Here is a 230,686-nt window from a genome sequence, read left to right as displayed (position 1 = left end):
GGCCAAGATGCTCCCAAATGCCGAGTCCGACGAAGCATGCGGCAAGCGGACGTTTGACGCAATACCACTATTCAACCGCACCAATCTGGGGCGTCCTTCGGCCATATAATGCCAGCGGAAGAAGCGGAATGTCAGGACCCGCCCGACCGTCACGGCGCCCATCCGCTTGTGCGACAATATCGACGGCAGATTATAGTCGGCGATCCAGCTCATCGAACAGTTTTTATCATGGGCATTCAGCCATTGCGCCGTTCCTGCCCACAGCGCGGCAAAGCCCCTGCCCATCCGAAACTGTGGCTTGATCCAGAGCCCTGCATCCCATCCCGCATCGGCGGGAACATGAAAACGGATCGGCATGGCGTCTTCTTCAAACGGACCTGCGCCAACCCAGGATATGCCGACCAGTTCCTCCTTGCGGTTGAATGCCGCGAGACAGGTCATGCCTTGCGCAAAGCGGAGGCGCTGGACGGCGGGACTAATGTCGATGCTATGCTTTTCCAATTCGGTGGCCGACATGGGCGCAACTCGAAAGCCGCGTGGCATTTCGGGCATACCTGAAACCGGCACAGCAACCAGCAGCAAGCGGCTATACCCGATCATCCCCGCCTTCGCCGCCAGCCGCGCGGCTGCGTAAGACAGGATGCCAGCGGCACCTAATAACTTCAAACTGCTAATGTCCGGCACAAAAGGCTCCGTCGAGTTGAGCGTGACGGTGTAGTGCGATTTCGAAAATAAATTCTGAACGCTGCAGCATTTGTCCGATTTCGAAATCAGCTTGTCGCACGGCATGCTTTATGACAGCCATGCGCACCGATGGACTATTTCAACCATATCGACATGATGGCACGCGGGGGTGCCATTTCCCTGCTCGCGCTGTGGAGCTGGATTCTTCTCCGCGATCATGGTCCGTCCTTAGCGGCCCGTCTGGCCGTGCTGATGAACGCTGCGATCTGTTGCTATTTGCTGGTCACAGCAGGTTGGTACCGGGAACCCAATATATTCGGCTTGTTCCTCGCTCTGGGAGCCGGTGCGACGCCAGGTCTTTTCTGGCTGTTCACCCGCGCATGGTTCAGCGACGAAGACAGGGTGAAACCAGGTGCCGTTCTTCTCGTCGCCCTATCGGTGATCAACACCGGCGTTACGCAGTTGTCCTTCCCCGAAGATGGCCCGTTCAATGCTGTTTCGGGCGTTCTGTTTCGTGTGGCTATGCTCGGCTTCGCCGCCGCCGCCTTTTGGGAAGTGTGGAAAAGCCGCGAAGGCGACCTGGTCGAACCACGGCGCAAAATGCGGCCCCGCATTATTGCTGTGGTTGGATTTTATGTCGTTGTTATCGCCTTTGCGGAGGTTGCCGCACATAATGAGATCGCCGACAAGTCGATTATCCGTATCGTGGGAAGCACAATCATTTTGGTTGTTCTCGCCTTTTGCGCCGCCCTATTCCAGATGCGGCAGGCCGACCTGTTCGGTCCGACCGCGCCTGTACAACGGAGCAACCTTCCGAAAGCGCAGCCCGATGACGGATTATCCGAAAAACTGCTGGCGCATATGGCGCGCGAAATGGCGCATCGGGACGAAACCCTTTCGATCGCCAAGCTGGCCCAACAATTGGGCGAGCAGGAATATCGTTTGCGCCGGACGATCAACCAGCAACTGGGCCACCGCAATTTCACGTCCTTCCTGAACGGCTATCGCCTTGCCGAGGTGAAAGCGGCTCTCTCGGATCCGACGCAAAGGGACGTACCGATCATCACCATTGCCCTTGATGCAGGCTTTGGATCGCTGGGCCCATTCAACCGCGCCTTTCGCGAGGCAGAAGGCATGACGCCCAGCGCCTTTCGCGCATTGAAAGCTGGTTGATTTCAGAATCGGCTAGCCAGTTTCCGAAATTGAAGGGCATAACCGGCGACGAACTGGCAGTTGGCGCACATCAACTGCCCAAGGATAAATAAATGAACACCGGAATTCCTCCCCTCGATATATTGCTGACCAAAGGGCAATATGTTTTTGCTTTTGACTTCGGACGCTATCTGATTGCGGCGAGTGTCACATTTTCCATAGTCTGGTTGTTACGCCGGACCGCTTTACGCCAACGCAAGATCCAGGCGCGTGAGGCGACACCAGCCGATATGCGGCGCGAATTCTTGCAGTCGATGCAGTCCGCGATCGTCTACACGGTGGGCGCGGCATTCCTCATTTGGGGAAGCCAGAACGGTATTTTCAAACGGTTCGACGGCAGCTTCGGCATCGGGACCGACCTGCTGATCCTAGCCGCCATCATCATCGCGCATGATGCCTATTTCTACTGGGCGCATCGCTTCATGCACCATCCCAAATTGTTCAAGCATTTCCATTATGCCCACCACCGGTCGATCACTCCGACACCTTGGGCCGCCTACAGCTTTGCGATACCGGAAGCCTTGGTGATGTTCATGTTCGTGCCCATCTGGCAGTTTTTCGTGCCAACGCCGGGCTGGGTCATGTTCACCTGGCTGAATTTCCAGATCATCCGCAACGCCATGGGCCATGCGGGCTTTGAATTTTTCCCGCGCTGGTGGCTCGCGACGCCCCTGACAAGCTGGATCAACACGACGGTGCATCATGACTTGCACCATCATGGCGGCTTCAACACCAATTACGGCCTATATTTTACGTGGTGGGACAAATGGATGGGGACCGAACACCCCAAATATCATGTGAAATTCGCTGAAGTCGTAAATCGTGGCAAGGAAGATGCCCCTCTGCCCGAGGCGATCCACGCCTAAAGCGCTTCGTCGCCCCACAGCCGGTCGGTTTCGATAAAGCCGTAGCGCCCCGCATTGTCGAAGCGGCACCAGCCTTTGTCGCATTCGTCGATCTTGCCGACAACGCCGGGTTCTACACGCCAGGCAATGCGGGCCGTCTGCTGCGGGGTCTCGCGTAAGGCAGCTATGCCGCTTCCGACAACAAGGGCGGTCCGCTTGGGGCTGAGCAGGCGGACATGCATCCAGCCCTGATCGCCGTCGGGATCCTCAACCTTGCGCCACACGCTGTGCACGGCAACGACTTTAACCGGCATATTCTGCCGCTTGTAGACCCACTTCACCGGAAATTCGGTACTGGGCCCCGTGCGCATCCGCGCCTCGGATTCTTCGATAGATGCCCAATAGGGTGTTTTTTGCTGTGCCTGCGCGTCCAGTGCGACCGCGCCGAAAAACGCAGTGCACAGTGCAACGCCTTGCCAAATGATTTTTGCCTGATTTGCCATTATCTTACCCCAGAGCCTCACTCTATACTGTAAGGTACACCGACAGTGCAACCATCCTGTCTTGACGTCAGCCCGAAATCCGCTTTACTCGCCGCATGCCCGAACTCAGCCGCATCGAACGACCCCGCGTCCGCGTCACCCGCCAGCTTCTTCCCGCTGTCGAACAACGAATGGCCGAACTGTTTGACGCGACGTTCAACGCCGACGACACACCTTTGTCCCCTGAAGAACTGGCGTCGGCGATGGCCGATTGCGATGTGCTGGTGCCAACGGTCACCGACCGGATTGATGCAGACCTGATCGCGGCGGCACCGCCCCGCCTCAAGCTGATCGCCAACTATGGCGCAGGCGTGAACCATATCGATCTCGCCGCCGCCAAAGCCAAAGGCATCATGGTGACCAACACCCCGGGTGTATTTACCGACGACACCGCCGACCTCACCATGGCCCTCATCCTCAATGTCCCGCGCCGGTTAGGCGAAGGACATCGCCTGATGCGCAGCGGGGGATGGCAGGGTTGGAGCCCGACCGGAATGCTCGGCCACCGGATTGGCGGCAAGACGTTGGGCATTATCGGCTTTGGCCGGATTGGTGAGGCTGTGGCCATTCGCGCCAAAGCCTTTGGCCTGAATATCATCTACAACAAGCGTCACCGTTTACCCGCCAGTGTGGAAGAAGAACTGGGCGTAAGCTTTGAGCCGGATCTCGACCGCTTGGTGGGCCGCGCCGATATTATTTCGCTGCATTGTCCGCTGACGTCGGAGACGGACAAGATCATCAACGCGGACCGTATCGCGCTGATGAAGCCGGATGCCTACATAATCAACAGCTCGCGCGGCGAGTTGATCGACGAGGTAGCGTTGATGGACGCGCTCGAATCCGGAAGGATCGCGGGTGCTGGCCTTGACGTGTACACCCACGAACCTGCGGTCGATCCCCGCTTACTTGCCATCCCGAACGTGGTCCTGCTGCCCCATCTGGGCAGCGCAACTTTCGAAGGACGCGGCGCGTCGGGGGAGCGTGTGATCGCCAATATACGGATGTGGGCAGATGGCCATCGCCCAGCCGATCAGGTTCTTGATGGCTGGTCCTGAGCAATTTTCGTTCGCTAACATGCCGTTAACCGTAATTTTTGGCATTGAGCATCCGCCCCGCCTGTCTTAGGACGCCCTACAGAAAAAAATGGGGCGGAGCGGACATGGCCAATAAAATCCTGAGTGCAGTATGTGTTGCCGGTGCTTTTTTGGCAGCACCTGCCTTTGCGCAGGATGCCGTCGTCGCGCTGCCTGAGCCCGATAGCGGCGACAGCGCATGGATCTTGACCTCGTCGGCCTTGGTCCTTTTGATGACCCTGCCCGGCCTCGCGCTTTTTTACGGCGGCCTTGTACGCGCCAAGAACTTCCTGTCGGTGCTCGTGCAATGCGGCGCAATCGCCGCAATGGGGTCGGTGATCTGGATTGCCGTCGGATACAGCCTCGCCTTTTCCGTGAACGGGAACAGCTACATCGGCTCGCCAGAGAATTTCATGTTCAACGGCCTGCTCGATTCGGTCCGTGAAGACCAGACTATTGGCGAGCTCGCATTTGCGCTGTTCCAGATGACCTTTGCGATCATCACGCCCGCGCTGATTGTCGGCGCATGGGTGGAGCGTGCGCGCTTCGGATGGGTCGTCGCCTTTAGCGCGCTCTGGTCTTTGCTTGTCTACATCCCCGTCACCCGCTGGGTCTGGGGGGGCGGATTTCTTGCGGAACAGGGCGTTATCGACTTTGCAGGCGGCATCGTGGTGCATACCACGGCGGGCATCTCGGCGCTCGTGGTGGCGTTGATGCTCGGCAAGCGCATCGGCTTTCCCAAGACCTTGATGTTGCCGCACAGCCCCGCGCTGACGGTCGCAGGTGCCGGCCTTTTGTGGGTGGGCTGGTTCGGATTCAACGGGGGCTCGGCCCTTGCGGCAAGTGACGCAGCGGCGAGCGCGATTATCAACACCCATGTTGCTGCATCAGTTGCGGCGCTGGTCTGGATCCTGATCGAGCGGTTCAAGGTCGGCAAATCCACAGCGGTCGGCTTTGCCACCGGCGCGGTCGCAGGACTGGCAACCATCACGCCTGCCGCGGGAACCGTTGGACCCGGCGGCGCAATCATTATCGGGCTCCTCGCCGGATTGGTCTGCTTCTGGTGCGTTGGTCTGGTGAAGGGCACGCTGAAGATCGACGATTCGCTGGATGTCTTTGCCGTCCATGGCGTCGGTGGAATGCTGGGATCGCTCCTGCTCGCCATCTTCGCCAGCGAAAGCTTTGGCGGCGTCGGCTATGCCGAAGGCGCGGGCATGGGCTCGCAGCTTTGGGTGCAGTTAAAGGGTGTCGCGATAGTCGCGGTCTACTCCGCAGTCGTCACCCTGATTATCGGCTATATGGTATCGATGGTCCTGCCGATGCGGGTCAGCGAAGATCAGGAACGCGATGGACTGGATATCTCCAGCCATGGCGAACGCGCCTGGGATCTGGACTAGGTTCGAACGCTCAGCAGTTTTGGAGAGTTAGCTGCCGGAAAAGCGCCCGGTCCAGCATCTCGTCAAATTTACAGCCGAGCCGGTTGCCTTCGGCCCAGACGGCGGTCGCGGTAATGGGCTGGCTTCCGGCAAGACGCAGCCAGATCCGGTCGCCGACATTGATGCCCCCGTCGATCAGAACGCGGCAGCCATAGACCGAAAGGTCGACCAGGCTGGCTTCCAAGGGCAGTTTTGTATGATTGCGGACGGTGGCCTTGCCGAGCAACACAGGGTGCCGCTGCGCCTCCCGCTGCTCCAAGCGCGCGGGTGCTACCTTTCGATATTGCGACGTCATGTACCCCATCAACATCCCCTTGCCGAAAAAGATAAGGGAATAAGGTCAATAATCGGTAAATGACCGCCGCAATTAGTCCCCGGTCAGGATGCGATCGACCAGCTGTTTCACCGTCGGAACGAAGCCATTGGAATAGAACGGATCCTTGCCGAACAGATAGGCGCTGTGCCCGGCAAACATCAGATTTTCATCAATGGGCGCGCCATGTGCAATGTTCTGAAGTGCCTTCTGGATGCAGAAACTGCGCGGGTCGGCTAGGCGGCCGGTGCTGTTATTGTCATGGTCTTTCCACGACGAAAAACCGCAATGCGACAGACAGCCCATGCAGTCCTTCTGATCCTTGCGAATGACATCACCTGAGGAGGGCGTAACGAAGACCAGCGTATTGTCGGGAGTCTTCAGCGCAACGGTGAAGCCTCTTGCATCCCATTCGCGCGCCTTCATCAGGTCCGCCGGGGTCACCCAGAAATTTTTGCCTTTAACACCCACATCGAGCTGGAGCGTATGGTCCATATCGGCGGTTTGAGTGTACGGAATCTGGCGATCGGACCGGTTCTGCAACTCCTGCAGGAATGGGTTGATCACGGCGCTCGAATAAAATCCGGTTGGCGAGAATTGATGCAACAAAACCCCGTCTTCCGGGATTTTCGTCAACGCATCTTTCCAGCCATCGGGTATCGGGCTTTCCTGCGTCAGCAAGGGACGCGTGCCGAACTGGAATGCAATCTGCCCCAATTCGGGATTATCGATCCAATTGTCCCAATCGCGCAAATACCAGACGCCGCCCGCCATGACGATGGGCACTTCGTCCGAAATGCCCTCTGCCCGCATGACGTCGCGCAAGGCTTTGACGCGGGGATAGGGGTCTTCGGGGCTGCGTGGGTCTTCGGCATTGGACAGACCATTATGGCCGCCTGCCAACCAGGGGTCTTCATAGACGACCGCACCCAACCATTCGGGCACTTTGTGATAAGCGCGCTTCCACAAGGCACGGAACGCACGGGCAGAGCTGACGATTGGCAAATAATAGACGCCATATTGCGCAGCAATTTCCGACAGCTTGTAGGGCATCCCTGCCCCACAGGTGACGCCGGTCACCATGCCGCGTGTTTCTTCCAATATCCCGTGCAGGATGCGCTGGGCGCCGCCCATTTCCCACAAGACGTTAATATTGATCGCGCCTTTGCCTCCGGCGATTTCATGCGCCAGTTTGACCTGCGCGATGCCGCCCTTGATGCCATAGGCCACCAGTTCCTCATGCCGCTCGGCGCGCGTTTTGCCGAAGAACACCTGCGGAATCATATTGCCATTTTCGTCATAGCTGTCGGCATTTACGGCGGACACGGTGCCAATACCGCCAGCGGCAGCCCAAGCACCCGAACTTGCATGATTTGTTGCAGCGACGCCCTTGCCACCTTCGACCAGCGGCCACACTTCACGGCCGCCATAGATTATGGGTTTCAGACCCTTGAACACAAACACAACCCCTATGTATTGCAATCGGCGCCCAATAGCGCCTTCCCCTGCTCCATTAATTCGCCGCTAACTGAAACATTCAGGCTTGTCGCGCAAAATCGGCGCGTTTCATCGCAGAGCCATAAAGCTGCCTGTAGCGGGCAAACATCGTTTCCTCGTCATATTGCGAACAGGCGATAAACCGGTTCGCGTCTCCGACTTTGCTGCGCAGCACAGCATCCTGCGCCAAAACAGAAATAGCGTTGGCCAACCCCGCTTCGTCTTCGCGGCCGACAATGAACGGACGATTTTCCTTGGAAACCATGTTGCGTACATCCCCGACATCGGTCGAAACAGCGGGAATACCGCTCGTCATCGCTTCAACTAATGAAATCGGATATTGTTCACTGTCCGAGCTCAAGGCGAAGATATCGAACAGCCGGATATAGCGTGACGGATCCTTCAAAAAGCCCGGCATCATCACCCGGTCTGCGATGCCCACGCGTTCGGCCTCGGCCATGATTGCCGCACGCTCTGGCCCCTCCCCGGCGATGGCCAGACGTATATTTGGACCCGCCGCAGCAACAGCGCGGACAAGGCGCGGCAAATTCTTGATGGTGCGAAGTCCCGCAATCGTGCCGACCACGATTTCGCCCTCCCGCTTCTGAAAGCCCGGGAAAGATCCGCGCTGCGGACGGCGGTTATAGTGGTCGGTGTCGATCCCGTTGGGAAACCTGCATATCTTGTCGAGCGGCTGGTGCCATTGCGTCCGCGCGATTTTTTCCAGTGTTTTGGACGGCACCACAAGCGTATGGGCACGTTGCAGCGCGATGGTGCGGAACCAGTTGCGACGCTTTTTCAGCCGCTCGATCTCGTCATGGTTGAAGCCATCTTCATGATGGATCAACGGCGGCAAGCCCATGGCCTGCCCCAATAAAGTGCGTGCCATCACGCCGTCCATCGACCCCCAATTATAACTGAGCACCAGATGGAATTTCTTCATATAAGCGGCGAGCTTCCGATACCGGCCCATGCCGGGCATTCCCGCCAGCGAAGGCGCGGCGTCTTTGGGCAGAGTAAATTTGATCCGCTTGTCGATCGCATCCGCTCCACCAAAGGCGTCGGGGACAGCCGACAATATCGTATGTTCGGCTTGATCGCCGAAATGGTTGATCAAACGCACCGTGCGCGATTCCTGTCCGCCCAGATTAAAACTGCTATGCAAATGAAGGATGCGAACTGCCGCCATACTTGCCTTTCTAGTGCGTCCCGCGCAAACGGGACGGATGCATATTAACGTCTTGCCCTCCCCCTATCGTCCTGATCCGAAAATCGCCAGCCTTGGTGCAAAAATTGGCGATCCCGTCCAATCTGCCGACTTTCCCCAGACCATATTGCGGTACCGAAATGACCGATGGGCAGCGACAGTCGGGCTGGATTCGCTCAGCGACGCCGAATGGGTTCAGCATTTCGGACGATTCGTCCCCCTGCCCGACAATATGCCGGAACCGCTGGCGCTGCGGTATCACGGGCATCAATTTCGCGTCTATAATCCCGAAATCGGCGATGGCCGGGGGTTTTTACATGCGCAACTGCGCGACGGTCTGGACCGCTTGCTCGATTTCGGAACCAAGGGATCGGGCACAACTCCCTATAGCCGGCGCGGTGATGGTCGCCTGACGCTGAAAGGGGGCGTCCGCGAGATATTGGCGACCGAGATGCTGGAAGCACTGGGCGTCAACACGTCCAAAAGCTTTTCGCTCATCGAAACGGGCGAAGAATTGATGCGGGGGGACGAACCTTCACCCACCCGATCTGCAGTGCTGGTTCGCCTCAGCCACAGCCATATCCGCATCGGCACCTTTCAACGCATGGCCGCCGAGGGCGATAGCGAAGGCATGGAAAGGCTGGTCACTTATTGTTTGACGATTTTATACAATGAAACACCTAGCGACAATCCTGCGGCACAATTGCTCCACCTCGCCGTTGAACGTATCGCGGACCTCGCCGCATCTTATATGGTCGCCGGGTTCGTGCATGGCGTGCTCAATACCGACAATATCAACATAACGGGCGAGAGCTTTGACTATGGCCCTTGGCGGTTCACGGAATTCTGGGACCCGCATTTCACCGCCGCCTATTTTGACGAAACGGGGCTTTACGCTTTCGGACGGCAGGCGGAGGCAATGCACTGGAATCTCGGGCAATTGGCCGTCTCGCTGCGGCTGTTGTGCGAGGCACCGCCCTTGATCGAGGCGCTCGAGCGCTTCCCTGCACTTTTCCAGGCTGCCATCATCAAACGCTTTTTGTGGCGGCTTGGCCTGCAACCGCAGGGCACCGAACGCGATCGTGAGCTCGTCGAGGCAGCCGAACGGGCGATGGCGCGGGGCAAGATTCCGATCGACATTTTCTTCTACAATTATCGTGGCGGACGATTGGTCGAAACGCGCCAAACAGACGAATTTAGCGCCGCATTCGAAGCCGTGCTGGCCGACTATCTCCCTTCAGGAGATGTCACGCATCCCTATTGGACGGCTGGCGCGCCCTGTTCCATGCTGATCGACGAGGTCGAGCAAATCTGGTCGGCCATCGCGCAGGATGATGATTGGGCGCCTCTGATGCAGAAAGTGGACGCCATGAGATCGATGCGGGAGGCCTTGTCGATTGTAAAGGAATGACGAATTTTGCCGTCTAGATTTACCCAATGTAAAACTATTTCCGCCATTTCATGGTAAACCGGCATTAACCATAAGAGAATAAGGCGCATTTTGTCCGAGCTGATATCCTACGAACCCGCTACAGGTGCCGAGCTTTGGCGCGGGCAGACGAGTGATGTCGATACAGAAGTGGCAAAGGCACGGTCCGCATGGCCCAAATGGGCAGCAGCCCCTTTGTCGGAGCGTATTGAACGCATACGAATCTTCGCAAACCGGGTCCGCGCCGATCTGGAGCAATTTGCCGACACAATTGCCCGTGAGACCGGAAAACCCCTTTGGGAAGCCCGCACCGAAGTCGAATCGGTCGTCAACAAGGTCGACATTTCGGTCCGCGCCTATGCCGACCGGACATCGCAACGGCGGCTGGATGGCAAGATAGGCACGCGAACCGCCCTGCGGCACAAGCCACATGGCGTGCTGGCCGTCTTGGGGCCATATAATTTTCCGGCACATTTGCCCAATGGGCATATCGTTCCGGCGTTAATCGCGGGCAATGCGATCGTCTTCAAACCTTCGGAAAAAACCCCGGCGACGGGCGCAATGCTGGTCGATTATTACCATAAGGCGGGTATCCCGCAGGACGCCGTGCGTCTTGTGCAGGGTGGCCCCGACACCGGCAAGGCGCTGTCCACCCATCCCGATATCGACGGCCTGCTGTTCACCGGGTCAGCACAAACCGGAATCGCCCTCAACCGGCAGTTTGCCCATCGCCCCGACAAAATTCTCGCGCTGGAAATGGGTGGCAATAACCCGATCATCGCGTGGGACACCCGCGACATCCACAGCGCCGCCGTCCTGATCATTCAGTCGGCTTTTCTGAGCGCGGGGCAACGCTGCACCGCTGCCCGCCGCCTGGTCGTCAGAGATACGCTTTATGACCAGCTTGTCGGCGAGGTGAAAAAGATCGCGGACCGCCTCATAATCGGTGACCCGCATAGCGAGCCGCCGCCCTTCATGGGGCCGGTTATCGACAAGGATGTGTGCGACAATCTCATTGAAAGCTACCTCGCCTTGATGAGCAGGGGTGGTCGGCCGATCAAGCATCTCAAGGTCGCCGAACAGGGCCGGCCCTTTCTGACACCCGGCATCATCGATGTCACCGATATGGACGATCGCCCGGATATCGAGTTGTTCGGCCCGCTTTTGCAGGTTATCCGCGTGCCTGATTTTACGTCCGCGATCATTGAAGCGAACAACACCCGCTTTGGCCTTTCTGCGTCGCTGATCGGCGGAACACCGGAACAATATGACGAATTCTGGGCGAATAGCCGTGCCGGCATCGTGAACTGGAATGCCCCCACCAACGGTGCATCGTCATCCGCGCCCTTTGGCGGGGTCGGGCTGTCGGGCAACCATCGGCCCAGCGCCTATTATGCCGCCGACTATTGCGCCTATCCCGTTGTGTCTTCGGAAAATGATGTACCCAAGGCGATGCTGGGGATCGGCCTGAAAGACGAGGAAGTCGCGCCTGTCCTGATCGAAGAATAGAGCGCTAAAGTTCTTCTAGGGCAAAGCCAATATATCCTGATTTGATGCTCCTTGGCCTGCGCGCCATGTTGTGAGTATGGAAAAAGCTCATGTCTATCTGGTCGGTGCGGGTCCTGGTGACCCCGAATTGCTGACACTCAAGGCGGCGCGCCTGATTGCGACGGCGGATGTCGTTGTGCACGATGGCCTCGTCGACGACGCAATCATGGCGATGATCAATCCGGCCGCGCGGTTGATTTCGGTCGCGAAAAGCCGGTCGAAGCACACGGTGCCGCAGGACGGCATCAACGCCATATTGGTGCGCGAGGCACAGGCAGGGCATATGGTTGTCCGGCTAAAGGGCGGCGATCCCTTCATATTCGGGCGGGGCGGCGAAGAGGCCGAAGCCTGCCGTGACGCAGGTGTGGCCGTGGAAGTCGTTCCGGGCATTTCTGCCGCAATGGGCGGTGCCGCTGCATCGATGATGCCCCTCACCCACCGCGACGCATCAAGCGCGGTCACTTTTGTCGCCGGACAGTGCAAGGGCCTGACCGACCAGAATTGGGCGGGACTTGCTGGGAAGGGCCGCACGCTTGTCATCTATATGGGCATCGCGACCGCCGCGGACATTACCGAAAAGCTGATTTCGGACGGCCTGTCACCCGACACGCCCGTCGCTGTGCTCGAACGCGTCACGCGGCCCAATTCGCGAGCTTTGCAGACCCTCCTGACCGATCTGGGCGATATGATTGCGCGCGAAAAGGTCGCCTCACCGGCGATCATCGTCGTAGGCGACGTCGTCCTGAAATCCGATGCCGAAGACCGGCTCATCCATATTGCTCAACAGGCGGAGGCACTGGCGTGAAATTACTGACCGGAAATGAATTGGGATCAGGTGCCGTCACCTGGTGGACCGGCAGCGGCTGGTCAATCCATGTCGAAGATGCCGTCGACGTCGGTGAAGGCGGCGAATCCATCCTGCACGCCGAAGAAGGCGCAAGGCGGGTGAACGCACCCTATATCATCGACGCGATAGCCACGCCCGAAGGCCCACGCCCCGCGCACATCAAGGACCGCGTCCGCGCACTCGGCCCCACGGTCCGCCCTGACCTCACCCTCAAACCCGCCGACCCGGCCGCGGGCGATTGGATCATTTGATATGTATAAATATGACAATTACGACCAAGCCATCGTCGACGCCCGCGTGGCAGAGTTTCGCGATCAGGTGAACCGCCGCATGGCCGGTGAAATCACGGAAGACCAGTTCAAGCCCCTGCGGCTGATGAACGGTCTCTACCTGCAACTGCACGCCTATATGCTGCGCGTTGCCATTCCCTATGGCACGCTCGACAGCCGCCAGATGCGGATGCTGGCGCATATCGCGCGCAAATATGACCGGGATTACGGCCATTTCACGACTCGCCAGAACATCCAGTATAACTGGATCAAGCTGGAAGAATGTGCCGACCTGCTGGAAGAATTGGCAAGCGTTGAGATGCACGCCATCCAGACCAGCGGTAATTGCATCCGTAACATCAGTTCGGACCAATATGCGGGCGCAGCGGCAGACGAAGTCGCCGATCCGCGTCCTTGGGCCGAATTGCTGCGCCAATGGTCGACCTTCCACCCGGAGTTCAGCTATCTGCCCCGCAAGTTCAAGATCGCCGTGATTGCATCGCCCGAAGACCGCGCCGCGATGCGCCTGCACGACATCGGGCTGGAACTGGTGAAGCAGGATGGCGAACTGGGTGCCCGTGTGTTCGTGGGTGGCGGCATGGGCCGGACGCCGATGATCGCGCCCGAGATCAATCCCTTCGTCAAGGCGGACGACCTGCTGAGCTATATCGAGGCCTGCCTGCGCGTTTATAACCGCTATGGCCGTCGCGATAATATCTACAAGGCGCGGATCAAGATCCTCGTGCACGAAATCGGTGCCGACGAATATCGCCGCCAGGTCGCCGAAGAATTCGCTCATGTCAAAACGCTGGGCATCGATCCGCCTCTGGCCGAACTGGAACGGATCAGCGCCTTTTTCGCTGCACCCGCGTTCGATGCAGCCGATGTCGAACCCGACCGTAGCGATCCCGATTTCGCTGTCTGGCTCGACCAGAATGTGAAGCCGCACAAGCAATCGGGCTACGCCATCGTCAATATCAGCCTGAAACCCATTGGCGGCATCCCCGGCGATGCGTCCTCTGCGCAAATCGATGTGATGGCGGACCTGGCCGAGAAGTACAGCTTTGACGAACTGCGCGTTACCCATGCGCAGAATATCGTGCTGCCCCATGTCGCCAAGCGTGACCTTTACGCGGTATGGCAAGCACTGCGCGAAGCCGATCTGGCGAATGCCAATCTCGACCTGATCAGCGATATTATCGCCTGCCCCGGCCTTGATTATTGCAGCCTCGCCAATGCGCGTTCCATCCCCATCGCCCAGAAAATCGCCACCCGTTTCGCCGATGCCGAACGGCAGCGCGACGTGGGCGAGCTGAAGCTCAAAATCTCCGGCTGCATCAACGCCTGCGGCCACCACCATGCCGGCCATATCGGCATTTTGGGCGTGGATAAGAAAGGCGTCGAAAACTACCAGCTCACGCTGGGTGGATCGGGCGCCGAAGATGTGTCGATCGGCAAGATCACCGGCCCCGGTTTTGACGAGGACGGCATTGTCGATGCGGTCGAAAAGGCCGTCGAAAAATACCGCGAACTGCGCGAAGGCGACGAGCGTTTTGTCGATACCTACCGCCGCGTTGGCATGGACCCGTTCAAGGAGGCGATCTATGGTTGAGTTCCGCTATCGTGACGATGAAGTCACCGAACAGCCTTCGGTTACACTCGATGCCTTTCTGGACCAGTCGAACGCCACGGCAGTTCGGCTGGAGCCGGATGATGATGCGCGCAAGCTGATCCCCTTTCTGGACCGGCTCACATTAATCGAAGTCGCCTTCCCGAAATTCCGCGACGGACGGGGTTACAGTTCGGCCCGCATATTGCGCGAGGCAGGCTACACCGGCGAACTGCGCGCGCAAGGCGACGTTCTGGTTGACCAGATCGCCTTCATGCGCCGCTGCGGGTTTGACAGCTTTGCGCCCGAAGGTTCGCTGAACCCCGACGCGGTGGAACGCGCGCTTTCAACCTATGACCAATTTTACCAGAAAGCGGCCGATGCGGCTGTGCCTGTTTGGAAATTGCGTCATGGGTGAACCCCCAATTCCGTTCGCATCGAGCGAAGTCGAGATGCCGTTAGACCGTGCACAGCCTGCAGGTGTCTCGACTACGCTCGACACGAACGGAAAAAGGGAAGTTGACCGTATCGACACAAGCCCCCGTTACACAGAGGCGGATGCCGTTCGCCTCAACAATATGTTCCGGGGCCGCGATACGGTAGAGATGCTGACCGTTCTTCTGAAAGAAAATATGCTGGGCGATGCGGCGATCGTGTCGAGCTTCGGCGCGGAAAGCGCCGTATTGCTGCACCTGATCGCCAGCATTGACCCGACTGTGCCGGTCCTGTTCCTTGATACCGGCAAGCATTTTCCCGAAACCATCAGCTATCGGGAGGAATTGCGGGATCTGATCGGATTTACGGACCTGCGCAACCTGACGCCCGATCCCGCCTTGCTAGCAGAAAAAGACGGCACAGGCCTGCGCTGGTCCTATGATCCGGACGGCTGCTGTGAAATCCGCAAAGTATTGCCGTTGAAAAAGGCTCTCGCCGGATTTGACGCACAATTTACTGGCCGGAAAGCATTCCAATCATCCACCCGCAAGGCGCTGCCGCGCTTCGAGATTGAAGAAGGCCGCCTGAAGGTCAATCCGCTGGCCGATTGGGACAAGACCCGGCTGGATGCCTATATGGCCGACCATGTTCTTCCGCCGCATCCGCTGGTGGAACAAGGCTATCCTTCCATTGGCTGCTCACCCTGCACCACCAAGGTCGCACCGGGTGAAGACCCACGGTCGGGGCGATGGAAAGGCTGGGACAAGGTCGAATGCGGCATTCACAGCGACGTGTCGACGCTGGATGATGGCGGGGCGAACGATCCGATTTTCTGATAGGGGTTTGGGGGAACTTGGGGCTTGTGCGCCAACTCCCCCTCTCCACTTCGTCTAATGGCTAAAGCCATAAGACTAAGTACCTCTCCCCTGAAGGGGAGAGGGTAATGGTGCTTGGCCTCTCCCCTTTAGGGGAGAGGATACGGAGCCTTGGCCGAAAGGCCTAGGCGGAGTTGGAGATGGGCATCCCCCTCACCTCAATCCTTGGGAAAGAAATATTCCTGAATTTCCGCAGCAATCCGTGCAGGACGCAGGGTTTCGGCATCGATGCAGCACCAGCTCGACTTTACCTCGGCCAACACTTCCTCGCCGCGCTTGATGACCGTGTCGTAAAAGGAGCGGGCACCCTGCACCTTTTCCAGAACAACGGTGGCGATGACATCATCGTCGAGAAACGCAGGCTTGCGGTAGGTAATCTCGTGCTTCAGCGCGACCCACAGATATTTAGCTGCGGTTTCGGGCGGCGCAAGCTTGTTCCAATGCGCAAGAACAGCGTCCTGCACCCAGTTCAGGTAACGGGCATTATTGACGTGCCCCATGAAATCAATGTCAGCGGGCAAAACACCGATACGGTGCAAATGGGGGAGAGCGTTCGGCATATTGTCCCTGATATGGCTGTTTTGGGCCCAGTTTAAAAGGGCGATGCGGCCATTTCCCATGAATTTGCTACGAATTGTTTACAGTGTTGTAAATTTGTACGTCTTCGGGTGCACATTATTCCCGAAATCCAATGGGAACTTGCAAGTCCGACACTGCCAACCCACATCAGGGCCATGACCACACCCCAAAAAACCCGATGGACCGATTCATCCGCATATCGATGGGCCATGGTGATTCTGGGCTGGATGCTGGTTGTCTCGGCTCCTTTGGTCAGCTGGTTACCAGGCCCGGGCGGACTAGCGTTATTCATCATTGGTTTGGGCGTTATCCTGAAACATTCGCTCTGGGCCAAAAAACGCTATTCCCGCTTGTCTAAGCTCCATCCCGAATATGGCCGCTGGGCCGATTGGGCTTTGCGGCGGAGCAAGGTGCAGCACAGGCCGCCTTTTCCCGACATCAAACGCGACATCATGTACCTGTGCCGGCGTGATGATATTGGCATGAAACTGCCCTGAGCGTGTTGACTTTTGCTCGCCCCACGCATAATGGCCACGTCAACAAAGGCGGTCGCTGGACAGATTCGGCGGCCCTTTTCATTTCATACCGACTAAAAACTAAGGATTACAGTCATGAAGCGCACTTTTCAGCCGAGCAATCTCGTGCGTGCCCGTCGCCACGGTTTTCGCCTGCGCATGTCGACCGCCGCTGGCCGCAACATCCTGAACGCACGCCGCGCGCGTGGCCGCAAGAAGCTGTCGGCCTGATCCAGACGACGGCGGACCGCGATATGCGCGGTTACAGCGTCATCAAAAAACGGTCGGATTTTCTGGCCGCCAACCGGGGGAAGCGTTACGCAACTCCCGGTTTTGTTTTGCTGGTAAAGGACCGGCAAGACGAGCAACCCGACATTCGGCTTGGCATTACCATCACCAAAAAGGTGGGTAATGCCGTTGTCCGCAACCGGATGCGCCGCCGCTTTCGCGCGCTGGCGCAGGAAATGCTGGCCGAAAAGGGCAAGCAGGGTGCGGATCATATCCTGATCGGACGCGATGGCGGCATTGAACGCGACTTCGGTGCCTTGCGGGCCGATATGGCAAAGGCATTGGAAAAGCTCTGCCAATGATCGCACGGGTCCTCATCTTGGTGGCGCGCGGTTGGCAATTGGGCCCTTCGCGCATTCTGCCTCCTACCTGCCGCTACAGCCCGAGCTGCTCGACTTATGCGATAACCGCACTTCAGAAATATGGCGCAATTAAGGGTGGCTGGCTGGCCATCAAACGGCTATTGCGCTGCCAACCTTGGGGTGGTCACGGGCACGATCCCGTACCATGAACCGCCCAAAAGCTTGAATAACGGGGAAAGTTAAACGTGGACGATAAGCGTAACCTGATTTTTGCAGTATTGCTGACCGGATTGATCCTGTTTGGCTGGCCCTATGTTGCCAGCACTTTCTTCCCGACGGCCGTGGCACCCGAGCAGAGTGTGACAGAGAAAGCCGCACCTGCAAACGGGTCGGATACGGGCACGTCGATTGTTGCATCGGCGGCAGCCCCGAAAAATGTCCCGCTCGGTAACGCGCTCAAAAGCAGCGCACGCATTCTGATCGAAACGCCAAAGCTGAAAGGGTCAGTCAATCTGGAAGGCGCCCGCATTGACGATCTGCAATTGCTGACGCACCGCACCGCACTCCCGAAAAATTCGCCACCGGTACGCCTGCTCGCGCCGTCCGGAACAGCCAAAGCACATTTTGCGCGCTTTGGCTGGGTCGGCAAAAACGTTACTGTGCCCGACGACAAAAGCATCTGGACACCCAGCAGCAACGTGCTGACACCGGAAGCGCCCGTCACTCTAAGCTGGATCAATCCCGAGGGACAAAAATTCGAAATCGTCCTGTCGGTCGACAAAGACTATATGATTACCGCCGAACAGCGGTTCACCAATGGATCGGCCGCGGAAGTGGAAGTTGCACCTTTCGGCCTTCTAAGCCGCAATGGCCAGTCACCCGACCCCGATTCATGGAACATCCATGTCGGCCCAATGGGCGTGTTTGACGGCACATTGACCAATGTAAATTATGACGAAGTAATCGAGGCCCCCAAAAGCGAACTCGATTACCAGACGACCGGTGGTTGGCTGGGCGAAACTGAAAAATACTGGCTCGCTGCGCTCATTCCCGACCAAAAGGTCAAGATCAATGCCTCTTTCAAGACGAAGGATGGCTTTTACTGGTCGCAAATGGTCAATGCCAACCAGACCAAGGTAGCGCCCGGTGCGACCTTTAGCCAGAAATCGCGATTGTTTGCCGGCGCAAAGGAAGTCGAGACACTCGACATGTATGCAAACGAGCAAGGCATTCCCTTGCTGGATTATTCCATTGACTGGGGCTGGTTCTGGTTCCTGGCCATTCCTTTCTTCTGGATTTTGCATTGGCTGTTTGGCGTCTTCGGCAATTTCGGTGTGGCCATTATCGGCCTGACCATCATTGTCCGCCTGTTCATGTTCCCGGTCGCCCAGAAGCAGTTTGCATCCATGGCGCAAATGCGCGCGGTGCAACCGAAAATGAAGGCGTTGCAGGAACGTTGGAAGGATGACAAACCCCGTCTGCAGCAAGAAATGATGAAGCTGTACAAGGACGAAAAGGTTAATCCGCTTGCCGGATGCCTGCCCATCCTTCTCCAGATTCCGATCTTCTTCGCGCTGTACAAAATTCTGATGCTGTCGATTGAAATGCGGCACCAGCCTTTTGCCCTGTGGCTCAAGGATTTGTCGGCACCCGATCCGTTGACCCCGGTCAACCTGTTCGGCCTGCTGCCCTTTGATCCGCCGACATTCCTGGCTATTGGCGTCCTGCCAATCCTGCTTGGCATCACAATGTGGCTGATGCAGAAGCTCAATCCGCAACCGATGGACGAAGTGCAAAAGCAGGTCTTTGCAATCATGCCCTGGTTCCTGATGTTCATCATGGCGCCGTTTGCAGCAGGGCTTCAGCTCTACTGGGTAATGTCAAACCTGATTTCGATTGCGCAGCAGAAATGGCTCTATTCCCGACATCCGATCCTGAAGGAACAGATGGCGAAGGAAGCCGAGGCGAAGGCGCGGGAAAAGGCGAAGGCGTCGACGTGACAATCTTTGGTGTCAAAAAGACTGTCATGCTGAACCTGTTTCAGCATCTTACTTTCGGCCGCTTAAGTAAGACCCTGGAACAAGTTCAGGGTGATGGTCTTTTGGCTAAGGGTGACGGTCTGTCGGCTCAGGGTGACGGCTTTTGACATGAACGACATGACGTCCAAAATCTTCTCAGGCCCGGTTACATTTCTGAAATCGGCCCCGAAACTGGAATTTCTGCCGGATCCGATTGTCCCTGAAATCGCATTTGCCGGTCGGTCGAATGTCGGCAAATCCAGCCTGATCAATGCGCTTGTCAACCGCAAGGACATGGCGCGCGCGTCAAACACACCGGGCCGCACGCAAGAGCTGAACTTCTTTGATGTCGGCACACCGCCGCTGTTCCGGATCGTCGACATGCCAGGCTATGGCTATGCGAAGGCACCGCTGAAAACGGTGCAGCAGTGGCGTTATCTGATTAATGACTATCTGCGTGGCCGCGCAGTGCTCAAGCGCGTCTTTGTCCTGATCGACAGCCGCCACGGCATCAAGGAAGTCGACCACGAGATCATGAAAATGCTCGACACCGCAGCGATCAGCTACCGTATCGTGCTGACAAAGACCGACAAGATCAAGGCCAGCGAGCGCGAGGCGGTTGAGGTGGATACGATGGCGAAGCTGCGCAAGCATGTCGCTGCCTTTCCCGACATCTCCGTCACCTCTGCCGAGAAAAGGGGCGGGATTGATGATTTGCGGGATGCGGTGTTAGAAGCGGTCGCGTCATGACGCTGAAACTGATCACCGGCAACAAAGTCTATTCGAGCTGGTCGCTCCGCGGTTGGCTGGCGGTCAAGCAGTCCGGTCTTCATTTTGACGAAGTTGTGGTCCCGCTGTTCGATGACAATTGGGAACAGCGCAAGCGCGAAGACGATTTGGCACCATCGGCGGGCAAGGTTCCGATCCTGTGGGATGAGGACGCCGTCGTTTGGGACAGTCTGGCGATTATCGATTATCTGGCGGACAAGGTGGGCCGCGACCGGTATTGGCCAAAGGACAATGTCGCGCGCGGCATGGCGCGGTCGCTCTGTGCCGAAATGCACAGCGGCTACATGGCGCTCCGCCGCGAATGCCCGATGAACACGCGCAAGAAATTTGAAAATATCACCGTCTCCGCCGAGACCCGCGCCGATGCGGTCCGCATCCTGCAAAACTGGGCGGAGGCCCGCTCCCGCTTTGGACAGCAGGGGCCCTATCTGTTCGGGACCTTTAGCGCGGCAGACATCATGCTAGCGCCCGTGGTCACGCGCTTTGTGACCTATGGCTTCACCCTGCCCGGCTTTGCCCAAAGCTATGTCGACGCCATGATGGCGCATCCCTGGATGGAAGAATGGTACGCGGCGGCCGATCAGGAAACATGGATGATCCAGCGGATCGAGGACGCTGCCCCCTAAAACTCGCTGCCGTCTTTTTTGCGAAAGCCGGTCCCGTTGAACAGGTGCATGTCGATATCGGGATAGTGGCAATCGGACGCTGACGGCCGGCCTATCGCAATAAACACACAATCACTGTTGCTTTCATTGATCAGCACATGGCCATTGGCGGCACCTTTTGGAAACACGGCAACATCGCCGGAACACATGATGTGGCGGCCGTCATCTTCAACCAATACAGCTTCACCGGAGAGCATGATGACCATTTCGTCCTCATCTTCATGCCAGTGCCTCTGTGATGACCATGCGCCGGGTTTCAGGGCAACATGGCTTGCGCCAAATTCGGTGAGGCCAGAGGGCGGGGCAAGGCGACGATAAAATCTGCCTTCAACTTCAGCTGCATAAACAGCAGGGTAACCCGTCGCATTGGTTTGCGGGATGGTATCAATATCAAGCTTGGGCACTGTCTTTCTCCTATCCGCATTGCGCCCGGTGCAGCAGTTTCTGGTCGGCCAGCACCAGCGCCATCATAGCCTCCACCACCGGCGCGCCGCGAATGCCGACGCAAGGGTCGTGGCGGCCTTTGGTCACGATATCGGTGGCCTCGCCCTCGCGCGTCACCGTCTCGACCGGGGTCAGGATGGATGAGGTCGGCTTGAACGCAACGCGCACCACAACCGGCTGCCCGGTGGAAATACCGCCCGCAATGCCGCCCGCATTATTGGCGAGAAATTCAGGCTGATTGGACCCGGCGGTCGACGGCCGCATCCGGTCTGCATTTTCCTCACCCCGCAGCCGTGCCGCTTCAAAGCCCGCGCCGATTTCGACGCCCTTGACGGCATTGATGCTCATCATCGCGGCGGCCAGTTCGCTGTCGAGCTTGGCATAAAGCGGTGCGCCCCAGCCTGCCGGAACGCCGGTCGCGACACATTCGATCACCGCACCGAGCGAAGACCCAGCCTTGCGCGCCTCGTCCACCAGCTTTTCCCAGCGGGCGGCGGCAGCCTCGTCGGGGCAGAAAAAGGGGTTCTTGTCGATCTGCGCGACCTCGAAATTGTCGCGGTTGATCGCATCGCCGCCGATTTCGGCGACATAGGCGATGATCTCGACATCAGGGATCACCGCCCGCGCCACGCCGCCCGCCGCAACCCGCGCCGCTGTTTCGCGCGCGCTTGACCGGCCACCACCGCGATAGTCGCGGAAACCATATTTGGCGTCATAGCTGTAATCCGCGTGGCCGGGGCGATAGGCCTTGGCGACGTCGGAATAGTCTTTCGACCGCTGGTCGACATTTTCGATCATCAGCGAAATGGGTGTGCCGGTCGTCCGGCCTTCGAAGACCCCGGACAATATCCGCACCGCATCGGGTTCCTGCCGCTGCGTCGTAAAGCGCGAGGTGCCGGGGCGGCGTTTGTCCAGAAAGGGTTGAATATCCGCTTCGCTGAGCGCCAATCCGGGCGGGCAACCGTCCAGCACCGCGCCCAAGGCAGGCCCATGGCTTTCCCCCCATGTGGTAAAGCGAAAAACGCGGCCGAAGGTGTTAAAGCTCATCTGTCATCCCATTCGCGCAAATGCGGGTGCATAATCTGCCCTTCCCCTTTGCGGCAGCGCAAGGCCGCTGTCCAGATGTACGGCCATGAAATGCGGGCCGGAAAAAGGGGAAATATAGGGTAAGGCAAAATCCGGACGATAGCCAAAACGGGGATAATAGCCTGCATGGCCAAGTACAAAACTGATCTGTATCCCAGCATCGCGCAATTGCGTGAGCCCCGCGCGGATCAACGCCGCACCGATGCCATTTCGCTGCTGATCCTGCCGAACGGCCAAAGGCGCCAGTCCTGCGGCGCGCAGCGGCTTTCCGTCGGCATCCACACACATGCGGCTAAACATTACATGCCCCAGAAACTCTCCGTCTCGTTCGGCAAGCAGGCTGGCAACGACATCACCGTCGGCATGAAGTGCCCGAACCAGTTCGGCTTCACCATGATGCCCCATGGGGGAAGCCGAAAAAGCGGCCCGGTGCAACGCGGCAACGGCATCTAGATCGTCGTCTTTAACGGGACGGATATTCATTTCGAGTCGGAAGAATCGGCGGTTCGCACCCTGCGATACTTCACCTGTTCCTTGCCAATCCATGTCCGCACCGCGCGGTAGATAATCACGGTCATGGCAAGGGCCAATACGCGTGCGGCATGGGGATGTCCAAAGGCGGTACCGATGCGGCCGCCCCAGACAAAGGCACCGATCAATGCACCAAACCCTGCCATGGACACAAAGGCATCCAGAATCGGCGGCAAGCCCTCCCAATAATGTTTGGCGTGCCAATATCCGTGCACACCCACCAGCAACGCACAGCCAACGAGGAGGAGAACCAGCTCGTTGCTATGGCCGATGACCATCACGACAGGGCGATATCAGGAGCATCCTCCTGCTTCATGCCGACGGTGTGATAGCCTGCATCTACATGATGGGTCTCGCCGGTGACGCCCTTGGACAGGTCGGATAGGAAATAGAGCGCGGAGGCACCCACATCGTCGATGGTCACATTACGGCGAAGGGGCGAGTTATACTCGTTCCATTTGAGAATATAGCGGAAGTCACCGATACCCGATGCGGCCAATGTCTTGATGGGACCAGCCGAAATCGCATTCACGCGGATGCCGTCGGGACCCACGTCATTGGCCAGATATTTGACCGATGTTTCCAAAGCCGCCTTGGCAACGCCCATGACGTTATAATGCGGGACGACCTTTTCCGCGCCATAATAGCTGAGCGTCAGCATGGAACCGCCGCCCTCGCCCGTTTCCGGATCAAAGGGCTTCATCAAGGCAGCGGCGCGCTTGGCGACCGCGGTGAAGCTGTAGACGCTGATATTCATGGTCATCAGGAAATCGTCGAGGCTGACATCGAAATATTTGCCGCGCAGTGCTTCCTTGTTGGTGAAGCCGATGGCGTGGACGACGAAATCGATCGTGGGCCATTTGTCGGCCAGTGTGGCAAAGGCACGGTCCAGATTGGCCATGTCCGCGACGTCGCAGTCGATCAGAAAGTCGCAGCCCAATTGTTCCGCCAGCGGACGAACCCGCTTTTCCATGACCTCGCCCTGATAGCTGAAAGCCAGTTCTGCGCCTTCGGCCTTCAAACGTTGGGCAATGCCCCAGGCCAGCGACTTGTCATTGGCAAGGCCCATAATCAATCCGCGCTTGCCAGCCATCAATCCGCTCATAATATCCTCATTTATCCAAGAGTTCGCTTTGGCGCTCTCTTAATCCATTTTCATGCGCGTTGGCCAGTGCCGCGTTCAATTGTGCGCCAGTTACCATGCCCAGTCCGATCAAATAAAAGAAGATCAGCGCCACCATCACGCCGGCGAGGCTGCCATAGGTGACGTCATAGTTGCTGATCGTAGACAAAAACCACGGTAATAGCGCCGTGCATCCCAGCCACCACAGGCTGACCAAGGCTGCCCCCGGCCATTTTGGGAAGATGCGGCCACGGTATTTTTGCGGCGTCAGCCCCCGAAAGATAAGATAAATCGCCGCGAACAGGATCAGGAAGGGCACGAACCGCCCCAGTGCAAAATAGCCTGCGACATTTTGGGCCGACGGGATGAACCGGTACACCAGTTCTTCAATGGCGGTCACCAGGACCTGGGCACTAAAAGCGACCATCGCAAGAAATACCGAGACAACCACGCTACCCAGCGACCCCAGCCGATATTGCCAGAAATGCAGATGTGGCTCTGTGCCATAGGACCGATGCATCACATCGCGGATTGTCTCAATCAGACTAGCCGTCGTCCAAAGGCTGACCGCTGCGCCGAACCACAATAGCGGACCGGATCGTGCGGTCATCGCGCTTTCGACAGGGCCACGCAACGCATCGGCAACTCCGGGCGGGACAGTCTGGAAAAACGCGTTGATCAACGCAATCCCGGACTGTGTCTGCCCAAACGCCCCTGCAATTGCGGCCGCGACAATGCAGAAAGAGAAGAGCACGACAAGCGAGAGATAGGCAAAATTGCCGGCATGGACAAAGCCTTCGCTATAGACCCCCACAAAGACGCGCTTCACTACCTCCCATATCTGTTGGGGGGTGTTGAGATGCGAGAACCATCGGGCCTCGCTCTCGCCATGCAACGTCGGACTATGCGCACGGGCCTCTGGAGAGAGGGGCGAGTGCTCAGACACCCATATTTACCCCGACGGTTTCGCCCGAAACACATTCCGCCAATTTGGCCAGTTCGGCGGGGTCGCTGGGCAGATGGATCATTAGGCTGACAAGCTGGTCGCCACGTTCGCCATGCTTGGTCGTAAAGCCGCGCCCCTTGATCCGCATAGTCGTGCCCGAGTTTGTTTTCGGCGGAACGGTCAGCATCACTGCGCCGTCGACCGTGGGAACCTTCACCTTGCCGCCACTGATCGCAACCTTCAGCGATATTGGCAGATCGATGCGGATATTGTCTTCGTCGCGCACCAGATGCGGATGGCGGCCGATTTTCAGGGTGACCATCGCGTCGCCATTTCCGCCCGGTCCCGGCTGTCCCCGTCCCGGTATACGGATTTGTTGGCCTGCAACAACGCCCTTGGGCAGCTTGAATTCAACCGTCTTGCCATCGCGCAGCGTGATCCGCTGCGGCGTCAGCGTGGCCGCGTCGGTAAAGGAAACAAGATGTTCATAAGCGACATTTGCGCCGCGTGCAGGCTGTGCCTGCTGGGCACGTCCGCCACCACCCGGTCGGGCACTGCTGCTCGGACGGGGACCAGCGCCGCCGCCGCCAAAAATACCGTCAAAAATATCGCCCAGATCGATTCCGCTGCCGCCAAAATCAAATGTCGCACCAGTCGGACCGGTGCTGCTGCCGCCAAAATCATTGCCGCCATAGCCGAACGGCGCGCGGGCCTGGCCATTTTCGTCGATTTCCCCACGATCATATTGGCCGCGCTTCTTGGCGTCCGACAGCAAGTCATAGGCACGCGTTACTTCGCTGAAACGCTCGGCTGCCTTGGGATTATCCGTATTTTTATCGGGGTGCAGTTCCTTGGCGAGCTTGCGGTAGGCGCTCTTAATCGCCTTCTCGTCCGCGCTCTTCGAAACGCCCAAAATGGAATATGGATCGGCCATGCTTGTCCCTGTATTAGCTCTCTACCACTCTAAATCGGCATTGTTGCCAATAAGTCAACTCGGGACCGTTGAATTTTCGGGCCTTCCTTTGTGCGTAGCCCTCAAAATCAGGTATAAAAGCAGCCCAAAGGGACCGGCCATCAGCACAAAGAACAGGATCGGAATCTGGACAAGTCTCGAATAGCCGTGCCGATCAGCATTGCGCGCGACCCATAGCCCGACAAACAAATCAAAGGCGAGATAATGGATCCAGCCGATCGTCGTCCCGCCCGGACTTGAAAACAGCGCCATAACCCCAGCCAGTGTCGTCAAACTGGGCTGTGGCCCGCTGGCGGTTCCGCCGTCATCGATCCAACCCGCCATCAACGGCAGGATGAGCGACGCGTAGGTCAGCGCCAGCAATCCGCAGCCCATGTAAAAAACATAAGGCAGCACCTTGTCCCGCTGCGGCGCGAAGGCGAGGATCACCCAGCCGAGCATGGCCCAGCTATTTGTCCAACCGAATATGCTTTCCCATGGCATTGTCATGCCTTCCCCCTTTTATCCTCCGGCAGTCTAGCCTATCGCTGCGATATGGAAAGACCTGATCCCTTTATGTTGTTCGATAACTGGTACGCCGAAGCGCGCGCCAGCGAAATAAATGATTCAAACGCCATGGCGCTTGCAACGGCGGGGGCCGACGGCCTGCCCTCTGTGCGCATGGTGCTGTTGAAGGGCCATGGTGCGGACTTGGGCGACCATGGCGGTTTCATATTCTACACCAATTTCGAAAGCCGCAAGGCGGGGCAATTGCTGCAAAATCCCAATGTCGCCTTGCTTTTCCACTGGAAATCTTTGCGCCGCCAAATCCGGATCGAAGGGGCCGCTAGCCCTGTCGAAGATGCTGTCGCGGACGCCTATTTCGCCACCCGCTCGCGCAATTCACAATTGGGTGCCTGGGCATCGGACCAATCGCGTCCGCTGGCGGACCGCGCCACATTCGAGGCCCGCTTTGCCGATGTCGAAGCACGGTTCGAGGGGCAAGACGTCCCTCGCCCGCCGCATTGGTCGGGGTGGATGGTCAGCCCGAAGCGGATCGAGTTCTGGCAGGACCGCGAATTCCGCCTGCACGAACGTTGGCTCTATGAACGTACGGCGGACGGCTGGACCAGCGGAATGCTCTATCCGTGAGCCTTGCCCACAACCACCATCATGAAATGCATGGGTCACTGACCACACGCGCGGCGATTGCCAGCGTGTCGATGGCGCTTTTTCTGCTCGCGCTTAAAATATTCGCAGCAGCCGAAACAGGCTCGGTGGCGCTTCTGGGATCGCTTGCCGATACCGGCTTTGACGTTCTTGCATCGCTGCTAACGCTGTTCAGCGTGCGCTATGCAGCCCGGCCGGCGGACGACAATCACCGGTTCGGCCATGGCAAGGCCGAGGCGCTTTCGGCGCTAATCCAGGTCGTTCTGGTCATTGTGTCGGCGATATTGATCGGCTGGCGGGCGGTGGATCGTCTGGGGTCTGGCGAAACGACCGCGCATCCCGAATATGGCATCGGCGTTTCCCTCATCGCAATTGTCGCGACGCTCGGCCTTTTGGCGTATCAGCGTCATGTTGTGCGCAAAACCGGATCGGTCGCGATCCACGCTGACCATGTGCATTACCAGTCGGATTTGCTGCTCAACATTGCGGTTATTATCGGCATTGCGCTGGAAACCTTCCTGCATGTGCGCGGTGCCGACCCGGTTTTCGGTATCGCCATCGCTTTCTGGTTGCTCTGGGGTGCGTATCGCGCCGCGCAATTGGCGCTCGACCAGTTGCTCGACCGCGAATGGCCGGAGGAAAAGCGGCAGCGCTTTATCGATGTCGCCATGCGCCATCCCGAATTGCGCGGTATCCACGATATGCGCACCCGTTCCAGCGGAGCGCATGATTTTTGCCAATTCCACGTCTGGGTCGACCCCAATATGACGGTATTGCAGGCGCACCGCATCATGGATGAGGTTGAAGAGGCGCTGATGCACGAATTTCCGGGTGTCGAGGTGCTGATCCACCCCGACCCCGAAGGGCATAAGGATGAGCTTGGCTACATCCCGTCCGAAACAATTGAACATCAGGATCACGACCATGACTGACTTGCCCTATTATCATGTCGACGCTTTTGCCGACCGTCCCTTCACCGGAAATCAGGCGGCGGTCATGCCCTTGGACGCTTGGCTGGACGACGCCGTGCTGCAGGCCATTGGCGAAGAGAATAACTTCGCCGAAACCGCGTTCACCATCCCCGATGCGACGGGTGAGGCGGACTTTGAACTGCGCTGGTTTACGCCAGCGGTCGAAATCCGGCTGTGCGGGCATGCGACGCTCGCCAGCGGGCATATTTTGCTTCAGCAATTTCCGAACAAGGACCGGATAACCTTTCGCACCCGTAAGGCAGGCATATTGGAGGTTTGCCGTGAAGGGGATGGCTATGCCGTCGCCCTGCCCGCAATCCCGACCGACGCTGTCGATATCCCCGAAATGATGGCAGCTATGGGTGGCAAGCCCTTGGCGATGCGTCGTAATCCGGATCATTATAACGTCTTCCGTTACGCCACCGCTGAGGAGATATTGGCGCTCAAGCCCGATATGAAGGCCCTTGCCGCCTTTGGCGATGACAGCTTTACCGCGACCGCCCCGGGTACCGACACCGATGTCGTCAGCCGCGTCTTCGTCCCCGGCGCAGGTGTCGATGAAGACAGCGTGACCGGCAGCGCGCATGCGGTGCTGACACCCTATTGGGCGGCGGAGTTGGGCCGCAATGACTTCACCGCCTATCAGGCATCGGCGCGCGGTGGCTATCTTGGATGCCGGCTTGAGGGTGACCGGGCATGGTTGTCCGGCAAATGCGTGACCGTCGTAAAGGGCACATTCAGCTTGGGATGAGCACCAAGCAGGTCTTACTAGGAAGAAGGAACTTTTATGTTGAAATCAATCGCTGTCGGCGCGTCTCTCTTGTGCGCAACCGTTGCATTCGCACAGCAAGCGCCTCAGCCACCTGCAGGTCCGGGTGGCGGCATGCCGAGCCCTGACCAGATTTTCGGATTTCTCGATGCGGACAAGGATGGCTTCATCGCCAAGGAAGAAGCCCGCGGACCGATGGTGCAGCATTTCGAATATATCGACGCCGACAAGGACGGGAAAATTTCGCCGGTCGAGCTGAAAACCGCCATGGAAGCCATGCGGCCACCCGAGCCAGCCAAGGGCGACGCGGAGTAACAATTTACGTTGGGGACAGTCCCTGAAGAGACTGTCCCCAATACCTTTAACCGACTATTGCCTTGCGGATGACGCCCGGATTTGCGGGTGGCTCGCCTTTGGGCAGGGCATCGACATGTTCCATGCCGCTGATCACCTGACCCCAGACCGTATATTGGCGGTCGAGGAAGGTCGCATCATCAAAGCAGATGAAGAACTGGCTGTTGGCGGTGTTCGGATCATTGGTCCGCGCCATCGAGCATACGCCGCGCACATGCGGTTCGGCGTTGAATTCCTGCATCAGGTTTGGCTTTGACGAACCGCCCATGCCGGTACCGTTCGGGCAACCGCCCTGCGCCATGAAGCCCGGGATTACGCGGTGGAATTTTACGCCGTCGTAAAAGCCTTCGCCGGCCAGTTCCTTGATACGTGCAACGTGGTTTGGCGCCAAATCGGGGCGCAGCTTGATGACAACGTCGCCGTCATCCAGGCTTAGAGTGAGTGTTTCGTCTGACATGATGGCTCCTTACGATGATATTGTGGGTGCCCTAGGCGAAGCAATCGCCGTGGCCAAGCCAAAAACATTGCATTTTGAACTTGGACGCTTAGGAGGAGGCCAGTTCCCATCCAGCAACCCAAGGGGAGGCCGCACATGACCAGCGAACCAGCCGATCCCGAATTCCGCGACGACGAAGTCATGGAAACACTGGATGAAGACAATATCCTGACCCGCGACTTTGTGGACCGCGTCCTCGACGCTGTCGAATCGGGTGATCGCGAAGAAGTGCAGCGGTTGGTCGAACCCTTGCACGAGGCGGATATCGCCGACCTTCTGGAGCAGACATCGTCCGAACGCCGCGGGGCGCTTGCCGTTGCGATGGGCGATCTGATGAGCGCCGAGGTGCTTGCCGAAGTCAACGACTATGTCCGCGAAGACATTATCGACGCGCTGCAGCCATCGCAGGTCGCCGATCTGGCCGGACAGCTCGACACCGATGACGCCGTCGCGATCATCGAGGATATGGAGATCGAGGACCAGCAGGCCGTTCTGGCCGAACTGGACCCCGAAGACCGCGCCGTCATCGAAGACGCGCTGTCCTACCCCGAAGAATCCGCCGGACGCATCATGCAGCGCGAACTGGTCGCGGTGCCCGAGCATATGACGGTCGGCCAGCTCATCGACTATCTGCGCGACCATCAGGATCTGACCACCGAATTCTGGGAAGTCTTCGTCGTCGACCCGCAGCATAAGCCGGTGGGCACCTGCAAACTGAGCTGGATCATGCGCAGCCAGCGCAGCGTTCCGGTCAGCGAAATCATGGCGCATGAGCAGACACTGATCCCCGTCGACATGGACCAGGAAGAGGTCGCGCTGCGGTTTCAGAAATACGCGCTGATTTCCGCCGCTGTCGTCGATGGCAACGGACGGCTCGTCGGGGTCATCACCGCTGACGATATTGTCCACATCATTCAGGAAGAAGCCGACGAGGACATCTTGCGCCTGTCGGGTGCCGGCGAAGGTGACATTAACGAGCCTATTGCCGACAGCTACAAGGCACGCGTCCGCTGGCTGATCGCCAATCTGGGCACGGCCATGGTCGCCAGCTTCATCATCGCGCAATTTGGTGCGGCGATTGAAACGATGGTGGCGCTCGCCGTGCTGATGCCGATTGTCGCGTCGATCGGCGGCAATGCCGGGACGCAGACGCTGGCCGTCACGGTGCGCGCACTGGCGACGAACCAGTTGACCCAGTCCAACACCATGCGATCGATATGGCGCGAGATACGGGTCGCGCTGCTCATTGGAGCGACGATAGCCGTCATTGCCGGACTGGGCGCGGGCTTTATCTTCAGCAATTGGCTGCTCGCGGGCGTTATCGCGGCGGCAATCCTGTGCAATATCGCGCTCGCCGGACTGTCGGGTGTCGCCATCCCCGTGCTGCTCGACCGGCTGGATCAGGACCCGGCGGTTTCAAGCTCCATCTTTGTGACCATGATCACCGATTCCATGGGCTTTCTCATTTTTCTGGGGCTTGCGGTCTTCAGCGGGCTTGCGGGCTAACCCTCCCCTCCCCAGATAGCGCTCATGCCACTCCACATGACCAAAATCGCCTTTGGCGCGACTAGTCCTGCCGATCTCAAGGCGCGACTGACCCATTATGCCGAGGCGGGCGAGGTGCGATTGACCACCCGCTACCTGCCGAAACGCGTTGAGGAAATGACGGGCGGTTCGCTCTATTGGATCCACGCCCACACCATCATCGGCCGCAGCCCGATCCTCGGCTTCATGGAAAATGGTCAGGGCCGCCACTGGATCCGCATTGAACCGTACCTAATTCCCGTCCGCGGCGTACCCAAGCGCGCGCATCAGGGCTGGCGCTATCTCGAAGAAAAGGACGCCCCGCCCGATCTCGGCGACGGGGAAGCAGACGCCCGCGACGTGATGCCGTCCAAGATGCTGGGCGATCTTATGAAGATGGGGCTGGTTTAACAGAAGGCACAAAGAAGCAGCTTAAACAGACACCGTCACCCTGAACTTGTTTCAGGGTCTTATTCCTTCAACGTAGAAAACTAGGACCCTGAAACGAGTTCAGGGTGGCGTGGAAGGTTGAATTTAAACTTGGAAACTGTCCCCAGCGTTCCGTTTGGCCAGCACCTTGCCGATCACGCCGGCAAATGTCTCCGCGCTCTGCGCACCGGGTACCATGAATTTCTGGTCAAAGATGATTGCCGGAACGCCGGTGATATTCTCGTCCAGCCATTGCCGCTGTTCTGCCCGCACGCCTTGGGTCAGGCTTTCGTCGAGCATCCATGCGTGCGCGACTGACGCCTCCATACCCTGTTGCTCGGCGATTTCCGCCAAGACCGCCATATCGCTAACATCGCGGCGGTCCTGAAAATAGGCCTTGAACAGCGCCATTTTCAAAGCCGTCTGGGCTTGCCATCCCCGCTCGGCCCCGAACACGGTCAACAGCTTATGCGCCTTGAACGTGTTGTAGATCCGCATTCCTTCGCCATAGTTGAAGGCAAAGCCGACGCTGTCACCAATGTCGGAAAGCCGCTGCCGGTTGGCGCGGCTTTGTTCAGGCGTGCTGCCATATTTGCGGGCGATATGCTCGGCGGTATCCTCCCCCTCAGCTACCATATTGGGGTTGAGTTCGAACGGATGCCACCATGTTTCGGCCGCCACGGGCTGTTCCAGCATATCAAGTGCCATCTGCACCTGCCGGTAGCCGACGATGCACCAGGGGCAAACGACATCCGAGACAATATCAATCCGCAAAGGGGTCATGCCTTTACCCAATGCTTCAAAAGGCTGTGTGCAATCGCAAAGGGCGGCGGTGCGTTGAAACGCCGACCTTCCGCATTATCGAGCGCGGCCTGCGCCTCTTCCTTGGTGACCCACATGGCATCCTCAAGTTCGTCGGTATCGAGCGTGATGGCATCATCCTTGGCGTCGGCCACACAGGCAATCATTAACTGCGCGCCGCCAAAGGGCCATGGCTGGCTTGTGACATAACGCACCGCGCCGCAGGTGACGCCCGCTTCCTCATGGATTTCGCGGCGGACTGCCTCTTCGATGCTTTCCCCGGGCTCCAGAAAGCCCGCAAGAGCCGAATAATTGCCGGGTGGAAAGCGCGACTGGCGGCCGAGCAAAGCCTTGCCCTCAAATTCCGCGAGCATGATGACAACGGGGTCGGTGCGCGGAAAATGTTCTTTCCCGCAATTGCCGCATTTGCGGCCCCATCCGGCGCGGAACATCTCCGTCACATTGCCGCATTTGCCACAGAAACGGTGGCTGTTATGCCATTCGATCAGGCTGCGCGCCGTTCCGTAAATAGCGGCATCCTCGGCGGGAAGCATGGTCAGCGCCCGCCAGATCGCAGGCGACCGGAACATGCCGCCATCCGCTTCGACCAGCGGAACGAAATGCGGCTTGCCATCGGACAGCCCCAAAAGGATCAGTTCTTCCGATCCGGACAGTTCGGCAATCGAGTGCCACAGCAGCCCACCTTCCGAAGCAAGAAGCGGGTCGAGCCCGTCCAGCCCCAATATCCGGGCGCGCCAATCGCCCAACAATGCACCATAGGCTTCTGCATCGTTGCGAACGCGGTCAGCCCGGTCGAGCGGGGAACCTGTGAAACCCGGATTCATCGCCAAATCAGGCCTGAATGCCCAAATCGGCCAACACCCACTGGGCAAATTCTTCGTGGAACGGGTAGACATTACTGGGCACATACTGCGCCATGCAAACGGCGCGGACTTTGCGGCGGGTATCGACAAAAGCCACGGTTCCCGCAGCTCCACCCCAGCCAAAAGTCCCTTCAAACGCACCCTTGCCAACGCGGCCACCGGCACCATTGCCTGCACCGGCAATGAATGTACCTTCAGTCTTAACGCCAGACGGCAACAGGTCGGACATCGCCAAAGCGGCGGTTTCCGGTGACATTACGCGGACGCCATCCAATTCCCCGCCATTTTGCAACATGTGCAGGAACCGGTCATAATCATGTGCGGAACACACCAGACCCGCACCGCCAAAGGCGAAAGCAGGCTTGTCCAGATAAATGCTGGTTGGACCCGGATCGATCGGGATGAGAATGCCATTCGCAGGCGCATAATTGGTGACAAAGCGCTTGGTTTCCGATGCCGGCACCTGGAAATAGCTGCTCGTCATCTTGAGTGGATCGAACAGGCGCGTTTTCAGGAACGCGTCAAAATCCATACCGCTCGCTACCTCAATCACGCGACCCAAAAGATCGAGCGAGATGGAATAGCTCCATTTCGTGCCCGGCTCCGCAATCAACGGCAGTTTCGCTACGCGCTCGGCAAAGGTCTTCAGATCGGGTGTCGGCGCAGGCACCGTAAAGCCCGGGATAGGGAAACGGCTCATGACCGCGGGATTGATGCCATTTTCATTATAGGCCTTTAGCAACGGCCCCTTTGTGATGATGCTGTAGCCCAGTCCGGCCGTATGGGTCAGCAAATGCCGAACCGTAATCTGGTTTTTCGCAGGCACGGCAGTCATGCTGTTATCGGGATCAGTCAACACGGTCATATTGGCAAATTCGGGAATGAAATCGGCAATCGGCTGGTCGAGTTTCATTTTCCCGTCGCCAATCAAAAGCATCGCGGCCATTCCGGTGATCGGCTTGGTCATGGAATAGACCCGCCATAATGTGTCCGCATCGACGGACGTCTTGTCGCCCTGTGCAATGGTGCCCATGGCGACGATATCTGCGGGCATCGCGCCTTTACCGATGGAGGCGAGCAGGCCGGGGAGCTTTCCGGTCGAGATATAGTTTTCAAACTGCGCTTTAATGGTGGGATATTTATCTGCCGCGGCACGTGCCCAAGCGCTTGCCGGCATGAAGGCCGTTGCTGTGCCCGCCAACGCCAGAGTGCTGCTCCAGCTCAGGAAGCTGCGTCTATCTAAAGTCGAGCGGATTATTGCGCTGTGTTCCATCATCTCTCTCCTGATGCCAATGCCACTTTTGTTGCCTTGATGAATAGGGTTGGCAACCCCGCCTTGTCGAGCAAATTTACGTCCCACCATTCGCCCTCTAGCGGCGGATTGTGGCCATCCGGCCATGCCGTAACGGCAATCTGCATTTCGAGCGAAAAATGCGAGAATATATGGGATATGCCGACCGACAGGTGGTCCCATTTTGCCGGAAAAGGCGGCCCCATATCCCCATCGGATTTCGCGTTCCAGCCATCGTCGGGCAAGGCACGCATCGCAGCCAACATTCCGCTGTCCTTCCGCCGCACGAGCCACACATCATCGCCGCGTTGTATCCAGAACGCCGTGCCTGTCCGCACCGGCCGCGCCTTTTTGGGTAGCTTGACCGGATAGGCCTCCGGATTTCCGTCGCGATAGGCCTCACATACGGATTGCAGGGGACATTGGACACATGCGGGGGCCCTTACGGAACAAATCCCTGCCCCCAAATCCATCATCGCCTGCGCAAAGTCGCCGGAATTCTCTTCAGGCGTGATAATGTCCATGTGCGCCGCAATTTCCGGCTTCGCCTGTGGCAGCGGCGTGGAAATGGCAAACAGGCGGGAAACGACACGTTCGATATTGGCGTCGACCACGACCGCGCGACGGCCAAAGGCAATCGAAGCAATCGCTGCGGCGGTATACGGTCCGATACCGGGTAGTTTTTTAAGCGCCTCCTCATTGTCCGGCAACCGGCCGTCAAATTCCGCCACAACGGTACGCGCGCATTTCAGCAGATTTCGGGCACGGGCATAATAGCCAAGCCCCGCCCACGCCGCCATCAGGTCGGCGTCGTCGCAGGCGGCGAGCTCGGCGAAATTCTTCCATCTGGCCGTGAAGCGCGCAAAATAGGGAATGACCGCCATAACGGTCGTCTGCTGCAACATGATTTCCGACAGCCAGACGTGATAGGGATCGGCACGCCCCTGCCCCGGCCGTTTCCGCCATGGTAAATCCCGCGCATGGACATCGTAATGCGCCAGAAGAAGGGCAGCGATATCCCCAGTTTTCTGGTCAGAATGTTGGACGTTCGGCATTGGAAATGGCATGGATGAGGCAATGGACAAAGGCAAGACTTCAGGCGGCGGCGACAAGAAAACACGCGTGCTCAAACCCTATCAACGCCCGCGCGGCGGGGAAGCACGGCAGGTGTCCGCGCTGATGCCCGAAATCGGACGCGCCGCCTTCCGCAAATTCGGCTTCGTCCAAAGCTCCGTCGTCAGCCGGTGGGACGAAATCGTGGGTGCGCGCTATGCCGCCGTATCGGCGCCCGAATCGATCCGTTTCCCCATTGGCAAAAAGTCGGACGGGACATTGGAACTGACGGTGGAAGGCGCACATGCCACGATGATCCAGCATGTTTTGCCCGAAATTATCGAACGGGTGAACCGCTTCTTCGGCTATGGTGCTGTCGCTCGGGTGAAGGTACGGCAGGGCTCTGTGGTTAAGCCAGCCGCATCAAAGCCTGCGGTGCAACCGATGTTGAAACCTGTCCCGCTCGAACTGGGCGATTCTTTGCGCGAAATCGGTGACCCCGAACTCTTCGCCGTGCTGGAAAGCCTCGCAAAAAGCCTTGCCAAAGACGACGAGTAATTCCAGATGATTGCGCCTCAATTTTCAACTAAACGGATAACCATGTCGCACATCATGAAATCGGGTAGCATCCTAGTCCTTGGCGCGTTTGCGCTCGCCGCAGGCACCATGGCGGCGCCTGCCAAAAAGAACTGGTTGCTGACCTTCTCCGTCACGGACAAGGGCGCCCATGTCATGGGCAATCCGGCGGCACCCAATAAGGTCGTCGAATATCTCAGCTATACCTGCGGCCATTGCGCCGATTTCGAAATGAACCATTCGCCCGCGTTCAAAACGCAATTTGTTGCCACGGGCAAGGCGAGCCTCGAAATCCGCAACATGCTGCTGAACCCCATTGACCTGACCGCCGCCATGCTGGCGCGCTGCGGCGGGAAAGACCGCTTCTTCGGCAATCAAAAGCATCTCTTTGCGACCCAAGCGACATGGTTGGGCAAAGCGAAGAATATTTCCGCGGCCACACAGGCGCATCTGAAGACGGAAAATTACACCGCCTATATGACGGGCGTCTATAATGAGATCGGCCTTGGCCTGATCATGCAGCAGCGCGGCATTACACCTGTGCAAGCCAAGGCCTGCCTTGCCGACAAGGCGGCCCTCAAAACCGTTCTGGACCTGACCGATGGCGGAGCCGCCGCCGGGGTGACCGGAACACCAACATTCATGATCAACGGCGTGCTGCAGGACCATGTGCACAGCTTCGCCGATCTGAAAGCCAAAATGAAATAAGCCCCTAGGGAAAATGAAGGACATTTTATGCGTATCAAGTCACTTTTCATAACCGCCGCAGCAGCCCTCGCGCTTGCGGCCTGTGGTTCGGGCGACAGCGCTGGCGCGCCAAAGGGCGAGCCCATTGCAAAGGTTGCGGCCCCTGCCGGTAAGGCATGGACCGATGTGGTCACCAAGACCGAAGCCGGTGGCTATAAGATGGGCAACCCGGATGCGAAGCTGCAGCTTGTCGAATATGGCGCGATCACTTGCCCCGGATGCGCGCAGTTCTCGGTGCAATCAACCGAAGAGTTGAACGAGATTGTGAACACCGGCGTCGTCGCGATGGAATTCCGCCCTTATCTGGTGCACGGCGTTCAGGATATTCCCGGCTTCCTTTTGGCCGCGTGTAGCGGACCGGACGCCTTTTTCCCGCTGACCGAGGCGCTTTATGCCGACCAGCAGACATGGCTGAGCAAAATCAGCACGGTGACCGAAGCTGACCAGCAGGCGATGCAGAAAATGACACCTGCCGAGATATCGACCCTGCTCGGCACGAAAATGGGCCTCATCGATTTCGTCAAATCGCGCGGCATTAGCGAAGATCAGGCAAAGTCCTGCCTTGCCGACAAGGGCGCTATCGATGCGCTGATCGCAGCGACGGAAAAGGGAACGAAGGATGACGGTGTCTCCGGAACGCCTTTCTTCATTCTCAACGGTGCGAAACTGGATGCCAGCTCCTGGAATCAGGTGAAGGGCAAACTGGTCGAAGCCGGAGCGCGCTAAGACTGACCGCGGGGGGTGGTTGACATGCACTATACTGCCTTGGGGATCACCCCTTGCGTATAAAGAAGCTGAAACTTGTCGGCTTCAAAAGCTTTGTCGAGCCTGCCGAACTGAAGATTGAAACGGGACTTACCGGCATTGTGGGTCCCAATGGATGCGGCAAGTCCAACCTGCTGGAGGCCATCCGCTGGGTCATGGGCGAAAGCAGCCCGAAATCCATGCGCGGCGCCGGAATGGAAGATGTCATCTTCGCCGGCACCGCATCCCGCCCGCCCCGCGACTTTGCCGAAGTAACCATCTCGGCAGAGCGCGGCTTTGACGACGCGGCGAATGACGAAGACCATGAGCTGGAGGTCACCCGCCGGATCGAGCGTGGCGCAGGCTCTGCCTATCGCTCCAACGGCCGCGATGTGCGGGCCAAAGATGTGGCGCTGATCTTCGCCGACGCGGCGACGGGCGCGCATTCCCCTGCCCTGGTCAGCCAGGGCCGGATCGGCGCGATCATCTCCGCCAAGCCGCAGGAACGGAGGCAAATGCTCGAGGAAGCCGCGGGCATTTCCGGTCTGCACGTACGCCGCAAGGATGCGGAACAAAAGCTGCGCGCGGCCGAGACCAACCTGTCGCGGCTGGCGACGATCCTCGCCGACATGGACGCGCGCGCCGGGCAATTGCGGCGGCAGGCCAAACAGGCGGAACGCTACCGCAAGCTGAGCCGCGAGATTTTGCAGGCCGAGGCGCAGTTGATCTACGTGCGCTGGCAAGAGGCGAAAGCCGCCGCCGACGCCGCCCGTGCCGAAGCCAATGCGGCGACGGCAGAGGTCGACAAGGCCAGCGCGCAGCAGCGCGACCTCAGCGCGGCGCAGCAAAAGGCGGTGGGCGAACTTGCTGAAGCACGCGCCGTCGCCATGGCTGCGCGCGATGCGGCGAGCGATCTGTCGAACAGGCTCGTCCAGCTGAAAAGCGACCGGGACCGCATCATCCAGCGGCAGGCGGACCTTACGGCACAAGCGGCACGCATGGCCGATGACGGCGCGCGCGAAGACCGGCTGACCCACGACGCCGCCGACGCCCTCGCCCAGTTGCAGAGCGAGAATGCGGACCTGACCCAGGCGATCAAGACGCAGGATGAGGAGCGCCCCGCGCTCGTCCGTCTCGCCGAAAATGCCGAGCGGCAGGTGCGCGAGAGCGAGGTTACGCTGGCCAAGGCGCTGGCCGAGCAGGCGCGGGCGGATGCCGAACTGCGCGTCGCCGACGCTGCGCTTGCCACCGCTGCGGCCCGGGTCGAGCGGGCCGAACGCGACGCCGCGCGGCTGGCCGAGGAACAGGATCGGCTAGGCAGCGAAGCCGAATTCGCGGCGGCCAAGCAAGAGGCAGCGGAGGCCGTCGTCCGGCTCCAGCAACAGGCCGAAGAAGGTCTCGCCGCCATTGAGGCCATTGAGGCCGAGCGGACCACATTGATCGGCGAGCGCGATGCTATCCAGAGCGCCTTTGCCAGCTCCAAGGCCGAACTGGCCGCGCTGCAATCCGAACAAAACGCGCTTTCGAGAGCATTGAGCAAGACCAGCGGCGACCGTGCCCTCGACCGCATCAAGGCCGCCCCCGGCTATGAACGCGCCCTCGCCGCGGCATTGGGCGAGGATGTCAACGCGATGATCGGTGGCGCAGCGGGCCGTCGCTGGCTGGGGCGCAGCGCCGAACTGCCGTCCATTGCGGGAACAAGGCTGATCGACCATGTCGAGGCCCCGCAGGAATTGCACGCCCGCCTGTCGATGATCCGCGTCGTCGACACAGATGACGGCGCTGCCCTGATGCCCGGCGAGCGGCTGGTTACCAAAGACGGCAAGCTGCGCCGCTGGGACGGATTTGCCGCTGACGATGACGGCGCAACCACCGCGGAACAACTGATACGCCAGAACCGGCTGAACGAATTGGAACAACAGATTCCTGTCGCCGAAGCCGCACTGCAGCAGCAATCCGAAACCGCCGAGCGGATCGCCGCGCAGATTGCCCAAGCTCAGGAAAGGCACCGCGCGACTACCGGACAACAGCAACAGACCGACACCGACCTTCGCCACGCCCTGCGCGCGGCCGATCAGGCCGAAGATGCCCTGAACCGGCTTCAGCAGGCGCGCAGCGCTTTGCAGGAACGCATCGCCACCGCACAGCAGGACATCGCGACCGCGCAGGCCGAACGGGATGAAGCCCAAAAGGCGCGCACCGCCCTTCCGGCGGGTGATCACCATAGCGAACTGGTCGACAAGCTGACGGCCGAGAATGAAGCGCTCCGCCAACTGCTCGTCCGCAGCCAGGCCGACCTGTCGGCGCATGACCAGCGGCTGGCGCAAACGCGTGAACGCCGCGCCGTTGCCATGGCAGAAATTCGTGGTTGGCAGGACCGCGCAGGCGAAGCCGAGCGCCGCATCGCCGAAATGAACAAGCGGTCGACCGAAATCGCGCAAGAGCTGGAAAGCCTCACCGGACGTCCCGAAATATTGGCGCGCGACATCGCCGCACTGGAGGGTGATCGCGAAAATATCGCCGACAAACTCGCGCAGTTGCAGGTGGCCGAAAGCAACAGCGAAGCTTCACTCAAGGCGCTTGAACGCGACCTTGCCGCCGCTGCCGAAGCTTTATCAGTCGCCCGCGAAGCCCGTGCCGGCGCCGAAGCGCGCGCCGAAAATCAGGACCAGCGCCGCATCGAGATGGGCCGCATCTCCGGCGAACGGTTCGAATGCCCGCCGCCGGTTTTGCCCGAAAAGCTCGAATTTGACGAAACCGAACTGGGCGATGCCGCCACGCAATCGACACGGCTGGAGCGGTTGCAAAGCGAGCGCGAACGCATCGGCCCTGTCAATCTGATTGCCGCCGACGAACTGGCCGAGCTGGAAGAACAGCAAGGCACCAGCCTGAAAGAAAGCGAAGAGCTGACACAGGCGATCCACCAGTTGCGCGGCTCGATCGGCAGCCTGAACCGCGAAGGCCGCGCCCGTCTGCTCAACGCATTCGAAGCGGTCGACGGCCATTTCCGGCGCCTGTTCTCGACCCTGTTCAACGGCGGGCAAGCGCATCTCGCATTGATCGACAGCGACGATCCGCTGGAGGCCGGCCTTGAAATCTTCGCGCAGCCGCCGGGCAAAAAGCTGCAATCCCTGACCCTGCTGTCGGGTGGTGAGCAGGCGTTGACGGCCGTGGCCCTGATATTCGGTCTCTTCCTGACCAACCCGGCCCCGATCTGCGTCCTCGACGAAGTCGATGCGCCGCTCGATGATGCCAATATCGAACGTTTTTGCGACCTGCTCGACGCCATGACGCGCGAAACCGACACCCGCTATCTGATCGTGACGCACAATGCCGTGACGATGAGCCGTATGCACCGCCTATTCGGGGTGACGATGGTCGAACAGGGTATCAGCCGACTTGTTTCGGTTGACCTTGGCGGGGCGGAGCAATTACTGGCCGCGGAATGACTTTACACGGCCCCATCACCAACAGCTTCATCTCACAGCGCCTGCGACTCAACTATGTCGATTGGGGCAATCCCGACGCGCCACCGCTTTTGCTGGTGCATGGCGGACGCGACCATGCGCGCAGCTGGGACTGGGTCGCCGAAGAATTGCGTAACGATTGGCACATCATCGTGCCCGATCTGCGTGGCCATGGCGACAGCAGTTGGTCACCTGACGGCAGTTATGAAATGTCGGCCTTTGTCTATGATATGGCCCAGTTGATACATCAGTTGGGGTTGGCCCCGGTATCGATCATTGCCCATTCGATGGGCGGCAATATCGCCACGCGCTATGCCGGTATCTTCCCCGAAAATGTCCGTAAGCTCGTCAATATCGAAGGATTGGGCCTGTCACCCAAGATGCAGGCCGAACGCGACGCCATCGGCATCCAGAAACGGTTCCGCCAATGGATCGAAGACAAGCGCAATGCCGCTGGTCGAACCCCCAAACGCTATCCCACCATCGAAGCCGCCTATGACAGGATGAAGGCGGAGAACAGCTATCTGACCGATGAGCAGGCCCGCCACCTGACCGTTCACGGCATCAGCCGGAACGAGGACGGCACCTGGAGCTGGAAGTTCGACAACTACCTCAACATCTGGGCCATATTCGATATGCCGCGCGAGGATTTGCTGAGCATCTGGCAATCCATCACCTGCCCCATGCTTTTGCTCTATGGCGAAAAAAGCTGGGCCTCAAACCCGGAAAAAGACGGCCGGATTGAACATTTTCCCACTGCCAAGGTCGTCGAATATGAAAATGCCGGCCATTGGCTGCATCATGACCAGTTTGATCGGTTCATGGCGGATGTGAAGGCGTTTCTTTGAGAGCGTTTTTCAGGTTGCCGGCAAATATGTGCTGGGACTCCTGAACAAACACGCCCCGTCACCCGATTCCCCAACCGTCACCCGATTCCGCAACCGTCACCCTGAACTTGTTTCAGGGTCTTATTTTTCAACGTCGCAGTACTAAGACCCTGGAACGTAGTCACCGAAGGTGAAACAAGTTCAGGGTGACGGGCGGTGTTAGTGGAGTAATAAGCTCGCGTTGGGGACAGTCCCCAACCCCACGTGTCTCGCCCTCTCCCCTTTAGGGGAGAGGTACGCAGTCTTATGGCTTTAGCCATTAGACGGAGTGGAGAGGGGGCGTTGGTGCATTGCCCTCACCGTCGGAGCCCCTCACCAACTGCGCCTAGGCCTGTCGCCCAAGGCTCCGTATCCTCTCCCCTAAAAGGGAGAGGCAAGTGTTGACGCTGTCCCCAACACCATAGCTCACCCAATCATCGCCTTCAACGTCGCAACCTTATCCGCCTCTTCCGCCGGTTTATCACGCCGCAATCGGGAAATCCGAGGAAAGCGCATCGCGATACCGGACTTATGCCGCTTCGATTCATGCACCGCGTCAAAGGCAACCTCCAGCACCAGGGATTTCTCAACCTCACGCACCGGGCCAAAACGGGCGATGGTATTTGTCCGCACGAAACGGTCCAGCCATTTCAGCTCCGTATCGCTGAATCCCGAATAAGCCTTGCCGACCGGTAACAAAGTCCCATCCTCGCCCCAACAGCCAAAGGTATAGTCGGAATAATAGGAGGAGCGCTTGCCGCTGCCGCGTTGGGCGTACATCATCACGCAATCGGCGACCAAAGGTTCGCGCTTCCATTTATACCAGAGGCCGACCTTGCGGCCCGCGAGATAGGGCGCATCCCGCCGTTTCAGCATCACGCCTTCAATCGCCGCCTCGCGCGCTGCACCGCGCAGTTCGGCAAGATGGTCGAAATCGCGCGCCTCGATCAGCGCGGACAGGTCAAAGCGCACTGGGTCCAGCCCTGCTACAAAGCGTTCCAGCCGGTCGCGCCGCTGGGTCCAGCCAAGGGCGCGCATATCCTCGGTGCCGTCGAACAATATGTCGTAGAGGCGGACAAAGACCGGATATTCGGCCTGCATGGCGGCAGTTACGGTCTTTCGTCCCAGCCGCTGTTGCAAAGCGTTGAAGCTTGCGGCCTCCCCGCCTTGGACATCGCCGCGGACCAGCAATTCGCCATCGACCACGCCAAGGCCGGTAAAGGCGGCCGCAATTTCGGGAAAGGCCGCCGTCACTTCGTCCCCACCCCGACTGAACAAACGGGTTTCCCCGCCGGTAGCGGCGATCTGGATGCGGATGCCGTCCCATTTCCATTCGGCGGCAAATTCGGAAAGGTCGACAATCCCGTCGTCCAGCGGATGCGCCAGCATGAAGGGCCGGAAAAATGCGCTGTCCGCGAGATTGGGCCGGTCTTCGCGCCCCTCGCCCCAGGCAAAGAGCTCGGCATAAGGCGGACGGAGGGCGTGCCAGACCTCCTCGACATCATCGACCGACAGGCCAAATCCTTGCGCAAAGGCCGTCTTGGCGAGACGCGCGGAGATGCCCACGCGCATCGCGCCAGTGGCGAGTTTCAACAGCGCATAACGTCCGTCAGCATCCAGCCTGTCCATCAAGTCCGCCAGCACGGAAGGCGCGCGCGCACGGCTGGTGGCATTGAGCAGGTCGATGACCTCGGCCACGCTGGGCGGTGCAGCGCGAGCGGGATTGTCGGGCCACATCAACGCTACGGTCTCGGCGGTATCGCCCACATAGTCGCGGCTCATCCGGAACAGGAGCGGGTCGAACCGTTCTTCGGCCATCGCGCGAATAGCCGAGGCTTTGACGGTCGCGATGCTCAAGGTACCGGCCAGTGCAGCCAAGGCCCAGCCGCGGTCAGGATCAGGGGTGACGCGCAGATAATCGGCAATCAGGCGGATTTTCGCATCGCGCGAACGGGTATAGACCAGCGCATCGACAAGGGCGGCAAAGGCCTGCATCAGCCTTCATCCTCATCTTCGCGCCCGACCAGATCGAGCGCGTGCGCCTTTAACTGGTGCAGTTCGCACCAACGGCCCAGCGCATCGGTCCGGCCATGGGTGATCCATGTTTCGGAAGGCCGCAGTTCGAGCAAGGTCTCCGTCAGTTCGTTCCAGTCGGCATGGTCGGAAATCACCAGCGGCAACTCGACATTACGTTGCCGCGCGCGCTGGCGCACACGCATCCAGCCCGACGCCATGGCGGTCACAGGTTCGGGCAGACGGCGCGCCCAGCGGTCGTTCAGCGCGGATGGCGGGGCCACCACGATTCCGCCCCGCAATTCGCCCTTGGCCAAACCCGTGGCGGGGATCAGCTCGCCCAAAGGCACGCCATGCGCCTCATACAGGTCGCACATTTTCTGCATCGCGCCATGAATATAGACGGGTGCGTCATATCCCGCCCGTCGAAGTTCGGCGATGACCCGTTGCGCCTTGCCCAAGGCATAGGCCCCCACGACAACGCAGCCATCCAGATGGGCGTCGCGGGCATCGAGCAGCTTTCGGATTTCGTCTTCGATCGGCGGATGGTTGAACACCGGCAGACCAAATGTTGCTTCGGTAATTAGCACATCGCAGGCGACAGGTTCAAAGGCCGCGCAAGTCGGGTCATGCCGTCGCTTATAGTCACCCGTGACAATGACGCGTTCGCCTGCATGTTCGAGCAGGATCTGCGCCGAACCCAGCACATGACCGGCGGGATGGAAGCTAATCTTTACGCCATTGGCCTCAAACCCATCGCCATAGGGCACGGGCGTTCCCATTTCAGTGCCGTAGCGCAGCGCCATGATGGCTAGCGTTTCCGGCGTAGCCCAGACCGTGCCATGGCCGCTGCGCGCATGGTCGGCATGGCCGTGCGTCACAAGAGCGCGCTCCACCGCCTGCGACGGGTCAATCCACATGTCGGCAGGGCGAACGAAGATGCCGTGCGGGTGCGGTTCTATCCAGTGCTGGGCGGCGGTGCGGGGGATCGGGCGTTCCTTTTTCTAATGATCATATGGTGGCGGGTGGGTGGAAATCAAACCGACAAAAGCCCGGAAGGTTCACCTTGGTTCCGGCAAATCCGCAACACCGCTTTTTCCCTTATGCATTCCTCCCCAAATGCGCGTTCTGCCGCACTTTCATACATGGGGTATAGACGGGGCGACATCGCGAACATATACAGAACAAATGACCCAATTACAAGTGACCGAGAAGCTCGCCATCTTGGCGGATGCCGCCAAATATGACGCGTCCTGCGCCTCTTCAGGAACCGTAAAACGGTCCAGCTCCAAATCGGGCGGGATCGGATCGACCGAAGGCATGGGCATCTGCCATGCCTATGCCCCCGACGGGCGGTGCATATCGCTGCTGAAGATTTTGCTGACCAACAGCTGCATCTTCGACTGCCATTATTGCATCAACCGCAAAAGCTCCAACGTCCGCCGCGCACGCTTCACACCCAAGGAAGTCGTCGACCTCACGCTCAACTTTTATAAGCGCAATTATATCGAAGGGCTGTTTCTTTCGTCGGGGATCATCAAAAGCTCCAACTATACGATGGAGCAGATTGTCGAAGTCGCGCGCAGCTTGCGGGAGGATCATGACTTTCGCGGCTATATCCATTTGAAGACCATTCCAGATGCCGACCCCGAATTTCTGGAGGCGGCGGGGCGGCATGCCGACCGTCTGTCGATCAATGTGGAATTGCCGACGCGCGAAGGGCTGAACCGCCTTGCCCCCGAAAAGTCCGAGGAGCGCATCGAAGGGGCAATGGGCGGGTTGAAGACGTCGATCCTAGATGGCCGCGATGCCAAGAAGAAATACCGCAGCGCGCCGAACTTTGCCCCAGCCGGTCAATCGACGCAGATGATCGTCGGGGCTGACGCCGCGACCGACAGCGATATCGTCCGCCGCGCCAACGGGTTGTACGACCGCTTCGGCCTGCGCCGCGTCTATTATTCGGCATTCAGCCCAATCCCCGACGCGAGCGCGGTCCTGCCCCTGCAACGCCCGCCGCTGATGCGCGAACACCGGCTGTACCAGTCGGACTGGCTGATGCGTTTTTATGGTTTTGCCCCGCAAGAGGTCGTCGATGCGGCGCAAGCCGATGGCATGTTGCCGCTTGATATCGATCCGAAGCTTGCCTGGGCGCTGAAGCATCGCGGGCAGTTCCCGGTCGACGTCAACCGCGCGCCGAAGGAGATGCTGTGGCGGGTGCCGGGGCTCGGGACGAAGGCAGTGAAGGCGATCCTGAAGGCGCGCCGCTGGCGGAGGCTGCGGCTGGAGGATGTGGGGCGGTTGACGGTGTCGATCGCGAAAATCCGGCCTTTCCTGATTGCGGATGGCTGGACGCCGGGGGCGCTTACCGATCTTGAACATTTGCGCGCCAGCGTTGCCCCCAAGACGGAGCAGTTGGAGCTGTTCGCATGATTACCGCACGGATTGCGGCGGAGGATGATTTTGACGGTTGGCGCAACCAGTGCCGCGGGCTGATGCGGCTCGGTGCGCGGCCGGCGGACGTGGTCTGGCAGGTAGGCGAGCAGCGCACCGACCTGTTTGCGAGCCCGGAGGCCTGTCTGGAAGCGGCGCCCATTGGCGTGCCCAAGGGCTTTGCCGAGCTGGCGCGGTCGGTCATCTGCCATTCGGACCCGGAGCGTTTTGGACTGCTCTACCAGTTGCTGATCGACCTGAAGGCGCGGCAGCGGCACATGGGGGACGAGGCCGACCCCCTGCTCCGCAAGCTGGAGATGATGGCGAAGAATGTCCGGCGCGATATCCACAAAATGCGTGCTTTTCTGCGGTTCCGCCGCGTCGAGGAGGCCGGGGGCGAGGAGCATTTCGTGGCCTGGTTCGAACCCGAACACCACATCGTCCGCACCAACGCCGCCTTCTTCGTCCGCCGCTTTGCCGGCATGAAATGGTCAATCCTGACCCCCAGCCTGACGATCCACTGGGACCGCCAAACACTGCTCGAAGCGTCAGCCAAGTTAAAAACCGACGCCCCGACCGAAGATAGCGTCGAAGAACAGTGGAAGACCTACTACGGCTCCATCTTCAACCCAGCCCGGCTCAAGGTAAACGCCATGCTGAAGGAGATGCCCAAGAAATATTGGCACAACATGCCGGAAACGGCGCTGGTGACCGAGCTAATCCAGTCGGCGCGCAACCGGGAGTTGGCAATGATCGAAAAGGATATCCTGCCCATGGTCGCCGATACACTCACCACACTACGCGCCGAAGCCGACCGCTGCCGCCGCTGCCCGCTCTATGGCCCTGCCACTCAATTGGTCTTTGGCGAAGGCCCGGCCGATGCCTGGCTGATGTTTGTCGGCGAACAGCCCGGTGATCAGGAAGATCGCGCCGGACGACCTTTTGTGGGCCCTGCAGGGCAGATATTAGATGCAGCGCTGGCACAGGCCGGCGTGGATCGGAACCAGAGCTATGTGACCAACGCGGTTAAACATTTCAAATTCCGGCCCGAAGGCAAAAGGCGCATCCACGAGCGGCCCAATGTCGGCGAAATCAACCATTGCCGCTGGTGGTTGAAACGCGAAATCGAGCTGGTGAAGCCAGAACTGATTGTGGCGCTTGGCGCCACGGCAGCGCGCAGTCTGACCGGGCGGTCTTTACCCATCACCGCCAGCCGCGGTCAGGTCTTCGAAAGCTTGGAAGGTGTGCCGGTTCTGGTTACCATCCACCCCAGCTATTTGCTGCGCCTACCCGACGCCGAGGCGGCAGAAAGGGAGCGGGCGCTATTTGTGGACGACCTGGAGAGCGCACAGAGGCATTTATACAGATGATGACTTGGGCCTACACTGCCTTCAAGTGGAACAGCAGGCATGTCTCCGGCTGGGCATGGGGCAATTGCATCCCCGCCTGTATCAATGCCGCCCCGTTAAACACAGCGCCCGAACCGGAAAGATCAAGTTTCTCGATCAGCGACGGCGCCTTCACCGCCTGCCATCCCGCAGGCCAGATGAGGGCGAGATGATAGCGGCGCGCCGGATCAAGACCTGCAAATTGCAGCCTTCCCGGCAAAACATGCTGGTCACCGGTCATATAGCTGAACGAAAAGAGGGCTTCCGATTTGTCCCGCGCCACAACTCCGCTGGCCAGATGGTGCACAGCGGTGTCGAGACGATAGATATCGCCATCATGCAACAGACTGCGGTGCTGCTTATGCAGCGTAATGGCAGCTTTCAGCTGCATCAGATCCGCCTCCCGCTCGGTCAGCAGGTTCAATTCCAATCCCATATGACCGGTCAACGCCGTCGCCGCACGCGTCGCCATCGAAATGCGGCGCCCCGTGACGTGACAATGGGCTGGCCCGACATGACAACCCATAATCTCGGGCGGCAAAAAGAAGCTCGCGCCGCGCTGGATATTTTGGCGGTCCAATGCGTCATTGCTGTCGGAAGTCCAAACCCGGTCGCTATGCGCCAACACGCCCATGTCAGCCCGCGCCCCACCCGACGAACAGCTTTCGATTTCAACTTGGGGATGTGCTGCGCGAACCCTGTCCAACAATGCATAAAGCGCGTGCACCTGCGCCACAGCCCGCACCGCGCCATCCACGCCACCGGGGTGACTGAGATCACGGTTCATGTCCCACTTGATGTAGCGGATGTCATGGTCCCGCAAGACGGCGTCCATCCGGTCGAACAGATAGTCGGCCACTTCGGGCCGGCTGATGTCGAGCACATATTGGGTGCGGAAGGGGACCTGATCGACGGCCTCAGCGCCGAGAACCCAGTCCGGATGCGCCCGATAGAGCACGCTGTCCGGATTGACCATTTCAGGTTCGAACCAGATGCCCATTTCCATGCCCAGACCGGTGACATGGTCGACAAGCGGCCCGAGGCCGTCTGGATAAACATCATCCGAAACGAACCAGTCCCCCAGTCCGGCAAGGTCATTGCGCCGTGCGCCGAACCAGCCGTCATCCAGCACAAAGCGTTCAACACCCAGCGCAGCCGCCTTGGTTGCAAGCTCTTTCAGCCTGTCGGTGTCATGGTCGAAATAGACGGCTTCCCAAGTATTATAATGGACCGGCCTTGGCTTGGCACGCATGTCGGTACGCAACAGCTTTGTGCGGACGTGCTGATGGAACTTCCGGCTAAGTGCGCTGAAACCTTGTGCGCTGTAGGCGGCGACGATTTCGGGGCTTGCGTAGTTTTCGCCGGGCGCCAAGCGGATTTCGCCTGGAAAAAGCAGCGCGCCCAAGCTCGCAATTACGCGCCCGTCGGTCAGCGTGTCGACACGCAGCCGATGATTGCCGCTCCATGCCAAGTGCATGCCATAGACTTCTCCGGCACTTTCGTTGGTATCCGCTGTGGCAAGCAAAAGAGCGGGATAGCTAAAATGCGAGGTCCGTCCGCTGCGATTTTCGCGTACATAGCTACCCGACGTCCGGGCAATCCGCTCAAGGCCAAATTCCTGCGTCCATCGTCCTGTAAAGCCGATGATATCGGTCATGTTTTGCGGCAGTTCAAGGCAAGCCGTGGCCATCTCGTTCAGGTCAAGCGGGGCGGCACCATAGTTGGTCAGGGTCGACGCTATGCGCAGCACACCACTTTCGGGGTCGAGTTCAACGCTGTATTCCAGCCCCAGTCGGGTCTGCTCGTCGCGGCAAATTATTTTAGCGGCATGTGGCAGGGTCTCAATTTTGGCCACACGAAAAAGACTACCCCAGTCCTTACCTTCGCGGTGCGCGGACAATCCCTGCACCATCGGGTGCCCAAGCCCCGCCTCCATCGCGAGGGACAAAGGCAGGGAAACATCGGCGACCCCATGCATCCCCTGCCGAAGGGCAAGTTGTTCAACCTCATCGCCCGACACATCGTCGCCAAGCTTAGCCCCCCAATAAAGCAGCGATGGCGTTGCTCCGCGTGCGCATGCGATCAGAATGGTGCAGTCGACCGCATCGAGGCGCAGATGGTGCAAAGAACTCTCCTGTGTATTTTGAACGTTTGTAGCAATTTCTGTTTTGTCGCATTGTCTTTTCAAAGACAGAGACTAGTTTCGCAAACAAATAATGCGGACAAGACCAGGTTTGCATACGAATTTAGGGCGGGGAGAGCGAATGTTTGAAACCACAAACAGTGTGGGGCAGATCGGCATATTTGTCACTCTTACCATTCTCATCGCTGTTCTCACCTATTGGAAAGTTCATGGCAAAGGTGCCAACCGCACGGATGAAGCAGGCTCAACCAAGGAAGTCTTTCTCGCTGGCGGCGGCCTTACATGGCTTTTCGTCGCGGGATCGATAACCTTGACCAATCTGTCGACCGAACAGCTGGTCGGCATGAATGGCAACCAGATGCTCCTTCTTGCGTGGTGGGAAATTTCCGGTTTTGTCGGATTGCTGATCCTCGCCTTCATCTTTGTGCCGATATATTACCGGAACAACTGCACGACGGTGACCGAACTGCTCGAACGCCGTTATAACGGAGGCAGTATTCGAACCGTAATTTCCGCCCTGTTTCTCCTTGGCAACATATTGATCTACCTTCCGGCTGCGCTTTATTCCGGCAGCCTTTTCCTTAAATCCATGTTTGGCGTCGATTGGTCGTTGCTGTGGTTTGCTGCGCCGATGGCGATTATCGCGGCAATTTACACGATTACCGGCGGGCTCCGGGCCGTTGCAGTGATGGATACCTATTCCGGCATTGGCGTTCTGGCGATTGCTTTCCTGGTGGTTATTCTAGCCTTGGCGGCCGTCGACTTTGACCTGTCCACCGTTCCTGCAGAGCGGACATCGATGATCGGCAGCATCGAATCCCCCATCCCTTTCCACACATTGTTTACAGGGATGATCTTCATCCAGATTTTCTACTGGTCCACCAACCAGAACATCACCCAAAAAGCGATGACCGCCCCCACCGTCCGCGAAGCGCAAAAAGGTGTGATGGCCGCAGCGATTGTCCGTATCCTCATCATTCCGGCCATCGTGGTTATACCGGGCGTTGTTGCCTACAAGCTGTTCGGCAGCTTGGGAGATGCAGCCTATGGCAAACTTGTTGCGCATGTCCTGCCCGGGTGGATGTCAGGCGCGTTCGCTGCCATGATGATGGCAGCGGTGATAGCCCATACCAGCGCGATATTGAACAGCTCCGTCGCGCTCTATTCCGTCGATTTTCATGACAAATTCATTAGTCCAGTGGCAAACCATTGGCGGCTGGCGGCGGTGGTTTCGGTGGTTCTGACAATCACCTCAATTCTGCTTGTTCCGGTTTTCGAAAACGCGAAAAGCATAATCAACCTGCTGCAGCAACTTAACGGCTTGTCATCGATGCCCATTTTATCGGCTTTCATCGCCGGACTACTGTTCCGGAATATGGATGCCCGCGCTGCAATCGCGGGTTTAATCTGGGGCGTTGCGCTTTATGCCTTCCACAATTTCATTCTTTATGTTCCAGACACGCTTTATGCTGGGGAGACATTCTACCAGCATATCGGCATTGGCTGGCTTCATTATATTGATGTCATGGCCATTGTTTTGGTTACATGTGTTTTGATGGCTCTGGCCGTCAACCGGTTCCTTTTCGGGAACAGGGCTGTTTTCATCTGGAGCAAGGAGGGACGCCGTCTTGCGGCGCTTGAAGCATGAGTAAAAGCATATTGGTCATTGATGAAGGGACTACTTCAACCCGCGCAGTGCTGTTCGCGGCCAGTGGCGAGGCTCTCGGCAGTTGCCAGCGTCCGCTGACACAGCATTATCCCGCCCCGGGGCTAGTCGAGCATGATGCGGAGGAAATCTGGAATCTCACGCTCGAATGTGCGCGCGAAATGGTAGCAAAGGCCGGTGGAGCTGACCAGATCGCAGGCATTGGTATTACAAACCAGCGTGAGACCATTGTGTTCTGGGATGCGCGCACCGGAAAGCCGCTGGCTCCCGCCATCGTCTGGCAAGACCGGCGCACGGCGGACCAATGCATGGCCCTGCGCGAGCGCGGCGAAGAACCGGTTGTGCAGGCGAAAACGGGGTTGTTGCTCGATCCCTATTTTTCAGGTTCGAAAATTGGTTGGGCGCTCGCCAATTGGCCGCAACTGGCCGAGGCCAGTGCACATTTGCGGGTCGGTACAATCGAGAGCTATCTTGTCTATCGCCTGACCGGAGGCGCGCATATCAGCGATGCAAGCAATGCATCACGGACCGCATTGATGGCGATTGGCAGCGGCGGTTGGGATGACGGCCTGACCGACTTATTTGGTGTTCCCCGTGACATATTACCCGAAATCACAGATTGCGCCGGACAACTTGGCACTACAACGCCGGAAATGTTCGGTTCTTCGATTCCCATTACAGGGATGGCGGGTGATCAGCAGGCCGCCACAATCGGTCAGGGATGTTTTACGATCGGCCAAACCAAGGCAACATTCGGCACTGGCGCTTTCGTCCTGACCCAAACAGGAACGACGCTGCGGCAATCGAAGCATCGACTGCTATCGACCGTATTGTACCAGATTGCGGGCGAACGGCATTACGCATTGGAAGGTTCCGTCTTTGTGGCAGGCAGTCTGGTACAATGGTTGCGCGATGATTTGGGATTGATCGGCAGTGCCGCGGAGACAGAACCTCTCGCACGAAGTGTAGCCGACAATGGCGGAGTTTATCTGGTTCCGGCGCTATCCGGGCTTGGTGCCCCGCATTGGCAGCCTAATGCACGCGGGACCATCGCAGGGCTCAGCTTTTCGGCCAAGAAAGCGCATATTGCCCGCGCCGCGTTGGAGGCTATGGCGCACCAAACGCACGATCTGAAAACCGCCTTTGCCGCTGATGGTGCGGATTGGGCCGAGCTGCGCATCGACGGCGGCATGGTTGCGAACGACTGGATGGCGCAGGATCTGGCAGACATATTGGCCATTGATGTGGAGCGTCCGGCGTTCATCGAAACAACGGCATTAGGCGCGGCGATGCTCGCTGCGGTAGGTGCGGGACTTTATCCTTCGCTGGAGGCCGCAACAGCTATGCGCGGGGGTGTAACGCGGTTCCAGCCGGCCATGCCCGACACCGATCGGCAAAAACGATTGAACGGTTGGGGAGATGCACTGTCGCGCGTCTTAGCTCCATCTTCGTAAAGACAGCTTTGGCACGTCGCCGGTCACAACAGGAGTTGCGGTAAAAGTTTACGCCATTTTAACCATCCTTGGGCATTCTGTACCCGACTGAAAAGTCGCGACGTACATCGACAGGACCCAAAGATGGATAATTTGCGCGGATTTGAGCCATATGGATCGGACTATCAGCCCGACGTTCCCGGTTATGCCGTATTCGACGATGAGGACGCCGCAATCGAGGCACCTCCTGTTGTTTCGACCGATGAGCGGCGCATGCAAGTGCGCGCCTATAATTTCTGGACCGCCCAGCTAAACGACAAAAACTATCCCTCAATCGAAGAGCTTGATCCGTCTTCGGTGGAAGATTTCCGTGATTATAGCGTCCTTCTCGACTTTACCTCGGGCATTGAAAACCCTTCTATCGAATATCTCGGCGAGAAACTGCGTTCCGAATGCGGGTTGAGCGATGATGTTTCCTACCTCGACCAAGTCCCCAGCAGATCCTTGCTTTCGCGCATTACCGACCATTATCTGCAGATCATAGCGAACCGCGCGCCGATCGGCTTTGAAGCGGAATTCATCAACGATCGCGGCGTCAACATCATGTATCGCGGCATTTTGCTGCCCTATTCTTCGGACGACGACACGATCGATTTCATTTACGGCGTCATCAATTGGAAAGAGGCGGTAGCGGTGGAAATCGCCGCACCGTTGCAGTTAGAGGTCGAACAAGCACTGGCCGCCGCACCGCCGCGGCAGGAGCATGTTCCGGTATGGGCCGATGGCCCAACCGCCGGGCATCTCGACGACGAAAAGGAAGTCGAAGACTTTGATCACATTATAGAGGAACTCGAACTGGGCGAATCCTATGCCCTGGCCGAATCGCAACCTGACGAAAATTCATCACTGGCTGATTGGCTGGATGCCGCCCGTCAAAGCGCAGACAGCGCCCGCGACGCGGATATGCGGACACGCGATGCCCTGTATCAGGCTATTGGCCGTGCACATGACTTTGCTCTGGTGGCTGCAAAATATCCGGCGGATTATGCCGAGTTGTTGAGTGACGCCGGACTTGTTGCGCAAGAGCGCGCCCGTTTCACACCTATTGTGAAGCTAGTGTTTGGCGTCGGCTATGACAAAACCCGCCTCACAGAATTTGCCACAGCCCTGCAGTTCGCTGACCGCAATGCCGTGCCAATGGGCGGCCTTGCCGATATCCTCTCCAAGCATGATGGTGGCTTGAAAGGTATAATTGCCGCCGAGCGCCGCGCGAAAAAGGTTGCGGCAGGACAGCATGTTGCCGCACCTGCCGTTGATCCACGATCTCGCCTCCGTTCTGCTCGCGTACGTGATCTGAGCGAATTTGCAGGTTCGGGTGAAGAATTTGTGCTGCTCGTGGCTCGCCGCGATGCAGATGGCAATGTTGCGATCGTGGGCGCGGTTGATGCGGACGCCGCGTTGACGGAAAAGGCACTGCGTAAAACCGCTGTCTGACTTGTTTCACACCGCATAAGCACGTAACGCTGCAGTCCGATGACTGACAGCCTTGCACTCGCCTACGCCCGAAAACTGATCGCCTGCGAAAGCATCACCCCAGCCACAGGCGCGGTATTTGATGCATTGGAGGAGATGCTCACCCCCCTCGGCTTTGCGGTTGACCGTTTCCTGTCCGGTGAAGATGACCAAAATCCGGCGCACGGCGCCCCGGTCGAAAATTTGTTCGCAATACGCAAGTCATCCGGCCGCCATTTTGCGTTTGCAGGACATCTGGACGTTGTTCCACCCGGCGATGGATGGGGAAGCGATCCCTTTGTTCCGGAAATACGGGGTGATCTCCTCCATGGACGTGGTGCTGTCGATATGAAGGGTAGCATCGCTGCATTTGTCGCAGCGCTGCATAGCATTCCAGAAGACGCCGGCACTATCAGCCTGATCATTACGGGCGATGAAGAAGGCCCTGCCATATACGGCACCCGTGCGCTGATTGACCATATGCACGCACGTCAATCAGTTCCGGATTTCTGCCTCGTTGGCGAACCCACCAGCGTCCATCGTCTGGGTGATATGATGAAAATCGGACGACGCGGTTCGGTAAACATGTGGATTTCGGTGGCGGGAACGCAGGGGCACGTCGCCTACCCGCACCTTGCCGACAACCCTATTCCAAGGCTGATCAAGATATTGGCGGAAATTGAAGCCATCCACCTCGATGACGGAACCGATTGGTTCCAGCCTAGCAATATTGAGATTACCGACATGCAGGTGGGCAACAAGGCCACCAACGTCATCCCCGCAAAAGCGGAAGCGCGCCTGTCCATCCGCTTTAACGACCTACAGCAGGGCGATGCTCTGGTTGAACGTCTCCGCACGCTCATCGAAGCCGGTGGCGGAACATTGACGGCGATGATTTCAGGCGAAGCGTTTCTCACACCGCCTGGCGAACTGTCCGCCGCGATTTCGGAAGCAGTTGAGGCGGTTACGGGGATCCAACCCGAAGCATCGACGACAGGCGGGACATCGGATGCGCGGTTTCTGACGCGAGTTTGTCCGGTTGTGGAGTTCGGTTTGTGCAACGCCACTATGCACAAGTTGGACGAAGCCGTTGCCCTTGCCGACTTGGAAGCGCTAACAGAGATCTATCGTCGGGTTGCCCTGAAAATTCTGGGTTGATTGTTGTAGGGACTAACCCGTCAACCCTTGAAGATGATATACAAGGCACCCGCACCCCCGTGCCGCGGATGGGCGTTGCGAACGGCCGATATATGGCGCGCATGACGGGATGCGCCCAGCCAGTCCCGCACGACCGCTGCGATGGCACCCCTGCCCTCTCCACTGGCCCTGTCATGGGTGCGTGGTTTTCCTGTCACGAGCAGAACAACTTTCATTTTTTGCGCAATAGCTTGCTCAAGCGCACCATCCAGACGGGCATAGGCGCGAGATAGATTCGCATCGTGCAAGTCTATGCTGATGTCAGGAACGATCGCCCCGCGATGAATACGCCGGTCCCAATGGCCATCTAGATTATGATGCGGGGGCGGCAGCTTCCGTTCGCTCCGTCTATCGGGCGTTGCCACCTTTGCGATAACTGCAGCGGGCGGTGAAAGCTTCTGTGATTTTGCCACAGGCTTTGCCGGAGGCGTCGCAGCCTTGGCTTCTACGTTTGGCTTTACGATATGCAGCGGTTTGACCGTTTCGATCACCCGTCCCCAAAGCGCCTTTTCAACATTGTCCAGCCGCCGGGCCATAGCACGGATTACAAACCGAGCCGGGCGACCGCGGCCTTGGGTAGAAACAAAAGCGCCGAGCCGCGCGCAGCCATACCGCCAGCGATCCCACGCGCCCGGTCGCCTGCGCCCCAAAAGGTATCCACACGGTTTGCACCCTTAATCGCGCCACCCGTATCTTGCGCTATCCAGATACCGTTGGGTTCTGCGCGATCCATGGAAAGCCATAGCGGCGCACCGAGCGGTATGAACTTCACATCAACCGCAGCGCTGGCTTCACCGACTACAGGATAGCCCATCGCTCCCAAAGGCCCGGCACCGGTCAGTTCCCGGAAAAACACGAAACTTTTGTTTTCCTGCATGATCTTACGGCCTTCGTCGGGGTTCGAGCGCAAATAAGTGACGATGCCTTGCATTGAACCATCGGTGATCAACCCACGATCCTTCATCAAACGACCAATGCCTGTATATCCACGGCCATTCTGCGTTTCATAACCTATCCGCATCACACCGCCATCTGGCAGCCTCAAGCGCCCCGATCCCTGAATTTGCAGAAAGAAGAAGTCGACCACGTCATTTGCATAGGCGATTTCAAGGCCGCGCCCGACAAGTGAACCATTTTCGATAGCGGCGCGATCATCATATTGAACGAGTTTGGATCCGGTGACCTTGCCGCGGATGTTCTTGCCTTTTAGATCGTCGCTAAAAAGTCCCAGATCGACATCAATCAAGTCTGCTGGTCTTTTGTAAATGGGAACTTCGCAGCCGGGTTGGCGTGTGCGGCACCCAAGAATTTCAGGCTCATAATAGCCAGTCGCGAAAGCCTTGCCATCCCCGACCTGCACTGCATCCATATAGGCGGCAAAGAAAGAGATTGCATCGCCGGTCCATGTTTTGACGGCGTCACAAGCCGGAGCCCAGTCCGCGCCTTGGGTCAAGCCACTATTGTCCGAACGCCTCACAAGTCCCGGGCAACTGGCCCGGAAACTGTCCATGGCCAATTTGGACTTGCGCGCATCCACCTTGAGCGATCCAATTTCGGGGCCCCTAACGACACCCAAAGTAGCCGCAGTCGTACCATCGCCAGGTTGCGCCGCCGCAGGTAACGCGGGCTCAGCGGTTGACGGAATCGGCTTTGCAGGCCTGTCTGCCGACGTAGGTTGTGGAGTGGAGGGCGATGCGACACCGCCATTAGGAATGATACCACCGGAGCATGCCGACAGCATCAATGCCGAAATCGAGAGAATACAGAGCGCGCGTTTCATCGCGCCGGTGAATCAGACCGAGTCGGTTTCGTCAAGCTTCCAGTTGCGGTCGCCCGATTTCACATCACGCATGAATGTCCAAATATCATGTGTTTCAACGGCATCGGTCATCGAACCGCCGATGATATTTCCGTCGGCGTCCTTCACGAGTGCTGCGATATCGGCGTCAAAGCGGACGGTCACGCGGGCCATCGGGTGATCAAACGTCGCATCCAATATGCGCGCTTCGTCAATCCGTACCAAACGGTTCTCTAATGTTTCACCACGTTCGGTGCGCCCGTCAATGGCTTCGGCGAAGCTTTGGTACACATCGTCATCACACAGGAAACGAAGTGCGTCCTTGTCGCCTTTCCAATATGCTTCCAGCACCATCTTATAAGCTGATTTTGAACCTTCCAGGAAGAACCCTGCATCAAAGGTACGGTCGGCATTTGCAATGGCACGAAGTCCGCTTTGCGCAGCCAAGTCGGCTACACTGACATCGCTCTTGGGAAGCGCGGCTCCCGAATCGCCAGATGGCAGTGGTTGGCGCACCATGGTGGGTGTGCTCTCGATCGGTTGGCGTGCGACGGGTTCTTGTTCATGTCCGGTGCGTTTACCAAGCACCGAATAGAGACGAAGTCCCAAGAAAGCTGCAACAAGAGCAAGCAATACGATAGTGAAAGTCACAACGCCTCCATGCGCGAAAAACATGGACGAATGATTAGCGCTGAACCCATAAAATCCGGTTTCAGCTCCGCCCTGTCATGCATATAAGCATTATACGGGATAGTTTCAAAGGGCTTTACCCAAAGAAACTTCCGTTCTGCCGCAACAAAACACAGCGATTGCCCTTTTTCCATGCCCCTGCTAGGCGCTGCACCCAATCGCGGATGCGGTAGCGCATCCAAAATCAGGCTCAGGCCCCAAACAGGAAAGCACGACAGAACATGGCCGAAGAAGAAGGCACCATCGTTTCGGAAAACATCAAAGCGAATGGCGAGGACACCGCACCCGCCGTCGGTATGCTCAATCAGTATATCAAAGATTTATCCGTCGAAAATCCACAGGCGCCGCATAGTTTTCAATGGGATGCTCAGCCGCAGATTGATGTTCAGGTCAATATCCAGGTCAATGCGATCAATGACGAAATCCATGAAGTCGGCCTGAAGCTTGCTGTAAAAGCCGAAAGCGATCAGGGCGTCCATTTCTCTGTCGAGCTCGAATATGGCACATTGTTCGGACTGCGGAATGTGTCGGACGAACAGGCCCACCCGTTCCTTTTTGGTGAAGCCCCACGCTTGATGTTCCCCTTTGCACGCCGCGTGGTAGCGGATGCGGTTCGCGATGCAGGATATCCTCCACTCGTTCTTGAGCCCATCGATTTCAACGCTCTCTACGTTCAGCAGATCGCGCAAGCTGCGCAGATGGCGGAAACCCAACCGGCTGGCGAAGCCTGAATCCGGACCTAGGGGAGCGGTGATTTGAGCCTGCTCAAGCACACGTCGACGATCGCTGGATTCACCCTGCTTAGCCGGATTTTCGGCTTTGTTCGTGACATTATGCTAGCTCGTGTGCTTGGCGCGGGACTGGCTGGTGACGCCTATCAACTGGCGTTCACCCTGCCGAACACATTCCGGCGTCTCTTTGCCGAAGGCGCGTTTTCAGTCGCTTTCGTGCCAATGTACTCCCGCAAATTGGCGGGCGAAGGCGGCGAAGAGGACGCGGCGCGCTTTGCCGACGATGTATTGTCTGTCTTTATCTGGGTTTTACTGGGCTTCTCCGCTCTGGCAATGATTGCCATGCCGATAATCGTCCTCGGACTGGCGGGGGAATATCAGTCGGTACCGGGGAAGTTCGAATTGTCGGTGTTCCTGAGCCGCGTCACTTTCCCCTATCTGTTCTTTATCAGCCTTGTCGCCATGCTGTCCGGGTTGCTGAACGCCCGGTCACGCTTTGCACCGGGCGCCATTGCCCCTGTGCTCTTCAATCTGGTTTTGATCAGTGGAATAATCGCGGGCTATTCCTGGCGCGGGGATAGCGGCGATGACCGGTATGTCGTCTATGCCCTCAGCGCCGCGGTGTCGCTATCCGGGTTTGTCCAGTTCCTCTATTTATGGTGGGCAGTCCGACGCGCCGGACTTAAGCTGAGTATCAAAAAGCCGAAACTGACACCCGAGGTCAAACAACTAGGTATGGTCATACTGCCGGCGACATTTGGCGCGGGCATTTACCAGATCAGTCAATTCGTCGACACATTCTTCGCGACCTCCTTGCCGCAGGGCTCGCTGACGCTTCTGAAAATGGCCGATCGATTAAACCAAATGCCGTTGGGCATCGTCGGGATCGCCTTGGGCACGGCTATTCTTCCGATGTTGTCGCGCCACATTCAAAGCGATGACAAGGCTAAGGCACAGAATTTGCAGTCTGATGCCTTTGAAATGGCAACGCTGCTGACATTGCCCGCAGCGGCAGCTTTGGCGATTTGCGCCCCCGCATTCGTAAATGCGTTTTTTGTCGGCGGAAAATTCAAGCCTGAAGACGGCGTAATAATGTCCTACATTACAATGGCGTTGGTTGCCGGGTTACCCGCCTATGTCATTGTCAAAATCCTCAACCCTGGCTTCTTTGCCCGATCCGACACAAAGACGCCGGTTTACACCGCACTCATTTCTCTGATTTTCAATATCATCCTGAATGTGTGGGTGGTCCGTTCCTATGGAATTGTGGGATTGGCGGGTGCTACAGCCTGTTCGGCAACACTCAACTGTCTGCTGCTCTATGCCGTCCTCCACAAGCGGGGCTGGTTCCATTTCACGGCGCAATTGGGCAACCGAATTTTCCGCCAGCTTATTGCGACGGCCGCTATGTCGGCCGCGCTTTGGTGGATGATGGGCATATTGCTTCCCAATTTTTCGAGCGATATTTTAACCCGCGTCAGCTCCCTCATCCTTTTGGTGGGCGGCGGAATGGCGATATATTTCGCCGTGGGCTATCTTGTCGGCGCGCTTGACAAAGACCGGGTCAATCGCCTGCTACGGCGTAGCGGTCCCGCAACAGGAGAGGCTTAAGAATATGCGCGTCGTTTCCGGCATCCAGCCAACGGGAAATCTTCATCTCGGTAATTATCTGGGTGCCATCCGCAATTGGGTAAAGATGCAGGACGAAATGGAATCGCTCTATTTCCTCGCAGATCTGCACGCCCTTTCGATGCCGCATAATCCCGCTGAGTTGACCGCAAACACCCGGGAAATGGCCGCTGCGTTGATTGCCTGCGGCCTCGACATCAACAAAGCGATCTTGTTCAATCAAGCCCAAGTACCTGCCCATGCCGAATTGCAGTGGCTGCTGAACGGAACGGCCCGCATGGGCTGGCTGAATCGCATGACACAGTTCAAAGATAAATCCGGCAAGAACCGCGAAGGCGCGAGCATTGCCCTCTTCACCTATCCGGTGCTGCAGGCAGCGGACGTCTTGCTGTATCAGGCAACCCATGTGCCCGTGGGTGAAGACCAGAAACAGCATCTGGAACTTGCCCGCGACATCGCGCAGAAATTCAACAATGACTATGGCAATGGCACCGAAATTTTTACGTTGCCTGACCCCATCATCCCCAAAGCGACAGCGCGCATCATGTCGCTGCGTGACGGCTCGGCAAAAATGTCGAAGTCCGACCCAAGCGACATGAGCAGAATCAACTTATCCGACGATGCAGACACAATCCTGTCTAAGATCAAAAAGGCCAAGACAGATCCAGAGCCCCTGCCGTCCGATGCCGCCGGGCTGGAAGGACGTCCGGAAGCGCAAAATCTGATCGGCATTTATGCCGCATTTGCAGAAGAGAGCGTCGATGCGACGCTTGGCCGGTTTGGCGGTCAAGGTTTTGGGGCATTCAAGCCCGCATTGGCCGAACTCGTCATCGAAAATTTCAGGCCCATCTCGGAACGTTTTACGGCACTGAAAGACGACCACGAGCAGATTGACGCCGCCCTCGCCAAGGGAGCGGCGAAAGCTCGCGAACTGGCCGCTCCGACGCTAATAGCCAGTTATGCGGCCCTCGGACTCTTGCGTTAAGCGCGGAACATAGCTTTCCACTGTGGGTTACAGCATCGACGCTCTGATGCTGTTGCAAGAGTACGACACCGTCGGTTTTGGAAGGATTATTTCTACCGCTGTTAAACAACGGTTCATCGACATGATAACAAAATACGATCATAACGACTGAGTGCAACGTCGAGGATTTTAAAAATGAAAAAATTTGTGTCGCTCCTTTTCGTTCCTGCCGCCATGCTTGGGCTTAGTGCATGCGCTACTCCATTCAAGGCGGACGTGTCGCGCTTTCAGGAACTGCCCGCGCCCCAAGGACAAACTTTCACAATTCGCGCAGCCGATCCTGCGAACAATGGTGGCATTGAATTCGGACAATATGCTTCCTTGGTGACTACCGAACTGCAGGAAATTGGATATACTCCAGCCGCATCAGGTTCATCAGCGGATATGACGGTAACTCTCGGCTATACCGTAGATCAGGGCAAAGAGCGCACAATCGTTCGCCAAGACCCGTTCTATGATCCCTATTGGGGATTTGGCGGCGCATACCGTCCTTACGTGGTCCGGACGCGCCGGGGCGGTCGTTATGTCGTCGGCTATTATGACCCGTTTCTCTACAGCGGATTTAATCGTCCTTATGATGTCGATAGTTTCACCGTCTATACGGCCAATATAGATTTGAAAATTGATCGGGCGAATGACGGCAAGCGCCTGTTTGAAGGCAAGGCTGAAGCGAAATCACGCTCCAACAAATTGCCTCATCTGGTGCCGAATCTGGTCGAAGCCATGTTCACAGGTTTTCCTGGAAACAGCGGCGAGACCGTCCGTATCTCGATAGCGCCTGAAGAAAAACGCTAGCCTGTTAAACGCCGCAACCGAGCTCTGACTTGCCGTAAGCTGCGCCTTCACCCCGCGTCGCACTGATACCGGCGTAGAGCTCGGTGGACGTAAACGTTCCGTCGGCGCCAACCCGATATCCCTTGCTGCGAAATGTTTCGATAACCTTGGCAGCCGGATCGGAGAAATAAAGCGATTGGGCTTCGTAGTGCTGTCCTATTGCGGTCAGTGACAGCCCTTCAAACGAGCGTTGCAGTTTGACATAAGTGCTTTTGCCTTCGGCCGCAGCATAGGCTTTATCGCGAGCTTCTTCGTCGACAAACTCCTTATTCTCCAGATCCGCCCATTGGGCACGGAGACGGGCAGCGATCTTGGCGAATTCCGCGTCAATGTCGCCGCCGAAGCTGCAGGTTTGGGGATTGAAGCGGATCGCCACAGGCTTGCCACCCAGCCGCGCCAAAATTGCCGCGCCATCGGCGAGATATCCAACGCCGCCTTTGCCAAGTTTGACTTCGATAAAGTCATTCGCAGTTAAACCGGCCAGCGTCAGTCTGGTTCCGGTGCTTACCCGTTCTAGAAGTCCGCTAGCTGTATCTGGCTGAAGCCAAATATCGAGCGCTCCATCCGCTGTCCACACACGGTCATTCAGTGGCTTGGTGATTTCTGGCGGTTGGAACTCGGCGAGATTTATCACTGCGATAAAGCCTTTGCCATCCGACAGTTCCAGCCATTCGCTGCTGCCATCCATTCCCAATTTTACGACGCCTGTGACTGCACTGCCGCGTGGAAGTTTTCCGAGAATTTGGCTGCCGACAGTTGTCGCACGATCGCGGATATTCGCCTCAGTCATAGCGAATAACTGTTTCGGTTCCAAAGTCGCGCCGACCGTCGTGCCTGGCGTTGTCTTCTGTCCAGGGGTACTCCCGAGATCGTCCAGAATGAACAACCAGAAATACAAGGCACCCACAACCAGCGCGCCGCCTACGACTGCCGCGGGAAGGAACCAACGCCTTTTTTTAGTGTGTGACCTGGAAATGGTTTGGACCTTCTCGGTGTTAAGGGTCCCTTCTAGACCGCCCACCGTTGGAGACGCAAGCGGCGCATCGGCAGAGGAGGCTGCCTCCGCACTTGGCTGATCGACGGCACCCAACATTGCCCCGCATTTTGAACAATAGCGTGCGTTCGGTGGGTTGGCTGTGCCGCAAGATGTGCAGAATGTGACCATAATTATCCCCCGAATCCGGATAGGACAGTGGATAAGCTGTGGAGTTCTCGTTGAAAAGCGGTGTTTAAAGCGGGGAGCCCGATATCACGCCTCAAGCTGACGCAAGAGAGCACGCACATCATTGTCCATATCGCTATCTTGCTTCCGCAAATCTTCCACCAACCGTACGGCGTGGATGACGGTCGAATGGTCACGTCCACCAAATTTGCGGCCAATCTCGGGATAGCTGCGTGGTGTCATCACCTTTGCCAGATACATCGCGACCTGACGCGGACGCACCACGGCACGTGCGCGGCGCTTGGACGACATCTCACTGCGGTCAATGCGGTAGTATTCGCAAACGGCGCGCTGGATTTCATCGATTGTGATGCGCCGACGGCAAGCACTAAGTATGTCTTTCAGTTGCTCTTCAGCCAAAGTCCGCGTCACAGGCTTGCCGGTCAATTGGGCATAGGCAAGAAGCTTGTTCAAACCGCCCTCCAACTCACGGACATTACGGCTGATGGTGCGGGCGAGAAATTCCACCACATCTTCACCCACTTGCGCCTCAGGCATCTGGGCCAGACGTTGCTGCAATATCAACCGACGCAATTCAAGATCAGCCGGCTGAATATCGGCGACGAGTCCCATCGACAGGCGGGAAAGAATCCGCTGGTCAACACCGTCGAGGGCCTGCGGTGCGCGGTCAGCAGCCACAACAAGGCGCTTACCGGCTCCGATGATCGCGTCGATCGTGTGTAGAAACTCTTCCTGCGTCGAAACCTTACCGATGATGAACTGGATATCGTCAATCAAAAGAACATCAACCGCGCGAAGCCGGGCTTTGAATTCCATAACTTCTTTGCGCCGCATTGCGGTTACAAATTCCATCATGAATTTTTCGGCCGACATATAGATTATCTGTGCGTCGGGATTAACTTCGGCATAGGCGTGGCCGATGGCGTGCATCAAATGGGTTTTGCCCTGCCCAGTCGCTGCCTGAAGATAAAGCGGGTTGAAGAGTGGCTTGTCCTTGGCAGCCACCCGCTCTGCAGCGCTGAGTGCCAGTACATTTGTTTGCCCTTTGACAAAATTGGCAAAGGTCATGCGTGGATCGAGTGCCGAGCGAACAGGCAATGCTTCCGCCATATGCTGGGCGGCTGGGCGTTCGGTTACACCCGAGGGGCGCAGCATCTCAACGCGCGCGGTACCCGGACGAGTACGGATCTTAAGTTGCTTGACGCTTTTGTTGGTCGACACCCAAGCGAGACGCAGGCGATCTGCATAATGGTCCGAAACCCAGCTTGCGGAAAAATCGGACGGAAGAAGCAATTCCAACGTTCCGGTCAGGTCACAGAAATCGCCCAATGTGATCGATCGAATCCACTGGCCATAAATCTGTGCGCCCAAGTCGCGACGCAACCCGGAGGAAATGATCTGCCAGTCGGCTTCAAAGCGTGCGGTCAGGGCAGCTGCGGCGTTACCGTCTGTCTGCTGACCGGAACTGTTCTGCGATACAATAATATTACCGGTCACCTTGTGCGAGCCCCTCTTTTCCACCCCTTGCCAGCACATCGAAACCGCGCGCTATCCGCCGTCACACCAAGCCACAGAAAACCCCAGCCCACTTGTCGCCAAATGAAGCTCAATCTGTGTCCAAATCTCAATGTGAGGCACTGCCCGACTGTCGTCACGCGATGCTGGAGGTCTTTTCTTAGACGTCTCTAAACGAGTCGAGCAAGGGGCGCATTGCAAAAAAAGTGAAATAAATGCTGTTGACTCTCTGCAAGCCAAGCAAAAGCGTAAATTAATTTTTAATCACCTGTTTTAGCGGTTTTTTCTGTTCGGTGACGCGAAAACGATCCCCCGAATCGCAGGAAATCCTTGAGTTAGGATTATGACATTCCGCCCAAAGAAAAACCCGCCTCAATTGGGGCGGGTTTTGCATAGATGCATCAGATCGCTCTGACGAAGATGAATGCTGTTTACGCGAGCGCGCCAACAGCCTTCGTCAAACGGCCGAACTTACGCGAAGCCGTGTTCTTGTGCAGAACGCCCTTGGACACGCCACGTGCCAGTTCCGGCTGTGCCGCAGCCAATGCCTCGGCGGCAGCGGACTTGTCGCCTGCTTCAATTGCCGACTCAACTTTCTTCACGAAAGTACGAATGCGGCTGACGCGAGCGCCATTAACTTCGGTGCGACGCGCATTGCGACGGATACGCTTTTTTGCTTGCGGCGTATTGGCCATTTTAGTCCTCAAATTTCGTTAGATACGAGCCTCATCGTGCGATGCTTGCCCGTTGAAGGTGCCGCCCTTACCCTCGGGTTTCAGATTCGTCAACCTGCAAAAGCCCCAAAAATGCTGCTTATCGTTGGCATTTCGCACAATAAAAGGTGGAACGCCCCGAATCGACCCGCCGTTTGACCTGTGCGCCACAACCGCAAACTTCCCCCTCACGACCATATACCCGCCAGTCCTTGGCAAAATATCCAAGCTCGCCATCAGGCGCCGCAAAATCGCGCAAGGTTGAACCGCCAGCCGCAATAGCTGAGGTCAACACCACTTTGATCGCGATTACCAGTTTGACCAACCGCGGCTTGGATATCTTCTCCGACAACGCATCAGGAGCAATACCAGCCATGTGCAGCGCCTCACATACATAAATATTGCCGAGCCCTGCCACGATGTTCTGGTTCAGCAGCATCGCCTTGATCGGCGCCTTGCGCCCTTTTAGCGCCTTTTGAAGAACTTCCGCGTCAAATTCGTCCGACAGGGGTTCAGGGCCCATTTTCGCGAAAAAACGATAATCGGCCAAAGTTCCGTTTGCTACAATATCAAGCGACCCAAAGCGTCGGTGGTCGTTTAACGCTACAACCCGTCCTGCAGCGGTCTCGAGCAGAAAGTGGTCGTGCTTTTCCATCTCGGCGGGATCAACGCGCCACCTGCCGGACATCCCCAAATGGAAAATCAGAACGTCGTCGCGGTCCGTGTAAATCAGGCCATATTTCGCACGCCGACCCAGACCTGTGATTGTTGCGCCTGTCAAACGCTGGCGCAAATCTTCCGGGATGGGCCACCGTAAGTCAGCGCGAAATGCTTCTGCGCGCGTTATCCGCTGGCCGTCTAGGACCTTGCGTAAACCAGCAACGGTTGTTTCTACTTCGGGAAGCTCGGGCATTGGCTAACGCTATGAAGGCGAACCCCGCCGTCTGTCTATGTCTTTATAACGATGGAATAGGGAATATAGAGAAACAATTCTGTCATCCGCAGCGATGCTTTTTGCACGCATCAGCCTTTGCGACATCCGCAACTATCGGCTAGGGACTCGCGCGATGACTGAAACTGTATCTTTCGGCTACGAACAGGTAAGCCCCGAAGAGAAGACTGCACGCGTCGGCGGCGTCTTTTCCAATGTTGCACGCAAATATGACATCATGAACGATGCGATGTCCGGCGGGATGCATCGTCTGTGGAAAGACAAATTTGTTCGACGGGTGAAACCACAGGCGGGCGAAGACATATTGGATATGGCCGGCGGAACCGGTGACATCGCCTTCCGGATGGAAAAATCGGGTGCTCAAGTGACAGTGTCCGATATCAACGAAGATATGCTGGAAGTGGGCATGGGTCGCGCGCTGAAACGTGGAATCGACACATTGATCTGGTCGCCGCAAAATGCGGAAACGCTGACCTTTCCGGACAAGCATTTTGATGCCTATACCATCGCATTCGGTATCCGGAACGTAACGGACATACCTACCGCATTGAAAGAAGCGCATCGCGTGCTGCGCTTCGGTGGACGGTTCTTTTGTCTGGAATTTTCGACGGTCGAATGGCCCGGACTGGCGCAGGCTTATGATGTCTATTCGGAACGCCTCGTTCCTAAACTCGGCAAAGCCATCGCCGGGGATGAAGACAGCTACCGCTATCTAGTCGAATCGATTCGCCGGTTCCCTGATATGCAAAATTTCAAGCGGATGATTGGCGAAGCCGGATTTGTTCAAACCAAGGTCGAACCGATCATGGGTGGACTGGTGGCTATCCACAGCGGTTGGAAAGTGTGAAAATGCACTTGGCGGGATATCCCCTTCCCCATGCGGGAGGGGTCAAAAGAACATGACCCGTCCGGTGACCCACATCCTGCGTCTATTGAAATGGGGACGGATACTCGCCCGCCACGGCGCCTTGCGCGCAATCGAAGCGGACCGCAACACGCCGCCACAGGTAAAGCGGCTCTGCCGGATTGCCCGTTTCGGAACGGTCCAGCCCAAAGTGCCAGACTATGCAGGTGCCTTTCGCGCTATCGGCCCAGCGGCCATCAAGCTAGGCCAGACATTGGCGACCCGGCCGGATATTATCGGTGTTGAGGCGGCGCATAACCTGCTGACGCTTCAGGACCAGCTTCCGCCTGCACCTTTCGAAGCGGTCTATGCGCAGATCGATACCAGCCTGAATAAACCTGCCAACGAATTGTTCGAATATATCAATCCCGAAGCGGTGGGTTCTGCGTCGATCGCACAAGTCTACCGGGCCCGAACCACCGACGGCAAGGATGTGGCCGTCAAGGTTTTGCGTCCAGGTATTCGCGAACAATTCGCACGCGATATCGAAACCTATGAATGGGCAGCCGCGCATCTCGAAGCGCTTGGTGGTGAAGCTGCGCGTTTGCGGCCCCAACTGGTCATTGCCAATCTGAAGAGATGGACTTTGCGCGAACTGGATTTACGCCGCGAAGCCGCCAGCGCCTCCGAGCTCAAAGACGCTATGGTCGCGGTCGATGGATATTCCATCCCGGCAATCGACTGGGATCGCACGTCGGGCCGGGTACTCACGCTGGAATGGGTGGACGGAATCAAGATCTCCGATATCGAAGCACTTAAAGCGGCAGGCCATGATCTCAATAAAATGGCCGAAAAACTGGTCCTGACCTTTTTGCGTCAAGCAATCTCCGAGGGCTATTTCCACGCCGATATGCATCAGGGCAACCTTTTCGTCCGGGCGGATGGGACAATCGTTGCGATAGATTTCGGGATTATGGGGCGTATCAACCGGCAGGCGCGTTTCTGGCTCGCTGAAATATTATATGGCCTTACAACCGGCAATTATAAGCGCGTCGCGGAAATACATTTTGAGGCGCAATATGTGCCCAGCTACCACAATGTCGACGAATTTGCGACCGCACTGCGCGCCGTCGGGGAACCGACGCGCGGCAAGCCCGTGAGCGAATTGTCGGTCGGGCAAATGCTCGACAGTCTTTTCGCTATTACCCGCGACTTCGATATGCAAACCCAACCCCATCTGCTTCTACTTCAGAAGACAATGGTCATGGTGGAAGGAATTGCCACATCACTCAATCCCGCCATTAACATGTGGGATGTAGCCGCACCCTTTGTCCGAGACTGGATCAGAGGTGAGCTTGGACCTGAAGCCATGCTCGCCGACGGCATCAAGAAGCAGGCGGACACATTGAAGATGATCCCCGACATCATCCGCAGGCTCGACGAACAATTGCCGCGAAAAGGCGGTGCGCCAGAGCCACCTCCCCTGCCGCATGTCGAACTTATCTGGGAACGGCGTGCCGGTGGTGGCTGGTGGCGCTATGCTTTGGTCGCTGTAGTCGCTGCGGCCACGGGTGCTGCAGGAATGTGGGCACTGTAATGTCCTCGCGCCGTGCCCATCGCATGGTCCATAGCTGCACCGGGAAGCCAGCCTTACATACACAATTTGCTTTGACGGTTCCCGATACGGAATTAAGCGGATAATCATGGAAACCAAACGCATCCTGCTGATCGTGTCTGGAGGCATTGCTGCCTATAAGTCACTTGAACTTGTCCGGCTTATCAAGCGGCAGGGAATCGCTGTCCGCGCGGTCATGACGCAGAGTGCGACGGAATTTGTAACGCCACTGTCGATGGGCGTGATGACCGAAGATCAGGTCTATGGCGACATGTTCGACCTGAAAGAAGAACGCGAGATCGGGCATATCCAGCTCAGCCGTCAGGCCGACCTTATCGTCATTTGCCCAGCGACAGCGAATATCCTTGCCAAGATGGCAGCAGGGATCGCCGACGATCTCGCCACGACGATATTGCTTGCCACGGACAAACCGGTGTTGGCCGTTCCCGCCATGAATGTCCGCATGTGGCAACACGCCGCAACTCAGCGCAATCTGGCACAATTGCGCGCCGACGGCGTGACGATCATGGAACCCGATTCAGGCGCAATGGCCTGCGGTGAATTCGGGCCGGGGCGGCTGCCGGAACCACCCGCAATCGCCGAACGGATTTGTGCAATGCTTGGGCATAGTTTCGATTCAACCCTCACGGCCGGACGCGCGCCTACAACATTGGAAGCACAGCCCGATTTCGCGGACATCACGCACCGGCCGCTATTTGGAAAGCGCGTTCTGGTGACGGCCGGTCCAACGCATGAAGCCATCGATCCCGTCCGTTACATTGCCAACCGCTCATCGGGACGACAAGGCTTCGCTATCGCGGCGGCGGCTGCGGAAATGGGCGCCGAGGTTACTCTCATCGCCGGTCCGGTCCATTTGGTGACCCCACCTGGCGTCATACGTATTGATGTCGAAACAGCGCTGGAGATGCAGTCGGAAGTCGAAAAGGCTCTTCCCAGCGATGTTGCCATCATGGTTGCCGCCGTCGCTGACTGGCGTGCCACCGAAGCGCCGGACCAGAAAATAAAGAAAGATGGCAAAGGCATTCCGCCCCTCACATTAACCGAAAACCCTGACATCCTCGCAAGTCTTGCACAGCATAAGAACAGGCCGGGACTGCTTATCGGCTTTGCTGCGGAAACCGAAAAGATCATTGAACATGCACAAGCCAAACTGGCGAAAAAAGGGTGCGACTGGATTGTGGCAAACGACGTATCCGGCGATGTTATGGGAGGCGCAAACAACGCCTTTCATATCGTAAACAAGGACGGAGTTGAAAGCTGGCCCGATAGCCCGAAGGACGTTATCGCCCGCAAATTGATGGAAAGGGTTGCCCATGCGCTCGCCCAAGGTTGAAGTACAGGTTAAGCGGCTGAACCATGGTGCCGGTCTGGCGATGCCCGATTATGCCACGACCGGTGCCGCTGGCATGGATATTTGCGCCGCCGAAAGCCTGACGCTGCGCGTGGGTAAACGGCACGCCGTTGCGACCGGCTTCGCTTTCGCTATTCCCGAAGGCTATGAGGTTCAGGTTCGTCCGCGGTCTGGCCTTGCCCTTAAACATGGTATCACCTGCCTCAACACGCCCGGAACGATCGACAGCGATTATCGCGGGGAAGTAAAAGTCATTCTGGCCAATCTGGGCGAAGATGATTTCCCCATTTCGAAAGGTGACCGTATCGCCCAAATCGTGGTCGCGCCTGTCACTCACGCCGCGATGGTGGAAGTTGAGGAATTGGACGATACCGCTCGCGGTGCCGGAGGTTTCGGTTCGACCGGAGTATGAAGGTCGCCTCATTTGCCTGACCTGCTCTCATATAGATTTGTTGCCGCTTTGCTCTATACCCCCCGATAATGGCTGAACTTTCCGACCACCAACTGGACCGTTATGCGCGGCACATTGTCTTGCGGGATATTGGCGGTGCCGGACAGGCGCGTTTGTTAGAGAGCCATGTCCTGCTTATTGGCGCAGGCGGCATCGGCAGCCCCGCGATCCAGTATCTCGCGGCAGCCGGTGTCGGCACGATCAGCGTTGTTGATGATGACGCGATATCGCTGTCCAATTTGCAACGCCAAATTCTGTATAGCGAAACTCAAATTGGCGAGGCCAAAGTAGAGGCTGCCGCTGCTGCCGTTAAACGGCTGAACCCGGACGTGAGCTTTCACGCAATCAGGCGTCGTATCCACCATCTCACCACATCGGACATTCTGAACGGCGTCGATGTCGTTATCGACGGCAGCGACAATTTTGCCACCCGCCTGACTGTCAACGATCTCTGCCTGTCGGCCCGCGTTCCGCTCGTCAGCGCCGCCATCGGGCAATTTCATGGTCAGATCGGCACCTTCACCGGGTGGCAGAATGACGCGCCCTGTTACCGATGCTTTGTCGGTGATGCGCACGACCCTGACGATTGTGACGACTGCGCCACACAGGGCGTATTGGGGGCGATGTGCGGCCTGATGGGCAGTTTCGCTGCGATGGAAGCTATACGTGTCCTCACAGGCTTTGGAGATAGCCAAAGTGGCAAGCTGCACATTTTTGACGGCATGACCCCATCCATGCGCAGCATTAAACTTCCGAAAGACCCGGCGTGCAGCAGTTGCGGTTCGTTATCGTCCTAACCGGATTGCTGGCGCAATAACTCGTCTACCCACTCAGGAACTACTTCCGATGCAGGGCCATGACGTGCCTCATCGAACCAATGACTTCCCTGGCTCGGCTCAAGATTCAGTTCGAGAGTGCGAACACCCTGCTCGCGTGCGTCCCGGACAAAGCCAGCGGCGGGATAGACCGCCCCCGACGTCCCGATACTGACAAACAGATCGGCCCGGTTCAATGCAGCATAGATTTCGTTCATCCTGTACGGCATCTCTCCAAACCAAACGATGTCCGGCCGCATTTGCCCGGGCACGCCGCACGTTGGACAGGAAGGACGATCCAATAGCGTCCCGTACCAGCGATGCCGCCCGTCGCAGGCAAGACACCACGCATTCAAATGTTCGCCATGCATATGCAACAAACGCCCGGCACCGGCCCGTTCGTGTAAATCATCGACATTCTGCGTGATGATCAGAAGGCCGCCCTTCCATTCCGCGTCCAATCGGGCCAGTGCCTGATGCGCGGCGTTAGGCTGCACCTCTTGAATACGGGCACGCCGCATATCGTAGAACCGGAGGACAAGTTCCGGATCGCGGGCAAAAGCCTCGGGCGTCGCGACGTCTTCGACGCGATGCTGCTCCCATAATCCACCCGCGCTGCGAAACGTATCAATACCGCTTTCCGCGCTGACACCAGCGCCGGTCAGGATTACGATGTTGCGTATCTCTGTCACCCGATGATCCATTCTTATGCTGAACTTGTTTCAGCATGCTAATCTAGTAAGACCTTGGAGTGAAATCACCAGCGGTGAAACAGGTTCGGGAAAAAGAGATATGAAAATTGGCATAATCGGCAGTGCGGGACGCATGGGACAAGTGTTGGTGGCAGCGATTACCGAGGCCGGACACGATTATGCGGGCGGTGTTGATAAGGGCGATGATCTGGCTTCACTGATTGCGGCGTCCGACGTGCTCGTTGACTTTTCCAGTCCCCATGCTCTCGAAGCCAATCTGGATGCATGTGTCGCGGCAGCCAAGCCTATAGTGATTGGGACCACCGGTTTGGAAGAACGCCATCATTATCTGATCGATGATGCCGCACGCGACATTGCTGTATTGCAGACCGGCAACACATCGCTCGGCGTCACCATGCTTGCGGCTTTGGTGCTACAGGCAGCGGCACAATTGGGCGACGATTGGGATATCGAGATCGTTGAAATGCACCACCGTCACAAGGTGGATGCACCATCCGGCACCGCGACGCTGCTGGGTGAAGCGGCCGCCAAGGGACGTGCGATCGACCTCAAATCGCATAGCGAAAGAGGTCGCGACGGCATTACCGGGGCACGAGAACCCGGGAATATCGGCTTTGCCAGCTTGCGGGGCGGCAGTGTTGCCGGCGACCACAGCGTCATTTTTGCTTCAGACAATGAACGTATAGAGCTGATCCACCGTGCCGAAAACCGGGCTATTTTTGCCAAGGGTGCCGTGAAGGCAGCACTTTGGTTGAAGCAGCAGAAAGCCGGGCGTTATGGCATGCCCGAGGTTTTGGGCGTCTGACCGGTTAGACCCAGCGACACCAATTGCTTCTAGACATTTGTTTTGGAGACATTACCCAAAGCCAAGGGCTTCGGGGGTTGTCTTGTGGATTTAGAAATCGAACCAGAGCAGCGCTTTGGCTTTAGCGGAAACTGGCGCGAATTCGCGCCGATCGCCTTATCAAATGCATTGCTGACATTGGTTACTTTGGGAATCTATCGTTTCTGGGCCATCAGGCGGGAACGCGAATATCTCTGGAGCCATACCTGGTTACTGGACGAATGGCTGGAATGGACCGGCACAGCAAAAGAACTGCTCGTGGGGTTCATCTTTGCCGCGATCCTGCTGGGCGGGCCCCTTTTAATCCTGCAGTTCGGCATTCAGGCACTTGTTTTCCAGGGATATGGAACGGCCGCTATCGTCGTCAGCGTCATTACTCTCCTCTTCTTCAATTTCGTCGTCGGCGTCGCGCGTTTTCGTGCCCTGCGTTACCGCCTAAACCGCACTTACTGGAAAGGGATAAGAGGTGGGTCTGACGAACCGGGATGGGCCTATGGATTTTCCAATTTGTGGAAATGGGTCGCAAATTATCTCAGCCTCGGCTCCGCTGTTGCATGGTCCATGACAACATTGTGGAACGACAAGTGGAACCAGATGAGCTTCGGGAATATCCCCTTCCGGTCTACGGCAAAGGTGCGACCTGTGCTTGTGCCCTTCATTTGCCTCTATCTGACGCCGATCCTGCTGATGATCGTCACCGTTACCTACATATTGGTGCAGGGTACGATGATCCAAGGTGTTTATGTCTTTATCGACGCACCGCCGGCTATCAGGCTCGCCTTCTTCCTGTTGATCGCCTTCCTGATCTACACGCTGATCTCGTTGATCTTTGTCATCTATTACGCCGCATTTTTCCGTAACGCGATTTCCCAATTGTCGTGGGGTGACCTCCGTTTCTCGTTCGAAGCGGAAGGTGGGGAATGGTTCATGCTGTTTCTTGTCGATGCCTTGATCATCATTGCAACACTCGGGATCGGCTCCTTTTTTCTCGGCTATCGGCACTGGGCATTTTTTGCGAAGCATATGGCTGTCCATGGCGAACTGGATGAAGCGGTCCTGCAACAAACCTCCACCCGGAATGAGAAATATAGCGACGGATGGCTCGACGCGATGGACATCGGAGCGTTTTGATTTTCCGGAAATCGGCTATGGGTCCCTGCATTCCATAACACCGCAAGGCGATACATGAAAAAGGCCGATATCTTCGAATTTTACCGCCGCCTCGCCGATGCCAATCCGTCGCCCGAAACCGAGTTGGCCTATGGCAATGTCTATCAACTGCTGGTTGCGGTCGTATGTTCGGCGCAATCCACAGACGTCGGGGTCAACAAGGCAACACGGCGGCTGTTTGAAGAAGTAAAGACGCCCGCGCAAATGGTCCAATTGGGCGAAGACGGCCTGAAGGAGCATATCAAGACGATCGGCTTGTTCAACGGCAAGGCCAAAAATGTCATCGCATTGTCCGAAATACTAGTGCGCGACCATGGCGGGGAGGTTCCTGCCGACCGGGATGCGTTGGAGGCGTTACCCGGCGTCGGGCGGAAAACGGCAAATGTCGTCATGAACACCGCCTTTGGCGCAGAGACCTTTGCCGTCGATACGCATATATTCCGCGTCGGAAACCGGACGGGTCTGGCGCCCGGAAAAACCGTGCTCGCGGTTGAAAAAGCGCTCGACAAGCGCACGCCCCATCCCTTTCGGATCGGCGCGCACCACTGGTTGATCCTTCACGGTCGGTATGTTTGCAAGGCACGCACACCGGAATGCTGGCGTTGCCCGGTTGCCGATTTGTGTCGCTTCAAACCAAAAACCGTACCCCCCAAAGGCAAGTCAGCCCCTATTCAGGTGGACTGAGATACTAAAATGTTGCGGCCTAGATAAACTCGGGAGAATTGAGATGAGAACATCAATCATAGGAGTTGCAGCCCTCGCACTGTTGGCAGGTGGCGCAACGGCGGGCCTATCCGCAAAGAAAGAGCCTGCCCCGGTACGCGCCGTAGGCGAGCCGGTAAACTGCGTATCCTTGAACCAGATCCGTTCGACAAAAGTCATCGACAACAGCACAATCGATTTCAAAATGGCAGGCGGAAAAACCTACCGGAACTCTTTACCCAGCAGTTGCCCAGGTTTGAAGTTTGAGGACCGCTTTTCCTACCGCACCTCCCTAAACCAGTTGTGCAGCGTGGATATCGTGCGTGTGCTCCACGATTATGGCGGCCGCTTGACCGAAGGCGCAGGTTGCGGGCTTGGAAAGTTCCAGCCTGTCGAGAAAATCAGCGCCGCGCCTTAAGCAAACCGCTTATTTGCCTGTCCACATGCCTGGCCGCTTTTCAACAAAGGCGGCCATGCCCTCTTTCTGGTCTTCCGAACCGAACAACCCGTGAAACAGGCGCCGTTCAAAAACAACGCCCTGCTGTAATGTTGTTTCAAAGGCTGCGTTGACCATCTCTTTGGTAGCAAGGGCAGCGAGTGGCGCCATCGCGGCAATCGCTTCGGCCGTCTTCACGGCTTCGTCGACCAGTTCGGCTGCGGCAACGACCTTGGCTACCAGGCCGGACCGCTCGGCTTCGGCCGCATCCATCATCCGGCCGGTCAGGCACATTTCCATCGCCTTGGCCTTGCCGATTGCCCGTGTCAGACGTTGCGATCCGCCCATGCCGGGGGTTACGGCCAGCTTGATTTCGGGTTGGCCAAATTTGGCATTGTCGCCCGCAATGATGAAATCGGCCATCATCGCCAGTTCGCAACCACCCCCCAGCGCAAACCCGTTTACTGCCGCGATCCAAGGTTTGCGGGTCGCGGTCACCTTGTCATATCCGGCGAAGAAGTTGCTGCCATACATGTCCGCAAAGGACTGGGATGCCATTTCCTTGATATCCGCACCCGCCGCAAAAGCCTTTTCACTGCCGGTGAGCACGGCGCAACGCTGGCTGTCATCGGCGTCAAACGCAGCGAAAGCCGTTATAAGATCCGCGAGCAGCTGGCTGTTCAGCGCATTCAGCGCCTGGGGCCGGTTCAGCGTGATGAGTGTGACGGCACCACGTTGTTCAACGAGCAAGGTCTCATAGGTCATAGGGGTTTCCATTCTTCATCAGCGGGCAATGCCGCAAATATGGTGTCCAGCAGCGCGTCGGTGACATCCTCAGGCCGGGCCGGATCCCATTTGGGCGCGTTATCCTTGTCAACGATCACTGCGCGCACGCCCTCGGCAAAATCGGGGCGGGTCAGGACGCGGCTGGCGATGCGATACTCCATCGCCATATTCTCAGCAAAGTCGTCCAGCTTCAGGCTTTCTGCCAATTGGCGCAAAGCTACCTTGCAGGTCTGCGGACTTTTGGACCGCAATGTCGCCGCTTCACGCATGGCCCAGTCGCTTTCATCTGCATCAAGACTGGCGAGTATTTCTTCGAACCTATCCGACGCGAAATGGCGATTTATCTGGAAAAGTGTTTCCACAATTTTGGAAGGCGGCGGGGTCACCGCCAATGTTCCCAATATACCGTCGATCCGCTCGACATCTTCAACCGCAATACGTGCCTTGGCGTCGGCCAATGCTTCACTCGGGATATAGTGCGAGGCCAAACCAAGCGCGAGGCAACCCGGTCCCGCAATCCGTGCGCCGGTTAATGCGAGGAACTGCCCCACCCTTCCCTCAAGCCGCGACAGATACCAGCCACCGCCGACATCGGGAAACAGACCAATACCCGTTTCCGGCATTGCGAAACGGGTATTTTCAGTCGCCACACGGAAACGTGCCGGCTGGCTAATGCCCACACCGCCGCCCATGGTAATGCCGTCCATGAAGGCGACCACAGGCTTGGGATAGGTAAACAGCAAATGGTTGAGTTGATATTCGTCGTGGAAGAACTGTCTTCCCGATTTCCCCTCATCGTTCAGGGCTGAATTGCGGAGAAAGGCGATGTCGCCTCCTGCACAAAACCCACGGCCTTCGGCATGGTCGATGATGATGCACTTCACCTTTTTCGACGTCTGCCATTTGACGAGAACGTCGGTCATGGCATGCACCATATCCAGCGTTAGGGCGTGCAATGCCGAAGGTCGGTTGAGACTGATTATCCCGGCATGACCTTCGATCCGCGTCGCTATATCCTGCGTCATTGGCGCAACAGGTCCCGGCCGATGATCATGCGCATGACCTGATTGGTGCCTTCCAGGATCGAATGGACCCGCAAATCGCGCCAGAAACGCTCAATCGGATAATCGCGGAGATATCCATAGCCGCCGAAAAGCTGCAGCGCCTTGTTGACAATTTCGCTGCCGCTATCCGTCGCCAACCGCTTGGCCATCGCCGAAAAGCGTGACTTGTCGGGGGCGTTAGCGCTAACCTTCGCTGCCGCCATGTAAAGCAGCGCGCGTGCCGCTTCGAGGTCGGTCGCCATGTCGGCCAGCATGAACTGCGTATTCTGGAAATCGGCAACAGGTTGCCCGAACTGCTGGCGTTCCTTGGTATATGAGATCGCTTCGTCAAGGCAACGCTGGGCACCCCCAAGCGAGCAGGCGCCGATATTCAGTCGCCCGCCGTCCAGCCCCATCATGGCAAAACGGAAGCCATCCCCTTCTGCCCCGACACGGTTTGCAACAGGGACGCGGCAGTCTTCAAAAATGACCTGCGCAGTGGGCGAGGAATTCCAACCCAGTTTTTTCTCCGGCGCACCAAAGCTCAGCCCCGGCGTATCCTTTTCCACGACAAGGCAGCTGATCCCCTTTGCGCCATTATCGCCGGTACGGACCATTACAACATAGACATCATTATAGCCCGCGCCGCTGATGAACTGTTTCGTACCGTTCAGCACATAATGGTCGCCATCAAGCCGCGCGGTCGTTTTCAGCGCAGCCGCATCCGATCCACTGCCCGGTTCGGTCAGGCAATAGGATGCAATCTTGTCCATACCGATCAGGTCTGGCAAGAAACGAGCCTTAAGCTCGGCACTGCCGAAGCAGTCGATCATCCATGCGGCCATATTATGGATCGAAATAAACGCGCTTGTCGAAGGACAGCCATAGGCCATCGCCTCCATTATGAGCGCGGCTTCGAGCCGGCCAAGTCCTGTACCACCCGATTCTTCGGAGACATAAATAGCCCCAAAGCCAAGCTGACCCGCGGCCTTCCACACGTCGACCGGATAATGGCTTTTTTCGTCCCATTCCGCCGCAAAGGGCGTAATGGCATCTGCCGTGAATTTGCGCGCCATATCCTGGATGGCAACCTGATCTTCGTTAAGGTCAAATTGGTTCTGCATGGGGGCGCCGTAGCACCCCGAATTTGACTTATCCAGCCATTAGCTTGGGACACCGGACATAATGATAGGTCGCCCCGCTTTCGCCATCCGTACGAGTCAGTTTTTCGCGGTTTTCACTCATCTCAAAACCAATGCTTTTGGTCCATTTTTCGCCTTCACCGACAAAATCAAACTCTGCCTGGATCTTTTTGGAGGTCATCCGTTTACCGGCTGTCATCGTTCCCGCCGATTCGTGGAATTTCAGCAACCTCCCTTGAAGAGAAATGACATTCTCGCTGTGCTCCGGATCGATTGAGCAGTCGGAGGCTGTTTTTGCCCACCGCCCCTGATACCCACTGGGAAATTGGTTGATGGCAATTTCAAGCGGCACCTCTGCTACGGGCGCTGCTGGGGATGGTGAAGCGGTGCCCGTTACCGGGTCGGTTTTGGCTTCAGCTTGCTGTTTCGAGGCGACCGGCAGACAAGAGCCCACCATGACACCCAGTAAACTTGCCCCTACACATATCAATCTGGCCGTCATTTCGCTTACCTCATTTCGTCTCGCAAAAACGGTCAGAAAGGCGATGGGTTCCCTCTTCGAATGAATATCGCAATAGGCGGCCGCCACACGTCTTAAAAAAAGCACTTGGCGAAAACGGCCGGACCCTGCTACTCGGCCGCCATCCGCACCCATAGCTCAGCTGGATAGAGCGCTGCCCTCCGAAGGCAGAGGCCAGAGGTTCGAATCCTCTTGGGTGCGCCATTTTCCCAACATTTCTGCCCGCGAGCTTGAATTGACTTCGAACGTACATATTTATAAAATATGTCTTCGAAATCGGTTTTAATCGATCAAATCGATTACTCTTTGCAAAAACAGTTGCTGGACGATTGCCGCGCAATCGGCTTTGGGGCTGCCATTGAAATTACTTCACACTCGAAAGGATAGAATATGGGTATCATAGGTTCGACCATTAAGCCGTTTACTGCGCAGTCTTATAAGGCAGGCAAGTTCGTTGAAGTTTCCGACACGGACGTAAAGGGCAAGTGGGCAGTATTCTTTTTCTATCCCGCCGACTTTACCTTCGTATGCCCCACCGAACTTGAAGATTTGGCCGACCAATATGCCGACCTGCAAGCCATGGGCGTTGAAGTCTATGCCGTGTCTACCGACACGCATTTCAGCCACAAGGCATGGCACGACAGCTCGCCCGCCATTGGCAAGATCAACTATCACATGCTGGGCGACCAGAATCATGTGATCAGCAACAATTTCGGCGTCCTGCGTGAAGGCCAGGGCCTAGCCGACCGTGCGACCTTTGTTGTCGATCCGGACGGCGTTATCCAGGTTACCGAAATCACCTGCGAAGGCGTTGGCCGTAATGCCGTGGAACTGGTCCGCAAGATCAAGGCAGCCATCTATGTGCGCGAACATCCCGGTCAGGTTTGCCCCGCCAAGTGGGAAGAAGGCAGCGAAACCCTTGCACCTTCCATCGACCTGGTTGGCAAGATCTAACCAGTAAGTGACAGATGCCGCGCCGCCTTCGGGTGGCGCGGCGCTGCCCCAAAAATCCATTCTTGTCGTACCGCAATTTTTGCGGAACGATGCCGCTTGTTTTGAAGAGACACAGCCATGCTTGATGCCGCAACAACAGCCCAGTTGAAAACCTATCTTGGAAACCTGCGCACGCCGGTCGAATTGGTGGCGACACTGGACGATAGCCCGAAGGCGGCAGAAATGCGTTCGCTGGTCGAAGACGTGGCAGCGCAATCCGATCTTGTGACCGCCCGCTTCGACGGACAAGCAGACCGAGTGCCGTCTTTTGCCATTCGCCGTGCCGATGGTACCGCCGAAACCCGGTTTGCCGGATTACCTCTCGGCCATGAATTTACGTCACTGGTATTGGCGCTGCTCCATATGGGTGGTCACCCGCCCAAGGAAGACGCCGAACTGCTGGATTCTGTCCGGGCGCTGGAAGGCGAATTTCACTTCGAAACCTTCTATTCGCTGACCTGCCAGAATTGCCCGGATGTCGTGCAGGCCATCAACATCATGGCGGCGCTCAATCCCAATGTGCGCCCCGTCGCCATCGATGGTGCCCTGTTCCGCGAAGAGGTCGAAACACGCAAGGTGATGGCTGTTCCCGCGGTCTATCTGAATGGCGAACCATTCGGCCAAGGGCGGATGGACCTTGCCCAGATCATGGCAAAACTGGACAGCGGCACGGTCGCGCGTGCTGCCGAGAAGATTGCTGCGAAAGAGCCCTTTGAAGTTCTGGTAATAGGTGGCGGCCCGGCCGGCGCCGCAGCGGCAATATATGCCGCACGCAAGGGGATCCGGACCGGTGTGGTTGCCGAACGTTTCGGTGGTCAGGTGCTGGATACTATGGGCATCGAAAACTTCATTTCAGTTTCACACACCGAAGGCCCGAAACTCGCGGCGCAACTGGAACAGCATGTTCGCGACTATGAGGTCGATATCATGAACCTGCAGACCGCCAGCGCCTTGATACCGGGCGAAGCAGGCGGATTGCACGAAGTAAAGCTTGCAAGCGGTGCCAGCCTGAAAGCCAAGACAATCATTTTGTCCACTGGCGCGCGCTGGCGGGAAATGGGTGCGCCCGGCGAAGATCTGTATCGCAATAAAGGCGTTGCCTATTGCCCGCACTGCGATGGTCCACTGTACAAGGGCAAACGCACTGCTGTCATTGGCGGTGGCAACTCGGGTGTGGAAGCCGCCATCGATCTCGCCGGTATCGTCGCGCATGTCACCTTGATTGAATATGATTCCCAGTTACGCGCCGACGCTGTGCTGCAGGCCAAGCTGCGTAGTATGCCCAATGTCACCATCATTACTTCCGCCCTCACCACCGAAGTGCTTGGCGATGGAGAGAAAGTGACGGGTCTGCAGTATAAGGACCGGACGACTGAAGAGCTTCATCAGGTCGATCTGGAAGGTATTTTTGTGCAGATCGGTTTGGTCCCCAACACCGAATGGTTGCAAGGCCCCCTCGCCTTGTCCGGTCGTGGAGAAATCGAAATAGACTCGCACGGCGCGACAAATCTGCCCGGTGTTTTTGCCGCAGGGGATGTGACCACGGTGCCTTACAAGCAGATTATCGTCGCCATGGGCGAAGGTACGAAAGCGGCACTATCCGCATTCGATTATCTCATCCGGTCGTAAAGGCGGGAATTATCCCCCCTTATCCGAGCAATAGATGACTCAGTTTGGCGCGCTGCCATGCGGCGTCGCCAAATTGCGATGCCTGAAAAATGGCGGCACGGCGATGCAAGCCCGCGTCGCAATCATGCGTGAACCCGAAACCGCCGTGGAACTGGATCGCACGATCGGCGGCAAAACTGTAGACACCATCCGCCGCCGCCTTTGCCATGCGGACTGCGATTTCGCCCAGGCCCTGATCGCTGAAGCTGCTAGCAGCGCTATAAAGATGCGAGCGTGCCTTTTCATAATCGACATAGGCATCGACCGTCGGATGCTTCAGCGCCTGATATTCGCCAATGATTTTACCGAACTGCTTGCGCGTTTGCAGATAGCTGATCGTATAATCGATCACGCTTTGCGACCCACCGCACATTTCTGCGCTCTGCAACAAAGTTGCCGCCTGTTCGATATGCGCTAGTGTTTGCGCGCAATTGCCTACCTCCAGCAGAGCCGATGTCTCGACTTCGAGACCGTCGAGCGATAGCGCGAAGCTGCGCTTGGTCTCGTCGATGATTGCTTCGCGGCGTAAGCGCCCTTCGACCTGCGCACGCGTCAGAAGCAAGAGCGCGGGCTTGCCGTCCAGCATGACGGAAACAATGATGCAGTCGGCAGAGTCAGCCCAGAGTGCAAAGAGCTTCTCGCCCGACAGATGCAGTTTTCCACCATCAGATCGCGCAGTGGCGGTGATGTTGCCGAGATCCCAATCACCATGGGCTTCATAAAGAGCCAACGTGCCGATGGAGCCCTCTGCGATTTTGGGGAGCCATTCTGCCTTCTGCGTTTCCGTTCCGCCTGCAATCAACGTCTGTGCGGCAAGGGTAGAGGCCACGAACGGCGATGCCATCAGATGGCGGCCCATTTGCTCCACGACCGGAACAACTTCTGCCAAGGCAAGGCCAACCCCGCCATGCGCTTCCGGAATGGCGATCGCGGACCAACCCAGTGCGGCCATTTCCGCCCAGATGTCGGCATCATAGCCAAGGTCGCTGTCCATCAGCTTGCGCACCTTGTCGATGGGGGATTTGTCGCGGCAAAATGTTGTCGCCACGTCCAGCAACTCGATTTGCTCTTCGCTATATCCAAGCCCGGCCATCTGCATCTTACTCTCCCGTCTTTTGTTTGATTCTCTTTGACGCGATGCCGTGCAAGAAATCAAGCTCGTTTAATCGTGCGATTAAACGAGCCTGTTTTGGATGGGGTGCCGTGAAGCTTGCGCTTAAGCTAATTCAAGTACCTTACGGCCGGGCCGCACTTTCATGCGGTGGCTTGCTTTGGTCGCCAAGGACACATCCTTGACGGTTTGCATGAACACCCACTCGTTCGTTGCGGCCTGCGGGGTCAGCGACAAATGCATATAGCCGCGGTTCGAGGTATCTACCCAGCGCAGTTCCTGCTTGCTTGCCTCTTGCAAGTTTCGGGCGATGACCGCCGGATCGACGCCCACCGTTGCGCTTTCAAAGCCGGGCGAACTGACGCTATGGCCGCCAAATTCAACGCCCGCCGGTTTGCCGCCTTCGGGAAGGTCGAAGGCCCAGCCATTGTGGCTGTCGCCGGTGACCACGACCAAGTTCGCATCAGCCCGCTGTGCTGCCGCGAGCACGCGGGACCGGGCGACGGGATAACCACCCCAATTGTCGAGATTATAGGGAAGGCCGGCCTTTGCCGCTGCGATACCCTGGCGTACGAAATTCTTGGTGCGTTCCGGTGCGTCCTTAGGGAACCAGTTCATCGCCTCTTCCGGCGTGAAATTATACCCCATATTTGTGCCCGTTCCGAGGACAGCCCAAGTGCCCTTGTTTCGCGCTATGGCACTGAACAGCCAGCTTTCCTGCTCGGTCCCGAACATCGTCATCGCCGGGTCGCGCCATGCGCCATCATGGAATTCCGCAAACGCCTTGGCGGGATCCGCCGCGCGTGCCAGATCGCCATGCGAAAACGGCTTGGACCGCGCAACCATGCGGGTATCGGTGCGGAAATAGGTTGCAAGATCGCCAATGGGATATTCTTTCCATGGCTGTTCACCCACCGGCAACCATTCGCGCCAAACTTGCATCGCGGCATTCCGGCGGACACTGTATTCACCTTCATCCGCGGTATGATTTTGGGCTCCGCCTTCCCAAGCATCATTGGCGCCTTCATGATCGTCGGTATTTGGAATCACCGGGAAGTTAGCATGCAAGGCCTGCAACTGCGGGTCCGAACGATAGCTCGCATAGCGCAGGCGGTAATCTGCCAGCGTCAGGATTTCGTCCGCTGGGAATATCCGGGCCGCAAATTTCGCGCCTCCGTCATATCCGCCACGTCCATATTCATAGATATAGTCGCCCATGTGCAGAACCATGTCGATATCGTCGCGCGCTGCGGCATGGCCATAGGCGTTGAATTCGCCAAAGCCGAGGTTGGAGCAGGAGAAGATCGCGATATTGAATTTGCTCGCCTTGCCGACCGGCAGCGTCTTGGTGCGGCCAACCGGCGACATGCTGCCATCGGGCGCAATGAAGCGGAACCAATGCCACTTGCCGGGCGCGAGATTGTCGACGGTAATCTTCACCGTATGGTCACGCCATGGGCCAGTCACCATCTGACCACCGCCCGCTATTTTCGCAAAATCACGGCTTTCGGAAATTTCGACCCGCACCTTGGATGGCCCGCCCGTCGGATTGACATAGCGCGTCCACAGCAGAACCGAATCCGGCCCGGGTTCACCGCTCGCCACATTATGCGTGAAGCCGGTCAATCCCAGCAAAGCCTGCGCCATCGCCGCGCCACCTGGAAGCATCAGACCGCCGATACCAAATCCGGCAGTTGCGAGAAGCGCACGACGGTTTATAAAAAATGACATCCCTATTTCCTTTTTTTATCAGCCTATTGTTTTTAATATTTCAGTCAATTGGTCAACATCATCCGGGTCTTGATAGAGACCAAATCCAAACCGCAAGACATCGCCGCGGACATCCGTCACGACCTGACGACGTGCCAATTCCGCATGCAATTGCACCGCCCGTGCACCCTTGAACGCCAGAAAACGCGCATGGGGCTGGTCCGTCATGGGATTGAGTAGATGCATATCCGGCATGTGCACCGCGCTAAGAAATTGCTGTTGCAGCCGTGTGACATGGGCGGAAATAACTTCGGTCTTCAGACCCTCTATCTCCAGCATCGAACGGATGGCGCAGAAACGGTACAGGCCCGACGGATCGAAAGTGCTCCCTAAAAAGCGCCGCCCGTCGGGGGCGTATCCGACGCTACCTGCCGGTAAGGCCAGATCGTCAAATTCGGCATACCAGCCGGTTATCTCCGGCCGCGGCGCAAACCCTGTCGGGGCGTGCAAAAAACAGACCCCCTCGCCCGCCATGGCATATTTATACCCGCCCGACAGATAGAATATCCTGTCGGCAACATGGACCAAATTGGTAGGGATAGCCATGAAGCCGTGATAGCCGTCTACAACAACCCACGGCCCCTCAGGCTTTGCCAGCGCAGCCAACGGCCCGAAGTCCACAACATTGCCGGAATTGAAAAGCACATGGCTTGCGAAAATCAGATCATATTCGTTTCGGGCCGCTTCGGCCGCCAAAGCATCCGGCGGCACCTGCCTCCAGACGATTTTCCCGCTCTCAACCCAGCGCGCCATCTGCCGCCGGAAACTGTGGAATTCGCCATCCGTAGATAAAATGCGCAGCGTTGGGCGGTCCATGGCGGAAATAATGCGCACCAGGAAATCATGCGTGTTCGGGGAAAAACTGATCGTCGATGGATCGGGCAAGGCCAGCTCCGAAGCAACATGACCCTGCGCCTCTGACCAGAGGCTGCCCATGATGATGCCCCATTTATGATCCGCCATATGGGCGGCGTCCGCCCATGCCGCCATCTGCCCATCATGGCTCGCATCTGGCCACAGATGATGGCTATGTGCGGCAAAGTGCAATCGATCGGGCGCAGCGGTCAGCGATCGGCTGAAGAGATGCTTGAAACTCACAACTGGGTCCGCAGCGACCACAATTCGGGAAAGGCGCGCTTGCTCAAAGTGCTGCTCAAATAGCTAACACCGGCGGTTCCCCCCGTACCGCGCTTTCCACCGATGATACGCTCCACCGTTATCACATGCTTGTGCCGCCAGGTCGCCATGGCATCGTCCAGATCAACCAGCTTCTCCGCCAACTGATAGAGCTCCCAATAGCGTTCGGTATCGCGATAAACCTGCAGAAATCCGGCCTCGACTTCGGGCGAAAACACATGGGGCTGCGCCCAATCACGCGATAATTGTCCCAAGGGAACATCAATACCGGCACGCGCCAGAGCGATGATGGTATCATCCCAAATGCTTGGCTCTGTCAGCGCCGTCATCATCGCCGCGCGCGCTTCGGGACGATCCTCCTGAAACTTCAAATGCGCGCTGTCTTTCAGGCCCAGCATGAATTCGACGGTACGAAACTGGTCAGATTGAAAACCGGAGCTTGGCCCCAGAACATGCCGGAAACGCGTGTAGTCGGACGGCGTCATAGTCGACAAAACATCCCAACTCAGTGTCATAACTGCTTGAATACGGCTCACTCTTGCTAATGCCTTGTAAGCTGGAATAAGCGCATCGCTGCGAATTTGCGACTGCGCGAGTTGCAATTCGCGGATCATCTGCTTCAACCAGAGCTCCTTGGTCTGGTGGATGATAATGAACAGCATCTCATCGTCCAGTTCCGACTGGGGATGCTGGCAGGATAGCAATTCGTCGAGCGCGAGATAGCGCGCATAGGTCATGGGGGCATCGCTCATGCCGCAACATTAACGTTGCATTTGAAACTATGCCAGCAAACTATCCAACCACTTTTCCGCAAGCGCCTCTGCCTCATCGACACTGAAGGGCGCATTGCCCAGACTGAGTTCTAGCCAAAGTCCATCGACCAAAGCCGTCAAGGCCACTGCCATCAGGCGCGGATCATCGGGCGCGCCGGGACAGGCTGCGATCAACTGCTCCATATCGCGCCTATTGTCCGCATATATCTCGCCATGGATTTGCCCGATCACGGGATCTGTTCGCGAAAGGCTCCAAAAGGCAATCCATGTGGCGAGCAACTCGGGATCAGCAATGGGCTCGCGAAAACTCGCGGTTACAAATGCGAGAAGCCGGCTGCGCGGATTATCGGCGGGCACCGCTGCGACCGCTTCATGCAACGCCTTGGCAACCCTCGCTCCTGTTGCCCGGTAGGTTGCCGCGACCAGCGCATCAATGCCGTCGAAATAATGCCGCAGCAAGCCCGGTGACACGCCAGCCTCAACACAGATGGCGCGTACCGATGTGCCCTGCGCACCGAATGTCGCAAGACAATGGGCACAGGCCGCAATCAAGGCTTCCTTGCGGATATCGGCGCTCTCGCGGGTAAAGACTTGTCGCGCGCTCATGCTGTTGTTATACACTCGTATAACAAGGGAATCAACATGTCCGTTCAAACCGCTCAGGATCATACACACGCACTAGAGGGCTGGAGCCTTCCGGCATGGACGTACAACGATCCCGAATTTGCGAAACTTGAAGTTGAGCGCATCTTTCGCCCCGCATGGCAGGTTGTTTGCCATATCAGCGACATTCCCAATGCAGGCGATTGGCACAGCCTCGACTATGTTGGCGAAAGCATTATCGTTGTGCGGGGCGCAGACCAAATATTGCGCGCCTTTACCAATGTATGCCGTCACCGCGGTTCGCGGCTCGTCGATGGATCGAGTGGTTGTGCAAAAAAGCTTGTATGCCCCTATCATGCGTGGACCTATGACCTTGATGGCCGGCTGACCGGTGTTCCGGACAGCGCATCCTATCCCACACTCGACAAAGACAAGTCCGGGCTGGTTTCGGTGGATATGGAACTTTGGCGCGGTTTCATTTTTGTTCGATTGGAAAGTGGCGGACCATCGGTGGCCGAGATGATGGCCCCCTATGAAGATCAGGTCGCGCCTTATAAATTTGAAGAATTGAAGGCGCTGGGCCGCGTCACCCTGCGGCCACGTTCCGTGAACTGGAAAAATGTCGGCGACAATTATTCCGATGGTCTCCACATCCCGGTCGCGCATCCCGGACTGACCCGGCTTTTCGGCAAAAGCTATGGCGTCGAAGCCGAGCCCCATGTTGATCGCATGTGGGGGGATCTGGTGGACCGGACGTCATCCAACTGGTCGGAGCGTGCCTATCAAAGCCTTTTGCCGCCCGTCCCCTATCTGCCCGAAGCCAATCAGAAGCGCTGGCTCTATTTCAAGCTTTGGCCATCTGTCGCCTTCGACATTTATCCTGACCAGGTCGATTTCATGCAATGGCTTCCGACCGGCCCCGATAGCTGCCTAATCCGCGAGATCAGCTATGTTCTGGACGACGATCGCCGCGAAATGCGCGCGGCGCGGTACCTCAACTGGCGTATCAACCGGCAGGTAAACGCCGAAGACACCGAACTGATTACGCGTGTCCAACAGGGTATGGAAAGCCGCAGCTTTTCTATGGGCCCTTTGTCGGACAAGGAAGTCTGCCTGAAAAGCTTCTGCCGCCGCGTCCGTCATCTTATTCCTGAAGCCTGTCTCGAACATCGCCCCGCGTCGGGCTGGAGCCAAAAATGACCAAAAAATATGATGCCCTGATTATCGGTGCCGGCCACAACGGCCTTGTGTGCGCTTTCTACCTTGCGCGTGCCGGACTGAAAGTCCGGATTGTCGAACGCCGCGACGTCGTTGGCGGTGCTGCCGTGACCGAGGAATTTCATCCGGGTTTCCGCAATTCCGTGGCAAGCTACACCGTCAGCCTGCTTCAGCCCAAGGTTATTTCCGATATGCGGTTGGCCGATCATGGCTATCGCGTCATCGAACGACCCATCAGCAATTTTCTGCCACAGGAAGATGGTGGATATTTGAAGCTGGGTGGCGGGCTTGAACGCACGCAGGCGGAGTTTGCCCGTTTTTCCAAACATGATGCGCAGGTTCTGCCCGATTATTATGAAATGCTGGAAAATGTCGCCGATGTCCTGCGCGACCTGGCCCTGAAATCCCCGCCCAATGTCGGCGATGGCCTGAAGACATTTATCGACGCCGCCCGCCAGGGACGTGGCCTGATGAAGTTATCGCTCAGCCAGCAGCGTGATGTGCTCGACCTGTTTACGAAATCGGCGCGTAGCTTCCTCGACAGCTGGTTTGAAAGCGAAGCTGTAAAGGCCGCGTTCGGCTTCGATGCCGTGGTGGGCAACTATGCCAGCCCCGATACACCCGGCAGCGCTTACGTCCTGCTGCATCACGTCTTTGGCGAGGTGAACGGAAACAAGGGTGCCTGGGGCCACAGCGTCGGCGGGATGGGCAACATCACGCAGATCATGGCCAAGGTATGCCGCGAACTCGGCGTGGACATCAGTCTGGAAGCACCTGTTGCACGCGTTCTGGTCGACGGCGAAAAAGTTGCGGGCGTGCGGCTCGAAAGCGGCGAAGAAGTCATGGCCGACCGCGTCATTTCCAATGTCGGACCCAAGATTTTGTACGAACGCATGTTTGGTGATGGCGATCTGAAGCCCGAATTCAAGCGCCGTATCAAAGGTTTCAAGGCAGGCAGCGGCACTTTCCGCATGAACGTCGCCTTGTCGGAATTGCCGAAATTCACCTGCTTGCCCGAACCCGGCGAACATCACCAATCCGGCATCATCATTGCCCCGACACTGGACTATATGGACCGCGCATTCCTCGACGCAAAGCGCGATGGCTGGTCGCAAAAGCCGATCGTGGAAATGCTGATACCGTCAACAATCGACGACAGCCTTGCTCCGGCAGGCCAGCATGTCGCGTCGCTATTCTGCCAGCAATTTGCCCCCGAACTGCCCGATGGGCGGGATTGGGATGCCGAAGAAGGCAAGGCAGCCGATCTGATTATCGATACCGTGGAAGAATATGCCCCCGGTTTCCGCGCATCGGTTCTGGGTCGGCAGATATTGTCGCCAAAGGGACTCGAACGCAAATTCGGCCTCGCTGGCGGCGACATCATGCACGGTAATATGAGCCTCGACCAATTGTGGAGCGCGCGGCCTGTCCTTGGGCATGGCGCGTATCGCGGGCCATTGAAGGGCCTGTATATGTGCGGCGCTGGCGCACATCCGGGCGGCGGTGTGACCGGCGCACCGGGACACAATTGCGCCGCCGAAATACTGGCGGACCGCAGCTTTCTGGGTCGTTTGTTCGGCTAACCGCACATGAAAAAGCCGGGTCCGAACAGACCCGGCTTTCCCCCCTGTCACCCACGGTGATGAACCGTGGTCGTGACTAACTCTTAAAAATCACGCGAGAATTTGATCCCGATGATGCGTGGTTTGATGATGGTGTCGTAGAAGGCGCCGCCGGTGGGCGTTGCAGGCGTCACACCTGTACCGCAGACGGTTTCAAGACATTGCACGCCGGTGTTCACGATGCCACGCTCGTCAAACAAATTGGTCGCGAACGCTTCGATATCCCACTGGTCTTTCTTGATACCAAAAGAGAAGTCGACGGTGGTGTAAGCGCCCAAATTGCCCTTCAGCGTGTTCTGCGCAGGGCGCAAATCGCTGCGGCGGCTGCCGATGTGGTTCACGGCGAACTGCACATGGCCATCCCAATCGGAAATCGGGAATTCGTAGCGGGCAATCGCATTGCCTTTCAGCTTTGCGGTAACCGGCAAACGCGATCCGGCGGGAGCCAATACAGCGTTCACTTCGCCTGCTGGACCAGGCAGTGTGCAATCGAAGGTCGGGTTGGCAATGCGGCAGAAATCGCGACGGATTTCGGCATCATTGTAGCTAAAGCCCGCATTGATCGAGAAACCACCGGCGCGGTAGCCCACGTCCATTTCGACACCGCGAATGCGGGCGATACCGGCATTGCGGATTTCGGTCAGGCCGTTGGCACCGAGGAAGGAAAGCTGGATGTTATTCCAGTCTTCCTGATAGACTGCACCGTTCCAGCGGAACGCACCGAAGGTGGTTTTCCAGCCCAGCTCATAGTTGTCCAGCTTGTCCGAACCATAAGGCGGCAAGGTACCGCGACGGTTGATACCGCCCGGACGGAAACCGCGCGACCAGGTCGCATAAACGAGCGCATCGTCGCTTAACTTGTAGGTCGCGTTCAGCTTATGAATGAAACCGTTGTCAGACGTGGACTTGTCGACGTTGGTGCAAGGGCTGCCCGCAACAATAATGGGGACAGGCGTGCCAGCCGGGTTGGCGCGGCGCGTGGTGCCATCGGTGTTCAGACACGCAGCTTCACCGGTCCGGCTGGAATAGCCGTCGGAGAAACCGAAAAAGCCCTGCAACGAGTTGTCGAACTTGTAATAACGCAGACCACCGGTCAGCGAGAGCTTGTCGGTGATGTCGTACGTCATTTCACCAAAAGCGGCATAGTCGCGGTCGATGCGCAGCTGCTTGGTCAGCCAGATATTGCTGTCCGTGCCGGTGACGGTGATGGCATCAGCGATGTTATCGATGATGTAATTCTGTTCGATATTGTGCGATTGGCGCTGGTAGAACAAACCACCGATAAACCGCAGCGGAGCGTCGGCAGGACTTGCGATGCGCAATTCGCCGAACGTCTTTTTATAGCGGTCGATCCCCTGAATATACTGGTTCGGGTTTACGAGGTTACCGGCATTATCGTAGAAATAATTGCCGTATCCAGCCAAGGCGTCATAAAAATAGGCATAGTCCGAATAGTCGCTTGCGGTCTCGGTCTTGCGACGCAGATGTCCGCCGGTGACAGTGAGGTCCCAGTTGCCGATCTTGCCTTCGATGGTCAAAGCGGCCTGGATCCACTTATCGCGGCTGCCTTCGGGGTTGTACTGAACCACTTGAAGCTCGTCATTTGTTTGGCCCGAGCGTTCCTGCGAGTAGCTGCCTTCGGTGTTTTGAACCTGGCCCATTACGGTGGGCTTGATCGTCCAGTTATCGTCAAGGTCGATGCCGAGGGCCAAACGTGCGCCATAGGTTTCGGCGTCGTTATAGTTTTTCTCGACCAGTGCACCGTTATTCTGGGTAATCCCGGACGATGCATAAGTACGGGCGCCGAAGATATTGTCGATATAACCGCCATCATCGCGGTACCAACCGACCAAGCGCGCAGCCGCGCCTTCGCTGATGGGAACGTTCAGGAAGCCTTCGTAAATCGCACCAAAGTCGCCATGGGCCACATTGTTGATTTCCACGCCGGCGCTGCCGTAGAAGCCGGATGGATCGGGTGCATTGGTCACCAGCTTCAGCGTACCAGCCATCGAGCTGGCGCCGTATAGCGTTCCCTGCGGTCCGGCCAAGGCTTCGACGCGGGCCAAGTCATAGGCGTGCAGATCGAGTGCGCCCTGAATGGTCGTGATCGGCATTTCGTCCAGATAGGTGCCGACGGTCGGCAGCGATGCCGAGTGGTTCGCGTTTTCACCCGAAGCGACGCCGCGGAAATAAACTTGTGCAAAGCCGGGGCCACCCTGCTGGATCGTCACAGACGGCAGGAACTTCACAACGTCCTGAAGTTCACTGACCTGCAGCTGGTCGAGCTTTTCGTTGCCGATGGCATTGATCGCGATCGGCACGTCCTGCAAATTCTGTTCGCGCTTTGCCGCTGTAACAACGATGACATCGCTGTCTTCGTCGGCAGCATCCTGCGCGAGAGCAGGCATTGCGATGCTGAGCCCTGTCGATGCGAGCAGCATGGACAAAGTCGTGCGGACTTTCGATTTACTTTGCATTTGGCGCATGAAGCGACCCTCCCTTATTACACTCTTGTGAATAGACACCTATTCCTTGCCGCAGCGCAATATATTTTCGGTTAACGTCACTTTTTTGCACTATTTTGCAATCGTGTGTTGCAATGCCGCAACTATCAGAGTGCCGGGTAAGTGATCCAAGTGGAGCCCAGCGCCGTTTTCAAGGGGTCGAGATGGTGCTCATACGGCTTCCATTGATCCACGCCGTCCCGATTGATCGGCCGCCGAACCTGTTCGCTGGAGGCGGTGCGGACTGCGCGTGTGTTGGCGTGAAAATTCAGGCAATCCTCCTCGAACGGTACGTCGAGAAAGGCGAGCAACCGCCGGATCTCGCCTTCAGGGTCTTCGAGTAGCTCTTCGTGGATGACACGGTGGACATAGCCCGGCAGCACCGCATCAAAATGCGCCATCGCGCGCACATAGTCGGAATAATAGCGGCCCATATGGGTCAGGTCATAGCTGAACGCCTGTCCCTTGGCGAAATGCTGGCGGAAATTGGAAAAACAGCAGTCCAGCGGATGACGGCGTGCGTCGATGATCTTCGCGCTGGGCAAGATCAAGCGGATGAACCCGAGATAGGCCCAGTTGTTCGGCAACTTGTCGATAAAGAAGGGCTTTGCTGTCTTGCGCTGGATCTGTGTCCGCTCGATATATTCCGCGCCCAAAGCAGTAAGCCGCTCCGGCGCCATATCCGCCACCGCAGCCAGCCAAGGTGCGCCAACGTCCTTGCCCTTCCCGCCCTCAAGCTCCCGCGCTTCGCGCATCGCCATGGCCGGAATATCAGGCAATTCCATTGTGCCTTCAATCAGCGAATGGCTGGAAAGAATCTGCTCGATCAGGGTGGACCCGGCACGCGGCATTCCAATGATGAAAATGGGGTCTGCGGCACGATGCCCCGCCCCTTTCCGCGCCGCGAGAAATTCGGGTGTGACGGTTCGGACCACATGGTCCACCTGCGCCGTGACAGTGTCGGGTTCGTGCTGTAATTCCGCGCTGCGCAGGGCATTTCCTGCGGCATAATGCGCGAATGCTTCCTCGAAAAAAGCGCGATCTTCGGATGCTTTCCCCAAGGCAAAGTGCAGATGGAATTTATCTTCATCCGATAACCCGGCGTTTGAAAGGGCCGCCTGCATTGCGGTCATATCCTCGTCCGAAAACTGCACTGTCTTCAAATTGGCAAGGCTCCACCACACCTCCCCCAATGTCGGCTCTACTTTCAGCGCACGCCGGTACGCCGCAATTGAGGAATCCTGCTCCCCAACGGTTTTGAGCATATGGCCAAAGCTCATCCACAATTTGGCGTGGTCCGGGAAGCGTTCGATCAGGTCCCTGTAAAGCCCGATTGCTTCGGCATATCCGCCGATGCGTCCAAGAGCTGCTGCCTTGAGGTTCTGCTGCGCTGGATTGTCGCCCTCTACCGCCAAAACGGCATCCAGTTGCTCCAACGCCTCGGGAAAACGGTTTTGCTTATACAGCACGGTCGCCAGATTTGCACGCGCCGCGCCGAACGATGGGGCAAGTTCAAGCGCACGCCGCAACAGGGCCTCGCTGTCCTTTAACCGTCCAATCCGCGCCGCAAGTTCGGCCATCATCCGTATGGCCGCCACATCGGTGGGATCTTCTCGCAACGTTCCGCGCAGCAGCGGTTCCGCGTCGTGCAGACGGTCTTCGGACAATGCCAGAGCCGCCTCAATCAACTGCGGATTGCGGAGCGCGGCGTCTATCGATTGGCGTGCGGTATCAACGGTCATGCATCTGCGGGTCTAACCAAATCATCCGGCACGTCAATGTCGCGCAACTCGGCCGCCGACGCTTCGACCTTTTGAGCTGCATGCAAAAGTGAACGGCCGCCTGCATCACCCTGCATGTTTAACAGGCCGGCCCAATGGGTACGTGGGAAAAGCACAGGGGGCATCGCATTCCGCCCGTTGTAGGACGCTGCCATAGTCGGGAACGCGGCAATTTTCCGCAGCAGGCCCTCGGTGACAAAAGGCATATCCGCCAAAGTCACCAATAGGGCCTTAGCATCGGTGTCCTCTGCCGCCCTTATCGCCAAATGCAGAGAATGGGCCTGCCCCGCTTCGGGATTTGCATTGTCGATAACGGTAAAACCATATTCGACATAGCGCGGCGTCAAGGACGAAGCGGGGCTGCATATCGCGAACCGCCATCCGAAATCGATGCTGTTGCTCGTGTGCGCAATGTGCAGGCCGACCGGCAGGCCATCAAGTGGAACCGAAAGCTTATCGGCACCGAAGCGGGATCCAAGTCCCGCGGCCAGCACTATCAGGGCAATGTCAGCGCAATCCATCGTTAAACGCCCGCACCATTCCGCCGGCTATCGACAAGGCGATTTCCGGGGCACTTATCGCATTGATGGCAACGCCCGCAGGTCCCTCAATACGCGTCAGTTGGTCGGCTGAAGCCCCCATCGCGATCAAACGTTCTTTCCGCTTGATCTGCGATGATTTGGAACCAAGCGCTGCAATATAGGCCGCTGGCGTTTCGAGGGCGGCAAGCAGAGCGGGATCGTCGATTTTGGGATCATGGCTCAACGTCACAATTGCTGTCCGCGCATCGGGTGCCAGCGCGCGGATTGCGTCGTCGGGCCAGCGATCATCAAGCTGTGTGTCGGGAAAGCGCTCCGCCGTCAGGAAACGCGCACGCGGATCGATCAAGACCACTTCAATACCCATAGCGCATGCAACATTGGCCAAGGTTGACGCGATTTCGACGGCGCCAACGATAATCAACCGGCGTGGCGGCAAATAACTGTTGATGAAAAGTCCTGCCGCTTCCTCCTCCACAATGGCGCTGGACCCATTGTCCAAATTGGTGCCGATATGAAGCACCTCGCCCGCCGCCTGTGCGTCGATGATCGCGCCGAACAGAGGACCGGGGAAGAAATCGGGCGACACATTTTGCACGAGCACGACAATGTCGCCGCCACAGGGCAAGCCAACCTCCCATGCTGCACCATCGGCGACCCCGTACCGGCGCAAGGCAAAGCCGTTATCGACAATCACCTGACGTGCTGTCTCAAGGACATCGCCTTCCACACATCCACCAGAAACCGACCCTGTAAAGCGCCCATCCGCGTGGACCAACATGTGGGTACCCACAGGACAAGGCGCGGATTTCCACGTTTCAACGACGGTCGCCAGCGCCATTGGTGCGCCGCGCCACGCCTGCACACTCGCCAAAATACGGTGATGGTCTGCAGCGCCTGTTTTCATGGGGATGGGCCTAGCAAAGGGTTTAACAGGTTGCTATATGAAACGTATCAGAGGGCGGGAGCTTCACAACATGACGATATCGACGACCGTAAACGGCAAGGCCGTGACACTGAATGCGGAACCGGATTCCCCGCTTCTCTGGGCTATTCGCGAAGAACTTGGGCTGACCGGAACCAAATTCGGCTGCGGTATCGCGGCCTGCGGTGCCTGCACCGTCCATGTCAATGGAGAGCCTGCCCGTTCGTGCAGCCTTCCGGTAAGCGAAGTCGCCGGAAAATCCATTACGACCATTGAAGGCATCAAGGGATCGGATGGTACATTGCATGCTGTGCAGAAAGCATGGATCGCGGCACAAGTTCCACAATGCGGTTATTGCCAGTCAGGCCAAATCATGGCCGCCGTTGCGTTAATCGAAAAAACGGGCAAGCCATCGGACGACCAGATTGACGAGGCAATGACTAATATCTGCCGCTGCGGCACCTACCCCCGCATCCGCAAGGCCATCCACGCCGCCACCGGCCAAGCGGCCACCGCTGTCGAAGGAGCTGCATAATGGCCGATAATCCCACATTGGAAATGGAACAGCCCGCCGCCACAAAGCGCAAGGGCGTGAAACGCCGCGCCTTCTTGATCGGCGGCGTCGCGATTGTCGGCGCCGGTCTGTTCGGCATTTCGATCATGGACAGCAATGCCGTCAAAACAGCCGCGAAATTGACCGCCGGTAAAGGCGAGCATAGCTTTGCAACCTGGCTGAAAATTTCCGAAGACAATGTTGTTACAATCTATTCCCCGCACACCGATATCGGACAAGGGTCGAATACCGGCCTTGCACAGATGTTGGCCGAAGAGCTGGACGCGAATTGGGATCTGGTAAAGCTAGTATCGGCACCTGCCGAATCCGCTTTTGCCAATGTTGGTCTCGGCCGGGGATTCCTCGGCGAAATGACGGGACAGCCGGGCATTATCAATGGCGTCCCGCAATCATTTCTGTCGTTCCTTGCACGGCAAATGAATTTGCAGATCACAGGCGGATCGACAGCGCTGCGTTTTACAGGACAAGTCACTTTCCAGAAAGTGGGCGCGGCCACCCGCCTTGCGTTGATTGAAACGGCCGCCAAACGGCTTGGCGTTCCCGCGTCGGAACTGACGACGCAAGACAGCCACGTCATTCACGCCAAATCCAGCCGTTCGCTGCCCTATGGCAAGCTGGCTGCCGAGGCGGCTACGCTTTCGTTGAATAACGAACCCACGCTCAAGGACCCCAAAAACTATCGCCTGATGCGCCAGTCGGTCCCACGTCTGGATATCCCGGCGAAGGTCGACGGAACCGCGCAATATGGAATGGACTTCTCTGTCCCCGATATGCGCGTCGCAACCATCATGGCCGCTCCGGTTCGCGGCGGCAAACTGACATCGGTGGATGAGGCCCCTGTCCTTGCCGTCAAGGGTGTCGAAAAGGTGATCAAGCTGGACGACGCCGTCGCTGTCGTTGGCAAAGGCTATTGGGCCGCCATTAGCGGCTTGCGCGCGATGACGCCGCAATTCACCGATGGCGGGAACGGAGCCATTTCGACGGCATCTATTTTCAAAGCCTATGACGATCTGATTGCCAAGGGTGAACCGGCCGGTGAGGCTGGCGAAGGTGACGTCAAGGCCGCGATGGGACCAAAGCCTATCGAAGCAAAATATCAGGTTCCTTTCCTGCACCATGCCATGATGGAACCCTTTGCCCTGACCGCCCATTATAAGGACGGAAAGCTGGACATTTGGGGCGGGATGCAAGACCCGCTGGCGTCCAAAATGATGGCCGTCGATGTTTCGGGGCTAGACGGCGACAAGGTGACTTTCCACCCGATGCTGATCGGGGGCAGCTTTGGCCGCCGTCTGCCCATGTATATGGAAATCGTCAGCCAGGTCACGAAACTGGCCATGCAATTGCCCTATCCGGTGAAATTGATCTGGAGCCGTGAGGAAGAAATCGCGCAAGGGGCCTATCGCCCGCAGAGCGCGGCTATTTTGAAGGCGAATGTTACCGCCAACAAACGGATTGCGGCCTTTTCCAACGATTATGCCCAGACCGAAAGCGCGGAAGCGGAAACGACATTCATCTACAATCTTCCCGCCGTCGCGCGCCGGAATTATGAACATAAATCCAACCAGATCACCGGCGCGTGGCGTTCGGTTAACTCGACCCAACAGGGCTTTTACAATGAAAGCTTCATGGATGAGCTAGCCCATGCCGCAGGTGTGGACCCCGTCGAGTTTCGCCGGAACCATTTGAAAGCAGACTCCCGCCATTTGCGTGTTCTTGACGAGTGCGCACGTCTTGCAAATTGGAAAGCGCCTCTGCCTGAGGGCGTTGGTCGCGGGGTGGCGATTGTCGAAAGCTTCAAGACCATTGTCGCCCATGTGATCGAAGCTTCGGTCAAAGAAGATGGCATGCCCAAAGTGCACAAGATCACGACCGTCGTCGACGCAGGCAGCATCGTCAATCCGGACGCCGCCAAGGCGCAGATTGAAGGCGGGACGCTCATGGGCCTGTCATCGGCGATCGGTGAAGCTGTCACGCTGGAAAAAGGCGCTGTGCAGCAGAGCAATTTTTCCGATTACCCTTTGCTGAAGCTTGCCGATGCTCCGTTGGTGCACGATATCCATTTCATCAACAGCGGGGCCTATATGGGTGGAATCGGCGAACCCGGCGTGCCACCGGCTGCTCCGGCGCTTGCTAACGCACTGTTCGCTGCCACCGGAAAGCGCGTCCGTAATCTGCCCATTTTGAAGCAGGCAAAGGCTTGAGCAACAGCAAAGCAAGGCTTCTTGCCCCGACCGACAATCTGGAAATCGCAGAGACTTTAGCGCGTGCGTTCCAGACGGAAACGGGGTGGAGCTATGTCATCCCCGACCCGAAGCTACGCGCGCAGCGGCTTGCTGGTGCCTTCCACCTGTTTTTGCAGGACGAGCACCGCAAGGGCGCGGTATTTGGCACGGACGGGATTGAGGCGGTTACTTTGTGGCGTGGCCCGGGTCAGGCCCATGATAGCCTGTGGGATCGCGCCCGACTGATCATTCCCTTTATCCAGCGCCTGCGCTTTTCGATTTTTCGCGGGCTGGAGGTCGCTGACCTCATTGAAAAGCACCTACCCAAAGAACCGGTTTGGTATCTGCATTATGCCGGCTGTGACCCTGCGCATCAGGGCAAGGGCTTTGGCGGAGCGGCAATCCGGGCAGGCCTTGAACGCGCCGACGAAGACGGCTTGCCCGCTTATCTCGAAACCGCCGACGAACATAATGTTGCGCTCTATCAAAGCTTCGGATTTCAGGTGAAGCATATGTGGCAGGTTCCCGAAGGCCCCCAATTCTGGGGCATGCAAAGGCCGGGTAAAACGAGGCATTAGCCGTATCACCTGTTTGTCGCGGGCGCTTAGCCCACAGGCATCGTCCCGGGCCGGATGAAGGGGAGCATGTGCGGGATATAGTCAACCTTACCGAGAGCAACGCCCTCGCTGCGTAAAATCGCGTAGGCTGTCATAAGGTGAAAGTAGAATTGCGGCAGAGCCCAGTCTCGAGCATATTGCGCTGCGGTCAGGTCGAAGATCATGCCATTGGGTATCTCATGCGCGACCGGCCGGTCTTCATCCCCGTCAAGCGCATCCGGCGCCAGCGAGCCGAGCAATGTCAGAGTCTCTTCGATACGCGATTTTGCAGTGGCAATTGTTCCGGGGTGGTCGGCAGCGTTTCGACCTTCGTTCACCAGTTCGTCGAACGACGCTGGAAATGCCTCGCCCCGAAGGCGGAATAAGGCTTCCTGCGCCTGCAAGCACACGAAACGGATCTGTGTAGACAGCGGAAACATGTCAGGGGCGAGACGTGCCAACAGCATGGACTCCGCTTTGTCGGGCATCTGCGCCTCGGCCTTTGCCAGCCAACTGACGAGCGTCTTCAGCATCTGGCTGTAAGTCGGGACAAGGAGGTTGGTCAAAGTCATTGCGGTTGGCTCCTAAATTTGTCGGTCGTCGCGCGGCATTGCATTAGGGACGTAATCGACGTAATGCCCTGACCACGCAACAGGTCTTTGTGAAAACAAGGATAATAGGGAAGCCGGCGGAAATCCGGCGCTGTTCCCGCAACTGTAACCGGCGAGTTTTGCCCCTTATGCCACTGGGAAACTGGGAAGGCGGGGTTTGGATTTTGACCCGGGAGCCAGGAGACCTGCCTGTTTGCGGTCTGTCCTTTGTGCTTGCGGGACACTGGCGCAATCGGGGTTTTCCTCCGCGTGACGACATTTGTTTGGACGTCATGTGAAGGATATAACTATATGACATTGCTAAAATTTTCGGCAGCAGCACTGGCGCTGTTGCCTGTCCCTGCCTTTGCGGAGGACGACATTGTCGTCACGGCAAGCGGTTTTGAGCAACCCCGCTCTGAAACCGGGCAAGCCATATCGGTAGTGGATGCCGAGCGGCTGGCGGAGTTGCAGTCCGTCAGCATCAGCGACGCGCTCCGGACATTGCCCGGCATCGCGGTTGCGGCGCGCGGTCCGGTGGGAAGCCAGAGCAGCGTTTTCATTCGCGGCGGCAACAGTTCGCAGACCTTGGTGCTGATCGACGGGGTGCGCATCAACGACCCGTCCAGCCCCAATGCGGCGTTCGACTTCGGTGCTTTGCTGACCGGCAATATCGGACGGGTCGAGGTGCTGCGGGGGCCGAATTCCATCATCTGGGGCAGCCAGGCGATTGGCGGGGTCATCAATGTGCAGAGCCTGACGCCCACCGAAGATCTGGCAGCGCGCGCCGGGCTGGAATATGGCTATGCCGACAGCGTTCGTGCATCCGCCAATCTCTCGGGCACAAGCGGCATCGTCGAAGGCAGCTTTGGCGGCGCGTTTTATCGCACCGACGGCATTTCCGCTTTGGCGGGAGGATCCGAGGACGACGGCTTTGAAAACTGGTCGGCAAATGGCCGGTTGAAGGTCAATCTGGCCGAGAATGTCGCGCTGGATTTCCGGGGTTATTACAACCGCGGGACCATCGAATATGATTCGCCCTTTGGCGCAGGGGCAAATGCCCTGCCGGTTTCGCGTAACCGTCAGTTTGTAGGCTATGTCGGCGCGCTGTTCGATCTGGCCGACGGTCGTTTGCGCAACCGCCTGTCCTATGCCCGCACCGACATCACCCGCATCGGCACCGATCCGGTGGTGTTCAGCTTCAACAATTTTGATGTGAAGGGCACGATCGACCGTTTCGAATATCATGGGTCCTTCGATATCGCCGACGCGGCAACGCTTGTCTTTGGCGCCGAGCATGAACGGACGTTCGCGCGCACATCCTTCGAAGGTGCCCCGGCCGACCGCGCCCGCAATCAGGTTACCAGCGGCTTTGGCCAAGTCATCCTCCGGCCCATCAAAGGCCTGACCCTGACCGGCGGGGTGCGTCATGACGACTATAGCGACTATGGCGGCCAGACGACCTTGGGCGGAAACATAGCCTACACCCCCAATGACGGGAACACCGTAGTGCGGGCTACCTATGGCGAAGGGTTCCGCGCCCCCACATTGTCGGAAGGCCAGCCGCCCTTTGGCAACCCCAATTTGAAACCCGAAACAGCCCGCAATTTCGACATTGGTGTCGAGCACCGCTTTCTGGACGGCAAGGCCCAAGTCTATGCCACCTATTTCAACCGGAAAAGCACCGATCTGATCGCCTTTTCATTCACGACATTCCAGTCGGAGAATATCGACCGGGTGAACAGCGAAGGGGTTGAACTGGGCTTTGCATTACAACCGACCGACCGTCTGAGCGTGCAGACAAACTACACCCTCACCAACGCGATCAACCGTTCGGTAGGCGCGAATTTCGGCAACCGACTTGCCCTCCGGCCGCAACATGCGGGCAGCCTCACGGTCGATTGGCAAACGCCGTGGCGCTTGAAACTTGGCGCGACCTTGCTGCTGTCTGGCGACAGTTTCGACAATGCGGCCAACACGGTCCGGCTTGATGGATATGCCCTCACCCACCTGCGCGCAGCCTTTCCGGTCACCGACCGGTTCGAGCTTTACGGCAGGGTCGAGAATGTCTTCGATACCGATTATGTGCAGGTGGCAGGCTATAACAGCTATCGCCGCAACGCGCATGTCGGCGTCCGGGCGACATTCTGATGAAATGGGTCTGGCCGCTTGTTCTGCTTCTTGGCGGGTGCAGCGGCCAGCCCAGCATTGCGCCCGGCGGGATTGTATCCAACAACCCGTGTATCGATGCCATCCTTGCCGAAATCGCCGCCCCCGGTCAGGTGGCTGCGGTCAGCGTCTATTCGCATGACGCCGACAGCGCTTCAGCGCCGCTGAACTGGGCACGGCAATATCCAGCACTTGGTACGGGGGCGGAAGATATTCTGGCGGCCAAGCCCCGGCTGGTCCTGACCGGTAATCTCGCTTCGTCTGGCACTAATGCCGCCTTGGCGAAAGCGGGGATCAAGGTCGTGGCCGTGGGCGTTGCGGCCACCTTGGAAGAGGATGTCGCGCAAGTCCGGCACATCGCCAAAGCCATTGGCCGGGTCGACGCAGGCGAGGCTCTGGTCGCGCGCATGCTCTCCGCACAAGGCGAAGCCCGAAACCCCCATCCACAAGACCAAGCACCGTCGGCAATCATCTGGCAAAATGGCGGCTTTGTCGCGGGGACAGGAACGTTGCAGGACGAACTGCTGCGCCGGCATGGGTTCCGTAACGCCAGCGCCTCCTTTGGTTTGCAATCCTGGGGTGTGCTTCCTTTGGAAAGCCTGATCCGCAACCCGCCGCAGGTCATCTTCATGCCTGTGACGCCGCAGGGCGATGCGGACCGGGAACTTGCATCGCGCCAGAAATTGCTCAAACATCTGGGCGGCAAGACCCGGATCGTACCATTTCGCGACCAGCTTCTGTTTTGTGGGGGACCGACCGTCATCAAGGTTGCACAGATTTTTGAAGATGCGCGAAAGGCTGTCCGATGACCGCGCGCTGGATGGCACCGCTGTTGCTGCTTCTGACAGTTGGGGCATTTTTACTTTCGCTGATGGCGGGCAAAGTCTGGATATGGCCAATGGCATGGCTTTCCGACGCCCCCGACGGCTGGATTTTTCTCGAACTCCGCCTGCCCCGGGCGCTTCTGGGTCTGGGCATAGGGGCTGTGCTCGGCCTGTCCGGTGCGGTTCTGCAGGGCTATTTGCGCAATCCCCTTGCCGATCCTACCGTCCTCGGTGTCTCTTCCAGTGCCGCTCTCGGCGGCGTGACAGCGATATTCCTTGGCCTCAACACGCTGCCTCTTGGCCTGTTCAGCTGCGCCATGCTGGGGGCGGGCGTGAGTATACTGCTGCTGCTGACGCTCGCACGCGGCGGCGGGCCATTGGGTTTCATCCTCGGCGGAATGGTGCTGTCCACACTGGCAGGATCGCTCACCGCTTTTCTGATCAGCATTGCGCCCAACCCCTTTGCCGCCAGCGAAATCATCAACTGGTTGATGGGGGCCTTAACGGATCGGCTGATGGAAGATGTCGTCAAAGCTCTCCCGTTGATGGCCATCGGCGCGGCGCTGTTGCTCACAACGGGACGAGCGCTTGATGCCCTGACGCTCGGCGAAGACGGGGCGCGTAGCATTGGCGTTAATCTGAACCAGTTGCGCTGGGTGATTGTGGTCGGCGTCGGTTTATCCGTCGGGGCTTCGGTCGCCGTATCGGGTGTCGTTGGATTTGTAGGGCTGATCGTGCCGCATCTGATCCGCGGCATGATGGGTGAACAGCCTTCGTCCATATTGCTCCCATCCGCACTTGGCGGAGCGATATTGACACTCGTCGCGGATAGTATGGTCCGCCTCATCCCCGGGCCAACGGAAATACGGCTGGGCATTGCCATGGCCGTTCTGGGCGCTCCATTTTTCTTCATGCTCCTTTGGAAGCAAAGGGGACGCGCGGCATGATCCTGCAATGCGACAATATCTGGTTCGCCCATGATACACGTCCGGCCTTGGAGGATGTTTCGGCACGTCTCCATCCTGGCCAATTCAGTGTCATTCTCGGCCCCAATGGTGCGGGAAAATCGACATTGCTCAATTGCCTTGCAGGCTTGCTGGAGCCCCGCTCCGGCTCTGTGCAACTGGATGGCGATGCGATCCTTGCATTGTCCGACGCCGCGCGGGCAAAATTATTAGGCCTACTGCCCCAAGGTGCGCAAACCCACTGGGCGATCACGGCGCATGCCCTTGTGGCACTCGGTCGCTATCCGCATCGAAAAGGCTTAGGCCTGTCTGCCGAAGACCATTCGGCCATCGATGCAGCCCTCACCGCAACCGGGACAACATCTTTTTCAGACCGGCTGGTGACAGAGCTTTCGGGCGGAGAACGGGCGCGGGTGTTGATGGCGCGTGTTTTGGCCGGACAACCACAGTGGATTTTGGCGGATGAACCGCTCGCTAATCTCGACCCCGGTTACCAGATCGACATGCTCCATCTTTTGCGCGATCAGGCGCGCAGCGGTAAGGGTGTCGTCGCGGTGTTGCACGACCTCCATCACGCAGTACGCTTTGCCGACCAAGTTATATTGCTGCACCGGGGCAATGTTTTTGCCCAAGGTTCCGTTGCCGACGTGTTGACGTCATCCAATCTCGCTGCCGTTTACGGCATTGACGCGAAGCTCTTCTCGGACGAGGAAGGAGCGATCCAGCTTTTGATAAAAGGTAAGACTGCCCCATGAAACGCGCTCTCCCCCTTGCCATCCTTTTGCTGTCCGGCTGCGCCGCCAATGTCGGTGGCACGACTGCGGCGTCAGCGCCCGCCGCTCCGCAAAGCGCGCAGGAAGCTTTGCGGCCTTATTATGCCACTCTGACGACAAAGCTTCCCAAGGCGCCCGTTAATCCGGCACTCTCTTCGAACAGCGTCATTACGCGCTTCGCCTTCGGGTCGTGCGTCAATGAAAACCGCGACATGAAATTCTGGGATGTCATTGCGACGCAAAAACCGCAGGCATTTTTGCTGATCGGCGACAATGTCTATGGCGATACGCGTCCGACCAACGGTGCCGACATACCGACTTTGACCGCAAGTTACCGCAAGCTCAGCAGCCGTGTGGAATTTGACCGCTTCCGCCGCAGCGTACCCATGATGACCACATGGGACGACCATGATTATGGCGCGAATGACGCAGGAGGTGCCTTCGCCTACAAAGAATGGGCGGAGAAAATTTACGAAACCTATTGGAGCAGCAGCGACGAGGTTAAGGCGCGTCCCGGTGTCTATGAAAGCCGCATCGTCGGTCCGGAAGGCAAGCGCGTGCAGTTCATCATTCTGGACTCGCGCTTTTTCCGGTCCGACCTTGCCGTCATGCCCTATCGCGATCCCGGTCCGGCACTGGGCTGGTATATTCCGAATATGGACCCCAAAGCATCGATTTTGGGCAACGCCCAATGGGACTGGCTAGCACAAGAACTATCCAAACCGGCCGAATTACGTTTCATCATCTCGTCAACGCAGGTCATTACCGACGCACATAATTTCGAAGGATGGACCAATTTCCCCAAAGAGCGGGATCGTCTCTATGCCTTGCTGGCCGACAAAAAAGTCAGCAACGCCATCTTCCTGACGGGCGACCGTCATTCAGGCGCATTCTATAAAACCCAGCTTCCGGGGCTTTCGAAGCCTTTATGGGATTTCACGTCCAGCTCGCTCAACTTTGCGTTCGGCAAGGGTGACGGCGGCGAACGGGAGCCGGACCCGCGCCGGACCGGCGGTCTATGGGGCATCCCCAATTTTGGCCAGATCGATATCGACTGGAGCGCCAAGACCGTGAAGATGACGCTGCGCAAAGAGGATGGCAGCGTGATCGAAGAACAGGTTGTTCAGGCTATCGACTGAGTTGTCCGGGCTGCCAAAACGCGGAAAAGTTACACATTCGTGCTGAGACGTGCTTCACCAGCAACCACCGCGTAATCCACGGCGGCAACCTGCTCCATGACCGCGTCCCGGATGGCCTGTGCCGTTTCCAGCGGCAAAGCGATCATTTCCAATGACCCACCGGAAATGCCGAAATTGACCGAGGCGAGCCCTTGCCGCCTTGCAATCGGGCCTTGGTATATTTCAACCGTCTGCACCTTGACCTGAGGCGCAATGGTCAGCTTTTCCTGCCACCAGCCTCTTTTTACATAGATTTGGTCGCCGTCCAGAGCATAGCCATATTTGCGCCAGTCTAACCAGAGATAGGGTACAAAAAATACCAATATCAAAAGTAAAGACATCGCCCGCAAAATCGTCGTGTCTGCCCACAGGGTTACCGCCACGATCGCACCCAATATCACCGGTAAAATAAGCAGAATCTGGATTGTCCAATTTCTGATGACACCCCGATGGAACTGGGTTTGGGCGTCTGGTGCGACAATCATCGCCGCATGGGCAATCGGCCAGATTTCCGCGAGCGTTGCAAAAGGTGCGGCGACGAAATTAGCTTCGTCCTTGCTGTCCTGGGCGAGACTAACGAATTTCAGGCTGTGCCACCCACGGCGCTTGCGGATCGGCCCGGTTTGAACAACCGCCGCCTGCACACGATGCGCAGGCATGACGGCATCGGTCAACGTCAAGAGGCCGCGACGGCGCCGGAAACCCTTGGCCGTGCGTTCCAGCCGGAACCCATATTCACGCAATACGGTGCGGATGATGCCGGTAGCAAAGCCGATGAATATGAGGCCTCCAAGCGCCACCAACGCCAATATGATCTGTGCCGTCCAGCCGATCCCGTTCAAATTTTCAACGGTGACCCCGCGCTCTTCGGCTACACCGATCCAGTGCCGGAAATCCCAGATTTCGAAAGGCAGCAGAAAATCAAATTGCTGCGCCAGACCGCCGAGAACCGCGAAAATAACGAGCGAAAAGGAATAGAGTCCGAAAATGAAAACGCGATTACTATCCATCGCAAAAATGGGTGGCGCATCAGCGTCCGGGACAAGAGGTTCCGCGTGGCTCACGCTCGCCTGTCCACTCTTGTGGGCCTTTACCAATTCGCGCAGGCGGTTGGCTTCTTCGACGCTCACAAAGCTCAGTTTCGCATCATCCCCGTCACCGCCGCCTGTTTCGAATTTGACTTCCCCCAGCGCGAAGAGGCGCGCCAAAGGCTTTTGTTCAATGCTGACATCCTGGATGCGCTCGAACGGAATGGAGCGGGCGTTTCGGCTGACAATTCCGCTTTCGATGCGGATATCATGCTCGCCGATGTGGTACCGGAACCGCATCCAGGACAACCAGCGGAAGAAAAGGCTGAACAACAGGATCGCGCTGACGGCGGCGATGGAAATCAGCGGATTGTCACTTCCCCTTGTTCCGAAGAAAGCGGCAAAGATCGGGAAAATAAGCTGCGGCAATCCGGTAACGAAGCCTACGAACAGGCCGAGGACATGAAGGCGCTCGCCCTCATCCCCCTGTGGCTCGACCGGTGTGGCCAAAGCGTCGGGAACGGCTTCGTCCGTCAAATCTGATCCTGCCGGATTGCAGAGCGGATCGCTTCGCGCATAGCCAGAGCATCGGCATGGAGCAATCCCGGCAACGTAACGGTGCTGTTGTGGTTCCCCGCGGTGTGCACGGTCAAGGTTGCAAGGTCGTAGCGGCGGTCGATCGGTCCCTGCTCGACATCGATATGCTGGATACGTCCAAAGGGCACGACGGTATCGCGGAAAAACATGTAACCGCGCACGATCCGCAGCCGGTCGCTGCCCATATCATAGCCCCAATGGCGGTATTTCCGCTTCGGCACGACAAAAGCCATGAAAAGATACAACAGGAATACCGGTACAAAAAAGCTGCCGGGGGGCAACAACTGGGCGATTTCCAGAGCGCCTGCACCGATCAGGAACGGCAAATAGCCCAACGCCGATGCGATACGCGTCGTCGTGACATAGGTGGGGTTAAGTGGCGTGATGTCCGGCGGAGAGTCGTGGTCCATGCCGCAGCTATGCGCAGACTGTGTTGTGTTGGCAAGACGGTTTAACAGCCGTGCCACAGATGGTGATGTTGGCCTTATCTGGCCAGTGCTTCTTCCGCCTCTGTCACCAGTTTGGCGATGATATCGACCACGGGCCGTTCGACATGTACCATCCCCACCGACTGCCCGGCCATGACCGAGCCATATTCGACGTCGCCGTCAATAACCGCACGGCGCAGGGCACCGGCCCAGTAGCGTTCGATTTCAAGCTGCGCGGCCTCCATGTCGATTTCGCCAGCGTCGAGCTTGGCGGCGACCTCGACCTGCTTGCGCGTGAATTCTTCGGTTCCCTTGTTTTTCAGGGCGCGGACCGGAATGACCGGCAGGCGCGGGTCGATCTGGACACTGGCGACCGCATCGCGTGCATTGGCGCGCAGGAAGGCGGCCTTAAAATTGGGATGGGCGATGCTTTCATGCGCGCAGACAAAGCGCGTGCCCAACTGCACGCCCGCCGCACCCATTTCGAGATAGCTCGCGATCAAGCCGCCGCGCGCAATGCCGCCCGCCACAAAGATCGGCAGTTGCTCGCCCAGTTCAGGCAGGATTTCCTGTGCCAGCACGGAGGTCGCGACCGGTCCGATATGCCCGCCAGCTTCGCTGCCTTCAATGATCAACGCATCGACGCCCGAGCGCGCGAATTTCTTGGCGAGCGTCAGCGCAGGGGCAAAGCACATGACCTTCGCGCCAAATTCCTTGATCGCCTCGATACTGCCCTTGGGCGGCAGGCCACCGGCGAGGACTACGTGCGTCACCCCATGCTTGGCACATATCGCGATCAAGTCCATGATCTGCGGGTGCATGGTGATCAGGTTCACGCCAAAGGGCTTGGACGTCAGCGCCTTGGTCGCGGCGATTTCGGCATCGAGCAAATCAGGCGTCATCGCCCCGCAGGCAATCACCCCGAAGCCACCGGCGTTGGAAATGGCCGAAACCAGATTCCGCTCGCTTACCCACGACATGGCGCCACACATGATCGCCACCTCGCACCCCAGAAATTCGGTACCGCGTTGCATGAGGTGGGCGAGTTTGGTCATGGTATCTCCGTCATCCTCCCGCACGGAAGGCGAGAAAATGCATAGCTTTCGCCGGAGACAATCTCCAGCACGACCCGCCTACGCGGACGCGGGCCATTTTTCAAATGGTGAAGTCGTTATTCCGCATCCAGCCCATAAGCCGTGTGCAACACACGCACGGCGAGTTCGGTCTCGTCCTCGTCGATCAGGACGGAAACCTTGATTTCCGATGTCGAGATCGCCTGGATGTTGATCTTGCGGTCGGCAAGGCTGCTGAACATGGTCGAGGCGACACCGGCGTGGCTTTTCATACCGACGCCGACGACGGAGATCTTGGCGACCTTGGTGTCGGGGATCAGGCGGTTGTAGCCGATGGCATCGCGCTGGTTTTCCAATATGTCGGTGCAGCGCGCAAGGTCGGCCTGCGGGCAGGTGAAGGTCACGTCGGTCTCGCCCTTGTCGCGGCCGACGTTCTGGATGATCATGTCCACGTTGATATTCGCATCGGCAAGCGGCGCGAAGATATGCGCCACCGCGCCGGGACGGTCGGGGACGCGGGTCAGGGTGATTTTCGCCTCATTCTTGTCGGCGGCGATGCCGGTGATCAGCTGGCGTTCCACTTGGGCATTCTCCAATTCTTCGTCGGTCACGATCATCGTGCCGGGGATGCTGTCTGCGTCGGGGGCGTTTTCGTCGATGAAGGAGGATAGCACCTGCACGCGCACCCCTTCTTTCATCGCGAGCCCGACCGAACGGGTTTGCAAAACCTTCGACCCGACCGAGGCCAGTTCGAGCATTTCTTCATAGGTCACCGCCTTCAGCTTGCGCGCGCGGGCGACGATGCGGGGGTCGGTGGTGTAGACGCCGTCGACATCGGTATAGATATCGCACCGGTCCGCCTTGACCGCCGCGGCGACCGCAACCGCCGACGTATCCGACCCGCCGCGTCCTAGGGTTGTGACGCGGTTGTCGTCGGTCAGCCCCTGAAAGCCCGGGATGACCGCGATGCAGCCGCTGCCCATCGACGCCAGCAATTCGTCGGTGTCGATCGAGCCAATGCGTGCCTTGGCATGGGCGTCGTCGGTGTGGATCGGCATCTGCCAGCCCAGCCAGCTTCGCGCATTACAACCCAGGGCCTGTAACGTAATCGCCAGCAGACCAGACGTAATCTGTTCGCCCGCCGCAACCACCACATCATATTCCGCCGGATCGTAAAGCGCATTGGCTTCGCGGCAGAAATTCACGAGCCGGTCGGTATCGCCCGCCATGGCCGAGACGACCACAGCCACCTCGTCCCCGCGTTCGGCTTGCCGCTTGACGAGCTGGGCAACGCGGCGGATACGTTCGGTTCCGGCCATAGACGTGCCGCCAAATTTCATTACAATGCGCGCCATGAAAACCTTACAAAGTCGCTATATTACAATCGGGCGCCCTGATAGGGACAGGATATGACAAAGGCAAGCACCGCAACGACAATAAACGCCGCCGAAGCGGCACATTTCGGCGCACTGGCAGCGGACTGGTGGGACCCGAAAGGCAGTTCGGCGATGCTGCATAAGCTGAACCCGGTGCGGCTGGGCTTTATCCGCAATGCCATTGACGCCCATTTCGGCGGCGATGGCAAGACACGGACACCGCTGGCGGGCAAGAGCGCGCTGGACGTTGGTTGTGGCGCTGGCTTGCTGTGCGAACCCCTTGCCCGCATGGGCGCGGCCGTCACCGGCGTCGACGCGGCACCGGAAAATGTCGAGGCCGCCAAGGCCCATGCGGCGCTATCGGGCCTCAGCATCGACTATCGCGCCGGCGAAATTGCCGCACAAGGCTTGGGCACATTTGATGTCGTCTCCTCGATGGAGGTGATCGAACATGTCACCGACCCCGCCGCCTTCATCGCCGAACTGGCACGCCATCTGAAACCCGACGGCCTGCTCCTGCTGTCGACTCCCAACCGCACGGCGGCGTCGCGCCTGTTTCTGGTCGAAGCGGCAGAACGTCTGGGCCAAGTCCCGCGCGGCACACATGATTGGGACCAGTTCCTGACGCCCGAAGAACTGACCGCGCTGCTGCACGAGGCTGGCCTGGAAGTTTCGGAAATGCGCGGGATCGCCTTTTCACCGCTGAGCGGACTGCATCTCAGCGATAATAAGGCGCTCAACTATATATTGTCGGCGCGGTTCAGAGCTTAGTCGTAACCCGCATCGGCATATTGGTCGTCGGCAAGATCGCTGAAGCGCGTGATCTTGGCTTCGAACTTCATGCGCACCCGTCCTGTCGAACCGTGACGCTGCTTGGCAACGATCAGTTCGGCAACGCCAAAAATCCGCTCCATCTTCTCGCGCCAGGCTTCATGCGCGGCTTCATTGGCAGGATCAGGTTGCTTGGCAGCTTCGTAATAATCCTCACGGAACACGAACCAGACCATATCGGCGTCCTGCTCGATTGAACCCGATTCACGCAAGTCGGACAGTTGCGGGCGCTTGTCGTCGCGCTGCTCCACCGCACGGCTGAGCTGCGAAAGCGCAATCACCGGAACGCCGAGTTCCTTGGCGAGGGTCTTCAAGCCACGGCTGATTTCCGAAATTTCGTTGACGCGGTTGTCGTTGGCGCGGCTCGACCCCTGCAGGAGCTGCAAATAATCGACGATGATCAGACCAATGCCATGACGCCGCTGCAACCGGCGCGCACGCGTCCGCAAGGCGGCGATAGAGAGCGCCGGCGTATCGTCGATGAAGAGTGGCAATTCCTGCAATTCGCGGCTCGCACGCGACAATTCACGGAAATCTTCCCGCGAGATTTTACCCATGCGCAGCAATTCGGAACTGATGCCCGATTGTTCGGCCAAGATACGCGTTGCCAACTGGTCGGCGGACATTTCGAGGCTGAAAAAGGCGACCTTGGCCCCTGCCCCCTTGGCCTCTTCGATCCCGTCTTCGCGTTCCCGGATCCAGCGACGCGCAGCGTTGAACGCAATGTTGGTCGCAAGCGAGGTCTTGCCCATACCGGGACGTCCGGCGAGAATCACAAGGTCGCTGTTATGCAAGCCGCCGCATTTGGCGTTGATGCTGTCGAGGCCGGTGGTCACACCTGAAAGATGCCCCCCGGACTGTAGAGCCTTTTCCACATTTTTGATGGCTTCGGTCGATGCGGCCAAAAAGCTCTTCATCGAACCTGTTTCGCCCTCGCCTTCGGCAACTTTGTACAACGCGCTTTCCGCAGCTTCGATCTGGCCCTTGGGATCGACGCTTTCGCTGGTGTCGAGGGCATTGTCGACAAGTGTGCGTCCGACCGTCACAAGTTCCCGCAGCAAAGCCAGATCGTAAATCTGCTGCGCAAAGTCGCGCGCACCGATCAGACCCGCACCATCGGCGGTCAGTTTGACCAGATAGCCCGGTCCGCCGAGTTCCTTCATCGCCTCATCGGCTTCGAAAAAGGGCTTCAGCGTCACAGGCGTGACCAGCATATTCCGGTCGATCAGACGCAATATCTGCTCGTAGACCCGGCCGTGCAGCGGTTCGAAGAAATGGTCGGGCTGCAACTTGATCGACACATCTTCGATAATGCGGTTATCGATCAGGATCGCGCCCAGAAAAGCAGCCTCCGCTTCGATATTGCGGGGCAAGCGTTGGGGTTCAGCTTCGTTAACAGCAGCAAGTCTAATCGGTTCGGCCATGACGCCCTATCCTTTAGCATGAACGGCTGCGCAAGCCCTGTGAAAAATAGAATCGGGGACAGGGCTGTGGACAACCATGTTACCCCTTATTCACCCGTCCTAAAGAGGATTCACTTGCCCCAAAATTATCTCAAGCTAACACAGCAACATGAGCGACGCGCGCATCATCAAAGTCGAGTTGGACGAAGCCACGATCCTCCGGCGTAATGCCGATATCGAGCAAGAACGTCGCGTCGCGATCTTCGACCTGATCGAGGATAATGTCTTCAAGCCGTTACGTGATTTCGGCGATGGCTATGCCGGACCCTATCAATTGCATCTGAGTGTCGAGGAAGGACGGCTGATTTGGGATATCCGCCGCGAAGACGGAAGTCCGTTCGAGATCCTGATCCTCGGGCTCGGTCGATTCCGGCGTGTGGTGAAAGATTATTTCGCCATTTGCGACAGCTATTACCAGGCGATCCGCAAGGCGAGCGCTTCCGAAATCGAGACCATCGACATGGCGCGGCGCGGTATTCACAACGAAGCCGCCGAGATCCTAATGGAACGGCTGGAAGGTAAAGTCGAAGTCGACTTTGCAACCGCCCGCCGCCTTTTCACGCTAATTTGTGTGCTGCATATCAAGGGGTGAGGATAAGCCGCTTTATTTAGTCCGGCGTCACTACGCTCGCCCTTTACCCGCACCGTCACCCTGAACTTGTTTCAGGGTCTTAATTTCGACGTTGAAGAACTAAGACCCTGAAACAAGTTCAGGGTGACGGGAATTCAAATCACGGCAGTCCGGCGTAAACGTCCGTAAAAGCATCATCCCGCCGCACCCCCTTTCCAATCAATCCTCGACTCCGCGCATGGTCGGCGGCATTGCAGGGCGTGATTCGGGAAAGGGAAAATCAGTCGCATGTTTGGTGCTAAAAGCCGCTATATTCGATGGGGGTCGATTCTGGCGGCGGTGCTTTTGGGTGCCTTTGCTCTGTGGTATTTCGTCACAGGATGGACACCAGCGCGCGACGAATATCCGGTACAGGGAATCGTCGTCACCGCAGCCAACGGCAAACCGACCTGGTCGCGTCTCGGCGCAACGGGCGTTGATTTTGCTTATCTGACCGCTGTCGAAGGCGCGCAGACGCGCGACACCCAATTCGAGACCAATCTGGAAGGTGTGAAGCAGGCAGGCATCCGCTACGGCGCGCTCCACCATTTCGATATATGCCGTCTGGCATCCGATCAGGCGATGCTGTTCATCACATCGGTCCCGCGCGATCCCGCTGCGCTGCCACCCGCGGTACAGCTCGACTTTACCGAAAGCTGCACCAGCCGTCCCAACCGCGCGTTGATCCTATCGGAACTGGCAACCTTTCTGAATTTGATTGAGGCACATAGCGGTTCGCCCGCGATCCTGTTACTGACACCCGAATTCGAAAAGGAGTATCAGGTGAGCAGTGCAATTGACCGCACCGTGTGGCTGGAACGGAACTGGATGTTACCCGATTATTCAGCGCGACCATGGGTGATGTGGACCGCCAATTCGGAACGCCGTGTCGACGGGATCGATGGACCTGTCCGCTGGGCCGTGGTGCGCAAATGAGCCAGGAGCTTGTAAATGCGGCAATCGCTGCGTCGGCCAATGCCTATGCGCCCTATTCGAACTTTCATGTTGGTGCTGCCTTGTTGCTGGATGACGGGCAGATTGTCAGCGGTGCCAATTTCGAAAACGCCAGCTATGGCATGACGCTCTGCGCCGAAACGGTTGCGATTGCGAAGGCGAACAGCGACGGTAGCTTGCGGAAAATCGTCGCCATTGCCGTTGCGGGCGGCCCCGCCGGACTGGTCGCCGCCAATGCAGAGGCTATCACGCCATGCGGGCGATGCCGTCAAATCATCAAAGAGGTTGCAGACCTGACCGAGCGCGATATTCCTGTTCATTGCGCACATGCCAGCGGTTACGACACCTATTATCTGTCCGAACTGTTGCCGCATGGGTTCGGACCGGCAAATCTGAAATAGAGGGAATATATGTCCATTCTTTCCGACATCTGGATACGCGAGCAGGCCAATGCCAATGGTATGATTGAGCCCTTCGTAGAGGCACAGCGGCGCGACGGATGCATCAGTTACGGCCTGTCCTCCTATGGTTATGACGCGCGGGTCGCCGATGAGTTCAAGATTTTCACCAATGTCGACAGTTCGATCGTGGATCCCAAGGAATTCGATCCCAAAAGCTTTGTCGACCGCAAGACCGATGTCTGCATCATTCCGCCCAACAGCTTTGCCCTTGCCCGCACGGTCGAATATTTCCGGGTGCCGCGCGATGTGCTGGTGATCTGCCTCGGCAAAAGTACCTATGCGCGTTGTGGTATCATCGTGAACGTCACGCCGCTGGAACCCGGCTGGGAAGGCCATGTGACGCTGGAATTTTCCAACACGACGCCGCTACCCGCCAAAATCTACGCCAATGAAGGCGCATGCCAGTTCCTCTTTTTAAAGGGCGAACAACCATGCGAGACAAGTTATGCAGACCGCGCTGGCAAATATATGGGCCAACGCGGAGTGACGCTGCCCAAATTATAATTGTCCGGCGCAGCCAAACTGCCGGCATAAAAAACGAGAGGAATGCCCATGCCAAAGAACCGCGAATTTGACATCATCGTCTATGGTGCCACCGGATATACCGGCCGGCTTGTTGCCGAATATCTGATTGGCAAAAGCGGTCTCAAATGGGCCATGGCGGGGCGTAGCGCCGACAAGCTTGCCGAGGTACGCGATCTGATCGGCGCGCCTGCCGATACGCCTTTGGTGGTTGCCGACGCGTCCGACCCCGCCACGCTTGATGCGATGGCGAAGCGGGCCAATGTCATCCTCACAACGGTTGGTCCTTATCAATTATACGGCAATGAGCTGGTTGCCGCCTGTGTTGCCAACGGAACCGACTATACCGACCTGTGCGGTGAGCCGGCATGGATGCGGCAGAAGATTGACGCGCATGACGCGGCGGCCAAAGCCTCGGGTGCTCGCATCTGCTTTTCGGCCGGATTCGATTCCATTCCATTCGATCTGGGCGTGTTGATGCTGCAGAAACATTGCATCGAAAAATTCGGTACCCCTGCCCCCCGCATCAAAGGACGTGTGCGCGCAATGGCCGGGAAATTCTCCGGCGGGACGGCGGCCAGTTTGAAAGCGACCATGGCGGCAGCGGCCAAGGACCCTGCTGTCATCGGCTATCTCACCAACCCGTTCAGTCTTGCAGGCGGCTTCGAAGGTCCGGCACAGCCCGCCGGAAACAAACCGGAATATGATGAAAGTTTAGGGAGTTGGGCGACGAACTTCGTAATGGCTCCCATCAACACCAAGAATGTGCACCGGACGAATGCCTTGACGGGTCATCTTTATGGCACCGACTTTGTCTATGACGAAATGATGCTGACCGGTCCCGGCGATGCAGGACAGCAGGCGGCGGAATATGTTGCCAAAACCCCGATGATCGGCACGCCCGATGATCCGAAACCCGGCGAAGGCCCCACCAAGGAAGAGCGCGAAAACGGCTTTTACGATGTGCTGTTCGTGGCGGAATATCCCGATGGCCGGACCGCACGGCTCAGCGTTAAGGGCGACAAGGACCCGGGCTATGGCTCAACATCCAAGATGATTTCGGAAACCGCCATCGGCCTCAGTGAAATTGATGGCGCGGGCGGCGTGACGACCCCCGGGGCGGCACTTGGCGAAGCGTTGGTTGACCGTTTGCAGCAACATGCTGGCCTCACCTTCACCGTTGAAGGCTAAGTCTAAGCCCTTTCAAAGAGGGGGCCTTGCGCCTATATCGCGCGGACCATGTTAGGTCGCCTCTTTAAAAAAGCCGCTGCTGCGCGGCCGATTGATACCGCACGGGTGCCGGACGGAATGCGGGTCTATGCCATCGGGGATGTGCATGGCCGCGCCGATTTGCTGCACGAACTTCTCCTGAAGATCGAAGACGATAGCCTCGCACGTGGTGCCGCCGACACGCACATCATCTTTCTGGGTGATTTGATGGACCGCGGGCCGGACAGTGCTGGGGTTATCGAAACCGCCATGGCCCTGCGCGCTGCAGGCCGTAAGGTGCGCTTTCTGATGGGCAACCATGAAGAGGTATTCCTGCGCGCCTGCCGGAAAAATGACGCCAAGATCACGCGCTTCTTCATACGGATCGGGGGAGAGGCAACGGTCCTGTCCTACCCCATCACCCGCGCCGAATATATGGCGCTCGACATGCACGAACTGTCCGAACGGCTGCGGACGCTGGTGCCGCAAAGCCATCTGGAGTTTATCGACAGTTTTGAAGACAAGATCGTCATTGGCGACTATGCCTTCGTCCACGCGGGCATCCGCCCTGGCGTGCCCCTGGCGGAGCAGAAACCCAGCGATTTGCGCTGGATTCGAGAGGAATTTGTCGAGCACCGGGGTGACCTCGAAAAGGTCGTTATCTATGGCCACACCATCTACGACAAGGTCGAAGAGCGGGGTTCCCGGATCGGCATCGACACAGGCGCTTATGCTTCAGCCGAGTTAACAGCGATCGGATTGGAAGGCGGCGAACGCTGGTATTTGCAAACCTGATGCGGTAGCCCTACTCCATGAAAACACGCTTCCTTCTGGCGAGTCTGCTTGCCCTCGCCGCCACTTCCCCCGCAATCGCCGAAGAAAAAGCCAATCCGGAACGTTTAAAAGCTGACGTCGAAAAACTCGTCAGCTTCGGCACCCGCCACACACTTTCCTCCGCCACCGATCCAAAACGCGGAATCGGCGCAGCGCGGGCTTGGGCGAAAGCGGAGTTCGAAAAAATCGCGCAATCCTGCAAAGGATGCCTGACGACCGAGCTGCTCGAACGCACCATGTCCGGCCCCCGTGTTCCAAACGGCGTCAACATTGTCGACGTCCTTGCGATCAAGCCCGGTAAAATGGGCTGGAATCATGTCATCATTATCGCGGGCCATATCGACAGCCGAGTTTCCGATGTCATGGATTTCACAAAGGACGCGCCCGGCGCAAATGACGATGGTTCCGGCAGCGCGCTGGTGATCGAGGCGGCACGACTGATGGCCAAGCAGCCGCAGAGCGAAGCGACAATCGTGTTTGCTCTTTTGTCTGGCGAAGAACAGGGCCTGATGGGCGGACGGTTGCTCGCCGAAACCGCCAAGGAACGCGGCTGGAAAGTCACCGCCATGCTCAACAACGATATTGTCGGCAACACGGTTGGCACCGACGGGAGGAAGGTTGATTCGATTGTTCGCGTCTTCAGCGAAGGCATACGCGCCTCCGAAGACCTGACCGCCCAGATGGCGCGGCGTGGCAGCGGCGGCGAGGACGACGGAACAAGCCGGGGTCTGATGCGCTACGCCGACGGTGTGGCGGCCGCCAATCCAGGCATCGGCCTGGACGTGTTTGGCGTTCGGCGTCCCGACCGTTTTAGCCGTGGTGGCGACCATCTGCCGGCGCTTGAACTTGGCCTTCCGGCCATACGCTTCACCGTCGGTGTCGAAAACTACCACCACCAGCATCAGGATCTGAGGACGGAAAATGGCATCGAATATGGCGATACTGTCGACAAGATGGACTTTGCCTATTTGGCCAAGGTGACCGCATTGAACGTCGCAACAGCGTCCGCACTTGCCAGCGCCCCGCCCGCGCCTGAATCCGCAACGCTCGGCGGAGCCGTCTCATCGGACACAAGCGTGACTTGGACAGCAGCGCCCGGCGCGGTGCGTTACCGTGTCTATCAACGTCGCGCTGATGCGCAGGACTGGACGCTGGCCCAAGAGGTCGAGGGTACGGAAGCGCTTTTGAAAGGCTTGATCGTCGACGACCATTTCGTCGGCGTAAGCTCCGTAGGTAAAAACGGCGCCGAAAGCACGATCACGTTCGGCGGACTGCCTCCAAGGAAGTAATATCTGGATCAAAAAAAGGGCGCAGCCTCCTCAGACTGCGCCCTTTAGATAACTTCGGGTGTAAGCGGAAAATCAGGCAACCATGGGTTGTTCCATATCATCGAGATCACGCAGCACATAGCCACGGCCCCAGACGGTTTCGATATAGTTCTCACCGCCGCATGCCAGCGCCAGTTTCTTGCGCAGCTTGCAGATGAAAACGTCGATAATCTTGAGTTCGGGTTCGTCCATGCCACCATAGAGATGGTTCAGGAACATTTCCTTGGTCAATGTGGTGCCCTTGCGGAGCGAGAGGAGCTCCAGCATGGCATATTCTTTACCGGTCAGGTGGACGCGGCTGCCATCGACTTCAACGGTCTTGGCATCAAGGTTGACCGACAATTTGCCGGTCCGGATAACCGATTGCGAATGCCCCTTGGAACGACGCACCACGGCATGGATACGCGCAACTAGTTCTTCGCGATGGAAAGGCTTGGTAACATAATCGTCGGCGCCGAAGCCGAACGAGCGTACCTTGGAATCCATTTCCGAAATGCCAGAGAGAATAAGTACAGGCGTCTGAACCTTGGCGACGCGCAATTTCTTGAGCACATCGTAACCATGCATGTCTGGCAAGTTCAAATCGAGCAATATGATATCATAATCATAGAGCTTACCCAGATCGAGGCCTTCTTCGCCCAAATCAGTGGTGTAGACATTGAACCCCTCGGTCGCGAGCATCATTTCGATGGCCTTCGCCGTGGTGGGTTCATCTTCAATCAAAAGCACACGCATTGGGCAAACCCCTCTTTGCTTATTGCAACCCCGAAACACGAACGGACCGAACCGGATGTGTGTCGGGCTTTATTAACCATAAGGGAAATGAACTGAAAAGGTTAATTTCATCTTAACGTAGGGAATCCGGCGAGTCGCGAGGTCATGAGCTGCCAAAAAATGACTCAATTCCGCGGATTTAGGACTCGAACGGGTCTCGCAAATTTTTTTGAAAATTAAGACATCGATCGCCACTTAATCGTGCGAATTTAAGATTTTTGCGATCTAACGAAGCCTCTCAGTCAAAAATTCGATTAACGCCGTCACCCGTTGCGGGCGAATTTTCCCTGGCGGCGTTACGAGGTGAAGAGCCACCGGCGGCGTTTTCCAGTCTTCCAGAATTTCCACAACCGCCCCGCTAGCCAGATCATCTTCGATAATAAAATCGGGCACCACCGCAATGCCATGGCCTGACCGCAGACTATGGAGCATCACGTCGCTGTTGTTCGCACGCAAGCGGCCCTGTGGACGGACAGCAGCCTCCTCACCTTTGGAATTCACAAAACGCCATAGTTCGGGCGTTGGTAACAATGAATAACGCAGACATTCATGCTCGCCCAGCTCTGCGGGATGACGAGGGGCTCCCTTGAAATCGATATAGGATGGCGTCGCGACGATATAAGTTCTGACGTCGCGCAATTTGCATGCCCTTAAACTACTGTCCGGAAGGGCCGCAATACGTAAGCCGATGTCAAACCCCTCCCCAATCAGATCAACCTTTGCATCGCTTAGATGCATATCAATGCTAACACCGCGATAGGCGCATAAGAAATCTGCCACCACTCGGCCGACATTCGAAAGACCAAAGCTCATAGGCACTGCTAATCGCACCAGTCCCACAGGTTCGGACGCCTCGTCTCGCGCTGCCTCCTCTGCTGCTTGCCCCTCGGCTAAAATAGACTTGGCATGCTCGACCAAATTGGCCCCACTGTCCGTGAGAGCAAGGCGGCGGGATGTACGGTGAAACAATGGTGCACCTACCTGCGTTTCTAAGCGGGTGACCGCTTTTGAAACAGTTGCCTTGGAGAGGCCCAATGCGTCGGCCGCTCCTGTGAAGCTTTTATGCTCCACGACGCAGGCAAAAATGCTCCAGGCTTCAAAATCGGGTAATCGCATATTTGGAAACAATATGTTTCTAACGTTTCTATTTCAATCCTAATTCGCGAGCCTATTTAAAGTGCATGACATCCACCCTTTTGAAGGAGTGACATTATGACCGATACCAAAACCAGAATTGAAGTCCGCCCGTTTGAAAGTCTGGGCGCAGCAAATCATGGATGGCTTGACGCCCACCACCATTTTTCGTTCGCGGATTATTATGACCCAGCCTGCATGAATTGGGGCGCGATCCGCGTCTGGAATGACGACATCATCCAGCCCCAGTCGGGTTTCCCGCCGCATCCGCATGCCGATATGGAAATTGTGACCTATGTCCGCACCGGGGCGATCACCCACAAGGACAGCCTTGGAAATGAAGGTCGTACCGAAGCTGGTGATGTTCAGGTAATGAGTGCGGGAAGCGGGATTCGCCATGCTGAATATAATTTGGAAAACGAGGCGACAACGTTGTTCCAGATCTGGATCATGCCGAACCGCACGGGTGGTTCCCCAAGTTGGGGGGCAAAACCCTTCCCTAAGGACAGCCGGACCGGTGCATGGCAAGTGCTCGCCAGCGGCATGGAAGGCGACAGTGACGCATTGCCGATCCGCACAAACGCTCGCGTGGTCGGCGCGACGATCAAGGCCGGCGAGAGCTTGTCATATGAAGTAGGTGCAGGTCGCTCTGCCTATTTGGTTCCTGCTACGGGCGCGATTGAAATTGATGGGCATCACGCAAATGCCCGTGATGGCGTCGCGATCAAAGAAGGGCATATCACTGTAAAGGCTATTGAAGACGCGGAAATCGTCCTCGTTGATTCCGAATAATTTCAACTAGCCCCCACCCTATTGGGAAGGGGGCATCTATCCAAAAAAGGATATCTCCCATGACCAAAGTTCTTGTTCTCTATTATTCCAGCTACGGCCATCTTGAAACCATGGCAGAAGCAATTGCTGAGGGTGCGCGCAGTACCGGCGCCGACGTAACCATAAAGCGTGTGCCTGAAACAGCGCCATTAGAAGTCGCTCAAGCAGCGCATTTCAAGCTCGATCAGAAAGCCGAAGTTGCAACGGTTGATGAGCTCAAGGAATATGATGCAATTGTCGTGGGCACCGGAACCCGGTTTGGCCGGATGTCCAGTCAAATGGCGAGTTTCTGGGATCAAGCTGGTGGCGTCTGGATGCGTGGAGAGTTGAACGGCAAGGTCGGCGCAGCCTTTACCTCGTCTGCGACCCAACATGGCGGTCAGGAAACCACGCTGTTTTCCATTATCACCAATTTGCTGCACTTCGGCATGACGATCGTAGGACTGGACTATGGGTTTGCGGGCCAGATGCGTAACGACGAAGTAACCGGCGGTGCACCTTATGGTGCCACGACGATTGCGAATGGAGATGGTAGCCGCCAACCCAGCGAAACCGAGCTTGAAGGAGCACGCTATCTGGGCAAGCGCGTCGCCGAAACGGCCGCCAAACTATCGGCCTGATCAATGTCGGAACGACAGGGGCATTGGAGTGCGGATGCTTTGGCACAGTCCGCATGCAATGTCCTTGCCGTGACACATTCGGCGTTTCGACTAGATTGATCACCATTGGGCGCTTAGAGACGGCAGCTATGGCGTACACCTTGCCCGAAGATCTGATTGAAGAGACCTTTCTCGCTTCCACTGGACCGGGCGGGCAGAATGTGAACAAGGTCGCAACCGCCTGCCAGTTGCGGATTGATGTCTTTGCGCTCGGCCTTGAACCTTATGCCTTTCGGCAATTGAAGCTTCTGGCAGGGAGCAAATTGACCATGGGCGGCGAATTGATCGTCACCGCACGGAACCACCGCACACGCGAGGCAAACCGGCAAGAAGCGCGCGATCGTGTCATCGAACTGATTGATCGAGCCCATATCCGTAAGCCACGCCGCGTCGCGACCAAGCCCAGTAAAGCTGCCAAGGCGCGACGTGTTGACGCAAAAAAGGGTCGGTCCACAATCAAGAAAAATCGCGGAAAAGTAAGTTACGATTGAACCCGCCATCTAGTGAAAATCAAAATTGGATCGTTCAATATCAGTAGGCAACTATCGGTGTTTCTTTTAGAGGTAGCGCCATGTTTGAATTTGCAATCAATTCCGTCGCCCCGAAATATGAACTTTATCACGAACTGGTTCGGTCGGCAGACGCGTTGACCGATGGCGAAACCGACGCCGTTGCGAATATGGCCAACGTCGCGGCCTTGCTTTGGGAATATCTTCCGGACGTCAATTGGACCGGTTTCTACCGGATGGTGGACGGCGAATTGGTTTTGGGGCCGTTCCAGGGCAAAGCAGCGTGTATACGTATTGCAGTAGGCGAAGGCGTTTGCGGCACGGCGGCTGCGAGTGGCGAAACACAGTTGGTTGCGGATGTTCACGCTTTTCCAGGGCACATTGCCTGCGACGCCAATAGTGCATCCGAACTGGTCGTCCCAGTCAAACGCAAAGGCGAAGTTATCGCCGTCATTGACTTGGACAGCCCATCGCTGATGCGTTTCGATGCGGACGATGCTGCGGGCATTGAGGCACTGGCAGAAGTGCTCGCAAACCGGATTTAATTCAACTGCCTCATTTTGGAACAATGCCTTGTTAGAGCAAGCATTTTACATGCGTTGGATTCGCCAGCAGACACAAAAAATGTTAATAGCCCTTTAACCATTGGCACCGGCATTTTCCGGCGCACACGATGCTTGGGGAGTCGTTAACTATGAGAACCGTTCTATTATCAGGCGCTGCAGCTATCGGACTATTGTCGGCGGCACCATCCTATGCGGGCGAATCGCCGGCGCCAGCCGCGGTATCTGTGCAGAAGAAGTCGACGGTTATCGTGAAACAGGCCGGACCTGACCGCACCAGCGATTTTCGTGAACCAGAATATAGTCCCGAAATGCGCCCCAATGCGCAGGTTTATAACTGGAGCGATGATGCCGTATTCGCAGCACCAGATGGATCCAGCTATAAATATGATGGTGAATGGGACGGGAAACATGTCGATCCGCAAGGCCGGGTCTTTGAAGGCGACTGGAGCGGCCGTGTAACACGCCAGACAGGAGCGACCGCAGGCTTCCCCGCCCCGCCGCCCCACGCACGGATGCCACAAGGCGAACCGGACTATGGTGACGATGGCGAAAGCTATGAGGAAGAATATTATGAGGAAGACGCATATGCTGTTCCTCCTGGCTATGAAAATTATGAGCGTTGCCTGAAAAGCAATGGCGTCAAAGGCGCTGCAATTGGTGCATTGTTAGGCGGCGCCCTCGGCAATCGCATTGCTGGACGCGGCAACCGCACCGGTGGCACCTTGGTAGGTGCTGGCATCGGCGGTCTGTTAGGCGTGGCGGTCGAAAAGGCCAATGACAAGTGTAAGCAGCATCGTCCGCGCTACCCGCGTCATCCAGGATATCATGGGCAGCAATATTATGGCTGGGGCGGTGGCTATTATTACTATCCGCAGGCGCCTGTTGTAACGATCACCATGCAGCCCACAGTGACCACAACCACGACGGTGACCGAAGAAATCTACTATGAAACGGTGCGTGCGAAGCCGCGCAAAAAGGTCGTCCGCAAATGGAAGCCAAAACCACGCTGCGTGTGCCGGTAAATTGATTTGAGTTGCCGCTGCGGCGTGGCGGCAACCTAATTAATGCATGTTCGTTTGATTTAAGCTGTCGGCTCTAGCACAGCTGGCTCGAATCGTTCCCAACCTTCAGGGCCGAGGCGCTCGAGCGGTGTGTAGCGGATTTTATACTGCATGCGAGCAGCACCTTCGACCCAATAGCCCAGATATACATAAGGCAGTCCCGCCGCCTTGGCGCGCATGATATGGTCGAGAATGATATAATTACCGAGACCCAGCCGACCCTCAGCATCGGGGTCGTAGAAGCTGTAAATCATCGACAGACCGTCTGCCTGTTGATCCGTCAAGCAGGCACCCACAAGTTCACCCAATCGGCCGAAACGGCCTGGAGTGCGATATTCAATGACGTTGCTGCGGACGGGTGACTGTTCGACCATGTCGGCATAGTCCATATCGTCCATATTGGTCATTCCACCAACCGGATGCCGTTTGCCGAGATAACGGCGCAACAAATCATATTGCTCGGAAGTTGACCAAGGACGGCAGGCGCTGACAACCAAATCGGAATTGCGACGGATTATCCGGCGCTGCGTCGTATTAGGCTGAAAATCATTTGTGAGGACGCGCACCGACACACAGGCTTTGCAATCGATGCAGCTCGGCCGGTACGCAACATTCTGGCTACGGCGAAAACCGATACGGCCAAGCGCATCGTTCAATTCGTCGGCATGGGGACCGTTCAGTTCGGTAAAAACCTTCCGCTCTGTCTTCCCTGGCAAATAGGGGCACGGACCTGGGTTAGTGACAAAAAAACGAGGAAACCGAACGGGTGCGCTCATCGAGTAAAGATCCCCAAGACCTAAATGTTGGTGAATTATTTACACTGTATGCACTGATGTCAGTATTGTGAAAAGAGCATTTACCATGAAAGTTGCAAACAGCCCGTTACTTGTTGAGTTCGACGCGTTCCACAAGGTAACCGGCTCCATTCAAGCCATCCACAAGCCCTTGTAATTGCTCGGCGTCTCTCGCTTCGCATTCAATGTCTGTGATTAAGCCTTTGGCGGGCAGAGTGGTGAAAATCCGCTGGTGGTAAATCTCGATTATATTGACGTTATGCTCATTAAACAAACGCATCACTTTATACAGCGCACCCGGGCGATCCTGCAGTGTGAGCCGCAAGCGTGCAAGCCGTCCGGAACGGGCAAGATCTCGCAAAAGGACATTCGCCAGCAACCGTGTGTCGATATTGCCACCACACAAAACGACGCCAACATTCTTGCCTGCGAAGATGTCGGGGTTGGCCATCACCGCTGCAAGTCCTGCCGCACCGGCACCCTCCACCACAGTCTTTTCAATTTGCAGCAACAAGCTAACGGCAGTTTCAAGCTGCGCTTCGCTAACCAGTACGATATCATCAACCAAGTCACGAATGACTTCGCTTGTAAAACTGCCGGGTATTTTGACAGCAATGCCTTCCGCTAGAGTATCGCCTTCACAGGGCAGTTGCTGGTTTTTCAACAATGCGTACATGGACGGATATAATTCCGCCTGCACACCGATCAGGCCGATATCCGGTTTTAACGCGCGCGCCGCAGTCCCCATACCCGATAACAACCCACCACCCCCGATCGGAACGACGAGCATATCGAGCGAAGGAATGCTCTCGAGCATCTCCAGAGCCACAGTTCCCTGTCCTGCGGCAACATCGGGATCGTCGAACGGATGGACAAAGGTCAAACCCTGTTCGGCTTCCAAAAGGCGGGCATGCTTATAGGCATCGTCAAATGTTTCGCCGTGTAAGACGACTTTGCCGCCTACGCTTTCGGTCTGCATTACTTTTACGGTCGGCGTAGGAATCGGCATTACGATCGTCACCGGGATCCCGAGACGCGTACCATGATAGCTGAGGCCCTGTGCATGGTTGCCAGCAGAGGCCGCGATAACACCTTTGGAGCGCTGTTCATCTGTGAGGAGCAGCAAGGCGTTTAAGGCTCCCCGTTCTTTATACGCAGCGGTGAACTGAAGATTTTCGAATTTCAGATAAATGTTCGCGCCCGTCAGTTTGGACAGCGTCTGGCTGTGCAAGGTGGGGGTAGCCACAATGGATTCACGAATACGCCCATGGGCGGCGCGGATATGATCGAGCGTTAGTAAGTCTGACATGGTGCCCGCGCACTATCCTATCTGGCGCTTGCTGCAAACACAGATTACAGCACACCCATGACTAGAATAGCTTTCATCGGTTTGGGCGTCATGGGAGGCCCTATTGCGCGGCATTTGAAACAGGCAGGGCATGACCTGACGGTATACAACCGTTCGCGTGCAAAGGCGGAGGCGTGGGTTGCTGCCTATGGTGGCACATTGGCCACATCCCCTGCAGAGGCAGCGCGCGAATCTGAAGTCGTTATTTCCTGCGTAGGTACCGACGATGATCTCTCTGGTGTCACGCTGGGTCGTGACGGTGCATTTGCAGCCATGGCCAAGGGAAGCCTCTATATCGACCATACTACCGTGTCGGCGCGCATCGCCCGGCAATTGGGCGTCGAAGCCAAGTCGCGCGGACTGCTGGTTGTCGACGCGCCATTGACGGGCGGACAGATTGGCGCCGAAAATGGCACATTGTCCATCATGTGCGGTGGCAGTGAAGCATCCATGGATGCCGCCCGTCCGATCATGGAACCTTATTCGAAACGCATCGTCCATGTCGGCGGCCCAGGCACCGGACAAACGACGAAGATGTGTAACCAAATCGCATTTGCCGGCGTGATCCAGTCGCTTTCCGAAGCCTTGCGATTTGCACAGTCGGCAGAACTGGATGTCGCCAAAGTTTATGAGGCGATATCCGGCGGCGCGGCGCAGAGCTGGCAAATGGACAACCGCTGGGCCACGATGGCGGAAGAAAAATTTGATTTCGGTTTTGCCGTAGACTGGATGCGCAAGGATCTGGGACTAGCCTTTGAAGAGGCCCGCGCCTTGGGCGCGACGCTGCCGATTACAGCATTGATCGATCAATTTTACGCCGACGTTCAGCAAATGGGCGGTGGTCGGCTGGACACCAGCGCAATAGTGAAAAGGTTACCCAAGGGATGATAAAGGCTGTGCGCACCCGATATTTATTAGGCACTCTATGCGCCCTGTTCTCCGTTGCGGTTACAGCGCCTGCTCTTGCTGACGGACTTGTCGAAAATGTAAACGGCATCACGCTGGATGCCGAGGGTAAGGTCATCCGTTTCAACGCCGTTCTGATCGGTAAGGACGGTAAGGTGACAGAGCTTCTCACCAAAAAGGACAAGCTGCCGCCCAGACTTGATTTCCGCCATGATGGCAAAGGCGCCACGATGTTGCCGGGTCTGATCGACGCCCATGGCCATGTCATGGGTCTCGGATTCCAGTTGCTCACCCTTGATCTATCGGCAACCAACAGCCTTGCCGAAGCGCAGGCGGCCATTCGCGAGTATGCCGCCAAAAATCCGGACCGGCGCTGGATCATCGGACGAGGATGGAATCAGGAAAAATGGGGCTTGGGCCGCTTTCCCACCGCAGCCGACCTTGATGCGGCGGTCGGCGACCGTCCTGTCTGGCTGGAACGTGTCGATGGCCATGCCGGTTGGGCCAACAGCCGCGCGATGGAGATTGCTGGCGTTACGGCGGCATCCAAATCGCCGCCAGGGGGGCGGATTGAAATGGCTGGTGCCAAGCCCAGTGGCATCTTCGTCGATGCGGCTTCAGAACTGGTTGGGAAATTTGTGCCCACACCGAAGCCTGCCGAACGGGATATTGCATTAGGCGAAGCGCAAAAGAAGCTTCTTTCGCAGGGCATCACAGCCATCGCCGACATGGGTACGTCTTTAGACGACTGGCAAAGCTATCGCCGTGCGGGCGACAGCGGTTGGCTTTCGATACGCATATTCGGGTATGCTGGCGGTATAGACAATATGGTGGCAATTGCCGGTCCCCGGCCGACACCATGGCTTTATGACGACAAGCTACGCCTAGGTGGCGTTAAGCTCTATCTTGATGGCGCTTTGGGAAGCCGCGGGGCTTGGCTCAAAAAACCTTATGCCGATGCTCCCGGCCAGACAGGTCTGCAATTTCTCGCAAGCGCCGAAATTCGCAACCTTATGGTGCGCGCGTCAATGGATGGGTTCCAGACCGCCATCCACGCCATCGGTGATGCCGCCAACGCCGAAGTGATCGGCGCGATTGAAGAGCTTTCCGAAACCTATAAGGATGACCGGCGCTGGCGGATTGAGCATGTGCAGATTGTTGATCCGGTAGATCTGCAGAAACTTGGCAAGCATGGGATCATTTCCTCGATGCAACCTGTGCACCAGACATCCGACCGCATCATGGCAGAGGCCAGGCTGGGACAGGAACGGCTAAAAGGCGCCTATGCCTGGCAATCCATCGCGAAAGCTGGCGGCAAACTGGCGTTTGGATCGGATGTGCCCGTTGAGTCCGCTGACCCCTTTGCCGGACTCGCTACCGCGATGACGCGGGAAGATGCTGCCGGGCAGCCTTTCGGCGGTTGGCGTCCGGAAGAGCGTGTATCGCGGGAACAGGCCCTGGCTGGCTTTACCATAGGCGCCGCATACGCGGCTTTTGCCGAAGGTAAAGTTGGTTCACTCACGCCCGGCCATCATGCGGATTTCATATTGATCAATGTTGACCCGTTGCTTGCAAGCCCTGCGGAACTGCGTAAAGCTGTTGTGTCAGAAACATGGGTTGGCGGAAGACCGGCCTATCAAAACGAAGCGGCAACCGCCGTGCAAAATGAAAAAGATGGAGAGAGACGATAATGGCACGCGCATGGACTTTGGCTAGCCGTCCGGCAGGACTTCCCAACGACAGCAATTTTGCAATGATTGAGACGCCTGACGCCCCGTTGGCGGAAGGCGAATTTCGCGTGAAGAACAGTTGGCTCTCCGTTGACCCATATATGCGGGGACGGATGAACGATGCAAAAAGCTACGCGGATCCGTTTCAGTTGGGTGAACCGATGACGGGCGGAGCCGTCGGCACAGTGACCGATAGCCGTAATGCAGACTTTCCAGTGGGTGCAAAGGTGCTGCATATGGGCGGGTGGCGCGACACTGTGGTATTTGGTGGTGGAAATACGTCACCTGCAGGAATGCCCCCTGCCCGTTTGCCCGATCTGGGCGTTCCCGATCAGCATTGGCTTAGCATTATCGGAATGCCCGGAGGGACGGCCTGGTTTGGATTGTTGAAAGTTGCCGAAGCAAAGGCCGGCGAAGTGATATTCGTGTCGGCTGCGGCGGGCGCTGTTGGTTCGACCGTTACACAAATCGCAAAAGCCAAGGGAATGAAAGTCATCGGTTCAGCCGGTGGCGCCGACAAATGTGCATGGGTGAAGGAACTCGGCGCAGACGCCGTTATCGATTACAAGGCAGGCAAAGTGCTGCCACAATTGATGACCGCCCTAAAAGAGATAGGCGAGTCCGGCATTGATGTATATTTCGACAATGTGGGTGGCGAGCATTTCGATGCGGCGCTTGCAACATCGCGCGAATGGGCACGATTTGCGATTTGCGGGATGATTGACGTCTACAACGACTTCAAAGCACAGCCGATGCAGTATCTCCCCATGATCATAGGCAAGCGCGTTACCATCAAGGGCTTTTTATATCCCGATTTCTACGCACAGGTCCCTGAATTCAACGCCGACATGGCGCAACTGATCACATCAGGAGCCGTAACAGGCCGCGAAACGGTCAAGGAAGGTCTGGAGAAGACTCCCGAGGCATTTCTTGGACTTTTCAGCGGCGAAAATACCGGCAAGATGCTTGTAAAGCTCTGAATTAAAGCTTTTTATATTCATGATGCATGCGCGATGGGCCGTCCGGGCAGCACCCGGGCGGCCTTTATTCCGTAACGTCAACTCCGCGATTGTTGCACAATAGCATCACTCTCGAAATTTCGCGGGATTCCGCGCTTTACCGCGATGACATTCGTATGCGCATTGGGTAGGTAGCGGCAAAACAATTTAAAACAGGAGAGAAGAAGATGTTGCGACGTGTGACCCCCATAAGCCACGCCCTCAGACTATCGGCAGCGTGCATTGCGCTTGCCATTCCTGGCGCAGTCTATGCGCAGGAAGAACCCCAAGCAGAAGAAGCAGCCACTCAGGACGATGAAATCGTTGTGACAGCGCAAGGCCGCACCCAGCTTTTGTCCGACGTTCCCGTCGCTATTTCGGCCGTAAATGCTGAAACGCTGCAGAACAGCGGCGCGAACGACATCCGCCAGTTGAACCAAGTTGCTCCTTCGTTGCTGGTGTCTTCAACCGGTTCGGAAGCAAACGGTTCGGCACGTATCCGCGGCATCGGTACGGTTGGTGATAACCCCGGCCTTGAAAGTTCGGTTCCTGTCTTTATCGACGGCGTCTATCGTTCACGTTCAGGCATCGGCTTGAACGAGCTTGGCGAAATCGACCGCGTCGAAGTGCAGCGTGGTCCGCAAGGTACGCTTGGCGGCCGTAACTCGTCTGCCGGTTTGATCAGCATCTATTCGAAGAAGCCCGAGTTCACATTCGGCGGCAGCGGCGAGCTGACCTATGGCAATTATGATTTCATGCGTGCGGCAACCAGCTTCACCGGTCCCATTACCGAGCAACTCGCATTCCGCGTTGATGGCGTTTATGTAAAGCGCGACGGTTTCTACCGCGACGATCAAAACGGGCGTGATGTCAATAATCGGGATCGTTATTTCCTGCGTGGCCAGTTGCTGTTCGAACCCTCGGATGCGCTGTCTGTACGTCTGATCGCGGACTACACATTCCGGAAGGAAGAATGTTGCGCCGCGACTTATGTCGACGGCACAGTTAATCAGTTCATCGGCAATTTGAACAATCCTTCAACGCCGCTGACTCCGTTGCAGACCACCGGTAACAACATCATTAACGTGCTCCGTGACCTTGGTCAGCCCTTGGCGGCGTTCAACCAAGGTTATGGCCGACTGATATCGGTCAGCCCGAACCGCGTTTTTACGGGCGAAACCAAAGATTACGGCTTTTCGGGCCAGATCGACTATGACCTGGGCGGGGCATCTTTGACCTCAATCACTGCTTATCGCCAATATCGTTCGGGTCAGGCATCCGATACCGACTATAGCGAAGTCGACATCTTGTACCGCGCACCGAGCGACGATGCCTATCGCCAGTTCCACACATTTACGCAGGAGCTGCGCTTGCAGGGCGAGGCCTTTGGCGGAAAACTCGACTGGCTGGTGGGTGGCTTCTACGCCAATGAAAAGCTGACTGTTCGGGACAATTTGCGTTTCGGCAACCAATATGGGCGTTTCGCAAACTGCCGCATTGTTTCCGGTGGCGGTCTGGCCTTTGCCTACAGCCCGACATCGCAAAGCTGTATCAACCCTGCCTTGCGCCCAACCGTTTCGGGCGCGCTGGGTGCTGCTGGCCCGCTCGTTTTGGCGGCGTTGGATCGCCTCGACACCATGAACGATGTCGGGACGACGAACGACCGTTATTTCCAGAACGGCACCAACTGGGCGCTTTTCACGCACAATATCTTGCATATCACCGATACGCTCGATCTGACCCTTGGTCTGCGGTACACGTCTGACAAGAAGAAGTTCAACGCCACATTCGGCAATGACAACACAATCTGTACTGCCAACCAGGCGGCGCTTGGTTCGCTGCTGACAACGCCATTAGCGGCAACTGCCGGCGGGATTATCGGACTATCTTGCCAGGGTAACTCGACCGCAGAACTGAATGGCGTATCCATTCGGGATTCACGGAGCGAAGACGAGTTCACCGGCACCGCTATCTTGTCTTGGAAGCCAACCGACGATCTTCTGCTCTACACCAGCTTTGCACGTGGTTATAAAGCAGGTGGCTTCAATTTGGACCGTTCGGCACTGAAATCCCCAATCGCCACCTTCGCCTCTGTAGGGGGTGCGCAAGCCTTGGTTGCCAATCTTCAGTTCGACCCCGAACTGGTGGACAGCTATGAAATTGGTGCAAAATATTCGACCGGTCCGTTCAGCCTCAGCCTGTCGGCCTTCCGTTCGGATTTCAGCAACTTCCAGCTGAACACCTTCAACGGCACCGTGTTCCTTGTTCAAACCATTAATGGCTGTTCGACGAGCCTCGGTGGTGCCGATCGCGATTTGAGCTCGGCAACGGGCGCATGTGCGGCAGGTGATGTCGGCTATGGTGTTCGCGCGGAGGGCTTCGAACTGGAAGCATCGCTGGTACCGGCCCGCAACTTCCGCGTCGCCGCTGGCCTGACCTATTCTAACACAGGCTATCGCAACAATCTGGTCGGCAACAAATCAGGCGCTCCGCTTGACGCTGCTCTCCGCAAGCTTCCGGGCGACAATCTTTCAAACGCGCCTGAGTTGGTTGCAACATCCAGCGTGACCTGGACCCCTGAAATCGGAAGCGGCGGCCTGACCGGTCTCGTTTATTTCGATGGACGTCTCACAGGCGATTATAACACCGGTTCCGACCTGTTCCCGCAAAAGGAACAGAATGGTTTTGCCGTGTTCAATGCGCGGATCGGTCTGCGTGGTCCCGACGAAGCGTGGGGCATAGAATTGTGGGGCCAAAATATCTTCAACCAGGATTATGCTCAGGTGGCGTTCAATACGCCATTCCAGGCTGGAACCACTTCGGCTCCCTTCGTGGATCCGCAATATCCCGGTGGTCGCCAGATCTTCTCGCAGTTCCTCGCCGAACCGCGGACATATGGGATCACGCTTCGCGGCAAGTTCTAAGACCCCGCGACAAACCCAACAAAAAAAGGCCCGCAGCGATGCGGGCCTTTTCTATTTCAGGTCTGTAAATTTTTAGCTGCCGAAACCGACGCTCAAAAATCCGGGCATTGGACCGTTCCAACCTTCATCACCGACAACTGCTTCCGGTGCCGGCTTCGGCTCTGATTTCACGCGCACCGGTTTTTCAGCAACAGGCTTTTCCGTACGGGGCGCTTTCGCTTCCACCGGCTTTTCAGCCTTTTCCTTGGGAGCAGCCGCCTTACGGCCGCGCTTGGCCGGAGCCTTTTCGTCTTTTTCGGCTGCAGGTGCCTCGACCTTGCCGAGGCGCACAATTTTATTACCGATCAGCTTCTCGATATTCTCGATCGCTTCTTCGTCCGCCTTGGTTACAAAGGTAAAGGCCTTGCCCTTGGCCCCTGCCCGCCCGGTACGGCCGATACGGTGCACATAGTCATCCGGGTGCCAAGGCGCATCGAAGTTGAACACATGGCTTACGCCCTTGACGTCCAGCCCGCGTGCCGCGACGTCGGACGCGACCAGAAAGTCGATATCGCCGTTCTTAAATGCTTCGAGCTGCTTCTGCCGTGTTGCCTGATCAATATCGCCATGGATTTCGCCCGAACGCAGTCCGTGCCGTTGAAGACTGGTGTTAAGCTCGCGGACCGTGGTTTTGCGGTTGCAGAAGATAATCGCGTTCGATGCCTTTTCACTACGGATCAAATCGCGCAGCACTTCACGCTTCTTCATCGGCGTCACATTGACAAGAAATTGCTCGATATTGGTGTTTGCCGTGGCAGGGCGCGCCACTTCGATATATTTCGGGTTCGACAGAAACTTGTCCGCCAGCTTCTTGATCGGAGGCGGCATGGTCGCGGAGAACAGCAACGTCTGTCGCGTCGTGGGCAATTTGGTGCAAATATGTTCAATGTCGGGAATGAAGCCCATGTCCAACATGCGGTCCGCTTCGTCGATCACCAGCATTTCGCAACCGGTCAGCAATATTTTCCCGCGTTCGAACAGGTCCATCAGGCGACCGGGCGTCGCAATCAGAACGTCGACACCCTTTTCCAGCGCCTTGACCTGATCACCCATTTGCACGCCGCCGATGAGCAGCGCCATGGAAAGCTTGTGATATTTACCGTATTTTTCAAAGTTTTCGGCAACCTGCGCAGCGAGTTCACGCGTCGGTTCCAAAATCAGGCTCCGCGGCATACGGGCGCGGGCGCGGCCGTTGGCGAGCACATCGATCATGGGTAAAACGAAGCTTGCTGTCTTCCCCGTTCCGGTTTGCGCAATCGCGATCAGGTCGCGCATCATCTGCACTTGTGGGATCGCAGCGGCCTGTATGGGGGTTGGCTCATCGTAGCCAGCCTCGGTCACGGCCTTCAATAATTCATCAGACAAGCCGATATCGGCAAAACGCATAAGATTGTTCCGGAAAAGCGATAAGGGCCAAACAACGGAGCCGAAGCGCGTCTTGGCTTGCGCGGCCTTTGGTCTGCCAAGGCGCAAATGTCAAGGAAATTGGCGGTATCGGCTAGGCTGGTTAGCGGGGGACAAGCAAGCGGAACTTATCCACCTCGCACTTTGCACCCGTGCGGGCGTGCAACAGGTCACGGTCGACACATAGCTTTCCGTCAAAGGGGCGTTCCATATAGGCACCAGCGTAAAATTCCCGTGCCAGACATCCGTCGCCCAGATAGGCCCTTATGAGCACACCGTCCCTTGTAAGCAGCTCCAGCGTATCCTTCGTTCCAGGACGTGAACCGGCCAGCTTGTCGATCCAAAGGCACTTGCCGATTTTCTGCTCTTTATATTTGACCACGACCGGCTTTTTGGATTTTGCCGCCGGCGCGCTCATGGGCGCAAATGACTGGCTCGGAAGACGCACAATAACGCGTTGGTCAACCCGAACCTGATAGAAACGATCTTTCAACCGGAGGATCGGCGCGAAGGCATTATCCGAAGGCATGACTTCAATTTGCGCCAGTGCATCCCGCGACACTGCCGTCAAAGCAATTCCCAAAACGATGATGGCCAAGGCAATGCGCAAAAGTGAATCCGGTATCGAGTTGAAGTTCGGACGGCTTTAGCCGATAGGGTTGAACAGGGTATGAATTGGGCAAGTCCTCGCCGCTGTCAATGATTTGGAATAGGTTGTGCCAAATATAGATGTTTTATCCGAATTGAAGGACTTTTTGGGCCCCAAAGGCTTTCAGGAAGACCCTCAGGAAATGGCTCCCTGGCTGACCGATTGGCGGGGTCGTTACACGGGGCGTGCTGCGGCTCTTGTTTCACCTGCCAATACGCAAGAGGTAGCGGAAGTCATCCGTCGGGCGGCGCGACACCGGATCGCGATCGTGCCGCAGGGCGGCAATAGCGGTATGGTGGCAGGCGCCACCCCGGATGCGAGCGGCGACCAGATTATTCTATCCCTGCGTCGAATGGACGGCATAATCGAATTCGATACCGACAGCGGTCTTGTCCACTGTCAGGCAGGGGTAATTCTCCAAAATCTGCATGATGCCGCCGCAACAAAGGGGCGCCGCTTTCCCCTTACCCTTGGCGGAAAAGGATCGGCCACGATAGGAGGGCTGATTTCGACCAATGCCGGAGGCACTCAAGTGCTCCGGCACGGCACCATGCGCCATTTGGTGGCAGGGGTAGAAGCGGTGCTTCCCGACGGATCGATTTACGACGGCCTGTCGCCGCTGAAGAAAGACAATCGCGGCTATGATTTGAAGCATCTCCTCATTGGTGGCGAGGGGACGATTGGCATCGTCACATCGGCAATTGTACAAACCGTTCCTGCGCTGGTCGACCGCTGCGTCGTTTGGGTTGGAGTTGAAAGCCCCGAACATGCCTATCGCCTGCTTTTATTCATGCAAACACGCGCTCGCGAAAGGCTCGAAGGCTTCGAGATTCTACCGCAGCGCGCGCTCAATGCCGTTGTAAAGCACATAGCAGGGACCAGAGCACCCCTCGAAACCGAACATTCATGGCACGTTCTTATGGAACTTGTGCAGGACGATCCGAACCAGTCTGCTCCCGCTACGCTCGCGACAAATCTTCTGGAGCAAGCCATTGAGGCTGCGATGATCGAGAACGCGACCCTGGCAAGTAGCGAGGCGCAGGCCGAAGCTTTTTGGAAAATTCGCGACTCGATTGCAGAAGCAGAGCGTGCCGAAGGCCCTGCTCTGCAGCACGACATCAGCGTACCAGTCGCTGCTATGTCCCGGTTCATCATCCAGGAATCACCCGTCATTGAACAGAAATGGCCGGGGACCAAAACGGTAGCCTTTGGCCATTTGGGGGATGGGAATATCCATTTTCATGTGAAGGCACCCGTGGGTGTCGACACAGTTCAGTGGTACGCGACAGATGGGAAGGTCATTACGTCCCATATCTATGACCGCGTGGTGGCCTATGCGGGCTCCCTTTCGGCGGAACACGGCATTGGCCAATCCAAAATTGCCGAATTTGCGCGGCTGTCCGATCCAACGCGGATATCTGCGCTGCAGGCCATCAAAAACGCTTTTGATCCGTTGGGCATCATGAATCCCGGTAAACTTGTTCCACTTGCGCAAATGCCCATGTCCGCCTAAAGCGCCGCATCAATTTTTGTCGCAATAACAACATATGGAGTCTCCAATGGCCACCGCGCCCCAAGCCGCTAACTTGCCGCTTCTTTACAAGGACCTAGTTCCTCTCAACAGCAATGAGCATGCGACTTGGAAGTCGCGTATGCTCGAAAATGCGAAGTTCATGGATGGCCAACACGCCATTCCGCTGACGATTGAGGAGTTTGTTCCTGCATCGCGCAATTTTCCTATTATCTTTTCGGCGTCGGACACTCCGGTTCCTTTGGTGCTGATGGGCATGAATGAAGGCGTCAACACCTTCATGAATGACGAAGGCCAATTTGATCGCCCCGTTTATGTGCCCGCCTATATTCGTCGCTATCCCTTCATGCTCGCAAAGCTGCGTCCCGATACCGACGAGCTCTCACTCTGCTTTGACCCCACATCGGGCGCTGTTGGCGATTATGAGGAAGGCACGCCTCTTTTTGATGGCACCGACCCCAGCGAAAACACCAAAGCAATTTTGAAGTTCTGCGAAGATTTCGAAAATGCCGGTGCGCAGACCCACGCCTTTGTCGAAGAATTGCAAAAGCTTGACTTGCTCATGGATGGCGAAGTGTCGATCCAGCAGGACGGTCTTGAAAAGCCCTATATCTATCGCGGCTTCAAGATGGTCGATGAGAGCAAGCTACGCGAATTGCGCGGCGATGCGGTTCGCAAGCTGAACCAAAATGGTATCCTCGCCCTGATCCACGCACATCTCTTCTCGCTGCAGTTGATGCGCGAAGTATTTGCAGTTCAGGTGGCACAAGGTAAGGTGCCTCAAGTGACGGAATTGCCAACCGGTTGATTTTAGGCTTATCATGCCGTCACTTCGTTTCTTGAGGGAGTGACGGCATGACAAAATATAGCAAGACCGCAATTGCGCTGCATTGGATTATTGCAATCTTGATCGTTGCCAACGTCGTTTTGGCAAGCATGTCCGAAGATCTTCCGCGCGCGGCTCGTGCCGCTTATATGGACCCGCACAAGGCGATCGGGATCTCCATATTGGTCCTGTCCCTATTCCGCCTGTTCTGGCGCATCGGTCACAAGCCGCCGCCTCTTCCTGAAAAAATAACGGGTTGGCAGAGCACGCTTGGAAAGGCCGTCCACGCGCTGTTTTATTTCCTCATCATCGCTGTCCCTGTCACAGGCTGGCTGATGGTGTCCGCGCGTCCTGACGCACCGCCTGTCGATTTCTTTGGCCTTTTCGCTCTTGATCTTCCCATCGCCGATAGCAAAGCCCTATCCGGCTTTGGGCATGAAGGTCACGAAATACTGACGAAACCGCTGGTCATTCTTATCTTCCTCCATGTTCTGGGTGCTCTCAAGCATCAGTTCATGGATCGGCTGCCCTTCTTGCAGCGCATGTTCCCCTGAATTCACGAATAGGTGCGCGCCCTACGCAATGTGCCATCGGTGAGTATCTAGGTTGATCGTTCGTCCAGCGCAGCGGCCTGAGCATACAGCAGGTCGCGCGCATCATCACCGAGCATTTCGTGAAGCAGACGTTCAAATTGCGGGCGATTGCGGAGAGAGGCCCATCGAAGAGCTTGGACCATTACCATCTCGTCCACGCTCGGCATTGCGCAACATGGTCTGTGCAATGCGAAGGGTTCCGGCCATATCTGCGTCACCGTTTCGATGAATAGACTGAAACGCACAACACGGCGTTCGGAATGAAGATAGGTAAGCAGTCGACTGTGGGGGTCCATCGCGGCCTTGCGCAACAGGCACCAGCTACGCGCAGCTAGTATATAGCGGGCGTCGCCTGCCGGCATTTCCAATAGGGTTAGGCGATATGGGCTGAATTGATCGATGAGCATGGAGAATCTCCTATGCCTCCACTGTTATTGATATCAATTCGCAATATCAATTATATCTTCATGCTTTGTCGTTTTAAGCCTGTGAAAGGCTCTATTTACCCCTGCTTCTGTAAAATATTAGCCCTGCAGACTTGATTTTGAAACATATCCTCCCCATTCTCGGCTCAGGACGGAAATATCCCCTCCCATTTTCGTCCTATCGGTGCCGTTAGGCGGCACCACCTCCCTGAACCTTGGCCACCCCGAATTTATTCGGGGTGGTTTTTTTCTGGGTGATTATGTGGCCTATTCCGCCGCAATCAGCGTCGCGGAGCCCAGAGCCTGGTTCGCCAAAGAGCGCACAAGATTTGCCACCAAAAGCGAAATAGAGCCAACCAGGTGAGTCGGCTCGCGCAGGTGCGAATCAAGATAAAGTGACCGATCCACTTCCAATTGCAGCGCATGCACATTGGAGCGCGGCCGCGCATGACGGCGCAGGATATGTTCACCTGAATAAGGATGGTTGAGCGCCGCGCGATATCCTGACAATCGGATTTGCTCCACCAAAAGCTCGGAATAGGGTGAAGCACAGCTTTGCCCGAAACGGTCGCCAACCACGAATTGAGGTGGAGTGCCGCTTTGTGCCTGCCGGATCGGGGGCATGCTGTGCAGGTCCACAAGGATGGCGACACCGAACTTTGCGCGCATCTGCTTCAAAAGCGCTTCAATTTCCTCATGATAGGGCCGGTGATAACTCTCAATGCGTGCATTGATGTCGTCCATTTCAAACTGACATTTCCAAATATCCCCATCGCCCGCTAGGCGCCGAGGAACAAGGCCAAGCCCGCCCCGTTGTTTCAAGCCAGGCGCCGGATAATCCGAAGCTTTCGCGTTTCGAACCATTTCGACATCGAGGTCCCGCTCGTCCCGGTTGAGATCAATCCACGCCCGCGCCTTATGTGCGACAATAGCAGGGACTCCGTTCCCGACAGATGCGCGCAGCAGCAAATCGGCATAACGATCCTCAAGCCGTATCAGGGATTCGCGCGGCAGACGCAGCGACTGGAAAATGATTTCCGGATAATCCCGGCCAGCATGCGGAACGGAGAGAAGGACAGGAGCGGACATTTGCTGTCGACCGTAAACGGTAAATCCGTCCTTCTCTGTCATGGTCATTGCACACCGTCCTGCTACCTTGTCGGTGTCTTGCCACATTTTAGCGCTTTTGGTGTAAAAAATTAAAACTCTGCGATTAAGGCACGACGATGTGGTGTGCGATTGATTCCGCACAAAAAGGAAAAGGACGTTCGATGACCCGTATTTTGCTTGCAGAAGATGAACAGGCAATGCGTGAATATCTGGCACGGGCGCTGGAGCGGTCCGGATATGAAGTCGTGTCCGTCGACCGGGGCACTGAAGCGGTTCCCCTTCTGGAAAGCGAGCATTTCGACCTGCTTTTGACCGACATCGTCATGCCGGAAATGGACGGCATTGAGCTTGCACGCCATTGCAGCAAGGTATCGCCACAAACCGAAGTCATGTTCATCACAGGTTTTTCGGGCGTTGCGTTGCGCGCCGGTGAGACGATGCCCAATGCCAAAATATTGTCCAAACCCTTCCATCTGAAGGATCTGGTGCTTGAGGTTGAACGCCTGTTCGCCAAGGAAAGCTTCGGCGAGCTTAAATAGGCTTGAATGATACGGCAAGCCCCGCTAGAGGCTGCCGCAGCGTGGGCGTATAGCTCAGTGGTAGAGCACTGTGTTGACATCGCAGGGGTCGCAAGTTCAATCCTTGCTACGCCCACCATTAAAAACCCCGCCTTCCCAATGGGTTGGCGGGGTTTTTCTATGCATATTGCTCAGCGAAAAACCCACTCGATACCGCCATATGCCCAGCAAATTTGGGCAAATTGGAGCTCTTTTGGGCAAATTTTGGGCATGAAAATTCGGGGCAAGAGCCTTTTTGGGCCGCGACTTGGCATTTCGGCACCCTCCATCCTAAAACCCATAATAGCTGTTTCATCCCGATCGATGGCAACAGCTGGACTGACGGATCATTGGGTTTCTGGCGCGGCCAGATCCCTGGCCAGCGTCGGTTCTGCGGCCAGGGATGGAGAACGAAAGACGACTGGCTGGGCGATATGGGACAACATAGCTCCTCCGTTGATGATGATGTGGCGGCATCCGCACGCCCGGTCATCACGTCAAAAGCATCTCAAGCCGATTTATCGTCGCTCCTTACTCCAGAAGACATACTGGGAAGGCTCTCGATGCGCAGCGCCGAGCCCGCGCGATGGATGCGCCGAATATTTCGCCAGTACAATATCCCCCATGTCCGTGTCGCCGGTCAAATGCGTGCCACTGAGGAACAATTTCAAACTTTAATGGAGAAAGTCACATGCTCACCGTCCGACGCCGAGGAAAAAAAGGATCTTACTATATCCGGGGCTCAGTCACGCTTGGCGACAAATCTATCGTCGTCAAAGAGTTTAGTATCGGAACGAGTGATGCAGATGCTGCATCGCACTTGATGGCGGAATACGAAACCACTTTGCGCAAAGAATTGATGTTCGGCCCTTCAGCGAAGCTCGTAAAAGCGACAATCGCTGACGCGTTTAACAGCTATTTGTCGAAGACGCCGCCACCCTGCCCGTCGGACGTTCTTCGGGTTGGGAAACTCAATTCAGTCATCGGCGACATGAAACTGGACGACTTGCAGGACGCGTGGAACCATTACCGAGTTAAATGTCTTTCTAAGCATAAGCCCGCCGGTCAGGATCGCTATCGCGCAGTTCTTCAGGCCGCTGCTAACGTATATCGTAGTGAACACAGTTTGGATCCAACGCGCCTTAAAGGCATCAAGTTCAAAAACCAGCGCGTCCGTTTTCTCTCATTGGACGAGCGCGACCGGCTTATCGACGCGTATGCGTCACATGTGCAGCCGATTGCTACCATGCTCGCCTTCCACGGACCGCGCATACAGACCGCGTTACAAATCTGCTGGGGCGCGATGGGCGTTGATATGAACAACAAATCAATTCTATTCGAGCATTTCAAGACCAGCAATTTCCAAGCAGTGCCCATGCATAACAGGGTGTACGACGCACTATTGCCGCTTTGGCTAAAAGCCGGGCGCAAACCGGGAGGCCACGTGTTTGTTAACTGCCGCGGGGTGCCTTATCAGGATACCCGCAAGTCGAAAATCCCCGGTGGCAACCCTTTGAAGAAAGCACATGCTACCGCCCTTCGTCGCGCTAAGATTGAGGATTTCACTGTGCACGATTGGCGGCATCATTGGGCATCGCATTGTGTAAGGGCTGGCATCGATCTTATTACCATTCAGAAGATGGGCGGTTGGGCTTCCCTTCGTATGGTCGAGCGCTACGCGGCAGTCAGTTTCGACCATATGCGCGCGTCGATCGCCAAATTAAGCTGATTGGCGCGCGCTGAAGCTTGGCGCCAAGTAATTACTGCAGGTCGATAAACACTGCGACGTAGCGTAATAGCTTTAGTCATTTCAGCCCCAAGATTCGCGGCAAGATTACTTTCAGATCGCCCAGCTTCTCATGCGGTTTTAGCAATCACCGCATGCTCCAGCCGATGCCTATCCCAGCCACGATTGTGCAAATTCAGCCACTGGCTCGAAGGACTAGCGGCCGCAAGTTCAGCGAAGATCATGGCATCGCTTGCAAAAACGTCGCCGCTAACCCGCGCCGCCGAGATCAGATACCGGTTGGCAATGATTGCTGTTGTCAGGACATCAGCGAGCACCTGCTCGCGCACCTCATCCCAATTTCCATTTTCGACTGCTTTGCCGATAGCTTTTGAAGCAATGGGTTTTGCCGGGATACCTGTCGCATAGGCATATTCAGGCATGTGGACAAAGTGCCCCTGGCCCCTGAGCGCATTGGAAAGGTCGATGCGCTCGCGGCTGTGGGGATGGCTGTCGCGAAGCCTTTTCGGCAGAACCAGCCCATGTGTCGCTGCAGTGCGCCGCAGCGTTGGCATTTCTTTGCACTCGGTCCCCCAGCCAACCGGCACCGCATCAGGATAGCGGTCGAGCAGCCCGAAGAAGGCGCGGACCATCGCGACCTCGTCGTGCGTGCGCGCGTCGTGCACGTTTACGTTATGGACGATTGGCTGAAGCGCTCCTGCCGGGTAGGTGATCAATGCCCATGCGCCTGCAACCGCATGATGGTAGGGCCATTTGCACCTGTATTCGCCATCTGCATCGTCGGCGCGGCGGTAGGCGTCGTATCTGTCGATATCGTACTCATATTCGAAGTCGAAGATGCAGAAGGTCTCGGTTGGCAGCCGATCGAGGGATCTCTGCCGCGAAAATGCGATCGCCTCTAAATCGAGGTCGGTGATGTTGCCGTCGTTGGCGGCGAGTTCGTAAAAGTTCATAAATTTACTCCTAATGCACGAAAGCCCGCCAATGGCGGGCCTTCGTGGGTGTGATATTGGTTGTAACGTGCGCGACGGTCAGAATGCCGGACCGTCGGGCTCTTCCATGATGGTGGCCGCGACCTTAAGCGGGCGGTGACGTTCCCTGGCCGTGATCGGCGTGAGCAGCGGCGACTGCACGCCAAGCTGGTACAGCCAGGCGACCTCGGTTTCGCAAGCGCCTTCTGCGATTTCGATCCACCAGACTTTGCTGTCACTATCCCAGCGATAGCCACGCAGCTTGAGGTCGTCCTTCAGGCGATAAGGCGCGTATCGGGCATCAATCCGCATTGTTGGCTGATCAGAGGCTAAAAGCAGCCGCTGGAGTAGCGTTCGCTCGCCATGTTGCTGTTGCAGCAGCCAGTAGAGCGACCACACATCTGCTGCTGCCCGATGCGCGGTATTGAACCAGCCTGACTGCATCAGCAGATAGCCCTGCACCCGGGTGTCGAAGCCCAACATAGGCCAGTCGATCTCGGAGCAGCTGCATGCCCAGTCCTTGCCTGCGGCCGCCGGAAGCCTACGTTCGATGAAACCTACATCAAATTTAGCGTTGTGAGCCAAAACGAGAGAAGCTCGAGCAAACATCGCAAGTGCCTGACGCTCATCGATCTGCTGCCTGGCAACATCTGCGTCCGTGATGCCGGTGATTTCGATAATGCGCGGATCGAGCGGGGCGCCTGGATCCTCGAGCCAGCTGCGCGGCGGCATGACACCAACAATGCTGCCTTCAGCATCAACAATGACTAGCATGATCGCGAGTTCGATGATCTGGTCGTGGTGGATGTCGAGCCCGGTTGTTTCAACATCGCAGATGGCGATTATCCGGCCGCCGTTCGGGATCGCGTCAGGTACGATCTCAAATGGATCGGGAACCTGGTGCAGTATTCTGCAGGCTGCATTAGCCTCCTGATGCTCATCAGTGAGGACACGGTTTGGGAACCGCGTGCACGCGGTATGGTCTTGTACATTATTCATGGGTTTGCTGCCTTTGTCATAGGTGATGAGGCCAAAGGCCGAGTGCTTTTTTTCCACTCTTCCTTCACACCTCACTTCACCTGACATCAGTCAGCAAAAAGAGTTTATGGGCGTCTTACCTCAGCAAACTGGGTAATCTTTGACTTTGCGCAATTCATCATTCTTCACGGCAGCTACGTTGGACCGTCCTGACAGTCTGCTTTGCGGGGCGCATTAGCTATAAGCCGCCGTTCATTCACATGACGCGTAAAAGACAGCATTGTTAGCGTGGCAGACAGTCCGCTTGTAATGCGGGATGGCAGCGGTCGTTCAATGAACCGCTCCTTTTTGTGACAGCGTAACCTAATAGCGGCGGAAGTGAAAATTCTCTTGAGGTTGTTCGCAGTGCCCGCGCATGGAAGGCAGTCCCACGACAGTGCCCGCTAGGTTCGTTGAAGTCGTCAGCGAAGAATTTTGCTCCGGGGGATAGAATATAGCGATGATAAAGTACGGTAACTCTTAATCAGTGGGTCGTGGGTTCGAACCCCTCAGCGCCAATCATTTTTCGATGACTTACGCCTGATCGGGCGGTAGGAACCGCTTTGCGGCTCACCTTGGGGTCGCAGAGCGTGCATCTGTTGGAGTGGCGAGCGCTTAAAGTCGTGCATTCTCCTGTTCAGGTTTCAACTATCCACTTCATAAGGTTATTCAGGCGCAGCGCACGACTGGCTCTGCTTCGCGTTCTTGAACTAGCCCCTTCGCGGTATTTCTCGATAATTTCCGACGTATTGGGGTTATCTTCGTAAGTCTCCACAAAAGAGTTAAGTTTTGCAGGAACTGGATCCCTATTGGCGCCTTTCGCTTTCAGGCTTTGATCCACACAAAACAATGTGAAAAGGTGGACTTGTTTTGAAAAGAACGATCGCACCCGCCCGTTACAAAAATAGATATTATAGCAGTCATCTAAGAACTCCTGCACTGCCGCAAGGTCTTGTTCAGCCTCTTCATATTGATCATTGTAGAGGTCGTAAGTCTCATTGATTGTTGTGATCGTTTCCTCGAGCAGCCCTCTTCTAAGGAACATCAACATACCGCTTGTGAATTGTACATCAGCCATGCGGCGAATTTGGTGGTCGGTAAACGCCCGCAACTCACCGAATTGAGGCAGATCGGCAATAGTTTCCGCAAGCTTGATGAACGTACCATTGAACTCAGCGTTACGAAGTTCTTGTGGGTTGAGCGATTTATCCGTCTCATTCAGCCTTTTAAATATAGCTTTAATCTGTTCGGCGTCTACGTTGCTGGGAATTGTCCTAACGTTAATTACATAGTCCCAAAACTGCTGCTTAATGGCGTCAGGAAGATCTTTCCAAGGTCGATCGACATATTCGGCCGCCTCGTTGTCAAGATAGGCTTTCGACAACTTCCACTCATTGGTAACAAACTGCGTCATAGCAGTGATGCGCTGTTGGCCATCCACTATACTCAGTTGCTGCTTACCCGTATCGGCGTCTGCTGGTTGCTGCCAAACATAGATTTCGGGCATAGGATAACCCATAAGTATTGTCTCGATCAGCCTAACTTTTTGCCTCTCAGTCCACACCAAACGTCGCTGAAAAGAGTTATCAACGAACATGTCTTTTTTTCGGAACTGCTCCACAATTTGGGATACCGTGGGCCGACTTGGCTGTATAATGCTATTGAGCGACATTTTGTAGGTCCCTTTGAAGTTTCCGAATACCGTGAGCATGGTAACTCACGGCATCAGTCCAGTTCGCGTAGATTCGATATTTAAGCGTTCGGCTGATACCCGTTTGGAGGAGAACCTCTTTGGTCATTTCGTCCATTCTTTTCGCTGCTTGCCTGAGGTACGAAGTGTTATATCTGTCTTCCCGCAATAAATATAGAAAGCGGCGAAAGATGTCACCTCCGTGCCGTTCTTTCACCCAAGCATAGCCATTATAATATGCGTGCCGAAACTGCGCCCAAATTTCGGAAAATAGCTGTTCAGAAACTATGAGAACGTCTAAGTCCGATTCATCGTTGAAAGGCCTGAACCGCTTTGCCGGCTTTGGATTCATGCTGAATCCAAACCGGGAACTCCCGACTAACCGGATGTCAGCCGGATCAACGCCAGTGGCAACTCCAATCGCTTGCCGAAACTCTTCGTAAGTACTCGAAATCTCATCAAGGCCAGAGTCCTCAAACAACCAGGATTTTTTCTGAAAGAGCTGCTCCTCACAAAACTTCTCCGGGTCGCAGGCAGCTATCAACGCTCTAAATTCTTCTGGATCCATCTGACGGCTCGACCTGTCTACTTCGCTAGCTGAGTTCGATAACTACCCACTGGATAATGGAGATTCGACCATTAGCCAACAAACTCTCCCGGCCATTCTTCGTTTTGAAATTGCTTCAGCATACCGCACGTCGCGCGCAATGTTGCAAGCCAACTTTGCGATAAGCAACTGATATCTTGATCGGTCGATTAATAGGCGCACAGAGTGCCCTCGAATAGTTTTTGATCGACAACGCTCATATTGACCGACCGTAGAGCCGGTGACACTGTGTCTATTATGAAAACAATCGATCCTGCTAAAGCTGGCAGCACGGCTGGAGTAGAAATACTCAAATTGCTGCAGATGTATCCTAACGGCCTGAATGCCGGTGAGATTCGTGCTTCGGTCGGGACCGTAGGCGACCAAGAGCAGCTTATGAGGCGGCTGCGCCATGTGCGAAAATATTATCACGTACCTTATGAAAAGGTCGACGACCGTTGGGTCTATGTGTTTCGAGGTGAGAAACAGAACGTAACAACGGATTCTGGCATAATCACTGGAAAACAGCGGGCGCGCATTTTGAATCTTGCCAAAGGTCGTTGCCAGATGTGTGGACGAACAGTTGATGAAGACAGCATAAAGCTGCAGGTGGATCATCGCGTTCCCCAAACGTGGGGTGGATTAACTGTTGATGAAAATCTCTGGGCGATCTGCGTTCAGTGTAACCATGGCAAGCGCGACTTTTTTGCCTCGTTCAATCCCCGCGAGATGGCTGAACTTGTAAAGATCGAGTCAGTGCATGAACGGATCGCACGCTTCCTAAAGATGCATAAAGACGAGTGGGTGGACTCGCACTATATTGAAGACATCGCTAACGTTCGAGAGCGCCAAGATGATTGGCAGAAGCGCCTTCGCGAACTGCGCTATCCAGTGGTTGGCATGGACATCGAGACAGGCCGATACAAGACGCCAGAAGGTTTCATTCGCAGCCGCTATAAGCTTACAAAATGGGTAGATCTGCCGCCAAATCACCAAAAACTAATCAGGGATTGGGATGATAAAAAGAAGCGTCTGCTAATCAAGCAGCAGCTTGGACTTGCTTAGCAGTTATTGCTTTTCGGACCTGCTTCGCCACGGCCGCGGCTACAGGCGGTGGGAAGGCATTTCCAACTTGACGATAAGCGGCAGTCTTCCGGCCAGAGAATTGCCAGCCTTCGGGAAAGCCTTGTAACAAGCCAACCATTTCCACAGTAAGACGCGGCATGCCAACGAAGGTAGAGTCGGGAGCTTCCTCGGCAATGGTCATTCCGTTCACACCTAGTGAAGCCCATGCCTTCTTTGCCCGCGTAGGACCAAGATCTGGTCCGCCATGTTTCTTCGATCCCCCAACAATAGTGGGAGCAATATCGTTCGCCCGTTCAGACCACTGACGAGCGCCACGCCAGCCGTTGGCGGCCATTAGATTAAACAACTTCTCGCCAACAGTCACCGGATTGACCTTGTTGACTTCAGGCCACTCAAAGGAAGACCAATATTTTGTCTGTGTTGCTACGATCACGACACGGGGACGTAGCTGGGAAACACCAAAATCAGAAGCATTGAGCAAACGCCAGTCCACCTCGTATCCAAGCTTTTTGAGTTGGCCGCGTAGATAAAGCCTATAATCCTCGAACACAGCGCCAAGAAACCCACGCACGTTTTCGATCATCACGGCTTTCGGGCGAACAACGTCAATGATGTCCAACGCATCTGGAAACAAATTTCGTTCATCTAGCTCGCCAAGTTGCTTGCCAGCTACAGAAAAAGGCGGGCATGGCAATCCACCAGCGACAAGATCAACACCAGCAAATGCAGCGGCCCGCTCTTTAAAAAGTCGCAAGTCATCCTCAAGCACGTTCCATTCGGGCCGATTTAGTCGAAGCGTATCACAACAATTATGGTCAAGTTCAACGAGAGCCTCGTGTTTGAATTCCGCTTGTTCCAGCCCTAATGCTTGCCCACCAGCACCGGCGCAGAGTTCCAAAGAGTGCATGTCGTATTCCCTACACGGTTCGCGTTCTGTTCTATTAGAACAAATGTTTATATGGTCAATAGAAAACCCAAAGGGAACTGCCTTCCACCTACCCCCTAACAGGAAAATATTTTCTGACGATAGCGACTAGTTACGGCAAAAAAAGCTACTGCCATATAGATCGGACGGTAATGAAGTAAGCTTCCCATATGACTTAAACGGTAGGCGAATGAAATGGCGTTCCCGCTAGAAATTGAGCCGCCGGAGTGCAGGCACATGACCTGCTAACTACCGTCTGCATTATTGATGAGTAGGTTAGGTTGGCCGATTAAGGCGATTACCTATTAGTTAGACTTTTCGTCATTGAGATATTCCAATGCAAACGATCGGCAATTCTATATTTTTTATACAATAAAAATAATGCGTTACATTGACCTTTCCTGCTGATAATGGGGTCGAGTATCTCTTGTGAACTGCTGAAATTTGGAAAACTTATGAGAAAGATCTGCGCGATTTTCGTAACTTTGGGCTTTGCGGCGAGTGTGAATGCTAATGGCCCAGCTGCAAATTTTATCGAAGGTCGTTACTATTTGGCCGGGGACAGTAATTGCAGATGGTATGAGATTGCGTCTCCAACTCGAATTACGTGCCTCGATAAGGACGGTGAGCCTAACGGGCACTTTCGTGATGCGCTTGATGATGATCAATTGCGTGCTTTTCAAAACACTCCCGCGGGACCGAGTGAAGAGCAACTCGCCTACCAAAGAGCATACCAAGCGCAGCAAGCGCGGGAGTTGGCGGATCAGTTGAGACAAACGGGAGATTACTTCCGGGAGATTGCACGTACCACTCAACAGGCTCCTGTTTATACTGCGCCAGAAGCCGCGCCAATCACTCAGGCGGAGGGAGAAACCATAATTTGCCTGAGGGCGGGAATCTACGTTCGTTGCAGAAAATAGCATTTTTCGACCGCATAGTAACGTTAGCGGATTTCGCCGGTCAACCCAACTTTCACATCGGCATTCACTGACGCGCAATAAAGACAGCTATCTCGGCGATCGAACGGCGGGCAAAGGGAATATCATAACGTTCCATAACGTGAAGTCCGGCCAGCGCCGTAAATGTGTCAGTACCCCCGCAGTCACTGCACTACGGGCAAGTTCAGCTGCATCCGGAAACATCGGATCGAGGTTGTTGCAATGGATCGCGATGGGCCGCGGTGTGAACTTGCGAGATGAACAAATGGCAATTTTGGATAGGTCTGAAATGTCTCTGGTACGTCCGCTATGTTAGCGTTCCTTGCCATTGCGCGTCGAATAGCGGCTAATATGCTCGCGATACGAAATAGCACTCTGAAACCAAGCGATTTTTTCAGTCTGCCTTAGGACTGAGGCCGCGTTCCAACTGATGTGAAAAGTCCGGACCCCAGCTATTCTGTCGTTTTATATTATTGACTCTGGTGATGTGATTATACTGTGAGTCATCCTTGATCCGTGCTTGGTCCTCACGGGTAAGCCTTTTGGCAACGCTTGCAGCTTCGCGGTCTTTAACGATCTCCTCGGCCACCAGACGCCGGGCCACATCGTCTCCACTCGCGTCTGCAAGCAGATACTTGTCGAACATTGGGTGCATACCGATTTGGAGCTTTCGTCCGCGGTCCCGGATAATGTCAAGGTTGACGTCGGCAAAGCGTGGATCAGGTTTGTTGTCGTCTGCTCTCTTGCGTACAGGACCAGAAGTGCGCTCGATCGTGGTTCGCTCGGCAGCGGCTTTAGCTGCAGCCTTGCCCTCTTTCGATGCCGCAAAATCTTTGTAAAATTCAAGGGAGGGCCGTTCTGATGAATTCGCAATCTTTGGCATCGCTTTGTACAGTGCGCGACGTTCAGGATCTTTGGAGTGCTTCTCGGCGATATCGAGCAATTCCTTGTCGGCAAATCCTGGAAGTATGATGCGCAAGGGCGATACCTCGATTCTTCCAGTCGGCATACGTTCGATATATTTGCGAAGGCGTTGCTCTTCACGATCAGCCGCATCAATAGTCTTCTCGATGAACGGCACGACCTCCGGTGCAATCTCGATGTTGGTTGGAACGTTGAACCGTTCGGCGCTGGCGTTGGTGAGCACAAGTGACTTTTTGCCGTTGTTCTCTGCCCAGCGCACGCCCGACAAACTGCGTTCGAACAGAGCACGGCGGACCAGTTCCTGATATGGATAAGGCTGGGGTGGAGCAACCGGAGGTTGCGCTGGTGGCGGGACTGTCGGTTGTGCCGGCACTGGTTTTGGCGTGACGATGGATGATGGGACCTTCGAGACAGCCTCTGCAAGACCCTCCGAAGGCTTCTGGAACGCGATAGCCTTGTCGATGGCCCGGGATACTGCTTTGTCATATTGATAGCTCTGGAGGGCTGCCTGGAGTTGCTTATCGTTGATCTTGAGCGTCACGATAGCAATGCCATCTGGACCAACGATGCTCTGGAGGACTTCGGGCTTGTCGTCGAGCACCTTGAGTAATTTGTTTATAGCGTCGGTTTGATTGTCATGTATGCCTTTAAGACGTGCCTGAAAGCTTGCGAAGTTGGGCGCTGTTACGATGGCCGCGAACCGCGGATCTTCAACCGCAGGTATGTACTTGCGATCACGGATGACCAGACGGATGTTTTCCTTGAGCACGGTGTCGATGAAGGCATCGATCTGTTCTTTGGTAAGTGCGCGAGCGTCATCATCACTAGTACCGATCTCGTGATCGACGTCCATTGGCTGTATGCGTTTTGTTGACGACTCCACAAGGGCTGCCTGCAATTTTCCAATACTGCGATCAGCCTGAACTTGCTTGACGAGTTTGTCATTCTCCGAGCGCAACTCCTCGGCTTCAGCCTGAAGGAGCTTGGCCTGCTCTGTCGAACGCACAATCTGCAGCGCCTCGTCAGCAAACAGTATCTTGAGTCCTGCGAGATGGATGAAAGCTTCATTGAGTTTAGCTTCGTAGTCACTTTTGTGCCTTATATGTTGTTTGGAAGCCTTGTTATCTGCAATGGCTTTCAGGTGCTTTTCGCACATCAGCTTGACCTTGTTCGCACGCGATGCAGCTCGGTCAATGTTTTCCTGCATCGTATGTGCAATAACCGCATGCTCGATTGCGGCTTGGCGAAGCTGCTCATAGCGGTTGATGTGGTGCTCGATTAGTTCAGAGCGTGGATCGTCACCGATGGCATCTTGGTTGAACCGCCGCGTCCTTTCGATATCTTCGCGAAGCTTTGTTAATTCGATTACTTGGTAGCGTTGGATCTGGGTCATTTGATAGACCCATTGGTTCAGCTCGTTCTGTCGACCAATTTCAGTATTGATACCGGATATCTCGAGCTGAGCCGCTTGGGTGCCAAGATGTTTGTCAGTTGGACGATCTATTCCGAAGTCTAAGTACTTGCGTGGATCGACACGTCGACGTTGTCCGGCCACCTCCAATTCCTCGTTGGTTATGTCAGCGAGCACCTGTCGTAGCTTTGGGATAAAGTCCTTGCCTGAACACTCCCGAAGCTTTGGCTGAGCAAAGGGGTATCGAGTACGAACATTCCTCGATGCCGACTTACGCGTGTAAGGAATGCTGAAATTCCATTGACCTTCAAAATTGTCGAATTCACTCGTGCCCAGAATAGCTCGCGCCTCGGCCTTCATGTTTTCTGTTTGAGCAGCGCCCTTGGGGTTAGGCGCAAGGTGCGCATTTACCGGATGCGAAGGGTCGTTGACAAATCGCGCAGCCGGCCGATCATGATATATCAGATGGAAATGCCAGTTCTTGTCGTTGTTAGTGTGGTCTGGTGCATGCATGACCCCGACATAGGGAATATCACGGCGTTCGAACTCCTGAGCGAAACCACGAAGGATCCGTACGCGCGCTTCGTGACTAACCTCGTGGGGCAGCTCTCCAATTATCCGGCACTGGATACGGCCGCCACGTGCATCTTCAAAGACGAAACCATCGGCCTTGTCTTGTTGAAAATCAACCGCTGCCTGCTCATCCTGAGTTAGCCCTTCTACCTTGCGGCGCTTTGGCGGTGTCCATCCATGCCGACGCATAAGCGCTCGCATACTGTCATTACTCTCCGTCTGAATACGGACCTCGTTATTTGAGTCTCCCTTCTTGGTTGGTTTGATGTCAAATTTTGGACAGTCGGGATCGGAAAAGACCGCGAACCAAAAATCCAAATTGGTTCCCTTGCGAATTCGCATGTAGTCTTCGCCGGGTTCCCTTTCATGTACCTCAACAAGCTCCCAGAACTTGCGACGCTCGGCAGGATCAGCATCGATGTTGGTGAAGAGAACTGGAGCGCCGTCGGCCTCATGGACGATGGCTTCCTCACGCTCGATATAAACACCGCCGACCGCTGCCTCGCCAAGCTCGGCTGCATCTTCAGCGAGAGTTTGTTCGTCGCCATCAGGATTAAGGCCTCCGCTCTTTTCGGCCGCAATATTTTCAGGCTCGGTCTCTGACTTTTCGAGCCCATCGTTATCGACTGCACTGGCACCCATGGAACGCGCCACCGCTGCATCACGCTCGATGTATGCGGCATGATCTTTGGCTGAACCCGGACGCGTTTTACGGCTGGTGGCTGACACACGCTCGATCTTGGTTTTGGCTATTGCTTCATGATTGAAGTGAAAGCTTGTCACGCCATCAACTGTCTCGGCTCGAATGGGCCGGGTAATTGGAACAGCAAGGTGGGTAAGCTTGGTAATCGCGGTACCTTTTTGAAGCATTGGGTCGCTGCCGGGATCCTTCCAATCTTTGACTACAGTGTCCTTGCTCTTTCCGCCCACTTTGCCCGTGATATGGCTATCGCCGCCCGGCAAATTCAGGTTCACCGTTTTGCTGGTGTCGATGCCGCGCATTGCTGCGCGAGCAGCTACCTGGTCGCGATCGTCATTGCCGGTCGTGGACGCGCTTTCATTACTCACAAGCGATGGCTCTGTACCGCCGCCCTTCAATGGCTTGGGCTGTAGCTCAATCCCCTTCCCTGTATTATCTAGATTTGGTCCGTTCAAATAGGCATCCATTTTTATGCCTAGCAACCGCTGCGCCCGGCGCGCCAATTCCAGATTTTCTTTAAAACGCTGTTCCATATTATGGGGTATAGGATCGACCTATCTCCCGCGCACAGGCGTGAGGGCAAAATATATCGCTCTATTGGCTGACTGCGTCAGCGTCTCCGAGGCGTCCCTCAGGACGGCGATCCAAACACAAGCGAAGCAGAAAACCGCCGGAGGCTACACCCTGGAGCGTGAGCGAAAGGGCGCGGCTAAGGTGTATGGACGTCAGTGCATCACTTTAGCGGTCTTGCGCCTAAAAAATCGGCTTATTCTACCTTTTGGTTCAGTGGGTTAGATCCTGCGGAGATTTACCGCGCGTTACTTCTGTACAACTTATCTTTGCTGAGTAATTTTGGCGGAACATTGCGACGCGTTACATCCTCATTTGATCCTGTACGGCTAATCTGACGGAGTTTTGATGACGTTTTGCAATACTCCAGAACATGTTACTTTGGCGGCGTCTTATCACGCGTAACAACAAATGAGCATGGTGAAGCAGATAAATGGGTCGGATGCTTCTTAGCGGCAGAGGTTGATCCTATAAGACCTTATTGGCGGCGGTTGGTTACGCGTTTTGAAAGCCTTTCTTTGTCCGATCTAGAGCATCGCCGGCTCGGCGATCGACTTCAGGTTGGACAAAATAGGTGTTTCTTGGGGCATTCTAACCATGCGTTACGCTCAATGGCAGTCAACTGCCGTTGTGGCTCTAGCAAGAAAAGGCTCGAGTAAAATGGATAAAGATGAACAAAATGAGGAGCTCTTCTCGGGTATAAATAGCCATAAAACTGGCAGCGAGGACTCTTTCAAAGATGGAGCGTTACCTACGGAGATGCGCTCGCCAAATTCCGAAGATCGTGATGTCGAAGGCCTAGATAAAAGTAGGATTCGCGACGTAGAAGCGCTCAAAAAGAAGCATCCTAGTGAGCGTGTTTCGCTGATGAGGGAGCGAATATTGTTCTTAGAGTCGCTGGGTTTTGATCCGGAAAAGACGCTGAACGACTTCACTGTACTGCGGCAAATGCGCCCTGATCCGACGTATGCGTTGCTGGGATCGATACCTGCAGAACGCATTAGACGCATGGAAACTTGGCTGGATAAGCGCCGACCTTCAGTACCGAAAGTTGTCGCATCTGGATTGCTAAAGAGTCATGATCTGCCCACCGTTACAATTCATAGCGCACGTTTTCGGGCCGCACTTAATGACAGCGAAAAGCTTACGCGCATGGTCATGCTGTGCGATGAAATCATCGCGCGGCTCGTAGCTAAGCGGTCCGAGCAGCTTGCTCATCAAGAGAAAATCGAGTGTACCAAAGAAGCAAAAAAGCCTGGGGAAAGCGATACTGGTCCCTATGATCGAGCGCAGATCGGCCGTGAATTGATCTGGAATATCGATAATCTGATTGCGGAGTACCGCAGCGATCGAGCGATGTTGTTGGGCCGATTGAGCAGGGCGCGGAGCGAGGAAGAAAGGCTCTTCGGTGCCGTGCCTGGCTGGTCACTTGATATCGCACGTACACTGGAATCCGCGGGTTTTGATGCATCAAGTAACCGCAGCGTAAGGCGAAAAGTTGTTCAAGAGATCATGGAAATACTTGAGCGCTATGCTGGCCCGATTCCCGAACTTCGGGCAAAAATGGACAATCCAAAGGGGAGCTTCTCGCTGATGAACCAGGTTCTCGAGGATCGCATGACCGCTGAAGAGATTGAAGCCGAGGACAAAATAGACGAAGTCGCTCCCGTTGCAGACGATCAGCCTATCCCGCAAGATTTAGGTGAAGTAGACAATGAAATTGCTGGTAATCCCGATCCAGCGCAACCTAGCCATTTGGCTCCAGCATTTGACAATAACGGCCTTTCCCTCTTGGAAATTAGCGAGCCAGCACAACGAGCAGATGGGCATGGACGCATTAATGGCGTTGAGAATGCCCGCGCTGCCTATGCCGGGTTTGCATCACAATTTGACGAAGCGATTACTATAAATGTAGCTGGGAAATCAGACCCAATTTTTGCTCGCTTAGATAAACGTGTCGCGTTTTTAGAGCAGCGGTCTCATAATCTCTATGAAGGCGACCCAATGAATTGGGCAAAATTTGAAGTGCCGGCTGGACCGTACATGCTTTTGCAGGTCGAGGGTAAGAGCAGTTTGTTGCCTCGCTACACCGGAGGATTGTTTCCGTCCGTGGCAAATCTAGAAGAGGCGGATGAACTATTGCGCACGAATGGCATGCCAACTGCCCACACTTCACCCCAAGATTGGGGCCCGACAGGTAAGCGACCTTTACTGAGACCGCACGTATTGGACAGTACCATTGGCGATCCAACCAAAGCATATGAGGTCTGTCGCAGGCTCGTCAATTTAGACCGTTGGCAATGGTCTGACGCTCACGAACCTTCCGCACTCGCCGAAGAGTCAATTGTTCGTTGGTGGCTTTTCCTCTTGGCAGGACGCATGCGGCCAGGACAAATCGATCTGTTATGGCCCGATGGTTTCTTCCATGGTGTGGAAGGCCACGACCCGGTTCTAAAAGATAATGGCCACTACCGATTGGTGCGAAGTGATGGCGGTTCGATAAGCTCGGCGTTCAAATTCGACTGTTTAGAATAAGTAGGAAAGAAACATATTTGCGACGCGCAGAGGAACAGATTCTTCCAATTTCGCTGAAGAATTTTGTCTCACCTGAGTATGGCGATTGATCTTAGATCGCATCAGTTCAGGCATGACGAACTAGAACGCTTAAAGGCATATCTCCCCTTAACCGCCTAACATCCGTTGCATATTATCGTTTATGCGTGGTTTAGGGACACTTGTTAAATCATACGCCGATATGATTTTTTAGTTGAACCTTATTCCCCTATGTGGCGAAGCTATACTGTGGATTACGCCGAACAAAAGGTTCTAAAAGTCCAATTCAAATTTGCAAAAAAGCGGGGGTTAGCCAACATGCCGGGGACAAAAGTCAAGAAACGCGCCGGGATACAATCAGTGGAGATTGGCATGCGCGTGCTCGATACACTGGCTACGTTGGGTGGGGCACGTCCGCTTGCCGCTATTGTCAAAGGATGCGGTTTGTCGCCCTCGCAGACACATCGCTACCTTGCCAGCTTAACCGAAGCAGAGATGGTCAAGCAGGATGCGAATGGCGATTATGACTTAGGCCCTGCCGCCCTGCGCCTTGGCTTAAGCGCGCTGTCACGCATCGATGTGTTCCGAATTGCGGATGAGAAACTTGCTGCGTTCTCAAATGAAACAGGCGCTACTGTTTTGCTTGCGGCTTTGGGACCAGCCGGCCCTATCATTGTGCGATGGCATGTCGGACGCCCACCAATTGTAACATCGCTTGGCCTTGGTTCGCTGCTGTCGGTGCTGCATTCTGCGACCGGCCAGATATTTCTCGCTTATCGCCCTGAAAGGGAGCTGGAGGCATTGATCGCAGCCGAGGTTGCACAATCGCAATCGATGAGCGGAGACGCGGTAAAAAAATTGAAGGAAAAAATCCGACGTGACGGAAAGGCGGAGGTTGGAGGGACGTTAATCCCGGGCCTGAATGCGAAAGCCTATCCGATATTTGATTTACAGGGTCATGCCATATTGGCAGCTACACTGGTCGAAGCGGCTGGACGCGGCGAGCAAACCAGCAAAAAAACAGCTCCAAAATTGCGTGCAGTCTGCGAAGAAATTAGTCTGGCCGTAGGCGGTCATCCGCCGATTTATTAGTTTCAGATTATACAATCAGTTTGACATTATGGAATATACTACGGTAGCAGTAGGAAACAACGACGCATAAAAGCGACGCCCTTCATCGCGTGTCTAATGAGGATCCCGACATGTCAGCGCTCCAAAGCAACGAACAGCAAGCTTTGCTTCAGGAGCTATACGACCAAATGGAACCCGAGGGGCTCACTCCTTTATGGGAAGTGCTGCACGCTCTAGTTTTGAACGAACCGAGCAGCCCGGCTGTCGTTCACAAATGGTCCTACGCTAACATGCGCGAATATCTGATGCGCGCAGGCGATTTAATTTCCGCAGAACAGGCCGAGCGACGCGTACTGATCCTCGAGAATCCCGGACTTAAAGGCCAATCTGCGATTATCCCCAGCCTCTATGCCGGTTTACAACTTATTCTGCCTGGCGAGATTGCCCCATGCCACCGCCACACGCAGTGCGCGCTACGTTTTGTATTGGAGGGCAACGGCGCTCATACAACGGTGGATGGCGAGAAGGCAGTGATGCGGCCGTTTGATCTAGTGTTGACGCCTAACATGCAATGGCATGATCATGGCAACCCAACAGACGGGCCGATGATTTGGCTGGATGGCCTCGATATCCCCACGGTGCGTCTATTCGATGCCTCCTTTGCAGAGCGCTTGCCGGAGAAGTTGCATCCCGAAACTGCGCCTGCGGGTGATACGTTGAATCGTTATGGTGCAAATCTGCGCCCTCTAAAAGGGTCTAAGGCTGATCGTCGTCCATCTCATCAGCCTTTATTCCACTATCCCTTCGAGAAATGGCGCAAAAGCCTGACTGAAATGGCTGCCCATTCTGAAATCGACCCACATCTTGGCCATGCGCTTGAATTCATTAATCCCTCGGATGGTGGTCCGGTTATGCCAACAATTTCGGCACATGTTAGGCTTATACCAGCAGGCTTTGAAACAGCACCTCGCCGCTCAACCGATGGCACCGTGTTCGTTGTTGTCGAAGGAGAAGGCACTGCTTTGATCAATGGCGCTGAACACCAGCTGTCGGAACGAGATGTATTTGTCGTACCGTCTTGGAATGAAGTCCGCCTTTCGGCTTCAAAAGACCTGATGCTCTTCGCGATGTCCGACAAAGCCACCCAACAAAAACTCAATCTTTATAAGGAATATTGCGCGTGACGCTCCTATTTGAACCCCAGATGCCTGTGCTCGCAAAAACCAGCAGCGGTGATGATTTTCCAGTGCGCCGCATTTTCTGCGTGGGGCGCAATTATTCGGAGCATACCCGGGAGATGGGGTTTGACCCAGACCGCGAGCCGCCATTTTTCTTCACCAAATGGGCCGAAACGGTCGTGCCCTCAGGATCAACGATTGCTTATCCGCAAGGCACACAGAATTTCCACTTCGAGGCCGAGCTCGTCGTTGCCATAGGTAAAGGCGGTCGAAATATCGCCCGTGAAGCCGCTAACGACCACATTTATGGCTATGCTACCGGCTTGGACATGACCCGCCGCGACTTACAACTCATCGCGCGCGACAAAGGTCGGCCATGGGATACTGGCAAGAATGTCGAACAGTCTTGCCCCTTGGGCCTGATTCATCCGGCAGCTGAGGTCGGCCATCTGGCAAGCGGCGCGATAACATTAACAGTGAATGGTGAAACGAAGCAGTCGTCTGATATCGCCGATCTAATCTGGCCGGTAGAAGATGTCATTGTCTTCATCTCCGCGCTTTATCGCCTCGAACCTGGCGACTTGATCTACACCGGCACTCCTGCCGGCGTGGGTGCAGTTGTGCCTGGGGATAAAATGGTTGTGGCCATTGCGGGTTTGAGTTCGACAGAGATTTTGGTGGGTCCTCTCGCCAATGACTGAGCAAGCAAAGCTCCATGGCTTCTTTCGCTCGAGCGCAACTTATAGAGTTAAAATCGCACTGGCGCTAAAAGGACTAACTTTCGAATATTTGTCCTACAGCTTGCGCAATAAAGAACAGCTGGCTCCAGCTTTTCTTGCGCTTAACCCGCAAGGGTTGGTACCTGCGCTGGAGATAAACGGTGCAGTTCTCACACAATCGTTAGCCATCTGCGAATATCTCGACGAGCTGCACCCCACGCCTGCTTTGCTTCCCAACAGCGTTTTCGCGCGTGCTAAAGTCCGGGCAGCTGCTTATGCTATCGCCTGCGATGTGCATCCAGTTCAGAACCTCAAAATCCTGAACCGGTTACGAGCATTGGGGCAAGGTGACGACGTGGTAGACATCTGGGCCCGCACCACCATAGAGGAAGGACTGGCGGCCTATGAAAAGCTGATTCCGGCGGAAGTTGGGCCGTTTAGTTTCGGAGCCACACCCTCACTCGCAGACATCTGCCTCATACCCCAGCTGGCAAATGCACGGCGGTTCGGAGTGGATTTAAGCGCAACGCGGATTCGCACGATAGAGGCGGCATGTTTAGCACTAAAACCATTTGCACCCATACCAGATAGCCCATGACATCGAAGTATGTCACTATCTTTGTTTTCGGTACGGTGGCGGCACGGCAACAGGTCGACCTCCGCGTAGCATTGCTTGCATAGGCTCGAAAAAAAAGCCGCTTAGGGAATTGTGAGGATTGTTTGGACCAAGTTCGTCGTCGTTTAATCCCCATCGCCACGTCTCCCCTTTCTGGGGAATGTAAAGCGTTCCGAACAACCAATCGAAAAGGTAACCCGCACCCGCCATATTAACATCTCGGTGCTTAATTTCGGCGCTATGATGCACCTGATGCATTATAGGAGAGCCGACCAGTACATCTAGAAATCGGCCGTAAGATACCGGGATGTGCAAGTGATCGACCGAGCGAAATCCAATCAAGACATAAGCGACGTTATACCAGAAAATGGTTGCTGCCGTCTCGGGCAGCAAATTTGATGATGTCAGATAGAGGCCTAATGCAATACCTGCAGCGGTTCCGACTACGCGGGTTGCGCCGTTGATGAAATGCTCCAAGGGATGGCTTCGGAGGAAAGTAAAAAGATTGGCCGATTCCGCAGAATGATGCGCCCTATGTAAGGCCCAAAGGGCCGGAACCTTGTGCATGGCAAGATGGCCGCTGTACTGGCCGATACCCAGCCCAAACCAGAATCCCAAAAACTGAATGCTGACGATTGCGACAAGGCCAAGCCTGACGTCTGGTCCGGAACCGAGAGTTTCTCGCAGAATATCCAGGAAGCTGACACCGAGAATAATACCTGTCAGCACAACGCTTATTTCGAACAGGGGAATAAATATTAAGCCGTTTAACAACCAGATTTTGATGTCAATACGAGCCGATGCGCTTGTGTAGTTCGATTTGGGAAAAAGGTAGGTGATCCATGTTCGGAATGATCGGGTCTCCAGATGCTTTCTCACGAACAACAAATAGAACGTTGAACCAGTCAGGAGGATACCCGCTAAAACAAGAGGCAGGCTATACAGGAGACTAAGATAGGCCTCCTGAATAGCGGTGAAGACAAGCCCAGCTGCATCATCCATGGGAATCGCCTTAGCCTAGACCGGATAACCCTGATCGCTGGGTTCGATCGTTACCCATTTCAACTCGGTGAATTCGTCAATAACCGCACGGCCGTCGAAACGGCCATAACCGCTATTCTTCATGCCGCCATATGGAGCCTGAGGTTCGTTTGCTACCGTCGCGCCGTTGACGTGGACATGGCCTGCATCGATCTGGCGTGCAACGTTAAACGCCCGGTGGGAGTCGCGTCCAAATACAGCGGCGGCTAGACCATATTCGGTATCGTTGGCGACCTTGATAGCTTCATCCATTCCTTTTACGCGCACGATGGTGGTGACAGGACCAAAGGTTTCGTCGTCATAAATAGTCATGCCTGGTTTGACATGATCGACAATGGTTGCCGGCATCATGACGCCGTCAGCGTGGCCACCAACAACAATTTTCGCACCTTTGGCGGTAGCATCGTCAAGCATGGCATTGATGCGCGGGCCGGACTTGCCATCGATCATTGGACCGATCACGCAGCCTGGGTTGGTGCACGGATCACCAGCGGGCAATGCGGCTGCGCGGGCGACGAATTTGGAGACGAATTCGTCTGCGACGGCCTCGTCGACCACGAACCGTTCCGTCGACATACAAATCTGGCCTTGATACAGGAACGAACCGAAGATGGCGGCATTCACCGCGCCGTCGATATCGGCATCATCGAGGACCACAAAAGGTGCCTTGCCGCCCAATTCGAGCAAGCAGCGCTTTAGATTGCGTCCGGCTGTTTCGGCAATGATCCGGCCAACACGGGTTGAACCTGTGAAGTTCACGCGGCGGATCGCGGGATGCGAAATCAATGCTTCAATAATCTCAGCGGCGTCCTCGGGTGCATTCACAACATAGTTGAGCACGCCCTCAGGCAGGCCAGCCTCGATAAATGCGTCGGCGACTAGCGCATGTGTCTTCGGGCTCATTTCGGATGCGCGGAAGACGACAGTGTTGCCGCATGCAATCGGATAAGCAATTGCTCGGCAGGCTAAGATGATCGGGCCATTCCACGGAACGATGCTCAAGATCGCGCCAACAGGTTGCCGCAATGTCATCGACAATGTGCCTGGCTTGTCAGTCGGAATGGTCTCACCCTGAATCTGTGTAGTCAGCGAGGCAGCTTCACGGATCAATCCAGCAGCGGCCATAACATTGAATCCACCCCACAGGCCTGAAGCACCAACCTCGGCAGCCATGGCAGCTGAGATTTCACCGATCTTGGCCTCCAGATTGTCTGCCGCGGCGTTGAGGATTTTCCGGCGTTCTGTCGGCCCGGTTTGCGACCAGCTCTTAAAGGCTTCGCCAGCCGATGCTGCAGCGCGATTCGCGTCGGCAACACTGGCGGCAGCAGCGCGAGTGACGGTTTCGCCACTAACTGGATTACGCCGCTCAAAGATTTTACCGTCATCGGCATCGACCTGCCGGTTATCGATCAGCAGCTGAACATCCATGTCTCTCTCCTTGGATTTTGTTTCTTGATTCGGCCCTAACGGTCCGTCGGCAACCGTTCTAGCGCAATTTTCTCAATTGTATAATATGAAATATGTTGCGCCAAATAAAATTCTGTGAGACGTGAGCAGCAAAGGAGAGACAAAATGGGAATTCACGAGAGTCGTATGATCAAGGCTGCCATTGTCCGGAAAACGGGTGGGGCTATGACGATCGAAAACGTTACCATCGGTCAACCTGCCGACGATGAAGTGCTGGTCCGGATCGTGGCGACCGGCATATGTCACACCGATATCTCGGTCCGCGACCAACTTCTCCCAATGCCGCTTCCCGCAGTTCTGGGCCATGAAGGTGCGGGTGTGGTTGAAGCCGTTGGTCGATCCGTTACAAACGTCGTCCCGGGCGATCATGTGGTCATGAGCTATGCCTATTGCGGGTCATGTGATTTGTGTCACTCGGGCCACCCCGCACATTGTGAAAACGTATTGCCCCAATGCTTTGGCGGCAGCCGCGCTGACGGCTCGACCGGCATCACCGATTCGACCGGCACGTCGATTCACGATCATTTCTTCGCTCAATCCTCGTTCGCCGAATACGCACTCGCTAACAAACGCAACGTTGTAAAGGTGGACAAGGATCTACCACTGGAATTGCTGGCCCCATTGGGTTGTGGCCTGCAAACGGGAGCAGGTGCGGTATTGCAGGCGTTGAAGGTTACGCCCGGATCATCGTTCGTAGCTTTCGGCCTTGGCGCAGTCGGTCTCGCCGCGGTCATGGCGGCGAAGATTGCGGGTGCGACCAAAGTTATTGCAGTGGACATCAACCCTGAACGATTGAAAATGGCTGCGGAATTGGGCGCAACGCACACGATCAATGGGAAAGAAACTGATGTAGTAGCCAAAATAGTTGAAATTACTGGCAAAGGCGCAGATTTCGCGCTTGAAGCGACAGGTGTACCTGCTGTCCTTCGTCAGGCAATCGACTGCCTCGGCATTTTCGGTACTTGCGGTATTGTAGGCGCGCCAGCGCTCGGCACCGAAGTCGCTGTCGATGTGATGGGCGTTATGATCCCCGGAAAAATGATCAAGGGCATCGTTCAGGGTGATGCTGTTTCCAGTACCTTCATCCCCACACTCATTGAGTTCTACCGGCAGGGGCGCTTCCCGTTCGACCGGCTGATCAAGCATTATGATTTCGCAGACATCAATCAGGCGATTGAAGACAGCGAAAACGGCAAGACCATCAAACCCGTCCTGCGCATCGGAACCGCTTGAGTTTAAAGCGAGCGGAGACAAAAAATGGAAGTTCAGGGCCAAATGTCGCTCGACAATATGACGCAACCGGACTGGCTGGACGACGGGTCTAGTCGGATACCGTCTGCCGTCTACACAGACCCCGCAATTTACCAGCGCGAGTTGGAGAGGATATTCTACGGACCGCATTGGAGCTATGTCGGCCTCGAAATCGAAGTACCGGAAGCGGGCTGTTTTAAGCGCACCGCCATTGGCGAACGTTCCGTTATTATGGTCCGCAACCGCAAGGGCGAAATCAATGTGCTGGAAAACCGCTGCGCACACCGCGCCATGCGTTTTTGCCAAGAACGCACCGGCAAAGTTAAAACATTCGTCTGCCCTTATCATCAATGGAACTATAATTACGACGGCAAGCTGCTCGGTGTACCTTTCAAAAATGGGGTCAAGGGCAAAGGTGGAATGCCAGAGGATTTCCAACTGGAAGATCACGGCCTTAACGTACTAAAATGTACTGTCCGCAACGGTGTTGTGTTTGCCTGCTTCGACCATGAAGTTGAGCCGCTAGAAGAATACATCGGTTCCGACATACTTTCAGCTTTTGATCGCACTTTCGACGGCCGCAAGCTGACGCTGCTTGGGTATTCGCGACAACGCATCCCAGGCAACTGGAAGCTTATGATGGAGAACATCAAGGACCCCTATCATCCCGGCCTCTTGCACACATGGTTTGTAACTTTCGGCCTGTGGCGCGCTGACAATGAGTCTCGGCTGAAACTCGACAAGCATTCCCGCCATGCCGCTATGATTTCGCGGCGCAGCGCCAGCGTCAGCGGCAACATAGAAGAGGGTGTTACCAGCTTCCGCGCCAATATGCAGCTGGGAGAGCCGTTGCTGCTTGATATAGTGCATGAAGATTGGTGGGGCGAAGATACGGTATGCATGACCACAATTTTCCCCAATGTTATCTTCCAGCAGCAGGTCAATTCCGTTTCAACTCGCCAAATCATTCCATTGGGTCCGGACAAATTTGACTTTGTCTGGACTCATTTCGGCTTCGAAGATGACGATGAGGAAATGACCGAAAGACGCCTGCGGCAGGCTAATCTTTTCGGACCTGCAGGCTTCGTCTCGGCTGATGACGGCGAAGTCATAGAGTTCAGCCAAGAAGGTTTTGAGCAAGACAGGGATTTTTCGACAATGTGCGAACTGGGTGGTCGCGATGTTGGCGAGACCGACCATATGGTAACTGAAACACTTATCCGCGGCATGTATCGCTATTGGCGAAAGGTGATGGAGGCATGAAGCTCGATGCCGAACTCCGCTTTGCCGTTGCCGATCTCTACGCAACCTATGCTGCGTGTATAGATGATGGTCGTTTTGAGGAATGGCCGGAACTCTTCACCGACGATGCTTGGTATCGGATCGTTGCGCGCGAAAACTATGACAGGGACCTCCCACTAAGCGTCGTTTCGCTGAAGGGTAAACCCATGATGCGTGATCGTGTTTACGGGATCAGCAGCACAATCTTTCATGCGCCCTACTATCAACGTCACATTATAAGCACGCCCCTGCTCTTCGTGTCTGAAGAAGCGGTTGTCCACGCCACGGCAAACTACGCTGTCTTCAGGACTAAGCGGGACATGGATGCTGATATCTACAATATCGGTCAATATTTGGATGAAATCGTTTCAACGGAGGGAGGACTCAGATTCAGAAAGAAATTCTGCGTGTATGATAATGATATCATACCAAATTCATTGATTTATCCGGTTTAACGGAAAAGCACTTTAGGGGAAGAAAAATGAAGAACCAACTGCTCTCAGGCGTTGCCTGGGGATGCCTTTCTGCGTTCGCTTTAAGCGTGAGCACAACTGCTTTCGCACAAGAAGCCGAAACGTCTGATGAAAGTCAGGGCATCCAAGAAATCGTCGTTACTGCGCAGAAGCGCTCCGAAAATGTCCAAGATGTTCCCATTGCTATTTCTGCCTTTGGAGGCGACGATCTTACCGAACGCGCCGTCGGCAATGTAAGCGCGCTGGCATCGCTTTCACCGAACGTAAACCTTGATTCAGGCGTGTCTTTTACAGCTTCGACGGCGGTGCTCGCCGCATCGATCCGTGGTATCGGCGCAAGCGACTTCGCACTCAACATTGACCCTGCCGTCGGCGTTTATGTGGACGGAATTTATCTGGCGCGTTCGGTTGGTGCAAATCAAGACCTGCTCGATGTTGAGCGCATTGAAATTTTGAAAGGCCCGCAAGGAACATTGTTCGGCCGGAACACTATTGGCGGTGCCGTATCGATTGTGACACGAGATCCGGCAAAGGAATTTGGCGTTCGCGGTGATTTGACCGTAGGCCGGTTCAACCTGCTTCAAGCTCGGGCCTCGGTTGATTTACCTTTGGCGGAGAATCTTTATTCATCAATCACAGTCGACGTGAAGTCGCGCGATGGCTATGCCAAGCGTATTCCCTTCCCCGGCTCACTCGCTGCCAATTCACCTCCTTACACTGTCTATCCTGCAGCAGGCTATAACTCGCCTTCACGCGAAGGTGATGAAGACAACCGCACAATTCGCGGCAAATTGAAATATGATGGAGACTCGCTAAGGCTGACCCTGTCCGGCGATTATGCACTCACAAAAGGAACTGCGCCGACGAAGCTGTTACAGACCACAAACGGAACTGCGGGTGGACTTTTTGCGAACCTATACAATTTGTGCATTGGTACGTCGGTCGCAGATTTGACAACTGCCGGTCTGATCAACATGTGCAACTCTTCGGGCACGCAATTGCCATCCCGCTATCGTAATCAGACGTTCCCCGTGAACCGTCTATATACACTGGCTGGCGTGAATGCAGATGCTAATCCAAACAACGACTTGTTGCCTTGGGATAATCGCTTCATCACCAATGATCGGGACACCAGCTATGCCACCGGCAACAACTTCTCGCGTCTGAAGAATTGGGGCTTTACGCTGACCGGTGAAGTCGACCTGAGCGATGATGTAATGCTCAAATCGATTACAGGTTACCGTAAGAGCGACTGGCAGAGTGGGCTTGATGGCGACGGCTCACCCGTCAACATGTCGACCTACAGTTTCGACCAACGACAAAAGCAATTCAGCCAGGAGCTACAGCTGGTCGGGACCGCATTAGATGATAAACTCAACTATGTTCTGGGTGCTTACTATTTCACAGAGTCTGGTTTTCTTGCCGACTATGTGATCTCGGGCGAAGGTATTTATGTCATTGATGGCCCGAACTGGCTGAGCACCAATGCTTATGCGGCTTTTGGTCAGCTTGATTATCGCGTCAATGACTTGATCGGGATCACTCTCGGGGCTCGTTATACTAAAGAAAGCAAAGACTTTGAGGGCGGGCAGCAGGAGCTCAGCGGCTTGTTCTATAAACTAGCTGGCGCGCCTTGCTCGGACTTGGCTGGCAACATTTTCCCCGACGCGTTATTGCCTGACGGTCGCACATGTAGAGTTGCGAATAACTACCCCGATCCCAGCAACCCGCTGCGCATCTACCCAGGTGGCATCAACAAACAGAGCTTCAACAATTTCTCACCGAAGGTGGGCGTACAGCTCCATCCATCAGATGATGTAATGATCTACGGCTCATGGTCAAAAGGATACAAGACTGGCGGATGGACCACGCGTTATTCGACGCCGCAGACCTTTGTCAGCAGTTTCGATCCCGAAAAGGCGACCACCTATGAGCTGGGACTAAAATCCACTCTGCTCGACCGTCGTTTGCAGATAAATGCGGCGGTGTTTAAAACCGATTACAGCGCAATCCAGCTGAACTATCAGGTCGGTGGATCACCAACGATCGACAATGTCGGCGATGCCGATATCAAAGGCGCCGAATTGGAAATCACGGCGCAGCCAGCGCGAGGCCTAACGCTGAATATGGCTGTAGGCTATACCGATGCAAAATATACCGCGCTTGACCCTGCAGTGGCTGTGACCAGCGGGTTTGTCGCCGGTCTGCAAGCAGGTGCCGTAGTCGGCAGCACCCTGCCCAAGACGCCAAAGTGGAAGGTCAATTTCAGCCCACGGTATGAATTTGAACTCGGCAATGGCAGTTCGATTACGGTGCTTGGTGATTACACATTCATTTCGAAACAGACGAACAATGTGGAGCGCACTTACGTACTCAACCGTCCGTCGGTGTCGATAGTAAACGCCAGCATCGCTTATCGCGCTCCGGATGAGAAATACACGATTACCGTTGGCGGTACGAACCTGACAGGCAAACGATATCTGGCATCGGGAACATCAATCCCCGCATTCGGCGCAATCATCGGATCGTACAATAGACCGACCGAATGGTATGCGCGGCTTGGATTTAAGTTCTAATCGGGTCGTACTGATTAGATTAGGGGGCTGGGCCGCACCGAAAGGTGCGGCCCCTTTTTTAACCTACTCGCACGGCGGGGGAGAGATCAAATGGATACGCATAGCAGAATGGTCGATACCACCCATCAAGGTATGCCACGCAAGGCAGCCTTCAGCAGTGCTATGGGCTCAGTTCTCGAATGGCTAGATTTCACGGCATATGGAGTGGTGTCAGCCACAGTGTTTCCAAAGCTCTTTTTCCCCACACTCGACCCCAATTCCGCCCTGCTCGCATCTTTTGCCACTTTCGGCGTAGGTTTTTTTGCGCGGCCAGCGGGTGGTGTCCTGTTTGGATTGCTGGGCGATCGTATCGGTCGCAAACAGGTCTTGATGATCACCTTCCTGCTGATGGGCTTTTCATCGCTGCTGATCGGCCTGATGCCGCCCTATGCCGTAATCGGCATCTGGGCACCGATCCTGATTGTCGCTTTGCGGTTCATGCAAGGGTTTGCGCTGGGAGGTGAAGCGACAGGAGCGCAGCTATTCACAATGGAACATGCCCCGGCCGATAAGCGAGGGCTTTTTGGGTCCTTCATTAATCTGGCTGCACCCGCCAGTCAGGTTTTGGCAAACGGCCTGCTCTTTGCGATCGCGGCTACTATGAGCGAACTGCAATTTGAGAGTTTCGGGTGGCGTATACCTTTTTTGCTTAGCATCTTTCTAATCGTTCTGGGTGCCTACATTCGTACCCGCGTTACCGAAACACCCGCATTTAAGGCATTGAAAGAGCGACAGTCACAAATTAGATCGAACGAGCAAGAAAAGTCTGATCGCAAAAACTGGCCTACGATAATCCGTTTGATCCTGTTCTGGGCGGCTCCCTGCACATGCTATTATGTGGTCACAGTTTTTTCGATCAGTTATCTGGGGTCACAAAATGACTTGCCCAAGCAAACGATATTTCTGTGCCTGATGGCAGCCAATGCAGTTGCCGTCTGTCTTACGCTGGCAGGCGGATATGCCAGCGACCAATTCGGAAGAAAGCCCGCTCTAATTACTGCTGCGCTGGTCGTGTTGGCCGTTATGCCGTTCTATTTTTCCATAATGAACACTGGCAATGCTCTTTTCGTCTTCGCCGCCATGAGTCTTGTTGTAGGCGCAATTCAGGCGCAGAGCGGGATACTGCCTGCCTTTTTTGCGGAACAGTTCCCGACATCCTCGCGATATTCCGGATCAGCATTGGCCTATACCGGCGCCAATCTCATTTTTGCAGGACCGACACCATTTGTCGCGACCTGGGTTATGCACGAATCTAGAGGAGGTACGTACTGGCTAACGGCCATTTGCATGGCGCTCATTGTAATCTCGTTTGCAGCACTGTTGGCCAGCCCTGAAACGCGATATGTGGATATCAACGCGCCAGAATGATTTAACGCGTCTTTTTAATTGGTAGCACTACAAACGCCCCGACTACTGCAAATACGGCGCCTGCAAGAAATACTGCCGGCAAATTGCCACCAGCGACAGCACCAATGCTGAGAAATACAGGGGCAATTACCGGCGCTATGGTTTGCGGGAAGACGCTGGCGATGTTGAAAACGCCGAGGTCTTTCCCGGTGTCTTCTGGGTTCGGTAACACAGCGGCTACCAATGCCATATCGACCGCAAAATACACACCTTGACCGACGCCATAAATGGCGGCTCCGACCAGGAACATCGGTATTGTGCTAGCTGTAGCGATAACGATCAAGCCTGCGGCCACAAACAGGCCAGCGGCCAGCACCACTGGCTTACGGCGGCCTATTTTGTCGGATAGCCAGCCGCTCAACAACGTGCAGCTGATTGTGACAACCGTTGTGATCAATTGTGACAGCGCTAATGTTTCGAGTGCGGTGGCTTCATCAAGCTTGAGCTGATCGCTGAGGAAAATGAATTGATAGGTCAGGAAGTAGGCGACGCCCATAAAAACAAGAAAACGACTAAGAAAAGCCCAACCGAAGTCGGGGAACTTCACCGGATTAACCCAGAATGTTCCCAGTATATCAGCTGCACCAAAGGGCGGCATCGGTTCCGCCGGGCAATCCTTGAATGTCCGGAATAGCAGAAGGATGGCAATTGGACAAAGCGCCCAGGGCACGAGGAACATCAGCAGATTGTCCTGCGTCGTAAATTGCGTCACATACGGCCCGGTGAGCAAAGCAAGGCTAAGCGCGATGCCCAGCAGCGCCGATACTTTGCCGCGCTGACTTTCGGGGACGAAATCAGGCAGCAATGCGTTGTTCGCCGCCATAGCTGCATTTGCTCCAATCTGGACCAAGAACCAGCCTGCACCGAGCGCCAATAGCGTCGAACCAAGAGCCATTACCACTAGACCTACGCCCATGAGTGCGCAGCCAACGACGATCCAAAGCTTTCGCCGACCAAAGCGGCTTTTGGTGCGGTCCGATAAAGCGCCGAAAATGGGTGCCGCGACGAGTGCTGCAAAGGCCCCGGGTGCAAGGACCGTTCCCAAATCAACCGCCTTGTTGCCATCCGCCGAAATCTGCCCCAGCTTGATCGCAAGGGTCGCCAAAAGCGGCGCGAACAAAGCTGCGTAGATGGCAAACACCAATAAAAGATATGAGAGCATGAACCCGGTGGAAACCGGTTGATCGGGCGCTGTGCCCGCCGCTTCGGATTGCATTATCATACTCACTCTCCCAAATGCCTTATGGTGCGCGCACTTCGAACGATGCGCTTAATGTCGCGGCGGAATCGCCACCGACCATAACGTCTATAATCGTTTCGTCCTGCACCCAGTCGCGGACGGTGGCTGACCAGTAGATTAGGTCTTGTGCTGTCAGGACGAATTCAGCGGTTTGCGTTTCGCCGGGTGAGAGCGTCAGCCGCTTAAAGCCTTTCAGTTCGCGGATAGGGCGTGCGGCCGAACCATATCGTTGATGGATATAGAGCTGCGCCACTTCGGCCGCAGTGCAAGCCCCGGTGTTTGTAACATCCACTAAAATGGTAAGCGTGTCGCCAAGCGCTATCGAAGGGCTCGATACGCGCAGATTATCGTAAGTGAACGTTACATAGCTGAGCCCGAAACCAAACGGATAGAGTGGTGTACCCTGCTCATCCCAATATCGGTTTTCGCGCTCTTTCGGCTGGTGCGTTTTCATTCGAGCGTAAGGCAAAGGAACCTGTCCGATGCTACGTACCCAGTTGAATGGCAACTTGCCGCCGGGAATAGCATCACCGAAAAGCGTATTGGCCACTGCCGTACCGCCCTGTGTTCCCGGATACCAGATTTTCAAAATGGCGTCGGGTGCTGCGCTCTTAAGGTCGAGCGGACGTGCGGACATCAGCAGAAGGATGACGGGCTTACCAGTAGCAATAACAGCTTCGAGTAGATCTTGCTGCCTGCCTGGCAAATCGAGCGAGGAGCGCGATGCTGCTTCTCCAATCATGTTCTGCGCTTCACCTAAAACAAGGATTGCGCAATCGGCCTCGTTGACAAGCATAATTGCCCGGCGAATTTCAGCGTCATCATCGACCTCAACACGAGCGGCGGGCTCAAGCCCCGGCAAAGCATCAAAGAAAGAGGGATTTAGCCGAGGGATCATCGTCACTCCGGGGGAGTATGCAACCTCTATTTCTTCGCCGACCTTGCTCTTTATTCCCTGCAGCACGGTAACTGTCTCAGCCAGATCGTGATCGAACACCCACGGGCCAAGCGTATCGCGCGCCGAATCTGCAAGTGGCCCGATGACCGCTAACGAGCCGATTTTGGAGCGATCAAGCGGCAGTGTTCCGATGTCATTTCGCAGCAACACAAAACTCTTTTCGGCCGCCTCGCGCGCCACGTCGCGGTGCACTGGATTATCGAGAACAGTGTTAACCTGTGAATGGTCCGCGTAAGGATTTTCAAACAATCCCATCCGAACCTTCATCGCCAAAACGCGACGAACCGCATCATTGAGTTTTTCTTCGCTAACTGCGCCAACCGAAAGCGATTGAGGCAATGTCGCATAGCATGCGTTTTTGAAACTCAATGACATTTCCATGTCTAGGCCGGCATTCAACGCACGCACGGCCGCATCGGCGGTATCCTTCGCGAAGTTATGGGTCGCTAAGTCATAGGCCGAATTGGCATCGGAGACCGTGAATCCAGAAAAGCCCCATTCGCCCTTCAACACATCAGTGATCAGCCAGTTATTTCCGGTGGCGGGGACTCCATTGAGCGTCATATAGGCGCACATGATATTTCCTGCGCCTGCGTCGATTGCGGCTTTGAACGGCGGCAAGTAGATATTCCGCAGCTCGCTGTCGGAAATCTCGGCTTCATCATAGTCGCGTCCGCCTAACCCTGCGCCATAGCCTGCAAAATGCTTAGGTCCCGATATGACCCGGCCCGCCGCGCCAATTTCGCTCCCTTGAAATCCACGAACCTGCGCTGAAGCAACTGCGGAACCCAGATAGGGATCTTCTCCAGCACCCTCTATCATTCGGCCCCAGCGGGGATCTCGAGCAATATCTACCATCGGAGCAAACGTCCAATGAAGCCCGATTGCGCGAGCCTCAGCAGCAGCCACCGCCTGCCCCGCCTCTATTATCTCCATGTCCCAGCTCGCGGCCATGGCAATAGGTACCGGCAAAATCGTTCGCAGTCCGTGGATTACATCGAACCCAAACAGCAACGGGATACCGAGGCGCGATTGCTCGACCGCCACACGCTGCAACCGGTCGAGTTCCTCCGGATCGCGCACGACAAGTATAGCCCCGACACGACCCGCGGCAATTTCATCGGTGATTGAAGTGTCATTCGGCGTGAATGAAAAAAGCTGGCACAATTGCCCCGCTTTTTCTTCAGGTGTCATTTGCGCCAATAGCGCATCTACCCATTCACATATCAGTTGATCATTCATGAACCGAGTTGCCCTATTTTTCAGTTTTGGGCTTCAGAAAACCCTGCATATCCATCCAAGCTATGTATTGGTCTAGCATCAGTGTGGTAGTCGTTCCCTCGATCCCTAAATTGAACCCATGCCCCCCCTTACCGTAAGCGTGTAATTCAACCGGACGCTTGGCTTTTTGCCAAGCCTCTACGATCGGGAAGCCCATGGTGGGAAACAGTGGGTCATCAAACGCTATTGCCGCGAACATGGGCGGTGCATTTTTGGGAACACGTACCGCCACCTGTGGTCCGTATATATAACCGAAAAAGTCGGGACCAGCGCCCGGCTTCGCGGCCATCACCGAATTCAAGGACGTCATCGCGCCGGCCGAAAAGCCAATCATGCCGACACGCTTGGGATCGATACCGTATTTACCCGAATTTTGACGAACAAGGGCAAGCGCTGCTAAAGCGTCGTCGGTTGAAGCCGGGTAACGCAAATTTGGTTGCTTTTTCGGATCTGTCAGCGATTCCTCGACGGTCTTATTCATATAAGCCGTAGCCTCGGCGATATCTGCCGGAGTAGGCATAACGCGGTATTTCAGAACGAATGCCGCGATTCCGCGTTCCGCAAGCCGCTTGCCGACCTCCCATCCTTCAGGGCCGATCGCCAAAAGCATGAAAGCTCCCCCGGGAGCTACGACTACCGCCGCGCCAGTCGCTTTTGCCGGGTCGGGGAGAAATGCCGTCAGGGTAGGTCGCGTAACGTTTCGCACGACATAATGTTTATCATCAAAATATGACCAGTTCTCGCCGCTCGCTGAGCCAGGGGTTGCATCCCCGTAAAGGGGAACCGCATTGGACTCAGCCGGAGCGGGTATAACTTCCACTTTTGGAGCAGGCGTTTGCGCTAACACGCCACCACTTGCAATTAGGAGGGCTGCCACAATTGCGTTGGTTATTTTGCGCATAGTCTCTCTCCTCAAATACAACAAATGCGTCGTCCACATATTTCAAAAGTGAATGTGGCGGACTTTCTAAAAGAAAGCCCGCCACATCGACACAATTCAATAGCTTAGAACTTCATTTTTGCGCCGACAGTAAAGTAACGTCCGATTATGTCGTCGCCCGTGGTTGCGGGAAATGAGAAGGCAGGCGTGCCGGAGGTACCAGCCGTTAAATATGGAGGCGGATTCTTGTCGAACAGGTTTTGGACCGAGAAGAAAATCTGCTTGTCCTTGTCCTGGCCGGGGAAGAATGTGAACGTCGCATCTGTGTACATAACCGAAGGTACGTCAGGGATATCAAATACCAGTGAACGTGTAGCATCCCATTTCAGCGATGACCGCCAGCGCTGCTGCAAATCGACTGCAAAATCCGAATTGCTATAACCGATAAACGCTGTCAGACGCAGCTTTGGTACACCACCAGTCGACTGGGTAGCTGCGGTGCCAGCTCCAATCTGTGGTTCAATGCCAGGCGCTAAAACGGTCGTCAGCTGTGGCTGATATCCCACCAAGCCGCGCAGAGAAATTTTGCCGTCAGAACCAACACCGAAGTTATAGTTCACTTCGCCGTCGATGCCCCAAGTCTTGATAGACGCTGCGTTCAAGGTCGCAATTCTGACTAAAGATGGAAAACTTGTGGGCGTTGGACGTTCGTAGAGAGAGCAAAAGTTGTTTGTTCCGTTGCTGGTGTTACAGGCCGTCTGTATCGACGCTAGGCGGCCGTCGATCTGCGAGATCGCATTGCCGAGCTTGATCTTGTAGTAGTCAATCGCGATACTCAACCCAGGCACTCCGCTAGGACGGAATACCCCGCCGAAAGTCAGCGTATCGGCTTTTTCCGGCACAAGATTGGAGTTCCCGCCCTGCGAAGTCGCGACAATGCCATTGAGACCGGCGCTGTTGGTAAGCAGATCGAAATAGCCGCTACTCGAAAGTGTTTGAGGTTGGAAAAGCTCCCACAGGCTTGGTGCCCGGATGTCGCGTGAACGAGTTGCGCGGAAGCGCAGGCCATCCATAACGTTCCAATCCCCGCCAACCTTCCAAGTCGTAACGCTGCCGCTGGTTTTGTAATCGGTATAACGAGCTGCTCCGCTTAGATTGATGGAGCCTACGCCGCTGTCTTTCAGCAACGGAAAGTCGACCTCAATCGCAGCCTCTTTAACATTGTCGCTCTCGTTGATGGGTGTGAGAAGGGTATCACGATAGACAGGCGTCACACCCTGAACGCATCCAAAGCGGATGCCCGTACAATTTGCCAGCAAATCGGGAGGTGTGTTGCTCGACACGTCGAGCGAAAGTGTCCGATATTCACCGCTGATTGCGAAACGCACTGGTCCCGCCCAGTTTTCAAATGCCGTTCCGCTCACGCTGGCGGATACAACGTCCATTGTGAATTTTGGAATATTGAAGTTGTCGCCAGTGACATAGTCTAGCGCAGCAGACTGACTTGCAGGCGACGCACCAAAACCATTCAGCGGAACGCAACCAGGGTAAACGCCGGGGTTAGTAAGCGTAACGCGGCAAACTATCTGGCCATTGGCAGCTCCACCGGCGAAAAGCCCACTGTCGACAGCATCAAGCGCCGCCAGCACGTTTCCGGCCAGTATGTTGTTTACCTGCGTATTGACCGACTTCGTCTCACTGTGCTGGTAATGTACGGTCCAGTCAAAATTGGCAGTCGATCCCTTGATTCCGGCAGATCCCATCCAGCTTTTGGCATTTGACCGAACGCCCAAAAGATGGTTCGGATCATCAAAAACTCGCGAATACAGGAAAACTGGCCCGAAGCCCCCGCCAGCTAATTCGGCTTGAGCTGCAGGCGATAAGAATGCATTGTCCGCACCGACGATGGTTGGGAAAATCAGGTTGGGATAGAAATTGTTAAATGTCTTTGCCTGAGCATATAGGCCTTGAACATAAACACTGATGTTTTCGGTTACATCATAGTCCATCCGCGCAAAGGCTTGATCGGTTTTAAGATCAGCGGTTGCGGAAGAGCCTTTTCCATAAAAACCATCACCACCGCTGGCGAGAGCGCCACCTTGCGAAATGCCAGGTGTGGCGTTACCCAAAACGCCTGGTGCAACGAATACGCGGCCGCTAAAGAGGTTGGCTCCCTGAAACGGGATTGCAGCATTACGCGCATTGGTAATTAAGCGAAACGGATCGGCTGTGGTACCTGATCCAGCAATCGCATAAATCGCCTTGCCGTTCTTCCGAGATTCTTTGTCATCCAAGCCATTCTGCTGGAAATGCTCAATGCTCGCCATAAAGTGACCACGGTCATCGGCAAAATTGGCACCAAAGGCTGCTGCCGCACGCCATGAGCGAGCATCGCCGCGGCCGGAAATGCCGGACTGTGCTTCGACTTTCAGACCTTCAAACTTTTTGTCGAGAACAAAGTTTACGACACCCGATACCGCATCCGAACCATATACTGCGGACGCGCCGCCGGTCACAACTTCAACGCGCTGCACAAGCATTTGCGGAATGACGTTTGTGTCAACCGCACCTGTATAACTGGTAGGTGCCATACGGTTGCCATCTAGCAATATGAGGTTGCGCTGTATTCCGAAGCCCCGCAAGTTTAGATAATTGCCAGTAAAATTGTCAGTATTGTTGTTCAGGTTTGAAGTGCCGCGCGATAGAGCGAAGATGGGCAGTTTATTTAGACCATCAGCAATGTTTGATGGACTGGTTTTCAGCAACTCATCGGTCGCAGCTACCGTAACCGGCGTTGGCAAATTGTCGCCATTGGCGGTAATACGCGTGCCAGTAACAACGATTGACTCTTCCGCTTCAGCGGGTTGGGTATCGGTTTCGGCGTCCTGCGCCATAACTGGCTGGCATATAGCTGCCAGACTGATCCCCATCAGCAAGCTTAACTTACGATTCTGCATAAATCCTCCCTAAGGCTTTGTTTTTGTAACTCACAAAGCGCTTGAACTGCGCCACACACCATTCCTTAATATGCAATACATTTTATATCAAGTTAATTTATAGGTGCGACGTTCTATTCAAATATGAATGAAGTAATAATTACAGGCGTGCTTCACTTACGTGCACGGCGGGCATATCCCATAGCCAACACAGCAAGCGATGCGATGAAGGCGGGCAAAGCGAGAAGCAGAAATATGTTTCCAGCTCCCCAACCCAGTGTGAGTAACGACCCACCAATCAGGCTCCCTATGATCGAGCCGGTTCGCCCGACACCGTTGGCCCAACTGACTCCCGTTCCTCGTGAAGAGTTCGGATAATATCCTGAAGCCAATGCATTGAGACCGACTTGGCCGCCGACTACGAAGAAGCCGGCAGCGATCACACCGGCGACTACCAATGCGAAATACTGGGTCGCTTGGCTAATTACCAATATCACTATACTTGCCAGCCCATATGCAATCGCCAGCACCCTATTCTCGTCAAAGTGGTCCATTAACTTGCCAAGTATGATTGCACCCACGGAACCACCAAGATGAAAACCGGTCGTGATTAAGGCTGCGCCCGACTTGCTGACTCCCGCATCAGTAAGGATCAGCGGCAGCCAGTTGCCGACCAAATACACGATCAGCAGGCTCATAAAGAAGCTGAACCAAAGCAAAATAGTGCCAAGCCCCAGACCATTGGTAAATATTTGGCGGACAGGCGTACCGGGCAAAGCGGCGGTCACCGTGAAGTCGGAATCGGCTGTGAGTTGGCCGGGTGCTATGCTTTCAAGCGCAGTACGGACTTCGGCGGCACGGTCACCTTTGATTGTCATAAAGTGCGCGGATTCAGGTAACAACCGTAGAAGTGCCGGAACCAACAGCAACGGAGCGGCACCGCCAATGAACAATATCGACTTCCAGCCAAATGCCGGGATAACGGCGGCTGCGATGAAGCCTGACACTGCCATACCCACTGAAAATCCACATACCATCAATGCCACCAAAGATGCGCGGCGTTTGTCCGGACTATACTCAGAACATAAGGTAATGGCGTTGGGCAACGCTCCTCCCAGCCCCAGCCCCGTCAAGAACCTTAAAATGGTAAGCTGCGTGATGTTCTCGGAAAATCCCGCGAATAACGACATGGTTCCAAACAGCAGCGTTGTTGTTATCAGCAACTTCTTCCGCCCAAACCGATCCGACAAAGGGCCAAAGACAAATGCGCCGACCAGAAGCCCGATCAGCCCTGCCATCATTAAAGGCGTCAATTCGGCCGGACTGACCATCCATTCAGCCTGAATTGCAGGCGCGATAAATCCAACCAATGCGGTATCGAACCCATCGATAGCAACGACCAGGAAGCATAAAGCCAATATGCGTTTCTGGAACGCAGAATATGGCTGCGCGTTGATGAACTCCTGTATGTTGACTGTCACGCTCATGGGCTTCTCTCCCAAATGCTGCCCAAATAGAGGCGACTTATCCGCCGCCGCGACAGCCGACCGATCTTGACCGGCTCGTTGCCAAGTGATTTCAACATGCCAGCGTTTATGCTGATAACAACGCGACAAGGAGCAATTCTTATTGACGGCGACCTAGAGCAATACTTTCTGCCACAGCACGCTGGGAGGCGACTTGAACATTCGGTCCGCCCTCTGCTGCAAGTCGCTGGATCATCCCAACGAAAACGATCTTGTTGGCTGGATCAACCCAAAACCACGTCCCGGCTGCGCCATCCCATAGATAGCTTCCTTTACCCATAGCCACCCCTGCCTTTGCTGGATCGGTTACAACGACTCCATTGACGCCATATTCATAGCCAGGCCTGATTTGCTGGATGCCAATGCCAAAGCGCCCGTTGATCAAAGCAGGCGACAATCGATTGGTCATAATTGTCTTGGTTGCGCGCTTTGACAAGATCCGCCGACCATTCAGCGTTCCGCCATTCAGCAACATGCTGGCAAAGCGGGCATAATCATCCACCGTAGAAACCAACCCACCCCCTCCGGATGCAGTCACTGGTGTAGTGGCATAAGTATCAGCAAAAGGTCCCGTCGTTACAGCCATCAACTTGCCGCTCTGCCCATCGTAAAGTGAAGCAAAGCGGTCTCTTTTCGAGGGCGGTACGATAAAGTCAGTATCTACCATTTTCAGCGGATCGAAGATCTCCGCCTTCATGAATGCTTGGAGGGATTTTCCACTCAGCCGTTCGACTATTATGCCTTCCAGGTCCATCGCAATGCTATATTGCCACTGCGTGCCGGGTTCATACGCCAACGGAATTTTGGCCAGCCCAGCCAGATATGTTGATGTTTCTACTGCAGTTGGAATCAATGGAACGTGCTTTTGATACTCTCGGTCAACAGGAGTGGGACCAAACCCATAGAGAAACCCGGCGGTATGCGTGACAAGTTGGCCCATCGTCGGCTGGGAGGCCGCTGGACGGGAAATCAAATTACCAGCCGCATCTACACCTTCATAAACCTTTAGATTTCCAAGCTCCGGCAGAAACTTCGAAATAGGGTCGGAAAACTTCCATTTTCCTTGGTCATGCAAGATCATCAGCGCGACACCGGTGACCGGCTTAGTCATTGAGTAAATGCGGAAAATCGTATCTTTTGTCATCGGACGGCGAGTGTCGATATCCGCATAACCATGGACGTTGGTAGCAACGCGTCTGCCGTCTTTCATTAGCACAGTCACATAACCCGCCAATTTCTGGTCAGTGACATATGGGTCGAGGGCTTCTGCAACGTTCCTTTCTACCGCAGGCGAACTAGCGCCGGGCTTCGCTTCCGCATTGGAAGACATCAGTGCGAAAGAGAATAGTACGAGGCAGCTTAGTTTACGCATGGTCATATTGTTCTCCAATCAACAAGCGGAAGAAGTTCCATAAAAGCTCAAGCCCGAACCGGGCCAAGCAATCGCCTTATACCTTGGCCGATGTGCATCGAGCGAATGCCTTATCGACCAGCATTTCGCGATTGATACTCGGTCGCCGTTATAGCAAATCATGCGGTGGACGTTTCTTACGGATGCTCCGAGACATTGGCACCGACGTTCGGTTAAACCTGAACGCAAGGCAGCTTTTATTGAACCCCAATGTAATGCGGTGGCGCAAGTCATTCGGGTCTACCTTCGGTACTCCGGATCGCCTCCAACGTGGCGTTGAGCACCGCTTCTGGCGCTTCATTCATCAGATCGTGACCACATGGGATGCGGCTGACATGCCAACCCGGTGTTTCGACAAGGCGATCGTGGAATTGCTTGAATACGCCATCTGGATTGAGTTCGGCCCATGCAAAGCTTTTATATTCAACGTCGAACGCATCCTCAGGCACGCTCAGTTTCTGTAAAAATGTAGCAAAGGGATGGGGCGACGTGCGTCTATCGAGCTCCTCTGGCGGATCAAGCGTAAGCCCGTCATTGCAAACGCTGAGGAAATAGTCCTGCAAAGCTCGTGGCAACAGCTGCCATTGTGACTGACCATCTTGCGGGACGACCGCATCAAGATAGACTAAAGCCCGGATCTTTCCGATCGCTTGGCTTGCAACGCCGGTAATGACCATGCCGCCGTAACTATGCGCGACAAGAATGGGGTGTTCCATTTCTTCCATTTCGATTGCCGCAAGAACATCATCGATGTGGGTTTGGAGATTTACACCATGCCTGCACTGATGACGGCGCTCGGCGACCCCGGACAACGTCACTGCACAAACGCGGTGCCCGGCATCGCGAAGCTGTTGCACGACGCTGGCATAATACCATCCACCGTGCCAGCTTCCCGCAACGAAGATTATGTCAGCCATTATTATGCTTCCGATTACTCAGCCACTAGATTGAGATACTTAACTCAACTGAGGGTGATTGCGTTCGCGTTTGTGACTCCATAGCTACTCATCGGCGAACAGATTGACAATCCATATATGCATTCTTAATTGCGAATGTGCATTGAAAACTTTCGACTTAGAGGAAGGCGGGCGTCTGAAGCGCAGATTTTTACTTAAGTCTGCGCATTTGCCAACGAAGCTCGCTGAACAAAATTCTGCAAAACGATTTAGAAGATTTCCGATGGAGATGCTGTAATGAGCTACTAAATACATAGTAGAATTTCTGGATGCGAGCAGCAGAGCAGATTATAAAGATAGCTATCAGGAGGAATAGCGTGGCGAGAACCAAAAATCCAAATAGCGAACCCAAGGAGTATGCGGCCCCAGCTTTGGACAAAGGGCTCGACATCGTAGAGCTGCTTTGCAGAGCTGAAGCACCCCTGACGCCGAAACAGATCGCTGCCGAGCTTGGGAGGACCGTTGGCGAGCTTTACCGTATGATCGCAAGTCTGGCTGCACGAAATTACATCGCCCAAGTTGGCGACAGCTATTACATCACAACTAAACTATTCGAACTGGCCCAAATCAACCCGCCAACGCATCGTCTTCTTTTGGAAGCGCGGCCAATCATGCAAAAACTAGCCAGCGATATCGAACAATCCTGTCACCTGACCGTCTATGGTCAGGGACGGCAGATCGTAATTGCCAAAATCGAATCCCCAAGCAGCATGGGATATAGCATTCGCCTAGGATCAGAACTTGATGTTATAGTCTCCGTTTCGGGACGCGTCCTACTTGCTTTTCAAGATGATGCAACGCGAAGCTTAATGATTGAGGAAGCGCTGCGTCGTCGCCCGGATCATATCGTATCAAATCTCGACAAGAAGCTAGATTCGATCCGAACGAAGGGCTTCGAATCCGCTGTCAGCACACAAATTCGGGGAATGCATGCAATCAGTTTTCCGATCCTCGATTCCCAGCGTCACGCGATTGCGGCGATCAGCGTTCCATATGCGGATCGCATCGATCTTGTCGACCGTAGAACCATTGAAGATGTAGAAAAGGCGTTAGGGCTAGCTGCTAAAGCACTTTGTCTGCGGATGGGCGGCGACCCGGATACTCCCCATACGCAGCCCCCGATTGATTTTTCGCCGACACCAGCGCCACGCAGTCGCCGCACCCAAAAGTAAAGGCAAACATTTAGTTGCGACTTAATGAATGTGCGCGCCGCCATTCACATCAATAGTCGCGCCAGTGATAAACCCGCTAAGGTCCGAAGCTAGAAAGAGGCAAGTGCCTGCCACTTCACTTGGCAATCCAACGCGCCTCAGTGGAATTGACTCTACAATTTCGTTTTGGCGTTTGGCCGAAAATCCATCGAGCATTTCCGTGTCTATCATTGCTGGGCAGATAATGTTCGCGCGGATATTCATCGGGCCATACTCACGCGCAATCGACCTCGTCAGGCTTATTACGCCACCTTTGGAAGCGGCATAGTGCGCGCCACCCGCCAAGCCACCCCCACGTTGCGCCGCCAAAGATGACAGGTTGACGATGTTGCCGTGACCTTGCCGCTCGAATACCTGCAGCGCAGCTTTGCACAGGTTGAAGGTTCCTTTGAGATTAACGTTTGTCATGCGATCAAACTTGTCACTACTAATTTCGCTAAATGCGCATCCTTCAACGATACCGGCACAGTTGACGAGACAATCTACCTTACCGAATTTGTCAACCACAGCTTCCATCAACGCTTGGCATTGCCCAAAATCGGTAATGTCGCATATCTGACCATCAATGTTGCTCCGCGGAATTTCAGAGTCGGTGCAGCCCGACAAAAGCCGTGCTATAATATCGTCATTCATCACGATGCCTGCGGCGACCACCTTCGCGCCGTGATCCAGAAGCATGCGCACCGTTGCATCGCCGATCCCTTTTGGCGATGACGCGCCAACCACGATGCAGACTTTTCCGTCCAGAATCCTACTTAAGCTCATAACAACATCCTAATTTTGGAAATTAACGGGTAACAATCGCGGCTCCGTTTGAAATCAGTTGTTCGATTTCACTTTGGTCGTACGCCAGATCGGCTAGGACCTGTCTTGTTTCCCAACCTTTGGGCTGTGCAAAATCGGGCATTGCCATGACACCCTCATCGACGCGGATGGGGGACCTTATTGCGACGGTCTTACCTTCGGTCGGATGACTGTCCTCAACGAACAATTTTACTGCGTTCAAATGTGGATCTTTACGCAATGTTTCGAGCGTGTGGCATGGCTTGCTTGCGATGTCGGCAACCGCAAATACTTCTAGCCATTCAGCTGTGGTTTTCTGTGTCAGGGGCGCCCCTCGTATTTCAAACCATTCACGGACATTGCGCGCGCGTGAAGCGACCGAGTTATACCGGGCGTCATCAATCAAATGGTCGCGCCCGGTAACCCTCAGGAATGCAGACACCTGGGCATTTGTGTTGACCGTGAATGATATCCAGCCATCTGCGGTTTCAACCGGTTTGTTGTGCGGACTTAAAAGTCGTTGATCACCCGCTGGACCGACTGGTGGATCGAAACTCTGTTGCGCCAGATGTTCCTGCATCACAAAACTGGCCATCGTTTCAAACATCGGAACTTCCAACGTTGCGCCCTCACCTGTCATCTGCCGCTGCATGACCGCGCCCATCACAGCCCCGGCCGCAATTTCGCCGACGATATGATCGCAAATCACCAGCGGAACATAGGCAGGGCTGCCGTCACGCGCGAGTGTGAGACCCGTGATTCCGGAAGCCGCTTGAACAACACTGTCATAAGTCGGCTCGCCTGCATAAGGACCGTCGGTGCCATATCCCGTAATCAGGCAATAGACTTTATCCGGCGCCAGACTGCGGATCGTCTTTGCATCCAACCCCAGCCTTTCGAGGGCCTGAGGCCGCATATTAGCAACAATAACGTCACAACTTGCCACTAGCCGCGCCAGAATTTCTCGGCTTTCGGGATGTTTTAGATCGCAGCACAAATTGCGCTTTCCGCGGTTAAGATGGAGATAGGTTCCTGAATGTTGACCCGTTGGTGATGCCCCACCTAAGCCGCGCATCAAGTCTCCTTCCGGACTTTCCAGCTTGATAACCTCTGCGCCATATTGCGCCAAACGACCGGTGCACACCGGTCCGACGACTACGCTAGTCAAATCGAGCACGCGAACGCCGGATAGGGGTTGAAAAGTCATATTGTACCAACCTTTGCCTGGGCTGCGAGGTTTCCGCGGTCATCATAAACGTTGATTTGCCATATTGGCGGATGAGCTCCACCTTCCTCGACCGTAGCGACTAACGTAGCAGGTCGATCGCAAAAAAGAGGCGATTGATATTTGATATTTAGAGAGAGGATTGTCCGTCCTAAATCAATACGCACGAATTCCGTAACCAGCAGTGCGATTAGCCCACCATTGACCACCAGATCAGGAAAACCTTCAACGTTGCGGGCATAATCCCTATCAAGGTGGATCTTATGCGCGTTAAAGCCCAAGGCTGAAAAGTGGAATAAGAGTGTGGCATCAGGCGTGATTTGCCGAATAATGTCACCGTTCACCTCTTGAACTGGACTTTGCGAAGATTGATAACCCTTTCCTTCAGGCATCATCATGAAGGTCTGTGTCTCGCATACGTCCGGCACGGATTGTGCGGAACCATGTAGCTCATGGCAAACCTTGACCAACGCGCGTGGGCGGTCCTGCTCGCCCTTGTGATCAATGCTCTGAATAAAACTGCGACGAACCACTACATCACCGATGATGAGATCGTTCAGATATTCCACGCTGCGTCCAATTAACATCAGCCGTGGCAGACCAAGATCCGGAATGGGCACGCCAAGTCCGGAAAAACCATCGCCCCGAAGCTGCGAACGCTGCGCACTTGAGGGCAACAGTGCAAAGTGCCAGCCTCTTGGTAAAGCCTCGCCTTGGAGGAATAGCGTTGGTTCGATGTCCAGCATCGCAGCAATCTTTCCCAGCATGGAAAGCGATGCAATTTCTTGAACCTCCAGCACTTGCGGTACGCCACGATCTATCGACTCTTCATAATCCCCCACCTGTTGCTCCATTATTTTAGCACCAATTTCTCTAGATATTGCAAACTTACAGTTTCATTTTTGCATTATATTGTTCATATACGCATTGATATTGAACGACGCAAGCCGTATGACGATTGAGCTTGGATGACTCAGTCGAGCAGGATTTCGGGTTCCGAAAGGTTTGTGATGGTCAGCCAATGGATTGAAAATTTGACTTTTAAAGTCGGTCTCGACCGCATGCGATTGAGATAAATGGGAGATTGAATTATGAAGTTTAAGTTCCATCACATGAACCTTTGCACGGACAACCTTCCTCGACTGACTGCATTTTATAAGCAGCTGTTCGAACTCGGCACTATTAACGACGCGGAGCACACTGTTGTCAGTCGTGAGCGTGAAGATCGCGCCTACACTGGCAAAGTCGACTTCCTGACCGATGGCGATATCGAGTTCCACTGGGCAGAACGCGACCTAGACACCGGGTTCAAAATGAAGCAGTTTGTCAACCCGATGGGCCACGGACATTTTTGCTTCCGTACGGATGACATTAAGGGCTTTATGCGCCGTTGCGATGAACTCGGAATCCGTTATTCGGATTATGGCTGCTGGGCGATCCCTGGCTGGCATCAAGTGTTTCTCCACGATCCCGACGGTCAAGTTATCGAAGTTCATCAACCTAATGTTTTCTGAATCCGGCGGTGGGCAATGCATTGCTCCGGTCCGCCAGATTTAGGATCGGTCAGGTTATAATTGAGGTCTTTTTCTGCGAGGCAATCCGCACATCGATTAGTCGGTTCGGCGGAGCGCCTGCGCAGTTCAGACCGGACGAGCGGGTCTTGCATACTATGCGCGCATAGACGCAGCGCAATGTTTATGCGGATTACCGACATCATCATTGGGCACTCAAGTCATTAGGAAAATGTGATGGGTCTGCACACAAAGTTCATTGAAAGCTTGCTGGTCACTGAGTGAATTAGCCGATCTCAAAAAAACGACGACGGCTGTTGTGCGCTTTAAATCGGAATAGCTCGCGCAGTGTGTGCATGTTGGTGACTTAAGAACCTCCGGCCGATGCGGATTGGAGAGCTAAGCAACTATGGGCGGGTCGCGCCATCCCAATGTTCATCCGCCTTGCCGTCTACGAAGCGCCACATATCAAAGGCCGTTGTGGTGTAACTTTTTGTTGCATCCGCCGGATCTTTGATCTCCCGAACAAAGGCGACTGTGACATAATCTCCTTCTGCAACTACGGCGACAACCGGCCAACTTGTCTTTTTCGGGATTGGTTTAGATGGTATTTTTAGGACCCTGGTGAAGAAATCGATTATGCCCTGCCGCCCCGATGTAACAGACGGGTTATGTTGGATATAGCGCTCCGTCAGCCAAAGATCGGCCTGGTCCCACTGGCCAGCTTCCAACAAATCCCGGATGATATGGTAGGCCGCCTGCTTGTTCCGGTGCAGCTTTGGATCGGCACTGGTAAACAGGGCCTCTGCATCAGCGGCCTTCAGCACCGGGTCTTGAGCCAACGCGGGGAGATGCGTTACGGCAGCTGCGAGAGCGAATGCGGCAAAGCCCACTTTGATGCGTGACATGACTATTTCTCCTTTTTCCGGTCCATAGGCGTTGTTTTGAGCGCTACGGGACAGTTGGGTCGTTATGACGCCGCGCTTATGCCTCGGCAGGTTAGTTAATCAGCGTTTTTTGAGACAGATATGTCGCTAGTTCATCCAACTCCTTGTCGGTGATTTGGGACTTGCGATATCCTGGCATGATCGAAACCCCGTTTCGGACAAAATAGCGAATTATCTCTGGCGTCAGGTCTTTACGTTGTTCCAGCGCTGCGGGGATCGATCCGTCATACTTGGCGGCAAGAGCCATAGTACCGGCAAACTTTACGCCATCTGCATGACAGGCGGCGCAGTTACGGTTGAACACCTCCTGTCCTGGGGTTTTGCCCTTCGCGAATTGCGCTACCGCCGCCTCAACAGGCTTCTTGCTAGGCGAATAAGAGGTTGATGATGTCGTGGCTGCATTCGCCTGCACGTCATTTTGGCAAGCCGTCGTTGCCAATGCAGTCAGGGCCAGAAAAGTGGCTGTAAAAAGATGTGAGCTCCGCATCTCTACGCTCTCCCTTTACGCATGGCTTTAGGCCAGATGGCATACCTGCCGGGCGATATGGTGCCCTTGGGGTCGATGGCATCCTTCAAAGTTTCATGGAACCGCTGCAGCACATTATTATTGAAGTTATACTGACCCATGATCTGATCCTGAAAGATCGGATGGGCGCGATATTCCAGCCACCCATGTTCTGCGCCAAGGTCAATTATCCGGACCATTCCCTCGCGCATTTTTGCATTTGCCGCAGGATCGTCGCTGATGAAGAACGGCAGGAAAAACTGGTAGTAGCGGGTATATGGAATGGGGACTGGGGCGTTATCACCAGTGTCTATGCCATAATCCAGCAAACCCCGCTGCAGGATATTCTGCGCCTTGATGAGCTCCTCACCATCGCGCGTAATCGAGGGGGCCAGCCAGCAGTGGCCATGCGTGGGAGTGGGATTCGTTTCCGAGCGTGTGCCAAGCATAAAGCCCTCCAGCGTCGGGATGCCGAAAAAAGAAGGCCGATCACTATCAAAGTCAGGCTTCAGACCCGCAAACTGCTCCATGCTTATTGGAAAGTCGTAGTGTTGGAGATTTAGATATTTGACGCCGGAAATTGCCGCGAATTGCCGTTGGGCATATTCCCACTGTGCTTCGATTACTTTTTTCGGACCCAAAAAGGTTATCCGTTGATGCCAATAAGCTTGACCGTTGGCGATCTGCTCAAACTCGGCCGGAGTGCCGCCGCCCTTTTTGGCGATCAACTCGCGCATCGCCTTATCAGGTTTGGCGCGGAACGCGCCAAGCAGTGGGCTGGAGATACTTACTTGGCCTGTAATCACACCGACATTTTCGAGCTGTAGCGTGATGTCAGTCAAAGGTATAATGTCGTGGTACTTCGGAGCAACCACAGAAACACTGAGTCCGGCTTCGGGTTCAGGCGTAAGCCAGAAACCCATCTTGGTCACGATGCCATAGTTGCCCTGGGAAAACATACCATCGATATAAGGGCCAAAGCCCCATCGGAAATCCTGCCATGTTTTGGTCCCGTCACGTGCGCCCATACCGGTGCGCATGACTTCACCATTAGGTAGGACCACTTCCATCCCGCAATGTGCGGCGAAATGGTCACGCAAATGCGCATAGGTATAGCCGACGCCGCGGTCGAGCGAGTTGCCGATCAGGCTGCCCCATGCCGGATCGGGACAATCAATCCAGAGCTTTGACCCAGTGTCACGAAGGTGGCGGTAAAGGTCGAAATAGGAAACTCCTGGCTCAACGAGCACAAAATGGCGCTTTTCATTGACCTCAAGGATACGGTTCATGCGCTTGAGGTCAACAACGACGCTCCCCGACATATTGGGCGCAGATCCGCCATAGCCAAGGTTCCGTCCGGTAGAGACAGGATAGATCGGAACGCCAGTTTCATTGGCGATGCGCACGATTTTCTGCACTTCTTCGACAGAAGCAGGTGCTACACCGGCGGAAGCCCGGAGCTCTTTATCTTCACCCCAATAGGGCGAATAAAAGTCACGGTAGGTGTTCAAATCCTCTTCGGACGAGAAAACCCAATCAGTGCCAATGGCTTCACGGAATTGCGCGAGCACGGCATCAAAGCGTTTCTGATTGAAACCGGGGGGCAGCATTAGCGATTCCATTCTGAAAAAAGACGAGCTCCGCCGCGCATCGCGGCAGCAGCGGGGGCAAAGACCCAGCTTTCCAAATGATCTTCATCAGGCAGTTGATGGGTGGGATATCGGCCAGAAACTACAGGATCGACCGGGCCGCCTTGCGTGCGAAAAGCCTTTTTTATCGCCACTAGGGCAGCGTGTTCAGGCCAACTCGGTGCACAGCGCAGTTCTTGGTCAACGCTCTTTTCTCCGGTCCAGCAAACATGCTGTGATGTTAGTGTAGGAGCCGAATGTGTCACGTGATGGATACAGCGGATGCCTGGACTTGCCATCAATTGCAGGCAAAAGCGCGCGCCGCCGGCAGTCAGTCCAATTACAGCTTGTCCATTATTTAATGCTTTAGCCAGGCAGTCATGCCACAATGTCGTTGCATCTCCTGCAAACCCGAAAGTGCGCAAGCCTTGTTGAGCTTCTGCTTCAGCAGCGAAGCGTCTAGCAGCTTCAAACCGTGTGTCGAACACAACTACGGCGTCCCTGCGCGGCGCAATCGTCGCCCTAGCCGAGCCTGCCATTGTTACTGCAGCGGTTGCAATACCCGTCCCCAGAAACATCCTGCGGTTCACCGCGGCTCTCCCTCCCACGCGCAATTAGACAACGTTATCTAGTAATAATAAAACTGTCAACGTTTGCTGTTCAACGTCGCGAGCTTTCGATTGATGTATTAAAGCGACTAGCGCTTTGCAGGCTTGCCGACCGATGCGCCATTCGTGACGCGGACTGACATGCTTACCGCGTCTTTGGCTTCAAGCCCCTTGAGCTTGTTGTGAATATAATCGAGGGCTTGTCGACCGCAATCAGCTAGCCGGATGTCTATTGTGACAAGTGGTGGGTCGCTCCATTCTGCCAATCGCGTATTCCCGACGGTGACGACAGACGCGTCGCGTGGAATTTGCCGGCCGAGTTCACGTAGCTTCCGCATCACACCCAATGCAATCGACCCTGAGCCGACGATGAATCCCGTGAGATCAGGACGGATACTGACCAGCCGTTCGACCGCTGCAGCGCCCGCACCCGGATTCAGAGTACTGTTTGTAACTTCATACTCGCCGCCAACCTTTTCGATCGCCTCAATAGCTCCGCTGACGCGCAACTGAGTAACCGGGCTTTGAGGCGGACCTGAGATAATTCCGATCTTTCGATGTCCGTGCTTAGTCAGTTCTTCAGCCATCATTCTCCCGACCACTACATTGTCGACGGCGAATTCAGGGATACCCAAATCTCTCGGGCTTAAAGCGGTTACGATCACACCGGACTGGACCATGCGGGAGAGCAAAGCCCTTAATGCCTCTTTGTGCTCTTGTTGATCGAAGCCCCCGCCTGCAAGTACGAGCCCAGATACGCGATGTTCCCATAGCTGCTGGCAATATTTAAGCTCCAACAGAGGGTCGCGCTGCATGTTACACACAATAGCGAGTGCCTTGTGCGTCGCCTCGGCGTGTTGCGTTATCGCCTCCGCAATCTCGGCATAATATGGCTCCACCATATCACCGATTATCAATCCGACCATCGAGGGAGCGCCGCCACGCAAACTGCGCGCAATGACATTCGGCACGTAACCAAGGGTGATTGCTACTTGGCGCACACGTTCTGCAAGGACTTTGTCAACGGGATAAGTTTCGTTCCTCAGCACCCGGCCAGCAGTTGCCAAGGATACGCCCGCCTGGGCTGCGACATCTTTTAGTGTTGGCGCCTTTGCGGCTCGTTCAGACAACGTCATCCAACACTATTGTCATTTTGCCGCGCCAACTGCAAGTCTATAAGCACAGTCGTGATATCAACAGGTTGCCCCGCTTCTCGACTGTTTAATTCATTGGTTTGATCACGAAAAGCATACGGACGGACAACTTCGCTAACCCGGACGAACGCCTCAAATCATTTATTGGAGTTGTTTCGTGGGCGGGTCAGATATGCATTAATCTCCTGCAGATCCGCATCAGAAATTTCCGTCTTTCGGTAAGGTGGCATAACTGAAATGCCGTTTCTCACAAAATAGGTAATTGTTTCTGGCGTAAGATCTGTTCGGTCTTCAAGCAAAGCAGGCGGATCTCCCTTGTATTTCTCTTGAAGCGCGGCAGTACCTGGAAGCTGGGAGCGCCCTTCGGCGCCGACGCCGGCACCATGGCATGTCGCGCACCAATATGTGTACAGCTCTTGACCTTTTTTGAATTCTGCGGCGACTTCGATAGGCCTTCGGACTGGAGGAGTTACGTCCGGAGAAAACCAAAAATAGGCACCAAGAAATAGCGCGGCAACTGCTAAAAAAATAGGCAGGACAAGTTTCATGATCTTTGCTCCCGAAAGCGCTTTGGCCAGATACCACCTCGGCCCGGGGCAAAAATGCCATTAGGATCGACCGTGTCTTTCATAGTCTCTAAGAACCGACGAAGCGCATGGTCGTTGAACGAGTAAGTGTCAGACACCATGCTATGAAAGATTGCAGGTGCCCTATATTCTCCAAAACCTGCAGCCGCAGCAGCTTGAGCATATTTTTCGTAGAGTTGGCGGCTTTGCTTGTTAACATTGGCGTCCGATCGCGAGATCGGCAGCCCGGAAATTAGGATGAACGTTCGGTACCATGAGCTCGGCGTACTGAAAGGAGAAATTCCCGGCTCAATACCAATGTCCCAAGCGGCGGCTCGATATACCTTTTGCGCTTCAAAAATTGCTTCGCCCGACTTCGGTATGACTGACGAAAACCACATGAAGCCATCGCCAGGCTCTGGTGTCTCTTTAGAACGAGCACCGACGAAGAATATGGACAGGTCCGGCACTCCAAATGCCGCCTTATGCGGAAGCGCATCACGCTGGGCCTGCGTGAGTGGAAATTCATAACGTTGCAGAACCTCGAATCGAGCGCCGGGAATTGCAGCGGAAATTTTTGACCGTGCTGAAGCCCAGTTGGCTTCAACAACCCCAGAGGCACCATAAAACTGAAGTTCGACTTGCCAGGACGCAAGATTGCGATCCTTTGCAACCTTGTTCAAAGCATCATTTGTTAAACCAGCCCTACTGTTGACCTCAGCTCTGAAGGCCTTTTCGCCCATCAATGACTGTAATGGACTGCCATATCGTGGCTGGCCAGTCACACCTAGATGCTCCAACGTATTGATGATGTCGACCAACGGAATCAAATCCTCCCGACGTGGAACATAAACCATCCCCGACATATAGGCATCGGGCTGAGGCATCAGATGGAAGCCCATCTTGGTTACAATGCCAAAATTCCCTTGCGCGAAAAGGCCGTCCACGCTGGGGCCGAAACCGTGTGGAAATTCGGCCCAAGTTTTTGCTCCCGGCAGCGCACCCATGCCTGTCCGGATAAGTTCGCCGTTAGGCAGAACAACTTCCATACCTGAATGGCTGTCAAAATGGTCGCGATATCCGCCGTAAGTGTAGCCGCACCCGCGATCGAGGCTGTTTCCGACAAGGCTGCCCCAACCGGGATCAGGTGAATCGATCCAAACCTTGAGCCCGCGTTGCTGTATATAGTCGTAGAGGTCGAAGTATGAAACGCCCGGCTCGACGATGGCAAAGTGACGCTTGTCGTCCACTTCTATAATTTTGTTCATGCGCTTCAGGTCGACAATAACAGAGCCTGATACAGTAGGCGCAGAGCCGCCATAGCCGAGGTTCTTGCCCGTCGAGATGGGGTAAAGCGGAATCTTGTATTCATTGGCAATTCGAACAATTGCCTGAACCTGTTCCGCAGTCTCCGGAGCGACAGCGGCGGACGGTAGCCGCTCTTCCTTATCGTCCCACAAGGGTGAGTAAGCATCGCGATAAAGAATTACATCTTCATCTGTCGAAAACACCCATTGGCTGCCAATGGCATCGCCAAATTTCTCTAAAGCTGACTTGAATGCGGCCGACGAAATGCCAGGAGGTAGAGGGAGGGTCATTTGTTAACTCACTATTTCTGGATTGGGCCGTTGTTTGTTCGAGAGAACAGGAGCCATTACCCATGTCACCAGCCGCGACTGATCTTGGGACAATCCTGTTTGCGCGTGTGTTGTATATCGGGTGGAAGCTTTGCGTGCCGGAGTTTGCGTAGGGCTTGCTGCGATGTATCGCGCCATTTCCGCAACCCAATCATGACCGCTGCAAAATTCTGGGTCTTCGAGCAGTTCACTACAACCCATCAGATCATGTTGAATGCCGCCTCCGCGATGCTGATGCTCAGCACTGAATATAATACGCGCACCATGATCTCGACCTAATTGCTCCAGCACCATAAGAACGCTTGGCCGGGTCAACCCGCCAATTGTTCGCGGGCCACCTGGCCATTGCAAGCGTAGCTCGTCCTGCCAAAGCCGGGTCAGATCACCATCAAATTCTATAATTTCGTCCGCCAATAAATCAGCGAAGGTTCCGAGCCTGACACTTTCCGGAATCGTTCGGTCCACAAGTAGCCGGTGAAGCTTTTTAGGCTTTCCGCCGGTGTAGCTACTACCCCACGCCCGAGAACTCAACGGCAAGAAAGATGCGGCCACGCCGGCCTGCACAAGCCTCCTGCGCGATATTTCTACTTTAGCCAATCTACACCTCCATCAAAGTACAATACTGCTCGGCTACACCTGCTATTTTCTCGTTGCGACTGGGGAGTAAAGCACATAGCTCACATATTCCGATCGGGTGCGAGAGCGAACTCATAGCCAAGGGTATGCCAAGGTGTTTCCATCTTGCGACCGTCTGGCGCGTTGCCAGCAGCATGGCGGGGAAAGTTGCAAACAAGTGCGTCCTTTACACCAAATACCGCGTCCGATTTGAGATAGGGATCACCCTTCACAAAAAGGTGTGTCACAATGGTCTGGTACCCTGCGGCACTCAACTTGAAATGCAAGTGGGCCGGGCGCCACGGATGCCGTCCAGTCGCTTTAAGCAATGCCCCGACCGGTCCGTCATGCGGGATAGGATAAGCCGTTGGCAGAATCGACCAGAAGCGAACCCTGCCATCCTCGTCTGAACTGAAGGTGCCCCTTAAACTGAACCCTTCGGCGATTCCCGGACGTTGCACATCGTAGAACCCCTCGGCGTCCGACTGCCAGACTTCCACTTTAGCTCCTTTAAGGGGATATCCATCTACACTGCGCACCAATACATCCGCATAAAGAGGATCACCTTTGATATCACTGCTTATATCTGCGCCTTGCGCAAATATGGGAGAGTTCTCGACAAAGAAAGGACCCAACACGGTCGTATCCGTTTCCGCACTGCCAATATCGCGGTTGACCGCGTCGACCAGCATAGACACGCCAAGTACATCAGACAGAAGGATGAACTCTTGCCGGACGTTGTCACATTTCTGGCCTACCGCAGTTAGAAATTCGATCCCCTGCGCCCATTCCTCCTGTGTCGGCTGTGTTTCACGGACAAAGGCGTGCAGGTGGCGGGTCAAACTTTCTACAAGAGCGTGCAGACGAGGATCCGGCGTTTCGCCAAAGCTCTCAAGCACTGCCGGTGTAATCTTCTGCTCTTCAAAATCTGACACTTGCTCATCCTCATCCCAAATATTTGTCTAAGCCATATTCTCCGGAGGGCGCCCTTCATAAGCGTTTTGTAAAAGCACACGCAGTCTTGAAGCATCAAGCGCTGCGGGATTCCAATAAGGGCTTTTCACAGCTAGCGTGACGACTTGCTCAATGCCATCAGCGGGCATGCCCAGCTCTTTCAGACTTGTTGGCGCGCCAAGTGATTTTGCCAATTCAAACAGGCCAAGGGGCGCCTCGGCGACGCCGATGGCCCGCGCGATCCGCGCCATCGCTTCCGGTGCGGCAGACGCGTTATACGCCATGGCATGCGGTAGAACGACGGTATGGGTTTCGGCATGCGGTAAGTCGAATGTACCACCAAGGGCATGACATAATTTGTGGTGCAGTGACATGCCGACAGATCCCAGCGTCACCCCACAAGCCCATGCCCCGTACAACGCATTTGATCGTGCTTCTTTGTCTAGCGGGTTTGCATACAAAAGCGGGAGCGCACTTGAAAGCGCGCGCAGCCCATCTTCTGCAATCATTTGGATAACGGGGTTGCCATCCTTAGCATATAATCCCTCTGCCGCGTGCGCGATAGCGTTCATGCCCGATGTGATTGTCAGGCCGATAGGTAATGTCAGTGTCAGATCGACATCATAAATGATAACTTCGGGCAGCACCTTGAGCGTACGCTCGGTGTTTTTAACGCCGTTCTGGGTTTGCCCGATAATTGGTGTGGCTTCCGAGCCAGCGTAGGTCGTAGGAATCACGATCTGCGGCAGATCCGTCCTGAGTGCGATCGCTTTGCCAAGCCCTATCGTCGAACCTCCCCCAAGAGCGACCGTACAGTCCGCATTGACTGCAATAACTTCGGCGACTGCCCGTTCGGTTACATCTATAGGTGTGTGCATTGCAGCCTCGTAAAAACGACCCACGGCCATTTCACCGAGTTGCGCCAATAGTGCATCGGCTGCATCGACCTGTTGCGGCGTTGAGAGTATGATAGCGCGCTTGCAGCCCAATGCCTGCATCTCTTCAGCAACAAGACGAAGAGTTCCGAAGCCGAAGGTGACTTTGGAAGGGAGTGCTGAATAGGAAAATGGTTTCATCTGTTGAGCTTTCGAATGAGTCAGGTCACGGCGGTGGCGGAGCTTTGCAACACCGCGATACGGCGGGGTGCCGTCTCTTTTAACCAGAGCATTAGGATGCCACCCAAGACCAGCCCTCCGAGTGCAAGGTACAACATGGCTGGTATCCCATAAGTGGAAATCACCATGCCCGCGACGACCAGGGCGAGACCTCCTCCGAAAATCTCTCCTGTGCCGATTATCAAACCTGCAGTGGTCGAAATCCGTCCGATGGGTGCGGCCTCGGTGGCGATGGGGCCGGTAATCAGCGAAAGTAGGCCAAAACTGAATGCCGCACTTGCAAACAGCAGAGCAAAAAGCGCCGGCACATTGGGTCCGCATTGCATGAAGAACCACAGTAACATGGCGCCCCCTACAAAGCCGACAATCGCGACTGGGCGGCGACCCAAATGATCCGAAAAAGCGGGCAAGCCCCACTGACCGGCGAAACCTCCGAAACCGAGCGCCGAAGTAACGAAACCCATTTCGACTGGGCTGAGTTTGAGCACTTCGGTCAGATAGAGCGGTATGTTCGCGCTAAGCACAAATATTCCGCACATCGCGCACAGAAGTCCTACCATGCCGAGAGGGATGTTCCGGTGTTTGAATAAATCCGCAATGGGAGCGGGCTCTGCCGGATTGAGATCTTTTACGATTTCGGACGCGCCGATTTTAGAAGGTTCCCGGATTACGCGCCACAGAAGGAAAGCTAGGATCAGGCCAGGCAAAGCCACCAGCATGAACACAACTTCCCATTCAACGACGCCAAGAAGTTGGGTTGCAATAATGGGGCCGAAACCCAAACCAAATAAAGCAAAGGCGCTTTGCTGAAGTCCTTGATTGAAACCACGACGAGAAGGTTTCGACGCTTCGGCAGTTGCAGCAAAACTGGTGGGACAAAAAGCCCCTTCGCACAAGCCCATCAAGCTGCGGATCAGCAACAAACCCATGAAGCCTGCAGCCATGCCGGAGGCGACCGACATTAGCGAGAATAGCACTATTGCAGGAATTAGAACTGCGCGCCGTCCAATCCGGTCAGACAGCCCTCCCATGAACACCGCCGCCAAACCCCACGTTACGCCGAGTGCAGCTATAAGATTGTTCATATCCTGAGGCGTCATGCCAAGGTCACGGATCATGGCAGGCGCCAAAGGAGCAATGATCCAGCGATCGAGACCAACGAGCCCAAACGCCAAAGTTAGTAGCGCGACGGCCTTCATCTCATATTTTGTGTCCCAATCAGCAGATTCTACAGCGCTTTCTTTGCTTGCAGGTATCATTAGACCATCTTCCTTTCGTGACGGAATCCGCCGGACTGACTGGCAATATTACTGCGGGTCAGCGCTGAGAATCATATCGGCCGCTTTCTCCGCGATCATGAGCACTGCCGCGTTCGTGTTGGCTGAAACAATGTTAGGCATGATTGACGCATCGACGACCCGAAGGCCGGCAATGCCATGAACCCTCAAGGTGTGATCAACGACAGCGGTCGCATCAGAAGCCGGGCCCATCTTGCAGGTGCCCACCGGATGGAAAACCGTCTGACCGCGCCGCCTTGCAAAATCAAGCCATTGGTCATCCGACTGTACATCCTTTCCTGGATGAAGCTCTTCGCCACGATATTCGTCGAACGCATCGTTCTGTACTATGCGGCGACAAATCTTCATACCAGCCGTGATCGTTCGCCAGTCCGAAGGATCAGAAAGGAAATTGGGCTGGATCTTTGGCGGTTTTTTTGGATCCGAAGACGTAATGTGGATTGTTCCGCGCGAATTCGGGCGCGCGATACAAACATTCACAGTCATGCCTGGATAAGGATCAAGCTTGCGAATAGTCGGATCTGAATAACTCGCCGCTATAAACTGATACTGGATATCAGGAGCGATAACGTCCGGCCGCGTTTTTACATAGCCACACACAAGCGCGGGCGAGGAGCTAAGAATTCCACGACCAGTGAAAGCGTAGCGGATGGCTTCTTTGACTACATAGAGGCCGCGACTTCTCTCATTCAATGTTATTGGCTTGGTGACTTTCCAGATCATACGCACGGCGAAATGGTCCTGCAGATTCTCTCCGACACCAAGCAATTCGTGACGCACTGCCACACCTGCCGCTTGAAGCACCTCCGGCCGTCCGATACCAGAAACTTCAAGTATCTGCGGCGACTGGACAGCACCCGCTGAGACGATCACTTCCGCGTTGGCACGTACTTGGCTTTCAACACCGTTCTTGAGATAGGTAATGCCGGTGCAACGCTTGCCTTCAATGGTAAGGCTTGTCGTCATGGCATCCGTAACGATGGTAAGGTTCGACCGACCCCGAGCAGGATCTAGATAAGCCTTGGCGGAGGACCATCTGCGCCCGTTCTTCTGCGTGTATTGAAGGTGACTGAATCCTTCCTGCTCTCCGCTGTTATAGTCGGGATTGTAAGCAAAGCCTTCACCTTGCGCGGCCACCAGAAAAGTTTCTGGCAATTCATGGGTCTCAGTTCCCCGAGTAATCTCCATGGGCCCGTCATGACCACGTGTTTTGGCATCGCCTTCCGGGAAGCGCTCAAATTTTTTGAAGTAGGGAAGAACGTCGTCATGCGACCAACCCGTGTTGCCCGCCTGTGCCCACTGGTCAAAATCGCTTGGATCGCCGCGGACATACAACATTCCGTTTATAGAGCTCGACCCGCCGAGCCCGCGACCTCTTGGAATTGGGATAACGCGATCGTGCGTGTTCTTTTCTGGCTCCGAAGAAAAGCGCCAGTTATAATTCGGATTGTTCAGAACTTTTGGTAGCCCTGCAGGAATCTGGATCCAGATACTACGATCCGGCGGCCCTGCTTCAACAAGCATCACGCGCTTCGACCCGTTTTCACTAAGTCGGTTTGCAAGTACGCAACCGGCCGTTCCTGCTCCTATGATAATATAGTCGAACTCTTCCATCTGTCAGTTCTCAACCTCTCCATTGCATATCACCGGCAAAATTATGATCGGACTACCGCCAAATCACGTGCTCCAGCATGCACTTCAGCGATTCTGTATTCGCAATGCGACTTTAACTAGACAACGTTGCCTAAAACGTCCACAGTCTTTTTCGGACCACGTCCGACGCACTGTGGATAGTGCGGGGTTGGCATCAAACTTCACGAAGTGAGACCAGCCTACAGCCGCACATTCACAGGGTTTAGATTGATCCGGTCAGAGAAACGACAAGGAGAGCTAGATGACAATCACCACCAGATTCGGGTCGTTGCGCGACTATGAAAAAGGGCGCGTCACAATCATTAATGATAATCCTCGCAACTATGTATTTTCGAATGTCTTTGAAGTGGCTGACACGTCAGCCCCCTACGAGCGGATCGCCGTTGGCAAAAACTTCGAATATGTAATCGAGGCCTTTCGCGCCGAAGGCGATTCTCCATGGTACAGCGCGGCTCATGACGAGTTCGTTGTAGCTATGGACGGAGAAATTGAAGTTCATCTCGTCAAGTTGGATGATCCCGATGCTGTAGTGGCACCGGACAGCCAGGGTGCGCACCGTTTACCCGGTGACCCCGAGGGGCGCAAGATGGGTCGAATCGTCCTGCGCCGAGGCCACATGGCGATGCTCCCTGTTGGGAGCGCCTATCGCTTAAGTGCAGCCGAGCCAGCAGCGGCGATCATGCAGACCATACTTGGACCGGAAACGGTCGAGAAGTGGGCAACGATTTGCCAGACTGAAGCCTGATCAAAGAATTTTAGGAGAATAATCATGGCAATGTCCAATGATACACCGACTATCACACGCGACGATGCAAGTAAGGATACCGAGGCGTTGGGCCTCGACAATGCAACCGGCTATCGCGCGTTTCGTGTCGGCAGCTTCGGCTTCCGCCGCGACGAATATTTTGCACACATAACCTTTCCGTCCGGCAATCATGTGATGTCGATCGATGCTTTCCTGCGCGCGCTGATGCGGGATGTAGCTTGGGGCTTCTTCTACGGTACGGTTAACTTCGACCACGTTCTGGGCACCGTCAATCACTACGGCACTGTCACGATGTTCGCGGGCAAATTTAACGACGCCTACACTCAGGCGGGTCGCGATCATGAAGAGTTATTCGACTCCGCCGCGCTAATGGCCATTTTCAAGGAAATGCTAGCGGACTGGACCAATGAAGGTTTCGACCCATTTGCAGCTCCGATGGAAACCGGACTTGCCTGGGGTGGCAAAAATGGCGCTAATCCCGATGCAATCGGCCGCGAGCGAGTCACAGCAAAACGTATGGTCGGCTTACCCGGTGATACGCCAGTCAGGACCGACGAAATTGGTTTCCCGGTTAACCGCCAGTTTGCGGACGTTCCTCAGGATGCGCCGACCGTTGAACCTGAACCCGGCTTTGAAAACGAAGTCAGTGCTTACAACTTGTTTGCTTACCTGTCTCGCTCAGACGTGACGTGGAATCCCAGCGTGTGTTCCGTGGTCGGTGAAAGTTTGTTCTGCCCGACCAGCGAGGAATACATCCTGCCGATCGATCACGGCAACGACCGCGCCGAGTGGTTCTTGCAATTCTCAGACGAGATTGACTGGGATGTCAAAGACCGGGTCACAGGAAAGCCGCGTGCACGGGTAAAAATGAAGGCTGGTGATATTGCCTGTATGCCTGCCGACATCCGCCACACTGGTTATTCGACCAAGCGGTCGATGCTGCTTGTCTGGGAGAATGGCTCGCCCAAGATCGTTGATCTGATTGCCAGCGGCGAAGCGCCGGTGGTTCCTGTCACTTTCTGATTAACAAGGATTGGACCTGAAACGATGTCGACTGCCACTTACCAAACGAAACTGCTGATCGGAGGCCAGTGGGTCGACAGCGTTTCAGGTGAAACTATTCCCGTTACGAACCCCTATACTGGTCAGACTATTTGCAATATCGCGGCCGCTCAGGCCGCCGATGTCGATCTGGCCGTCGAGGCTGCGGCACGGGCTGCCCCCGGATGGGCCGCCCTGCCCGCCCACGAACGTGGACGCCTGCTGCTTAAGCTTGCCGACAAAATCGAAGCGGAAACACAGAATCTCGCACGTCTAGAAGCGACCGATACCGGCCATCCGATCCGCGATTGCTTAAGTTTAGATGTACCACGAACAGTTTTGTGCTTCCGCTATTTCGGCGGCATGGCAGACAAATTGGAAGGTTCGGTTATTCCGGTCGATGCCGGATTTCTGAACTATGTCCAGCGTGAACCGATCGGCGTAGTAGGCGCAATCGTGCCTTGGAATTTCCCGCTGATGTTTACCAGTTGGAAGATGGGACCCGCTTTGGCTGCGGGCAATACTGTCGTTATCAAGCCTTCGGAGATTACGCCACTTTCCACATTGCGCATCGGCGAACTTATTCAAGAAGTGGGTTTCCCAGACGGGGTAGTCAACATCGTAACCGGTTATGGCCATACCGCTGGCACACGCATCGCCGAACATCCTGGCATCGGCAAGATTTCATTCACTGGCTCTACCGCGACAGGCCGCCGTATTGTTGAAATGTCGGCCGGAAACCTGAAGAAAGTGCAGCTTGAACTGGGTGGCAAGGGCCCAAACATAATCTTCCCCGACGCGAATATGCCCGCAGCCGTCGGCGGCTCGGCATTCGCGATTTTCCACAATCAGGGCCAAGCTTGTATCGCAGGTTCTCGGATCATCATCCACGAAGACATTGCCGAAGAATTCCTTGAGCGATTTGTCGCGTTGGCAAAATCGATCAGGCTCGGAGACCCCCTGGATCCTGAAACTGAAATGGGACCACTTACATCGAAGGTCCACCAAGAAAGAGTGCTGGCATTCGTCGAAGTTACCCGTGAACAAGGGGGAACAATCCTCACCGGAGGCAAGCACCCCGGAGGTGACGACCTTGCGAATGGCTATTTCGTCGAACCAACCATCGTACGGGCGAAAGCTAGCGATCGCGTTGCGCGCGAGGAAGTGTTCGGACCATTTGTGACTGTCCTTACCTTTAAGACCGATGAGGAAGCACTGGAGATCGCGAACGGCACCGACTACGGCCTCGGCGCAGGTCTATGGACACAAGATCTGACCCGCGCACACCGCTTTGCAAAGAACATCTATGCGGGGATGGTTTGGATCAATTGCTACAAGCGTGTTCACCCTGGCTCACCATTCGGCGGTGTTGGCATGTCAGGATATGGTCGCGAAATGGGCTTCGAAGCGATGCGCGAATATACCCAACCTAAATCAGTCTGGGTCAATGTCGATGCCCAGCTTCCACCTTTCTACAAGCGCTGACCACTTTGGCATGACCGAAACTGACCCGGAGTCTGGTCCGAACCTTGCTTATTGGACGACGAGGCCGCGGGCTCCTGCGCCTGGAACGCGGCTAGGCCCATTGTCTGCGCTCGGCCCCGAAGGAACAAAGGAATTTGTATTTGGCGCGGGGCACTCAGCATTTCGCATGTTTGTCGTAAACCGCGGAGGCCAGATCAGAGGTTACCTCAACCTTTGCCCGCACTACTCCTCGCCTTTGAACATCAAGGAAGATGAATTTCTTTCATCTGACGGAACTGCCCTGATGTGTCGTCGACATTTTGCGCTGTTTCGGCTGGAAGATGGAATGTGTTTTTCGGGCGCATGTGAAGGCAAGATGCTTGACCCAGTCCCTGTCACTGTGCGCGACGGAGAAATTGAGATCGCTGTCTAAGCCTGCATTTTTTGCATGCTGTTCCTGCTGAGGTAACATCCAATACCGTTCGGCAAATGATAGCTATGGGACTTTTATCAAATCACCCAACCCCCATTGCCAGCGATCAACTTCGGTATGAGCGAACAATTTCGCTTTGGAATAGGGGTCACCAGCGAGAAATTGCAGCGCGGCATCGCGATCCGTTGCCTCTAGTATCAGCATGGTACCAAACATTGTATCACCAGCATCATTAACAAGTGGTCCGCCTGCTACAACCCTGCACTCAGGTGATGATGTGCGAATATAGGATCGGTGTGATTCTCTTATTTCCGACCTCGTAGCGGCCATTCCTGGGGCATCAGTTCCTCTGAAAATGAAATGCGGCACGATCAGACTCCCCCTGATGAAAACTACGCGACCACATTGACACTAATGATGTTCAGGGAGAATAGGCATTCCACAAAAAGTGCAGGCGCTGCGGCGATATTGATCGCCGACAGCGCCGTCTCATGCTTAGAGGAACTGAGATTTGTGATAATCGATGTCGATACCAGCATCGCGAACTGACTTCGAAATGTCTCTCCATCGCGAATTTGGCCGCAACACGTTGCCTATGGTCCGGAAAGGGAAGCACATCATTAATCTCGTAAGGTCGGGATTTTCAGCAATTTCCTTCATTCGCGCCATATCCGCCCTCCGGATTTCGGGGTCTGATTGCTCGATCATGCGCTTATTCGACGACGCTGCAGGCGAAGAAATATCAAGATATACTCTGCGACGCTCTTCCGAATAGCGGTCCAGAATTGACTCGTCTTCCTCACCACGCATCACTGCAGCAAGAACATCGGCAAGAACCAAACCATCCCATATCCCGGTCGTGAAGCCTAACCCTCCCATCGGGTTGGTGCAGTGGCCGGAGTCCCCCGCCAGCATTACACGGCCGACCCTCATTTTCGATGCGCAACGCTGATGAATGGTATAAGGTGCGGCTGCTGCGAGCTCGTATTTCACACCCACCGGAATATGCGCTGCAAATTGCTCCGGAAGACGGTCCATAAACGTCTCTTCAGGCAAGGATCCATCTTCTTGATAGGTCAGTCGCCATAAACCGTTCTTGTCGATGACGCAAATCATGGCTGAATGCACCGGATCACAAATAAAGCCTGCATCGTCGATACCCAAGCTTCGGAAATCGCAATAGACATTCGTTGCCACGAAGCGATTAGGCCAAGTAAAACCCTCGTATTCGACGTTCAACGCCTTGCGGACCGTGCTCCTTGCACCGTCGCATCCGATGAGCCACTTTGACTGGAACGAAAGTTTTCCTTCCGGTCCATCAACAACTGTGATAACGTTGTCTTGATGCTGCTCGAACGAGACAAGTTTGTGGTTGAACAAGACCTGGACGCCGAGGCGTCGGGCATGTTCGCATGCAATTCGTGCGGCAACATCTTGCCCAGCATGGAGCTGGTAGGCGTAAGTCACACCTTGAAGTACATTGAAGGACAACTGGGTATGAAAATTGTATTCAGGGACCCTATGACCGACTGTCCGCACACGAACGGACTCATTGTCGAGATCCTCAAGTACTCCCATCTTCTCAAAAGCTGTCATCGTCACGGGGAAATAGACAGGAGCACGGGGCGCATCGCAGATGTCGGACTCGGCTTCAATCACCGTGACCCGAACACCTTCTTGAGCCAAAGCAAGCGCGGTAAAAAGGCCAGTTGGCCCAGCACCCACGATCAGAACATCTCCCGCATCAATCATTTCGAACTCCCATGCTCAATTTAAATAGTATCAATCATGCTCAGTGCTGCAGAATGCAGTCACCGATAAATAATTATGGATTATAATTCATCACTGTATTCGTAGAAAACGGATTCTTATTTGGAAATCAAAGTAAGATAACTCGATAAGGAAAATATATATTTGACATAGATCAAAAATAAAAAGTCTATGCGCTACTTTTCACAATTTTGGTTCGAATGCGATCGAAACACTTAGGAGGAAGCATGAAGGTTCGGTTTGTTATAATGGTTTGTACAATTGGTGCGTTCACCTCGTTTGCGGCGGGTTCACTATCCAGCCTTGCCCGCGCTCAGACAGTGGACGCAGGCGAGCAGGCTTTTCGTTCCAAGTGCCAAGTTTGCCATTCGGTTGCCGCCGACCGCAAACCGGGACCCATGGGACCTAACCTCCGCGGCGTCGTTGGACGCAGGGCAGCGGCTACGGCGTTTAGCAACTATTCTCCCGCATTAAAAAAGCACCAAACAGTCTGGAATGCGAAGACGTTGGATGCATTCCTGGCAGCACCAAGCCGTGTCGTCCCTGGAACGCGCATGACAGTTGTCGTAAGCAATGCGGAGCAACGACAGGCAATCATCAAATATCTCACGCGTACTAAATAGGAACGTACGCGGCTTTTCACTGCATCGGATTAATTCACGAATAAGATAAGTCCACCTAACCTGGAATCTCGTGAAGCTCCGCTAATTCCCGTCACCCACCAAAGACTTGCGATCGCTTGGCCCAAAACAAATTCAAAATCGCATTGCCAGGTCAGCGGGTCGGGACACCCTTTTTAGCCGCGCCATCCGCTGCCTCTTGGGACCGCAATATGCGAAGCGCAGTGTTTTCTGCAGCCCGTACGTGTTCGCGGCAAGCTTCAGCCGCGCCTTCACCATCACGATCTTCTATACGTTCCACAATCTTGCGTAATTCCGAAATGGTTTGTTGCAAACGATCGGGATCGGACAACGACGTTGCGCGAAGACTCATATTGCGATTGAGGAGTTGGTCGAGCATTCGCGCTACGTACGCATTTCGGGAGCCTTGGAGCAGTATTGAGTAGAACCTTTGCTTCAATTCCAGCAGAGTTCCTCGCTCTTCCGCCATGCCGTCCTGAGCGATTTGTTCAACCACCGCTCGTAGCTCGCGCCTCTCTTGGTCCGAAGCTCTCGTGGCAAACGCTTTACCTGCAAGCGCTTCCAGCGCCGACCGCACCTCGTAGATCTGGACTGCCTCGGCAGACGACATGAAAGCCACAAAGGTGCCCCTGTGCGGAATAGACATCACAAGACCTTCGGCGGCGAGCAAACGGATCGCCTCCCTAATTATGCTGCGACTAACGCCAAGTTCTTCGCAAATGGCACGATCAGACAAATGCGTACCCGGCGGATAACGGCCGCTAACGATGGCATGCCTCAATGCTTCTTCGGCCTGTTCCCGGACAGGCTTCGGAACGATACGTAAACTCTGTTGATCCATTCTATTCCTTACAGCGGTTCGCGGTGCTTAATTTGCTTAACATATACATCAAAATACCCAGTGTTGTCAGAAGGTCAAATCGATCGACGTGCTCCACCATCAAGTTCAATCGCTGTGCCGTTTAGATAGCTTGCTGCCGGTGACAGCATAAAAAGGGCAAGCGCTGCCACCTCCTCCGCCTTTCCAAATCGGCCAACTCCCAGTTTAGCCAGCAGATGGGCCGCCGCATCAGAGGGCGTCACACCATCACGCTCGGAGGTAGCTTCCAATGATCTCCTTAATCGACCAGTTTCGATAAAGCCGGGATTAATCGCATTTACACGCACCCCGTCGCGGATACCCACCTGAGACAGTGCTTTGGTAAAATTCAACAAAGCTGCATTTACCGAGCCGCCTATAGTGAAGTCCCCCTCCGGCATTCGTCCACCAAGCCCGGCGATGTTGACAATACTTCCGCCGGAGGCCTTAAGGCCTGACCAAAGCGCTCTGCTGAGGCGGACGGTGGCGTGAAATTTGAGACCATAGCCATCAGCCCAGTCCTGATCTGTCAATTCGAAGAAATCACCGCGTTTTGTTGCTCCAGCGCAGTTGACGAGCGCGTCGAGTGTCGGAAGCAAACTTAAACACGCTGAAGAAACACGGGAAATCTCGTCCGGATCAGCAAGGTCGGCAGGACAAATATGGGCCGTTCCACCTGCATCCTGAATATCTTTCGCAACGTCTCGCAGAGCAGTTTCGTTTCTTGCTATTAGGCAAACAACCGCGCCTTCTTTTGCCAAGGCTTTGGCAATCGCCGCTCCAAGGCCTTGGCTCGCCCCTGTTACAACTGCGCCACGGCCAGAAAGTAATAAATCCATTATTTCAAATCCAATTCTAGCTTCTTGCCGAGCCAAGGATGCTTGTCGTGGTACGCGCGCTCAAAGACGTTGATTTCTTGTTCAAACTGTAAAGTCTCGGAGATGTCGTCCACACCCTCAAGTAACCGGTGCCGGTGTAGTTCATTAAGTTTGAACGAGAATGTGGTGCCGTCCGCAAGGATAACAGCATTGAGCATCAGATCCACCTCAACCTCAGCGCCGGCCTCCGCCTCGATGAGTATCGCTTCCACTTCAGAACGCTCCAACGTTATCGCCAGCAAGCGGTTCTTCAGGCAACTGTTCAAAAATATGTCGGCGAATGAAATCGCAATAATGCAGCGAATACCGAAATCGGAAAGCGCCCACACGGCGTGCTCGCGCGAAGAGCCGCAACCAAAATTTTCCAGAGTTACAATAATCTCGGCATTTCGCCATGGTTCCCGATTAAGAACGAAATCGGCTTTTTCCGTGCCATCTTCGTTAAACCTATAAGGACGGAAAAGCCCCCAACTCAAGCCCTTCCGCGTGACAGCCCGCATCAAATCCTTCGGACTGATGACCTCGGTGTTAACATTGTTTATTGCCAGTGGAGCTGAGATGCTCTTGACCCTAGTAAATGATGTCGGCATCTATTTCAGTACCCTCACATCGACAAAATGGCCGAAAATAGCCGCCGCTGCTGCCATAGGCGGACTGGCCAAGTGCGTCCGCCCTCCTGCACCTTGCCGTCCTTCGAAGTTCCGATTTGACGTCGCAGCGCATCGTTCACCCCAACCGAGCTGATCCGCATTCAAGCCCACGCACATTGAGCACCCAGATTCGCGCCATTCAAACCCAGCATCAAGAAATATCTTATCCAGACCCTCACTTTCGGCTTGCTGCTTCACGGCAGTCGATCCGGGAACTACTAATGCCCGGACATGAGAAGCAACATGGCGCCCTTTCACGACTTCGGCGGCCGAACGCAAATCCTCCAGCCGCCCGTTAGTGCAAGAGCCGATGAACACCCGGTCTATCTTTAGATCGCTGATAGGTTGGCCCGAACGAAGACCCATATAGTCAATTGAACGCTGAATTGCGTCTCTGCCATTCTTGCTCGCCGCATCTGCAGGATCTGGCACGAAACCCGAAATCGGCAAAGTATCTTCAGGGCTCGTACCCCAAGTCACTGTCGGCTCGACTTCGTTTGCGTTAATCGTAAGCTCTCTGTCGAATTGGCAATCATCGTCACTAAAAAGAGTCTGCCAATAGGCCACAGCTTGGTCCCAATCAGAACCCTTTGGCGCATACTCCCTGTCTTTTAGATATTCGAGCGTGGTCTGATCCGGTGCAACCAATCCACAACGCGCGCCTGCTTCAATCGACATGCTGACAACAGTCATGCGCGCCTCCATGGACATAGCTTTGATCGCTGGACCAGCAAATTCCAGTATATGTCCCCGCGCTCCGGCAGTTCCGATCCGACCGATTACTGTCAGAATGAGATCTTTGGCTGTAACCCCAAACGGTAGCGCACCTTCGACTATGATCCTCATTGTCCGGGGACGCTCGATAAGCAAGGTCTGCGTTGCCAATACATGTTCGACTTCGGAAGTACCGATGCCGAAAGCCAAGGAACCGAACGCCCCATGAGTGGCGGTATGGCTATCGCCACAGGCAATAGTCATACCTGGCAGGCTTAGTCCCAACTCAGGGCCGATCACGTGTACGATCCCTTGTCGCCGATCATTCATATCGAAATAGGAAATGCCCGCCCAAGTCGTATTTTCACGGAGAAGGCGCAATTGTGCTTGCCCGTCTTCGCTGGCCGACATCTCAGTTCGGCCCTCTAGCGTTGGTATGTTGTGATCCGCGACGGCCAAAGTAGCGTCGGGTCGCCGCACCTGTCGGCCCGCGTCCCGCAAGCTTTCGAACGCTTGCGGGCTTGTGACCTCGAATACAAAGTGCCGATCAATATACAGGAGCGTAGATGTATCAACGTCGCGGATACGGTGCGCTTCCCAAATCTTTTCACTGAGTGTGCGAGCTTGCATCGTTCGAAGCTTCTTGGAGCAGCGAGGGGAGCTCCCTCATTGGCGGACAATCGGAGTAGCATTCCCAAAGTTGTCAGTCAATCAGGCAGACTTAAGTTAGATTATACAAGCTACAACCTATTGTCGTATGTTCGCTTTCCTGGATGCCCATGAGTGGCAACGTCCAATCTCCGTTCCGGCCGCATACGCAATTCACGTGACCCCGTCCCATATTAGCTTCCCGCCCAGTAAAACCATTATGACATGGATCATCGTATAGAACCGCGCCGTATCCAAACGCCGAATGACCCTGACCGCCACCAATGTTGTGATGATCGCCAGAGGCATAAGGACGACAGCAGCCATTAGTGTTTGGCGATTCAAGGCACCGAAAGCTACGAAACCTGGCACCTTGATCCAGTTTACAAGGGCGAACAGGACAGAAGTTGTTCCGGCATAGGTTTGGTTGTCCAAACGGCGCGGGGTGACCCACATCTGGAATGGCGGACCACCCGCATGAGCAATTTGGCTGGTGACGCCCATTCCGACGCCAAATAAAGTACCAACCCATCCTGGTGAATTGGAAGGAGCCGCGATCCGCCCACCTCGCTCTAGCCACAGACGGTAAATTCCAAATGAAAGCGTAATCACGCCAAGCGTAGCGATGAGCATAGCCTCGTCGACATTGGCTGCGAAAAACGTTGCAAATGCTATTCCGGCCACAGCACCGGGCAACATCCAGCTTACGATCCAGCGGTCCCAACTAGCGCGAAAAGACCAGACACTGACAGCGTCTTGCGCCAATAGCACCGGCAAAAGAATTGCGGCAGCTATTGCAGGAGGCAGCGCGAGCGCGAGTAGCGGCGTTGCCATCGCTCCCAATCCAAAGAAGCCGCCTTTGCCCATGCCAATAATTGTCACCGCCAAACAGGCCATGCCCAGTGCGAAGGGGTCAGACAACAATTCCATTTTATTTCATGAATCTCGGTTAGCAAATTTCATATTGGTGGCAGGCAAATTCATAGCTGCTGAATTGGAGCGGCGAATGCCAAGCGGACCACGTTCGACTTTAGCCTGATCCGATTTTTCCAAACCAGCTAGCGCAATCAGTAATCAGCGCACTCCGCATGGCAGAATCAAAATTTGCCCGCCCCTTTCGTATCTTTCGATTCATGACGGTTTACAGCATCACGCGCACCGGACCTGATATACATGTAAATATCACCCGCATCTCTGTCGGTAATCTCAGGAAATGCTGGCATGCCTTTTGATGCCATCGCGCCTGATCGCAAGAATTCCGTGAATGCTTTTCGGTCAAGCGCTATACCTGACTCTCTCAAATCAGGTCCAGGCGAGCCCATAGATTTCAAACCGATGCCATGGCAAGACATGCACGTTCTAGCGCCATAAAGCCCTTCACCGCGTTTGGCTGCAGCAGCGTCGATTGCGAGTTTGGAATCGTCGAGCGCATAGACGGCTGTATCGCGCGGTGCCGTCGCTGGCAATTTGGCGGCTCCGCCTAGTTTGAAGGTCAACAGCCGCCGAGGTTGCGCGTTATACTTCCATCCTCCCTTCATGAAGCTCGATTGCATTTGCGTAGCGCCTCCGAATCCGACGAGGATGGAGACATATTGAGTCCCCTTCACAGAGTAGCTGATGGGCGCCGCAATAATTCCCAGTTTTGCATCGAAACTCCAGAGCTTCTTACCATTCGCGGCGTCAAACGCATTAAACGTGCCGTCATTAATACCTTGAAATACAAGGTTGCCGCCAGTGGACAACATACCGCCATTCCACATTGAATCGTAATCGACCGACCATCGGGCTTTTTGGGCGACGGGATCCCACGCAAGAAGCTTGCCTTTGCCATCGCCCTCGCCGTCGATGACTGGTTCGATCATCAAGCCACCAAGAGGGGCATCCTTGTCCGTCCAGAAACGTGTGCCAACCTGCATATAAGGGATGTAAACGAGGCCGGTAACGGGGTTGTACGACATCGGTTGCCAATTGTGCGCACCCCAAGGCCCTGGGTACACAGTAACCGGTCCATTTTCATATCGGATGTTGGGGGCTTCTACAGGACGGCCCGTATTGAGATCTATGCGCTCGGCCCAAGTAACCTTGCCAATCTTTTCGGCTGAAAGAAGCTTGCCGGTTTCGCGATCAAGAACGTAGAAGAATCCGTTGGTCGGTGCCTGCATGAGTATTTTTCGACGCTTTCCTTCAATTTCGAGCTCAGCCAGTTGAATATTCGCTGTCGCTTTATAGTCCCAAGCTTCCCGCGGGTTCATCTGATAATGCCAGATATATTTTCCGGTTTTTGCATCCACTGCCACAATGGAAACCAGGAACAAATTGTCACCGCCGCCGGGGCTGCGCACCGCCGGATTATATGGTCCCGAATTGCCCGTGCCGAGATAGACGCGATCCAACTCCGGGTCGTAGGTAAAGGCATTCCAAATAGTCCCGCCGGTCCCCGTCTTCCAATATTCGCCTGTCCAAGTTTTTGCAGCCATTTCCATGACGGGATCACCGGCATTCTCCTCGGGAGATCCCGGCGTAACAAAGAAACGCCATAACTGCTTGCCCGTCTCTGTGTCGTAAGCAGTAATATAACCGCGCTCGCCAAAATCGCCGCCGCCATTACCGATCAGAACCTTGTTGCCATATGCGCGTGGCGCTCCCGTAATTGCTCGCTTGGAGCTTTTATCGATGGTGAGCACATCCCAATTCACCCTACCCGTCTTGGCATCAAGCGCGATAAGGCGGCCATCAAGCGTACCAACAAAAACTTTGCCGTTCGCAAAGGAAACGCCTCGATTGACAGGCAGCGTGTAGCGCATCCGCTCCGGATCCATGCGTCCCGACTCCGGATCAAATTTCCAAAGGATCTTTCCGCTCAGGGCATCAACGGCATAGACCGTCGCCGTTGATCCCGAAAAATACAGTACGCCATCAATCGCAAGGGGTGTTGCGGCAAGTGAATTTTCTCCCTCAAGATCCAGAGACCATGCCAGCCCTAACTTGCTGATCGTGTCGACATTGATCTGCGTTAGAGGACTAAAATGCTGCTCGCTGTAATCCCTGCCTCCAGAAGGCCAGTTATCACCATTACCAAGTAGCGCTGAAAAAGTGATTTCTGCGCCTTGATTTGTGCGGTGATACTGCATCGCACCGATGGCCGACACAAGCAATGCGGCACCAATAGCAAAAGTACCGACAGCAAACTTCTTCTCCATACCCATTCCCCACTCAAGACTTTGCGCCGATTTGGCTTGGCTAAACCATTGAACATGCCAGCGAGAGAGGAAGCGCTGGTATTTGCTTGTATTCGAGCGTTGTCGCCCCGAGTGCCCCCTCTGCCAATGTTTAACGTTTGAAGCGCTTATTGATGAAATGGACCGCCAATACGGCGACCACGCAAACTACTGCCGGCACCGCAAGCAATCCAAAAGAGGTGCCCACAGGAAAGCCCTGCGCGACGATCCAGCTTCCGGCCAAGGGGCCAGCCACTCCACCAAGACTTGCGATGGCAGCAGCAAGGCCGATAGATGTAGCAAGTATCTCCGAAGGGTAAATGCGCGATGCGAGTCCGATCGCAATGAAGGATGTCCCCAACGCAAGACCTAAAAACAGCGCGGTCACAGAGTAACCGGCTGTAGCGATGAGGGTGCCAGCGCCTAAATACACAGCAGCAGCGAACGCGAAAGCTGCAGCAGGTACAAAAAGTACACGGTCCTTGGAACGATCGAGCAGCATCGAAAGGATGAAGCCTCCAGCAAAGCCCCCTGCGTTCAAATATGCGACAGAACGAAGCGAATCAGCTTCGCTGGCACCTGCGTTCAGAAAGAGAACCGGTGTCCAATTCATTAATCCGTACATGAAGGTGCCAGTGAGCGCGCATTGTATCCAATAGGGTATCGACAGCGGCAAGTAGCGGCCCATTGAAGCGGTAGTTGGCGCAGTCTTTGCGTTTTCTTGAGACATGCTCTCAGCTTGGCCAAGATCGCTTACAACGATGTTCATCCTTTCGAGCAAGGCCCGAAGAGCAGGCGTATAACCGTGCTTCTTGGCCAGAAAGCGAGGAGACTCGTCCAGCCAGAAGTACATGATGGCTACAAGCGGTAAAGGCAGGATACCGCCAACGATAAAAAGAAGCTTCCAGCCTCCCGCTGCGATCAGGGCCGGCGCCAGCAAGCCGGCTGCGATGGTACCAATTGCAACGCCCCCGCTGAGCAGAGTCATGGCAACCACCCGGCGTCGGGTAGGTACAAAATCAGCGATGAGCGCCATACCATTTGGAAGCGACAGACCCAAGCCGATGCCGGACAGCAACCGCCATAGTGCCAGCGATGTTACATCCGTGCTTAACGCTGTTCCAAGGCAGCCCAAGCCAATTAGCAACGCAGCCAGGATCAAGAACGGTCGACGCCCGAAGCGATCACCCAGCGATCCCGCAACAACGCTCATCACACCAAGACCGGCGACCGCTGCCGTCAGTGCGATGCCAAAGGCATCGGCCGACAGCTTCCATTCGGTGGCCAGAAGAGGGACTACTAATGCGAGAGCCTGTAAGCAATATCCGTAACAGAAAAACAGGAGGAAGCAGAAGAAAAACACCGTGTAATGTGTACGGTTGAGAGGCATTTCATCGAGCGCTTCATCAATTTTTGATAGATCAAGCTTGTTCATTGTTTGTGTCATTATTTTTCCTCTCCCAAGTCGAGCAAAGCTCGACATTCTAACGATTAAATCTCTGCCTATTTGGTTGCCCTGTGGATTTTGAAGGGACGTTCCTTCATAAAACCTCAGGACAATTGCTTCTCTTCAATCCAATCTTGGATAACCTGCGCGATTTCGTCGCTATTCGTTTCAAGCATCATGGCGTGTCCGTTGCCGTGAATGCCGACGTCTTCGAGACGTAAATGCTCAATCGTAGCGCCCGCCTGTGCCAGAAAATCGACAATCCCATGATTGTCTGCAGCCATCCATGACGCCTCCGCCGTAACGACGACGATCGGGACATCCCGAAAGTGCGGTAACTGACGTGCAGGTTCTCTTTGGACTAGGCAGGCAACGTTATCTGAACGAGTAGGCAAACGCTCTTGCAATTCGAACTGATCAAACCGTTCAACTGGAGGATCATACGTTAGCTGAGCCGCAGTGACGCCCCAATTAAGTTTCCCGTCAGGGTTCTCTGCAAACGGAGGCCCTACCGGTTCTACAGCGACTATTCCTTTCACCAGCGCAGGCCGAGCATCAAGCATCAGCCATCCCACTGGACCGCCTGCGGAGTGCGTCATCAAAATCGCGGGCCCAATCTGATCAAGCAACTCTGCACCACCGCGCTGTGCATCTTGATGGTGCAACTCCATGCTCGCCGGCATCGGCCCAGCACTAGCCAAAAAGCTTTCGAAAGCAGGGTCGCCAAACGTGCCCGAACCCGGCCATTTGTCATGCAGCCGAGCCTGCGGCCAATTGTCTTCGAACGTCGATGGACGCGAAAAGAGACGCTCCACCACAATGGAGGGAAGAAGCGGCATCATTTCGCCTTGAATATCCGGATGGAATGGCGAGCGGCCATGACACGGTCGATCAATAATATAAACAGCGTACCCTTGGCGTACAAACCAATGAGCCCAGCCCTCGCGGCCATCGCCAGTCCCCAGAAAATCCAACCCCTGCCCGCCACCACCATGGACCATGACGATTGGGAATGGATGCCGCAGATCTTCAGGAATCCAATACTCGACGTAAGTCTGCCCGCGGAGACCGGGACCTACTGATGTATCAACAACCTCGCTCCCGACCCAAAAATATCCCTGTGCCGCGAGTTGCAAAGGGGATCCCCGTTTCGCCGACCAAAGTTCGTGAGGCAATCGAGAAGCCGACATTCCGAGGCAATCCTTTCCACTATCACTACTGCTCTGCGGCAGCTTTTCGCTGTCAGGCACCCTAAAGCCTAAGGATGCCTGCTGCAACCAGTGTTGGCAAAGACAAGCTAAGCCGACAAACAAAAAATTAAAACCCTTTAATACTACGGCAAAAAAAACTGGGCTTACTGACGCTAAAACTAAACTATATCTCAACATCAAAGGCGTTAAATTACCTACAAATTAAGTATTCTATAGAATATGATCTGCGTTTCATAATCTAACATTACTTTCATAAATTATAATGCATAGTAATATTCAATTACGCATAAATTCTCCCAAACATAACAATCGCTTTACACTGAAATGCCTTCAGCGGGAGGCGGCAGCATAAGAACATTCCTTAAAAATATCTCCTAACCCTCAATTTCTGCTTGATCTTTATATGACAATCATTCAATTGACCGCAACAGACTCGCGCAAAGCGTGATATTAGGAGAGATATATGATCGATGCTGGAGATGTCCTGATTGTTGGTGCTGGGCCCGTTGGCCTGTTTACGGCGCTTGCGCTCGCTCAGGAAGGTGTTCGTGTAACAGTGATTGAAGGCGAGCCGTCGATCAGTGACGCACCCCGCGCTATTGCTTATTTTCCTGTCGTAATGGCCGCGCTTAAGAAACTCGGCGTATTGGAAGATCTTGATCGCGAAGGCTACCACTTCCAAACCGTGTTTCAAAAAGCTCCCGCGTTGGATTTTAGCGCTACTCTGTCTTTCAAGGTGCTTGAAGGCATTACATATGACTATCAAATTCAGGCTGGGCAGGACGTCGCCGCACGGATCGCCTGCGAACACGCCGTAAGGCATGGTGTTCAGGTGTTGTTTGGTCACCGTGTTGTTTCGATGGAGCAGCATTCAGACAACGTTATCACAATTGTTGACACACCGGAAGGGCCTCGTACACTTCAATCGAAATGGCTGATTGGATGCGATGGAGCGCGCAGCACCGTTCGAAAATCTTTGGACATCCCGTATGAGGGCTTCACCTGGCCGAACCGGTTCGTCGCCACCAATGTCTACTGCGATTTCACCAGCTTGGGCTTTGCTGATGGGGGCTTCGTTTGTGACCCGGTCTATATGGCCGTCATTTCGATCATCAATCCCCAGGGACTGTACCGACTCACATACCAAGAAGATAGCGCTCTGCCGGCTGAAACCTTTATGGAGCGACTTCCGGAGCGTTACGCATTCCACATACCCGAAGGTGTGAAACACGAGATCGTCGCGGCCAGGCCTTATACGATCCATCAACGTTGTGCATCGCGGTTGAGGGACGGTCGAATTTTGCTCGCCGGGGATGCGGCACACTGCACCAACCCGATGGGAGGCCTTGGACTTACCACGGGCTTCTGGGATGGTATGGTCTTAGCAGACGTACTTGCAGCGGTCGTTCGTGGGGAAGAGGACGATTCGATCCTTGATCGCTACTCCGATGAGCGTCGACGGGTATATCTGGAAATTTCGTCGCCCGCTGCATCTGAGAATAAGCGCATGATGGAAGAAGCGGATCCAGTGCGGCGCAGACAAGATTGCGACAACTACCAACGGATGGCCGACAGTCCTGAACTAACACGACTAGCCATGTGCTTCCCGTTCAAGATTGTGGGTGACTTGCTACGGCCGGATTCACGATGGAAGGATGTTGCAGACCCGCTCAAATTAGCCGGTATCGAAATTAGCGAACGCAAATCGCAATTCTCATAGGTCGGCATTGGGATGTCAGCGTGCATGTTGCAACGCCGCGCTCTCAGAAGGAAAGAAACCCTTACCTGAAGTTTAGGACAGGTGATCATGGCTAACCGTAGAGAATTTATCCAAGCCTGCATTGCAGCTTCGGCTGCTCCCTCTACTACGGCTCTAGCGTGGAATCCTGCTATCGAGCGCACAACCCGTCCAAATTACTTCTGCGCCATTTTCGACGAACGCTTTCCGGAAAGCGTCGCATTTGGTGAAGAAGTCGTTCGGCTAGGCGAGTCTGCCCGTTCCATCAAAGGTGACATAACGCAGCTATGGTTTAGCGAGATCGATGTGCAGTGGCGTAAGGAGCCTATGGCTATCGCGGGACTGACTTCATTTGGACCACTTTTCTGTTTGGAAAGATGGGGTTGGGACGCCGACCTCAGGGTCGTTTTTCGCGCTGAGCATAGCGTCGTTCAGAATCGCTTACAGCACAAAGTCTCTGGTCCACCCGACGTTCTTGCCGAAGCTCAAGCACGCCTATCGGGTCCAAACTGGGCCACCCAGATAGCGCGTCTTGCCTTCTCGTGCCGCCATGAAATTTGCCCTCCGACCGAAATCGCTTTCCCAGGTCATGATAGAGCGATCGGGACGACAGAGGACGAAGCTCTGTTCTCATGGGTTATCGCGCCGGTCAATCGAGCTAATCAACGCAGACGCGCGTAAAACTCACTTGAAGGAGCTATAATGCCGCTTCCCCTCCCTCCAAACGTATCCGCGGCCAATTTCAGGACTGCTCTGGTTAAGTTCAAGGAAGCCATCGGCAAACGTTGGGTTTTCGACAGCGAAGAAGACGTCATGCTCTACCGTGATGGCTATTCACCTCTGCGTGACGAGCCAGAAGAGCTTCTGCCCTCTGCAGCAGTGGCTCCGCAAAGCGTTGCGGAAGTTCAGGCGATCGTTCGAATCGCCAATGAGTTCATGATTCCGCTGTTCCCGATTTCAACGGGGAAAAATCTGGGATACGGTGGATCTTCACCCAATTTGAGCGGAAGCGTTGTCGTCGATCTTAAGCGAATGAACAAGATAATAGAGGTCGATGATCACCGACATTTCTGCATAGTAGAGCCGGGGGTCGCCTATTTCGACTTGTACCGCCACATTCAGGAAAACAAACTTAAAGTGTGGATCGACTGTCCCGATCCAGGTTGGGGCAGCGTTGTAGGAAACAGCCTCGATCACGGCGTGGGTTATACCTACGGACATCACCGCGATCACTTTAGCAACCATTGTGGTATGGAAGTCGTACTACCCAACGGCGAAATAATGCGCACAGGTATGGGCGCCCTTCCGGGTGCCAAGACTTGGGGGGAATACAAGCACGGCTTCGGCCCTTCGGTTGACGGACTATTTGCCCAAGGAAATTTTGGCATTGTGACCAAAATGGGCTTCTGGTTGATGCCCGAGCCCGAAGCCTACATCTCCGGCACAGTATCGGTACCGAAGCGCCAAGATCTGATCCCGCTTGTTGACGTCGTCAACTATCTTGAGCACACGGGTATGATCGGCATGCCTAACTATGGCAGTCCTCTGGAAGTGCTGATGAACGAGCCGAAGACGCGTGACTTCGTACTTCGCCCGGAAATCACCGATGCCGAGTTTGACAGCTTAGCTGCAGACCTTAAACTTGCATCATGGACATGCGAGCTCCAGTTCTATGGAGCAAAGGAGTCAGTTAAAGCCAACTGGGAGGCGGCCCAGAGGCGTCTTGCTGCCGCGATCCCAGATGCAACCTTCAAGCTGAATAATGAGTTCCGTTTTCCAATGACGCCCGACGAGCAGGAAGCGGTTCATCAAAAAAACGCTCTTGGCATCCCGAGCATGTTGATCTTTTCTCAAGGTGCGCGGTCAGATTTAAACCCCACACCACGCGACGGCCACTTATGGTTCGCATCTGTGATCCCAAAGTCTGGAGAAGCAATCTTCGAAGCTCAAAAAGTATATGCCAAGGCCTCACGCGAACTCGGCCTTCCGCCGGTGTTCAGTCCGTTCGCGTTTCCTTGGACATGGATGTATCGTGCTTTTGTGATGATTTCCGGCCTTCCCGTGTCGCGCACCGACATTGAGGGCAATAAGCGCAATCGGAAGCTCTTTTCCGCGTTCATCAAGGCAGGTGCTGAGGCGGGTTATGGGGAATATCGCGCTCCTCCAGCGTTTCAGGATCAAGTCTCCAATACCTATTCGTTTAACAACCATGTCCTGCGCCGTTTTACCGAAACGATGAAGGATGCGGTCGACCCGAACGGAATCTTCGCGCCAGGTCGCGGCGGTATTTGGCCCAAAAATCTGAGAGAGAAGCGCAAGTGAAACATATCCTGTTTATCCTTTCCGCTACCTTTGGCCTTATCTTGATCTCACAGATTCCATCCAGAGCACCTGCAGAGGATCTTAACTCAGCAAAGTTGCAAAAGGGGAAGCAAGTTTACGACTATTGGTGCGCGACGTGTCACGCGCCAAGTACCGTGAATAGCAAATACCCAGGCACTGAGGCCCTGAAAGCCAAATATGAAGGCAAGCTACCAGGTGCCCTCGCCGAACGCACCGACCTTTCTCCAGAAGTAGTGGCCTATTTTGTGCGCAATGGTGTTTCGGTGATGCCGCAGTTCCGGAAAACTGAGATCAACAATGAGGATCTTGAGGCGATCTCCGCATTTCTTACCCGGAACAACAAGCCTTAGCACATCTCCTGATTAGAGCCCGCCGAGCAATTTCTCTTCGAGAGCAGCAGATTACAAACTTCAATGCGCCGAGAACTTCATAGCTTTTGATTCTGCACCTTCACTGTGCCGCTTCTGGTGGCTCACCGATGCGCTTAGGTTTCGCAGGATTGAGAGGCGACGGACCTGCCGGAAAGCCATTGGCACTAAGGATGTAGGCTGAAACATCTTCATATTGCTGCTCGGTCAACGAATGGCCCAGCCCAGGAGGCATTTTCTCTGAAATATATTCGACAAGATCTGTAGTTGTCTTTGGCGACCAGCCAAAGAGAAAGTCCGGGCCTTGCAAGGGCGGTGAGCCTCCGCCTCCGGTAAGTTCGGCACCATGGCACATGGCGCAATGGGCGCCCGAAATCTCGCCCCCACGGGTCGCCTGGACTGCGGAGAACAAGCCACTGTCTTCCGAGCCGGCAGTCCCGATATTCTTGGACGGATCGTATGCTGCAATTCCACCGGAATATAGAATTGCCGCTGTCCCACCGATCGCCCAACACATACGCGTAATTGTCAAAATGCGTATCATCTACCGAGCACTTCAAAGACGTAGAGCGCATTATGATTTCCTGGATGCAAATCCGAAGTAATCGTGTTCAGCGCGCCGGTATTCAGCGAACTGCCTGTACTTACAGCGACATACTGGCGCCCTTTTACGGCATAGGTAATAGGAAAGCCGGTGACCGGCGCCCCAAGATTTACCGACCACAAAACCTTGCCCGTTTTTTGGTCAAAAGCGCGAAAACGACCATCGGCGTCGCCGCCGAACAGCAGGCCACCGCCTGTTGCCACGAGCGATACGGCTCCAGCGCGCTGCGATTGCGTCCAGATGCGCGTACCGGTTTCAGCCGAAAAAGCCTGCACCGTGCCCATATTCGTGACGCCCGGCGCCAGCTTTAGATCCACTCGAATACCATAAAGCGAGCGAAGATCGCGGCGATTCATGGTCGACGTAACGTCCATACAAGTCAGTTGCAACGGGAAGTAAAGCATCTCGCTTTGCGGACTGTAAGCACCTGCAGGCCAGTTTTTGCCACCATGCGCCGAAGGACATACATTCCGCTTCTGTCCGACTTCCGTAAACTGGGTTTCAGGATTGACAGTCACTTTTCCGGTGGCAGGGTCAATAGTCGACACGATGTTCTGGCTGACGGTGGGCGTGGCCCACAGAAACTCGCCTGTTTTGCGATCCAATGTATAAATAATGCCCGTCTTGCCGGGGATGCCGGTAACCACGCTGCGGCGCTCATTAGGTTTAAGCCGCGGGTTGATCCAGACCACGTCCTTGGGATTGGGTGCTACAACTTCATCGATTAGATAGCGCTCGAACGGATGGTCCATGTCCCAATGGTCGACGAGGTGCTGGTAATACCAGACGATCTTACCGGTGTCCGCATCCAGAGCCAGCGTCGAATTGTGGTAGAGATAAGTCTTGTCGTTTCCAGCAAGCGCGAATTTGGGAGCCGGCGACGTTACTGAGGTCCCGAAGTATAGCAAGTTCAGCTTGGGATCGTAACTTGGTGGCTGCCAAGTACCAACGTGCCAACGTCCCTCCCAAGGGATGTCGCCCCAACTGTCGCCGTTCGGCTCTCCCGGCTTAGCGATGGTGTGAGTGCGCCAGAGTTCTTTACCGGTACGAGCATCATGACCTGTAATCACGCATGCGTCCGGGCCGCCCTTTGGTTCGCATCCTCGACCACTAATAACTTTGCCATTGGCGACGATCGGACCCGATGTTTGTTGCGCTGGGTTAACGCGGTAGTCGGTGACCTGTGTTTGCCAAACCGGCTTGCCGGTTCGCGCGCTCAGCGCGTAAACATAGCCGTCCGCGCTCGTGTTTATGATGAGATCTTCCCATATAGCAATATTGCGCTTGATATCTGGGAACGGGACCGCACCCTTGAAATCGTTGGGCCGCGAGCGTTGATTGCGCCAAATCTGCTTTCCGGTAGTCGCATCAAATGCTTCGATGATATCACCCGGCGACACCATGAAAAGCACACCATCGCGGACAAGTGGAGTTCCTTCTTGGAGCCCAGGACCGAGTCCTCGTACCCAGGATAAACCCAGACGAGAGACATTTGTTTTATTGATTTGGGTAAGTGGACTGTAGCCCCAGTTGTCGAGAGTACGCCTCCAACTCAGCCACTCACTCGCGGGGGGCGCCTGCAACTGAGCATCCGTAACGGGCGAGATGTTAGCCACGCCTTCAGCGGGATCTGCGTCGGGGAATGGTGACTCACTCTCCTGAGCTTGGGCGGTAACCGACCAGATGGCCGCACCTACCCCGATCGTCAGACGCGCTAAAACTTGGGCGGATGATTGCCTCATGGCATTCCTTTCTAGTCCCGATCTCTATCGGCGTGACTTGCGAGATTGCGTCTCGCGGCTTTGCTTTCCCAAAAGCATGGATGCGACTCGTAAGGCATTTGGATGATCGTGTCACCGATATTGTATGACAAAATGCCTTCCCTCCACGTCACATTAGACAAAATCTGACCGCCATTGACGGCGCATCATGGTTCGCTTTCCGGCAGAGCGAATATCCATAGCGTGGTTGCCCCTACAGGATTATCAATCTCTGGCGTCAAGATCGGCCAAGTTGAGTCATGCGCGTTACCTCCACCAGCCACTACGGCGATATATTGTCGCCCTCCAGCAGAATAGGTTATCGGCGTTGAGCTGGGCACGGCGCTCAATCTTGCCTCCCAAAGTGTTTTACCCGTCGAATTGTCTAGCGCCCGGAATCTGCGATCTCGTCCTCCTTCGAAAACCAGTCCACCCGCAGTTGCCAAAATCGAACTAGACTGCGGAGCCCTTCGACGATTTACCCACAGAACCTTGCCAGTCTCGACATTGATCGCCTGTACCCGGCCGAACTTCCCGTCCGACCCAGGCCTTACTTTCAGCTTCCAGCGAATATCTGTTCCGCCCGCCGCAGTCCGCGCGGCATCGCGGGGCGTCCAGGTAAAATCCATGCATGATTCTGCAAGCGGTACGAAGGCGATCTTGCCAACCGGATCGACTGCAGTAGCCGGCCAGCTACGAGCACCACCAGCATGCGGACAAATTGACTTGGATTCGTCCGCTTTAGGTGCAAGCGCAGGATCAATCCGTTTAGTTCCCGTTTTGGGGTCGATTGCCACCACCAGCGTCTGCAGCCCGACATCATGCGATAGCAGATACTTTCCGTTTGTTCGGTCGATCGCATCGAAAATGCCAAGCTTACCTGCTGTCAGACTGACGCGACGAGGCCGCCCATTAACATTCAGTGTGAGTAGCGAACGCTCAAAGGCCCAGTCAAAGTCCCAAACGTCGCGCTGAAAGTGCTGATAGTGCCACTTCAACTTGCCGGTGTCAGGATCGAGTGCAAGCGTGGTATTCGTGTACAGAGCATCAGCCGATGCCCCGGCCGCCTTCTGCGGCTGGAGAAGTGTCGCTGTATCGTAAGTTTGTCCAACACCGATATAGTAAAGGTTCAACTCTGAATCATAGCTGCCACTGGTCCAAATCGCGCCGCCATAACGCTCGCTAAGCGGGGCACCGTTCCAACTGTCGCCGCCGGGCTCGCCTGGGCGAGCGATGGTGTTGAAGCGCCAAACTTGCTCTCCGGTACGCGCATCGAGCGCCGTGATGAAACATCCGCCTTTATATGTGAAACACAAGCTGGTGCCTTGGATCACTTTACCTTTGACGACCGTGGGACCGCCGGTCAACCGAACGCCACCGGCGTCTTCAGGGACAATTTTTTTGTCCCACACCAGTTTTCCGGTCTTGGTTTCAAGCGCGACCATATGGCCATCAGCTGTAGGAACGAAGAGCTTGTCATCATAAATCGCAATGTTGCGAAGGCTATAGCCTGTTCCGCCACCCAATGCTGATGGTAACGCACGAATGTACTGCCAGAGCAAATCACCATTGGTTCCATCTAGCGCTTGGACGCGGTTAGCGCTGTAGACGAAAAGTACCCCGTCGTGCGCCAGCGGCGTAATCGCATTGGGCGAAACAGGAAGCGACCAGCTCCATGCAGTAGTCAGCATTCCTGCATTTTCTCGATTAACTTGGCGCAAAGGACTGAAGCCGAGACCCGCGTAAGTCCGCCTCCAAGTGAGCCAGTCACCATCTGCAGGATTGGCTAGCATGGCATCCGTTACAGGCGACAATCCGGCAAGACGCGCATGACGCTCCTCCAACGCCCGTATATACGTGGCATCGGCGTTGACGGCTCCTTCCTGCTCCTGACCCTCGGGGACACGATGCTGAGTAGTAACTTCTTTCGCTGGCGTGGCGGTAGGTGCAGGATCTGTAACGTTAACTGCGTTCGTGGCGCCGCTAGGTTGATCGATAACCCGCAGCGTCGTGGCAGTGAGTGGTGATTGGCCCGCCCGAAATCCGTTGGCCCCCAGAATGTACGCTGCAACGTCTTCATACTCCTGACCGGACAATGAGCGGCCCTGACCTGGGGGCATGTTGACGGAGATATAGTCTACTAAATCTTTTGTTGATTTTCGCGACCAGCCAAAAAGAAAATCGGGGCCTTTCAACGTGGGAGAGCCACCACCTCCCGTCAGCTCAAAGCCATGACATACCGCACAGTGGGATGCGTATACTACTTTTCCTCGCGTTGCCTGATCTTCGGAAAACAAGGAACTGTCGGCTTGTACGGGAGGTTCAGCGCTGACCGGCAAAAAGGCGATTACTGTTCCACCGACAAACAGTGCTGCGGCTGCCCGTGGCGCCCAGCGAAACCTTCGGCTGACTGACAAAGCTAAGCTTTTCACCGGATCACCTCACACATACAGAATGCTTCAATTTTGAGCCAAGCTCCAAGGCTGGCTGAACGCCGTTCAATAGGGCCGCTTAGTGCGGCAATCGCCAAACGTGATACTGTCCAGCGGCATCGATCCCAAAGGCGATCGAGTTCAACCAAATGCTCGCCCGCCGCTAATCACCAAATTATGGCCAGTGATAAAGCTGGCATCATCGCTGCCGAGGAAAGCGATACCCGATGCGATCTCGTCTGGTTCTCCATAGCGGCCGAGCGGGATAAGCGCTGACATCCTTGCTCGAAGCTCAGGAGAATGGCCGGCTTGAGTAGCGGGCGTATCAACTTGACCAGGCGATACGGCATTCACCGTTACATTGAACGGCGCGAGTTCAACTGCCAATGCGCGAGTTAGCCCAACTATACCTGCCTTCGCAGCGGTATAATCAGCAAATGTCGGATTAGGCGCAAGCATTGCAAGCGACGCAATATTGACGATTCGGCCCGAGCGCCGCTCGCGCATCGAAGGCACTACCTGCCGTGTGCAGCTCATCGTCGCTTTCAACGATGCATCAATGACGAAATCCCAGACTTCGGGATCAGACTCCCAAAATTCGGTTCGCCTCGCACCGGCGGTACGTCCAACCACGTTGACTAGAACGTCAATTCGCCCATGCCTTGCCAAAATGTCTGAGAACGTCGAAGCGACTGCGTCGCGGTCACAACAGTCGAGGGTGACGCCTTCGCCATTCTCGACCTCAGTGGCCATCACTTCCCCAACACATGGATCGATATCAACCCCGACGACAAAAGCGCCCTCCGCCGCAAGTCGGTTAACCGTTGCGCGCCCGATCCCGGATGCTGCTGCGGACACTACTGCGATCTTTCCCTCGTACCGTCGCATGCCTGACCAATGTGCGTTGTTCAAATCCGACTTCCTCGATAAATTTCTGCTTTGGTTTGCGATGTCAGCGATCAGCTCGGCATAATCGCAACAAGACAGCAATATCTGATTGTCTGTCAATATTCCAGATTTCTGACGGCAGGTCACCGGTATCCCACGCGCTAAATTCGCAATTACGTACAAACTTTTCTACAAGTTCGCCGTCGCTTAGTGGCTGACCCAAACTGCCATGAGCGACATCACGCCGAACCTCTAATTGTTGTCCATCTGTGAGCGATACCCGTAAGACTGCAGCTCCCAGCGGCACGTCGCTATCGACCTTCACACGAATCTTTTCGCGCATCGCGGAGATCATAGGGTCCGTAAGAGCCGTATCGGTAAACTCATTGAGTGTGCAGCTTCCTCTGACGACGCTCGATGCGATACAATGCTGTGCACTAACCCGAGCGTCAGCAGGCGTAAGAACGACCCGGTCTCCACGGTCTGCGAGCAATTGGTGACCCAATAGCACGATTTCGGTCACAGCCTCGGGCACGTTGATCTGCCCGTGCAACGATAAAGAGGCATCGATGGCAGAATGGAACACAACCCCTGTCGGGTAAGGTTTGAAAGTATTGTTGAGCAATTCCCAGTTCTGCCCTAGCCCTTTGGTGGCTTCACTTACACGGATGTCGTCACCCATTATCCGCGCCCAGCCGAACCGGCCCTCTATGGCAGAAGGCGCCGCCTCACACCCCTCCTTGGCAAGTAATGCGGACAGGAGGCCATTCCGTGCGGCATTGCCTACACTAACATTCTTCGGGAAATAGGTCAGGTTCTCAATACTCCCGGCAGATTGGCTGGCGGCAATACCAAGGGCATTCCAAGTTTGCTGGGCATTAAGGCCCAGAATCTTGGCTGCAGCAGCGGCAGCACCGAACACCCCACAGGTGGATGTTATGTGCCAGCCGCGTGCATAATGCGTCGGCGAGACCGCCATACCGATCCGACAAGCGATTTCAGCTCCAAGAATGAATGCGTGCAACGTTTCTGCACCTGACGCTCCAGTCATCTCACCTATTGCGAGCGCCGACGCAAGGACAGGCGCTGTAGGATGGATCACCGTGCTGGCATGAGTGTCATCGAAATCAAAAAAGTTGGCAGTCATGGCGTTCATAAACGCGGCTGTCGGCGCATCAGTACTTTCCGGGCGCCCGACGATCGTAGCCGTCTCCAAAGCAACGAATTGCCCCATCACCCGACTGACGCGGTCCACGTCAATCGCGTCGCGGGCGGCGATCGAGCATCCAATATGGTTGAGAACGCAGCGCTTCGCCTGATGCCTCACCTGCTCATTTAGCGCCTCCCATGACGTCATAGCGACGAAATGGGCGAGTTCCTCTCCTAAATAGGAGAATTTGGTATCACCACCGTAGCCTGTCTTGTTTTGCAGGCTTGGACCCACGGCATTGCCGATCATGTTTCATTTGGCTCCGCATGCAACTGGACTCCGGAAAGCCGTTCCGGGAGTCGCGCGAATTCAGTGTGGTCGCGGCCAGGGCCAAGCAGTCCAGCCGTTGACCGCGCCAATTCCAAACAAAGGGCGGAAAATGGCGTAGCCGTTCCGCCCGCAGCTCCCACATCCAGCGCTATAGCCAAATCTTTGACCATCAAGTCGAGTCCGAATCCGCTGTCGAATTTGCCCGAGAGCACGTACTGCTTGAATTTGTTTTTCGTGCTGTTGTTCATGCCAGTCGAGCTGTTTAACGCGTCGACCATAAGCTCTGGATCAAGTCCGAAGCTCTTCCCGATGATAAGCGCTTCAATGCCGATTAGAAAGCCGCCAGCAGAAACAAGATTGTTTAGCGCCTTCATGGCCTGCCCTGCACCAACTTCACCAATCCGATGGATGCTGGAACCCATAGCTTCAAGCACTGGTCGCGCTCGCTCAAGCGCAGCAAGATCACCCCCTGCAAGAATTGCAAGTGTGCCCGAACGGGCACGCTCGACCCCGCCGGATACCGGCGCGTCAATCATCGCAACGCCGCGTAGTGCCAGCGCTTCTGCGAGAGTCCGGGTCACGCTTGGCAAGCCCGAGCTCATTTCTATAACGAGGCTCCCAGCACTGATATTTTCGGTTGTTGCGGTTAGCGCTTGTTCGACATGAAGGCTAGTGGGCAGCATAGTAATGATGACATCGACACCAGCCGATATATCTGCCGGGGTATGCGCGGCTGCACCTCCTACTTCTTGCACAAAGGCATCGGCGCGGCCGGGAACTGCATCGAAAACCTTCACATCGTATCCTTGGCGCACGAGACAAGCAGCCATTGGCCAACCCATGTTCCCGATCCCGATGAACGCAATTTTCTCCATCGCACTACTCATTCGGCGGGCTGCGCAGCTGGTACAGGATCCGTGACGGGCGTGAGCCCTTCAGCTTCAAGAACGGAATGAACGGACTTGAACGCGTCGAGCCCGGCGGGAATGCCGCAATAGGACGTCGCATGAAGCAGAATCTCGCGGATTTCGTCCACTGTAACACCGTTGGTGAGTGCCCCTCGGGTATGTAGCTTCAGTTCGTTGCTCCGGTTCAGCGCAGTCAGCATCGCAAGATTAAGCATGCTGCGCGTCTTGAGGTCGAGCCCCGGACGTGCCCAAGTGTACCCCCAACACCAACTTGTCACACAATGTTGAAAGGCCCCCATGAAATCATCAGCCGCTTCTATGCTTGCATCCACATACGCAGCCCCGAGTACCTCTCGGCGTACCGCGAGACCCTTTTCGTAAATGTCATCCATAATTCGGTGCCCTTCTTGTCCTAATTGAAAATTGTTGGCCCTGCCCGATAATATCGAGTTTACAGCAAGGACTTCGGCCCCCTGCAAACAGACTTGTAATTGTCGCTTTTTGGAAAACCGACTTCATGGATTTTCGCCAATTACATTGTCGCCTTGCAGCGCGGTTATCGCATTCGCATCAAGGTTGAGCCAGCGTTCAAGCACGTCAATGTTGTGCTCGCCAAGCAGCGGAGCCCGGGTGACTGGCAGAGTGGAACCTCCAAATCGTACCGGCCACCCACTCATCGTATATTCGCCGGACTGAGGGTGTTGAATCGTCTGTCGAATTCCACGTTCGATGAAATTCTTGTCCTCCGCCAGTTCTCGCGTGTCCATAACAGCGCCCGCCGGAATCTTGGCCTCCCCGAGAATTTCCATAGCGGTGATTTTGTCCTGCTGACGCGTCCATTCCGACACGATCGCATCAACTTCCGCACGCCGCTCTGTGCGCCCGTGGTTGTCATAGCGGGTGTCGCCAATCAGATCTTCGCGCCCCATGATGCGCAAGAGGCGAACCCAATGCTCGGGGTTGGCGAAGCTTGTATAAATGTAGACAAAGTCATTCGCCCCCCCGCCCTTGCACGGATAAGCGCCGTTCGGAGGGCATCCACCGCCCACAATGCGCGAGCCGGAGCGCGGCGCGACCTTGCCAGACGATTCCATGTAAGTGAATGCGTTGCGGATGTAATGCAGGATGGCGTCCTGCATAGCGACCTCCAAAAGTTCACCCTGCCCTGTACGCAGCTTGCGGATATATGCGCCGAGGATCGAAACTGTTAGAAGCATGCCAGTGCCAGAGTCGCCTAAAGATGCGCCGGGCTTGCATGGTGGACCATCCTCATCACCGGTGATGCTCATTAGCCCGCCGCAGGCTTGCGCGATCATATCAAAAGCCAAATTGTGCTCGAACCGGCTTCCGACGCCAAACCCCTTGATTCTGCAATAGATAAGCCCAGAATTGATTTTCATCAGTTCGTCTGGCCCCAGTCCCAACCGCTCAATGGTGTTCGGGGCAAAATTTTCAACGACTACATCCGCTGTCCGGACCATATCTTTAACGAGTTCAAGTCCACGCGGATCTTTCAAATTGACGGTGACGGACCGCTTGTTCGCATTATACTGCAGAAACTGATAATGATGGTAGACGTCGTCATGTGCACCCCGCATGGGGTCCCCACCCTTGGGGTTTTCGATTTTTACAACCTCAGCGCCCATCCATGCCAGAGCTTCTGTACAAGACGGTCCTGCTTCGAACTGGCTTAAGTCGACAACTTTCATACCAGCGAGGCAATTTTCGCTCATTCCCAAATTGATATCCATTGAAATTTCTTCTGCTCCCTAACAATTTGGTCAAGGCCAACGCCCTCGACTGGCGCAATCCCGACTCAGTTGAGTCAGACATATTGCCTGATAATTTTGATCAAACGTCCTTTGATCAGTTCAAACACAACCTGCCCCTTATTTTACCGGGCAGCAACACCAGAATGTTTGCCAAACCCTGCATAAGGGCAGAATTTTCGTCGTGGCTCAAAAAAAATCTAGCACGAACTGCCCGAGTACATCCGTCATCCCGGTAGTTGTAATTGACATACAGTCTGCCAGATGGCAAGCCCAACTTGGCTTTGAAAAATATTGGAGGAAGAATTGATCCTGCAAGCTCAGGAACCTGACGTGGGCCGTCCAGGTAAATGTCCAATGGAGTCGGCACTAACCGAACCATCACCCGCCTGCCGGAGGCAAAAGCGGCTGAAGTTGAATGGGCAATGACAATCATTCCTAAATCCTCAAACTGAATCAGGAACTCAAAATGAAACTGCTATCTTTTGTGCGTGACGGCAAAGAAACATGGGGCGCCGTGGTAAACGACGGTGTCGTGGACCTTGGCGCGGCGTTGCCACAATTCCCCGAACTGACATCCTACATTGCCGCTGGTCGGCACTTGCATGCAGCAGAAGATGTGCAGGGCCGGAAGCCTGATTTGGTGTTGGACAAGTTGACACTTCTACCTGTTATTCCAAGGCCTGAGAAGATAATCTGCGTGGCGCGAAACTACCTCGGTCACCATCAAGAAGTTCTGGCTGCAGGCAAAAAGGTCGAGCTTGCAGGCGTCCCACCCATCTTCCTGCGGACTTGGCGGTCGCAAGTCGCTCACGATCAACCGATGGTCAAACCCCGGAGCTCTAACGCGTTCGACTGGGAAGGCGAATTGGCCGTAATTATAAGCAAGGAAGGTCGCGACATCCCCGAAGACAAAGCCAGCGAATATGTCGCAGGCTATGCATGCTACAACGAGGCCAGCGTCCGGGATTGGCAGTTTGCATCGCCGCAAATCACGCCAGGCAAGAATTTCGATTTCACAGGGGGTTTCGGACCATGGATGGTTACACCCGATGAAGCCACACCAGAAGATGGCCTTTCCATAGTAACCCGTCTCAACGGTGAAGTGGTTCAGTCAAGCACGACCGACCGGATGATTTTCAATATCGCCCAGATCATCGCTTACGCATCGCAAATCATGACGCTGGTCCCGGGCGACGTCATCGCAACGGGAACGCCCGACGGCGTGGGCTGGACGCGCGACCCACAATTGTTCATGCTGGATGGAGATGTATGCGAAGTCGAGATCGAAGGGGTTGGTCTGCTTCGCAATCCTATTGTAGAACGTTGAACCAACGGAGCGCGACGACTGGTCGCGTATACTAGTAAGGCCCAAAGTCGCGTGTCATTTTCGCTTACAGGTAAAACGGCCCTAATCACCGGCTCCTCAGGAGGTCTTGGCTACAAGATCGCAGAAGTGCTGGCATCGCACGGCGTTGCCGTCGCGCTTCATGGATTGGAAGATCCTGGTAGCACAGAAGCCGCAGTGAAGGATTTGCAAAATAAGCACGCGATAGAGGCCTACTATCTGCAATGCGATCTTGCGAACGCATCCGAACTCGACCGTCTCATCGAGGATACGGAATCACGCCTCGGGCGGATTGATATTCTAGTGAACAACGCAGTTGTTCGATATTTTTCTCCAGTCGAAGCACTAAGCCTCGACGACTGGAACAGGGCTCTTGCGGTGAATCTGACGGCGCCTTTCCGCCTCTCTTCTCAATGCATACCTTCGATGCGCGAGCGCGGATGGGGTCGCATTTTCAATATTTCTTCGATTTACGGCTCGCGCGGAGCCGTCAACCGTGCCGATTATGTGGTAACGAAAACGGCGCTACTCGGTCTCACAAGGAGCCTGGCTCTCGAAACCGCTGGCGATGGGATAACCTGCAACTCCATTTGTCCCGGCGCAATGCGAACCCCGGATGTGGACAAACGTATAGAACAAATTATGGACGCGCAGTCGCTCGATGAGCAAGAGGCCGAGATCGCGTTTCTGGCAAATCGCGTCCCGATGAAGACGTTCGTGGATGCCGGTCACGTGGGCGAGATGGTCGCGTTTCTTAGCAGCCCAGCCGGAAATACAATCACCGGAACGATGCTAGCCAATGATGGCGGCTGGTTAGCAAGTTAAAGAGGAAATGATGGCTGATCACCTTCCCGTATTCAAACTCTTTGCTCTTAAATACGCCACCCGCTCTGCGCGTAGAAGCGAGCATTTTATCGGGGGGGACCCCCATGACGGCCCCATGTCGATGGATTATTTCGTTTGGGTGGCCGTTTCCGAAGAACGGACGGTCGTGATCGACACCGGCTTCGGAGAGGAAGTCGCAGCGCGCCGTCGCCGAACGCTACTCCATGATCCTGTCGATGCTCTAGGCCTTATTGGCGTTGATGCTGCAACAGTTCAGGACATCGTCATCACACACCTACATTACGATCATGCAGGCAATCTGGGTCGCTTCCCCAATGCAAGGTTCCATATTCAAGAGCTGGAAATGCATCATGTGGCTGGCCGACAGATGAAGCATCGCTTCATCGCACAAGCATTCGAAGTAGAAGATGTCGTCGCGATGATCAGACTGAACTTTGCAGGACGTGTGGTCATGCATTCAGGAGAAACTCAATTGTGCGATGGGATAGTGCTGCACCCTGGTCCCGGTCACACTCCGGGACTTCAGTTCGTTCGGGTGTTCACAAAACGTGGCTGGGTGGTGCTGGCGTCAGACGCTAGCCATTATTACGAGAATCTGGAGGCTGGTCGTCCCTTCACTATCGCAAACGACATCGGCGCAATGGTGGAGACTTTCGATCTCATTCAATCACTGGCGCCATCGCCCGATCATATCGTACCAGGGCACGACCCCTTGGTGATGTCGAGCTATCCGCCCGCATCGTCGGCACTGGACGGGATCGCAGTCAGGTTGGACTTACCTCCCATTATAAGTCGTTCAGCAGAAGCAAAAGTCTAGTCCCGACCGACATTTGCCTGTCGTACCCACCTTCAATATCAATTTATTTATTCAGACACGCTCTATCGCCAATGCCACCCCCATGCCGACCCCTACGCAAAGGGTGGCAAGC

The 230,686-nt window shown here is 55.5% G+C and carries 216 protein-coding genes, 2 tRNA genes, 1 pseudogene and 1 riboswitch (2 of these 220 running past the window's edge); of the genes and pseudogenes, 111 read left to right on the top strand and 108 right to left on the bottom strand.

What is annotated here, in order from left to right; all coding sequences use genetic code 11:
* On the bottom strand, window positions 1-684 hold the 5' portion of the coding sequence (locus tag EUU25_RS01635; RefSeq protein WP_158897732.1) for a hypothetical protein. It extends 3 nt beyond the left edge of the window; the window shows 684 of its 687 coding nt (coding positions 1-684); the start codon lies at window positions 682-684; its stop codon lies beyond the left edge, outside the window.
* 129 nt (window positions 685-813) lie between these two features.
* Here EUU25_RS01635 and EUU25_RS01630 point away from each other — a divergent pair, with 129 nt between their 5' ends.
* The gene (locus tag EUU25_RS01630; protein ID WP_158897731.1) at window positions 814-1,857 is read left to right on the top strand and encodes an AraC family transcriptional regulator; all 1,044 of its coding nucleotides are present in this window, start codon (window positions 814-816) and stop codon (window positions 1,855-1,857) included.
* Window positions 1,858-1,949: 92 nt separating this feature from the next.
* On the top strand, window positions 1,950-2,762 hold the full coding sequence (locus EUU25_RS01625; RefSeq protein ID WP_158897730.1) for a sterol desaturase family protein: 813 nt from the start codon (window positions 1,950-1,952) through the stop codon (window positions 2,760-2,762).
* On the opposite strand, the gene EUU25_RS01620 is transcribed toward EUU25_RS01625, so the two are convergent.
* Window positions 2,759-3,244 (bottom strand): SH3 domain-containing protein, encoded by a 486-nt coding sequence (locus EUU25_RS01620; RefSeq protein WP_158897729.1) that lies wholly within the window; start codon window positions 3,242-3,244, stop codon window positions 2,759-2,761. The genes EUU25_RS01625 and EUU25_RS01620 overlap by 4 nt on opposite strands.
* Window positions 3,245-3,339: 95 nt before the next feature.
* Here EUU25_RS01620 and EUU25_RS01615 point away from each other — a divergent pair, with 95 nt between their 5' ends.
* Both EUU25_RS01615 and EUU25_RS01610 read left to right on the top strand, forming a co-directional pair.
* Window positions 3,340-4,338, top strand: a complete 999-nt coding sequence (locus EUU25_RS01615) for a 2-hydroxyacid dehydrogenase (RefSeq protein WP_158897728.1) — start codon at window positions 3,340-3,342, stop codon at window positions 4,336-4,338.
* 104 nt (window positions 4,339-4,442) lie between these two features.
* A complete protein-coding gene (locus EUU25_RS01610) occupies window positions 4,443-5,753 on the top strand; it encodes an ammonium transporter (protein WP_158897727.1) in 1,311 nt (436 codons plus the stop codon).
* Between the two features lie 10 nt (window positions 5,754-5,763).
* Here the strand turns inward: EUU25_RS01610 and EUU25_RS01605 are convergent, their stop codons facing one another.
* From EUU25_RS01605 to EUU25_RS01595, 3 genes are all read right to left on the bottom strand, one after another.
* Entirely contained in the window at window positions 5,764-6,096 is a 333-nt protein-coding gene (locus tag EUU25_RS01605) for a PilZ domain-containing protein (RefSeq protein ID WP_158897726.1), read from the bottom strand.
* A gap of 63 nt (window positions 6,097-6,159) precedes the next feature.
* Window positions 6,160-7,563, bottom strand: a complete 1,404-nt coding sequence (locus tag EUU25_RS01600; RefSeq protein ID WP_158897725.1) for an NAD(P)H-dependent flavin oxidoreductase — start codon at window positions 7,561-7,563, stop codon at window positions 6,160-6,162.
* A gap of 79 nt (window positions 7,564-7,642) precedes the next feature.
* Window positions 7,643-8,791 (bottom strand): glycosyltransferase family 4 protein, encoded by a 1,149-nt coding sequence (locus tag EUU25_RS01595; protein WP_158897724.1) that lies wholly within the window; start codon window positions 8,789-8,791, stop codon window positions 7,643-7,645.
* A gap of 37 nt (window positions 8,792-8,828) precedes the next feature.
* On the opposite strand from EUU25_RS01595, the gene EUU25_RS01590 reads away from it, so the two are divergent.
* From EUU25_RS01590 to EUU25_RS01560, 7 genes are all read left to right on the top strand, one after another.
* Window positions 8,829-10,220 (top strand): protein adenylyltransferase SelO family protein, encoded by a 1,392-nt coding sequence (locus EUU25_RS01590; protein WP_158902998.1) that lies wholly within the window; start codon window positions 8,829-8,831, stop codon window positions 10,218-10,220.
* An 87-nt stretch (window positions 10,221-10,307) separates the two neighbouring features.
* The gene (gene astD / locus EUU25_RS01585; RefSeq protein WP_158902996.1) at window positions 10,308-11,747 is read left to right on the top strand and encodes a succinylglutamate-semialdehyde dehydrogenase; all 1,440 of its coding nucleotides are present in this window, start codon (window positions 10,308-10,310) and stop codon (window positions 11,745-11,747) included.
* 76 nt (window positions 11,748-11,823) lie between these two features.
* On the top strand, window positions 11,824-12,591 hold the full coding sequence (gene cobA / locus EUU25_RS01580; RefSeq protein WP_158897723.1) for a uroporphyrinogen-III C-methyltransferase: 768 nt from the start codon (window positions 11,824-11,826) through the stop codon (window positions 12,589-12,591).
* Window positions 12,588-12,884 carry a DUF2849 domain-containing protein gene (locus EUU25_RS01575; RefSeq protein ID WP_158897722.1) on the top strand — a complete coding sequence of 99 codons (297 nt, stop codon included), beginning with the start codon at window positions 12,588-12,590 and terminating at the stop codon, window positions 12,882-12,884. Before cobA ends, EUU25_RS01575 begins: the two co-directional genes overlap by 4 nt.
* A gap of 1 nt (window position 12,885) precedes the next feature.
* Window positions 12,886-14,514 carry a nitrite/sulfite reductase gene (locus EUU25_RS01570; protein ID WP_158897721.1) on the top strand — a complete coding sequence of 543 codons (1,629 nt, stop codon included), beginning with the start codon at window positions 12,886-12,888 and terminating at the stop codon, window positions 14,512-14,514.
* A complete protein-coding gene (locus EUU25_RS01565) occupies window positions 14,507-14,929 on the top strand; it encodes a DUF934 domain-containing protein (RefSeq protein WP_158897720.1) in 423 nt (140 codons plus the stop codon). The genes EUU25_RS01570 and EUU25_RS01565 overlap by 8 nt, the downstream gene beginning before the upstream one ends.
* 34 nt (window positions 14,930-14,963) lie before the next feature.
* Window positions 14,964-15,782, top strand: a complete 819-nt coding sequence (locus EUU25_RS01560; RefSeq protein WP_158902994.1) for a phosphoadenylyl-sulfate reductase — start codon at window positions 14,964-14,966, stop codon at window positions 15,780-15,782.
* A gap of 197 nt (window positions 15,783-15,979) precedes the next feature.
* Here the strand turns inward: EUU25_RS01560 and EUU25_RS01555 are convergent, their stop codons facing one another.
* The gene (locus EUU25_RS01555) at window positions 15,980-16,381 is read right to left on the bottom strand and encodes an acyl-CoA thioesterase (RefSeq protein WP_158897719.1); all 402 of its coding nucleotides are present in this window, start codon (window positions 16,379-16,381) and stop codon (window positions 15,980-15,982) included.
* A 174-nt stretch (window positions 16,382-16,555) separates the two neighbouring features.
* Here EUU25_RS01555 and EUU25_RS01550 point away from each other — a divergent pair, with 174 nt between their 5' ends.
* The 8 genes from EUU25_RS01550 to EUU25_RS01515 all read left to right on the top strand — a co-directional run bounded on the left by EUU25_RS01550 (window position 16,556) and on the right by EUU25_RS01515 (window position 20,938).
* A complete protein-coding gene (locus EUU25_RS01550) occupies window positions 16,556-16,897 on the top strand; it encodes a hypothetical protein (protein ID WP_158897718.1) in 342 nt (113 codons plus the stop codon).
* 114 nt (window positions 16,898-17,011) lie between these two features.
* Window positions 17,012-17,146 (top strand): 50S ribosomal protein L34, encoded by a 135-nt coding sequence (rpmH, locus tag EUU25_RS01545; RefSeq protein WP_125230634.1) that lies wholly within the window; start codon window positions 17,012-17,014, stop codon window positions 17,144-17,146.
* A 23-nt stretch (window positions 17,147-17,169) separates the two neighbouring features.
* Complete coding sequence (gene rnpA / locus EUU25_RS01540) at window positions 17,170-17,505, top strand: ribonuclease P protein component (RefSeq protein ID WP_158897717.1); 336 nt, start codon at window positions 17,170-17,172, stop codon at window positions 17,503-17,505.
* Complete coding sequence (gene yidD / locus EUU25_RS01535) at window positions 17,502-17,714, top strand: membrane protein insertion efficiency factor YidD (RefSeq protein ID WP_158897716.1); 213 nt, start codon at window positions 17,502-17,504, stop codon at window positions 17,712-17,714. The genes rnpA and yidD overlap by 4 nt, the downstream gene beginning before the upstream one ends.
* Window positions 17,715-17,750: 36 nt before the next feature.
* Window positions 17,751-19,505 carry a membrane protein insertase YidC gene (gene yidC, locus EUU25_RS01530; protein ID WP_158897715.1) on the top strand — a complete coding sequence of 585 codons (1,755 nt, stop codon included), beginning with the start codon at window positions 17,751-17,753 and terminating at the stop codon, window positions 19,503-19,505.
* A complete protein-coding gene (locus EUU25_RS01525; protein WP_158897714.1) occupies window positions 19,502-19,651 on the top strand; it encodes a hypothetical protein in 150 nt (49 codons plus the stop codon). The genes yidC and EUU25_RS01525 overlap by 4 nt, the downstream gene beginning before the upstream one ends.
* Before the next feature lies 1 nt (window position 19,652).
* Window positions 19,653-20,273 carry a ribosome biogenesis GTP-binding protein YihA/YsxC gene (gene yihA, locus EUU25_RS01520; RefSeq protein ID WP_158897713.1) on the top strand — a complete coding sequence of 207 codons (621 nt, stop codon included), beginning with the start codon at window positions 19,653-19,655 and terminating at the stop codon, window positions 20,271-20,273.
* A 2-nt stretch (window positions 20,274-20,275) separates the two neighbouring features.
* Window positions 20,276-20,938 carry a glutathione S-transferase family protein gene (locus EUU25_RS01515; protein WP_158902992.1) on the top strand — a complete coding sequence of 221 codons (663 nt, stop codon included), beginning with the start codon at window positions 20,276-20,278 and terminating at the stop codon, window positions 20,936-20,938.
* Here the strand turns inward: EUU25_RS01515 and EUU25_RS01510 are convergent.
* The 8 genes from EUU25_RS01510 to EUU25_RS01475 are packed head-to-tail and all read right to left on the bottom strand — an operon-like array spanning window position 20,935 to window position 26,569.
* Entirely contained in the window at window positions 20,935-21,381 is a 447-nt protein-coding gene (locus tag EUU25_RS01510; RefSeq protein WP_158897712.1) for a cupin domain-containing protein, read from the bottom strand. The genes EUU25_RS01515 and EUU25_RS01510 overlap by 4 nt on opposite strands.
* A 10-nt stretch (window positions 21,382-21,391) precedes the next feature.
* Complete coding sequence (gene aroC / locus EUU25_RS01505) at window positions 21,392-22,468, bottom strand: chorismate synthase (protein WP_158897711.1); 1,077 nt, start codon at window positions 22,466-22,468, stop codon at window positions 21,392-21,394.
* 3 nt (window positions 22,469-22,471) lie between these two features.
* Window positions 22,472-22,990: a GNAT family N-acetyltransferase gene (locus EUU25_RS01500; RefSeq protein WP_158897710.1), complete on the bottom strand. Its 519-nt coding sequence runs from the start codon at window positions 22,988-22,990 to the stop codon at window positions 22,472-22,474.
* Window positions 22,987-23,316, bottom strand: coding sequence for a hypothetical protein (locus tag EUU25_RS01495; protein WP_158897709.1), 330 nt, complete (start codon window positions 23,314-23,316; stop codon window positions 22,987-22,989). Before EUU25_RS01495 ends, EUU25_RS01500 begins: the two co-directional genes overlap by 4 nt.
* Window positions 23,316-24,143: an enoyl-ACP reductase FabI gene (gene fabI / locus EUU25_RS01490; protein ID WP_158897708.1), complete on the bottom strand. Its 828-nt coding sequence runs from the start codon at window positions 24,141-24,143 to the stop codon at window positions 23,316-23,318. Before fabI ends, EUU25_RS01495 begins: the two co-directional genes overlap by 1 nt.
* A gap of 7 nt (window positions 24,144-24,150) precedes the next feature.
* Complete coding sequence (locus EUU25_RS01485) at window positions 24,151-25,107, bottom strand: YihY/virulence factor BrkB family protein (RefSeq protein WP_246162841.1); 957 nt, start codon at window positions 25,105-25,107, stop codon at window positions 24,151-24,153.
* A complete protein-coding gene (locus EUU25_RS01480) occupies window positions 25,100-26,041 on the bottom strand; it encodes a DnaJ C-terminal domain-containing protein (protein WP_158897707.1) in 942 nt (313 codons plus the stop codon). Before EUU25_RS01480 ends, EUU25_RS01485 begins: the two co-directional genes overlap by 8 nt.
* Window positions 26,042-26,095: 54 nt before the next feature.
* Window positions 26,096-26,569: an ABA4-like family protein gene (locus EUU25_RS01475; RefSeq protein ID WP_246162840.1), complete on the bottom strand. Its 474-nt coding sequence runs from the start codon at window positions 26,567-26,569 to the stop codon at window positions 26,096-26,098.
* Window positions 26,570-26,614: 45 nt separating this feature from the next.
* Here EUU25_RS01475 and pdxH point away from each other — a divergent pair, with 45 nt between their 5' ends.
* The 4 genes from pdxH to EUU25_RS01455 are packed head-to-tail and all read left to right on the top strand — an operon-like array spanning window position 26,615 to window position 29,284.
* The gene (pdxH, locus tag EUU25_RS01470; protein ID WP_158897706.1) at window positions 26,615-27,211 is read left to right on the top strand and encodes a pyridoxamine 5'-phosphate oxidase; all 597 of its coding nucleotides are present in this window, start codon (window positions 26,615-26,617) and stop codon (window positions 27,209-27,211) included.
* A 26-nt stretch (window positions 27,212-27,237) separates the two neighbouring features.
* Window positions 27,238-28,161 carry a cation diffusion facilitator family transporter gene (locus EUU25_RS01465; protein ID WP_158902986.1) on the top strand — a complete coding sequence of 308 codons (924 nt, stop codon included), beginning with the start codon at window positions 27,238-27,240 and terminating at the stop codon, window positions 28,159-28,161.
* Window positions 28,154-28,951 (top strand): PhzF family phenazine biosynthesis protein, encoded by a 798-nt coding sequence (locus EUU25_RS01460; protein ID WP_158897705.1) that lies wholly within the window; start codon window positions 28,154-28,156, stop codon window positions 28,949-28,951. The genes EUU25_RS01465 and EUU25_RS01460 overlap by 8 nt, the downstream gene beginning before the upstream one ends.
* A 36-nt stretch (window positions 28,952-28,987) precedes the next feature.
* On the top strand, window positions 28,988-29,284 hold the full coding sequence (locus EUU25_RS01455; protein WP_158897704.1) for an EF-hand domain-containing protein: 297 nt from the start codon (window positions 28,988-28,990) through the stop codon (window positions 29,282-29,284).
* Between the two features lie 46 nt (window positions 29,285-29,330).
* On the opposite strand, the gene EUU25_RS01450 is transcribed toward EUU25_RS01455, so the two are convergent.
* Window positions 29,331-29,780 carry a peptidylprolyl isomerase gene (locus EUU25_RS01450; RefSeq protein WP_158897703.1) on the bottom strand — a complete coding sequence of 150 codons (450 nt, stop codon included), beginning with the start codon at window positions 29,778-29,780 and terminating at the stop codon, window positions 29,331-29,333.
* 135 nt (window positions 29,781-29,915) lie between these two features.
* Here EUU25_RS01450 and mgtE point away from each other — a divergent pair, with 135 nt between their 5' ends.
* Together mgtE and EUU25_RS01440 are read left to right on the top strand one after the other, a co-directional pair.
* Window positions 29,916-31,325: a magnesium transporter gene (gene mgtE / locus EUU25_RS01445; RefSeq protein ID WP_158897702.1), complete on the top strand. Its 1,410-nt coding sequence runs from the start codon at window positions 29,916-29,918 to the stop codon at window positions 31,323-31,325.
* A gap of 24 nt (window positions 31,326-31,349) precedes the next feature.
* Entirely contained in the window at window positions 31,350-31,754 is a 405-nt protein-coding gene (locus EUU25_RS01440; RefSeq protein WP_158897701.1) for a DUF1489 family protein, read from the top strand.
* 123 nt (window positions 31,755-31,877) lie between these two features.
* On the opposite strand, the gene EUU25_RS01435 is transcribed toward EUU25_RS01440, so the two are convergent.
* The 4 genes from EUU25_RS01435 to EUU25_RS01420 are packed head-to-tail and all read right to left on the bottom strand — an operon-like array spanning window position 31,878 to window position 35,803.
* A complete protein-coding gene (locus EUU25_RS01435) occupies window positions 31,878-32,555 on the bottom strand; it encodes a DsbA family oxidoreductase (RefSeq protein ID WP_158897700.1) in 678 nt (225 codons plus the stop codon).
* Window positions 32,552-33,418, bottom strand: coding sequence for an NAD(+) diphosphatase (gene nudC, locus EUU25_RS01430; RefSeq protein ID WP_158897699.1), 867 nt, complete (start codon window positions 33,416-33,418; stop codon window positions 32,552-32,554). The genes EUU25_RS01435 and nudC overlap by 4 nt, the downstream gene beginning before the upstream one ends.
* Window positions 33,419-33,425: 7 nt before the next feature.
* Window positions 33,426-34,733, bottom strand: a complete 1,308-nt coding sequence (locus tag EUU25_RS01425) for a serine hydrolase domain-containing protein (protein WP_246162837.1) — start codon at window positions 34,731-34,733, stop codon at window positions 33,426-33,428.
* Window positions 34,730-35,803, bottom strand: coding sequence for an A/G-specific adenine glycosylase (locus tag EUU25_RS01420; RefSeq protein WP_158897698.1), 1,074 nt, complete (start codon window positions 35,801-35,803; stop codon window positions 34,730-34,732). The genes EUU25_RS01425 and EUU25_RS01420 overlap by 4 nt, the downstream gene beginning before the upstream one ends.
* Window positions 35,804-35,813: 10 nt before the next feature.
* On the opposite strand from EUU25_RS01420, the gene EUU25_RS01415 reads away from it, so the two are divergent.
* The 5 genes from EUU25_RS01415 to EUU25_RS01395 are packed head-to-tail and all read left to right on the top strand — an operon-like array spanning window position 35,814 to window position 42,183.
* Window positions 35,814-36,359, top strand: coding sequence for a DUF721 domain-containing protein (locus EUU25_RS01415; protein WP_246162835.1), 546 nt, complete (start codon window positions 35,814-35,816; stop codon window positions 36,357-36,359).
* 42 nt (window positions 36,360-36,401) lie between these two features.
* Window positions 36,402-37,085, top strand: a complete 684-nt coding sequence (locus EUU25_RS01410; protein WP_158897697.1) for a thioredoxin domain-containing protein — start codon at window positions 36,402-36,404, stop codon at window positions 37,083-37,085.
* A gap of 27 nt (window positions 37,086-37,112) precedes the next feature.
* Window positions 37,113-37,850, top strand: coding sequence for a DsbA family protein (locus tag EUU25_RS01405; RefSeq protein ID WP_158897696.1), 738 nt, complete (start codon window positions 37,113-37,115; stop codon window positions 37,848-37,850).
* 53 nt (window positions 37,851-37,903) lie between these two features.
* Window positions 37,904-41,317: an AAA family ATPase gene (locus EUU25_RS01400; protein ID WP_158897695.1), complete on the top strand. Its 3,414-nt coding sequence runs from the start codon at window positions 37,904-37,906 to the stop codon at window positions 41,315-41,317.
* Entirely contained in the window at window positions 41,314-42,183 is an 870-nt protein-coding gene (locus EUU25_RS01395) for an alpha/beta fold hydrolase (RefSeq protein ID WP_158897694.1), read from the top strand. The genes EUU25_RS01400 and EUU25_RS01395 overlap by 4 nt, the downstream gene beginning before the upstream one ends.
* Before the next feature lie 444 nt (window positions 42,184-42,627).
* Here the strand turns inward: EUU25_RS01395 and EUU25_RS01390 are convergent, their stop codons facing one another.
* Window positions 42,628-44,196, bottom strand: a complete 1,569-nt coding sequence (locus tag EUU25_RS01390) for a cisplatin damage response ATP-dependent DNA ligase (protein ID WP_158897693.1) — start codon at window positions 44,194-44,196, stop codon at window positions 42,628-42,630.
* Window positions 44,196-45,203 (bottom strand): ligase-associated DNA damage response exonuclease, encoded by a 1,008-nt coding sequence (locus EUU25_RS01385; protein WP_158902980.1) that lies wholly within the window; start codon window positions 45,201-45,203, stop codon window positions 44,196-44,198. The genes EUU25_RS01390 and EUU25_RS01385 overlap by 1 nt, the downstream gene beginning before the upstream one ends.
* A gap of 199 nt (window positions 45,204-45,402) precedes the next feature.
* Between EUU25_RS01385 and EUU25_RS01380 the strand changes: the two genes are divergently transcribed.
* Entirely contained in the window at window positions 45,403-46,644 is a 1,242-nt protein-coding gene (locus EUU25_RS01380; protein ID WP_158897692.1) for a putative DNA modification/repair radical SAM protein, read from the top strand.
* Window positions 46,641-48,014: a UdgX family uracil-DNA binding protein gene (locus EUU25_RS01375; RefSeq protein WP_158897691.1), complete on the top strand. Its 1,374-nt coding sequence runs from the start codon at window positions 46,641-46,643 to the stop codon at window positions 48,012-48,014. Before EUU25_RS01380 ends, EUU25_RS01375 begins: the two co-directional genes overlap by 4 nt.
* Before the next feature lie 10 nt (window positions 48,015-48,024).
* Here the strand turns inward: EUU25_RS01375 and EUU25_RS01370 are convergent, their stop codons facing one another.
* Window positions 48,025-50,157 (bottom strand): alpha-galactosidase, encoded by a 2,133-nt coding sequence (locus EUU25_RS01370; protein ID WP_158897690.1) that lies wholly within the window; start codon window positions 50,155-50,157, stop codon window positions 48,025-48,027.
* 139 nt (window positions 50,158-50,296) lie between these two features.
* Between EUU25_RS01370 and EUU25_RS01365 the strand changes: the two genes are divergently transcribed.
* The 4 genes from EUU25_RS01365 (at window position 50,297) to dapE (ending at window position 55,944) form a co-directional block, all read left to right on the top strand.
* Window positions 50,297-51,823, top strand: coding sequence for a sodium:solute symporter family transporter (locus tag EUU25_RS01365; RefSeq protein WP_158897689.1), 1,527 nt, complete (start codon window positions 50,297-50,299; stop codon window positions 51,821-51,823).
* Window positions 51,820-53,295 (top strand): glycerol kinase, encoded by a 1,476-nt coding sequence (locus EUU25_RS01360; protein ID WP_158897688.1) that lies wholly within the window; start codon window positions 51,820-51,822, stop codon window positions 53,293-53,295. The genes EUU25_RS01365 and EUU25_RS01360 overlap by 4 nt, the downstream gene beginning before the upstream one ends.
* Before the next feature lie 123 nt (window positions 53,296-53,418).
* Window positions 53,419-54,768, top strand: coding sequence for a PAS domain-containing protein (locus EUU25_RS01355; RefSeq protein WP_158897687.1), 1,350 nt, complete (start codon window positions 53,419-53,421; stop codon window positions 54,766-54,768).
* Window positions 54,769-54,807: 39 nt separating this feature from the next.
* Window positions 54,808-55,944 carry a succinyl-diaminopimelate desuccinylase gene (dapE, locus tag EUU25_RS01350; protein ID WP_158897686.1) on the top strand — a complete coding sequence of 379 codons (1,137 nt, stop codon included), beginning with the start codon at window positions 54,808-54,810 and terminating at the stop codon, window positions 55,942-55,944.
* 20 nt (window positions 55,945-55,964) lie between these two features.
* Here dapE and EUU25_RS01345 read toward each other — a convergent pair whose 3' ends face one another.
* Genes EUU25_RS01345 through EUU25_RS01335 form a run of 3 tightly spaced genes read right to left on the bottom strand, consistent with a single transcriptional unit; the run spans window position 55,965 to window position 58,456 of the window.
* Window positions 55,965-56,519 (bottom strand): Smr/MutS family protein, encoded by a 555-nt coding sequence (locus EUU25_RS01345; protein WP_158897685.1) that lies wholly within the window; start codon window positions 56,517-56,519, stop codon window positions 55,965-55,967.
* 8 nt (window positions 56,520-56,527) lie between these two features.
* The gene (gene mltA, locus EUU25_RS01340) at window positions 56,528-57,763 is read right to left on the bottom strand and encodes a murein transglycosylase A (RefSeq protein WP_158897684.1); all 1,236 of its coding nucleotides are present in this window, start codon (window positions 57,761-57,763) and stop codon (window positions 56,528-56,530) included.
* Between the two features lie 12 nt (window positions 57,764-57,775).
* Window positions 57,776-58,456 carry a Tim44/TimA family putative adaptor protein gene (locus tag EUU25_RS01335; protein ID WP_158897683.1) on the bottom strand — a complete coding sequence of 227 codons (681 nt, stop codon included), beginning with the start codon at window positions 58,454-58,456 and terminating at the stop codon, window positions 57,776-57,778.
* A 236-nt stretch (window positions 58,457-58,692) separates the two neighbouring features.
* Here EUU25_RS01335 and secB point away from each other — a divergent pair, with 236 nt between their 5' ends.
* The 4 genes from secB (at window position 58,693) to EUU25_RS01315 (ending at window position 62,650) form a co-directional block, all read left to right on the top strand.
* Window positions 58,693-59,202, top strand: a complete 510-nt coding sequence (gene secB / locus EUU25_RS01330) for a protein-export chaperone SecB (protein ID WP_158897682.1) — start codon at window positions 58,693-58,695, stop codon at window positions 59,200-59,202.
* Window positions 59,203-59,226: 24 nt separating this feature from the next.
* Complete coding sequence (murJ, locus tag EUU25_RS01325) at window positions 59,227-60,813, top strand: murein biosynthesis integral membrane protein MurJ (protein WP_158897681.1); 1,587 nt, start codon at window positions 59,227-59,229, stop codon at window positions 60,811-60,813.
* A gap of 4 nt (window positions 60,814-60,817) precedes the next feature.
* On the top strand, window positions 60,818-61,816 hold the full coding sequence (gene trpS / locus EUU25_RS01320) for a tryptophan--tRNA ligase (protein ID WP_158897680.1): 999 nt from the start codon (window positions 60,818-60,820) through the stop codon (window positions 61,814-61,816).
* Between the two features lie 174 nt (window positions 61,817-61,990).
* A complete protein-coding gene (locus tag EUU25_RS01315; protein ID WP_158897679.1) occupies window positions 61,991-62,650 on the top strand; it encodes a DUF4136 domain-containing protein in 660 nt (219 codons plus the stop codon).
* Between the two features lie 4 nt (window positions 62,651-62,654).
* On the opposite strand, the gene EUU25_RS01310 is transcribed toward EUU25_RS01315, so the two are convergent.
* From EUU25_RS01310 to mutM, 5 genes and pseudogenes are all read right to left on the bottom strand, one after another.
* The gene (locus EUU25_RS01310; protein WP_246162830.1) at window positions 62,655-63,782 is read right to left on the bottom strand and encodes a hypothetical protein; all 1,128 of its coding nucleotides are present in this window, start codon (window positions 63,780-63,782) and stop codon (window positions 62,655-62,657) included.
* A pseudogene (locus tag EUU25_RS16680) lies at window positions 63,783-63,854 on the bottom strand (zinc-ribbon domain-containing protein); the annotation flags it as partial.
* Between the two features lie 84 nt (window positions 63,855-63,938).
* Window positions 63,939-65,300, bottom strand: coding sequence for a chromosomal replication initiator protein DnaA (gene dnaA, locus EUU25_RS01305; RefSeq protein ID WP_246162968.1), 1,362 nt, complete (start codon window positions 65,298-65,300; stop codon window positions 63,939-63,941).
* Window positions 65,301-65,818: 518 nt separating this feature from the next.
* The gene (gene rpsT, locus EUU25_RS01300) at window positions 65,819-66,082 is read right to left on the bottom strand and encodes a 30S ribosomal protein S20 (RefSeq protein ID WP_158897676.1); all 264 of its coding nucleotides are present in this window, start codon (window positions 66,080-66,082) and stop codon (window positions 65,819-65,821) included.
* Between the two features lie 118 nt (window positions 66,083-66,200).
* Window positions 66,201-67,013 carry a bifunctional DNA-formamidopyrimidine glycosylase/DNA-(apurinic or apyrimidinic site) lyase gene (gene mutM / locus EUU25_RS01295; RefSeq protein ID WP_158897675.1) on the bottom strand — a complete coding sequence of 271 codons (813 nt, stop codon included), beginning with the start codon at window positions 67,011-67,013 and terminating at the stop codon, window positions 66,201-66,203.
* Window positions 67,014-67,167: 154 nt separating this feature from the next.
* Here mutM and EUU25_RS01290 point away from each other — a divergent pair, with 154 nt between their 5' ends.
* The 5 genes from EUU25_RS01290 to EUU25_RS01270 all read left to right on the top strand — a co-directional run bounded on the left by EUU25_RS01290 (window position 67,168) and on the right by EUU25_RS01270 (window position 72,131).
* Window positions 67,168-67,899, top strand: coding sequence for a class I SAM-dependent methyltransferase (locus EUU25_RS01290; protein WP_158897674.1), 732 nt, complete (start codon window positions 67,168-67,170; stop codon window positions 67,897-67,899).
* A gap of 52 nt (window positions 67,900-67,951) precedes the next feature.
* A complete protein-coding gene (gene ubiB, locus EUU25_RS01285; RefSeq protein ID WP_158897673.1) occupies window positions 67,952-69,493 on the top strand; it encodes a 2-polyprenylphenol 6-hydroxylase in 1,542 nt (513 codons plus the stop codon).
* 106 nt (window positions 69,494-69,599) lie between these two features.
* Window positions 69,600-70,865 (top strand): bifunctional phosphopantothenoylcysteine decarboxylase/phosphopantothenate synthase, encoded by a 1,266-nt coding sequence (locus EUU25_RS01280; RefSeq protein WP_158897672.1) that lies wholly within the window; start codon window positions 69,600-69,602, stop codon window positions 70,863-70,865.
* Window positions 70,846-71,295: a dUTP diphosphatase gene (dut, locus tag EUU25_RS01275; RefSeq protein ID WP_158897671.1), complete on the top strand. Its 450-nt coding sequence runs from the start codon at window positions 70,846-70,848 to the stop codon at window positions 71,293-71,295. Before EUU25_RS01280 ends, dut begins: the two co-directional genes overlap by 20 nt.
* A gap of 68 nt (window positions 71,296-71,363) precedes the next feature.
* A complete protein-coding gene (locus tag EUU25_RS01270; RefSeq protein WP_158897670.1) occupies window positions 71,364-72,131 on the top strand; it encodes a HesA/MoeB/ThiF family protein in 768 nt (255 codons plus the stop codon).
* Here the strand turns inward: EUU25_RS01270 and EUU25_RS01265 are convergent.
* A complete protein-coding gene (locus EUU25_RS01265) occupies window positions 72,128-72,841 on the bottom strand; it encodes an NAD-dependent deacylase (protein WP_158897669.1) in 714 nt (237 codons plus the stop codon). The genes EUU25_RS01270 and EUU25_RS01265 overlap by 4 nt on opposite strands.
* 100 nt (window positions 72,842-72,941) lie before the next feature.
* On the opposite strand from EUU25_RS01265, the gene dapB reads away from it, so the two are divergent.
* The 4 genes from dapB to EUU25_RS01245 all read left to right on the top strand — a co-directional run bounded on the left by dapB (window position 72,942) and on the right by EUU25_RS01245 (window position 75,996).
* Window positions 72,942-73,667, top strand: coding sequence for a 4-hydroxy-tetrahydrodipicolinate reductase (gene dapB, locus EUU25_RS01260; RefSeq protein WP_158897668.1), 726 nt, complete (start codon window positions 72,942-72,944; stop codon window positions 73,665-73,667).
* A gap of 84 nt (window positions 73,668-73,751) precedes the next feature.
* Entirely contained in the window at window positions 73,752-74,837 is a 1,086-nt protein-coding gene (locus EUU25_RS01255; protein WP_158897667.1) for a YjgN family protein, read from the top strand.
* A 54-nt stretch (window positions 74,838-74,891) separates the two neighbouring features.
* Window positions 74,892-75,560, top strand: coding sequence for an endonuclease III (nth, locus tag EUU25_RS01250; RefSeq protein ID WP_158897666.1), 669 nt, complete (start codon window positions 74,892-74,894; stop codon window positions 75,558-75,560).
* 43 nt (window positions 75,561-75,603) lie between these two features.
* Entirely contained in the window at window positions 75,604-75,996 is a 393-nt protein-coding gene (locus tag EUU25_RS01245) for a DUF6491 family protein (RefSeq protein WP_158897665.1), read from the top strand.
* A gap of 9 nt (window positions 75,997-76,005) precedes the next feature.
* Here the strand turns inward: EUU25_RS01245 and EUU25_RS01240 are convergent, their stop codons facing one another.
* The 4 genes from EUU25_RS01240 to EUU25_RS01225 are packed head-to-tail and all read right to left on the bottom strand — an operon-like array spanning window position 76,006 to window position 79,640.
* Window positions 76,006-76,779, bottom strand: a complete 774-nt coding sequence (locus tag EUU25_RS01240; RefSeq protein ID WP_158897664.1) for an enoyl-CoA hydratase — start codon at window positions 76,777-76,779, stop codon at window positions 76,006-76,008.
* Window positions 76,776-77,825, bottom strand: coding sequence for an enoyl-CoA hydratase/isomerase family protein (locus EUU25_RS01235; protein WP_158897663.1), 1,050 nt, complete (start codon window positions 77,823-77,825; stop codon window positions 76,776-76,778). The genes EUU25_RS01240 and EUU25_RS01235 overlap by 4 nt, the downstream gene beginning before the upstream one ends.
* Window positions 77,822-78,967, bottom strand: coding sequence for an acyl-CoA dehydrogenase family protein (locus tag EUU25_RS01230; protein ID WP_158897662.1), 1,146 nt, complete (start codon window positions 78,965-78,967; stop codon window positions 77,822-77,824). Before EUU25_RS01230 ends, EUU25_RS01235 begins: the two co-directional genes overlap by 4 nt.
* Before the next feature lie 28 nt (window positions 78,968-78,995).
* The gene (locus tag EUU25_RS01225; RefSeq protein WP_158897661.1) at window positions 78,996-79,640 is read right to left on the bottom strand and encodes a hypothetical protein; all 645 of its coding nucleotides are present in this window, start codon (window positions 79,638-79,640) and stop codon (window positions 78,996-78,998) included.
* On the opposite strand from EUU25_RS01225, the gene EUU25_RS01220 reads away from it, so the two are divergent.
* The 3 genes from EUU25_RS01220 (at window position 79,633) to ahpF (ending at window position 82,127) form a co-directional block, all read left to right on the top strand.
* A tRNA-Arg gene (locus EUU25_RS01220) sits at window positions 79,633-79,709 on the top strand. The two genes, EUU25_RS01225 and EUU25_RS01220, sit on opposite strands and share 8 nt — an antisense overlap.
* A gap of 186 nt (window positions 79,710-79,895) precedes the next feature.
* Window positions 79,896-80,459, top strand: a complete 564-nt coding sequence (gene ahpC, locus EUU25_RS01215; protein WP_158897660.1) for an alkyl hydroperoxide reductase subunit C — start codon at window positions 79,896-79,898, stop codon at window positions 80,457-80,459.
* Window positions 80,460-80,576: 117 nt separating this feature from the next.
* Window positions 80,577-82,127 (top strand): alkyl hydroperoxide reductase subunit F, encoded by a 1,551-nt coding sequence (gene ahpF, locus EUU25_RS01210; protein ID WP_158897659.1) that lies wholly within the window; start codon window positions 80,577-80,579, stop codon window positions 82,125-82,127.
* Window positions 82,128-82,146: 19 nt separating this feature from the next.
* On the opposite strand, the gene EUU25_RS01205 is transcribed toward ahpF, so the two are convergent.
* From EUU25_RS01205 to EUU25_RS01185, 5 genes are all read right to left on the bottom strand, one after another.
* Window positions 82,147-83,265 (bottom strand): acyl-CoA dehydrogenase family protein, encoded by a 1,119-nt coding sequence (locus EUU25_RS01205; RefSeq protein WP_158897658.1) that lies wholly within the window; start codon window positions 83,263-83,265, stop codon window positions 82,147-82,149.
* A 117-nt stretch (window positions 83,266-83,382) separates the two neighbouring features.
* Window positions 83,383-85,008, bottom strand: a complete 1,626-nt coding sequence (locus tag EUU25_RS01200) for an alkaline phosphatase D family protein (protein ID WP_158897657.1) — start codon at window positions 85,006-85,008, stop codon at window positions 83,383-83,385.
* 18 nt (window positions 85,009-85,026) lie between these two features.
* Window positions 85,027-86,145 (bottom strand): kynureninase/PvdN C-terminal domain-containing protein, encoded by a 1,119-nt coding sequence (locus EUU25_RS01195; RefSeq protein ID WP_158897656.1) that lies wholly within the window; start codon window positions 86,143-86,145, stop codon window positions 85,027-85,029.
* Window positions 86,142-86,936: a tryptophan 2,3-dioxygenase gene (locus EUU25_RS01190; RefSeq protein ID WP_158897655.1), complete on the bottom strand. Its 795-nt coding sequence runs from the start codon at window positions 86,934-86,936 to the stop codon at window positions 86,142-86,144. Before EUU25_RS01190 ends, EUU25_RS01195 begins: the two co-directional genes overlap by 4 nt.
* A 27-nt stretch (window positions 86,937-86,963) precedes the next feature.
* Window positions 86,964-87,563, bottom strand: coding sequence for a TetR family transcriptional regulator C-terminal domain-containing protein (locus EUU25_RS01185; RefSeq protein ID WP_158897654.1), 600 nt, complete (start codon window positions 87,561-87,563; stop codon window positions 86,964-86,966).
* A 36-nt stretch (window positions 87,564-87,599) separates the two neighbouring features.
* Here EUU25_RS01185 and EUU25_RS01180 point away from each other — a divergent pair, with 36 nt between their 5' ends.
* Together EUU25_RS01180 and EUU25_RS01175 are read left to right on the top strand one after the other, a co-directional pair.
* Window positions 87,600-88,760, top strand: coding sequence for an aromatic ring-hydroxylating oxygenase subunit alpha (locus EUU25_RS01180; protein WP_158897653.1), 1,161 nt, complete (start codon window positions 87,600-87,602; stop codon window positions 88,758-88,760).
* Window positions 88,757-90,361: a phytoene desaturase family protein gene (locus EUU25_RS01175; RefSeq protein ID WP_158897652.1), complete on the top strand. Its 1,605-nt coding sequence runs from the start codon at window positions 88,757-88,759 to the stop codon at window positions 90,359-90,361. Before EUU25_RS01180 ends, EUU25_RS01175 begins: the two co-directional genes overlap by 4 nt.
* 83 nt (window positions 90,362-90,444) lie before the next feature.
* Here the strand turns inward: EUU25_RS01175 and EUU25_RS01170 are convergent, their stop codons facing one another.
* From EUU25_RS01170 to EUU25_RS01155, 4 genes are all read right to left on the bottom strand, one after another.
* Window positions 90,445-92,877, bottom strand: coding sequence for a TonB-dependent receptor (locus EUU25_RS01170; protein ID WP_187351306.1), 2,433 nt, complete (start codon window positions 92,875-92,877; stop codon window positions 90,445-90,447).
* 134 nt (window positions 92,878-93,011) lie between these two features.
* Window positions 93,012-94,646, bottom strand: a complete 1,635-nt coding sequence (locus EUU25_RS01165; protein ID WP_158897650.1) for a tetratricopeptide repeat-containing sulfotransferase family protein — start codon at window positions 94,644-94,646, stop codon at window positions 93,012-93,014.
* A complete protein-coding gene (locus EUU25_RS01160) occupies window positions 94,643-95,206 on the bottom strand; it encodes a nucleotidyltransferase family protein (RefSeq protein ID WP_158897649.1) in 564 nt (187 codons plus the stop codon). Before EUU25_RS01160 ends, EUU25_RS01165 begins: the two co-directional genes overlap by 4 nt.
* The gene (locus tag EUU25_RS01155; RefSeq protein ID WP_158897648.1) at window positions 95,193-96,131 is read right to left on the bottom strand and encodes an XdhC family protein; all 939 of its coding nucleotides are present in this window, start codon (window positions 96,129-96,131) and stop codon (window positions 95,193-95,195) included. The genes EUU25_RS01160 and EUU25_RS01155 overlap by 14 nt, the downstream gene beginning before the upstream one ends.
* Window positions 96,132-96,201: 70 nt before the next feature.
* Here EUU25_RS01155 and EUU25_RS01150 point away from each other — a divergent pair, with 70 nt between their 5' ends.
* The 3 genes from EUU25_RS01150 to EUU25_RS01140 are packed head-to-tail and all read left to right on the top strand — an operon-like array spanning window position 96,202 to window position 99,526.
* Window positions 96,202-96,684 carry a (2Fe-2S)-binding protein gene (locus tag EUU25_RS01150; RefSeq protein ID WP_158897647.1) on the top strand — a complete coding sequence of 161 codons (483 nt, stop codon included), beginning with the start codon at window positions 96,202-96,204 and terminating at the stop codon, window positions 96,682-96,684.
* Window positions 96,684-98,927 carry a xanthine dehydrogenase family protein molybdopterin-binding subunit gene (locus tag EUU25_RS01145; RefSeq protein ID WP_158897646.1) on the top strand — a complete coding sequence of 748 codons (2,244 nt, stop codon included), beginning with the start codon at window positions 96,684-96,686 and terminating at the stop codon, window positions 98,925-98,927. Before EUU25_RS01150 ends, EUU25_RS01145 begins: the two co-directional genes overlap by 1 nt.
* Window positions 98,924-99,526, top strand: a complete 603-nt coding sequence (locus EUU25_RS01140) for a GNAT family N-acetyltransferase (RefSeq protein ID WP_158897645.1) — start codon at window positions 98,924-98,926, stop codon at window positions 99,524-99,526. The genes EUU25_RS01145 and EUU25_RS01140 overlap by 4 nt, the downstream gene beginning before the upstream one ends.
* Window positions 99,527-99,552: 26 nt before the next feature.
* Here the strand turns inward: EUU25_RS01140 and EUU25_RS01135 are convergent, their stop codons facing one another.
* The gene (locus tag EUU25_RS01135; protein WP_158897644.1) at window positions 99,553-100,116 is read right to left on the bottom strand and encodes a DUF1993 domain-containing protein; all 564 of its coding nucleotides are present in this window, start codon (window positions 100,114-100,116) and stop codon (window positions 99,553-99,555) included.
* 64 nt (window positions 100,117-100,180) lie between these two features.
* Window positions 100,181-100,362, top strand: a riboswitch (cobalamin riboswitch).
* An 84-nt stretch (window positions 100,363-100,446) separates the two neighbouring features.
* Between EUU25_RS01135 and EUU25_RS01130 the strand changes: the two genes are divergently transcribed.
* The 5 genes from EUU25_RS01130 to EUU25_RS01110 are packed head-to-tail and all read left to right on the top strand — an operon-like array spanning window position 100,447 to window position 106,004.
* Complete coding sequence (locus EUU25_RS01130; RefSeq protein ID WP_158897643.1) at window positions 100,447-102,285, top strand: TonB-dependent receptor plug domain-containing protein; 1,839 nt, start codon at window positions 100,447-100,449, stop codon at window positions 102,283-102,285.
* Window positions 102,285-103,112 (top strand): ABC transporter substrate-binding protein, encoded by an 828-nt coding sequence (locus EUU25_RS01125; RefSeq protein WP_158897642.1) that lies wholly within the window; start codon window positions 102,285-102,287, stop codon window positions 103,110-103,112. The genes EUU25_RS01130 and EUU25_RS01125 overlap by 1 nt, the downstream gene beginning before the upstream one ends.
* Window positions 103,109-104,074: a FecCD family ABC transporter permease gene (locus EUU25_RS01120; RefSeq protein ID WP_158897641.1), complete on the top strand. Its 966-nt coding sequence runs from the start codon at window positions 103,109-103,111 to the stop codon at window positions 104,072-104,074. The genes EUU25_RS01125 and EUU25_RS01120 overlap by 4 nt, the downstream gene beginning before the upstream one ends.
* On the top strand, window positions 104,071-104,847 hold the full coding sequence (locus tag EUU25_RS01115) for an ABC transporter ATP-binding protein (protein WP_158897640.1): 777 nt from the start codon (window positions 104,071-104,073) through the stop codon (window positions 104,845-104,847). The genes EUU25_RS01120 and EUU25_RS01115 overlap by 4 nt, the downstream gene beginning before the upstream one ends.
* Window positions 104,844-106,004 (top strand): alkaline phosphatase D family protein, encoded by a 1,161-nt coding sequence (locus tag EUU25_RS01110; RefSeq protein WP_158897639.1) that lies wholly within the window; start codon window positions 104,844-104,846, stop codon window positions 106,002-106,004. The genes EUU25_RS01115 and EUU25_RS01110 overlap by 4 nt, the downstream gene beginning before the upstream one ends.
* Before the next feature lie 29 nt (window positions 106,005-106,033).
* Here EUU25_RS01110 and EUU25_RS01105 read toward each other — a convergent pair whose 3' ends face one another.
* The 4 genes from EUU25_RS01105 to EUU25_RS01090 all read right to left on the bottom strand — a co-directional run bounded on the left by EUU25_RS01105 (window position 106,034) and on the right by EUU25_RS01090 (window position 110,524).
* Window positions 106,034-107,608 carry a PH domain-containing protein gene (locus tag EUU25_RS01105; protein ID WP_158897638.1) on the bottom strand — a complete coding sequence of 525 codons (1,575 nt, stop codon included), beginning with the start codon at window positions 107,606-107,608 and terminating at the stop codon, window positions 106,034-106,036.
* The gene (locus tag EUU25_RS01100) at window positions 107,605-108,135 is read right to left on the bottom strand and encodes a PH domain-containing protein (RefSeq protein ID WP_246162828.1); all 531 of its coding nucleotides are present in this window, start codon (window positions 108,133-108,135) and stop codon (window positions 107,605-107,607) included. The genes EUU25_RS01105 and EUU25_RS01100 overlap by 4 nt, the downstream gene beginning before the upstream one ends.
* Before the next feature lie 17 nt (window positions 108,136-108,152).
* A complete protein-coding gene (locus tag EUU25_RS01095; protein ID WP_158897637.1) occupies window positions 108,153-109,151 on the bottom strand; it encodes an NAD(P)H-dependent flavin oxidoreductase in 999 nt (332 codons plus the stop codon).
* A gap of 116 nt (window positions 109,152-109,267) precedes the next feature.
* Window positions 109,268-110,524, bottom strand: a complete 1,257-nt coding sequence (locus EUU25_RS01090; protein WP_158897636.1) for an aspartate kinase — start codon at window positions 110,522-110,524, stop codon at window positions 109,268-109,270.
* A 54-nt stretch (window positions 110,525-110,578) separates the two neighbouring features.
* On the opposite strand from EUU25_RS01090, the gene ubiG reads away from it, so the two are divergent.
* The gene (gene ubiG, locus EUU25_RS01085; protein ID WP_158897635.1) at window positions 110,579-111,316 is read left to right on the top strand and encodes a bifunctional 2-polyprenyl-6-hydroxyphenol methylase/3-demethylubiquinol 3-O-methyltransferase UbiG; all 738 of its coding nucleotides are present in this window, start codon (window positions 110,579-110,581) and stop codon (window positions 111,314-111,316) included.
* Here ubiG and EUU25_RS01080 read toward each other — a convergent pair.
* Window positions 111,313-112,800 carry a replicative DNA helicase gene (locus EUU25_RS01080; protein ID WP_158897634.1) on the bottom strand — a complete coding sequence of 496 codons (1,488 nt, stop codon included), beginning with the start codon at window positions 112,798-112,800 and terminating at the stop codon, window positions 111,313-111,315. The genes ubiG and EUU25_RS01080 overlap by 4 nt on opposite strands.
* Window positions 112,801-112,948: 148 nt before the next feature.
* Here EUU25_RS01080 and EUU25_RS01075 point away from each other — a divergent pair, with 148 nt between their 5' ends.
* The 7 genes from EUU25_RS01075 to EUU25_RS01045 all read left to right on the top strand — a co-directional run bounded on the left by EUU25_RS01075 (window position 112,949) and on the right by EUU25_RS01045 (window position 118,718).
* Complete coding sequence (locus EUU25_RS01075) at window positions 112,949-113,431, top strand: UPF0262 family protein (protein ID WP_158897633.1); 483 nt, start codon at window positions 112,949-112,951, stop codon at window positions 113,429-113,431.
* A gap of 267 nt (window positions 113,432-113,698) precedes the next feature.
* Window positions 113,699-114,385, top strand: a complete 687-nt coding sequence (locus EUU25_RS01070) for a GH25 family lysozyme (RefSeq protein WP_158897632.1) — start codon at window positions 113,699-113,701, stop codon at window positions 114,383-114,385.
* On the top strand, window positions 114,382-114,804 hold the full coding sequence (locus EUU25_RS01065) for a cytidine deaminase (protein ID WP_158897631.1): 423 nt from the start codon (window positions 114,382-114,384) through the stop codon (window positions 114,802-114,804). The genes EUU25_RS01070 and EUU25_RS01065 overlap by 4 nt, the downstream gene beginning before the upstream one ends.
* A 9-nt stretch (window positions 114,805-114,813) precedes the next feature.
* Entirely contained in the window at window positions 114,814-115,368 is a 555-nt protein-coding gene (dcd, locus tag EUU25_RS01060; RefSeq protein WP_158897630.1) for a dCTP deaminase, read from the top strand.
* 48 nt (window positions 115,369-115,416) lie between these two features.
* Complete coding sequence (locus EUU25_RS01055; RefSeq protein WP_158897629.1) at window positions 115,417-116,577, top strand: saccharopine dehydrogenase family protein; 1,161 nt, start codon at window positions 115,417-115,419, stop codon at window positions 116,575-116,577.
* A gap of 48 nt (window positions 116,578-116,625) precedes the next feature.
* On the top strand, window positions 116,626-117,390 hold the full coding sequence (locus EUU25_RS01050) for a metallophosphoesterase family protein (protein ID WP_158897628.1): 765 nt from the start codon (window positions 116,626-116,628) through the stop codon (window positions 117,388-117,390).
* Window positions 117,391-117,407: 17 nt separating this feature from the next.
* Window positions 117,408-118,718 (top strand): M20/M25/M40 family metallo-hydrolase, encoded by a 1,311-nt coding sequence (locus EUU25_RS01045; protein WP_158897627.1) that lies wholly within the window; start codon window positions 117,408-117,410, stop codon window positions 118,716-118,718.
* 72 nt (window positions 118,719-118,790) lie between these two features.
* Here EUU25_RS01045 and ctrA read toward each other — a convergent pair whose 3' ends face one another.
* Together ctrA and EUU25_RS01035 are read right to left on the bottom strand one after the other, a co-directional pair.
* A complete protein-coding gene (gene ctrA / locus EUU25_RS01040) occupies window positions 118,791-119,492 on the bottom strand; it encodes a response regulator transcription factor CtrA (RefSeq protein WP_143776146.1) in 702 nt (233 codons plus the stop codon).
* Between the two features lie 264 nt (window positions 119,493-119,756).
* Window positions 119,757-120,647, bottom strand: a complete 891-nt coding sequence (locus EUU25_RS01035) for a LysR family transcriptional regulator (protein ID WP_158897626.1) — start codon at window positions 120,645-120,647, stop codon at window positions 119,757-119,759.
* A 96-nt stretch (window positions 120,648-120,743) separates the two neighbouring features.
* Here EUU25_RS01035 and EUU25_RS01030 point away from each other — a divergent pair, with 96 nt between their 5' ends.
* The 5 genes from EUU25_RS01030 (at window position 120,744) to EUU25_RS01010 (ending at window position 124,252) form a co-directional block, all read left to right on the top strand.
* The gene (locus EUU25_RS01030) at window positions 120,744-121,457 is read left to right on the top strand and encodes a pirin family protein (RefSeq protein ID WP_158897625.1); all 714 of its coding nucleotides are present in this window, start codon (window positions 120,744-120,746) and stop codon (window positions 121,455-121,457) included.
* Between the two features lie 59 nt (window positions 121,458-121,516).
* On the top strand, window positions 121,517-122,116 hold the full coding sequence (gene wrbA / locus EUU25_RS01025) for an NAD(P)H:quinone oxidoreductase (protein ID WP_158897624.1): 600 nt from the start codon (window positions 121,517-121,519) through the stop codon (window positions 122,114-122,116).
* 128 nt (window positions 122,117-122,244) lie between these two features.
* Window positions 122,245-122,646 (top strand): alternative ribosome rescue aminoacyl-tRNA hydrolase ArfB, encoded by a 402-nt coding sequence (arfB, locus tag EUU25_RS01020; RefSeq protein WP_158897623.1) that lies wholly within the window; start codon window positions 122,245-122,247, stop codon window positions 122,644-122,646.
* Window positions 122,647-122,726: 80 nt separating this feature from the next.
* Entirely contained in the window at window positions 122,727-123,209 is a 483-nt protein-coding gene (locus tag EUU25_RS01015; protein WP_158897622.1) for a GAF domain-containing protein, read from the top strand.
* A 149-nt stretch (window positions 123,210-123,358) separates the two neighbouring features.
* Entirely contained in the window at window positions 123,359-124,252 is an 894-nt protein-coding gene (locus tag EUU25_RS01010; RefSeq protein ID WP_158897621.1) for a glycine zipper 2TM domain-containing protein, read from the top strand.
* A 59-nt stretch (window positions 124,253-124,311) separates the two neighbouring features.
* Here the strand turns inward: EUU25_RS01010 and EUU25_RS01005 are convergent, their stop codons facing one another.
* Both EUU25_RS01005 and EUU25_RS01000 read right to left on the bottom strand, forming a co-directional pair.
* Window positions 124,312-125,067, bottom strand: coding sequence for an arginyltransferase (locus tag EUU25_RS01005; protein ID WP_158897620.1), 756 nt, complete (start codon window positions 125,065-125,067; stop codon window positions 124,312-124,314).
* 106 nt (window positions 125,068-125,173) lie between these two features.
* Window positions 125,174-126,394: a threonine ammonia-lyase gene (locus tag EUU25_RS01000; RefSeq protein ID WP_158897619.1), complete on the bottom strand. Its 1,221-nt coding sequence runs from the start codon at window positions 126,392-126,394 to the stop codon at window positions 125,174-125,176.
* 57 nt (window positions 126,395-126,451) lie between these two features.
* Here EUU25_RS01000 and EUU25_RS00995 point away from each other — a divergent pair, with 57 nt between their 5' ends.
* From EUU25_RS00995 to EUU25_RS00980, 4 genes are all read left to right on the top strand, one after another.
* Entirely contained in the window at window positions 126,452-127,321 is an 870-nt protein-coding gene (locus tag EUU25_RS00995; protein ID WP_158897618.1) for an NAD(P)-dependent oxidoreductase, read from the top strand.
* The gene (locus tag EUU25_RS00990; RefSeq protein WP_158897617.1) at window positions 127,318-129,030 is read left to right on the top strand and encodes an amidohydrolase; all 1,713 of its coding nucleotides are present in this window, start codon (window positions 127,318-127,320) and stop codon (window positions 129,028-129,030) included. Before EUU25_RS00995 ends, EUU25_RS00990 begins: the two co-directional genes overlap by 4 nt.
* Complete coding sequence (locus EUU25_RS00985; protein ID WP_158897616.1) at window positions 129,030-130,049, top strand: NADP-dependent oxidoreductase; 1,020 nt, start codon at window positions 129,030-129,032, stop codon at window positions 130,047-130,049. Before EUU25_RS00990 ends, EUU25_RS00985 begins: the two co-directional genes overlap by 1 nt.
* A gap of 206 nt (window positions 130,050-130,255) precedes the next feature.
* On the top strand, window positions 130,256-132,991 hold the full coding sequence (locus tag EUU25_RS00980) for a TonB-dependent receptor (RefSeq protein ID WP_158897615.1): 2,736 nt from the start codon (window positions 130,256-130,258) through the stop codon (window positions 132,989-132,991).
* Window positions 132,992-133,063: 72 nt separating this feature from the next.
* Here the strand turns inward: EUU25_RS00980 and EUU25_RS00975 are convergent, their stop codons facing one another.
* Together EUU25_RS00975 and EUU25_RS00970 are read right to left on the bottom strand one after the other, a co-directional pair.
* Entirely contained in the window at window positions 133,064-134,416 is a 1,353-nt protein-coding gene (locus tag EUU25_RS00975; RefSeq protein WP_158897614.1) for a DEAD/DEAH box helicase, read from the bottom strand.
* A 121-nt stretch (window positions 134,417-134,537) separates the two neighbouring features.
* A complete protein-coding gene (locus EUU25_RS00970) occupies window positions 134,538-135,044 on the bottom strand; it encodes a hypothetical protein (protein ID WP_158897613.1) in 507 nt (168 codons plus the stop codon).
* 106 nt (window positions 135,045-135,150) lie between these two features.
* Here EUU25_RS00970 and EUU25_RS00965 point away from each other — a divergent pair, with 106 nt between their 5' ends.
* Genes EUU25_RS00965 through EUU25_RS00955 form a run of 3 tightly spaced genes read left to right on the top strand, consistent with a single transcriptional unit; the run spans window position 135,151 to window position 137,994 of the window.
* Window positions 135,151-136,596 (top strand): FAD-binding oxidoreductase, encoded by a 1,446-nt coding sequence (locus EUU25_RS00965; protein WP_246162826.1) that lies wholly within the window; start codon window positions 135,151-135,153, stop codon window positions 136,594-136,596.
* Between the two features lie 46 nt (window positions 136,597-136,642).
* Window positions 136,643-137,422: a SapC family protein gene (locus EUU25_RS00960; protein ID WP_158897612.1), complete on the top strand. Its 780-nt coding sequence runs from the start codon at window positions 136,643-136,645 to the stop codon at window positions 137,420-137,422.
* Window positions 137,423-137,469: 47 nt separating this feature from the next.
* Complete coding sequence (locus tag EUU25_RS00955; protein WP_158897611.1) at window positions 137,470-137,994, top strand: cytochrome b; 525 nt, start codon at window positions 137,470-137,472, stop codon at window positions 137,992-137,994.
* Window positions 137,995-138,041: 47 nt separating this feature from the next.
* Here EUU25_RS00955 and EUU25_RS00950 read toward each other — a convergent pair whose 3' ends face one another.
* Both EUU25_RS00950 and EUU25_RS00945 read right to left on the bottom strand, forming a co-directional pair.
* Window positions 138,042-138,440, bottom strand: a complete 399-nt coding sequence (locus EUU25_RS00950; protein WP_158897610.1) for a hypothetical protein — start codon at window positions 138,438-138,440, stop codon at window positions 138,042-138,044.
* 285 nt (window positions 138,441-138,725) lie between these two features.
* On the bottom strand, window positions 138,726-139,595 hold the full coding sequence (locus EUU25_RS00945) for an N-formylglutamate amidohydrolase (protein WP_158897609.1): 870 nt from the start codon (window positions 139,593-139,595) through the stop codon (window positions 138,726-138,728).
* A 134-nt stretch (window positions 139,596-139,729) separates the two neighbouring features.
* On the opposite strand from EUU25_RS00945, the gene cpdR reads away from it, so the two are divergent.
* From cpdR to EUU25_RS00930, 3 genes are all read left to right on the top strand, one after another.
* A complete protein-coding gene (gene cpdR / locus EUU25_RS00940) occupies window positions 139,730-140,107 on the top strand; it encodes a cell cycle two-component system response regulator CpdR (RefSeq protein WP_158897608.1) in 378 nt (125 codons plus the stop codon).
* A gap of 43 nt (window positions 140,108-140,150) precedes the next feature.
* Window positions 140,151-140,225, top strand: a tRNA-Val gene (locus tag EUU25_RS00935).
* A gap of 591 nt (window positions 140,226-140,816) precedes the next feature.
* Window positions 140,817-141,854, top strand: coding sequence for a tyrosine-type recombinase/integrase (locus tag EUU25_RS00930; RefSeq protein WP_158897607.1), 1,038 nt, complete (start codon window positions 140,817-140,819; stop codon window positions 141,852-141,854).
* Window positions 141,855-141,982: 128 nt separating this feature from the next.
* Here EUU25_RS00930 and EUU25_RS00925 read toward each other — a convergent pair whose 3' ends face one another.
* The 4 genes from EUU25_RS00925 to EUU25_RS00910 form a co-directional block, all read right to left on the bottom strand.
* The gene (locus tag EUU25_RS00925; protein WP_158897606.1) at window positions 141,983-142,825 is read right to left on the bottom strand and encodes a hypothetical protein; all 843 of its coding nucleotides are present in this window, start codon (window positions 142,823-142,825) and stop codon (window positions 141,983-141,985) included.
* Window positions 142,826-142,903: 78 nt separating this feature from the next.
* Window positions 142,904-143,899 carry a 3'-5' exonuclease gene (locus EUU25_RS00920; protein WP_158897605.1) on the bottom strand — a complete coding sequence of 332 codons (996 nt, stop codon included), beginning with the start codon at window positions 143,897-143,899 and terminating at the stop codon, window positions 142,904-142,906.
* 598 nt (window positions 143,900-144,497) lie between these two features.
* Window positions 144,498-145,532, bottom strand: a complete 1,035-nt coding sequence (locus EUU25_RS00915) for a DUF262 domain-containing protein (protein ID WP_158897604.1) — start codon at window positions 145,530-145,532, stop codon at window positions 144,498-144,500.
* Window positions 145,519-146,118: a hypothetical protein gene (locus EUU25_RS00910; protein WP_158897603.1), complete on the bottom strand. Its 600-nt coding sequence runs from the start codon at window positions 146,116-146,118 to the stop codon at window positions 145,519-145,521. The genes EUU25_RS00915 and EUU25_RS00910 overlap by 14 nt, the downstream gene beginning before the upstream one ends.
* Before the next feature lie 276 nt (window positions 146,119-146,394).
* Here EUU25_RS00910 and EUU25_RS00905 point away from each other — a divergent pair, with 276 nt between their 5' ends.
* Window positions 146,395-147,201: an HNH endonuclease gene (locus tag EUU25_RS00905; protein WP_158897602.1), complete on the top strand. Its 807-nt coding sequence runs from the start codon at window positions 146,395-146,397 to the stop codon at window positions 147,199-147,201.
* Here the strand turns inward: EUU25_RS00905 and EUU25_RS00900 are convergent.
* Window positions 147,176-148,129 (bottom strand): DNA cytosine methyltransferase, encoded by a 954-nt coding sequence (locus tag EUU25_RS00900; protein ID WP_158897601.1) that lies wholly within the window; start codon window positions 148,127-148,129, stop codon window positions 147,176-147,178. The genes EUU25_RS00905 and EUU25_RS00900 overlap by 26 nt on opposite strands.
* A gap of 473 nt (window positions 148,130-148,602) precedes the next feature.
* Here EUU25_RS00900 and EUU25_RS00895 point away from each other — a divergent pair, with 473 nt between their 5' ends.
* Window positions 148,603-149,067 carry a hypothetical protein gene (locus tag EUU25_RS00895; protein WP_158897600.1) on the top strand — a complete coding sequence of 155 codons (465 nt, stop codon included), beginning with the start codon at window positions 148,603-148,605 and terminating at the stop codon, window positions 149,065-149,067.
* A gap of 412 nt (window positions 149,068-149,479) precedes the next feature.
* Here the strand turns inward: EUU25_RS00895 and EUU25_RS00890 are convergent, their stop codons facing one another.
* On the bottom strand, window positions 149,480-153,226 hold the full coding sequence (locus EUU25_RS00890; RefSeq protein ID WP_158897599.1) for a MobA/MobL family protein: 3,747 nt from the start codon (window positions 153,224-153,226) through the stop codon (window positions 149,480-149,482).
* Window positions 153,227-153,923: 697 nt separating this feature from the next.
* On the opposite strand from EUU25_RS00890, the gene EUU25_RS00885 reads away from it, so the two are divergent.
* The 5 genes from EUU25_RS00885 (at window position 153,924) to maiA (ending at window position 159,382) form a co-directional block, all read left to right on the top strand.
* The gene (locus EUU25_RS00885) at window positions 153,924-155,798 is read left to right on the top strand and encodes a hypothetical protein (RefSeq protein WP_158897598.1); all 1,875 of its coding nucleotides are present in this window, start codon (window positions 153,924-153,926) and stop codon (window positions 155,796-155,798) included.
* A gap of 249 nt (window positions 155,799-156,047) precedes the next feature.
* Window positions 156,048-156,908 carry an IclR family transcriptional regulator gene (locus EUU25_RS00880; protein WP_343032374.1) on the top strand — a complete coding sequence of 287 codons (861 nt, stop codon included), beginning with the start codon at window positions 156,048-156,050 and terminating at the stop codon, window positions 156,906-156,908.
* Between the two features lie 110 nt (window positions 156,909-157,018).
* Complete coding sequence (gtdA, locus tag EUU25_RS00875; RefSeq protein ID WP_158897596.1) at window positions 157,019-158,071, top strand: gentisate 1,2-dioxygenase; 1,053 nt, start codon at window positions 157,019-157,021, stop codon at window positions 158,069-158,071.
* Window positions 158,068-158,766 (top strand): fumarylacetoacetate hydrolase family protein, encoded by a 699-nt coding sequence (locus EUU25_RS00870; RefSeq protein ID WP_158897595.1) that lies wholly within the window; start codon window positions 158,068-158,070, stop codon window positions 158,764-158,766. The genes gtdA and EUU25_RS00870 overlap by 4 nt, the downstream gene beginning before the upstream one ends.
* The gene (gene maiA / locus EUU25_RS00865) at window positions 158,759-159,382 is read left to right on the top strand and encodes a maleylacetoacetate isomerase (protein ID WP_158897594.1); all 624 of its coding nucleotides are present in this window, start codon (window positions 158,759-158,761) and stop codon (window positions 159,380-159,382) included. Before EUU25_RS00870 ends, maiA begins: the two co-directional genes overlap by 8 nt.
* A 15-nt stretch (window positions 159,383-159,397) precedes the next feature.
* Here the strand turns inward: maiA and EUU25_RS00860 are convergent, their stop codons facing one another.
* Complete coding sequence (locus EUU25_RS00860; protein WP_158897593.1) at window positions 159,398-160,402, bottom strand: sterol desaturase family protein; 1,005 nt, start codon at window positions 160,400-160,402, stop codon at window positions 159,398-159,400.
* A 15-nt stretch (window positions 160,403-160,417) separates the two neighbouring features.
* Window positions 160,418-161,869 (bottom strand): aldehyde dehydrogenase, encoded by a 1,452-nt coding sequence (locus EUU25_RS00855; RefSeq protein WP_158897592.1) that lies wholly within the window; start codon window positions 161,867-161,869, stop codon window positions 160,418-160,420.
* Window positions 161,870-162,013: 144 nt separating this feature from the next.
* Between EUU25_RS00855 and EUU25_RS00850 the strand changes: the two genes are divergently transcribed.
* The 5 genes from EUU25_RS00850 to EUU25_RS00830 all read left to right on the top strand — a co-directional run bounded on the left by EUU25_RS00850 (window position 162,014) and on the right by EUU25_RS00830 (window position 168,896).
* Entirely contained in the window at window positions 162,014-163,141 is a 1,128-nt protein-coding gene (locus EUU25_RS00850) for an NAD(P)-dependent alcohol dehydrogenase (RefSeq protein ID WP_158897591.1), read from the top strand.
* Between the two features lie 24 nt (window positions 163,142-163,165).
* Window positions 163,166-164,422, top strand: a complete 1,257-nt coding sequence (locus tag EUU25_RS00845) for an aromatic ring-hydroxylating dioxygenase subunit alpha (RefSeq protein WP_222848817.1) — start codon at window positions 163,166-163,168, stop codon at window positions 164,420-164,422.
* Window positions 164,419-164,895 (top strand): aromatic-ring-hydroxylating dioxygenase subunit beta, encoded by a 477-nt coding sequence (locus EUU25_RS00840; protein ID WP_158897590.1) that lies wholly within the window; start codon window positions 164,419-164,421, stop codon window positions 164,893-164,895. Before EUU25_RS00845 ends, EUU25_RS00840 begins: the two co-directional genes overlap by 4 nt.
* Before the next feature lie 26 nt (window positions 164,896-164,921).
* Window positions 164,922-167,489 (top strand): TonB-dependent receptor, encoded by a 2,568-nt coding sequence (locus tag EUU25_RS00835; protein WP_158897589.1) that lies wholly within the window; start codon window positions 164,922-164,924, stop codon window positions 167,487-167,489.
* A gap of 90 nt (window positions 167,490-167,579) precedes the next feature.
* Window positions 167,580-168,896, top strand: a complete 1,317-nt coding sequence (locus EUU25_RS00830) for an MFS transporter (RefSeq protein WP_158897588.1) — start codon at window positions 167,580-167,582, stop codon at window positions 168,894-168,896.
* Window position 168,897: 1 nt separating this feature from the next.
* Here the strand turns inward: EUU25_RS00830 and EUU25_RS00825 are convergent, their stop codons facing one another.
* The 7 genes from EUU25_RS00825 to EUU25_RS00795 all read right to left on the bottom strand — a co-directional run bounded on the left by EUU25_RS00825 (window position 168,898) and on the right by EUU25_RS00795 (window position 180,084).
* Window positions 168,898-170,157, bottom strand: a complete 1,260-nt coding sequence (locus EUU25_RS00825) for an MFS transporter (protein ID WP_158897587.1) — start codon at window positions 170,155-170,157, stop codon at window positions 168,898-168,900.
* Window positions 170,158-170,176: 19 nt separating this feature from the next.
* The gene (gene bglX, locus EUU25_RS00820) at window positions 170,177-172,375 is read right to left on the bottom strand and encodes a beta-glucosidase BglX (protein ID WP_158897586.1); all 2,199 of its coding nucleotides are present in this window, start codon (window positions 172,373-172,375) and stop codon (window positions 170,177-170,179) included.
* Window positions 172,376-172,388: 13 nt separating this feature from the next.
* Window positions 172,389-173,315, bottom strand: coding sequence for an alpha/beta hydrolase (locus EUU25_RS00815; protein ID WP_246162824.1), 927 nt, complete (start codon window positions 173,313-173,315; stop codon window positions 172,389-172,391).
* 104 nt (window positions 173,316-173,419) lie between these two features.
* Complete coding sequence (locus EUU25_RS00810; RefSeq protein WP_158897585.1) at window positions 173,420-176,251, bottom strand: TonB-dependent receptor plug domain-containing protein; 2,832 nt, start codon at window positions 176,249-176,251, stop codon at window positions 173,420-173,422.
* A 152-nt stretch (window positions 176,252-176,403) separates the two neighbouring features.
* Window positions 176,404-177,717, bottom strand: coding sequence for an MFS transporter (locus tag EUU25_RS00805; protein WP_158897584.1), 1,314 nt, complete (start codon window positions 177,715-177,717; stop codon window positions 176,404-176,406).
* Between the two features lie 139 nt (window positions 177,718-177,856).
* A complete protein-coding gene (locus EUU25_RS00800; protein ID WP_158897583.1) occupies window positions 177,857-179,134 on the bottom strand; it encodes a serine hydrolase domain-containing protein in 1,278 nt (425 codons plus the stop codon).
* A gap of 263 nt (window positions 179,135-179,397) precedes the next feature.
* Entirely contained in the window at window positions 179,398-180,084 is a 687-nt protein-coding gene (locus EUU25_RS00795) for an alpha/beta fold hydrolase (protein WP_158897582.1), read from the bottom strand.
* 356 nt (window positions 180,085-180,440) lie between these two features.
* On the opposite strand from EUU25_RS00795, the gene EUU25_RS00790 reads away from it, so the two are divergent.
* A complete protein-coding gene (locus EUU25_RS00790; protein WP_222848816.1) occupies window positions 180,441-181,295 on the top strand; it encodes an IclR family transcriptional regulator in 855 nt (284 codons plus the stop codon).
* 21 nt (window positions 181,296-181,316) lie between these two features.
* On the opposite strand, the gene EUU25_RS00785 is transcribed toward EUU25_RS00790, so the two are convergent.
* From EUU25_RS00785 to EUU25_RS00775, 3 genes are read right to left on the bottom strand one after another with little or no spacing between them, the layout of a single operon-like run.
* Window positions 181,317-182,099, bottom strand: a complete 783-nt coding sequence (locus tag EUU25_RS00785; protein WP_158897580.1) for an SDR family NAD(P)-dependent oxidoreductase — start codon at window positions 182,097-182,099, stop codon at window positions 181,317-181,319.
* Between the two features lie 22 nt (window positions 182,100-182,121).
* The gene (locus EUU25_RS00780; protein WP_158897579.1) at window positions 182,122-183,324 is read right to left on the bottom strand and encodes a CaiB/BaiF CoA transferase family protein; all 1,203 of its coding nucleotides are present in this window, start codon (window positions 183,322-183,324) and stop codon (window positions 182,122-182,124) included.
* The gene (locus EUU25_RS00775) at window positions 183,321-184,196 is read right to left on the bottom strand and encodes an HTD2 family dehydratase (RefSeq protein ID WP_158897578.1); all 876 of its coding nucleotides are present in this window, start codon (window positions 184,194-184,196) and stop codon (window positions 183,321-183,323) included. The genes EUU25_RS00780 and EUU25_RS00775 overlap by 4 nt, the downstream gene beginning before the upstream one ends.
* A 237-nt stretch (window positions 184,197-184,433) precedes the next feature.
* On the opposite strand from EUU25_RS00775, the gene EUU25_RS00770 reads away from it, so the two are divergent.
* Entirely contained in the window at window positions 184,434-184,856 is a 423-nt protein-coding gene (locus EUU25_RS00770; protein WP_158897577.1) for a VOC family protein, read from the top strand.
* A 404-nt stretch (window positions 184,857-185,260) separates the two neighbouring features.
* Here EUU25_RS00770 and EUU25_RS00765 read toward each other — a convergent pair whose 3' ends face one another.
* The 12 genes from EUU25_RS00765 to EUU25_RS00710 form a co-directional block, all read right to left on the bottom strand.
* Window positions 185,261-185,761, bottom strand: coding sequence for a nuclear transport factor 2 family protein (locus EUU25_RS00765; RefSeq protein ID WP_158897576.1), 501 nt, complete (start codon window positions 185,759-185,761; stop codon window positions 185,261-185,263).
* Window positions 185,762-185,852: 91 nt separating this feature from the next.
* Window positions 185,853-186,287, bottom strand: a complete 435-nt coding sequence (locus tag EUU25_RS00760; RefSeq protein ID WP_158897575.1) for a c-type cytochrome — start codon at window positions 186,285-186,287, stop codon at window positions 185,853-185,855.
* Window positions 186,288-186,289: 2 nt separating this feature from the next.
* Complete coding sequence (locus EUU25_RS00755; RefSeq protein WP_158897574.1) at window positions 186,290-187,915, bottom strand: FAD-binding oxidoreductase; 1,626 nt, start codon at window positions 187,913-187,915, stop codon at window positions 186,290-186,292.
* Window positions 187,915-188,523 carry a hypothetical protein gene (locus EUU25_RS00750; RefSeq protein ID WP_158897573.1) on the bottom strand — a complete coding sequence of 203 codons (609 nt, stop codon included), beginning with the start codon at window positions 188,521-188,523 and terminating at the stop codon, window positions 187,915-187,917. Before EUU25_RS00750 ends, EUU25_RS00755 begins: the two co-directional genes overlap by 1 nt.
* A gap of 107 nt (window positions 188,524-188,630) precedes the next feature.
* The gene (locus EUU25_RS00745; protein ID WP_158897572.1) at window positions 188,631-189,677 is read right to left on the bottom strand and encodes a LacI family DNA-binding transcriptional regulator; all 1,047 of its coding nucleotides are present in this window, start codon (window positions 189,675-189,677) and stop codon (window positions 188,631-188,633) included.
* A gap of 155 nt (window positions 189,678-189,832) precedes the next feature.
* Window positions 189,833-190,243: a c-type cytochrome gene (locus tag EUU25_RS00740; protein ID WP_158897571.1), complete on the bottom strand. Its 411-nt coding sequence runs from the start codon at window positions 190,241-190,243 to the stop codon at window positions 189,833-189,835.
* On the bottom strand, window positions 190,240-191,859 hold the full coding sequence (locus EUU25_RS00735) for an FAD-binding oxidoreductase (protein WP_158897570.1): 1,620 nt from the start codon (window positions 191,857-191,859) through the stop codon (window positions 190,240-190,242). The genes EUU25_RS00740 and EUU25_RS00735 overlap by 4 nt, the downstream gene beginning before the upstream one ends.
* A 3-nt stretch (window positions 191,860-191,862) precedes the next feature.
* Window positions 191,863-192,495 carry an RNA-dependent RNA polymerase family protein gene (locus EUU25_RS00730; protein ID WP_158897569.1) on the bottom strand — a complete coding sequence of 211 codons (633 nt, stop codon included), beginning with the start codon at window positions 192,493-192,495 and terminating at the stop codon, window positions 191,863-191,865.
* Window positions 192,496-192,575: 80 nt separating this feature from the next.
* Window positions 192,576-193,448 (bottom strand): intradiol ring-cleavage dioxygenase, encoded by an 873-nt coding sequence (locus EUU25_RS00725; RefSeq protein ID WP_158897568.1) that lies wholly within the window; start codon window positions 193,446-193,448, stop codon window positions 192,576-192,578.
* 27 nt (window positions 193,449-193,475) lie between these two features.
* Window positions 193,476-194,543, bottom strand: coding sequence for a maleylacetate reductase (locus EUU25_RS00720; RefSeq protein ID WP_158897567.1), 1,068 nt, complete (start codon window positions 194,541-194,543; stop codon window positions 193,476-193,478).
* Between the two features lie 20 nt (window positions 194,544-194,563).
* Window positions 194,564-195,841 (bottom strand): MFS transporter, encoded by a 1,278-nt coding sequence (locus tag EUU25_RS00715; protein WP_158897566.1) that lies wholly within the window; start codon window positions 195,839-195,841, stop codon window positions 194,564-194,566.
* A gap of 48 nt (window positions 195,842-195,889) precedes the next feature.
* Window positions 195,890-197,494 (bottom strand): GMC family oxidoreductase, encoded by a 1,605-nt coding sequence (locus EUU25_RS00710; protein ID WP_158897565.1) that lies wholly within the window; start codon window positions 197,492-197,494, stop codon window positions 195,890-195,892.
* A gap of 280 nt (window positions 197,495-197,774) precedes the next feature.
* On the opposite strand from EUU25_RS00710, the gene EUU25_RS00705 reads away from it, so the two are divergent.
* The 4 genes from EUU25_RS00705 (at window position 197,775) to EUU25_RS00690 (ending at window position 201,237) form a co-directional block, all read left to right on the top strand.
* Window positions 197,775-198,278 (top strand): cupin domain-containing protein, encoded by a 504-nt coding sequence (locus EUU25_RS00705; protein WP_158897564.1) that lies wholly within the window; start codon window positions 197,775-197,777, stop codon window positions 198,276-198,278.
* Between the two features lie 24 nt (window positions 198,279-198,302).
* Window positions 198,303-199,322 carry a hydroxyquinol 1,2-dioxygenase gene (locus tag EUU25_RS00700; RefSeq protein ID WP_158897563.1) on the top strand — a complete coding sequence of 340 codons (1,020 nt, stop codon included), beginning with the start codon at window positions 198,303-198,305 and terminating at the stop codon, window positions 199,320-199,322.
* 24 nt (window positions 199,323-199,346) lie between these two features.
* Window positions 199,347-200,825, top strand: coding sequence for an aldehyde dehydrogenase family protein (locus EUU25_RS00695; RefSeq protein ID WP_158897562.1), 1,479 nt, complete (start codon window positions 199,347-199,349; stop codon window positions 200,823-200,825).
* 100 nt (window positions 200,826-200,925) lie between these two features.
* A complete protein-coding gene (locus EUU25_RS00690) occupies window positions 200,926-201,237 on the top strand; it encodes a Rieske (2Fe-2S) protein (protein WP_222848815.1) in 312 nt (103 codons plus the stop codon).
* A gap of 63 nt (window positions 201,238-201,300) precedes the next feature.
* Here EUU25_RS00690 and EUU25_RS16675 read toward each other — a convergent pair whose 3' ends face one another.
* Both EUU25_RS16675 and EUU25_RS00680 read right to left on the bottom strand, forming a co-directional pair.
* Window positions 201,301-201,606: a YciI family protein gene (locus EUU25_RS16675; protein ID WP_158897561.1), complete on the bottom strand. Its 306-nt coding sequence runs from the start codon at window positions 201,604-201,606 to the stop codon at window positions 201,301-201,303.
* 126 nt (window positions 201,607-201,732) lie between these two features.
* On the bottom strand, window positions 201,733-202,989 hold the full coding sequence (locus tag EUU25_RS00680) for an FAD-dependent oxidoreductase (protein ID WP_158897560.1): 1,257 nt from the start codon (window positions 202,987-202,989) through the stop codon (window positions 201,733-201,735).
* Between the two features lie 218 nt (window positions 202,990-203,207).
* Here EUU25_RS00680 and EUU25_RS00675 point away from each other — a divergent pair, with 218 nt between their 5' ends.
* Complete coding sequence (locus tag EUU25_RS00675; protein ID WP_343032373.1) at window positions 203,208-203,630, top strand: c-type cytochrome; 423 nt, start codon at window positions 203,208-203,210, stop codon at window positions 203,628-203,630.
* A gap of 151 nt (window positions 203,631-203,781) precedes the next feature.
* Here EUU25_RS00675 and EUU25_RS00670 read toward each other — a convergent pair whose 3' ends face one another.
* The 8 genes from EUU25_RS00670 to EUU25_RS00635 form a co-directional block, all read right to left on the bottom strand.
* Entirely contained in the window at window positions 203,782-204,489 is a 708-nt protein-coding gene (locus EUU25_RS00670) for a GntR family transcriptional regulator (RefSeq protein ID WP_158897559.1), read from the bottom strand.
* Between the two features lie 74 nt (window positions 204,490-204,563).
* Window positions 204,564-205,346: an SDR family oxidoreductase gene (locus EUU25_RS00665; RefSeq protein ID WP_158897558.1), complete on the bottom strand. Its 783-nt coding sequence runs from the start codon at window positions 205,344-205,346 to the stop codon at window positions 204,564-204,566.
* A complete protein-coding gene (gene leuD, locus EUU25_RS00660) occupies window positions 205,346-205,975 on the bottom strand; it encodes a 3-isopropylmalate dehydratase small subunit (RefSeq protein WP_158897557.1) in 630 nt (209 codons plus the stop codon). The genes EUU25_RS00665 and leuD overlap by 1 nt, the downstream gene beginning before the upstream one ends.
* Complete coding sequence (gene leuC, locus EUU25_RS00655) at window positions 205,976-207,379, bottom strand: 3-isopropylmalate dehydratase large subunit (protein ID WP_158897556.1); 1,404 nt, start codon at window positions 207,377-207,379, stop codon at window positions 205,976-205,978.
* Window positions 207,380-207,571: 192 nt separating this feature from the next.
* Complete coding sequence (locus tag EUU25_RS00650; protein ID WP_158897555.1) at window positions 207,572-208,327, bottom strand: sulfite exporter TauE/SafE family protein; 756 nt, start codon at window positions 208,325-208,327, stop codon at window positions 207,572-207,574.
* A gap of 167 nt (window positions 208,328-208,494) precedes the next feature.
* Entirely contained in the window at window positions 208,495-210,603 is a 2,109-nt protein-coding gene (locus EUU25_RS00645) for a PQQ-dependent dehydrogenase, methanol/ethanol family (RefSeq protein ID WP_158897554.1), read from the bottom strand.
* 124 nt (window positions 210,604-210,727) lie between these two features.
* Window positions 210,728-212,062: an MFS transporter gene (locus tag EUU25_RS00640; protein WP_158897553.1), complete on the bottom strand. Its 1,335-nt coding sequence runs from the start codon at window positions 212,060-212,062 to the stop codon at window positions 210,728-210,730.
* A 104-nt stretch (window positions 212,063-212,166) separates the two neighbouring features.
* Window positions 212,167-213,450: an alpha/beta hydrolase gene (locus EUU25_RS00635; RefSeq protein ID WP_222848814.1), complete on the bottom strand. Its 1,284-nt coding sequence runs from the start codon at window positions 213,448-213,450 to the stop codon at window positions 212,167-212,169.
* 286 nt (window positions 213,451-213,736) lie between these two features.
* Between EUU25_RS00635 and EUU25_RS00630 the strand changes: the two genes are divergently transcribed.
* From EUU25_RS00630 to EUU25_RS00615, 4 genes are all read left to right on the top strand, one after another.
* Window positions 213,737-214,993 (top strand): FAD-dependent oxidoreductase, encoded by a 1,257-nt coding sequence (locus EUU25_RS00630; protein ID WP_158897551.1) that lies wholly within the window; start codon window positions 213,737-213,739, stop codon window positions 214,991-214,993.
* A gap of 87 nt (window positions 214,994-215,080) precedes the next feature.
* Window positions 215,081-215,692 (top strand): hypothetical protein, encoded by a 612-nt coding sequence (locus tag EUU25_RS00625; RefSeq protein ID WP_158897550.1) that lies wholly within the window; start codon window positions 215,081-215,083, stop codon window positions 215,690-215,692.
* Window positions 215,693-215,713: 21 nt separating this feature from the next.
* Window positions 215,714-217,333, top strand: coding sequence for an FAD-binding oxidoreductase (locus tag EUU25_RS00620; protein WP_158897549.1), 1,620 nt, complete (start codon window positions 215,714-215,716; stop codon window positions 217,331-217,333).
* Complete coding sequence (locus tag EUU25_RS00615; RefSeq protein ID WP_158897548.1) at window positions 217,330-217,704, top strand: c-type cytochrome; 375 nt, start codon at window positions 217,330-217,332, stop codon at window positions 217,702-217,704. The genes EUU25_RS00620 and EUU25_RS00615 overlap by 4 nt, the downstream gene beginning before the upstream one ends.
* Before the next feature lie 100 nt (window positions 217,705-217,804).
* Here EUU25_RS00615 and EUU25_RS00610 read toward each other — a convergent pair whose 3' ends face one another.
* The 9 genes from EUU25_RS00610 to EUU25_RS00570 all read right to left on the bottom strand — a co-directional run bounded on the left by EUU25_RS00610 (window position 217,805) and on the right by EUU25_RS00570 (window position 227,999).
* Window positions 217,805-218,266 carry a c-type cytochrome gene (locus EUU25_RS00610; protein WP_158897547.1) on the bottom strand — a complete coding sequence of 154 codons (462 nt, stop codon included), beginning with the start codon at window positions 218,264-218,266 and terminating at the stop codon, window positions 217,805-217,807.
* Entirely contained in the window at window positions 218,263-220,068 is a 1,806-nt protein-coding gene (locus EUU25_RS00605) for a pyrroloquinoline quinone-dependent dehydrogenase (RefSeq protein WP_158897546.1), read from the bottom strand. The genes EUU25_RS00610 and EUU25_RS00605 overlap by 4 nt, the downstream gene beginning before the upstream one ends.
* 185 nt (window positions 220,069-220,253) lie before the next feature.
* Window positions 220,254-222,518, bottom strand: a complete 2,265-nt coding sequence (locus EUU25_RS00600; RefSeq protein ID WP_158897545.1) for an outer membrane protein assembly factor BamB family protein — start codon at window positions 222,516-222,518, stop codon at window positions 220,254-220,256.
* 141 nt (window positions 222,519-222,659) lie between these two features.
* Window positions 222,660-223,376, bottom strand: coding sequence for an SDR family NAD(P)-dependent oxidoreductase (locus EUU25_RS00595; RefSeq protein ID WP_158897544.1), 717 nt, complete (start codon window positions 223,374-223,376; stop codon window positions 222,660-222,662).
* 94 nt (window positions 223,377-223,470) lie between these two features.
* Entirely contained in the window at window positions 223,471-224,865 is a 1,395-nt protein-coding gene (locus tag EUU25_RS00590; protein WP_158897543.1) for an MmgE/PrpD family protein, read from the bottom strand.
* On the bottom strand, window positions 224,862-225,761 hold the full coding sequence (locus EUU25_RS00585; protein WP_222848813.1) for an NAD(P)-dependent oxidoreductase: 900 nt from the start codon (window positions 225,759-225,761) through the stop codon (window positions 224,862-224,864). Before EUU25_RS00585 ends, EUU25_RS00590 begins: the two co-directional genes overlap by 4 nt.
* Before the next feature lie 8 nt (window positions 225,762-225,769).
* A complete protein-coding gene (locus EUU25_RS00580; RefSeq protein ID WP_158897541.1) occupies window positions 225,770-226,186 on the bottom strand; it encodes a carboxymuconolactone decarboxylase family protein in 417 nt (138 codons plus the stop codon).
* 123 nt (window positions 226,187-226,309) lie between these two features.
* Window positions 226,310-227,545 carry a CaiB/BaiF CoA transferase family protein gene (locus tag EUU25_RS00575; protein ID WP_158897540.1) on the bottom strand — a complete coding sequence of 412 codons (1,236 nt, stop codon included), beginning with the start codon at window positions 227,543-227,545 and terminating at the stop codon, window positions 226,310-226,312.
* A gap of 115 nt (window positions 227,546-227,660) precedes the next feature.
* Window positions 227,661-227,999: a hypothetical protein gene (locus EUU25_RS00570; RefSeq protein WP_158897539.1), complete on the bottom strand. Its 339-nt coding sequence runs from the start codon at window positions 227,997-227,999 to the stop codon at window positions 227,661-227,663.
* A gap of 33 nt (window positions 228,000-228,032) precedes the next feature.
* On the opposite strand from EUU25_RS00570, the gene EUU25_RS00565 reads away from it, so the two are divergent.
* Genes EUU25_RS00565 through EUU25_RS00555 form a run of 3 tightly spaced genes read left to right on the top strand, consistent with a single transcriptional unit; the run spans window position 228,033 to window position 230,574 of the window.
* The gene (locus EUU25_RS00565; RefSeq protein ID WP_158897538.1) at window positions 228,033-228,893 is read left to right on the top strand and encodes a fumarylacetoacetate hydrolase family protein; all 861 of its coding nucleotides are present in this window, start codon (window positions 228,033-228,035) and stop codon (window positions 228,891-228,893) included.
* A 51-nt stretch (window positions 228,894-228,944) separates the two neighbouring features.
* Window positions 228,945-229,736: an SDR family oxidoreductase gene (locus EUU25_RS00560; protein ID WP_158897537.1), complete on the top strand. Its 792-nt coding sequence runs from the start codon at window positions 228,945-228,947 to the stop codon at window positions 229,734-229,736.
* 7 nt (window positions 229,737-229,743) lie between these two features.
* Window positions 229,744-230,574 (top strand): N-acyl homoserine lactonase family protein, encoded by an 831-nt coding sequence (locus EUU25_RS00555; protein WP_222848812.1) that lies wholly within the window; start codon window positions 229,744-229,746, stop codon window positions 230,572-230,574.
* A 51-nt stretch (window positions 230,575-230,625) separates the two neighbouring features.
* Here the strand turns inward: EUU25_RS00555 and pcaF are convergent, their stop codons facing one another.
* Window positions 230,626-230,686: the end of a 3-oxoadipyl-CoA thiolase gene (pcaF, locus tag EUU25_RS00550; protein ID WP_158897536.1), read on the bottom strand. Its footprint extends 1,145 nt past the window's final position; the window shows 61 of its 1,206 coding nt (coding positions 1,146-1,206); its start codon lies beyond the right edge, outside the window; it ends in the stop codon at window positions 230,626-230,628.

The sequence above is a fragment of the Sphingorhabdus lacus genome (assembly GCF_009768975.1).
Taxonomy (GTDB): domain Bacteria; phylum Pseudomonadota; class Alphaproteobacteria; order Sphingomonadales; family Sphingomonadaceae; genus Sphingorhabdus_B; species Sphingorhabdus_B lacus.
The sequence above is the reverse complement of the archived record's forward strand: the minus strand, read 5'-3'. Positions and strand labels throughout refer to the sequence as shown.

Coding starts and splice junctions, on each gene's coding strand:
- EUU25_RS01630 (WP_158897731.1), top strand. CDS start 814: ATGGACTATTTCAACCATATCGACATGATGGCACGCGGGGGTGCCATT.
- EUU25_RS01625 (WP_158897730.1), top strand. CDS start 1,950: ATGAACACCGGAATTCCTCCCCTCGATATATTGCTGACCAAAGGGCAA.
- EUU25_RS01620 (WP_158897729.1), bottom strand. CDS start 3,244: ATGGCAAATCAGGCAAAAATCATTTGGCAAGGCGTTGCACTGTGCACT.
- EUU25_RS01615 (WP_158897728.1), top strand. CDS start 3,340: ATGCCCGAACTCAGCCGCATCGAACGACCCCGCGTCCGCGTCACCCGC.
- EUU25_RS01610 (WP_158897727.1), top strand. CDS start 4,443: ATGGCCAATAAAATCCTGAGTGCAGTATGTGTTGCCGGTGCTTTTTTG.
- EUU25_RS01605 (WP_158897726.1), bottom strand. CDS start 6,096: ATGGGGTACATGACGTCGCAATATCGAAAGGTAGCACCCGCGCGCTTG.
- EUU25_RS01595 (WP_158897724.1), bottom strand. CDS start 8,791: ATGGCGGCAGTTCGCATCCTTCATTTGCATAGCAGTTTTAATCTGGGC.
- EUU25_RS01590 (WP_158902998.1), top strand. CDS start 8,829: ATGCATATTAACGTCTTGCCCTCCCCCTATCGTCCTGATCCGAAAATC.
- cobA (WP_158897723.1), top strand. CDS start 11,824: ATGGAAAAAGCTCATGTCTATCTGGTCGGTGCGGGTCCTGGTGACCCC.
- EUU25_RS01570 (WP_158897721.1), top strand. CDS start 12,886: ATGTATAAATATGACAATTACGACCAAGCCATCGTCGACGCCCGCGTG.
- EUU25_RS01565 (WP_158897720.1), top strand. CDS start 14,507: ATGGTTGAGTTCCGCTATCGTGACGATGAAGTCACCGAACAGCCTTCG.
- EUU25_RS01560 (WP_158902994.1), top strand. CDS start 14,964: ATGCCGTTAGACCGTGCACAGCCTGCAGGTGTCTCGACTACGCTCGAC.
- EUU25_RS01555 (WP_158897719.1), bottom strand. CDS start 16,381: ATGCCGAACGCTCTCCCCCATTTGCACCGTATCGGTGTTTTGCCCGCT.
- EUU25_RS01550 (WP_158897718.1), top strand. CDS start 16,556: ATGACCACACCCCAAAAAACCCGATGGACCGATTCATCCGCATATCGA.
- rpmH (WP_125230634.1), top strand. CDS start 17,012: ATGAAGCGCACTTTTCAGCCGAGCAATCTCGTGCGTGCCCGTCGCCAC.
- rnpA (WP_158897717.1), top strand. CDS start 17,170: ATGCGCGGTTACAGCGTCATCAAAAAACGGTCGGATTTTCTGGCCGCC.
- yidD (WP_158897716.1), top strand. CDS start 17,502: ATGATCGCACGGGTCCTCATCTTGGTGGCGCGCGGTTGGCAATTGGGC.
- yihA (WP_158897713.1), top strand. CDS start 19,653: ATGAACGACATGACGTCCAAAATCTTCTCAGGCCCGGTTACATTTCTG.
- aroC (WP_158897711.1), bottom strand. CDS start 22,468: ATGAGCTTTAACACCTTCGGCCGCGTTTTTCGCTTTACCACATGGGGG.
- EUU25_RS01500 (WP_158897710.1), bottom strand. CDS start 22,990: ATGAATATCCGTCCCGTTAAAGACGACGATCTAGATGCCGTTGCCGCG.
- EUU25_RS01495 (WP_158897709.1), bottom strand. CDS start 23,316: ATGGTCATCGGCCATAGCAACGAGCTGGTTCTCCTCCTCGTTGGCTGT.
- fabI (WP_158897708.1), bottom strand. CDS start 24,143: ATGAGCGGATTGATGGCTGGCAAGCGCGGATTGATTATGGGCCTTGCC.
- EUU25_RS01480 (WP_158897707.1), bottom strand. CDS start 26,041: ATGGCCGATCCATATTCCATTTTGGGCGTTTCGAAGAGCGCGGACGAG.
- EUU25_RS01475 (WP_246162840.1), bottom strand. CDS start 26,569: ATGACAATGCCATGGGAAAGCATATTCGGTTGGACAAATAGCTGGGCC.
- pdxH (WP_158897706.1), top strand. CDS start 26,615: ATGGAAAGACCTGATCCCTTTATGTTGTTCGATAACTGGTACGCCGAA.
- EUU25_RS01465 (WP_158902986.1), top strand. CDS start 27,238: ATGCATGGGTCACTGACCACACGCGCGGCGATTGCCAGCGTGTCGATG.
- EUU25_RS01460 (WP_158897705.1), top strand. CDS start 28,154: ATGACTGACTTGCCCTATTATCATGTCGACGCTTTTGCCGACCGTCCC.
- EUU25_RS01455 (WP_158897704.1), top strand. CDS start 28,988: ATGTTGAAATCAATCGCTGTCGGCGCGTCTCTCTTGTGCGCAACCGTT.
- EUU25_RS01450 (WP_158897703.1), bottom strand. CDS start 29,780: ATGTCAGACGAAACACTCACTCTAAGCCTGGATGACGGCGACGTTGTC.
- mgtE (WP_158897702.1), top strand. CDS start 29,916: ATGACCAGCGAACCAGCCGATCCCGAATTCCGCGACGACGAAGTCATG.
- EUU25_RS01440 (WP_158897701.1), top strand. CDS start 31,350: ATGCCACTCCACATGACCAAAATCGCCTTTGGCGCGACTAGTCCTGCC.
- EUU25_RS01435 (WP_158897700.1), bottom strand. CDS start 32,555: ATGACCCCTTTGCGGATTGATATTGTCTCGGATGTCGTTTGCCCCTGG.
- nudC (WP_158897699.1), bottom strand. CDS start 33,418: ATGAATCCGGGTTTCACAGGTTCCCCGCTCGACCGGGCTGACCGCGTT.
- EUU25_RS01425 (WP_246162837.1), bottom strand. CDS start 34,733: ATGATGGAACACAGCGCAATAATCCGCTCGACTTTAGATAGACGCAGC.
- EUU25_RS01420 (WP_158897698.1), bottom strand. CDS start 35,803: ATGCCGAACGTCCAACATTCTGACCAGAAAACTGGGGATATCGCTGCC.
- EUU25_RS01415 (WP_246162835.1), top strand. CDS start 35,814: ATGGATGAGGCAATGGACAAAGGCAAGACTTCAGGCGGCGGCGACAAG.
- EUU25_RS01410 (WP_158897697.1), top strand. CDS start 36,402: ATGTCGCACATCATGAAATCGGGTAGCATCCTAGTCCTTGGCGCGTTT.
- EUU25_RS01405 (WP_158897696.1), top strand. CDS start 37,113: ATGCGTATCAAGTCACTTTTCATAACCGCCGCAGCAGCCCTCGCGCTT.
- EUU25_RS01395 (WP_158897694.1), top strand. CDS start 41,314: ATGACTTTACACGGCCCCATCACCAACAGCTTCATCTCACAGCGCCTG.
- EUU25_RS01390 (WP_158897693.1), bottom strand. CDS start 44,196: ATGCAGGCCTTTGCCGCCCTTGTCGATGCGCTGGTCTATACCCGTTCG.
- EUU25_RS01380 (WP_158897692.1), top strand. CDS start 45,403: ATGACCCAATTACAAGTGACCGAGAAGCTCGCCATCTTGGCGGATGCC.
- EUU25_RS01375 (WP_158897691.1), top strand. CDS start 46,641: ATGATTACCGCACGGATTGCGGCGGAGGATGATTTTGACGGTTGGCGC.
- EUU25_RS01365 (WP_158897689.1), top strand. CDS start 50,297: ATGTTTGAAACCACAAACAGTGTGGGGCAGATCGGCATATTTGTCACT.
- EUU25_RS01360 (WP_158897688.1), top strand. CDS start 51,820: ATGAGTAAAAGCATATTGGTCATTGATGAAGGGACTACTTCAACCCGC.
- EUU25_RS01355 (WP_158897687.1), top strand. CDS start 53,419: ATGGATAATTTGCGCGGATTTGAGCCATATGGATCGGACTATCAGCCC.
- dapE (WP_158897686.1), top strand. CDS start 54,808: ATGACTGACAGCCTTGCACTCGCCTACGCCCGAAAACTGATCGCCTGC.
- EUU25_RS01345 (WP_158897685.1), bottom strand. CDS start 56,519: ATGGCCCGGCGGCTGGACAATGTTGAAAAGGCGCTTTGGGGACGGGTG.
- mltA (WP_158897684.1), bottom strand. CDS start 57,763: ATGAAACGCGCGCTCTGTATTCTCTCGATTTCGGCATTGATGCTGTCG.
- EUU25_RS01335 (WP_158897683.1), bottom strand. CDS start 58,456: ATGTTTTTCGCGCATGGAGGCGTTGTGACTTTCACTATCGTATTGCTT.
- secB (WP_158897682.1), top strand. CDS start 58,693: ATGGCCGAAGAAGAAGGCACCATCGTTTCGGAAAACATCAAAGCGAAT.
- trpS (WP_158897680.1), top strand. CDS start 60,818: ATGCGCGTCGTTTCCGGCATCCAGCCAACGGGAAATCTTCATCTCGGT.
- EUU25_RS01315 (WP_158897679.1), top strand. CDS start 61,991: ATGAAAAAATTTGTGTCGCTCCTTTTCGTTCCTGCCGCCATGCTTGGG.
- EUU25_RS01310 (WP_246162830.1), bottom strand. CDS start 63,782: ATGTTGGGTGCCGTCGATCAGCCAAGTGCGGAGGCAGCCTCCTCTGCC.
- rpsT (WP_158897676.1), bottom strand. CDS start 66,082: ATGGCCAATACGCCGCAAGCAAAAAAGCGTATCCGTCGCAATGCGCGT.
- mutM (WP_158897675.1), bottom strand. CDS start 67,013: ATGCCCGAGCTTCCCGAAGTAGAAACAACCGTTGCTGGTTTACGCAAG.
- EUU25_RS01290 (WP_158897674.1), top strand. CDS start 67,168: ATGACTGAAACTGTATCTTTCGGCTACGAACAGGTAAGCCCCGAAGAG.
- ubiB (WP_158897673.1), top strand. CDS start 67,952: ATGACCCGTCCGGTGACCCACATCCTGCGTCTATTGAAATGGGGACGG.
- EUU25_RS01280 (WP_158897672.1), top strand. CDS start 69,600: ATGGAAACCAAACGCATCCTGCTGATCGTGTCTGGAGGCATTGCTGCC.
- dut (WP_158897671.1), top strand. CDS start 70,846: ATGCGCTCGCCCAAGGTTGAAGTACAGGTTAAGCGGCTGAACCATGGT.
- EUU25_RS01270 (WP_158897670.1), top strand. CDS start 71,364: ATGGCTGAACTTTCCGACCACCAACTGGACCGTTATGCGCGGCACATT.
- dapB (WP_158897668.1), top strand. CDS start 72,942: ATGAAAATTGGCATAATCGGCAGTGCGGGACGCATGGGACAAGTGTTG.
- nth (WP_158897666.1), top strand. CDS start 74,892: ATGAAAAAGGCCGATATCTTCGAATTTTACCGCCGCCTCGCCGATGCC.
- EUU25_RS01245 (WP_158897665.1), top strand. CDS start 75,604: ATGAGAACATCAATCATAGGAGTTGCAGCCCTCGCACTGTTGGCAGGT.
- EUU25_RS01240 (WP_158897664.1), bottom strand. CDS start 76,779: ATGACCTATGAGACCTTGCTCGTTGAACAACGTGGTGCCGTCACACTC.
- EUU25_RS01235 (WP_158897663.1), bottom strand. CDS start 77,825: ATGACGCAGGATATAGCGACGCGGATCGAAGGTCATGCCGGGATAATC.
- EUU25_RS01230 (WP_158897662.1), bottom strand. CDS start 78,967: ATGCAGAACCAATTTGACCTTAACGAAGATCAGGTTGCCATCCAGGAT.
- EUU25_RS01225 (WP_158897661.1), bottom strand. CDS start 79,640: ATGGGTGCGGATGGCGGCCGAGTAGCAGGGTCCGGCCGTTTTCGCCAA.
- ahpC (WP_158897660.1), top strand. CDS start 79,896: ATGGGTATCATAGGTTCGACCATTAAGCCGTTTACTGCGCAGTCTTAT.
- ahpF (WP_158897659.1), top strand. CDS start 80,577: ATGCTTGATGCCGCAACAACAGCCCAGTTGAAAACCTATCTTGGAAAC.
- EUU25_RS01205 (WP_158897658.1), bottom strand. CDS start 83,265: ATGCAGATGGCCGGGCTTGGATATAGCGAAGAGCAAATCGAGTTGCTG.
- EUU25_RS01200 (WP_158897657.1), bottom strand. CDS start 85,008: ATGTCATTTTTTATAAACCGTCGTGCGCTTCTCGCAACTGCCGGATTT.
- EUU25_RS01190 (WP_158897655.1), bottom strand. CDS start 86,936: ATGAGCGATGCCCCCATGACCTATGCGCGCTATCTCGCGCTCGACGAA.
- EUU25_RS01185 (WP_158897654.1), bottom strand. CDS start 87,563: ATGAGCGCGCGACAAGTCTTTACCCGCGAGAGCGCCGATATCCGCAAG.
- EUU25_RS01180 (WP_158897653.1), top strand. CDS start 87,600: ATGTCCGTTCAAACCGCTCAGGATCATACACACGCACTAGAGGGCTGG.
- EUU25_RS01175 (WP_158897652.1), top strand. CDS start 88,757: ATGACCAAAAAATATGATGCCCTGATTATCGGTGCCGGCCACAACGGC.
- EUU25_RS01170 (WP_187351306.1), bottom strand. CDS start 92,877: ATGCAAAGTAAATCGAAAGTCCGCACGACTTTGTCCATGCTGCTCGCA.
- EUU25_RS01165 (WP_158897650.1), bottom strand. CDS start 94,646: ATGACCGTTGATACCGCACGCCAATCGATAGACGCCGCGCTCCGCAAT.
- EUU25_RS01160 (WP_158897649.1), bottom strand. CDS start 95,206: ATGGATTGCGCTGACATTGCCCTGATAGTGCTGGCCGCGGGACTTGGA.
- EUU25_RS01155 (WP_158897648.1), bottom strand. CDS start 96,131: ATGAAAACAGGCGCTGCAGACCATCACCGTATTTTGGCGAGTGTGCAG.
- EUU25_RS01150 (WP_158897647.1), top strand. CDS start 96,202: ATGACGATATCGACGACCGTAAACGGCAAGGCCGTGACACTGAATGCG.
- EUU25_RS01145 (WP_158897646.1), top strand. CDS start 96,684: ATGGCCGATAATCCCACATTGGAAATGGAACAGCCCGCCGCCACAAAG.
- EUU25_RS01135 (WP_158897644.1), bottom strand. CDS start 100,116: ATGACTTTGACCAACCTCCTTGTCCCGACTTACAGCCAGATGCTGAAG.
- EUU25_RS01130 (WP_158897643.1), top strand. CDS start 100,447: ATGACATTGCTAAAATTTTCGGCAGCAGCACTGGCGCTGTTGCCTGTC.
- EUU25_RS01125 (WP_158897642.1), top strand. CDS start 102,285: ATGAAATGGGTCTGGCCGCTTGTTCTGCTTCTTGGCGGGTGCAGCGGC.
- EUU25_RS01120 (WP_158897641.1), top strand. CDS start 103,109: ATGACCGCGCGCTGGATGGCACCGCTGTTGCTGCTTCTGACAGTTGGG.
- EUU25_RS01115 (WP_158897640.1), top strand. CDS start 104,071: ATGATCCTGCAATGCGACAATATCTGGTTCGCCCATGATACACGTCCG.
- EUU25_RS01110 (WP_158897639.1), top strand. CDS start 104,844: ATGAAACGCGCTCTCCCCCTTGCCATCCTTTTGCTGTCCGGCTGCGCC.
- EUU25_RS01095 (WP_158897637.1), bottom strand. CDS start 109,151: ATGACCAAACTCGCCCACCTCATGCAACGCGGTACCGAATTTCTGGGG.
- EUU25_RS01090 (WP_158897636.1), bottom strand. CDS start 110,524: ATGGCGCGCATTGTAATGAAATTTGGCGGCACGTCTATGGCCGGAACC.
- ubiG (WP_158897635.1), top strand. CDS start 110,579: ATGACAAAGGCAAGCACCGCAACGACAATAAACGCCGCCGAAGCGGCA.
- EUU25_RS01080 (WP_158897634.1), bottom strand. CDS start 112,800: ATGGCCGAACCGATTAGACTTGCTGCTGTTAACGAAGCTGAACCCCAA.
- EUU25_RS01075 (WP_158897633.1), top strand. CDS start 112,949: ATGAGCGACGCGCGCATCATCAAAGTCGAGTTGGACGAAGCCACGATC.
- EUU25_RS01070 (WP_158897632.1), top strand. CDS start 113,699: ATGTTTGGTGCTAAAAGCCGCTATATTCGATGGGGGTCGATTCTGGCG.
- EUU25_RS01065 (WP_158897631.1), top strand. CDS start 114,382: ATGAGCCAGGAGCTTGTAAATGCGGCAATCGCTGCGTCGGCCAATGCC.
- dcd (WP_158897630.1), top strand. CDS start 114,814: ATGTCCATTCTTTCCGACATCTGGATACGCGAGCAGGCCAATGCCAAT.
- EUU25_RS01055 (WP_158897629.1), top strand. CDS start 115,417: ATGCCAAAGAACCGCGAATTTGACATCATCGTCTATGGTGCCACCGGA.
- EUU25_RS01050 (WP_158897628.1), top strand. CDS start 116,626: ATGTTAGGTCGCCTCTTTAAAAAAGCCGCTGCTGCGCGGCCGATTGAT.
- EUU25_RS01045 (WP_158897627.1), top strand. CDS start 117,408: ATGAAAACACGCTTCCTTCTGGCGAGTCTGCTTGCCCTCGCCGCCACT.
- ctrA (WP_143776146.1), bottom strand. CDS start 119,492: ATGCGTGTGCTTTTGATTGAAGATGAACCCACCACGGCGAAGGCCATC.
- EUU25_RS01035 (WP_158897626.1), bottom strand. CDS start 120,647: ATGCGATTACCCGATTTTGAAGCCTGGAGCATTTTTGCCTGCGTCGTG.
- EUU25_RS01030 (WP_158897625.1), top strand. CDS start 120,744: ATGACCGATACCAAAACCAGAATTGAAGTCCGCCCGTTTGAAAGTCTG.
- wrbA (WP_158897624.1), top strand. CDS start 121,517: ATGACCAAAGTTCTTGTTCTCTATTATTCCAGCTACGGCCATCTTGAA.
- arfB (WP_158897623.1), top strand. CDS start 122,245: ATGGCGTACACCTTGCCCGAAGATCTGATTGAAGAGACCTTTCTCGCT.
- EUU25_RS01015 (WP_158897622.1), top strand. CDS start 122,727: ATGTTTGAATTTGCAATCAATTCCGTCGCCCCGAAATATGAACTTTAT.
- EUU25_RS01010 (WP_158897621.1), top strand. CDS start 123,359: ATGAGAACCGTTCTATTATCAGGCGCTGCAGCTATCGGACTATTGTCG.
- EUU25_RS01005 (WP_158897620.1), bottom strand. CDS start 125,067: ATGAGCGCACCCGTTCGGTTTCCTCGTTTTTTTGTCACTAACCCAGGT.
- EUU25_RS01000 (WP_158897619.1), bottom strand. CDS start 126,394: ATGTCAGACTTACTAACGCTCGATCATATCCGCGCCGCCCATGGGCGT.
- EUU25_RS00995 (WP_158897618.1), top strand. CDS start 126,452: ATGACTAGAATAGCTTTCATCGGTTTGGGCGTCATGGGAGGCCCTATT.
- EUU25_RS00990 (WP_158897617.1), top strand. CDS start 127,318: ATGATAAAGGCTGTGCGCACCCGATATTTATTAGGCACTCTATGCGCC.
- EUU25_RS00985 (WP_158897616.1), top strand. CDS start 129,030: ATGGCACGCGCATGGACTTTGGCTAGCCGTCCGGCAGGACTTCCCAAC.
- EUU25_RS00980 (WP_158897615.1), top strand. CDS start 130,256: ATGTTGCGACGTGTGACCCCCATAAGCCACGCCCTCAGACTATCGGCA.
- EUU25_RS00975 (WP_158897614.1), bottom strand. CDS start 134,416: ATGCGTTTTGCCGATATCGGCTTGTCTGATGAATTATTGAAGGCCGTG.
- EUU25_RS00960 (WP_158897612.1), top strand. CDS start 136,643: ATGGCCACCGCGCCCCAAGCCGCTAACTTGCCGCTTCTTTACAAGGAC.
- EUU25_RS00955 (WP_158897611.1), top strand. CDS start 137,470: ATGACAAAATATAGCAAGACCGCAATTGCGCTGCATTGGATTATTGCA.
- EUU25_RS00950 (WP_158897610.1), bottom strand. CDS start 138,440: ATGCTCATCGATCAATTCAGCCCATATCGCCTAACCCTATTGGAAATG.
- EUU25_RS00945 (WP_158897609.1), bottom strand. CDS start 139,595: ATGACCATGACAGAGAAGGACGGATTTACCGTTTACGGTCGACAGCAA.
- cpdR (WP_158897608.1), top strand. CDS start 139,730: ATGACCCGTATTTTGCTTGCAGAAGATGAACAGGCAATGCGTGAATAT.
- EUU25_RS00930 (WP_158897607.1), top strand. CDS start 140,817: ATGCTCACCGTCCGACGCCGAGGAAAAAAAGGATCTTACTATATCCGG.
- EUU25_RS00925 (WP_158897606.1), bottom strand. CDS start 142,825: ATGAACTTTTACGAACTCGCCGCCAACGACGGCAACATCACCGACCTC.
- EUU25_RS00915 (WP_158897604.1), bottom strand. CDS start 145,532: ATGTCGCTCAATAGCATTATACAGCCAAGTCGGCCCACGGTATCCCAA.
- EUU25_RS00910 (WP_158897603.1), bottom strand. CDS start 146,118: ATGGATCCAGAAGAATTTAGAGCGTTGATAGCTGCCTGCGACCCGGAG.
- EUU25_RS00905 (WP_158897602.1), top strand. CDS start 146,395: ATGAAAACAATCGATCCTGCTAAAGCTGGCAGCACGGCTGGAGTAGAA.
- EUU25_RS00900 (WP_158897601.1), bottom strand. CDS start 148,129: ATGCACTCTTTGGAACTCTGCGCCGGTGCTGGTGGGCAAGCATTAGGG.
- EUU25_RS00895 (WP_158897600.1), top strand. CDS start 148,603: ATGAGAAAGATCTGCGCGATTTTCGTAACTTTGGGCTTTGCGGCGAGT.
- EUU25_RS00890 (WP_158897599.1), bottom strand. CDS start 153,226: ATGGAACAGCGTTTTAAAGAAAATCTGGAATTGGCGCGCCGGGCGCAG.
- EUU25_RS00885 (WP_158897598.1), top strand. CDS start 153,924: ATGGATAAAGATGAACAAAATGAGGAGCTCTTCTCGGGTATAAATAGC.
- EUU25_RS00880 (WP_343032374.1), top strand. CDS start 156,048: ATGTGGCGAAGCTATACTGTGGATTACGCCGAACAAAAGGTTCTAAAA.
- gtdA (WP_158897596.1), top strand. CDS start 157,019: ATGTCAGCGCTCCAAAGCAACGAACAGCAAGCTTTGCTTCAGGAGCTA.
- maiA (WP_158897594.1), top strand. CDS start 158,759: ATGACTGAGCAAGCAAAGCTCCATGGCTTCTTTCGCTCGAGCGCAACT.
- EUU25_RS00860 (WP_158897593.1), bottom strand. CDS start 160,402: ATGGATGATGCAGCTGGGCTTGTCTTCACCGCTATTCAGGAGGCCTAT.
- EUU25_RS00855 (WP_158897592.1), bottom strand. CDS start 161,869: ATGGATGTTCAGCTGCTGATCGATAACCGGCAGGTCGATGCCGATGAC.
- EUU25_RS00850 (WP_158897591.1), top strand. CDS start 162,014: ATGGGAATTCACGAGAGTCGTATGATCAAGGCTGCCATTGTCCGGAAA.
- EUU25_RS00845 (WP_222848817.1), top strand. CDS start 163,166: ATGGAAGTTCAGGGCCAAATGTCGCTCGACAATATGACGCAACCGGAC.
- EUU25_RS00840 (WP_158897590.1), top strand. CDS start 164,419: ATGAAGCTCGATGCCGAACTCCGCTTTGCCGTTGCCGATCTCTACGCA.
- EUU25_RS00835 (WP_158897589.1), top strand. CDS start 164,922: ATGAAGAACCAACTGCTCTCAGGCGTTGCCTGGGGATGCCTTTCTGCG.
- EUU25_RS00830 (WP_158897588.1), top strand. CDS start 167,580: ATGGATACGCATAGCAGAATGGTCGATACCACCCATCAAGGTATGCCA.
- EUU25_RS00825 (WP_158897587.1), bottom strand. CDS start 170,157: ATGATAATGCAATCCGAAGCGGCGGGCACAGCGCCCGATCAACCGGTT.
- bglX (WP_158897586.1), bottom strand. CDS start 172,375: ATGAATGATCAACTGATATGTGAATGGGTAGATGCGCTATTGGCGCAA.
- EUU25_RS00815 (WP_246162824.1), bottom strand. CDS start 173,315: ATGCGCAAAATAACCAACGCAATTGTGGCAGCCCTCCTAATTGCAAGT.
- EUU25_RS00810 (WP_158897585.1), bottom strand. CDS start 176,251: ATGCAGAATCGTAAGTTAAGCTTGCTGATGGGGATCAGTCTGGCAGCT.
- EUU25_RS00805 (WP_158897584.1), bottom strand. CDS start 177,717: ATGAGCGTGACAGTCAACATACAGGAGTTCATCAACGCGCAGCCATAT.
- EUU25_RS00800 (WP_158897583.1), bottom strand. CDS start 179,134: ATGACCATGCGTAAACTAAGCTGCCTCGTACTATTCTCTTTCGCACTG.
- EUU25_RS00795 (WP_158897582.1), bottom strand. CDS start 180,084: ATGGCTGACATAATCTTCGTTGCGGGAAGCTGGCACGGTGGATGGTAT.
- EUU25_RS00785 (WP_158897580.1), bottom strand. CDS start 182,099: ATGAGCTTAAGTAGGATTCTGGACGGAAAAGTCTGCATCGTGGTTGGC.
- EUU25_RS00780 (WP_158897579.1), bottom strand. CDS start 183,324: ATGACTTTTCAACCCCTATCCGGCGTTCGCGTGCTCGATTTGACTAGC.
- EUU25_RS00775 (WP_158897578.1), bottom strand. CDS start 184,196: ATGGAGCAACAGGTGGGGGATTATGAAGAGTCGATAGATCGTGGCGTA.
- EUU25_RS00770 (WP_158897577.1), top strand. CDS start 184,434: ATGAAGTTTAAGTTCCATCACATGAACCTTTGCACGGACAACCTTCCT.
- EUU25_RS00765 (WP_158897576.1), bottom strand. CDS start 185,761: ATGTCACGCATCAAAGTGGGCTTTGCCGCATTCGCTCTCGCAGCTGCC.
- EUU25_RS00760 (WP_158897575.1), bottom strand. CDS start 186,287: ATGCGGAGCTCACATCTTTTTACAGCCACTTTTCTGGCCCTGACTGCA.
- EUU25_RS00755 (WP_158897574.1), bottom strand. CDS start 187,915: ATGCTGCCCCCCGGTTTCAATCAGAAACGCTTTGATGCCGTGCTCGCG.
- EUU25_RS00745 (WP_158897572.1), bottom strand. CDS start 189,677: ATGACGTTGTCTGAACGAGCCGCAAAGGCGCCAACACTAAAAGATGTC.
- EUU25_RS00740 (WP_158897571.1), bottom strand. CDS start 190,243: ATGAAACTTGTCCTGCCTATTTTTTTAGCAGTTGCCGCGCTATTTCTT.
- EUU25_RS00735 (WP_158897570.1), bottom strand. CDS start 191,859: ATGACCCTCCCTCTACCTCCTGGCATTTCGTCGGCCGCATTCAAGTCA.
- EUU25_RS00720 (WP_158897567.1), bottom strand. CDS start 194,543: ATGAAACCATTTTCCTATTCAGCACTCCCTTCCAAAGTCACCTTCGGC.
- EUU25_RS00715 (WP_158897566.1), bottom strand. CDS start 195,841: ATGATACCTGCAAGCAAAGAAAGCGCTGTAGAATCTGCTGATTGGGAC.
- EUU25_RS00710 (WP_158897565.1), bottom strand. CDS start 197,494: ATGGAAGAGTTCGACTATATTATCATAGGAGCAGGAACGGCCGGTTGC.
- EUU25_RS00705 (WP_158897564.1), top strand. CDS start 197,775: ATGACAATCACCACCAGATTCGGGTCGTTGCGCGACTATGAAAAAGGG.
- EUU25_RS00700 (WP_158897563.1), top strand. CDS start 198,303: ATGGCAATGTCCAATGATACACCGACTATCACACGCGACGATGCAAGT.
- EUU25_RS00695 (WP_158897562.1), top strand. CDS start 199,347: ATGTCGACTGCCACTTACCAAACGAAACTGCTGATCGGAGGCCAGTGG.
- EUU25_RS00680 (WP_158897560.1), bottom strand. CDS start 202,989: ATGATTGATGCGGGAGATGTTCTGATCGTGGGTGCTGGGCCAACTGGC.
- EUU25_RS00675 (WP_343032373.1), top strand. CDS start 203,208: ATGCGATCGAAACACTTAGGAGGAAGCATGAAGGTTCGGTTTGTTATA.
- EUU25_RS00670 (WP_158897559.1), bottom strand. CDS start 204,489: ATGGATCAACAGAGTTTACGTATCGTTCCGAAGCCTGTCCGGGAACAG.
- EUU25_RS00665 (WP_158897558.1), bottom strand. CDS start 205,346: ATGGATTTATTACTTTCTGGCCGTGGCGCAGTTGTAACAGGGGCGAGC.
- leuD (WP_158897557.1), bottom strand. CDS start 205,975: ATGCCGACATCATTTACTAGGGTCAAGAGCATCTCAGCTCCACTGGCA.
- leuC (WP_158897556.1), bottom strand. CDS start 207,379: ATGCAAGCTCGCACACTCAGTGAAAAGATTTGGGAAGCGCACCGTATC.
- EUU25_RS00650 (WP_158897555.1), bottom strand. CDS start 208,327: ATGGAATTGTTGTCTGACCCCTTCGCACTGGGCATGGCCTGTTTGGCG.
- EUU25_RS00645 (WP_158897554.1), bottom strand. CDS start 210,603: ATGGGTATGGAGAAGAAGTTTGCTGTCGGTACTTTTGCTATTGGTGCC.
- EUU25_RS00640 (WP_158897553.1), bottom strand. CDS start 212,062: ATGACACAAACAATGAACAAGCTTGATCTATCAAAAATTGATGAAGCG.
- EUU25_RS00635 (WP_222848814.1), bottom strand. CDS start 213,450: ATGTTGAGATATAGTTTAGTTTTAGCGTCAGTAAGCCCAGTTTTTTTT.
- EUU25_RS00630 (WP_158897551.1), top strand. CDS start 213,737: ATGATCGATGCTGGAGATGTCCTGATTGTTGGTGCTGGGCCCGTTGGC.
- EUU25_RS00625 (WP_158897550.1), top strand. CDS start 215,081: ATGGCTAACCGTAGAGAATTTATCCAAGCCTGCATTGCAGCTTCGGCT.
- EUU25_RS00620 (WP_158897549.1), top strand. CDS start 215,714: ATGCCGCTTCCCCTCCCTCCAAACGTATCCGCGGCCAATTTCAGGACT.
- EUU25_RS00610 (WP_158897547.1), bottom strand. CDS start 218,266: ATGATACGCATTTTGACAATTACGCGTATGTGTTGGGCGATCGGTGGG.
- EUU25_RS00605 (WP_158897546.1), bottom strand. CDS start 220,068: ATGAGGCAATCATCCGCCCAAGTTTTAGCGCGTCTGACGATCGGGGTA.
- EUU25_RS00590 (WP_158897543.1), bottom strand. CDS start 224,865: ATGATCGGCAATGCCGTGGGTCCAAGCCTGCAAAACAAGACAGGCTAC.
- EUU25_RS00585 (WP_222848813.1), bottom strand. CDS start 225,761: ATGGAGAAAATTGCGTTCATCGGGATCGGGAACATGGGTTGGCCAATG.
- EUU25_RS00580 (WP_158897541.1), bottom strand. CDS start 226,186: ATGGATGACATTTACGAAAAGGGTCTCGCGGTACGCCGAGAGGTACTC.
- EUU25_RS00575 (WP_158897540.1), bottom strand. CDS start 227,545: ATGGATATCAATTTGGGAATGAGCGAAAATTGCCTCGCTGGTATGAAA.
- EUU25_RS00570 (WP_158897539.1), bottom strand. CDS start 227,999: ATGATTGTCATTGCCCATTCAACTTCAGCCGCTTTTGCCTCCGGCAGG.
- EUU25_RS00565 (WP_158897538.1), top strand. CDS start 228,033: ATGAAACTGCTATCTTTTGTGCGTGACGGCAAAGAAACATGGGGCGCC.
- EUU25_RS00555 (WP_222848812.1), top strand. CDS start 229,744: ATGATGGCTGATCACCTTCCCGTATTCAAACTCTTTGCTCTTAAATAC.